This is a genomic window from Geodermatophilus sp. URMC 61, assembly GCF_052931555.1.
The window spans coordinates 3,080,611-3,311,296 of the sequence record NZ_JBRFHZ010000002.1 but is presented as its reverse complement, the minus strand read 5'-3'; the positions used below and the strand labels follow the sequence as shown (position 1 = coordinate 3,311,296).

The 230,686-nt window shown below is 74.5% G+C and carries 210 protein-coding genes and 6 tRNA genes (2 of these 216 running past the window's edge); 136 read left to right on the top strand and 80 right to left on the bottom strand.

What is annotated here, in order from left to right:
• Together ACU610_RS15395 and ACU610_RS15390 are read left to right on the top strand one after the other, a co-directional pair.
• Positions 1–208 carry the end of an ATP-dependent helicase gene (locus ACU610_RS15395; RefSeq protein ID WP_446768578.1) on the top strand. It extends 2,981 nt beyond the left edge of the window, so the window shows 208 of its 3,189 coding nt (coding positions 2,982–3,189); its start codon lies off the left edge, out of view; the stop codon is at positions 206–208.
• The gene (locus tag ACU610_RS15390) at positions 205–3,561 is read left to right on the top strand and encodes a UvrD-helicase domain-containing protein (protein WP_446768577.1); all 3,357 of its coding nucleotides are present in this window, start codon (positions 205–207) and stop codon (positions 3,559–3,561) included. The genes ACU610_RS15395 and ACU610_RS15390 overlap by 4 nt, the downstream gene beginning before the upstream one ends.
• 170 nt (positions 3,562–3,731) lie before the next feature.
• On the opposite strand, the gene ACU610_RS15385 is transcribed toward ACU610_RS15390, so the two are convergent.
• Entirely contained in the window at positions 3,732–4,568 is an 837-nt protein-coding gene (locus ACU610_RS15385; RefSeq protein WP_446768576.1) for an alpha/beta fold hydrolase, read from the bottom strand.
• A gap of 25 nt (positions 4,569–4,593) precedes the next feature.
• On the opposite strand from ACU610_RS15385, the gene ACU610_RS15380 reads away from it, so the two are divergent.
• The 5 genes from ACU610_RS15380 (at position 4,594) to nudC (ending at position 10,902) form a co-directional block, all read left to right on the top strand.
• On the top strand, positions 4,594–6,012 hold the full coding sequence (locus tag ACU610_RS15380; protein WP_446768575.1) for a dipeptidase: 1,419 nt from the start codon (positions 4,594–4,596) through the stop codon (positions 6,010–6,012).
• Between the two features lie 55 nt (positions 6,013–6,067).
• The gene (locus tag ACU610_RS15375) at positions 6,068–6,928 is read left to right on the top strand and encodes a DUF2510 domain-containing protein (protein ID WP_446768574.1); all 861 of its coding nucleotides are present in this window, start codon (positions 6,068–6,070) and stop codon (positions 6,926–6,928) included.
• Between the two features lie 275 nt (positions 6,929–7,203).
• Positions 7,204–8,514, top strand: coding sequence for a M16 family metallopeptidase (locus ACU610_RS15370; RefSeq protein ID WP_446768573.1), 1,311 nt, complete (start codon positions 7,204–7,206; stop codon positions 8,512–8,514).
• A 73-nt stretch (positions 8,515–8,587) separates the two neighbouring features.
• Positions 8,588–9,940, top strand: a complete 1,353-nt coding sequence (locus ACU610_RS15365; protein ID WP_446768572.1) for a M16 family metallopeptidase — start codon at positions 8,588–8,590, stop codon at positions 9,938–9,940.
• A complete protein-coding gene (nudC, locus tag ACU610_RS15360; protein ID WP_446768571.1) occupies positions 9,937–10,902 on the top strand; it encodes an NAD(+) diphosphatase in 966 nt (321 codons plus the stop codon). Before ACU610_RS15365 ends, nudC begins: the two co-directional genes overlap by 4 nt.
• Before the next feature lie 181 nt (positions 10,903–11,083).
• On the opposite strand, the gene ACU610_RS15355 is transcribed toward nudC, so the two are convergent.
• The 3 genes from ACU610_RS15355 to ACU610_RS15345 all read right to left on the bottom strand — a co-directional run bounded on the left by ACU610_RS15355 (position 11,084) and on the right by ACU610_RS15345 (position 12,775).
• On the bottom strand, positions 11,084–11,629 hold the full coding sequence (locus ACU610_RS15355; protein ID WP_446768570.1) for a uridine kinase: 546 nt from the start codon (positions 11,627–11,629) through the stop codon (positions 11,084–11,086).
• A gap of 101 nt (positions 11,630–11,730) precedes the next feature.
• Complete coding sequence (locus ACU610_RS15350; protein WP_446768569.1) at positions 11,731–12,330, bottom strand: ANTAR domain-containing protein; 600 nt, start codon at positions 12,328–12,330, stop codon at positions 11,731–11,733.
• Between the two features lie 181 nt (positions 12,331–12,511).
• Positions 12,512–12,775 carry a mycoredoxin gene (locus tag ACU610_RS15345; RefSeq protein ID WP_446768568.1) on the bottom strand — a complete coding sequence of 88 codons (264 nt, stop codon included), beginning with the start codon at positions 12,773–12,775 and terminating at the stop codon, positions 12,512–12,514.
• 149 nt (positions 12,776–12,924) lie between these two features.
• On the opposite strand from ACU610_RS15345, the gene ACU610_RS15340 reads away from it, so the two are divergent.
• From ACU610_RS15340 to ACU610_RS15320, 5 genes are all read left to right on the top strand, one after another.
• Positions 12,925–14,949: an ATP-dependent helicase gene (locus tag ACU610_RS15340; RefSeq protein ID WP_446768567.1), complete on the top strand. Its 2,025-nt coding sequence runs from the start codon at positions 12,925–12,927 to the stop codon at positions 14,947–14,949.
• Positions 14,950–15,132: 183 nt separating this feature from the next.
• The gene (locus ACU610_RS15335; protein WP_446768566.1) at positions 15,133–15,441 is read left to right on the top strand and encodes a hypothetical protein; all 309 of its coding nucleotides are present in this window, start codon (positions 15,133–15,135) and stop codon (positions 15,439–15,441) included.
• Between the two features lie 242 nt (positions 15,442–15,683).
• Positions 15,684–15,920 carry a WhiB family transcriptional regulator gene (locus ACU610_RS15330; protein WP_446768565.1) on the top strand — a complete coding sequence of 79 codons (237 nt, stop codon included), beginning with the start codon at positions 15,684–15,686 and terminating at the stop codon, positions 15,918–15,920.
• A 77-nt stretch (positions 15,921–15,997) separates the two neighbouring features.
• Positions 15,998–16,162 carry a hypothetical protein gene (locus ACU610_RS15325; RefSeq protein WP_446768564.1) on the top strand — a complete coding sequence of 55 codons (165 nt, stop codon included), beginning with the start codon at positions 15,998–16,000 and terminating at the stop codon, positions 16,160–16,162.
• A 203-nt stretch (positions 16,163–16,365) separates the two neighbouring features.
• Positions 16,366–16,560 (top strand): hypothetical protein, encoded by a 195-nt coding sequence (locus ACU610_RS15320; protein ID WP_446768563.1) that lies wholly within the window; start codon positions 16,366–16,368, stop codon positions 16,558–16,560.
• A gap of 103 nt (positions 16,561–16,663) precedes the next feature.
• Here ACU610_RS15320 and ACU610_RS15315 read toward each other — a convergent pair whose 3' ends face one another.
• The 3 genes from ACU610_RS15315 to ACU610_RS15305 form a co-directional block, all read right to left on the bottom strand.
• Positions 16,664–17,986, bottom strand: coding sequence for an ABC1 kinase family protein (locus tag ACU610_RS15315; protein ID WP_446768562.1), 1,323 nt, complete (start codon positions 17,984–17,986; stop codon positions 16,664–16,666).
• 118 nt (positions 17,987–18,104) lie between these two features.
• Positions 18,105–19,172 carry a ThiF family adenylyltransferase gene (locus tag ACU610_RS15310; RefSeq protein WP_446768561.1) on the bottom strand — a complete coding sequence of 356 codons (1,068 nt, stop codon included), beginning with the start codon at positions 19,170–19,172 and terminating at the stop codon, positions 18,105–18,107.
• A gap of 148 nt (positions 19,173–19,320) precedes the next feature.
• On the bottom strand, positions 19,321–19,473 hold the full coding sequence (locus ACU610_RS15305) for a DUF5679 domain-containing protein (protein WP_012950213.1): 153 nt from the start codon (positions 19,471–19,473) through the stop codon (positions 19,321–19,323).
• A 385-nt stretch (positions 19,474–19,858) separates the two neighbouring features.
• Here ACU610_RS15305 and ACU610_RS15300 point away from each other — a divergent pair, with 385 nt between their 5' ends.
• Entirely contained in the window at positions 19,859–20,503 is a 645-nt protein-coding gene (locus ACU610_RS15300) for a M48 metallopeptidase family protein (RefSeq protein WP_446768560.1), read from the top strand.
• A 48-nt stretch (positions 20,504–20,551) separates the two neighbouring features.
• On the opposite strand, the gene ACU610_RS15295 is transcribed toward ACU610_RS15300, so the two are convergent.
• Positions 20,552–21,916 carry a zinc-dependent metalloprotease gene (locus ACU610_RS15295; RefSeq protein ID WP_446768559.1) on the bottom strand — a complete coding sequence of 455 codons (1,365 nt, stop codon included), beginning with the start codon at positions 21,914–21,916 and terminating at the stop codon, positions 20,552–20,554.
• A gap of 116 nt (positions 21,917–22,032) precedes the next feature.
• On the opposite strand from ACU610_RS15295, the gene ACU610_RS15290 reads away from it, so the two are divergent.
• The 3 genes from ACU610_RS15290 (at position 22,033) to ACU610_RS15280 (ending at position 26,388) form a co-directional block, all read left to right on the top strand.
• Positions 22,033–23,055, top strand: a complete 1,023-nt coding sequence (locus ACU610_RS15290) for a YlbL family protein (protein ID WP_446768558.1) — start codon at positions 22,033–22,035, stop codon at positions 23,053–23,055.
• A 205-nt stretch (positions 23,056–23,260) separates the two neighbouring features.
• Positions 23,261–26,221 carry a UPF0182 family membrane protein gene (locus tag ACU610_RS15285; protein WP_446770727.1) on the top strand — a complete coding sequence of 987 codons (2,961 nt, stop codon included), beginning with the start codon at positions 23,261–23,263 and terminating at the stop codon, positions 26,219–26,221.
• A gap of 93 nt (positions 26,222–26,314) precedes the next feature.
• A tRNA-Met gene (locus tag ACU610_RS15280) sits at positions 26,315–26,388 on the top strand.
• A 448-nt stretch (positions 26,389–26,836) separates the two neighbouring features.
• Here the strand turns inward: ACU610_RS15280 and fxsT are convergent.
• The gene (fxsT, locus tag ACU610_RS15275) at positions 26,837–29,794 is read right to left on the bottom strand and encodes an FxSxx-COOH system tetratricopeptide repeat protein (protein ID WP_446768557.1); all 2,958 of its coding nucleotides are present in this window, start codon (positions 29,792–29,794) and stop codon (positions 26,837–26,839) included.
• Between the two features lie 690 nt (positions 29,795–30,484).
• Complete coding sequence (locus ACU610_RS15270) at positions 30,485–30,640, bottom strand: hypothetical protein (protein ID WP_446768556.1); 156 nt, start codon at positions 30,638–30,640, stop codon at positions 30,485–30,487.
• A 48-nt stretch (positions 30,641–30,688) separates the two neighbouring features.
• Here ACU610_RS15270 and ACU610_RS15265 point away from each other — a divergent pair, with 48 nt between their 5' ends.
• Positions 30,689–32,074: an FAD-binding oxidoreductase gene (locus ACU610_RS15265; protein WP_446768555.1), complete on the top strand. Its 1,386-nt coding sequence runs from the start codon at positions 30,689–30,691 to the stop codon at positions 32,072–32,074.
• A 331-nt stretch (positions 32,075–32,405) separates the two neighbouring features.
• Here ACU610_RS15265 and ACU610_RS15260 read toward each other — a convergent pair whose 3' ends face one another.
• From ACU610_RS15260 to ACU610_RS15235, 6 genes are all read right to left on the bottom strand, one after another.
• Positions 32,406–32,972: an ester cyclase gene (locus ACU610_RS15260; RefSeq protein WP_446768554.1), complete on the bottom strand. Its 567-nt coding sequence runs from the start codon at positions 32,970–32,972 to the stop codon at positions 32,406–32,408.
• A gap of 419 nt (positions 32,973–33,391) precedes the next feature.
• Entirely contained in the window at positions 33,392–34,966 is a 1,575-nt protein-coding gene (locus ACU610_RS15255; protein ID WP_446768553.1) for a molybdopterin-dependent oxidoreductase, read from the bottom strand.
• Entirely contained in the window at positions 34,963–35,439 is a 477-nt protein-coding gene (locus tag ACU610_RS15250; protein ID WP_446768552.1) for a hypothetical protein, read from the bottom strand. Before ACU610_RS15250 ends, ACU610_RS15255 begins: the two co-directional genes overlap by 4 nt.
• Positions 35,440–35,490: 51 nt before the next feature.
• Complete coding sequence (locus tag ACU610_RS15245; protein WP_446768551.1) at positions 35,491–36,627, bottom strand: flavin-containing monooxygenase; 1,137 nt, start codon at positions 36,625–36,627, stop codon at positions 35,491–35,493.
• 52 nt (positions 36,628–36,679) lie between these two features.
• Complete coding sequence (locus tag ACU610_RS15240) at positions 36,680–37,156, bottom strand: hypothetical protein (protein WP_446768550.1); 477 nt, start codon at positions 37,154–37,156, stop codon at positions 36,680–36,682.
• A gap of 116 nt (positions 37,157–37,272) precedes the next feature.
• Positions 37,273–39,987, bottom strand: a complete 2,715-nt coding sequence (locus tag ACU610_RS15235) for an AAA family ATPase (protein ID WP_446768549.1) — start codon at positions 39,985–39,987, stop codon at positions 37,273–37,275.
• 217 nt (positions 39,988–40,204) lie between these two features.
• Between ACU610_RS15235 and ACU610_RS15230 the strand changes: the two genes are divergently transcribed.
• The 9 genes from ACU610_RS15230 to ACU610_RS15190 all read left to right on the top strand — a co-directional run bounded on the left by ACU610_RS15230 (position 40,205) and on the right by ACU610_RS15190 (position 49,331).
• Positions 40,205–40,438 (top strand): heavy-metal-associated domain-containing protein, encoded by a 234-nt coding sequence (locus tag ACU610_RS15230; protein WP_446768548.1) that lies wholly within the window; start codon positions 40,205–40,207, stop codon positions 40,436–40,438.
• 31 nt (positions 40,439–40,469) lie between these two features.
• Positions 40,470–40,925 (top strand): hypothetical protein, encoded by a 456-nt coding sequence (locus ACU610_RS15225; RefSeq protein WP_446768547.1) that lies wholly within the window; start codon positions 40,470–40,472, stop codon positions 40,923–40,925.
• 191 nt (positions 40,926–41,116) lie between these two features.
• Positions 41,117–41,617: an N-acetyltransferase family protein gene (locus ACU610_RS15220; protein ID WP_446768546.1), complete on the top strand. Its 501-nt coding sequence runs from the start codon at positions 41,117–41,119 to the stop codon at positions 41,615–41,617.
• Positions 41,618–41,708: 91 nt separating this feature from the next.
• Positions 41,709–44,933 (top strand): heavy metal translocating P-type ATPase, encoded by a 3,225-nt coding sequence (locus ACU610_RS15215; RefSeq protein WP_446768545.1) that lies wholly within the window; start codon positions 41,709–41,711, stop codon positions 44,931–44,933.
• A gap of 443 nt (positions 44,934–45,376) precedes the next feature.
• Positions 45,377–46,039, top strand: a complete 663-nt coding sequence (locus ACU610_RS15210; RefSeq protein WP_446768544.1) for a GNAT family N-acetyltransferase — start codon at positions 45,377–45,379, stop codon at positions 46,037–46,039.
• Positions 46,036–46,629, top strand: coding sequence for a hypothetical protein (locus ACU610_RS15205; RefSeq protein ID WP_446768543.1), 594 nt, complete (start codon positions 46,036–46,038; stop codon positions 46,627–46,629). Before ACU610_RS15210 ends, ACU610_RS15205 begins: the two co-directional genes overlap by 4 nt.
• 41 nt (positions 46,630–46,670) lie before the next feature.
• Complete coding sequence (locus ACU610_RS15200; protein WP_446768542.1) at positions 46,671–47,189, top strand: HXXEE domain-containing protein; 519 nt, start codon at positions 46,671–46,673, stop codon at positions 47,187–47,189.
• Between the two features lie 97 nt (positions 47,190–47,286).
• Positions 47,287–48,222 (top strand): ABC transporter ATP-binding protein, encoded by a 936-nt coding sequence (locus ACU610_RS15195; protein ID WP_446768541.1) that lies wholly within the window; start codon positions 47,287–47,289, stop codon positions 48,220–48,222.
• On the top strand, positions 48,219–49,331 hold the full coding sequence (locus ACU610_RS15190; protein WP_446768540.1) for an ABC transporter permease: 1,113 nt from the start codon (positions 48,219–48,221) through the stop codon (positions 49,329–49,331). Before ACU610_RS15195 ends, ACU610_RS15190 begins: the two co-directional genes overlap by 4 nt.
• Positions 49,332–49,408: 77 nt before the next feature.
• On the opposite strand, the gene ACU610_RS15185 is transcribed toward ACU610_RS15190, so the two are convergent.
• A complete protein-coding gene (locus tag ACU610_RS15185; RefSeq protein ID WP_446768539.1) occupies positions 49,409–49,885 on the bottom strand; it encodes a DUF6010 family protein in 477 nt (158 codons plus the stop codon).
• Between the two features lie 259 nt (positions 49,886–50,144).
• Between ACU610_RS15185 and ACU610_RS15180 the strand changes: the two genes are divergently transcribed.
• The 10 genes from ACU610_RS15180 (at position 50,145) to ACU610_RS15135 (ending at position 56,960) form a co-directional block, all read left to right on the top strand.
• Positions 50,145–50,234: a putative leader peptide gene (locus ACU610_RS15180; RefSeq protein WP_446768538.1), complete on the top strand. Its 90-nt coding sequence runs from the start codon at positions 50,145–50,147 to the stop codon at positions 50,232–50,234.
• 46 nt (positions 50,235–50,280) lie between these two features.
• Positions 50,281–51,174 carry a TauD/TfdA dioxygenase family protein gene (locus ACU610_RS15175; RefSeq protein WP_446768537.1) on the top strand — a complete coding sequence of 298 codons (894 nt, stop codon included), beginning with the start codon at positions 50,281–50,283 and terminating at the stop codon, positions 51,172–51,174.
• A gap of 128 nt (positions 51,175–51,302) precedes the next feature.
• Positions 51,303–52,253: a glycine betaine ABC transporter substrate-binding protein gene (locus ACU610_RS15170; RefSeq protein WP_446768536.1), complete on the top strand. Its 951-nt coding sequence runs from the start codon at positions 51,303–51,305 to the stop codon at positions 52,251–52,253.
• Positions 52,254–52,264: 11 nt separating this feature from the next.
• Complete coding sequence (locus ACU610_RS15165; RefSeq protein WP_446768535.1) at positions 52,265–53,458, top strand: quaternary amine ABC transporter ATP-binding protein; 1,194 nt, start codon at positions 52,265–52,267, stop codon at positions 53,456–53,458.
• A gap of 3 nt (positions 53,459–53,461) precedes the next feature.
• Positions 53,462–54,388 carry an ABC transporter permease gene (locus tag ACU610_RS15160; RefSeq protein WP_446768534.1) on the top strand — a complete coding sequence of 309 codons (927 nt, stop codon included), beginning with the start codon at positions 53,462–53,464 and terminating at the stop codon, positions 54,386–54,388.
• Between the two features lie 131 nt (positions 54,389–54,519).
• On the top strand, positions 54,520–54,915 hold the full coding sequence (locus tag ACU610_RS15155) for an ANTAR domain-containing protein (protein ID WP_446768533.1): 396 nt from the start codon (positions 54,520–54,522) through the stop codon (positions 54,913–54,915).
• A gap of 33 nt (positions 54,916–54,948) precedes the next feature.
• Positions 54,949–55,025, top strand: a tRNA-Met gene (locus ACU610_RS15150).
• A 130-nt stretch (positions 55,026–55,155) separates the two neighbouring features.
• Positions 55,156–56,445 carry a cytochrome P450 gene (locus ACU610_RS15145; protein ID WP_446768532.1) on the top strand — a complete coding sequence of 430 codons (1,290 nt, stop codon included), beginning with the start codon at positions 55,156–55,158 and terminating at the stop codon, positions 56,443–56,445.
• Positions 56,445–56,636: a ferredoxin gene (locus ACU610_RS15140; RefSeq protein WP_446768531.1), complete on the top strand. Its 192-nt coding sequence runs from the start codon at positions 56,445–56,447 to the stop codon at positions 56,634–56,636. Before ACU610_RS15145 ends, ACU610_RS15140 begins: the two co-directional genes overlap by 1 nt.
• A 36-nt stretch (positions 56,637–56,672) precedes the next feature.
• On the top strand, positions 56,673–56,960 hold the full coding sequence (locus ACU610_RS15135) for a GNAT family N-acetyltransferase (protein ID WP_446768530.1): 288 nt from the start codon (positions 56,673–56,675) through the stop codon (positions 56,958–56,960).
• A gap of 121 nt (positions 56,961–57,081) precedes the next feature.
• Here ACU610_RS15135 and ACU610_RS15130 read toward each other — a convergent pair whose 3' ends face one another.
• Positions 57,082–57,591 (bottom strand): VOC family protein, encoded by a 510-nt coding sequence (locus ACU610_RS15130; RefSeq protein ID WP_446768529.1) that lies wholly within the window; start codon positions 57,589–57,591, stop codon positions 57,082–57,084.
• Positions 57,592–57,834: 243 nt separating this feature from the next.
• Between ACU610_RS15130 and map the strand changes: the two genes are divergently transcribed.
• A complete protein-coding gene (gene map, locus ACU610_RS15125) occupies positions 57,835–58,605 on the top strand; it encodes a type I methionyl aminopeptidase (protein ID WP_446768528.1) in 771 nt (256 codons plus the stop codon).
• Between the two features lie 82 nt (positions 58,606–58,687).
• Here the strand turns inward: map and ACU610_RS15120 are convergent, their stop codons facing one another.
• Entirely contained in the window at positions 58,688–59,845 is a 1,158-nt protein-coding gene (locus ACU610_RS15120) for a cystathionine gamma-synthase (protein WP_446768527.1), read from the bottom strand.
• On the bottom strand, positions 59,842–61,236 hold the full coding sequence (locus ACU610_RS15115; RefSeq protein WP_446768526.1) for a cystathionine beta-synthase: 1,395 nt from the start codon (positions 61,234–61,236) through the stop codon (positions 59,842–59,844). Before ACU610_RS15115 ends, ACU610_RS15120 begins: the two co-directional genes overlap by 4 nt.
• A 109-nt stretch (positions 61,237–61,345) precedes the next feature.
• On the opposite strand from ACU610_RS15115, the gene ACU610_RS15110 reads away from it, so the two are divergent.
• From ACU610_RS15110 to ACU610_RS15085, 6 genes are all read left to right on the top strand, one after another.
• Entirely contained in the window at positions 61,346–62,125 is a 780-nt protein-coding gene (locus ACU610_RS15110) for an aldo/keto reductase (protein WP_446768525.1), read from the top strand.
• A gap of 146 nt (positions 62,126–62,271) precedes the next feature.
• Positions 62,272–63,492 (top strand): cytochrome P450 family protein, encoded by a 1,221-nt coding sequence (locus ACU610_RS15105; protein WP_446768524.1) that lies wholly within the window; start codon positions 62,272–62,274, stop codon positions 63,490–63,492.
• Between the two features lie 44 nt (positions 63,493–63,536).
• Positions 63,537–64,553, top strand: a complete 1,017-nt coding sequence (locus ACU610_RS15100) for an aldo/keto reductase (RefSeq protein WP_446768523.1) — start codon at positions 63,537–63,539, stop codon at positions 64,551–64,553.
• Positions 64,550–65,338 carry an alpha/beta fold hydrolase gene (locus ACU610_RS15095; protein ID WP_446768522.1) on the top strand — a complete coding sequence of 263 codons (789 nt, stop codon included), beginning with the start codon at positions 64,550–64,552 and terminating at the stop codon, positions 65,336–65,338. Before ACU610_RS15100 ends, ACU610_RS15095 begins: the two co-directional genes overlap by 4 nt.
• Complete coding sequence (locus ACU610_RS15090; RefSeq protein WP_446768521.1) at positions 65,335–65,832, top strand: XdhC family protein; 498 nt, start codon at positions 65,335–65,337, stop codon at positions 65,830–65,832. The genes ACU610_RS15095 and ACU610_RS15090 overlap by 4 nt, the downstream gene beginning before the upstream one ends.
• Positions 65,833–65,974: 142 nt before the next feature.
• Positions 65,975–66,145, top strand: a complete 171-nt coding sequence (locus tag ACU610_RS15085; protein WP_446768520.1) for a hypothetical protein — start codon at positions 65,975–65,977, stop codon at positions 66,143–66,145.
• A 97-nt stretch (positions 66,146–66,242) separates the two neighbouring features.
• On the opposite strand, the gene hisN is transcribed toward ACU610_RS15085, so the two are convergent.
• Both hisN and ACU610_RS15075 read right to left on the bottom strand, forming a co-directional pair.
• On the bottom strand, positions 66,243–67,049 hold the full coding sequence (gene hisN / locus ACU610_RS15080) for a histidinol-phosphatase (protein WP_446768519.1): 807 nt from the start codon (positions 67,047–67,049) through the stop codon (positions 66,243–66,245).
• A gap of 22 nt (positions 67,050–67,071) precedes the next feature.
• Positions 67,072–67,248 (bottom strand): DUF2795 domain-containing protein, encoded by a 177-nt coding sequence (locus tag ACU610_RS15075; RefSeq protein ID WP_091212799.1) that lies wholly within the window; start codon positions 67,246–67,248, stop codon positions 67,072–67,074.
• Positions 67,249–67,300: 52 nt separating this feature from the next.
• On the opposite strand from ACU610_RS15075, the gene ACU610_RS15070 reads away from it, so the two are divergent.
• On the top strand, positions 67,301–67,837 hold the full coding sequence (locus ACU610_RS15070; RefSeq protein WP_446768518.1) for a DUF2087 domain-containing protein: 537 nt from the start codon (positions 67,301–67,303) through the stop codon (positions 67,835–67,837).
• Positions 67,838–67,962: 125 nt separating this feature from the next.
• Positions 67,963–68,673: a hypothetical protein gene (locus ACU610_RS15065; protein WP_446768517.1), complete on the top strand. Its 711-nt coding sequence runs from the start codon at positions 67,963–67,965 to the stop codon at positions 68,671–68,673.
• On the opposite strand, the gene ACU610_RS15060 is transcribed toward ACU610_RS15065, so the two are convergent.
• Positions 68,670–69,101, bottom strand: a complete 432-nt coding sequence (locus ACU610_RS15060; RefSeq protein WP_446768516.1) for a VOC family protein — start codon at positions 69,099–69,101, stop codon at positions 68,670–68,672. The genes ACU610_RS15065 and ACU610_RS15060 overlap by 4 nt on opposite strands.
• A 50-nt stretch (positions 69,102–69,151) precedes the next feature.
• On the opposite strand from ACU610_RS15060, the gene ACU610_RS15055 reads away from it, so the two are divergent.
• Entirely contained in the window at positions 69,152–69,835 is a 684-nt protein-coding gene (locus ACU610_RS15055) for a helix-turn-helix domain-containing protein (RefSeq protein ID WP_446768515.1), read from the top strand.
• A 175-nt stretch (positions 69,836–70,010) separates the two neighbouring features.
• Here ACU610_RS15055 and rsgA read toward each other — a convergent pair whose 3' ends face one another.
• The 3 genes from rsgA to ACU610_RS15040 all read right to left on the bottom strand — a co-directional run bounded on the left by rsgA (position 70,011) and on the right by ACU610_RS15040 (position 74,002).
• Entirely contained in the window at positions 70,011–70,883 is an 873-nt protein-coding gene (rsgA, locus tag ACU610_RS15050; RefSeq protein WP_446768514.1) for a ribosome small subunit-dependent GTPase A, read from the bottom strand.
• A gap of 143 nt (positions 70,884–71,026) precedes the next feature.
• Entirely contained in the window at positions 71,027–72,307 is a 1,281-nt protein-coding gene (gene aroA / locus ACU610_RS15045) for a 3-phosphoshikimate 1-carboxyvinyltransferase (RefSeq protein WP_446768513.1), read from the bottom strand.
• A 231-nt stretch (positions 72,308–72,538) separates the two neighbouring features.
• On the bottom strand, positions 72,539–74,002 hold the full coding sequence (locus ACU610_RS15040) for an NAD-dependent succinate-semialdehyde dehydrogenase (RefSeq protein WP_446768512.1): 1,464 nt from the start codon (positions 74,000–74,002) through the stop codon (positions 72,539–72,541).
• 133 nt (positions 74,003–74,135) lie between these two features.
• On the opposite strand from ACU610_RS15040, the gene ACU610_RS15035 reads away from it, so the two are divergent.
• Together ACU610_RS15035 and ACU610_RS15030 are read left to right on the top strand one after the other, a co-directional pair.
• On the top strand, positions 74,136–74,882 hold the full coding sequence (locus tag ACU610_RS15035; RefSeq protein WP_446768511.1) for an SOS response-associated peptidase: 747 nt from the start codon (positions 74,136–74,138) through the stop codon (positions 74,880–74,882).
• A gap of 1 nt (position 74,883) precedes the next feature.
• On the top strand, positions 74,884–76,434 hold the full coding sequence (locus ACU610_RS15030; RefSeq protein WP_446768510.1) for a fused MFS/spermidine synthase: 1,551 nt from the start codon (positions 74,884–74,886) through the stop codon (positions 76,432–76,434).
• Here the strand turns inward: ACU610_RS15030 and ybaK are convergent.
• Positions 76,413–76,961 (bottom strand): Cys-tRNA(Pro) deacylase, encoded by a 549-nt coding sequence (gene ybaK / locus ACU610_RS15025; protein WP_446768509.1) that lies wholly within the window; start codon positions 76,959–76,961, stop codon positions 76,413–76,415. The two genes, ACU610_RS15030 and ybaK, sit on opposite strands and share 22 nt — an antisense overlap.
• A 294-nt stretch (positions 76,962–77,255) precedes the next feature.
• On the opposite strand from ybaK, the gene ACU610_RS15020 reads away from it, so the two are divergent.
• Both ACU610_RS15020 and rsrA read left to right on the top strand, forming a co-directional pair.
• Entirely contained in the window at positions 77,256–77,960 is a 705-nt protein-coding gene (locus tag ACU610_RS15020) for a sigma-70 family RNA polymerase sigma factor (RefSeq protein WP_446768508.1), read from the top strand.
• Entirely contained in the window at positions 77,957–78,301 is a 345-nt protein-coding gene (gene rsrA, locus ACU610_RS15015; RefSeq protein WP_446768507.1) for a mycothiol system anti-sigma-R factor, read from the top strand. Before ACU610_RS15020 ends, rsrA begins: the two co-directional genes overlap by 4 nt.
• A gap of 182 nt (positions 78,302–78,483) precedes the next feature.
• Here rsrA and ACU610_RS15010 read toward each other — a convergent pair whose 3' ends face one another.
• Entirely contained in the window at positions 78,484–78,558 is a 75-nt protein-coding gene (locus ACU610_RS15010; protein WP_014377707.1) for a 50S ribosomal protein bL37, read from the bottom strand.
• A 224-nt stretch (positions 78,559–78,782) separates the two neighbouring features.
• Here ACU610_RS15010 and ACU610_RS15005 point away from each other — a divergent pair, with 224 nt between their 5' ends.
• Together ACU610_RS15005 and ACU610_RS15000 are read left to right on the top strand one after the other, a co-directional pair.
• Positions 78,783–79,826, top strand: coding sequence for a biotin carboxylase N-terminal domain-containing protein (locus ACU610_RS15005; RefSeq protein WP_446768506.1), 1,044 nt, complete (start codon positions 78,783–78,785; stop codon positions 79,824–79,826).
• Between the two features lie 42 nt (positions 79,827–79,868).
• Positions 79,869–80,090 carry a biotin/lipoyl-binding carrier protein gene (locus ACU610_RS15000; protein WP_446768505.1) on the top strand — a complete coding sequence of 74 codons (222 nt, stop codon included), beginning with the start codon at positions 79,869–79,871 and terminating at the stop codon, positions 80,088–80,090.
• A 55-nt stretch (positions 80,091–80,145) separates the two neighbouring features.
• Here ACU610_RS15000 and ACU610_RS14995 read toward each other — a convergent pair whose 3' ends face one another.
• Positions 80,146–80,652, bottom strand: coding sequence for a GNAT family N-acetyltransferase (locus tag ACU610_RS14995; RefSeq protein WP_446768504.1), 507 nt, complete (start codon positions 80,650–80,652; stop codon positions 80,146–80,148).
• A 44-nt stretch (positions 80,653–80,696) separates the two neighbouring features.
• Here ACU610_RS14995 and ACU610_RS14990 point away from each other — a divergent pair, with 44 nt between their 5' ends.
• On the top strand, positions 80,697–82,193 hold the full coding sequence (locus tag ACU610_RS14990) for a sensor histidine kinase (protein WP_446768503.1): 1,497 nt from the start codon (positions 80,697–80,699) through the stop codon (positions 82,191–82,193).
• A gap of 298 nt (positions 82,194–82,491) precedes the next feature.
• Here ACU610_RS14990 and ACU610_RS14985 read toward each other — a convergent pair whose 3' ends face one another.
• Both ACU610_RS14985 and ACU610_RS14980 read right to left on the bottom strand, forming a co-directional pair.
• Entirely contained in the window at positions 82,492–82,743 is a 252-nt protein-coding gene (locus ACU610_RS14985) for a WhiB family transcriptional regulator (RefSeq protein WP_072918112.1), read from the bottom strand.
• 338 nt (positions 82,744–83,081) lie between these two features.
• Positions 83,082–84,104, bottom strand: a complete 1,023-nt coding sequence (locus ACU610_RS14980) for a diacylglycerol/lipid kinase family protein (protein WP_446768502.1) — start codon at positions 84,102–84,104, stop codon at positions 83,082–83,084.
• 125 nt (positions 84,105–84,229) lie between these two features.
• Here ACU610_RS14980 and ACU610_RS14975 point away from each other — a divergent pair, with 125 nt between their 5' ends.
• A complete protein-coding gene (locus ACU610_RS14975) occupies positions 84,230–84,727 on the top strand; it encodes a hypothetical protein (RefSeq protein ID WP_446768501.1) in 498 nt (165 codons plus the stop codon).
• 67 nt (positions 84,728–84,794) lie between these two features.
• On the opposite strand, the gene ACU610_RS14970 is transcribed toward ACU610_RS14975, so the two are convergent.
• From ACU610_RS14970 to sodN, 7 genes are all read right to left on the bottom strand, one after another.
• On the bottom strand, positions 84,795–85,577 hold the full coding sequence (locus tag ACU610_RS14970; protein WP_446768500.1) for an HAD-IIA family hydrolase: 783 nt from the start codon (positions 85,575–85,577) through the stop codon (positions 84,795–84,797).
• 25 nt (positions 85,578–85,602) lie between these two features.
• Positions 85,603–86,076: a quercetin 2,3-dioxygenase gene (locus ACU610_RS14965; protein WP_446768499.1), complete on the bottom strand. Its 474-nt coding sequence runs from the start codon at positions 86,074–86,076 to the stop codon at positions 85,603–85,605.
• Between the two features lie 64 nt (positions 86,077–86,140).
• The gene (locus tag ACU610_RS14960) at positions 86,141–86,626 is read right to left on the bottom strand and encodes an N-acetyltransferase family protein (RefSeq protein WP_446768498.1); all 486 of its coding nucleotides are present in this window, start codon (positions 86,624–86,626) and stop codon (positions 86,141–86,143) included.
• 73 nt (positions 86,627–86,699) lie between these two features.
• Positions 86,700–87,527, bottom strand: a complete 828-nt coding sequence (gene pssA, locus ACU610_RS14955) for a CDP-diacylglycerol--serine O-phosphatidyltransferase (RefSeq protein ID WP_446768497.1) — start codon at positions 87,525–87,527, stop codon at positions 86,700–86,702.
• A gap of 11 nt (positions 87,528–87,538) precedes the next feature.
• Positions 87,539–88,216: a phosphatidylserine decarboxylase gene (locus ACU610_RS14950; protein WP_446768496.1), complete on the bottom strand. Its 678-nt coding sequence runs from the start codon at positions 88,214–88,216 to the stop codon at positions 87,539–87,541.
• Between the two features lie 184 nt (positions 88,217–88,400).
• A complete protein-coding gene (locus tag ACU610_RS14945) occupies positions 88,401–88,814 on the bottom strand; it encodes a VOC family protein (RefSeq protein ID WP_446768495.1) in 414 nt (137 codons plus the stop codon).
• A gap of 129 nt (positions 88,815–88,943) precedes the next feature.
• Positions 88,944–89,345, bottom strand: a complete 402-nt coding sequence (gene sodN, locus ACU610_RS14940) for a superoxide dismutase, Ni (protein WP_446768494.1) — start codon at positions 89,343–89,345, stop codon at positions 88,944–88,946.
• A gap of 84 nt (positions 89,346–89,429) precedes the next feature.
• Between sodN and ACU610_RS14935 the strand changes: the two genes are divergently transcribed.
• The gene (locus tag ACU610_RS14935) at positions 89,430–89,771 is read left to right on the top strand and encodes a S26 family signal peptidase (protein WP_446768493.1); all 342 of its coding nucleotides are present in this window, start codon (positions 89,430–89,432) and stop codon (positions 89,769–89,771) included.
• Here the strand turns inward: ACU610_RS14935 and ACU610_RS14930 are convergent.
• The gene (locus ACU610_RS14930; protein WP_446768492.1) at positions 89,762–90,373 is read right to left on the bottom strand and encodes a dTDP-4-dehydrorhamnose 3,5-epimerase family protein; all 612 of its coding nucleotides are present in this window, start codon (positions 90,371–90,373) and stop codon (positions 89,762–89,764) included. The two genes, ACU610_RS14935 and ACU610_RS14930, sit on opposite strands and share 10 nt — an antisense overlap.
• 123 nt (positions 90,374–90,496) lie before the next feature.
• Between ACU610_RS14930 and ACU610_RS14925 the strand changes: the two genes are divergently transcribed.
• Positions 90,497–91,687: an NAD(P)-dependent malic enzyme gene (locus tag ACU610_RS14925; protein ID WP_446768491.1), complete on the top strand. Its 1,191-nt coding sequence runs from the start codon at positions 90,497–90,499 to the stop codon at positions 91,685–91,687.
• Positions 91,688–91,748: 61 nt separating this feature from the next.
• On the opposite strand, the gene ACU610_RS14920 is transcribed toward ACU610_RS14925, so the two are convergent.
• The 6 genes from ACU610_RS14920 to ACU610_RS14895 form a co-directional block, all read right to left on the bottom strand.
• On the bottom strand, positions 91,749–92,462 hold the full coding sequence (locus ACU610_RS14920; RefSeq protein WP_446768490.1) for a metal-dependent hydrolase: 714 nt from the start codon (positions 92,460–92,462) through the stop codon (positions 91,749–91,751).
• 213 nt (positions 92,463–92,675) lie between these two features.
• Positions 92,676–92,864 carry a DUF6104 family protein gene (locus ACU610_RS14915; RefSeq protein ID WP_446768489.1) on the bottom strand — a complete coding sequence of 63 codons (189 nt, stop codon included), beginning with the start codon at positions 92,862–92,864 and terminating at the stop codon, positions 92,676–92,678.
• A gap of 13 nt (positions 92,865–92,877) precedes the next feature.
• The gene (locus tag ACU610_RS14910; RefSeq protein WP_446768488.1) at positions 92,878–96,744 is read right to left on the bottom strand and encodes a multifunctional oxoglutarate decarboxylase/oxoglutarate dehydrogenase thiamine pyrophosphate-binding subunit/dihydrolipoyllysine-residue succinyltransferase subunit; all 3,867 of its coding nucleotides are present in this window, start codon (positions 96,742–96,744) and stop codon (positions 92,878–92,880) included.
• A gap of 148 nt (positions 96,745–96,892) precedes the next feature.
• Positions 96,893–97,714 (bottom strand): ankyrin repeat domain-containing protein, encoded by an 822-nt coding sequence (locus tag ACU610_RS14905; protein ID WP_446768487.1) that lies wholly within the window; start codon positions 97,712–97,714, stop codon positions 96,893–96,895.
• An 89-nt stretch (positions 97,715–97,803) separates the two neighbouring features.
• Entirely contained in the window at positions 97,804–98,571 is a 768-nt protein-coding gene (locus tag ACU610_RS14900) for an ABC transporter permease (RefSeq protein ID WP_446768486.1), read from the bottom strand.
• Entirely contained in the window at positions 98,568–99,560 is a 993-nt protein-coding gene (locus ACU610_RS14895; protein ID WP_446768485.1) for an ABC transporter ATP-binding protein, read from the bottom strand. The genes ACU610_RS14900 and ACU610_RS14895 overlap by 4 nt, the downstream gene beginning before the upstream one ends.
• Positions 99,561–99,726: 166 nt before the next feature.
• Here ACU610_RS14895 and ACU610_RS14890 point away from each other — a divergent pair, with 166 nt between their 5' ends.
• The 3 genes from ACU610_RS14890 (at position 99,727) to ACU610_RS14880 (ending at position 103,116) form a co-directional block, all read left to right on the top strand.
• The gene (locus ACU610_RS14890) at positions 99,727–100,185 is read left to right on the top strand and encodes a universal stress protein (RefSeq protein WP_446768484.1); all 459 of its coding nucleotides are present in this window, start codon (positions 99,727–99,729) and stop codon (positions 100,183–100,185) included.
• 35 nt (positions 100,186–100,220) lie between these two features.
• On the top strand, positions 100,221–101,276 hold the full coding sequence (locus ACU610_RS14885) for an adenylate/guanylate cyclase domain-containing protein (RefSeq protein ID WP_446768483.1): 1,056 nt from the start codon (positions 100,221–100,223) through the stop codon (positions 101,274–101,276).
• Between the two features lie 205 nt (positions 101,277–101,481).
• Positions 101,482–103,116 carry an ABC-F family ATP-binding cassette domain-containing protein gene (locus tag ACU610_RS14880; RefSeq protein ID WP_446768482.1) on the top strand — a complete coding sequence of 545 codons (1,635 nt, stop codon included), beginning with the start codon at positions 101,482–101,484 and terminating at the stop codon, positions 103,114–103,116.
• A gap of 75 nt (positions 103,117–103,191) precedes the next feature.
• Here ACU610_RS14880 and ACU610_RS14875 read toward each other — a convergent pair whose 3' ends face one another.
• The 5 genes from ACU610_RS14875 to ACU610_RS14855 form a co-directional block, all read right to left on the bottom strand.
• Entirely contained in the window at positions 103,192–103,860 is a 669-nt protein-coding gene (locus ACU610_RS14875; RefSeq protein ID WP_446768481.1) for a hypothetical protein, read from the bottom strand.
• A 132-nt stretch (positions 103,861–103,992) separates the two neighbouring features.
• The gene (locus ACU610_RS14870; RefSeq protein ID WP_446768480.1) at positions 103,993–104,535 is read right to left on the bottom strand and encodes an N-acetyltransferase family protein; all 543 of its coding nucleotides are present in this window, start codon (positions 104,533–104,535) and stop codon (positions 103,993–103,995) included.
• Positions 104,532–105,650: an alpha/beta fold hydrolase gene (locus ACU610_RS14865; protein ID WP_446768479.1), complete on the bottom strand. Its 1,119-nt coding sequence runs from the start codon at positions 105,648–105,650 to the stop codon at positions 104,532–104,534. The genes ACU610_RS14870 and ACU610_RS14865 overlap by 4 nt, the downstream gene beginning before the upstream one ends.
• Entirely contained in the window at positions 105,571–105,966 is a 396-nt protein-coding gene (locus tag ACU610_RS14860; protein ID WP_446768478.1) for a hypothetical protein, read from the bottom strand. Before ACU610_RS14860 ends, ACU610_RS14865 begins: the two co-directional genes overlap by 80 nt.
• Before the next feature lie 52 nt (positions 105,967–106,018).
• Positions 106,019–107,518, bottom strand: coding sequence for a long-chain-fatty-acid--CoA ligase (locus tag ACU610_RS14855; protein WP_446768477.1), 1,500 nt, complete (start codon positions 107,516–107,518; stop codon positions 106,019–106,021).
• A 146-nt stretch (positions 107,519–107,664) separates the two neighbouring features.
• Between ACU610_RS14855 and ACU610_RS14850 the strand changes: the two genes are divergently transcribed.
• From ACU610_RS14850 to ACU610_RS14840, 3 genes are all read left to right on the top strand, one after another.
• Entirely contained in the window at positions 107,665–108,435 is a 771-nt protein-coding gene (locus tag ACU610_RS14850; protein WP_446768476.1) for an SDR family NAD(P)-dependent oxidoreductase, read from the top strand.
• A 102-nt stretch (positions 108,436–108,537) separates the two neighbouring features.
• Complete coding sequence (locus ACU610_RS14845) at positions 108,538–109,401, top strand: SDR family oxidoreductase (protein WP_446768475.1); 864 nt, start codon at positions 108,538–108,540, stop codon at positions 109,399–109,401.
• Positions 109,402–109,639: 238 nt separating this feature from the next.
• The gene (locus ACU610_RS14840) at positions 109,640–110,275 is read left to right on the top strand and encodes a nitroreductase family protein (protein ID WP_446768474.1); all 636 of its coding nucleotides are present in this window, start codon (positions 109,640–109,642) and stop codon (positions 110,273–110,275) included.
• Positions 110,276–110,376: 101 nt separating this feature from the next.
• Here the strand turns inward: ACU610_RS14840 and ACU610_RS14835 are convergent.
• The 3 genes from ACU610_RS14835 to ACU610_RS14825 form a co-directional block, all read right to left on the bottom strand.
• Positions 110,377–110,448: transfer RNA gene (locus tag ACU610_RS14835), tRNA-Arg, on the bottom strand.
• A 59-nt stretch (positions 110,449–110,507) separates the two neighbouring features.
• Complete coding sequence (locus tag ACU610_RS14830; protein WP_446768473.1) at positions 110,508–111,152, bottom strand: DUF305 domain-containing protein; 645 nt, start codon at positions 111,150–111,152, stop codon at positions 110,508–110,510.
• A complete protein-coding gene (locus ACU610_RS14825) occupies positions 111,149–111,928 on the bottom strand; it encodes a DUF3105 domain-containing protein (RefSeq protein WP_446768472.1) in 780 nt (259 codons plus the stop codon). The genes ACU610_RS14830 and ACU610_RS14825 overlap by 4 nt, the downstream gene beginning before the upstream one ends.
• Positions 111,929–112,121: 193 nt before the next feature.
• On the opposite strand from ACU610_RS14825, the gene argS reads away from it, so the two are divergent.
• From argS to ACU610_RS14710, 23 genes are all read left to right on the top strand, one after another.
• Positions 112,122–113,783: an arginine--tRNA ligase gene (argS, locus tag ACU610_RS14820; RefSeq protein WP_446768471.1), complete on the top strand. Its 1,662-nt coding sequence runs from the start codon at positions 112,122–112,124 to the stop codon at positions 113,781–113,783.
• Positions 113,780–115,270 carry a diaminopimelate decarboxylase gene (lysA, locus tag ACU610_RS14815; protein WP_446768470.1) on the top strand — a complete coding sequence of 497 codons (1,491 nt, stop codon included), beginning with the start codon at positions 113,780–113,782 and terminating at the stop codon, positions 115,268–115,270. Before argS ends, lysA begins: the two co-directional genes overlap by 4 nt.
• Positions 115,267–116,559, top strand: a complete 1,293-nt coding sequence (locus ACU610_RS14810) for a homoserine dehydrogenase (protein ID WP_446768469.1) — start codon at positions 115,267–115,269, stop codon at positions 116,557–116,559. Before lysA ends, ACU610_RS14810 begins: the two co-directional genes overlap by 4 nt.
• Complete coding sequence (thrC, locus tag ACU610_RS14805) at positions 116,556–117,641, top strand: threonine synthase (RefSeq protein WP_446768468.1); 1,086 nt, start codon at positions 116,556–116,558, stop codon at positions 117,639–117,641. Before ACU610_RS14810 ends, thrC begins: the two co-directional genes overlap by 4 nt.
• 248 nt (positions 117,642–117,889) lie before the next feature.
• The gene (gene thrB / locus ACU610_RS14800; protein WP_446768467.1) at positions 117,890–118,834 is read left to right on the top strand and encodes a homoserine kinase; all 945 of its coding nucleotides are present in this window, start codon (positions 117,890–117,892) and stop codon (positions 118,832–118,834) included.
• A 244-nt stretch (positions 118,835–119,078) separates the two neighbouring features.
• The gene (gene rho, locus ACU610_RS14795) at positions 119,079–121,193 is read left to right on the top strand and encodes a transcription termination factor Rho (protein ID WP_446768466.1); all 2,115 of its coding nucleotides are present in this window, start codon (positions 119,079–119,081) and stop codon (positions 121,191–121,193) included.
• 175 nt (positions 121,194–121,368) lie between these two features.
• Complete coding sequence (rpmE, locus tag ACU610_RS14790) at positions 121,369–121,593, top strand: 50S ribosomal protein L31 (protein ID WP_091212718.1); 225 nt, start codon at positions 121,369–121,371, stop codon at positions 121,591–121,593.
• 115 nt (positions 121,594–121,708) lie between these two features.
• Positions 121,709–122,788: a peptide chain release factor 1 gene (gene prfA / locus ACU610_RS14785; protein WP_446768465.1), complete on the top strand. Its 1,080-nt coding sequence runs from the start codon at positions 121,709–121,711 to the stop codon at positions 122,786–122,788.
• A complete protein-coding gene (prmC, locus tag ACU610_RS14780) occupies positions 122,785–123,645 on the top strand; it encodes a peptide chain release factor N(5)-glutamine methyltransferase (protein WP_446770726.1) in 861 nt (286 codons plus the stop codon). The genes prfA and prmC overlap by 4 nt, the downstream gene beginning before the upstream one ends.
• 14 nt (positions 123,646–123,659) lie before the next feature.
• Entirely contained in the window at positions 123,660–124,316 is a 657-nt protein-coding gene (locus ACU610_RS14775; protein WP_446768464.1) for an L-threonylcarbamoyladenylate synthase, read from the top strand.
• Between the two features lie 283 nt (positions 124,317–124,599).
• Positions 124,600–125,850 carry a glycosyltransferase family 4 protein gene (locus tag ACU610_RS14770; RefSeq protein ID WP_446768463.1) on the top strand — a complete coding sequence of 417 codons (1,251 nt, stop codon included), beginning with the start codon at positions 124,600–124,602 and terminating at the stop codon, positions 125,848–125,850.
• A complete protein-coding gene (locus ACU610_RS14765; RefSeq protein WP_446768462.1) occupies positions 125,847–126,350 on the top strand; it encodes a hypothetical protein in 504 nt (167 codons plus the stop codon). The genes ACU610_RS14770 and ACU610_RS14765 overlap by 4 nt, the downstream gene beginning before the upstream one ends.
• 14 nt (positions 126,351–126,364) lie before the next feature.
• Positions 126,365–126,694 carry an AtpZ/AtpI family protein gene (locus ACU610_RS14760; protein ID WP_446768461.1) on the top strand — a complete coding sequence of 110 codons (330 nt, stop codon included), beginning with the start codon at positions 126,365–126,367 and terminating at the stop codon, positions 126,692–126,694.
• A complete protein-coding gene (atpB, locus tag ACU610_RS14755) occupies positions 126,691–127,518 on the top strand; it encodes a F0F1 ATP synthase subunit A (protein WP_446768460.1) in 828 nt (275 codons plus the stop codon). The genes ACU610_RS14760 and atpB overlap by 4 nt, the downstream gene beginning before the upstream one ends.
• Before the next feature lie 78 nt (positions 127,519–127,596).
• Positions 127,597–127,848: an ATP synthase F0 subunit C gene (gene atpE, locus ACU610_RS14750; protein WP_446768459.1), complete on the top strand. Its 252-nt coding sequence runs from the start codon at positions 127,597–127,599 to the stop codon at positions 127,846–127,848.
• Between the two features lie 44 nt (positions 127,849–127,892).
• On the top strand, positions 127,893–128,483 hold the full coding sequence (locus ACU610_RS14745; protein WP_446768458.1) for a F0F1 ATP synthase subunit B: 591 nt from the start codon (positions 127,893–127,895) through the stop codon (positions 128,481–128,483).
• Positions 128,483–129,355: a F0F1 ATP synthase subunit delta gene (locus tag ACU610_RS14740; RefSeq protein WP_446768457.1), complete on the top strand. Its 873-nt coding sequence runs from the start codon at positions 128,483–128,485 to the stop codon at positions 129,353–129,355. Before ACU610_RS14745 ends, ACU610_RS14740 begins: the two co-directional genes overlap by 1 nt.
• 47 nt (positions 129,356–129,402) lie before the next feature.
• Positions 129,403–131,040 carry a F0F1 ATP synthase subunit alpha gene (gene atpA, locus ACU610_RS14735; protein WP_446768456.1) on the top strand — a complete coding sequence of 546 codons (1,638 nt, stop codon included), beginning with the start codon at positions 129,403–129,405 and terminating at the stop codon, positions 131,038–131,040.
• Between the two features lie 2 nt (positions 131,041–131,042).
• A complete protein-coding gene (locus ACU610_RS14730; protein ID WP_446768455.1) occupies positions 131,043–132,017 on the top strand; it encodes a F0F1 ATP synthase subunit gamma in 975 nt (324 codons plus the stop codon).
• A gap of 78 nt (positions 132,018–132,095) precedes the next feature.
• A complete protein-coding gene (gene atpD, locus ACU610_RS14725) occupies positions 132,096–133,532 on the top strand; it encodes a F0F1 ATP synthase subunit beta (protein ID WP_446768454.1) in 1,437 nt (478 codons plus the stop codon).
• Positions 133,533–133,825: 293 nt separating this feature from the next.
• Positions 133,826–134,005 carry a hypothetical protein gene (locus tag ACU610_RS14720; RefSeq protein WP_091212685.1) on the top strand — a complete coding sequence of 60 codons (180 nt, stop codon included), beginning with the start codon at positions 133,826–133,828 and terminating at the stop codon, positions 134,003–134,005.
• A gap of 236 nt (positions 134,006–134,241) precedes the next feature.
• On the top strand, positions 134,242–134,631 hold the full coding sequence (locus ACU610_RS14715; RefSeq protein ID WP_446768453.1) for a F0F1 ATP synthase subunit epsilon: 390 nt from the start codon (positions 134,242–134,244) through the stop codon (positions 134,629–134,631).
• 39 nt (positions 134,632–134,670) lie between these two features.
• On the top strand, positions 134,671–135,075 hold the full coding sequence (locus tag ACU610_RS14710; protein ID WP_446768452.1) for a DUF2550 domain-containing protein: 405 nt from the start codon (positions 134,671–134,673) through the stop codon (positions 135,073–135,075).
• Positions 135,076–135,136: 61 nt separating this feature from the next.
• Here ACU610_RS14710 and ACU610_RS14705 read toward each other — a convergent pair whose 3' ends face one another.
• On the bottom strand, positions 135,137–135,745 hold the full coding sequence (locus ACU610_RS14705) for a cob(I)yrinic acid a,c-diamide adenosyltransferase (protein ID WP_446768451.1): 609 nt from the start codon (positions 135,743–135,745) through the stop codon (positions 135,137–135,139).
• 174 nt (positions 135,746–135,919) lie between these two features.
• Here ACU610_RS14705 and murA point away from each other — a divergent pair, with 174 nt between their 5' ends.
• A complete protein-coding gene (gene murA / locus ACU610_RS14700; RefSeq protein ID WP_446768450.1) occupies positions 135,920–137,197 on the top strand; it encodes a UDP-N-acetylglucosamine 1-carboxyvinyltransferase in 1,278 nt (425 codons plus the stop codon).
• Between the two features lie 24 nt (positions 137,198–137,221).
• Here the strand turns inward: murA and ACU610_RS14695 are convergent, their stop codons facing one another.
• Complete coding sequence (locus ACU610_RS14695) at positions 137,222–137,536, bottom strand: hypothetical protein (protein ID WP_446768449.1); 315 nt, start codon at positions 137,534–137,536, stop codon at positions 137,222–137,224.
• Between the two features lie 93 nt (positions 137,537–137,629).
• Between ACU610_RS14695 and ACU610_RS14690 the strand changes: the two genes are divergently transcribed.
• Complete coding sequence (locus ACU610_RS14690; protein ID WP_446768448.1) at positions 137,630–139,648, top strand: methylmalonyl-CoA mutase family protein; 2,019 nt, start codon at positions 137,630–137,632, stop codon at positions 139,646–139,648.
• Positions 139,649–139,675: 27 nt separating this feature from the next.
• On the opposite strand, the gene ACU610_RS14685 is transcribed toward ACU610_RS14690, so the two are convergent.
• Positions 139,676–140,383: a YqjF family protein gene (locus ACU610_RS14685; RefSeq protein ID WP_446768447.1), complete on the bottom strand. Its 708-nt coding sequence runs from the start codon at positions 140,381–140,383 to the stop codon at positions 139,676–139,678.
• A 1-nt stretch (position 140,384) separates the two neighbouring features.
• Positions 140,385–141,416: a Gfo/Idh/MocA family protein gene (locus tag ACU610_RS14680; protein WP_446768446.1), complete on the bottom strand. Its 1,032-nt coding sequence runs from the start codon at positions 141,414–141,416 to the stop codon at positions 140,385–140,387.
• Between the two features lie 123 nt (positions 141,417–141,539).
• Between ACU610_RS14680 and ACU610_RS14675 the strand changes: the two genes are divergently transcribed.
• The 3 genes from ACU610_RS14675 to ACU610_RS14665 all read left to right on the top strand — a co-directional run bounded on the left by ACU610_RS14675 (position 141,540) and on the right by ACU610_RS14665 (position 145,224).
• Complete coding sequence (locus tag ACU610_RS14675) at positions 141,540–142,769, top strand: diguanylate cyclase domain-containing protein (RefSeq protein WP_446768445.1); 1,230 nt, start codon at positions 141,540–141,542, stop codon at positions 142,767–142,769.
• On the top strand, positions 142,766–143,539 hold the full coding sequence (locus ACU610_RS14670) for an enoyl-CoA hydratase-related protein (RefSeq protein ID WP_446768444.1): 774 nt from the start codon (positions 142,766–142,768) through the stop codon (positions 143,537–143,539). The genes ACU610_RS14675 and ACU610_RS14670 overlap by 4 nt, the downstream gene beginning before the upstream one ends.
• Positions 143,540–143,889: 350 nt before the next feature.
• On the top strand, positions 143,890–145,224 hold the full coding sequence (locus tag ACU610_RS14665; RefSeq protein ID WP_446768443.1) for a dicarboxylate/amino acid:cation symporter: 1,335 nt from the start codon (positions 143,890–143,892) through the stop codon (positions 145,222–145,224).
• 116 nt (positions 145,225–145,340) lie between these two features.
• Here ACU610_RS14665 and ACU610_RS14660 read toward each other — a convergent pair whose 3' ends face one another.
• Entirely contained in the window at positions 145,341–146,213 is an 873-nt protein-coding gene (locus ACU610_RS14660; RefSeq protein ID WP_446768442.1) for a hypothetical protein, read from the bottom strand.
• A 78-nt stretch (positions 146,214–146,291) separates the two neighbouring features.
• Here ACU610_RS14660 and nucS point away from each other — a divergent pair, with 78 nt between their 5' ends.
• The 3 genes from nucS to ACU610_RS14645 all read left to right on the top strand — a co-directional run bounded on the left by nucS (position 146,292) and on the right by ACU610_RS14645 (position 149,214).
• Positions 146,292–146,963 (top strand): endonuclease NucS, encoded by a 672-nt coding sequence (gene nucS, locus ACU610_RS14655; RefSeq protein ID WP_446768441.1) that lies wholly within the window; start codon positions 146,292–146,294, stop codon positions 146,961–146,963.
• 158 nt (positions 146,964–147,121) lie between these two features.
• A complete protein-coding gene (locus tag ACU610_RS14650; protein ID WP_446768440.1) occupies positions 147,122–148,903 on the top strand; it encodes a 3-hydroxyacyl-CoA dehydrogenase family protein in 1,782 nt (593 codons plus the stop codon).
• 5 nt (positions 148,904–148,908) lie between these two features.
• The gene (locus ACU610_RS14645; protein WP_446768439.1) at positions 148,909–149,214 is read left to right on the top strand and encodes a hypothetical protein; all 306 of its coding nucleotides are present in this window, start codon (positions 148,909–148,911) and stop codon (positions 149,212–149,214) included.
• A 21-nt stretch (positions 149,215–149,235) separates the two neighbouring features.
• Here the strand turns inward: ACU610_RS14645 and ACU610_RS14640 are convergent, their stop codons facing one another.
• The 5 genes from ACU610_RS14640 to mce all read right to left on the bottom strand — a co-directional run bounded on the left by ACU610_RS14640 (position 149,236) and on the right by mce (position 154,242).
• Positions 149,236–149,865 carry a class F sortase gene (locus tag ACU610_RS14640; protein ID WP_446768438.1) on the bottom strand — a complete coding sequence of 210 codons (630 nt, stop codon included), beginning with the start codon at positions 149,863–149,865 and terminating at the stop codon, positions 149,236–149,238.
• Between the two features lie 6 nt (positions 149,866–149,871).
• Positions 149,872–150,711 carry a DUF4397 domain-containing protein gene (locus ACU610_RS14635; RefSeq protein WP_446768437.1) on the bottom strand — a complete coding sequence of 280 codons (840 nt, stop codon included), beginning with the start codon at positions 150,709–150,711 and terminating at the stop codon, positions 149,872–149,874.
• 202 nt (positions 150,712–150,913) lie between these two features.
• A complete protein-coding gene (locus ACU610_RS14630) occupies positions 150,914–152,179 on the bottom strand; it encodes a hypothetical protein (protein WP_446768436.1) in 1,266 nt (421 codons plus the stop codon).
• A gap of 158 nt (positions 152,180–152,337) precedes the next feature.
• On the bottom strand, positions 152,338–153,669 hold the full coding sequence (gene ccrA, locus ACU610_RS14625) for a crotonyl-CoA carboxylase/reductase (protein WP_446768435.1): 1,332 nt from the start codon (positions 153,667–153,669) through the stop codon (positions 152,338–152,340).
• A gap of 117 nt (positions 153,670–153,786) precedes the next feature.
• The gene (gene mce / locus ACU610_RS14620) at positions 153,787–154,242 is read right to left on the bottom strand and encodes a methylmalonyl-CoA epimerase (protein ID WP_446768434.1); all 456 of its coding nucleotides are present in this window, start codon (positions 154,240–154,242) and stop codon (positions 153,787–153,789) included.
• Positions 154,243–154,479: 237 nt separating this feature from the next.
• Between mce and ACU610_RS14615 the strand changes: the two genes are divergently transcribed.
• From ACU610_RS14615 to ACU610_RS14595, 5 genes are all read left to right on the top strand, one after another.
• The gene (locus tag ACU610_RS14615) at positions 154,480–155,739 is read left to right on the top strand and encodes an acetyl-CoA C-acetyltransferase (protein WP_446768433.1); all 1,260 of its coding nucleotides are present in this window, start codon (positions 154,480–154,482) and stop codon (positions 155,737–155,739) included.
• Positions 155,740–155,807: 68 nt separating this feature from the next.
• Positions 155,808–156,755: a methylmalonyl Co-A mutase-associated GTPase MeaB gene (gene meaB, locus ACU610_RS14610; protein ID WP_446768432.1), complete on the top strand. Its 948-nt coding sequence runs from the start codon at positions 155,808–155,810 to the stop codon at positions 156,753–156,755.
• 23 nt (positions 156,756–156,778) lie between these two features.
• Positions 156,779–158,254 carry a phytoene desaturase family protein gene (locus tag ACU610_RS14605; RefSeq protein WP_446768431.1) on the top strand — a complete coding sequence of 492 codons (1,476 nt, stop codon included), beginning with the start codon at positions 156,779–156,781 and terminating at the stop codon, positions 158,252–158,254.
• 113 nt (positions 158,255–158,367) lie between these two features.
• A complete protein-coding gene (locus tag ACU610_RS14600) occupies positions 158,368–158,892 on the top strand; it encodes a MarR family winged helix-turn-helix transcriptional regulator (protein ID WP_446768430.1) in 525 nt (174 codons plus the stop codon).
• A 55-nt stretch (positions 158,893–158,947) separates the two neighbouring features.
• A complete protein-coding gene (locus tag ACU610_RS14595; protein ID WP_446768429.1) occupies positions 158,948–159,916 on the top strand; it encodes a tetratricopeptide repeat protein in 969 nt (322 codons plus the stop codon).
• A 108-nt stretch (positions 159,917–160,024) separates the two neighbouring features.
• On the opposite strand, the gene ACU610_RS14590 is transcribed toward ACU610_RS14595, so the two are convergent.
• From ACU610_RS14590 to ACU610_RS14570, 5 genes are all read right to left on the bottom strand, one after another.
• Entirely contained in the window at positions 160,025–161,422 is a 1,398-nt protein-coding gene (locus ACU610_RS14590; RefSeq protein WP_446768428.1) for a neutral zinc metallopeptidase, read from the bottom strand.
• Positions 161,423–161,670: 248 nt separating this feature from the next.
• Positions 161,671–164,604 carry a 1,4-alpha-glucan branching protein GlgB gene (gene glgB, locus ACU610_RS14585; protein ID WP_446768427.1) on the bottom strand — a complete coding sequence of 978 codons (2,934 nt, stop codon included), beginning with the start codon at positions 164,602–164,604 and terminating at the stop codon, positions 161,671–161,673.
• A gap of 50 nt (positions 164,605–164,654) precedes the next feature.
• The gene (locus ACU610_RS14580; RefSeq protein WP_446768426.1) at positions 164,655–166,028 is read right to left on the bottom strand and encodes a maltokinase N-terminal cap-like domain-containing protein; all 1,374 of its coding nucleotides are present in this window, start codon (positions 166,026–166,028) and stop codon (positions 164,655–164,657) included.
• Entirely contained in the window at positions 166,025–167,857 is a 1,833-nt protein-coding gene (gene treS, locus ACU610_RS14575; protein ID WP_446768425.1) for a maltose alpha-D-glucosyltransferase, read from the bottom strand. The genes ACU610_RS14580 and treS overlap by 4 nt, the downstream gene beginning before the upstream one ends.
• Before the next feature lie 133 nt (positions 167,858–167,990).
• Positions 167,991–170,060 (bottom strand): alpha-1,4-glucan--maltose-1-phosphate maltosyltransferase, encoded by a 2,070-nt coding sequence (locus ACU610_RS14570; protein WP_446768424.1) that lies wholly within the window; start codon positions 170,058–170,060, stop codon positions 167,991–167,993.
• Between the two features lie 132 nt (positions 170,061–170,192).
• Between ACU610_RS14570 and glgP the strand changes: the two genes are divergently transcribed.
• Together glgP and ACU610_RS14560 are read left to right on the top strand one after the other, a co-directional pair.
• Entirely contained in the window at positions 170,193–172,742 is a 2,550-nt protein-coding gene (glgP, locus tag ACU610_RS14565; RefSeq protein WP_446768423.1) for an alpha-glucan family phosphorylase, read from the top strand.
• A gap of 223 nt (positions 172,743–172,965) precedes the next feature.
• A complete protein-coding gene (locus ACU610_RS14560; protein WP_446768422.1) occupies positions 172,966–173,973 on the top strand; it encodes an FHA domain-containing protein in 1,008 nt (335 codons plus the stop codon).
• Positions 173,974–174,187: 214 nt separating this feature from the next.
• Here the strand turns inward: ACU610_RS14560 and glgX are convergent, their stop codons facing one another.
• A complete protein-coding gene (gene glgX / locus ACU610_RS14555) occupies positions 174,188–176,320 on the bottom strand; it encodes a glycogen debranching protein GlgX (RefSeq protein WP_446768421.1) in 2,133 nt (710 codons plus the stop codon).
• Between the two features lie 68 nt (positions 176,321–176,388).
• Between glgX and ACU610_RS14550 the strand changes: the two genes are divergently transcribed.
• From ACU610_RS14550 to ligA, 11 genes are all read left to right on the top strand, one after another.
• Positions 176,389–177,189: an ABC transporter ATP-binding protein gene (locus tag ACU610_RS14550; protein WP_446768420.1), complete on the top strand. Its 801-nt coding sequence runs from the start codon at positions 176,389–176,391 to the stop codon at positions 177,187–177,189.
• A gap of 42 nt (positions 177,190–177,231) precedes the next feature.
• The gene (locus tag ACU610_RS14545; protein ID WP_446768419.1) at positions 177,232–178,947 is read left to right on the top strand and encodes a hypothetical protein; all 1,716 of its coding nucleotides are present in this window, start codon (positions 177,232–177,234) and stop codon (positions 178,945–178,947) included.
• A 213-nt stretch (positions 178,948–179,160) separates the two neighbouring features.
• Positions 179,161–180,783 carry a glycosyltransferase family 39 protein gene (locus ACU610_RS14540; protein ID WP_446768418.1) on the top strand — a complete coding sequence of 541 codons (1,623 nt, stop codon included), beginning with the start codon at positions 179,161–179,163 and terminating at the stop codon, positions 180,781–180,783.
• Between the two features lie 212 nt (positions 180,784–180,995).
• Positions 180,996–181,781 carry an enoyl-CoA hydratase/isomerase family protein gene (locus tag ACU610_RS14535; RefSeq protein ID WP_446768417.1) on the top strand — a complete coding sequence of 262 codons (786 nt, stop codon included), beginning with the start codon at positions 180,996–180,998 and terminating at the stop codon, positions 181,779–181,781.
• A gap of 136 nt (positions 181,782–181,917) precedes the next feature.
• On the top strand, positions 181,918–182,697 hold the full coding sequence (locus tag ACU610_RS14530) for an electron transfer flavoprotein subunit beta/FixA family protein (RefSeq protein ID WP_446768416.1): 780 nt from the start codon (positions 181,918–181,920) through the stop codon (positions 182,695–182,697).
• Between the two features lie 31 nt (positions 182,698–182,728).
• The gene (locus tag ACU610_RS14525) at positions 182,729–183,706 is read left to right on the top strand and encodes an electron transfer flavoprotein subunit alpha/FixB family protein (RefSeq protein ID WP_446768415.1); all 978 of its coding nucleotides are present in this window, start codon (positions 182,729–182,731) and stop codon (positions 183,704–183,706) included.
• A gap of 159 nt (positions 183,707–183,865) precedes the next feature.
• A complete protein-coding gene (locus tag ACU610_RS14520; RefSeq protein ID WP_446768414.1) occupies positions 183,866–185,260 on the top strand; it encodes an MFS transporter in 1,395 nt (464 codons plus the stop codon).
• Complete coding sequence (locus ACU610_RS14515; RefSeq protein WP_446768413.1) at positions 185,257–186,462, top strand: cysteine desulfurase family protein; 1,206 nt, start codon at positions 185,257–185,259, stop codon at positions 186,460–186,462. The genes ACU610_RS14520 and ACU610_RS14515 overlap by 4 nt, the downstream gene beginning before the upstream one ends.
• Positions 186,463–186,698: 236 nt before the next feature.
• Positions 186,699–187,772, top strand: coding sequence for a tRNA 2-thiouridine(34) synthase MnmA (gene mnmA / locus ACU610_RS14510; RefSeq protein ID WP_446770725.1), 1,074 nt, complete (start codon positions 186,699–186,701; stop codon positions 187,770–187,772).
• A 185-nt stretch (positions 187,773–187,957) separates the two neighbouring features.
• Positions 187,958–189,001 (top strand): methionine synthase, encoded by a 1,044-nt coding sequence (locus ACU610_RS14505; RefSeq protein ID WP_446768412.1) that lies wholly within the window; start codon positions 187,958–187,960, stop codon positions 188,999–189,001.
• Between the two features lie 57 nt (positions 189,002–189,058).
• Positions 189,059–191,236, top strand: a complete 2,178-nt coding sequence (gene ligA, locus ACU610_RS14500) for an NAD-dependent DNA ligase LigA (protein ID WP_446768411.1) — start codon at positions 189,059–189,061, stop codon at positions 191,234–191,236.
• Positions 191,237–191,480: 244 nt separating this feature from the next.
• Here ligA and ACU610_RS14495 read toward each other — a convergent pair whose 3' ends face one another.
• A complete protein-coding gene (locus ACU610_RS14495; protein ID WP_446768410.1) occupies positions 191,481–192,161 on the bottom strand; it encodes an ACT domain-containing protein in 681 nt (226 codons plus the stop codon).
• Between the two features lie 206 nt (positions 192,162–192,367).
• Here ACU610_RS14495 and gatC point away from each other — a divergent pair, with 206 nt between their 5' ends.
• The 4 genes from gatC (at position 192,368) to gatB (ending at position 196,086) form a co-directional block, all read left to right on the top strand.
• Positions 192,368–192,709 carry an Asp-tRNA(Asn)/Glu-tRNA(Gln) amidotransferase subunit GatC gene (gene gatC, locus ACU610_RS14490; protein WP_446768409.1) on the top strand — a complete coding sequence of 114 codons (342 nt, stop codon included), beginning with the start codon at positions 192,368–192,370 and terminating at the stop codon, positions 192,707–192,709.
• A gap of 86 nt (positions 192,710–192,795) precedes the next feature.
• On the top strand, positions 192,796–194,322 hold the full coding sequence (gene gatA / locus ACU610_RS14485) for an Asp-tRNA(Asn)/Glu-tRNA(Gln) amidotransferase subunit GatA (protein WP_446768408.1): 1,527 nt from the start codon (positions 192,796–192,798) through the stop codon (positions 194,320–194,322).
• A 73-nt stretch (positions 194,323–194,395) separates the two neighbouring features.
• Entirely contained in the window at positions 194,396–194,575 is a 180-nt protein-coding gene (locus tag ACU610_RS14480) for a hypothetical protein (RefSeq protein ID WP_446768407.1), read from the top strand.
• Positions 194,572–196,086 carry an Asp-tRNA(Asn)/Glu-tRNA(Gln) amidotransferase subunit GatB gene (gene gatB, locus ACU610_RS14475; RefSeq protein WP_446768406.1) on the top strand — a complete coding sequence of 505 codons (1,515 nt, stop codon included), beginning with the start codon at positions 194,572–194,574 and terminating at the stop codon, positions 196,084–196,086. The genes ACU610_RS14480 and gatB overlap by 4 nt, the downstream gene beginning before the upstream one ends.
• A 154-nt stretch (positions 196,087–196,240) precedes the next feature.
• Here the strand turns inward: gatB and ACU610_RS14470 are convergent, their stop codons facing one another.
• Positions 196,241–197,401: a PQQ-dependent sugar dehydrogenase gene (locus tag ACU610_RS14470; RefSeq protein WP_446768405.1), complete on the bottom strand. Its 1,161-nt coding sequence runs from the start codon at positions 197,399–197,401 to the stop codon at positions 196,241–196,243.
• Positions 197,402–197,549: 148 nt separating this feature from the next.
• On the opposite strand from ACU610_RS14470, the gene ACU610_RS14465 reads away from it, so the two are divergent.
• Positions 197,550–198,512 carry a 2-hydroxyacid dehydrogenase gene (locus tag ACU610_RS14465; protein WP_446768404.1) on the top strand — a complete coding sequence of 321 codons (963 nt, stop codon included), beginning with the start codon at positions 197,550–197,552 and terminating at the stop codon, positions 198,510–198,512.
• Here ACU610_RS14465 and ACU610_RS14460 read toward each other — a convergent pair.
• Entirely contained in the window at positions 198,506–198,871 is a 366-nt protein-coding gene (locus ACU610_RS14460; protein ID WP_446768403.1) for a PH domain-containing protein, read from the bottom strand. The two genes, ACU610_RS14465 and ACU610_RS14460, sit on opposite strands and share 7 nt — an antisense overlap.
• A gap of 24 nt (positions 198,872–198,895) precedes the next feature.
• Positions 198,896–199,717, bottom strand: a complete 822-nt coding sequence (locus ACU610_RS14455) for a helix-turn-helix transcriptional regulator (RefSeq protein WP_446768402.1) — start codon at positions 199,715–199,717, stop codon at positions 198,896–198,898.
• Positions 199,718–199,804: 87 nt separating this feature from the next.
• Between ACU610_RS14455 and ilvD the strand changes: the two genes are divergently transcribed.
• The 6 genes from ilvD (at position 199,805) to ilvC (ending at position 211,139) form a co-directional block, all read left to right on the top strand.
• On the top strand, positions 199,805–201,508 hold the full coding sequence (ilvD, locus tag ACU610_RS14450) for a dihydroxy-acid dehydratase (protein ID WP_446768401.1): 1,704 nt from the start codon (positions 199,805–199,807) through the stop codon (positions 201,506–201,508).
• 254 nt (positions 201,509–201,762) lie between these two features.
• Complete coding sequence (locus tag ACU610_RS14445; RefSeq protein WP_446768400.1) at positions 201,763–204,339, top strand: putative bifunctional diguanylate cyclase/phosphodiesterase; 2,577 nt, start codon at positions 201,763–201,765, stop codon at positions 204,337–204,339.
• Between the two features lie 155 nt (positions 204,340–204,494).
• Complete coding sequence (locus tag ACU610_RS14440; RefSeq protein WP_446768399.1) at positions 204,495–207,191, top strand: putative bifunctional diguanylate cyclase/phosphodiesterase; 2,697 nt, start codon at positions 204,495–204,497, stop codon at positions 207,189–207,191.
• A 305-nt stretch (positions 207,192–207,496) separates the two neighbouring features.
• A complete protein-coding gene (locus ACU610_RS14435) occupies positions 207,497–209,368 on the top strand; it encodes an acetolactate synthase large subunit (protein WP_446768398.1) in 1,872 nt (623 codons plus the stop codon).
• Between the two features lie 124 nt (positions 209,369–209,492).
• Positions 209,493–210,020, top strand: coding sequence for an acetolactate synthase small subunit (gene ilvN / locus ACU610_RS14430; protein WP_446768397.1), 528 nt, complete (start codon positions 209,493–209,495; stop codon positions 210,018–210,020).
• 90 nt (positions 210,021–210,110) lie between these two features.
• On the top strand, positions 210,111–211,139 hold the full coding sequence (ilvC, locus tag ACU610_RS14425; protein ID WP_446768396.1) for a ketol-acid reductoisomerase: 1,029 nt from the start codon (positions 210,111–210,113) through the stop codon (positions 211,137–211,139).
• A gap of 64 nt (positions 211,140–211,203) precedes the next feature.
• On the opposite strand, the gene ACU610_RS14420 is transcribed toward ilvC, so the two are convergent.
• Positions 211,204–211,617 carry a hypothetical protein gene (locus ACU610_RS14420; protein ID WP_446768395.1) on the bottom strand — a complete coding sequence of 138 codons (414 nt, stop codon included), beginning with the start codon at positions 211,615–211,617 and terminating at the stop codon, positions 211,204–211,206.
• A gap of 20 nt (positions 211,618–211,637) precedes the next feature.
• Positions 211,638–212,399 carry a hypothetical protein gene (locus ACU610_RS14415; RefSeq protein WP_446768394.1) on the bottom strand — a complete coding sequence of 254 codons (762 nt, stop codon included), beginning with the start codon at positions 212,397–212,399 and terminating at the stop codon, positions 211,638–211,640.
• 161 nt (positions 212,400–212,560) lie between these two features.
• Between ACU610_RS14415 and serA the strand changes: the two genes are divergently transcribed.
• Both serA and ACU610_RS14405 read left to right on the top strand, forming a co-directional pair.
• On the top strand, positions 212,561–214,162 hold the full coding sequence (gene serA, locus ACU610_RS14410) for a phosphoglycerate dehydrogenase (protein WP_446768393.1): 1,602 nt from the start codon (positions 212,561–212,563) through the stop codon (positions 214,160–214,162).
• 16 nt (positions 214,163–214,178) lie between these two features.
• Positions 214,179–215,201, top strand: a complete 1,023-nt coding sequence (locus ACU610_RS14405; protein ID WP_446768392.1) for a 3-isopropylmalate dehydrogenase — start codon at positions 214,179–214,181, stop codon at positions 215,199–215,201.
• Positions 215,202–215,324: 123 nt separating this feature from the next.
• Here ACU610_RS14405 and ACU610_RS14400 read toward each other — a convergent pair whose 3' ends face one another.
• The gene (locus tag ACU610_RS14400; RefSeq protein ID WP_446768391.1) at positions 215,325–216,824 is read right to left on the bottom strand and encodes a class I adenylate-forming enzyme family protein; all 1,500 of its coding nucleotides are present in this window, start codon (positions 216,822–216,824) and stop codon (positions 215,325–215,327) included.
• 269 nt (positions 216,825–217,093) lie between these two features.
• Between ACU610_RS14400 and cimA the strand changes: the two genes are divergently transcribed.
• The gene (cimA, locus tag ACU610_RS14395; RefSeq protein ID WP_446768390.1) at positions 217,094–218,668 is read left to right on the top strand and encodes a citramalate synthase; all 1,575 of its coding nucleotides are present in this window, start codon (positions 217,094–217,096) and stop codon (positions 218,666–218,668) included.
• Positions 218,669–218,731: 63 nt separating this feature from the next.
• Here cimA and ACU610_RS14390 read toward each other — a convergent pair whose 3' ends face one another.
• Both ACU610_RS14390 and ACU610_RS14385 read right to left on the bottom strand, forming a co-directional pair.
• On the bottom strand, positions 218,732–219,061 hold the full coding sequence (locus tag ACU610_RS14390) for a putative quinol monooxygenase (RefSeq protein ID WP_446768389.1): 330 nt from the start codon (positions 219,059–219,061) through the stop codon (positions 218,732–218,734).
• A gap of 23 nt (positions 219,062–219,084) precedes the next feature.
• Positions 219,085–219,465: a VOC family protein gene (locus ACU610_RS14385; RefSeq protein WP_446768388.1), complete on the bottom strand. Its 381-nt coding sequence runs from the start codon at positions 219,463–219,465 to the stop codon at positions 219,085–219,087.
• Between the two features lie 60 nt (positions 219,466–219,525).
• Between ACU610_RS14385 and ACU610_RS14380 the strand changes: the two genes are divergently transcribed.
• From ACU610_RS14380 to ACU610_RS14335, 10 genes are all read left to right on the top strand, one after another.
• Positions 219,526–220,338 carry a fumarylacetoacetate hydrolase family protein gene (locus ACU610_RS14380; RefSeq protein ID WP_446768387.1) on the top strand — a complete coding sequence of 271 codons (813 nt, stop codon included), beginning with the start codon at positions 219,526–219,528 and terminating at the stop codon, positions 220,336–220,338.
• The gene (gene gltX / locus ACU610_RS14375) at positions 220,335–221,816 is read left to right on the top strand and encodes a glutamate--tRNA ligase (RefSeq protein WP_446768386.1); all 1,482 of its coding nucleotides are present in this window, start codon (positions 220,335–220,337) and stop codon (positions 221,814–221,816) included. The genes ACU610_RS14380 and gltX overlap by 4 nt, the downstream gene beginning before the upstream one ends.
• A gap of 4 nt (positions 221,817–221,820) precedes the next feature.
• Positions 221,821–223,116, top strand: a complete 1,296-nt coding sequence (locus ACU610_RS14370; RefSeq protein WP_446768385.1) for a CPBP family intramembrane glutamic endopeptidase — start codon at positions 221,821–221,823, stop codon at positions 223,114–223,116.
• Positions 223,102–223,173, top strand: a tRNA-Gln gene (locus ACU610_RS14365). The genes ACU610_RS14370 and ACU610_RS14365 overlap by 15 nt, the downstream gene beginning before the upstream one ends.
• Positions 223,174–223,221: 48 nt before the next feature.
• Positions 223,222–223,294, top strand: a tRNA-Glu gene (locus ACU610_RS14360).
• A 106-nt stretch (positions 223,295–223,400) separates the two neighbouring features.
• Positions 223,401–223,473: transfer RNA gene (locus ACU610_RS14355), tRNA-Glu, on the top strand.
• A gap of 141 nt (positions 223,474–223,614) precedes the next feature.
• Complete coding sequence (gene galT, locus ACU610_RS14350; RefSeq protein WP_446768384.1) at positions 223,615–224,715, top strand: galactose-1-phosphate uridylyltransferase; 1,101 nt, start codon at positions 223,615–223,617, stop codon at positions 224,713–224,715.
• Between the two features lie 83 nt (positions 224,716–224,798).
• A complete protein-coding gene (galK, locus tag ACU610_RS14345; protein ID WP_446768383.1) occupies positions 224,799–225,941 on the top strand; it encodes a galactokinase in 1,143 nt (380 codons plus the stop codon).
• 31 nt (positions 225,942–225,972) lie between these two features.
• Positions 225,973–227,655, top strand: coding sequence for a sodium:solute symporter family protein (locus ACU610_RS14340; protein ID WP_446768382.1), 1,683 nt, complete (start codon positions 225,973–225,975; stop codon positions 227,653–227,655).
• A 25-nt stretch (positions 227,656–227,680) separates the two neighbouring features.
• Positions 227,681–227,971 carry a hypothetical protein gene (locus tag ACU610_RS14335; RefSeq protein WP_446768381.1) on the top strand — a complete coding sequence of 97 codons (291 nt, stop codon included), beginning with the start codon at positions 227,681–227,683 and terminating at the stop codon, positions 227,969–227,971.
• A 147-nt stretch (positions 227,972–228,118) separates the two neighbouring features.
• Here ACU610_RS14335 and ACU610_RS14330 read toward each other — a convergent pair whose 3' ends face one another.
• Complete coding sequence (locus ACU610_RS14330) at positions 228,119–229,225, bottom strand: sulfite oxidase (RefSeq protein WP_446768380.1); 1,107 nt, start codon at positions 229,223–229,225, stop codon at positions 228,119–228,121.
• Between the two features lie 211 nt (positions 229,226–229,436).
• The gene (locus tag ACU610_RS14325) at positions 229,437–230,159 is read right to left on the bottom strand and encodes an IclR family transcriptional regulator (RefSeq protein ID WP_446768379.1); all 723 of its coding nucleotides are present in this window, start codon (positions 230,157–230,159) and stop codon (positions 229,437–229,439) included.
• A gap of 64 nt (positions 230,160–230,223) precedes the next feature.
• Between ACU610_RS14325 and leuC the strand changes: the two genes are divergently transcribed.
• Positions 230,224–230,686, top strand: partial view of a 3-isopropylmalate dehydratase large subunit gene (gene leuC, locus ACU610_RS14320; RefSeq protein WP_446768378.1) — the start only. 959 nt of this gene lie beyond the right edge of the window; only the first 463 of its 1,422 coding nucleotides appear in the window; the start codon lies at positions 230,224–230,226; its stop codon lies beyond the right edge, outside the window.

Genomic DNA, 230,686 nt, shown 5'->3' with positions numbered 1-230,686 from the left:
CTCCGGGACCAGGGCCAAGGAGCAGGCGCAGGACCCGCTGCCCGCCGACGTCCCGGCGGCCCAGAGCTGGGCCGGGGAGCTGGTGGCGCAGGTCGGCGACGGCATGGGCGCGGCCACCTTCGAGGTGCGCACCGGCAGCCACTGCTCCCGGTGCCCGGCCCGGCGCAGCTGCCCGATGCACGAGCGCGGTCGGCAGGTCACGTCGTGAGCCGCCGGTCGCCCACACCGGCCGAGGACCAGCTCGCCTTCGACGACGCCCTGTTCGGTGCCGCGCCGCAGCCGGTGCGGGAGCGCCGGCTGCTCAGCCCCGCCGAGGTCGCCGAGCGCTGCGGGCTGAAGTACGCGCCGTCCGACGAGCAGGCGCGGGTGGTGTCGGCCCCGGCCGACCGGCCGCTGGTCGTGGTCGCCGGCGCCGGGTCGGGCAAGACCGAGACGATGGCCGCCCGCGTCTGCTGGCTGGTGGCCAACGAGCTCGTCGCTCCCGACGCGATCCTCGGGCTGACCTTCACCCGCAAGGCGGCCAGCGAGCTGGGCGAGCGCATCCGGATCCGGCTGGGCGCGCTGTCCCGGCACCCGGAGACCGACCCGGAGCTCAGTGAGCGGCTGGCCGTCGCCATGCCGACGGTGTCGACCTACCACGGCTACGCCGCGTCGCTGGTCAGCGAGCACGGGCTGCGGATCGGCGTGGAGCCCGGTGCCGGCGTGCTCGGCCCGGCCATGTGCTGGGGGCAGGCGGCCTCCGTCGTCTCCGGCTGGACCGGCGACATGGACGACGTCCCGCTCACCCCGCTGACCACCGTCGAGGACGTGCTCGTGCTGGCCGGCGAGCTGGGCGAGCACGACATCTCCGCCGACCGGCTGCGCGAGTGGACCGGGCAGCTGGAGCGGCGGATCGCCGGCTACCCCGACGCGAAGGGCAAGCGCGGCCCGTACAAGCCGGTGCTGGAGATGCTCGCCCGTCAGCGGGCCCGCGTGGCGCTGCTGCCGCTGGTCGAGGCGTTCGAGGCGCGCAAGCGGGCCGCCGGGGCGATCGACCACTCCGATCAGGTGGCCTTGGCCGCGAAGGTGGCCGTCGCCGCGCCCGAGGTCGGCCGCCGTGAGCGGGCCCGCTGGCGGATCGTGCTGCTCGACGAGTACCAGGACACCAGCGTCGGCCAGCTGCGGATGCTGGAGGCGCTGTTCGGCCGCACCACCGGACACCCGGTGCTCGCCGTCGGCGACCCGCGGCAGTCGATCTACGGTTGGCGCGGCGCGTCGGCGGGGACGATCGAGCGCTTCTCCCGCACCTTCCCCGGCGTGCGCGGCAGGGAGGCGCAGCGGCTCACCCTAGCCACCAGCTGGCGCAACGACGGCGCGGTGCTCGCCGTCGCCAACGACGTCGCCGGGCTGCTCCCGGCGCCCGAGGTGCCGCTGCCCGACCTCGCGCCGGCGCCCGGTGCTGGACCCGGGCTGGTCACCGCGGGCCTGTACACGACGATCGCCGAGGAGACCGAGGCGCTGGCCGACCGGCTGGCCGCCTGCTGGCGCGGTGCGGATCCGGCGCTGCCGCCGCGCGCCGACGGGCGCCCCCCGACGACGGCGGTGCTGGTGCGCACGCGCAAGCAGCTGCCCGGTATCGCCGCCGCGCTGCGCGCCCGCGGTCTGCCGGTGACCGTCGTCGGTCTTGGCGGGCTGCTGGAGGTGCCCGAGGTCTCCGACGTGGTCGCGACGTTGACCGTGCTCGTCGACCCCACCGCCGGCGACGCGATGGGCCGACTGCTCACCGGCGCTCGCTGGCGGATCGGCCCCCGGGACCTCGCCGCGCTCGAGTCCCGCGCCCGCGCGCTGGTGCACTCCCGCCGGACCGCCCGCGAGGACGACGACGATCCCGCTCCCCGCCCGTCCGAGCGCGGCAGCATCGTCGAGGCGCTCGACGACCTCGGGGACCCCTCGGCCTACTCGCCCGCGGCCTACCGACGGCTGCGCCGGCTGGCCGCGGAGCTGGCGCACCTGCGCAGCCGGCTGGGGGAGTCGCTGCCCGACCTGGTCGACGAGGTCGCACGGGTGCTGGGCCTGGAGACCGAGCTGGCCAGCGCACCCGGCGTCAGCCCCGGCGCGGCGCGGGCGCACCTCGACGCGCTGCACGGGGTCGCCGCGGAGTTCACCGAGCTGGCCGAGCTGCCCTCGCTGCCGGCCTTCCTCGGCTACCTGCGCGACGCCGAGGAACGCGAGCGGGGCCTCGAGCCCGGCGAGGTCGCGGTCGACCCCGAGTCGATCCAGCTGCTCACCGGCCACTCGGCCAAGGGCCTCGAGTGGGACGTCGTCGCCGTGCCGGGCATGACGGCCGACCAGTTCCCGGCCCGCACCGACACCAGCGACTCGTGGGTCAAGGACCCCGGCGCGGTCCCGGTCGACCTGCGCACCACCGACCGGGAGGAGCTGCCGCAGCTGCGCCTGCCGGTGCCCGGCTCCGGCGACCAGGCCGCGGTGCGCGCCGCGTTCGAGGACTACGTGGACGAGTGGAAGCGCTTCGGTGAGGCCGAGGAGATCCGGCTCGGCTACGTGGCGGTCACCCGGGCCAAGCACCTGCTGCTGTGCTCGGGCAGCTGGTGGCGCGAGGGCGTGAAGCCGAACGGCCCGTCCGTGCTGCTCGACACCGTCCGCCGCGCGTGCACCGCGGGCGCCGGCGTCGTCGTCGCGTGGGCCGAGCAGCCGGAGGAGGGCGTCACCAACCCGGCGCTCGAGGAGTGGCCGGTCGGGGTCTGGCCCGCCGACCCGCTCGCGTCGCCGCGCCGGCGGGCGCTCACCGCCGCCGCCGAGCTGGTGGCCGGTGCCGCCCCGCACCCGCTGGACGCCGACGCCGTCCTCGGCTCCGGCGACCCGGAGGTGGCGCGGTGGGTGCGCGACGCCGACCTCCTGCTGCACGAGCGGCGCCGCACCGCGCGGCCCACGGTCGAGGTGCCGCTGCCCAGCCACCTGTCGGTGTCCGAGCTGGTCACGCTCCGGCGCGACCCGGCCGAGCTCGCCCGGCGGCTGCGCCGGCCGATGCCGGCCGCGCCCGCGCCGCTGGCCCGCCGCGGCACCGCCTTCCACGCCTGGCTGGAGGAGCGCTTCGGCGCCGCCCGGTTGCTCGACCTCGACGAGCTGCCCGGCTCCGGTGACGAGTCCGCCGCCCCCGACGGGGCCCTGGCCGTGCTGCAGCAGGCGTTCCTCGCCAGCCCCTGGGCCGACCGGCAGCCGGTCGAGGTCGAGGTGCCCTTCGAGACGCCCCTGGGCCCGCTCACCCTGCGTGGGCGCATCGACGCGGTCTTCGACGACGGCAGCGGTGGCTTCGAGGTCGTCGACTGGAAGACCGGCCCGCCGCCGTCGGGCGGGGAGCTCGCTGCCGCGGCGGTGCAGCTGGCCGCCTACCGGCTGGGCTGGTCGCGGCTGACCGGCGTCCCGGTCGAGCGGGTCAGCGCCGGGTTCCACCACGTCGCCGCCGGCATCACCGTGTGCCCGGTCGACCTGCTCGACGAGGCCGGCCTGCTCGCCCTGGTCACCGGCACCGCGGACGACGAGCCCGAGCCCGAGGAGTGCTGACCCGCGCGGTGCGGCCCCGTCCCGAGGCTCACCCCGATTCCGACCGGTCCCGTTGAGAGGCTCGCCGCGCGCCTGCGAGCGGTCGGGCGGCCCCGTCCAGGGCACCGCCGCGAGCCTGCGAGCGGTGGGGAGGACGGGGTCCTCCTCGGGGTCCTGCTCGGGGTCCTCGTTCAGCTGGAGGCGACGCGGTCGAGGATCGCGACCGCCAGTTGCTCCGGCGCCTGCTCGGGGACCCAGTGCGAGACCCCGGCCAGCTCGACGAAGCGGTAGTCGCCGGTGACGTGCTCGGCGCAGCCCTCCGCGGTCCGCCGTCCGATCGCGACGTCGCCGTCGCTCCAGACGTAGGTGGTCGGCACGGTCACGTCGTCGACCGGCGTGGCCGAGCTCATCGCCCGGTACCAGTTGAGCGCGGCGGTCAGCGCGCCCGGCGCCGACAGCACGGCGACGTACTCGTCGACGACCTCGGCCGGGACGGCGTCCCCGAACATCCGCCGCAGCCGCCGGGCGTCATCGGCCAGCAGCACCTCCTCGGCCTTGCCCTGTTGCCAGAACAGCCGGATGTAGGCCGAGCGCTCCTTCTGCTCCGGATCGGCGCGGAAGGCCGTGGTGAACGCCGTGGGGTGCGGCACGGAGACGGCGGTCAACGAGCGCACCCGGTCCTCGTGCCACGCGGCCAGCGCCCAGGCGACGTTGGCGCCCCAGTCGTGCCCGACGACGTCGGCCACCGGCACGTCCATCGCCGTCATCAGGTCGGCGGTGACCTGGGCCAGGTTGGTCAGCGCGTAGGCCTCGACCTCGGCCGGCCGGGCGCCGGGGGAGTAACCCTGCTGGTCGACGGCGTAGGTGCGCAGCCCGGCCTCGGTCAGCCGAGGCGTCACCGCGGCCCACGACGCCGACGTCTCGGGGAAGCCGTGCAGCAGCAGCACCGGGCGGCCGTCGTCCGGCCCGTCGGCCCGGACGTCGAACGTGAGCTCGCCGACGTCCACCCTCAGCAGCTGTCCCGCCATGACCGCGACGCTACCGTCGGGAGTCGTGAGCAGCCCGGAACGCGATTTCGTCGGCGCGCACCTCGACGACCTGCACGCCCACCTCGACGCGTGGTTGCGGATCCCGTCGATCTCCGCCGACCCCGCGCACACACCCGACGTCGCCGCCAGCGCCGAGTGGCTGGCCGCCGCCCTGCGCCGCACCGGCTTCCCCGTGGTGGAGGTCTGGGAGACCGCCGGCGCCCCCGCGGTCTACGCGGAGTGGCCCTCGGCGGACGACGGCGCGCCGGTCGCCCTGGTCTACGGCCACCACGACGTGCAACCGGTCGACCCGCTGGAGCTCTGGGAGCACCCGCCGTTCGAGCCGACCCGCGTCGAGGGCCCCGACGGTCCGGAGTTGCACGCCCGCGGCGCCATCGACGACAAGGGCAACGTCGCGATGCACCTGCTCGGCATGCGCGCGCACCTGGCCGCCACCGGCCGGGACACCCCGGCGGTGACCGTGAAGATGCTGGTCGAGGGGGAGGAGGAGTCCGGGTCACCGCACTTCGCCGCACTGCTGCGCGAGCGCGCCGACCGGCTGCGCTGCGACGTCGTCGTGGTCAGCGACACCGGGATGGCCGCCCCCGACGTCCCCAGTGCCGTGGTGGCCATGCGCGGCCTGGCCGGCGCGGAGATCACCCTGCGCGGACCGGCCGTCGACCTGCACTCGGGCTCCTTCGGCGGCGGCGTCCCCAACCCGCTGCACGCGATGGCCACCCTGCTGGCGAGCCTCCACGACGAGCGAGGCCGGGTCACCCTGCCCGGCTTCTACGAGAAGGTGCGGCCGCTCACCGACCGGGAACGCGAGCTCATGGCCCGGGTGCCCTTCGACGAGGCCGCCTGGCTGGCCGGGCCCGCGGCCTCCCGCGTCGCCACCGGAGAGGAGGGCTTCACCACCCTAGAGCGGATCGGCGCGCGGCCCACCGCGGAGGTCAACGGCATGTGGGGCGGGTACACCGGCCCCGGCCACAAGACGATCATCCCCGCCGAGGCGCACGCCAAGATCAGCTTCCGGCTGGTCGCCGACCAGTGCCCCGCCGACCTCGCCGAGCAGGTGCGCGGCTGGGTGGCGGCGAACCTGCCCGCGGGCATCCAGGCCGACGTGCACGTCCCGGAGCGCGGCGTCTCGCCGTGCGCCAGCGACCTGGACTCCCCGGCGATGGCCGCGCTGCTCACCGCGATCGGGCAGGCGTTCGACACCGACCCCGCCGACGTCCTCTTCACGCGGGAGGGCGGCAGCGGACCGGAGGCCGACCTGGTCGACGTCCTCGGCGCGCCGCTGCTCTTCCTCGGCGCCGGGCTGCCCACCGACCGCATCCACTCGCCGAACGAGCGGGTGCTGCTGCCGATGCTGCACCGCGGCGCCGAGGCGGTCGCGCACCTGTGGCGGGAGCTCGCCACCGTGCCGCTGCGCCCCCGGTGACCGTCGGCGACCGCCGCTGACCCGGGCTCCCAGCCTGCGCACCTAGGGTGGCGCCGTGACCGGTACGTCGAGCGCGCCACCGGGGTGGTACCCCGACCCCGACGGCACGCCCGGGACGGCGCGCTGGTGGAACGGCGCCGGGTGGTCCGACGTCACCACCCCCGTCGGTCCGGGCGTGACCGTGCAGGCGCCCGCCGGGCCGGCCCTCGCGCCCGAGGCGCCGGCGTCGACCCCGCCGCCCGGCCCGGAACGGCCCCCGCGCCGCACCGGGTGGGTGGTCGGGCTGTCGGTGCTCGGGCTGGTGCTCGCCGTCCTCATCGGCTTCCTCGTCGGCCGGCCCAGCGGCACGGTCGACGACCCGGGCCCGACCGCGCTGCCGGCGCCGAGCGGGTCGGCCTTCCCGCCCGGCACCCTCCGGATCGTCGACGAGGCCGCCGGCATCGCCTACCCCTACCTCGGCCAGGGCTGGCTCGAGTACGACCTGCAGGACGTCGCCGAGACGACCTCGGTCGCCGGCCAGTACCTGGTCACGCAGGAGGTCACGCCCGACGGCGGGCCGTTCATCGCCCAGTGCACCTCCGGGCCGCTGTCGCCGCTGTTCGACCCCGCGGCCGGCCTGCAGCCCACCCTCGCCCAGGTCGCCGAGAGCGTGCGGCTGAACTACTACCCGATCCCCAACCAGCAGGAGATCCTGCGCGACGAGGCCCGCACCGTCGACGGTGCTCCCGCGCACCTGCTGGAGTTCGACCTCTCCTGGGACGTCGAGGGCTACGAGGCGACGGGGGAGCGGGCCGCGCTGCTGCTCGTCGACGTCGGCCGGCCCGCCCCCGCGCTGCTCTACCTCTCCGTCCCGAACAGCCACGCGGAGCTGTACGGGGTCATCGACCGCGTCATCGACGGCATCGACGTGCTGTGACACGGTCGGCCTACCGGCCGACACCGCGACCACGTGCCGTCCCCGAGCGGCGTGGAGCCCCCGACCCCCGTTCCGGCTCGGGGGACCCTCCGGGCCCCCGCTCCCCGGGACCCGCACCGCGACCACGTGCCGTCCCCGAGCGGCGTGGAGCCCCCGACCCCCGTCCCGGCTCGGGGGACCCTCGGGCCCCCGCTCCCCGGGACCCGCGGGGGACGGCGGTCGCCCCTCCGCCGCCGCCCGGCGCGGCGTCCTCGGGCGCGGCTACTGTCGGGCACGTGACTGCAGCTGGGGCCGACCTCACCCTCCGGCACCCGGTGGAGCGCTTCCGACTCGAGAACGGGCTGCGCGTCGTGCTGGCGCCGGACCGCAGCGTCCCGGTGGTGGCCGTGACCGTCTCCTACGACGTCGGGATGCGCAACGAGCCCCAGGGCCGCACCGGTTTCGCCCACCTCTTCGAGCACCTGATGTTCCAGGGCTCGGCCAACGTCCCGAAGATGGAGCACGCCCGCCTGGTCCAGGCCGCGGGCGGCACCTTCAACGGCTCGACCCACCAGGACTACACGAACTACTACGAGGCCCTCCCCGCCGAGGCCCTCGAGCGCGCCCTCTTCCTCGAGGCCGACCGCATGGCGGCACCGGCCATCACCGAGGAGAACCTCCGCAACCAGATCGACGTGGTGAAGGAGGAGATCCGGGTCAACGTGCTCAACCGCCCCTACGGCGCCTTCCCGTGGCTGCAGCTGCCCGCGATCGCCTTCGAGAGCTTCGCCAACACCCACGACGGCTACGGCTCGTTCGTCGACCTGGAGTCCTCGACGGTCGACGACGCCGCGGACTTCTTCCACCGCTACTACGCGCCGGGCAACGCCGTCCTGTGCCTCGGCGGCGACCTCGACGTCGGGGAGACCGAGCAGCTGGTGCGCCGCTGGTTCGGCCCCATCGCGGCCCGCGAGGTGCCGCCGACGCCGCCCACCGGCGAGCCCTCGCCCACCACGGTCCGCTCCGGCGTGGTCGAGGACCCGCTGGCCCCCGCGCCCGCGGTCGCCCTCGGCTGGCGGGTGCCCGACCCGGTCGGCGACCTCGACACCTACCTCGGCACGGTGCTGCTGGCCGAGCTGCTCAGCGAGGGCGACGCCTCGCGGCTGGAGCGGCGGCTGGTCCACGACGACCAGCTCGCCATCGCACAGAGCAGCTACGTGGGCCTGTTCGGCGATCCCTTCGACGTCCGGGACGCCACGCTGCTCACCACGCAGGTGCACCACCCGGCGTCGGTCCCGGCGGAGAAGGTGATCACCGCGGTGCACGAGGAGGTCGGCCGGATCGCCGAGGAGGGAGTCGGCACCGACGAGCTCACCCGCGTGCAGGCCCGCACCGAGGCCCAGCTGCTGCGCCAGGCCGACTCGGTGCTCGGCCGCACGCTGGCCTTCGCCACCGCCGAGCTCGTCCACGGCCGCGCCGAGCTGGCCGGTGAGCTCGCCGCCCGGCTGGCCGCCGTCACCCCCGAGCAGGTGCGGACCGCCGCCCGGGGCCTGGACCCCGGCACCGTCGCGGTCCTCGAGCTGCGCGCGACGGGAGGTCGTCGATGAGCGAGCTCGCGAGCTCGACCGTGAACCCAGCAGTGCCGCGAACGCGGCCGACGAGCGCCGGCGAGGAGGACGCGTGAGTGCCCCCGTGCTGATCCCGCCGCTGGGCGAGCCCCGGCCCCAGCCCGAGCTGACCGTCACCGAGGAGACGCTGCCCAACGGACTGCGGCTGGTCGTCGTCCCGCGGCCCGGCGTCCCGCTGGTCGAGCTGCGCCTGCGGGTGCCCTTCGCCGCCGCGACCGCGCGCGCCGCCGCGCAGCACACGGCCCGCGCCTCGGTGCTCTCCGGCGCCGTCCTGCTGGGCACCGGCGCGCACGACGCCACCGGCATCGCCGAGGCCCTGCAGGCCCACGGCGGGGAGCTGTCGGTCTCCACCGACCCCGACCGGCTGCTGTTCGCCACCACGCTGCTCGCCGAGGGGCTCGCACCCGTGCTCGGCGTGCTGGCCGAGGTGCTCACCGACGCCACCTACCCGGCCGACCGGGTGGAGGCCGAACGGGCACGGGTCGCCGAGCGGATCTCCATCGCCCGCTCCCAGCCCGGCGTCATCGCGCGCACCGCCCTGGCCGCCCGCCGCTACGGCGTCCACCCGTACGCCGAGCAGCTGCCCGCGGCCGAGCTGGTCACCGCGGTGCGCAGCCAGGCGCTGCGCAAGCTGCACCGCGAGCGGGTGCTGCCCGCCGGCAGCACGCTGGTGCTGGTGGGCGACCTCGACCCGGCCGGCGCCGTGGACGCCGTCGGCACCGCGCTGGCCGGCTGGACCGGCGACGGGACGGCGGTCGCCGCCCCGCCGGTGCCGCAGCTGGCACCCGGCGCGCTGCAGGTGGTCGACCGGCCCGGCGCCGTGCAGTCCAACCTGCGCCTCGGCGGCCCTGCGCCCAGCCGCACCGACCCCGACCTGCCCGCGGTCCGGCTGGCCAACATGGTCTACGGCGGTTACTTCTCCTCCCGGCTGGTCGAGAACATCCGCGAGCGGCGCGGCTACACCTACAGCCCGCGCAGCTCGGTCGACCACCTCGCCGCCGCGTCGTCCTTCCTCGTCGAGGCCGACGTCGCCACCGGGGTCACCGGGCCGGCGTTCCTCGAGACCTGGTACGAGCTGGGCCGCATGGCCCTCACGCCGGTCACCGAGGACGAGCTCGACGCCGCCCGCCGCTACGTGCTCGGCAGCATGGCGCTGTCCACCGCGACCCACGCCGGGTTGGCCAGCACGCTCTCGGCGCTCGCGGGCTCGGGACTGCCTCCGCAGTGGCTGGCCGAGCACCAGCAGGCGCTGGCCCGGGTCACCGTCGAGGAGGTGCAGGAGGCCGCCCAGCGTTACCTGCAGCCGGGCGGACTCACCGCCGTCGTCGTCGGTGACGCCGGGCAGGTCGCCGACCCCCTGCGCACGTTCGGCCCGGTCGAGGTCGCGCCGGCGGACCCGGCATGAGCGTCCCCGACGGCGGCAGCACCACGGCGGACAACCCGCCACCGCCCGGCGACGGCGTCGCCTGGCCGGAGAGCAGCCCCTCACCGGTCAGCGCCGTGCCGGTGCTGTCCCGCTCCGCGCACGATCGCAGTCACCTGGCCCGGTCGCTGCCCGACCCGACCCGCGGTCGCCCGGTGCGGGTGCTCACGGTCGACGAGCGGCGCACCGTGCCGGTTGAGGAGGACGGGGGCCGACCGCGGCTGCTGTGGGAGGAGCGGACCGGGCTCCCCGAGGGCGCGATCTACCTCGGCGAGGCCGACGGCGTGCCCTACGCCGCCGTCCGCGGCGACCGCCGGCTGACCGTCGGCGGCCGTCCGGTCGACACCTGGGCCGGCCTGCGCGACCTCGGCGCCGAGCTCGACGACCTCGACGCCGGCCTGCTCGCCGAGGCGGTCGCCATGGTCGAGTGGCACGAGCGGCACCGGTTCAGCCCGCTGTCCGGCGCCCGGACGACGATCGAGCGGGCCGGCTGGGTGCAGCGCGACCCGGAGACCGGCGCGGAGCTGTTCCCCCGCACCGACCCGGCCGTGATCATGCTCGTCCACGACGGCGGCGACCGCTGTGTGCTGGGCCGCCAGGCGGTGTGGCCCCCGGGGCGCTTCTCCATCCTGGCCGGCTTCGTCGAGCCGGGGGAGTCCGCCGAGGGCGCAGTGGCTCGGGAGGTGGCCGAGGAGGTCGGCCTGCGGGTCACCGACATCCGCTACGTGGGCAGCCAGCCGTGGCCGTTCCCGCAGTCGCTGATGCTCGGCTACACCGCCCGCGTCGAGGGCGACCCGACGCTGCGGCTGGACCCCACCGAGATCGAGGAGGCCCGCTGGTTCACCCGCGACGAGCTGCGCTCCGGTGCCGGCCCGCGGGCGCTGCCCCCGGCGGTCTCGATCGCCCGGCACATCATCGACCGCTGGGTCGACGGAGAGCTGTAGCGGGACCTCCTCCCCGAGCCCTCAGCCCCTCTCGCCGGCTCGTCCCGGGTCCCGCTCCGAGCCTGCGGGGAGTGGGGAGGACGGGGTCCTTCCTCCTCCCCGAGCCCTCAGCCCCTCTCGCCGGCTCGTCCCGGGTCCCGCTCCGAGCCTGCGGGGAGAGTGGGGAGGACGGGGTCCTTCCTCAGGCCCAGCGCCCCTGGAGCACCAGCGCGGGGTGGTCAGGGGAGTCGGCCAGCACCACGGCGTCGGCCAGCGACACCGGGTCCACCTCGTCGTCGTAACGGTCGAACGCCGGTAGCTCCCAGGCCTGCTCGGCGGCCGTGCGCCGCCTGCGGGCCGCCGGGGCCACCCGCAGGTGGACGACGACGTCGAAGGCCAGCCCGAGCCCCTGCAGCAGCGCACCCGGGACGAGCAGCACCCCGCGGGGCGGCATCGGCCGCGCCACGGCGCGAGCGGCCCGGTCGCGGTCGACGTCCCAGAGCACCGGCAGGTACTGCCCGGAGCCGCCGGGGCCCACCGGGTCGAGCACCTCGCGGGACAGCGCGCCTGCGTCCAGCCAGTCGGTGTAGCGGGCGTCGGGGTCGGTGCGACCGTGCTCGAACCGCAGGGACGCCGGACGCAGGAACCCACCGGCGGGGACGACGACGGCGGGGCGCCCCAGCGGCGGCAACCGCTCCGCGACCGCGGCCGCCAGCTCGGCGGGCGCGGCGACGTCGGGCCCGTCCACCGCCACGCGCAGGGCGGCCGCCCCGGGCTCGGGGTCGGTGCCGGCCAGGACTGCGGCCAGCCGGTCGGCCAGCGCCTGGGGGGTGAGCGGCTCCGGTCGGGTCAGGACCGGCCTTCCGCGGGGCCGCGTCCGGCCCGGGTCCGCGTGCGGGGGCCCCGGCCGGCCTCCCGCACCGAGATGCGCGGCGCCGGCGGCGGCGCGGCCGGGACGTCGGCGTCCGCCGGGGCGGAACGGACGACCAGGCCGTCGAGCACCTCACGGGCGAGCTCGGGCACGGGCCGCCCCTGCGAGCGGGCGTTCCGCCGCAGCAGCTCGAAGGCGGCCTGCGGCGTGGTCCCCTGCCGTTCGGCGAGCACGCCGATGGCGCGCTCGGTGGAGACCCGGGCAGCCAGGGCGTGCTCGAGCTGCGCGACGGTGAGCTCCAGCGCGGCCAGCCGGACGTCTCGTGGGTCGGCGTCCGTGTCGGTGTCCCCGGCGCCACCGCGGGCGGCCCGTCGGGCGCCGCGGCCGGGCTCGACCTGCGCGCCCAGCTCCTCGCTGATCAGGTCGGCGAGCGTCATGCCCTCCACGAGGTCGTCGACGTCCTCGGCGCGACCGGGGGCGAACACCGACCAGCCGCGGTCGGTGCGGGCCACCACCACGGTGGGCCCCGCGCCGGACGGGTCGCCCGCTGCCGTTCTCCGTGCCGATCCGGGCCTCACGAGGTCTCCTCCACCGGACCCCGCCGACTCGGCGGGCACTCCGCTGGGGTGGTGCACTCACTCACTCGGCTGCCTCCGCGGGGGACTGGGCCCGGCGGGCAGCCGGGTCGGGCGGCGACGGGACTGGTCGTCTCGGACGACTATGCCCTCTCGCGCAACGCCGCGGAGGCATCACCCGCCGTCACGCCCCGGTGGACTGCGCCAGCTGGGCCTTCACCTGGTCGATGCTCGGGTTCGTCAGGGCGCTGCCGTCGGGGAAGAGCAGCGTGGGGACGGTGCGGTTGCCCCCGTTGGCCTGCATGACCAGCTCGGCCGCGGTCGGGTCCCGCTCGATGTCGACCTCGGCGTACTCGATGCCCTCGCGCTGCATCAGCTTCTTGAGCCGCAGGCAGTACCCGCACCAGGTGGTGGTGTACATGGTCACGGCGGCGGGGGCGGCGGTCATCGAGGCGTTCCTCCTGGTCGGTCGGGGGCCCGGGCACGCGTGCCCGGTCATCACGGGGCGACAACGCCGCGTCCCCGGGGATGCTTCCCCCGTCTGTCGGTGGCGGCTGGGAGGATGGGTCTGGCCATCGACGGGAGACGGGGAGGCCGATGTCGCAGATCGCCGGTGCGCCCGGGGACGTCCGGGTGCAGGGCGCCGAGGCGGTCCTCGCGCAGCTGGACGACGAACAGCGCGCAGCCGCCCAGGCGGTGTCCGGGCCGGTCTGCATCCTCGCCGGTGCGGGCACCGGCAAGACCCGCACGATCACCCACCGGATCGCCTACGGCGTGCACACCGGGGCGTTCGTGCCCGAGCAGGTCCTCGCCGTCACCTTCACCGCCCGGGCCGCGGGCGAGCTGCGGGCCCGGCTGGCCGGGCTGGGAGTGGGCGGCGTCCAGGCCCGCACGTTCCACGCCGCGGCCATGCGCCAGCTGCGCTACTTCGCGCCCCGGGTGCTCGGCGGGCCGATGCCGGAGCTGGTCGAGAACAAGCTGCGGCTGGTGGCGGCGGCCGCCTCCCGGTCCCGGTTGTCCACCGATCGCACCAGCCTGCGCGACCTGGCCAGCGAGATCGAGTGGGCCAAGACCACGCTGGCCACTCCCGACGACTACCCGGCCCGCGCACAGGCCGCCGGCCGCGAACCCCCGTTCGAGCCTGCGGTGGTGGCGCGGGTGTACGCGAGCTACGAGTCGGCCAAGGAGCGCGACGGTGCGCTGGACTTCGAGGACCTGCTGCTGGTCACCGCCTTCGCCCTCGAGGAACACCTGGACGTCGCCCGCCAGGTGCGCGGGCAGTACCGGCACTTCGTGGTGGACGAGTACCAGGACGTCAACCCGCTGCAGCAGCGGCTGCTCGACGCCTGGCTCGGCGGCCGCGCCGACGTCTGCGTCGTCGGTGACCCGAACCAGACGATCTACTCGTTCACCGGTGCCGACCCCGACTACCTGCTGGGGTTCGCCGACCGGTACCCGGACGCCGAGGTGGTCAGGCTGGAGCGCGACTACCGCTCCACGCCGCAGGTCGTGGCCCTGGCCAACAAGCTGATCGGGCAGGCGCCGCCGCGCAAGGGGCTGCCCGGGCTGCGGCTGTTGGGCCAGCGCGCCGAGGGCCCGGCGCCCCGGTTCTTCGAGCACCCCGACGAGCCCACCGAGGCCGCGGCGGTCGCCCAGGCCTGCCGCGCCCTCATCGAGTCCGGGACGCCGGCCGCGGAGATCGCCGTCCTGTTCCGGATCAACGCGCAGTCCGAGGTCTACGAGAACGCGCTCGCCGCCGTCGGCGTGCCCTACGTCCTGCGCGGTGGGGAGCGCTTCTTCGAGCGTCCCGAGGTGCGCGAGGCCATCCTGCTGCTGCGCGGCGCCGCGGCCGGCGGCACCGAGCCGGGCGCCCTGGTGCCCACCGTGCGCGACGTGCTCGCCTCCACCGGCTGGGTGGAGCACCGCCCGCCGCCCGGGGGAGCGGCCCGGGACCGCTGGCAGTCCCTCGCCGCGCTGGTCGACCTCGCCGTCGACCTGGTCGCCGAGGACCCGACGATGGACCTCGCCGGCTTCGTCTCACACCTGGCCGCCCGCGCCGACGCCCAGCACGCCCCCACCGTGCAGGGCGTCACGCTGGCCTCGATGCACGCGGCCAAGGGCCTGGAGTGGGACGCCGTCTTCGTCGTCGGCCTGGTCGACGGCGTGCTTCCGATCTCGCAGTCGCTGTCCCGGCCGGACGCGGTGGAGGAGGAGCGGCGGCTGCTCTACGTCGCCGTCACCCGCGCCCGGGAGCAGCTGACGCTGTCGTGGTCGCTGGCCCGCAACCCCGGCGGACGCCGGTCCCGGCCACGCAGCCGCTTCCTCGACGGGCTGGTCCCCGGGTCGACGCCGACGGCGGCACCCCCGCAGCGGCGGCAGAAGCGGGCCAAGGTCGTGCTCGAGGGCGAGGCGGGGGAGCTGTTCGAGCGGTTGCGCGCCTGGCGCAGCGAGACGGCCGCGTCGGCGTCGGTCCCCGCCTACGTCGTCTTCACCGACGCGACGCTGCAGGCGATCGCGGAGACCCGGCCGGCCTCGCTGCGCGAACTGGCCGCCCTGCCGGGCATCGGCGCCCGCAAGCTCGAGCTCTACGGCGAGGACGTGCTGAGCACTCTCGGTTCCTGAACCACCACGGTCGGTTCCGGCGGTCGGTCGCCACCGATTGCCGTGACCCGGGTCGGTTAATTGCGTTGACCACCTCTACGGCGGCCCCTACTGTCCTGATCGCGCTCGCAGGACACCTCGAGCGCGCCAGGACCTGAGACCGGCCGCGCGGCCGCGATCCGACCCCCGGAGGAGGTGGGCGACGTGATCAGCACGATGTGGACCCTCGCCCCCGGGGCTCGTGGCCCGGTGGGCCTCGCCGTGCGCCCGGCTGCCTGCGTCGTCGAGCCGCCCGTCGCCGCGCGCCTGCGCGCCGTCCCGGCGACCCCCGCTGCCCAGCGCCCCGGCACCCGTGCGCCCGGCTTCGACCTCGTCGGCATCGACGTCTTCGGCGCCCCGGCGATCGGCGCCTTCGGCACCACCGGCGACGTGCAGCAGCCCAGCAAGCGCACCACCACCGAGCACAACGGCACCACCCTCGGGATCCACTCCTCGGGGAGACCCTCGAGCTAGCGCTCGACAGGACCTCCTCGAGGCCGCGGACCCGAACCGGGTTCCGCGGCCTCTCTCATCTCCGCCGCGGCACCCGCCCCGACTCCGGTCGGCGGGCCCCCGCCGGTCGCAGACGACGAGTACGAGGAGGAGCGGCAGTGCAGTCGACGGCCGACCGTCTGACGTCCCACCGCCGAACCGGGCTCCCCCGGACCGGCGGATCCCTTCCCCGACGGCCGGCGACCCCGCTGGCGCCGGCACCGGTGCGGCGTCCCCTGCCGTGCCGGACCGACCCGGACCTGTGGTTCGCCGAGACCCCGGCCGGCCTGGAGGAGGCCAAGGTCCGGTGCACCGAGTGCCCGGTCCGTGACGCCTGCCTGGCCGGGGCGCTCCGCCGCGGCGAGCCGTGGGGCGTCTGGGGCGGGGAGATCTTCGAGCGGGGTGTGGTCATCCCGCGCAAGCGCCCGCGGGGTCGTCCCCGCAAGGTGGCGGTCGCTTGAGCGACCGGCACGCGAGGCAAGCCACGGACCCCGGTCCGCCGACGAGCGGGCCTTCCACGACGACGTGAGGACCTGACGTGTACAGCATCGAGTACGACATGGCCGTCGACCGGTTGCGCGACCTGCGCGCCGAGGCCGACGCCGCGGCACGCGCCCGCCGGTTGCGCGCCGCCCGTCGCTGGGCACGCCGTGCCGAGTACGCCACGCGGCGTGCGGCACGGGCCAGCGCCGCCGTCCGCTGAAGCAAGGACCCCACTGCCCCCACCACTCGCAAGCTCGCGGTGGGCCCCTGCAGCGGGGCCACCCGTCCTCCTCACCCCTCGCTTCGCTCGGGGCGAGCCTCGGGACGGGGCCATCCCGGCCGAGGCCGGGTCCGGACGCTCCGGTGCGTCCGGACCCGGCCTCTCCCTGTTCCCGGGCCCTGCCGGGAGGGCAGGCTGGGCAGGTGGATGCCGAGGAGCTCACCTGCGCCGGGTGCGGCCGGCGGGGCCTGCCGGCCGACGTGGCGACGGGCTGGTCGCTGGCCACCCGGCCTCGGCCCACCGGTGCCCAGTCCGGTGCGACCGGCCCGGTGACCGCGCACTGTCCGGACTGCCTGCGCCGGGGGATCCGGGACGTCGAGGGGCGTCTGGATCCCTAGCGCCGCCCCGTCCCGGGCCCCGCTGGCCTCCTGCAGGAAGAGGACCCCGTCCTCCCCACCCCTCGCAAGCTCGGGACGGGGCCGTGGGGCAGGGGGTCCCTGCTCAGCCGGTGAAGCCGGGCAGCCACTCCTCGAGCACGCTGCGGTAGTCGTCGCCCGCGTCGAGCTGGCAGAGCACCCCGATCGACCCGATGGTCACCCGGTGGATGAGCAGGTAGGCCGGCGGCAGGTTGAGCATCCGGCCCAGCCGGTTGGCCTCCGTCCGCGGGTCGGCGATGCGGGTGGCCTGCTCCTGCATCCACGCGCGGGTGAAGCGGAAGTAGCTGCTCTGGATGGGCTCCAGCAGGGGCAGCAGGTAGTCGAGGACACCCTGGGCGTCCACCTCGATGCCGGGCCGGACGAAGCCCTCGACCCGCAGGTCGGCGAGCACGTCCTCCGCCCGGCCCTGCAGCGCCCAGCGCACCAACCGCCCGATCGGCTCGGGGAGGCCGTCGGGCAGGCGCGCGGTCGCGCCGAAGTCGATGACGCCGAGCCGCCCGTCGTCCAGGAGCCGGAAGTTCCCCGGGTGCGGGTCGGCGTGCAGCAGCCGGGCGCGCTGCGGTCCGGAGAAGTTGAGCACCGCCATGAGGTGGCCGGCCCGGTCCCGCTGCTCACGGGTCCCGGTGGCGATGATCCGGGACAGCGGCGTCCCCTCGAGCCACTCCGAGACGATCACCTTCGGCGCGCTGGCCACCACCCGCGGGACGACGATCTCGGGGTCGTCGGCGTATGCGGCGGCGAAGGTCCGCTGCGCGTCGGCCTCCAGGCCGTAGTCCAGCTCCTCGACCACCCGGGCCTTGAGCTCGGTGATGAGCGGCTTGACGTCCATGCCGGGGAACAGCGCGGCGAACAGCCGAGCGAAGCGGGCCAGCTGGTTCAGGTCGGCCATCAGCGCGGTCGCCGCACCCGGGTACTGGATCTTCACGGCGACGTCCCGGCCGTCCCGCCAGGTCGCCCGGTGCACCTGCCCGATGCTGGCCGCGGCCGCCGGCGCGTCGTCGAACTCCTTGAACCTCGTGCGCCACGTGCCGCCGAGCTGCTGGGCGAGCACCGCGTGGACGGTGCGCACCGGCATCGGCGGCGCCTCCTCCTGCAGCTTGACCAGCGCCTCCCGGTAGGGGGCGGCGACCTCCTCGGGCACGGCCGCCTCGAACACCGAGAGCGTCTGCCCGAGCTTCATCGCCCCGCCCTTGAGCTGGCCGAGGACGGCGAACAGCTGCTCGGCGGTGCGCTGCTGCAGCTCCGCGGTCACCGCGTCGGCGTCGCGGCCGGACAGCCGCTTGCCGATGCCCAGGGTGGCCCGGCCGGCCGCTCCCAGGGGCAGGGAGGCCAGGCGTGCGGTCCGTGCGACCGAGCCTCGTGGGATGCCCCGGCCAGGCTCGGTCACGTACTCCTCCTCGGCGGTCAGTCGTCCGCGGTCGCGGCGGCACCGGCCCCGTCCGGGCCCGGAGGCGCACTCGCCGACCATTGTCCCCCGATCGGCGCCGGTACCGCTGACGGAGCGGTCAGGACCCCTCCTCGGCGTCGGGCGCGCACCCGCAGTCGGGGTGGGTCGGCCACCGGCGAGTGCGGGGCAGCAGGTCCGGCGGGCTCAGCTCCAACGTGGTCCCGAGGGCGAGCGGCGCGCCGGTGCCGTCGAGCAGCGCCAGGATCTGCACGGTCGCCGTCACCACGGTCGCCAGGCAGGTCACCGTGGCCCCGCCCGGTGGTGCCTCACCCGCGGTGAGCTGGGCGGCCAGCGCGGGCCACCGCGGGTCGAGGTCCCGGCGGTGCAGGTCCGCACAGCGCAGGCAGCCGGTCGCGCCGGGCACGACCAGCGGTCCGACCACGCCGGTCTCCCCGCGGACCGTCGCCACCAGGTGCGGCACCCCACGCCGCTGCAGACCGGCCACGAGCGGGTCCGACGCCGCCCAGGGCCGGGTGAGCACCACCAGGTCGACCGGAGCACCGGCCGGGACGGGGCGCAGGTCGGTGAGCGGGCTGGCGCGGCGCACGGCGTCGGCGGCGGCCAGCGCGCGTGGGCGGCCCTCGTCGTCAGTGCCGAGCCCGCCGACGACGGCGTCCCCGGCCGTGGTCAGCCCGTCGTCCCGGACGCTCACCCGGCCCACGCCGCTGGCGGCCAGCACGGCGGCGAGCGGCACACCGACCCGCGTCGCGCCGTCGACGACGACCGTCGCGGCTCGCCGGGTCCGCCAGCGCGAGCCGGACTCCGGGCCCGTGGCGGTGGGCAGCTCGGTGTGCGTGCGAGCGGCGGCGGCCGGCCCCGCGGCGGAGGCCAGCAGGTCGGCGGGGTCGAGGTCGATCAGCAGCCCGGTCGCGCGCAGACCGTCGAGGACGGCGCTCAGCGTGGTGGCGTCGTGGCCGGCGAGGGCTGCCTCGGCGAGGACGGCGCGCTCGGTGCGGCGGCCGTCCAGGCCGCGCAGCAGGGTGGTGAGCCCGGCAGCGCCGGGGGAGACGAGCAGCCCGTCGGTGGAGTCGGCTCCGCCGATCTGGACGTCTTCGGCACCGTCCGGACCCGTGAGACGCAGCAGCGGGACGCTCGGGGGCAGCAGTGGGTGCGCGGTGTCGGCCACCGGCGCAGGGTGCCAGCGCACCCGCACGGCGCGCTCCGTCCGTCCACAGGCGCCGGAGACGACGGACGGCGGCGCCCACCGTGCGGGCACCGCCGTCCGTCGCCCCGTCCCGTGTCCTCCTACGAGGCGCGGGGGAGGTGGTCCTCGTTCACGCCTTGCCGAGGATCCGGTTCATCTTGGTGCCGCAGACGGGGCAGGTGCCCTGCGCCATGCGACGGCCGGACTCGCTGACCTTCACTTCGCCGTCGAAGTCGCGCTTCTCCTTGCACTTCACGCAGTAGCCGTTGTAGCTCTCCGCCACGGTGCCTCCTCGTCTCCGGTCCGTTCGGCGTCCCCGCGCGGGGTGCCGTCCTGCCGAACGCTACCCGGGCGCACCGGGGTTCCCCGCGAACGGCGGCCAGGAGCCGATGCGCTTCCCACAACCTGTGGACAGGGCTGTGGAGGACGTGGGGACCCGGCGGCGTGTCGCTGTGCGCGGTCGGGGGACAGTTCCCCGGACGCCACCCGCAGGGTGCCGGGCGACGTGCGGTCCCACCTGCGGTGACACCCCTCGCGTCCCTGTGGACGACGGTCCGCGGAGCCCCGTCCCCGGACCGGGCGGGGCGTGTCCACCGTCCGTGCGACATGCGTCCCGCGAGGGTCCGGCCGCCGGAGCGCACCCGTGCCGCGGTGGCTACGGTTCCCCCGTGCCTGGAACGCCTCCCGACACCCGCCCCGTCCCCGACCCCTCGGCGCGGGAGGACGTGCGGGGCACCCGCGCCGTCCCCGCCGACCGGTCGGGGCGGACGGCGGGGGCCGCGGTGCCCGAGGGGGCCGTCGAGGTCCGGCGCAGCAGCCGGCGGCGGCGGACGGTGACCGCCTACCGGGAGTCCGGGCGCACGGTCGTGCTGATCCCGGCGGCGTTCAGCCGGGCCGAGGAGCAGCGCTGGGTGGCGCAGATGGTCGCCAAGCTGCAGACCCGCGAGGAGCGGCGCCGCCGGTCCCTCGGTGGGGACGACGAGCTGATGGCCCGCGCGCGGGCGCTGTCAGAGGCCCACCTCGACGGGGTGCCGCAGCCGGCCAGCGTGCGGTGGGTGGACAACCAGAACCGCCGCTGGGGGTCCTGCACGCCCGCCGACGGCACCATCCGGCTCTCCAGCCGGCTGCGCGCGATGCCGGAGTACGTCGTCGACTACGTGCTCGTGCACGAGCTGGCCCACCTCATCGAGCCGAGCCACGACGCGCACTTCTGGTCCCTGGTGGCGCGTTACCCGCGCGCCGAGCGGGCGCGCGGCTTCCTCGAGGGCGTCGAGCTGGGCGCCGCGGCCGCCGGGGACGACGTGGTCGACTGAGGCACAGGAACCTGTGCCCGCACAGGAACCGGTGCGGGCGCAGGGCGCTCAGGCCCCGCTGCTGTCGCCCTCGTCCTTCGTCCCGGGCTTCTCGGCGTCCTCGGCGGTGAGGGAGCGCAGCTCGTCGTCGGCACCCTGGCGGGCGACGAAGTCCAGCGGCTCGTCGAGGTCCTCCGAGGTCGGCAGCAGGTCGGGGTGCGACCACAGCCGGTCCCGCTCGGCGTTGCCGTGCCGCTGCGCCATCGCGCCCCACACGGTGGCCGCGTCGCGCAGCCGCCGCGGCCGCAGCTCCAGCCCCACCAGGGTGGCGAAGGTCTGCTCCGCCGGGCCGCCGGAGGCCCGGCGGCGGCGCATGGTCTCGGCCAGCGCGCCGTGTCCGGGCAGCCGGTCGCCCGCGGCCTGGGCCACGACGCTGTCGACCCAGCCCTCGACCAGGGCCAGCAGCGTCTCCAGCCGGCGCAGCGCGGCCTGCTGCTCGGGGGTCTCCTCGGGCTCGAGCAGCCCGCTGCCCAGCAGTGCCTGGATGCCCTCGGGGTTGGTGGGGTCGATGCCACCCATCGAGCCCATCGCCTCGTTGATGCCGCGCTCGATCGCCTCGCGGTCGACGTGGATGCCGCGCGCGTAGGCGTGGACGGCGTCGTGCAGCTGCTGACGCAGCCACGGCACGTGCACGAACAGCCGCTGCGTGGCGGCCTCGCGCAGCGCGAGGAACAGCCGCACCTCGTCGGCGGGGCGGTCGAGGCCGGCGGCGAACTCGGCGACGTTCTGTGGCAGCAGGACGCCGGCGCCGGACGGGGCCAGCGGGATGCCGATCTCGCTGCTGGTGAGGACCTCGCCGGAGAGCCGGCCGAGGGCCTGGCCGACCTGGGCGCCGAACATCAGGCCGCCCATCCGGCCCATGATCCCGGCGAGCGGACCGGCCATCGCGGCCGCCTCGGCGGGGAGGGCGCTGGTCATGGCGCCGACGACGCGCTCGGCGAGCGGGTCGATGAGGGTGCTCCAGGCGGGCAGCGTCTGCTCCACCCACTCCACCCGGGACCAGGCCAGCGGCCGGTCCACGCCGGAGGGCAGCTCGGTGACCTGGTCCAGCCACAGGTCGGCCAGGCGCAGGGCGTCGGCGACGGCGGCGCGCTCGGCCTCGGACGTCGGCTGCGACCCCGCGGCCAGCGAGCTGATCGCGCCCTGCCGCGCGAGGTCCCAGTTCACCGGCCCGCCGGACCAGGTCATCAGCTTCTGCAGCTCGGCGAACAGCGGCATCTTGGCGAGCAGCTCCTCCGGCGTCCCCCCGCCGCCGGCGCCGCCGCCGAAGAGAGCACCGAACCCGAAGGGGTCGTTGCCGGCGCCGGACCCGGACTGGTCGCGACGCTCGGGGTCGCGGTCGGGGAGGCCGAAGCCGAACGGGAGATCGCTCATGCCCCCACGGTAGACGCGCGCCCCTTCCGCGGACGCCCCGTCCGCCGGGAGCGCAACGGTGCAGGTCCACCGCAGGGACGCCGCCCGTCCAGGAGGGCCACTTAAGCTCGCCGGTCGTGACCCGTCGGATGGCCGTCCTCAGCGTCGGTGTGGTGCTGCTGGTGGTGTTCGGCGTGCTCGGCGCGGCGGTGCCCGTGCCCTACGTCGCGCAGGTCCCCGGGCCCACCTTCAACACCCTCGGCGAGGTCGACGGCGAGCCGATCATCAGGGTCGAGGGCCGCGAGCGGAACGAGACCGAGGGGGAGCTGACCCTCACCACCGTCGGCGTCAGCCGGGCCGGGCTCAGCCTGGTCGAGGCGGTGCAGGGCTGGTTCGACAGCGAGGTCAGCGTCGTCCCCGAGGAGACCGTCTACCCGCCGGGGCGCACCGAGGAGGAGACCCGCGACGCCAACCGGCAGGCCTTCCTCACCTCGGAGGAGGCGGCCGAGGCCGCGGCGCTGGCCGAGCTCGGCTATCCGGTGAAGGTGGTCGTGCGCGGGCTGTCCGAGGACTCGCCGGCCGAGGGGCAGCTGCAGGAGGGCGACGCCATCGAGGGCGTCGACGGCCGGCCGACGCCCGACCTCGCCACGCTGGACGCCGTCCTGGCCTCGGTCCCCGGTGGCACGACGGTGCCGGTCGCGTACACGCGCCTGGGGCAGCCGGGGACGGCGGCGATCACCACGCGGCCCGCGGAGGACGGGGCGGGCTCGCTGCTCGGGGTGCTGGTCCGCGAGCAACCCGCGGCACCCTTCGACGTCGACATCGCCGTCGAGGACGTCGGCGGGCCCTCGGCGGGTCTCATGCTGACCCTCGGCATCCTCGACCTGGTCGGCGACACCGACCTGACCGGTGGGGGGAGGGTGGCCGGCACCGGGACGATCGACGCCAACGGGAAGGTGGGCCCGATCGGCGGCATCCAGCTGAAGATGATCGCCGCCGAGGAGATCGGCGCCGAGATGTTCCTCGTCCCGGCCGACAACTGCGCCGACGCCCTGGCCGCCCCCCAGCCGGGCCTCACCCTGGCCCGCGTGTCGGACCTCGACGCGGCCCTGACGGCACTCGAGGACTTCCGCGCCGGGCGGACCCCGCAGCCCTGCTGACGTCGCCCCGTCAGCACGACCGTCCCCCGTTGGGGGAAGCTGTCGGCCGGAGCGGGCGTCCGGGGAACCCGGCACCGTCCCGAGCGTTGGTCTGGACGACCGGATCGGTGCCCGGGGGCCCGAGCCGGCGCCGGCCCGACCGACCGTGGCCGGCACCGTCCGTGGCGCTCCGTCACGACCGCGACTGAAGGAGAACCTCGTGGCCATGCGGCCCCCCGTGTCCGTGCCGACCCTGTCGCGGCGCGCGAAGGTGGTCATCGGGGCCATCGCCGTCCTGTTGGTGCTGTTCACGGCCATCGGGACGCTCACCAACGTCTACGTCGACTACCTGTGGTTCGACGAGACCGGGTTCACCGAGGTCTTCTGGACCGAGCTGCAGACCCGCGCCCTGCTCTTCGCCGTGGCCGGGGTGGCCACCGGCGGCCTCACCGCGCTGGCGATCTACCTGGCCTACCGGTTCCGTCCCACGTTCCGGCCGATGTCGCTGGAGCAGCAGAACCTCGAGCGCTACCGGCAGTCGATCGAGCCGCGCCGCACCCTGGTGCTCACCTCGGTCGCCGTCGTGCTGGGCCTGTTCGCCGGGTTCACCGCGCAGGGCAGCTGGGAGACCTGGCTGCAGTTCCGCAACAGCACCGACTTCGGCCGGACCGACCCGCAGTTCGGCCTGGACATCTCGTTCTTCGTCTTCGACTACCCCTTCTACCGGCTGCTGCTGAGCTTCGGCTTCGCGATCGTCATCCTCGCGTTGATCGGCTCGCTGCTGACCCACTACGTGTTCGGCGGCCTGCGGCTGCAGACCCCGGGGCAGAAGCTGACCGGCGCGGCCATGGTGCAACTGTCGGTACTGCTCGGGCTCTTCGTCGCGCTCAAGGCGGTCGCCTACTGGCTGGACCGCTACGCGCTGGTCTACTCCGACCGCGGCGGCCTGTTCACCGGCGCCAGCTACACCGACGTCAACGCGCTGCTGCCGGCCAAGACGATCCTGGTCTTCGCCGCGGTCGTCTGCGCGATCGCGTTCTTCGCCAACATCGTCGTCCGCAACTTCCGGCTGCCGGCCGCGGCGCTGGTGCTGCTGCTCATCTCCAGCCTGGTGATCGGCGTCGCCTACCCGGCGATCGTGCAGCAGTTCGTCGTCCGGCCCAGCGCCGACCAGCGCGAGGCCGACTACATCGCCCGCGCCATCGCGTCGACCCGCGACGCCTACGACCTGACCGACGTGGAGTACGTCCAGTACGCCCAGCAGGAGACCGGCGAACAGGTCGACCCGGCGGCGGCCCTGGCCGAGCTGCGCAACGACACCGAGACGATCCCCAACGCCCGGCTGCTGGACCCGAACGTCCTCTCGGACACGTTCACCGCACGCCAGCAGATCCGCAACGTCTACGGCTTCCCCGAGAAGCTCGACATCGACCGCTACACGCTCAACGGCGAGACGCAGGACTACGTGGTGGCGGTCCGCGAGCTCAACAGCGAGGGGCTCAGCGAGAACCAGGACACCTGGATCAACCGGCACACCGTCTACACCCACGGCAACGGGTTCGTGGCCGCGCCGGCCAACGAGGTCGTCGCCGGCCAGGAGGGCGGCGAGCCCCGCTTCACCACCCGGGACCTCCCCACTCGCGGCAACATCGAGGTGAGCGAGGACGGCGCGCGGATCTACTACGGCGAGCTGATGCAGGACTACTCGGTCGTCGGCGCCCCCGAGGGTGCCGAGCCGCGGGAGTTCGACCTGCCCGAGGGCAGCGACGGCGAGGGGCAGATCAACAACACCTACGACGGCCAGGGCGGCGTCGAGATCGGCAGCTTCTTCCGGCAGCTCACCTTCGCGATCTTCTACCGGGAGCGGAACTTCCTGCTCTCCAGCGCCGTCAACGACGCCTCCCGGGTCCTCTACGTCCGCGACCCGCTGGACCGGGTGGAGAAGGCCGCGCCCTTCCTCACCGTGGACGGCGACCCGTACCCCGCGGTCATCGACGGCCAGGTGACGTGGATCCTCGACGGCTACACCACCTCGGGCTCCTACCCGTACTCCGAGCAGATGGAGCTGGGTGAGGCGGCCGCCGACGCGCTGACCGGCACCGGGACGACGGCGCTGCCGAACGAGACGTTCAACTACATCCGCAACTCGGTGAAGGCCACCGTCGACGCCTACGACGGCACGGTCACGCTGTACGAGTGGGACACCGAGGACCCGGTCCTGCAGACCTACATGAAGGCCTTCCCCGGCCTGGTCGAGCCGCGTGAGCAGATGTCCCCGGACCTGGTCGGCCACGTGCGCTACCCGGAGGACCTGTTCAAGGTGCAGCGGGACATCCTGACCCGCTACCACGTGAGCGACCCGGGCGACTTCTACAGCGGGAACGACCGGTGGGCGGTCCCGGCCGACCCGACGCAGGACACCCAGGAGCCGCAGCCGCCGTACTACATCCTGGCCCAGCGGCCGGGCGACCCGCAGGCGAGCTTCCAGCTGACCAGCGCGCTCAACGCCTTCCGCCGGGAGAACCTGTCGTCGTTCGTGTCGGCCTCCAGCGCGCCGGAGACCTACGGGCAGATCCAGGTGCTGACGCTGCCGGGGAACACGCCGTTCCGAGGCCCGCAGCAGGTGCAGCAGTCGTTCATCACCAACAACCAGGTGCGGCCGGACCTCACGCTGTTCAACAGCGCGGAGTCCCGAGCGGTGTTCGGCAACCTGCTGACCCTGCCCATCGGCGACAACGGCCTCCTCTACGTCGAGCCGCTGTACGTCGAGGGCACGGGGGAGAACTCCTTCCCACTGCTGCAGAAGGTGCTGGTCAACTACGGCGACCGGGTCGGGTACGCGAACACCCTCGCCGAGGCCCTCGACCAGGTGTTCGGCGCCGGCGCGGGCGAGGCCGCCGTCGACAACGAGGATGCCCCTGCGCCCACCGGCCAGCCCGATGCGCCGGCGACACCGACCCCGGCTCCGGCCCCGCCGCCTGCGGACGGCGGGACGGCCACCCCGAGCACACCGGAGATGCAGCAGGCGGTCCAGGCGATCAACGACGCCCTGGCGGCGCTGGAGACCGCGCAGCGCAACGGCGACTTCGCCGGGCAGGGGCAGGCCCTCGAGGACCTGCAGGAGGCCGTCACGGCGTACCAGACCGCGCAGGGTCAGGCTGCCCAGGCGGCTACGCCGGGCGGGTGAGCGCCGGCCGGCGTGGGCTCCACCACTGTGGTGGGGCCCACGCCGGCCCCCGGTGCACGCCGGGGGAGCGCGGGGGTATGGTGGTCTCACCGACGCGGGGTGGAGCAGCTCGGTAGCTCGCTGGGCTCATAACCCAGAGGTCGCAGGTTCGAATCCTGCCCCCGCTACTCACCAGGGTCCGGAAACAGGTCCGCCCCGAGGGAAACCGGCGCGATTGCGCCGGTTTTCGTCGTCTCTGGGGCCGGTTTCCGGGTTTTCCCGGCCGACTGGACGACCCCCGCCTACGCAGCCGGACCCTACCCATCCGGCACCACCCCGCCCTGACCGCGGGGGTTGTGACACCGGCTGCCCACCCCGGTTCGGCAGCCCTGGGCAGCCCTGGGCAACCGGTGGTCCACGTCTGCGCGGAGTTGATTGCGCGACGTTGCGCCCCCGTCACCGGTCAACGTGCTAGGTGCCAGGTGCCTGGACGTCATCGTCATCCCCCGCCGAAGGCAACGGTGGACGGTGCTGCCCTGACGGACACTCGCGTGCAGACCCCAAGTCCGCGCGGCATCCTCCGGCAAGCCGAGCGGGAGGGCGCGAAGACCTCGAGTCCGCCCCGGGGATAGATCATTACGGCGGCGGACTCGGGTCGTCTTCGGCGGCGTCGTCTCCGAGCAGAGAAGGGTCGGTCACGGCGACCCGAGTCAGGGACCGCGTGATGAGGTGATCGGGGCCGAGCGTCCGGAGGCAGCGCGACAGGGTGTCCTCGCCCAGCGCGCGGGCCGCCTCGACCTCACCCAACCCCGCCAGGGCGCCGGTCAGGACGGCCGCCGCACCGAGAGTGATCGGGTGGTCGGGGCCGAGCACCCGGAGGCAGCGCGGCAGGGTGTCCTCGCCCAGCGCGCGGGCCGCCTCAGCCTCGCCCAGCAGGAGCAGGGCGCCGGTCAGGACGGTCGCCGTCAACAGGGTGATCGGGTGGTCCGGGCCGAACGCCCGGCGACTGCGCCGCAGGGTGTCCTCGCCCAGCGCGCGGGCCGGCTCCGCCTCGCCCAGCAGGAGCAGGGCGCCGGTCAGGGCGACGGCCGCCTGCAGGGTGGTCAGGTGGTCGGGGCCGAACACCCGACGGCCACGCCGCAGGGTGTCCTCGCCCAGCGCGCGGGCCGGCTCCGCCTCGCCCAGCAGGAGCAGGGCGCCGGTCAGGACGGTCGCCGCCAACAGGGTGATCGGGTGGTCCGGGCCGAACACCCGACGGCAGCGCCGCAGGGTGTCCTCGCCCAGCGCGCGGGCCGGCTCCGCGTCGCCCAGCAGGACCAGGGCGCCGGTCAGGGCGGTCGCCGCTATCAGGGTGTGGACGTGGTCCGGGCCGAACACTCGGCGGCAGCGCCGCAGGGTGTCCTCGCCCAGCGCGCGGGCCGGCTCCGCCTGGCCCAGCAGGACCAGGGGGAGGGTGAAGGCGGTCGCCACAACCAGGGTGGTGGGGTGGTCCAGGCCGAGGACCCGGCGGCAGCGCCGCAGGGTGTCCTCGCCCAGCGCGCGGGCCGGCTCCGCCTGGCCCAGCAGGACCAGGGCGCCGGTCAGGGCGACGGCCGCCTGCAGGGTGAGCGGGTGGTCCGGGCCGAACACCCGGCGGCAGCGCCGCAGGGTGTCCTCGCCCAGCGCGCGGGCCGGCTCCGCCTGGCCCAGCTCGACCAGGGCGCCGGTCAGGGCGACGGCCGCCTGCAGGGTGAGCGGGTGGTCCGGGCCGAGCACCCGGCGGCAGCGCCGCAGGGTGTCCTCGCCCGGGGCGCGGGCCGGCTCCCCCTCACCCAGCCGGACCAGCGCAACGGTCAGACCGCTCGCGGCGGTCAGGGTGTCGGGATGGTCGGGGCCGAGGACCTCGCGCCAGCGGTCGAGCAGCGGTGCGCAGACGGCTCGGCTGCCGGAGCTGTCTCCTTTGGTCTGCAGGTAGCGGATGGTGTCCAGGACCAGTCGCCGGCCGGCAGAAGAGAGGTCGGCCAGCGGGCTGGTGGCGAGCACGTGCGGAGTCAGCTGGGTGTAGCTGGGCCAGCTGGCTGGATCCTCCGGGTCGCCGGGATGTGCGGCGGCCAGCAGCGCCACTGCTCGTTGGGCGGTGGTCTGCTGCCGGTCGGCGGGCAGCTGCTGGCGGATGACCGCCTGCAGCAGCCGGTGCAGCTGGAAGGCGTCGGCGGAGCGGTGGGCCAGGGAGTAGCCGACCAGCGCGCCGACGGTGTCGGTCAGCGCGTCGGGGTCGGCGGCGGCGGTGCGCAGCGGCTCCTCGAGCAGGTCGGCGTGCCCGCCGAACAGGGTCAGCGGAATGGGTTCGGGGGCGAGGAAGGCGGCCAGCTCCAGCAGCTGCACGGCGGCCGGGTCTTCGCACCTGAGTCGCTCCAGGGTCAGCGCCCAGGTGGTGTCGAGCCGCCCGGAGTAGCCGGGCACCTCGCCGCGGGCGAGCAGGGTCTCGCGGTGGGTGCGGAAGCGGCGCAGGTAGTCCGCCGGCGGCAGGTCGGTCTGCTCCAGGTAGCCGGCGGCCTGGGCGGCGGCCAGCGGCAGGTCGCCCAGCTCGGCCGCCAGTTTGTCTGCCAGATCCTCGGACAGGGCCGGGATCCTGCCGCACAGCAGCGCGATCGTCTCCGCCCGCGTGAGCACGTCGACCTCCAGCCGCCCACCCAGCGCCCCCCAGCCGGGGGAGCGGGAGGTGATCAGCACGTGCCCGGCCCCGCCGGGCCGGTAGTCGGCGATGTCGCCGGGCCGCTCGGCGTTGTCGAAAACCAGCAGCCAGAGCGGTCGGCGAGTGAGTTCAGCCAGCAGCCGCTCGACGGTGTCGGCCACCGTGGGCCCATGCGGGAGGTCGAGCCGGGCGGCGAGGGCGGCGAGCTGGCCGGGGATGAGCACGGGTTGTTCGGCGTCGATCCACCAGACCAGGTCGTAGTCGGCGGCGAACCGGTGTGCGTACTCGAGCGCCAGCTGGGTCTTGCCGACTCCGCCGAGGCCGTAGAGGGCCTGCACCACCAGCGTGCCCTCGCGGGCGTGCAGCCGTCGACGCAGTGCGGTGAGCATGCCGTCCCGGCCGGTGAAGCGGGGGTTGCGCGGCGGCACCTTCCACACGGCCGGCAGGACGCCGGCGAACCCCGGTTTGTCCCCCGACACGGGCGTCGGACCCGAGCGGGGAAACGGCGGGGGGCCGGTCGGGCGCTCACCGGCCAGCCGTCCCCGTAGCCGAGTAACTGCGGCGGCCTCGCCCAAACCCGTCAGGTCGACATGGATCAGCGGCGCGTACAACGCCGGCAGGGTGACCGGCTCGACCAGCACCGGCACGATCCGCCCCGCCCACTGTTGGGCGAACACCGCGCGCAGCTCCGCCCCGCCGAACGCGGAGGCGAAGTAGGCCTCGGTGCACACCGCCAGCAGCCGATCGGCCCGCTCCAGCGCCTGCTGCATGCGGGCCACGAAGTCCTCACCCGGGGTCCAGTCCCACACGTCCAGCTCGACCGTGTAACCGACCTCCTGGAGCTGCCAGGCCAGCCATTCGGCCCATGCGGTGTCCCGGCCGGCGTGGCTGATGAAGAAGTCGACCCCCCGACCGCTCACGCACCACGCCTACACCCCTCACCCGCCGTACGCGAGAGCCACGGCGGCCGGGTAGAGGAGTTCCTCATCGGCCGCGGACCGCTGTCCGAAGCGCGTGTCAAGATCACCTGCGTATCCCGGCGGGCCAGCAAGCCGGGGCAGGAAACGAACCAGAACGGGGGTGCGCAGATGCCTATGCAACGGCTAGTGCCTGCGGAAACGGACGAAATCCAACAGCGGAAGCGGTGGTTCGGCCGGTCCCCTCGCTACCAACCGACGAGGGCCCTCACAGTGACTGTGAGGGCCCTCGTCGTATGCGCAAAGGTCTACGCGCGTTCGTGTAGAGGTCGGTCACGTCTGACCGAGCCCATGAGATGTCGCGACCGGCGTGGCCATGACGAAGTCAGTGTCCCGACCGTCCATGCACCAGTGCTGCACCCATCACCCGCCGTGCGGGAGACCGGCGTCCCCGGACAGGGAACCCGGCTGGTGATCCCACGCGTCCTCGTCCCGAGCCCGGCAGGGTCCGGGTGGGAGACGCAGCTAGAGCTCGGGGAGCCATCGTTCCCACGACGAGGCACACGAGTTCCGCAGGTCCACGTCCACAGCGGACCATCCGGCAATCGGCAGCAGCATCGCCACCCGGCACGGGATGGCGCCGCTGCCGGCCTGGGTCAGGTGCAGCGTGATCGGGTGCTCGGGACCGAGCACTCAGCGGCTGCGCTGCAGCGTGTCCTCGGCCAGGGCGTGGGCCTGCCCGACCTCTCCTCGCTGGATCAGGGTGAGGGCGGGCGCGGCCGTCAGGGTGGTGTCGTGGTCGGGGCGGCGCACGCAGCGGGAGCCGGGACGTCTGGTCAGCAGCGCCACGGGAGACGAGACTCGGCGCGCCGCATGGTCGGGTGGGAGGACCGGGTGATGGCTAGCCACGTTGCGCTGACCGCCGGGGTGCTCGACGGCCTGGCGGCGAGGCTGACGGGGCGGCTGGTCCGCCCGGGCGATGCGGACTACGACGACGTGCGGGCCGTGTTCAACGCGCTGATCGACCGGCGGCCGGCCGCGATCGCCCGCTGCCGGGACGCCTCCGACGTCGCCCACGGCATCGCCTTCGCCCGCGACCACGGCCTGGCCCTCTCGGTCCGCGGCGGCGGCCACAGCGTCGCCGGGAACGCGGTCTGCGACGGTGGACTCATGCTGGATCTGTCCGGCATGAAGACCCTGCACGTCGATCCGGGCCGTCGCGTCGCGCTCGCCGGGCCGGGTCTGACCCTCGGCGAGCTGGACCGCGGAACCCAGCAGCACGGCCTGGCCACCCCCTCAGGCGCCGTGTCGATGACCGGCATCGCCGGCCTGACCCTCGGCGGCGGGTTGGGCTGGCTCAGCGGCCGGTACGGACTGGCCTGCGACAACGTCGTCGCCGCAGACGTCGTGACCGCCGACGGCGTCCTGCTGCGGGTCGATGCCGAGGAGCACCCCGACCTGTTCTGGGCGATCCGCGGCGGAGGCGGCAACTTCGGTGTCGTCACCCGGTTCACCTACCGCCTGCACCCGGTGGGCCCGGTCCTCGCGGGCAGTCTGACGTTCCCGGCCGAGACGGCCGGGCGGGTGCTGCGCCACGTCGACGAGTTCATGGCGGCGGCACCCGATGAGCTGTCCGCGGCGGTCTCGTTCGGGCTCGACGGCGGGCGCCCGGTGCTGTCGGTGACCGTCTGCTGGTGCGGCCCGCTCGACGACGGCGAGCGGATCCTGCGGTCGCTGCGCGCGGTGGGGCCGCCGCTGGCCGACTCCATCGGCCTGCGGTCCTACGTCGACCTGCAGAGCGCCGGGGACGCCGGCTTCCCGCGCGGCCGCCGTCACTACTGGAAGGCCGGGTTCCTGCCGCGCCTGACCGACGGTGCGGTGGACGTGCTCCTCGAGCACCTGCCGCGGATGCCCTCGGCGCTCAGCGGGATCGGCGCGCAGCACATGCACGGCGCGGCCGGGCGAGTACCGGCCACGGCGACCGCGTTCCCGCACCGGGCCGACCAGTACGACCTGCAGCTCCTCTCCCAGTGGACCGATCCGCAGGACACCGAGCGCAACACCGCCTGGACCCGCGACCTCTTCGAGGCCCTGCGCCCACACCTGCGGGACGCCGTGTACGTCAACAACCTCGGCAGTGAGGGACCGGACCGGGTCCGCGCCGCCTACGGCGCCAACCTCCCGCGGCTGGCCGAGGTCAAGCAGGTCTACGACCCCACCAACGTCTTCCGGCTCAACCACAACATCACACCCGCCCGCCCGGACAGCGCCTCCCTGCCCTGACCCATCAGCCACCGGCACGGCGTTCAGCGCCGGGTCCCGTCGGACCCCGGGTCTGCACTCCTCGATGCGGTCAGCACCCGGCCCACCGACCGGAGCCGGGGCTCCACGCGGAACCGACGGGTGCCGGCATCACACTTCTGCCGCAAGGGGGCGCGGGCACCGACCGGCCGGTGGTGAGGTCGTCTCCGTTCACAGCGCCGAAGGCGGAGCAGGCGCAGGCGTCCGCCACCTACCTCCCACCTACACCGGACGGTGGGAGGTGTGCGGGGACACCGTCCTGCACACCCGGTTCGGGGGCGGCCGGGCGTCCAAGTGGCGGTGTCGGGGGCCGTCAGGCCACCGGCGCGGTTCCGGCGGCGGCGTCGGCGGCCTCCTCGGCGATCTGGACCGCGCGGCGGACGGCCCGGCTGTGTTCCCCGCTGATCCTCCAGCGGATCATGCGCCCGGTGCCGTGTGGCGGCGGCAGGTGGCCGAGCTGGGTCATCATTCCGAGGTCGTCGCGGACGGCGACGTGCTCGGCGAACCGGCCGTCGCGCAGACGGAAGACGTGCCCGTGGCGGACCGCGAAAGTGCGACCGGTGGGCCGGAAGGCGACCGGGCTGGCGCCGGGTAGGAACACGACGAACGGCCCGGTCTGCCGTCCGCGCATCCACACGTGGGCCATGACCTTCTCATCGTCGGCGGTGCACTCGATCAGCTCGAAGGTGAGGTCGGTGAACGCCAGGCGCAGCCACGCGCTGGTGGCCATCAGGCCGGGCAACCCCGGCCGGGCACAGGCAGGCGGCTCTTCGGCGGCCATGTGGTTGACGTTCCCCGGGTGCAACACCCGCCCGGCCAGTTCGACATCGCCGGTGGCGACTCCGCGCAGGTGCTCCATCACGGTGTGGGCGGCGTCCATGCCTGGCTCGCCTTGCCGGTGGGGCGGCAGCCCAGCCGCGGCTGCCCGGGGCGGTGAAGCGGTGCAGGCAGTGTCCCGAGCCCTGGCACCGCGCTGATGGTCACGTGTTCGGCAGTCCGGCGACGACACGAAGATCATCACGGTATCCGGGTCAGCATGTGAGCCGCGTTGGGAGACGGACCAGGACGGGGTGTGCAGACGCCTGTGCAGCGGCTCACGACCTGCGGAAACGGACGAAGTCCAACACCGAGGGCGGTGGTCCGGCCGGTCCTCCCCGACCGAACGAGAGAGGCCGCGCGTGCTCGTGTGCGGTGGTCCGTCGCGCCTGACCGGGACCGACGCCGGTCCCCGGGCCGGGCGAGGCCGGTGACGAGGCGGGCGGGTGCAGCAGGTGCCGGACCCCCGCCCACCCGGCTCGGCTATCCCATCGGAGCGCTGCGGTTCCGCCAGGCGGTCACGCTCCGCGTGGCCCAGCGCAGCCGGGTGGTGCCCTCGCCGACCAGCCGTCGGATCGCCGGGCCGACCGGACCGGCGCCGACGTGGACGGGAACGACGTGGATGCCCCGCACCCCGTGCGGATACGGCGTCGCGTTCGTCTCCTCCTGCCACTGGCCGGCGGTGGTCCGGCAGCGCACCCGCAGCTCGTGCCGGCCCGGGCTGGCCTGCCAGCTGGCCGACCACGGCCGCCAGGCGTCCGGGCCGAGGTCGATGCCGAGGGTGGCGTCGGTCCACGGGCCGCCGTCGACCCGCAGCTGTACCCGGTCGACCCCGACAGGCGGTGCCCAGGCGTAGCCGCGGACGGTGACCGCGCCGGGGTCGACGCGGGAGTGGCTGCCGGGCGTGTCGATGCGCGAAGCCGGGTGCACCGGGTAGGTGCCGTCGGACCACCCGCGAGCGCCCCAGTAGGACAACGGCGGGGTGGCCGTGACGGTGAGCCGGCGCAGCCACTTGAGGTTGCCGTCCTGGCCGTGCCGGCCGGACACGAGCAGCCGGGCGGGGCTGCCGTGCTCGCGCGGTAGCGGCTGCCCGGCCATGCCGACGGCGAGGAACCCGTGGGCCCGGGCGGTCGCGAGTGGCAGCACGTTGGTGTAGCCGTCGACGGCCTCGGCGACCAGCCACCCCCCGTCGTCGGGAACCCCGGCCAGGCCGAGCAGCTCGCCCAGGCCGATGCCGGTCCAGCGGGCACAACCCATCCGCGGGCCACCGACCGGGTTGTGCACGCAGACCATGAGCAGGTCGCGCTCCTCCAGCGGCAGGGCCAGGAGCTCGGGGAGCGCCAGCGACAGGGGCTTCTCCACGTCCCCGTCCACGTCCAGCCGCCAGGTGCCGAGGTCGGTCCGCGGCTCGGGCACGGTGACGTCGATGACGACCATCTCCCCGGGCCGCGCGAGCAGGGGGGCGACTCCCGGCTGCGGTGCGGCGACGGGTACGGGCAGCAGCGGGCGGGCGGGGACCGGCAGCCTCACCTGCTCGTGCAGCGAGGCGGCCCCGCGGCGGCGGGCGCGCCTGTCGGCAGCCACGACCGCCCCGGTGGCGGCTGCGGCGGCCGCCAGCACCGTCCGCGGCCGGGTCTGCAGCGGTGCGACCGCGGTCGCGGAGACCAGCAGGCCGGCGATGGCCGCGGCGGCGCTGTCCCGGCGCGACGTGTCACCGCGGCGCAGCGCCAGGTAGCCGCCGAGGACGTGGGGCACGCCTGCCACGGCGACACCGAGCAGCGGGCGGCCGGCCAGGGCCCCGCCGGCGGCCGCAGCCAGCCCGCTCGCACCCGCCGCGAGCACCGCCAGGCCCGGCTTGTCGGCTCGGCCGACGAGGGCGACGCCACCGTCGACCAGCACCGCCGGAGCGGCGTCGACCAGACCGCGGGCCAGCCCCGAGGACGGCGAGCGACCGCGGCGGGTGGCGGAGGCGGTGACCTCACCGGCGGCAGCCGCCAGCAGCCCAGCGACCAGGCCGGCCCAGCCCGACCACGGACGAGAGGTTGGGTGGGCGGTCATCGAGAGCTCCTCGGGTGCCGTGATCGGTCGACGTGATCAGGTGTGGGCGGAGGGGCGGGCGGCTGCGCGTCGGCCGGTGCCGGCGTCCGGGTGGCCATCGCCAGCGCCACGGCCAGGACGGTGCTCACCGACCCCCAGAGCACGAGCCCGTCCGGGGACAGCCAACCCGGCCCGGCCAGCGCGGCAGCCGGGGTCCAGGTGACCGTGCGCACGGTGCCGGCCTGCCAGCCGACCTGGTGCAGCCAGGCCGCGACGGCCAGCGTCCAGCCGGCGGTGACAGCGGCAGCGGCCGCCCAGCTGGGGTCGGTCACCATCCCCCATCCGAGCTGCAGCCCGACCCCGGTGGCCAGCAGCGGCAGCAGCGTGACGCTGTAGCGGGTGAGGAACACCCGGCCGGCCGAGGAACCCCGGGATGCCCGCGGTGGCACGGGGAGGCCGAGCGAAGCGGCGGGTGGAGCGGTCGTCGTGGACATCGGTGCCTCCTCCGGCGGGCCGAGGCCGGTGCTGGGAACGCAGCGCCGGCGTCACGCCGGCGAGACCGCAGGGGTCGCCGGCGTGGGGTGGCCGGGGTCGTCCTGCGGGAACGGCGGGCGGGCGTCGGCGGCCATGCGGGCCGAGAGCGTGGCGGCGTCGGCGCCGACGAAGCCGAGCAGTGCCGAGCCGCGGCAGGTCTGCCAGGGCAGCCCGAGGAAGTACAGCCCCGGCACGTCGGTCACGCCGCTCTCGTGGCGGACCTGCCCGTCGACGACGACCCCGGGCACGTGCAGCCACGAGTGGTCGGATCGGAAGCCGGTGGCCCACAGGACGGCGTCGACCTCGCCGGTGCTGCCGTCGGCGAAGGTGGCCGTGCGGCCGGAGAGCGCGGCGAGCCGCGGCCGGAACTCGACACCGCGACGCCGGAGGGCACTGCGGCGGGTGCCGATGACCAGGTCGCCGCGGGCGCGCAGCCGGCGCGCGATGCGGGTGTGGGCGGGCACGGTGAAGAAACCGGCCCCCGTCAGCCAGGAGAAGAGGTCGCGGCCGGCGATGCGCTGCGGCAGCTGCAGCGGCTCGGACCCGACCGCGACGGTGACGGGACAGCGATCGGCGAGCTCGGCGGCGATCTGCAGCCCGGAGTTGGCCGCGCCGACGACGAGCACCCGGCTGCCGGCGGGAAACTGGGTGGGGTTGCGGTACTCGGCGCTGTGCAGCTGCGGCACCGCCGGGTCCAGCTGCCGGGCGAGGGCGGGGATGTGCGGGGTCTGGAACGGGCCGGTGGCGACGACGACCTGCTTCGCGTGCAGCGTGCCGGTCGGGGTGGTGACCGCGAAGCCGCCGGGCTCCTGGTGCAGCCGTAGCACCCTCGAGTCCAGCCGCACCGGCAGCCGGAAGCGGGCGGCGTAGGCGGCCAGGTAGTCGGCGACGTCGTCCTTGCTCGGGTGGGTGTCCGCAGGGGCGGGGAACGGCAGGCCGGGCAGCGAGTCGTACTGGGCGGGGCTGAACAACCGCAGCGAGTCCCAGCGGGAGCGCCAGGAGTGGCCGATCTCCGGGCCGGCGTCGAGCAGCAGGAAGTCCGCGCCGCGGGCGGCGAGGTGGTGGCCGAGGGCGAGGCCGGCCTGGCCGGCGCCGATCACGAGGACGTCGAGGGGCTCTCGGTCACCGGCGGGCGTGGGCGTGGGCATGGCGTCTCCTGACAGGGTGTGGCGGGGGGGCGGGCGGGAGCGGTGTCAGCGGCTACACGAGGCCGACGGCGAGCAGCACGGCAGCGAGGGTGAGGTCGGCGACCAGGCAGGTCTCGGCGTACCAGCGGGGTACCACCCGGCCGGCGCGGTGGTGGGCGACGTCCCAGGCGGCGTGGGCGAGCCAGCCGGCGGCGAGCACGTACCGGGCGACGGCGGGGTCGACGGCGACCGCCGCCATCGCCACCGCACCGAAGCCGAGGACGGCCGCGGTCTGCGCCGTCAGCAGCCGCCGGGAGCCGAGGTCGTCGCGGGCGGTGCCCCAGGTGAGGTAGACGACCGCGGCCAGGAGCACGCACCAGGCGCTGGTCCAGATCTGCACCTGCTCGGGCAGCGGCGCCACCACGGCGAGGCCGGCGACGACGGCACCGGTGCCGACCCCGGCTGGCCAGTGGCGGGCCAGGGAGCCGGACAGGCCGGGGCGGCGATCCGCGGTGGCCTGCGTGGCCGGTGTGGCAACGGTGCTGCTCATGGGGCTCCTCCGTCGGTGGTGCGCGGTCTGCACCGGACGCTAGGAGCGGGGGACCTGCGTCACGCCGGGAGAACCGCCAGGTCCGTCGCCGGGTCGGCGCCCGCGGGGAGCCCGTCTCAGAGGTCGAGCGGGAGCGCCGCGAGTTCGGCGCGAGAGGTCACACCGAGCTTGCTGAACACGTTGCGCAGGTGGAAGTCGACCGTGCGCGGGCTGACGAACAGCCGCGCGGCGGCGTCCCGGTTCGACAGACCCTGCCGGACGAGCGCCGCGACCTGCCGCTCCTGCGGGGTGAGGTCGGTCGCCGTGGAGACGTCGCGGCGGCGGGCGGTCTCACCCGAGGCGCGCAGCTCCTGGGCGGCGCGTTCGGACCAGGGGGCAGCCCCGAGGTCGTCGAAGATGGCGAGGGCGGCCCGCAGGTGCTCGCGGGCGTCGACCCGGCGACGGGCGCGGCGCAGGTGCTCACCGAAGGCGAGGTGGGTGCGGGCCCGGTCGGGCAGCCGCAGTGACGTCTCGTGCGCCTCCAGGGCGCGCCGGAAGTGCTCCTCGGCGCCGCTGCCCTCGGCGAGCAGCGCGCGGCCGTGCTCGACGACGGCGACCGCAGCCGGGACGCCGGTTCCCGTGGCGAACGCATCCAGCTCGTCCAGCCAGACGCGGGCGAGGTCGGCGCGGCCGGCCCGGATGGCGGTCTCCAGGCGGTCGATCGCCGCGATCCGGCACAGGCCGGGCTCGCGCATCTGCTCCAGGTGGTTGAGCGCGGTCGCCGGCTGCCCGACCGCGCGCAGGCTCCGCGCCCAGTTCACCAGGTCGACGACGATCACGTCGGTGATCCCCACGGCGTGCGCTTCCCTGATCGCCATCGCCTCGGCGAGGTGGCGATCGGCGACGTCGTCCCCTCGGAGGGCGGCGACCAGGGCGAGCTCGGCGGTCGGCAGCGCGGTCAGCCCGGCGTGGCCGGTGCTGGCGGCCAGCGGCAGCGCCTCGGCGGCCGCCGCCGCGGCCTTCGCCCACGCCCCCGTGGCGATCTGGATCTGAGCGCCGCGCGTCAGGGCGTGCTCGACCATGGTCAACGCCCCGGCGCGGCGCGCGGCGGTCAGTTGCTGCTCGTGCAGGCGCAGCCCGCGCCGGTCGTCGCCGAGGAGCATCGCGGCGACGCCGAGGTTGGGCTGCAGCACGTGGTCGTCGACGGGATCGGCGTCGGTGAGGGTGAACGCACACCGGATGGAGTCGGCAGCGGCCGCCCAGTCCCGGCGGGCCGCGGCGACGAACCCGCACAGCAGCGCGTGGGCGGCCCGCACCCGGGCGGGGGCGTCGGCATCGGGCGCGGTCACCAGCCCCGCCGGGTCGACGTTGCGTGCCGATCGTGCGCCGAACGCGGCCAGGGACGCCGCCAGCATCGCCAGCTGCTGCGCCATCCCCTCGTCCGCGCCGACGGCGAGCTGCGCGGCCTGCAGGACGAGGTCGTAGCCGTCGTCGAGTGAGCGGGTGTTCCACTCGATCTGCCCCTGGAGCGTGAGCAGCCGGGCGCACACCAGCGGATCCCTCACGTCGGCCGCGGCGGCGGTGGCCAGCGCCGCCGCCCGCGACGGGTGCGCGCCCTGCCAGGCCGAGGACGCGGCCAGGTACAGCCGGCGGCCGCGGGCATCACCGCCGCCGGTGAGCTCGGCGGCGCGGGCCCAGGCGGCCGCGGCGGCCTCGTGTCCACCCCGGGCGGCAGCGCGCTCGGCGACGGCGTCCAGTGCGGCGACGACCTCGTCGTCGGGCCGGTCGGCGGCGGCGGCCAGGTGCCACGCCCTGCGGTCGGCATCCGCACGCAGCACGTCGGACAGTGCACGGTGCGCGGCCCGGCGCTGCGCGCTGGTCGCCGCCCGGTAGACCGCCGAGCGCACCAGCGGGTGGTGGAGGACGACGGTGTCCCCGTCGACCCGGAGCAGGCCGGCCCGCTCGACCTCGTCCAGAGCGTCGTCACCGGCGCCCAGCCGTTCACCGACGTCGCGGACGACGGTCAGCCGGCCCGTGTCGTCGGCCGCGGCCACCAGCAGCAACCGCTGCGCAGGCTCGCTCAGCCGTCGGCATCGGTCGAGGAACCCGCGCTCCACCCCGCCGGTCAGCGGCAGCGGCGTCGGCAGCGGTGTCCGGCCGGCCAGCTGGTCCGCGGTGAGCACCCCGGACAGCTCCACCAGCGCCAGCGGGTTGCCGCCGGTGGCGGCCACCACCTGGTCCCGCACCGCCGGGTCGATCTCCCCGCCGGTCCGGGCGGACAGGAGCGCGTCGGCCGCCTCCCCGGCGACGCCACCCAGGACGACGGCGGGCAGGTCGGGCGCGTCGAAGCCGTAGGCCTCGCCGTCACGGGCGGCGAACAGGAGCGCGACCCGTTCGGCCTGCAGCCGGCGGGCCACGAACAGCAGCGCAGCCGCGGATGCGTCGTCGAGCCAGTGCGCGTCGTCGACCACGGCGAGGATCGGGGACTCCTCGGCGGCGTCGGCGAGCAGGCTCAGCGTCCCGAGGAAGGCCAGGAACCGGTCGCCCTCGCCCTCGACCTCACCCATCGCGGCCCGCAGCGCGATCCGCTGCGGCGGGGGGAGGACCTCCAGCCGGCCGCGGAGCGGCCACAGCAGCCGCTGGAGGGCCGCGAACGCCAGCGGGGACTCCGACTCCACGCCCGAGGTGCGCAGCACCGTCGTGTCCGGAGCCGCGCCGCAGGCGTCGGCCAGCAGCGTCGACTTGCCCGAGCCGGCCACACCGCGGACGACCAGCGCGCCTCCGTTGCCCTTGCGGGCGGCGTCGAGCAGGGCGGCGATCGCCGCGCGTTCGGGATCCCGTCCGGCCAGCACGGGCCGACCGTACCGACCGGAACGGACAGGTCCAGGATGGCCGACCCGGCGGGGCCACGACGTGCGCGACCTGGGCGGTGGCGCGCGGGCCCCAGCGCCGCCGGCCACGCACGCCGACCCGGTGGGGAACCTGGCGATTTCCCCGGTGAGAGACACCCGCCTCCGCGCCGACTCTCGATCCCGACCGCACCACCTCCAACACGTCCGAGGAGTCCCCATGCTCTCCAGCACACCCCGCACCTTCATCGGCTCGACCACCTTCACGGTCACCGGCATGACCTGCGCCCACTGCCGGCGCGCGGTCACCGAGGAGATCGCGGCAGTCGACGGCGTCGAGTCCGTCGCCGTCGACCTGACCACCGGCACGGTCACCGTCACCGCCCAACGCCCCGTCGACCGCGCCGACATCAGCGCCGCCGTCGACGAGGCCGGCTACGCCCTCGTCCCCTGACCCCGACCGTCCCGACCCCTGGAGACCCGCCGTGCACAGTGCGACCCCCACCCCGAGCGCGACCCCCGCGCACCCCGATGTCCAGGCACACACCGCGCACCGGTCGAGCGCCAAGAAGTTCGTCCTGCACTACCTCGAGATGGTCGTGGCGATGGCCGTCGGCATGGTGGCCCTGCACCCCGTGTGGAGCCTCGTGCTCGACGCCGTCGGCGGAGCCGAACTGATGCACGACCCGTACACGGGAGCGCTCATCATGGCGACGGACATGACGGTCGCCATGTCCGCGTGGATGAGGTTCCGCGGTCACCGGTGGCGGCCCATCGTCGAGATGGGCGCGGCGATGTACGCGCCCTTCCTGGTCCTCTTCGTGCCGCTGGCCCTCGAGCTCATCGACGAGGGGGCCCTGATGCTGTGGGGCCACGTGCTCATGCTCGTGGCGATGGCCGCGGCGATGCTGCTCCGCCCGCACGAGTACGCCCACTGCTGACACCGGACGCCGACCACGTCGGTGACCTCCGGGCCTCCCGTGGCGGGAGCGGGCCTCCCGCTCCCGTTCCTCCCCGTCGCTGCGCCGGACGCCCTCGCGGACGGGCGTGCCGACCGGGAGCACCTGGCCCGGAGGCACCACCGGCACCCGTCCCGGGCAACCCGCACCGACCGTCTCCCGAGGAGTCCCCGATGACCGACGCGACCACGACCGACCCCACGCGGACCGCGACCACGATCCGGCGGGCCACGCCGGCCGACGCCGGCGACGTCGCCGCGATGGTCCGCGAGATCGCCGCCCACGAGGACCAGGCAGCACACGTGCACGTTCCCGACGAGCAGTGGCGGCAACTGCTCGACCGACCCGAGGTGATCGTGCTGCTCGCCGAGCAGGACGGCGCGGCTGTCGGTTACGTCTCGGCCGTCCGCCAGCTGCACCTGTGGACCGGCGGCGACGTCCTCGCCCTCGACGACCTCTACGTCCGGCCCGGCTCCCGCGACATGGGCGTCGGCGGACAGCTCATGGCCGTCCTGGCCGGCCTCGCCGCGCCCGAGCAGTTGCTCATCCGCTGGGGCGTGGAGGTCGGCAACGTCGACGCCCAGCGCTTCTACCGCCGGCTCGGCGCCACGCTGCGACCGAAGGTGCTCGCCGCGTGGACCCCGGGCGCCTACGCCGCCGCCACACCGGCCTGACGCCAACCCGGCGATCCCCCCGGTCCGAGCCACCCGTCCGCCGCCGAGGCTCGGCCCCGACCCCGGCACCCGACCCGACAGGAGGTCCACGATGACGACGACCGCGCCGCCGCCCACCGTGTGCACGCTGGAGATCGGCGGCATGACCTGCGCCTCGTGCGTGGGCCGGGTCGAGAAGGCCCTCAGCCGGGTGGACGGTGTGTCCGCCGCGGAGGTCAACCTGGCCACCGAGGTGGCCACCGTCCGCTTCGACCCGCAGCAGGTCGGCCTCGACGAGCTGACCGCCGCGGTCGTGCGCGCCGGCTACACCGCGACGCCGCACCGCGGGGTTCCGGCCGCGACCGAGCCGGCCGAGGTCCCGGGCGACGACGGCGACGCGCACCTGACCGCGCTGAGGCGGAAGTGGCAGGTCACCCTCGCCGTCGGCCTCGGGCTGATGGGCCTGATGTACGTGCCGCTGTACCTGGACACGATGGACTGGCTGATGCCGGCGATCCTCGTGGTGGCGACCGTCGTGCAGTCCTGGGCCGGCAAGGACGTCTACCGCGCCGCCTGGACGGCGGCCCGGCACGGCAGCACCACCATGAACACCCTCGTCGCGCTCGGCACCGGCGTCGCCTACCTCTACAGCGCCTTCGTCACCCTCTGGCCGGCCGCCGCCGAGCGCTGGGGCCTGCCGCTGCACGTCTACTTCGAGACCTCGCTGGTCATCCTCGCCCTGGTCCTGGCTGGCCGGTGGATGGAGGGCCGGGCCAAGAAGCGCACCGCGGCGGCGATCACCGCGCTGGTGGGCCTGGCGCCGAAGACCGCGCGGGTGCTGCGCGACGGCGCGGAGGTCGACGTCCCGGTCGAGCAGGTCGTCGTCAGCGACCTGGTGCGGGTGCGGCCGGGGGAGAAGGTACCCGTCGACGGCGTCGTCACCGACGGGGCGACCGCCGTCGACGAGAGCATGCTGACCGGCGAGAGCCTGCCGGTGGACAAGGCGGTCGGCGACACGGTCATCGGCGCGACCCTCAACCGCACCGGCACGGTGGTGCTGCGGGCCACCGCGGTCGGCGAGGACACCGCGCTGGCACAGATCGTCCGCCTGGTCGAGGACGCGCAGGGCGCGAAGGTGCCGATGCAGCGGCTGGCCGACCGGGTCTCGGCCTGGTTCGTCCCGATCGTGCTGCTGCTGGCCGCGGCCACCTTCGCCGTGTGGGTGCTGGTCGGTCCGGACACCGGCCGGCTGACGATGGCGATCACCACCACGATCGCCGTGCTGATCATCGCCTGCCCGTGCGCGCTGGGCCTGGCCACGCCGACCGCGGTCATGGTCGGTACCGGCCGCGCCGCCGAGCTGGGCATCCTCATCGGGAACGGGGACGCGCTGGAGACCGCCCGCCGGGTCACCGCCGTCGTCCTGGACAAGACCGGCACCATCACCCGCGGGAAGCCGGCGCTCGCCTCGGTGACTCCGGTCGGCGGCTGGACCGAGGACGACGTGCTGGCCCTCGTCGCCGGCGCGGAGACCGGCAGCGAGCACCCGGTCGCCGAGGCGATCGTCGCCGCCGCTGTCGCGCGCGGGCTGCGCCTGCCGGGGCTGCGCTCCTTCGACGCCGTCCCCGGTCACGGCATCGACGCGGTCGTCGCCGGTGCGCACGTGCTCGCCGGCAACCAGGCGCTGATGAGCGCACGCGGGGTGGACGTGTCCGCGCTGGCCGGCGCCGCCGGTCGCGCGGCCGCGGCCGGGCAGACGCCGATGTTCGTGGCGGTCGACGGGCAGCCCGCCGCGACGATCACCGTCGCCGACACGGTCAAGCCGGAGTCCGCGGAGGCCGTCGCGCAGCTGCGGGCGCTGGGCGTGCAGGTGTGGATGCTGACCGGTGACAACACCGGCACCGCCCGGGCCATCGCCGATCAGGTGGGCATCGAGCACGTGCTCGCCGAGGTGCTGCCGGCCGACAAGGCGGCGAAGGTGCGGGAGCTGCAGGCGCAGGGGCACGTCGTCGCGATGGCCGGCGACGGCATCAACGACGCCGCCGCACTGTCGGCGGCCGACGTCGGCATCGCCATCGGCACCGGCGCCGACGTCGCGATCGCCGCCTCCGACATCACGCTCGTCGGCGGCGACCTGCGCGGCATCGTCTCGGCGATCGCGCTCTCCCGGCGCACCGTCACCACGATGAAGCAGGGCCTGGCCTGGGCGTTCGGCTACAACCTGCTGCTCATTCCGGTCGCGGCCGGTGCCCTGTACGGCTTCGACGAGCTGCTGCTGGATCCCGTGCTGGCCAGCGCGGCGATGGCGATGAGTTCGGTCAGCGTGCTGACCAACGCGCTGCGGCTGCGCCGGTTCCGCCGGCCGGCCACCGTGGAGGAGATCCTGCGGCCGCCGCTGCGGGCGAGGATCGGCCAGTACGCCTACCTGACCGGTGTCGCCGTCGTCGCCCTCGCCCTGGGCGCCGGCCTGACCGCGGTGTCCCGGATGGACGTCGCCGAGCGCGGCATGAACGGCACGCTCGCCTGGGTGCAGGGCACCGGCATGCCGATGCGCCCGGCGATGAGCGAGATGATGACCGCCGAGGTGCCGCCGGCCGACGCTGCCGACGCCGGTGTCGAGGTGCGGCTCGAGCTGCCCGCGCAGGTCCGGCCCGGCGAGCCCACGAGGCTCGTCGCCACCATCGTCGACGCCGCGTCCGGCGAGCCGCTCGAGGACCTCACCCGCAGCCACGAGGCGTGGATGCACCTCATCGCCACCCGCGAGGACCTCGGCACGTTCGCCCACGTCCACCCGCAGCCGACCGGCGCGCCCGGTCAGCTCGCCGTGGAGATCGCCTTCCCGACCGCCGGCCGGTACGTGGTGAACACCGAGTTCCGGCGGCAGGGCGAGATGGCCGACGTCCACTCCCGGCAGGTGGTCACCGTCGCCGGTACCGCGCCGGAGCCGGTGGTCCTGACGGCCGGGCCGCGGGTCGTCGAGGTCGACGGCGTGCGGGTCGAGCTCGAGGGCGACGCCGAGGCCGGGGGTGGAAGCGACCTGGACTTCTCCTTCACCGACGCGGAGACCGGCCGGCCGATCGACGACCTGCGGCCCTACCTCGCGGCCGCCGGTCACGTCGTGGTCATGCGGGCCGACGGGGGGACGTTCGCCCACGAGCACGCCGAGGAGACCGACGGCAGCGGACGGCCGGTCTTCGCTCTCCCCGGGCAGACGTTCGGCCCCGAGCTCGACGTCCACGCCGAGTTCCCGACCGCCGGGACGTACCGGCTGTGGGCTCAGTTCCGCCTCGCCGACGGCGACGTGATCACCGCGCCGTTCACCGTCCAGGCCCGCTGAGGCAGGCGATCCGGGGCAACGCCCCCGGGGCCGTCGCTGACGGCCCCGGGGGCCGTGTCCGCGACGGGCCCCGTCGCCGGGCGGCCGCCCGGCCGGGACTCCGCGCAGCGGCCGCCGGCGCCGTCGAGGACGGCTGGACGTCGGCGCCCCGTCGCGATGAACGGCCCGGACCGAGCCCCGGATCGAGAACCTGGTGGGATCACCGGTGTGAGCGGCCTGCCCGTCGGCGACCGTGGCAGCCAGTCCCGGCCGTCGTCCGGTGAGGGCCATGCCCTCCACCGACTGGCCCTCCACCGACTGGCCCTCCACCGACTGGCCCTCCACCGACTGCCGGCCGGTGACGGATCGCACCGAGCGTGGCCCGGCATGCTCTGCGGGCATGCCGGACGGCTGGCCCGCACCGAGCCCGCCGAGGAGTCCCCGAGACACCGAACGAGGAACGAATGACGTTGCACGTGCGCCCGGCGGCGCCCGAGGACCTCCCGGCCGCCGCCGCGGTACTCGCCGACGCCTTCACCGACTACGCCTGGACCAGATGGACCGTCGACGCCGACCACCACGGTGAGCGGCTGGCGGCACTCCACCACCTGTTCCTCTCCGAGATCGCCCTGTACTCCGGCTGGGTGGACCTCGGCGAGGCGGGTGGGGAGCTCCTGAGCGTCGCGGTGTGGCTGCCCAGCACCGAGGTGCCCGAGGACGTGTGGGCACGGGTCGGCACGGCGGTCGCCGAGCTGGCGGGGGACCGAGCGACGGCCGCGGCCGAGGCCGAAGCGGTGCTCGCCGAGCACCGCCTCGACGAGCCGCACGTGACCCTGGCCAGCCTCGGGGTCGCGCAGCGTCGGCAGGGGCGGGGCCTCGGTGCCGCGACGCTGGCCCCGGGGCTCGTCCGCGCCGACCGGGCGGGGCTGCCGGTGCACCTGGAGACCAGCGCGGAGTCGAACGTGCGCTTCTACCGCCGCCTGGGTTTCGGCGTGGTCGACGTCGTCGACCTGCCGGGCGCCGGTCCGCGGACCTGGCTGATGCGCCGCGAGCCGCCCCCTGCCGCCGCGGACGGGGCGGCGACGGCGGTCGGCACGGCCGGGGGCTGCGACGGGCACGTCCGGTGAACGGCTTCCTGGTCGCTCTGATCGTGGTCTGCGAGATCGGCTTCTGGTGCCTGCTCGGCGCCGGCCTGGTGGCCCGTTACGTCCTGCGCCTGCGTCGCACCAGCGCGGTGCTGCTCGCCGGCGCCCCGGTCCTCGACCTGCTCCTGCTCATCGCGTCCGTCCTCGACCTGCGCTCCGGCCGCACTGCCGGTGTCGCACACGGGCTCGCCGCCGCCTACATCGGGTTCTCCGTGGCGTTCGGCTCGACCACGCTGCGGTGGGCCGACCAGCGCTTCGCCCACCGCTTCGCGGGCGGCCCCCCACCCGAGCGGCCGCCGAGGTACGGGCAGGCGCGCACCCGACACGAGTGGCGGCTGTGGGCGAGGGCGTCGGTGGGCTGGGCCATGGCCTGTGGGCTGCTCGGTCTCGCCATCGTCGCCGTCGACGACCCCGCCCGTACCGCGCACCTGACCGGCTGGATCCAGGGACTGACCGCGTGGCTGGTCGTCTGGGCGCTGGCCTGGCCCCTGCCGTACACCCTCTGGCCGAAGACCCCGCCGGCAGCCTCCGTCGACGACGTCGTGACGGCGGGTCCGGGGATGAACGCGTGACTGCCGGAGCCGCCGCAGGGACCGGACGCCTCCCACGGGCCGTGACCTGGGGGTTGTTCGTCGCCTGGGCGGTGCACGACGCCGAGGAGTTGTGCACGATGGCCGGCTGGGCCGACCGGGCTCGCCCGCGGCTGGAGCGGAACCTGCCGTGGGTCCCGGGAGCGGTGTGGGAGCGGATGTCGGTCCCGCGGGAGCACGCCACCGCCGCCATCGGGGTGATGGCGTGCGTCATGGGGACGGCGGCGGCCCGGGGGGCGAGCACCGGCGGGGCCAGCCCGCTGTTCCAGGCCACGCTCGCCGGCTTCGGGCTGCACGCCGTCCCGCACCTGGCCTCGGCGGCGGTCACCCGTGGCTACACCCCGGGCGTGCTGACCGCGCCCACGGTCGTGGCGCCGTTCGCACTGTGGGCCCGGCGGCGGCTCCGCCGGGCCGTGGTGCCGACCGCACCGGTGCCGCCGGGAGCGCCGCTGCTCGTGCCGCTGGTCGTGGGCGGGGCACACGTCGTCGCGTCGGCCCTGGTCCGCGCGAGGACACGCCGACGCCGACCTGGCCCGGCGTGACCGCCGGACACCGGGGCCGGCACAACAGTTGCCAGGAGCGTCGGCACGCCTTCGGGTGAGGGAACGGTCGCGTCCGGCCGAGGCCGAGGTCGGCCGGATGCAGGATGAGGCCGTGTTGATCAACGACGACCGGGGCGCAGCCATCACGGTCGCGGGCCTGGTCAAGGACTACGGCACGCTGCGTGCCGTCGACGGCGTCTCGTTCACCGTCGGTGCGGGGGAGTTCTTCGGCATCCTCGGTCCCAACGGGGCGGGCAAGACCACGACCCTGGAGATGGTCGAGGGCATCCGGGAGCCCGATCAGGGGTCGGTGTTCCTGCTCGGGGAGCCGGTCTGGCCGCGCAACCCGCGGCTGCTGGCCCGGGTCGGGGTGCAGCTGCAGGGAAGCGCCTTCTTCGAGCGGCTGACCTGCCGGGAGCAGCTGCAGACCTTCGGGGACCTCTACGGCGTCCCGCGGGGGCGGGCCGACGAGATGCTGGAGCTGGTCGGGCTGGCCGGTAAGGCCGACGTCCGGGAGGACCAGCTCTCCGGCGGGCAGCGGCAGCGGCTCTCCATCGCCTGCGCCCTCGTGCACGCCCCCGACGTCGTCTTCCTCGACGAGCCGACTGCCGCGCTGGACCCCCAGGCCCGGCGCAACCTGTGGGACCTGCTGCGCGAGATCCAGGCCCGCGGCACGACGGTCGTCTACACCACGCACTACATGGACGAGGCCGAGATCCTCTGCGACCGGGTCGCCATCATGGACGCCGGCCGGATCCTCGCCCTCGACACACCGGCGGCCCTGGTCCGCGGGCTGGAGGCGGCCACCCGCGTGGCGCTGCCCCGGGGCGTGCTGGACGCCGCGACCGCCCGCACGCTGCCCGGCGCGGAGACCGCCCACGAGATCGAGGACGAGGTCGTGCTCTCCACCCGGGAACCCGCGCGGCTGGTCGCCGCACTCGCCCAGCGTCAGGCGCTCGACGGGGTCAGCGTCCGCACGGCCACGCTCGAGGACGTCTTCCTCACCCTGACCGGACGGGAGTACCGCGCATGACCGGCACCCAGCTCGCCCCGTCCGAGCTCCGGGACCCTGCGCCGGAGCGTCCGCAGCCCGCGGCGGCCGGGCAGCTGCGGTCGCTGTCCCGGGCGATGCTGCGCAGCTTCTTCCGCGACAAGACCTCGCTGTTCTTCACCTTCCTGTTCCCGCTGATGTTCCTGGTCGTCTTCGGGCTCGTGTTCCGCAGCGACGGGGCGAGCACGACCAGCCTCGGCGTGGTCGGGAACGGGCCGGTCATCTCCGCGCTGCCCGACGAGGTCGTCGACGCGGTGACCTATGACAGCGCCGAGGCGGCGGTGGCCGCGGTCGAGGCCGGCGACCTGCCCGGGGCGCTGGTCGAACAGGGCGGTGAGGTCACGCTGTACTTCGCCGCCAGCGACCAGGTGCAGGCCGGCACCGTCCAGCAGATCGTGTCGTCGGTGGTCAACGGCGCCAACCTGGCCGCGACCGGCCGGCCGCCGGCGATCGCCTTCACCACGGAGCAGGTCGAGTCCGACCAGTTCACCCCGATCCAGTTCCTGGCGCCGGGGATCCTGTCCTGGGGCGTGGCGACGTCCGCCGCGTTCGGTGCGGCGCTGACCCTGGTCGCCTGGCGCAAGCGACAGGTCCTGCGCCGGCTGCGGCTGTCCCCGGCGCCCGTGTGGACGATCGTCGGCGCCCGGGTCGGGGTCTCCCTGCTCGTGGCGCTGATGCAGGCAGCCCTCTTCCTGGGTGTCGCCCTGCTGCCGGCCTTCGGGCTGGACCTGGCCGGCCAGTGGTGGCTGGCCCTGCCCGTCCTGCTGTGCGGCACCTGTTCGTTCCTCGCCGTGGGCCTGCTCGTGGGCGCCGTCGCGAAGACCGAGGAGTCCGCGAGCGCGATCGCCAACTTCGTGGTGCTGCCGATGGCGTTCCTGTCCGGCACCTTCTTCGACCTGTCCGCGGCTCCGGCGTGGATGCAGGCGGCCAGCAAGGCGCTCCCGCTCGGCTGGATGAACGACGGCATCACCGACGTCCTGGTGCGCGGGGAGGGCCTCGGTGCCGTGTGGCTGCCCTGCCTGGTGCTGCTGGGCTTCGCCGTCGTGGTGGGTGCGGCCGCGACCCGCCTGTTCCGCTGGGAGTCCGACTAGCGGGAACCGTCGTCCCGGCGACACCGTGGACCGGGAGGTCATCGGGGCGTGTGGAGCGCCGGCCGGCCGCGGCGGCCTCACCGGGTGTGTACGGGCGTCGCATCGCTGAGAGCCGGGGAGGCCACGCGACCCCGCCGGCGGGTCAGCCCGTACCGGTGGTCGACGGTGACGTAGGCCGCCACGAGGAGGTCGAAGCTCAAGCACGTGATCGTGAAGGCGTCGGGAGCGAGAGCGTGTCCCGGGTCGACGTGGTGCAGCGCGACGTCCCACACCGGGTGCAGCGCCCACCCGGCGGCCAACCACATCGGCGAGCCGCGGAGGCCGCACAGGCCCAGGCTCCCGTAGAGAACGACACCGGCGAGCTCGGCGACCACCCAGCCGCTGCCTGCGCCGGCCTGCGCGGCGAAGTAGACGTAGGTCAGTGCCGCACCGCACAGCAGGAAGGCGAGCAGGGCGCGGCCGACGATCTCCCTGCCCCAGCGCGACAGCATCCACACGACGACGACCAGCGTGCTGGCCTGGAAGATACCGTTGACGAGCCACTGACCGGTCATGGCGTTCGGTCTCCTTCGGTTCCGGAGCGGGGGACCGGTCGGGCCGGTCTGGTGCGCCGACTCTCCGGGCGCGACGGCCTGCTTCGCACCGGGGAGATCGCCAGGCCGGCGACCGGACCCGCGCCCGCCGACTCCCGGACGCGCCGACGACCTGGGTCGCAGCGTCGTGCAGGTCGGGCCATGGTCCTGACGCGATCACCCGTCCCAACGGGTGAGCCCCCTGGACGCCGGAGCGGGGGCGGCCGCTACGGTAATCCCCATGCAGTTGGTCGGGATTGTGCGGATTGCACTCGTCGAGCGCCGGCACGTCGACCTGCTGCGGTGCGCGAGCGCGCTCTGTCCGGCCTGACGTCGTCCAGAGCCCACCCTTCTCCCTCGCCACCGGAGTCCCTCGCATGACCCTGCTCGCTGCCCCCACGACCGCATCCACCGCCGTCGAGCGCAGTCCCCTCGACATCGAGCGCCTCGAGCCGTCCATCGGCGCCCGGGTGCACGGCGTCGACCTCAGCCGCGCCACCGACGACCAGGTCCGCGCCATCCGGACCGCTCTCGCCGAGTACAAGGTGCTGTTCTTCGCCGGCCAGCACGACCTGCACCCCGACAGCCAGATCGCGCTGGGCCGCCGCCTGGGCGAGGTCACCGAGTCCCACCCGGTGGTCCCCGGTGTCGACGAGCAGCACCCGGAGATCTACGCGCTCGACAGCGCCACGGGCGGCTTCGCCGACATCTGGCACACCGACGTCACCTTCGTCCGCCGTCCGCCGCTGGGCTCGGTGCTGCGGGCCGTCGTCCTGCCGCCGACGGGGGGCGACACCCAGTGGGCCGACCTGGAGCTGGCCTACCGCTCGCTGAGCGAGCCGGTTCAGCGCCTGGCCGACCAGCTCGTCGCGGTGCACGACGGCACCCGGGAGTTCGGCTACTACATCGCCCAGCGCGAGGAACGCACCAAGTGGGAGGGCGAGGAGTACCGCGCCCTGGTCCCGGTCGAGCACCCGGTGGTGCGCGTCCACCCGGAGACCGGCCGCAAGGGGCTGTTCGTCAACCCGGGCTTCGTGTCGCACATCAAGGACGTCTCGGACGCCGAGAGCCGGTACCTGCTGGACCTGTTCTATGCGCACATCACCAAGCCCGAGCACATCGTCCGGCACCGCTGGTCGGTGGGCGACGTCGTGATGTGGGACAACCGCTCGACGGTGCACTACGCCAACCGCGACTACGGTGACCAGCGGCGCGTCATGCACCGCATCACGCTGCGCGGTGACCAGCCGGTCGGTCCCGTTCCCGCCTGACCCCGGGACCCGCTCCCGACCTCCCGACCGCGCGGACAGGCGCAGGCTCCCGACGGGGGCCTGCGCCTGTCCGCGCGAGCACATCCGCCGGCCTGCGCAGGCCGGCGCCACCACGAGAGAGAAGACCCATGACGAGCACCGTTCCCCGCCCCCGCGCGACCGCCCTGGCCGTGGCCGCCCTCCTCACCGCCACCGCCGCCGGGTGCTCCAGCGAGGAGGCCGGGGCGGGCGGAGGGAGCGGTGTCACGGTCCCGACCGCGCAGTTCAGCTGGACCGCCGCCGGCCTGACCAACTCGATCCTGAGCGAGATCGCCGCCGACCACCCCGACCTCGGCGTCGCCTCCCTGGCCACCACGCAGCTCGACCCGGCCGCGGCCTGGGCCGGGGCGCAGCGCGGGGACATCGACCTGCTCACCGAGGTCGCGCTGCCCAACCAGCAGCCGCTCGCCGACGAGGCCGCCGACCGGGTCCAGATCGTGTCCGAGACCTACGGCGACGCCTCGCAGGGCTGGTTCGTGCCCGCCTACGCCGTCGCGCCCGGCGGCCCGCTCGAGGGCCTGACCAGCGTCACCCAGCTCAACGACTACGCCGACGAGCTGGGCGGGAAGTTCTACGACGCCGACCCGGGCTACATCACCACGGAGCAGAACGCCAAGCGGCTCGAGGGCTACGGCATCACGCTGGAGCACGTCGTCTCCAGCGAGGCGGCCGAGCTCGCCCAGCTGGAGAACAGCTACAGCCGCCAGGAGCCGATCGTGCTCTACCTGTACCACCCGCACGCGGTGTTCGCGCAGTACGACATGGTCCAGCTCGAGGAGCCCACGCCCTACACCGACGGCTGCCTGACCACGGGGGACGGCGCCTGCGCGATGCCGTCGTACAGCGCCAACATCGCCGCCAGCACGGAGCTGCGCGAGCAGGCCCCGGCCTTCGTCGACCTGCTGACCGACCTGCGCATCTCCGTCGAGGAGATGGAGGCGATGCAGAAGCAGGTCGACGTCGACGGCGAGGAGGTCGCGACGGTCGCGCGCCAGTGGGTCGACGGGCACGCCGACCAGATCGACGAGTGGATCGGCTGACCGTGCCACCGGTGCTGCGGGCCACGGGGCTGACCAAGGTCTTCGGCCCGCGCGAGCAGGATGCGCTGCGACTGGCGGCCGAGGGCGTGGGGCGCGACGAGGTCCTGCGCCGCACCGGCTCGACGCTGGCCGTGCACGACGTCGGCTTCACCGTCGAGCGCGGTGAGCTCTTCGTCGTCATGGGGCTGTCCGGGTCCGGGAAGTCGACGCTGGTCCGGCTGCTCAACCGGCTGATCGAGCCCAGCGCGGGCACGGTGGAGGTCGACGGCCAGGACCTGCGCGCGCTGGGCGACGCCGACCTGCGGACGCTGCGCAACGAGCGGGTCGGCATGGTGTTCCAGCACTTCGCGCTGCTCCCGCACCGCACCGTGCGCGAGAACGCGGCCTACGCGCTCAAGGTCCGCGGGGCCCCCGCGGCCGAGCAGCGGGAGCGGGCCGACTGGGCGTTGCGGACGGTGGGGCTGCTCGACCGGGCCGACGCCCGGCCCGAGCAGCTCTCCGGCGGCATGCAGCAGCGCGTGGGACTGGCCCGCGCGCTGGCCGCGGACTCCGACGTGCTGCTCATGGACGAGCCGTTCTCCGCGCTGGACCCGCTCATCCGGCGGGACATGCAGGACCTCCTGGTCCGGCTGCAGACCGACCTGCAGAAGACGATCGTCTTCATCACCCACGACCTCAACGAGGCCATGCGGCTGGGCGACCGCATCCTGATGCTCAAGGACGGGCGCACGGTGCAGCTGGGCACCGGTCCGGAGATCATCTCCGCGCCGGCGGACGACTACGTCGCCGACTTCACCTCGGACGTCGACCGGACCCGGGTACTCACCGCGGGCGACCTGCTGCGCGAGCCGCGGCTGACCGCCCGGCTCGGACAGCCGGCGGGGGAGGTGCTGCGCGCCCTCGGTGCCGCGGAGGCCAACGGCGTCTACGTGCTCGGCGAGGACGGGCGGATCGCCGGTGTGGCCCGCGACGACCTGCTGGCCCGCGGGGTGCAGGAGGGCCGGACGACGCTCGGCGAGCGGGAGCTGGTGCAGGACTACGCGACGACCGGCGCCGACCGGCCGGTGGTCGAGTTCGTCCACCTCGTCGGACGCCACGCCGTGCCGCTCGGGGTCGTGGACGACGACGGCCGGTTGCTGGGCGTCGTCCCCCGGGCGGCCGTGCTCGACGCGCTGGCCGCGGTCCCCGCGCGGCAGGAGGGCTGAACCGTGCCGCACGTCCCTCTCGGGCAGTGGGTGTCCGACCTGATCGACTGGCTGCTGGCCACGGTGCCGTGGCTGTTCGACGGGATCTCGGCGGTCATGCAGGTGCTCGTCGACGGCCTGACCGACGCGCTGGTCTCGCCGCCGCCGGTCGTGTGGATCGTCGTCCTCGCCGTGCTCGCCCTCCTGGTGCGCGGCCCGTGGCTGGCGCTCTACACGGTCCTGGCGTTCCTGCTGGTGGTGTCGCTGGAGCTGTGGGTCGAGACGATGCAGACCCTCGCGCTGGTCCTCGTGGCGGCGGTCGTCGCCACGGCGGTCGCGGTGCCGATCGGGATCCTGGCGGCCCGCCACCGGGCGGTCAGCGTCGTCGTCCGCCCGGTGCTGGACTTCATGCAGACGACGCCGGTCTTCGTCTACCTGATCCCCGCCGTCTTCTTCTTCGGTGTCGGGGTCGTGCCCGGCGTCGTGGCGACGATCCTGTTCGCCATCCCGCCCGGCGTCCGGCTCACCGAGCTCGGCATCCGCCAGGTCGACCGGGAGGTGGTGGAGGCCGCGCAGGCCTTCGGCTCCCGGCCCGGGCAGGTGCTGCGGGAGGTCCAGCTGCCCCTCGCGCTGCCGTCGATCATGGCCGGCGTCAACCAGGTGATCATGCTGGCGCTGTCGATGGTCGTCACGGCCGGCCTGCTCGGCGCGGCCGGGCTCGGCGCGGTGGTGGTGCGGGCGGTGACCCAGCTCGACGTCGGCTCCGGGTTCGAGGGCGGGCTCGCCGTCGTCCTGCTGGCGGTCTTCCTCGACCGGCTGACGGCGTCGTTCGGTCACCCCACGGCCCTGTCCCGGCTGGTGCGGGGCCGAGCACGCCGGACGCTGCCCGGTGGGAGGACGGCGCCGGACGTCGCGGAGCCGACCCGGGCCGGTGCGCCGGAACCCGCCTGACGACGTGGGCGCCCGCGAGTCCGGCTCCGGTCGACGGTGGAGGGGCCCGGGTGGTGGCCATACTGGAGGCACCACAGCCGGGGTCCAGCCCAGCGCCCCGCTGCCTCGTCGCAGGAAGCCGACGACACCCGATGACCCACAGCGCCGGAACCGACAGCCCGTCGTCCCCCGACCTGCGGGCGCTGCGCGCCCGGAACCAGGAGGCGCGTGCCCGGGCCGCGGAACTGCGCGTCCAGGTCGACGCGAGGCGGCGGCAGTGCCGGGAGCTCACCGACCGCGGTGAGCGGCGGGCGCCCGGGCCGGGAGCCACCGAGCTGGCCGAGCTGCGCACCCGGGCGGAGGCGGCCGAGGACCGGGCGCACAACCTCCAGCGGGCGTTGGCGAGCAACCGCCGCATCGGCATCCTGATCGAGCGGCTGCGCGTTCCCGAGGAACAGGCCTTCGAGCTCCTCCGGCAGGAGAGCATGCGGCGGAACCTCCGGCTGGCACAGGTGGCCGAGCAGGTCCTCTACACCGGTGCCCTCTGAGGTCCGGCAGGGCGTGTATGGTGGTGTCACCGACGCGGGGTGGAGCAGCTCGGTAGCTCGCTGGGCTCATAACCCAGAGGTCACAGGTTCGAATCCTGTCCCCGCTACCACGCACGGAGGGCCCGGTCACCACGGTGACCGGGCCCTCCGTCGTCGTGCGGCCCGCCGCCGGCAGGGTGTTGTGCGTCACGGGTCGGCTCCCTAGCGTCGCGGTCACCGACGCTCCCAGGGAGGGCACCCGTGACCGTTGAGGCCGTTCCACCCGGACCCGTCGACCTGGACGCGGTCGACCTCTCCGACCGGGAGTGGTGGGCCGGCCCGCCGTCGGTGCGGTACGCGACCTTCGCGGCACTGCGCAGGGAGCGAGCCTTCGCGTTCTTCGCCGAGCCCGAGATGCCGGGGATCCCGGTCGGGCCCGGCTACCGGGCCGTCACCCGCTACGCCGACCTCGAGGCGATCAGCTCCCAGCCCGGGCTCTTCTGCTCGGGCCGCGGCGCGGTGTCCATCCCCGACGTCCCGGCCGACCTCAACGAGTTCTACGGCTCGCTGATCAGCATGGACGACCCCCGGCACGCCAAGATCCGGCGCATCGTGTCGAAGGCGTTCACGCCACGCATGCTCGAGCAGCTGGTCGACGGCGTCCGCGCGGTCGTCGACGACGTGCTGGCCCGCGCCCGGCGGACGGCGGAGGCGCAGGGCGGGGTGATCGACGTGGTCGCCGACATCGCCGCGCCGATCCCGCTGCGGGTCATCTGCGACATGATGGGCGTCCCGGAGGAGGACCGCGCCATGGTCCTCGCCCAGTCCAACGTCATCCTCTCCGGCGGGGACCCGGAGCTCATCGAGGACGAGAACGACCCGGTCAGCGCCTTCCTGCTGGCCGGGATGGAGCTCGCCGGGCTCATGGAGCGACTGGCCGCCGAGCGGCTGGGAGACCCGCGACCGGACCTCACCACCGCGCTGGTGACCACGGAGGTCGACGGCGAGCGGCTCTCCCGCCAGGAGATCGCGTCGTTCTTCATCCTGCTGCTGGTCGCCGGCAACGAGACCACCCGCAACGCCATCTCCCAGGGCGTGCTGGCGCTGCACGAGCACCCCGACCAGCGGGCGCGGTGGGCGGGCGACCCGGGCCTGGACCACACCGCGGTCGAGGAGATCGTGCGCTGGACCAGCCCGGTCACCTGGATGCGGCGCACCGCCACCCAGGACGGCGAGGTGAACGGTCACCGGTTCCGGGCCGGCGACAAGTTCGTGCTCCTCTACGCCGCCGCCAACCGCGACCCCGCCGTGTTCCCGGACCCGGAGGTCCTCGACCTGGCCCGGGATCCCAACCCGCACGTCGGCTTCGGGTCGAAGGGGCCGCACTTCTGCCTCGGCGCGCACCTGGCCCGCCGGGAGCTGGCGGTCACGTTCCGGGCGCTGTTCGACGAGTTGCCCGACCTCGAGGTCACCGGCGAGCCGGACCGGCTGCGGTCGTCGTTCGTCAACGGCCTCAAGCGGCTGCCGGCCCGGTTGGGCGGGGCGCGCTGATGCGCGTCGAGGTCGATCCCGACCGGTGCGTCGGATCGGGGAACTGCGAGCTCCTGGCACCGGACGTCTTCGAGGTCGGGGACGACGGCGTCGTCCGGGTGCTGCGGCCGCGGCTCGGGGAGGCCGACGAGGACGCCGTCCGGGACGCCGTCGCCCGGTGCCCGACCGGGGCACTGGGGCTCGCCGAGTGACGGAACAGCGCCGTCCCCCGCGGGGTTGGCGCCGGCATGGAGCTCACCGTCACCGACGTCCCCGAGGCCGGCCGCTACGAGGTGCGTGCCGGCGACCGCGTGCTGGGCCTGGCCGCGTACCAGCGGCGGGGCGACCAGGTGGTGTTCACCCACACCGAGGTCGACCCCGACGCCGAGGGCGGCGGCGTGGGCGGCACGCTGGTCCGCGGCGCCCTGGACGACGTCCGGGCGCACGGGCTGCGGGTGGTGCCGCGCTGCTCGTTCGTCCGCGGCTACATCGAGCGGCACCCGGACTACGCCGACCTGGTCGACGCCTCCGCCTGAAGGCCCCGTCCCGGGTCCTGCCGGCCCCGTTCGGAGGCTCGTTCGGAGGCTCACCCCGAGCCTGCGAGGGGTGAGAGGGACGGGGTCCTGCGACCAGGGGCGGGGAGGACGGGGTCCTGCCTCAGAGGACCTGGTGGCCGTACATCTCGCCGAGCGGGTCGGCGATCAGCTCGATGCGCGCGCCGTCGGGGTCGCGGAAGTAGACCGAGACGCCGCTGTGCACCTCGTGGGCCACGCCGGCGTCGGTCAGTCGCTGCACCAGCTGCTGCCAGCGCTCGGGGTCGACGCTGATGGCCATGTGGTGCAGCCCGCCGAGCACCTCGGCGTAGGGGCCGACGTCCAGGCCGGGGAAGTCGAAGAAGGCGATCAGGTTGCCGTTGCCGATGTCGAAGAAGAAGTGCGAGGAGCCGGGGTAGTCGCGGTTCTCGATCAGCTCGGTCAGCGGGAAGCCCAGCACGTCCTGGTAGAAGCGCACCGTCCGCTCGACGTCGCTGCTGATCAGCGCGGTGTGGTGCAGGCCGCGGGCGGTGGACGGCGGCCGCTCGCCCGAGGGCTTGAGGTGCGCCTCCCGGATCCGGGTGCGCTCCTGCTCGATGGCGGTCAGGTCGAGGTCGCTGGCGGTGTCGCTCACGGGGAACTCCTCGGGGACGGACGGTGGTCGGCACGACGGGCGCGACCAGGATCCCGTTTGCCCGGTGGGTCCCGGCAACCCCCGGGTGTGAGGCCGGGGGGCCGTGCGTGTCCTCCTCGCCGGATGGTCTCCTCCGACGAGCCGGCCGGCCGGACCCCGGTGTCCCGGCGAGATCGGCGGTCTCGCACGCTTGGAGGCCCGTACCCGTGCGAGACCGCCGATCTCGCCGCCCGAGGAGGACCGTTGATCGAGTTGCGCACGCCGGGCGAGCTGGACGCGATGCGCGCCGCCGGAGCCGTCGTGGCGGACATGCTGGCCGCCGTCCGTGCCGCCGCGGCCCCGGGGGTCCGGCTCACCCAGCTGGACCAGGTGGCCCGCGCCGTCCTGGCCGACGCCGGCGCCTCCTCGCCGTTCCTCGGGTACGCGCCGCTGGCCACCACGCCGCCGTTCCCCGGCGTCGTCTGCCTGTCGGTCAACGACGTCGCGCTGCACGGCATCCCGACCCCGCAGGAGCTGGAGGACGGCGACCTGCTCAGCGTGGACGCCGGGGCCACCCTCGACGGCTGGGTCGGCGATGCGGCGATCACCTTCCCGGTGGGCACGGCCCGGCCGGAGGACCTGGAGCTGGTCGCGACCACCGAGCGAGCGCTGGCGGCAGGGATCGCCGCGGCCGTCGTCGGCAACCGCGTCGGCGACATCTCCGCGGCGATCGGCGCCGTCGGCCGGGCCGGCGGGTGCGGGATCAACACCGACCAGGGCGGCCACGGCGTGGGCCGCTCGATGCACGAGCCGCCGTCCGTCCCGAACGAGGGCCGCCCCGGTCGCGGGCTGCCGCTGCGCCCGGGCCTGGTGATCGCGATCGAGCCCTGGTTCCTGGCCGGCGGCAGCGACGACTACCGGGTCGCCGCCGACGGCTGGACGCTCTACAGCGCCGACGGCAGCCGCGCGGCGCACGTCGAGCACACGGTGGCGGTCACCGACGACGGACCCAGGATCCTGACCGCCCCGCGCTGAGAAAGGACCCCTCGCCCCCCACCGCTCGCAGGCTCGCGGTGGGACCCTGCACGGGGCCACCGCGCGGTCACCGACGACCCGGTCAGGCGAGGGCCTGGTCCAGGTCGGCGAGCAGGTCCTCGGCGTCCTCGATGCCGACCGAGAGCCGCACCAGGTCGGCCGGCACCTCCAGCGGGGACCCGGCGGCGCTGGCGTGGGTCATCCGCGCCGGGTGCTCGATCAGCGACTCCACGCCGCCCAGGGACTCCGCGAGGGTGAACACCTGCGCCCGCTCGCACGCCCGCAGCGCGGCGTCCTCCCCACCGGCGAGCCGGAAGGAGAGCATCCCGCCGAACCCGGACATCTGCTTGACGGCGATGTCGTGGCCGGGGTGGTCGGGCAGGCCCGGGTACCGCACGGACGCGACCGCCGGGTGGTCGACGAGGAACTCCGCGACCCGGGCGGCATTGGCCTGGTGCCGGTCCATCCGGACGCCGAGGGTCTTGATGCCGCGCAGCACCAGCCAGTCGGCCAGGGGACCGGAGACGGCGCCCATCGCGTTCTGGTGGAAGGCGAGTCGCTCGGCCAGCTCGTCGTCGTCCCCGACCACCAGCGCGCCGCCGACGACGTCGGAGTGCCCGCCGAGGTACTTCGTGGTCGAGTGGACGACGACGTCCGCCCCGAGGGTCAGCGGCTGCTGCAGGTAGGGCGAGGCGAAGGTGTTGTCGACGACGAGCAGCGCCCCGGCCTCGTGCGCGACCTCGGCGGTCAGCGCGATGTCGGCGATGTTGAGCAGCGGGTTGGTCGGCGTCTCGCACCAGACCACCCGCGTGCCCGGCCGGATCGCCGCCCGCAGCGCGTCCACGTCGTTCAGGTCGGCCGGCGTGTGCTCCACGCCCCAGCGCGAGGCGACCTTCGAGATGAGCCGGAAGGTGCCGCCGTAGGCGTCACCGCCGAGGACGACGTGGCTGCCGGGCTCGCAGACCGTCCGCAGCAGCGTGTCCTCGGCGGCCAGCCCGGAGGCGAAGGCGAGCCCGGTGCGGCCCTGCTCGAGGGCGGCCAGCGCCTCCTGCAGCGCCGTCCGGGTGGGGTTGGCGCTGCGCGCGTACTCGTAGCCCCCGCGCAGCCCGCCGACGCCGTCCTGCTTGAAGGTGGTCGCCAGGTGCAGGGGGACGACGACGTCGCCGGTCGCCGGGTCCGGGTCCTGCCCGACGTGGATGGCGCGGGTGTTGAAGCCGGGGAGTCCCGGGGAGCCGTTCATCCCCCGACCGTAGGAGCCGTGCCGGCGAGGTGCCCGAGCACGTCCTGCCGGGTGACGACGCCGGCCGGCTTGCCCTCCTCGTGCACCAGCAGCGCGTCCGCCTTCCCCAGGGCCGCGACCGCGGCGCTGACCGGCTCGCCGGAGCCGATGATCGGCAGTGGCGGGGACATGTGCCGCTCCACCCGGTCGGAGAGGTTGGCCCGACCGGCGAAGAGGGCGTCGAGCAGGGTCTTCTCCTCGACCGACCCGACGACCTCGCCGGCCGTCACCGGGGGCTCGGCGCGCACCACCGGCAGCTGGCTGACGCCGTACTCGCGGAGGATGTCGATGGCGTCCCGCACCGTCTCGTTGGGGTGGGTGTGCACCAGCTCCGGCGTGGTGCCGCCCTTGCCGGCGAGCAGCTCGCCGACGGTGCCCTGGGTGGCCTGCTCCAGGAAGCCGTAGTCGGCCATCCAGTCGTCGTTGTAGATCTTGCCGAGGTAGCCGCGCCCGCCGTCGGGCAGCAGCACCACCAGGACGTCGTCCTTGGTCAGGCGCTCGGCGGCGCGCAGCGCGCCGACCACCGCCATGCCGCAGGAGCCGCCGACCAGCAGGCCCTCCTCGCGGGCCAGCCGCCGGGTCATCGCGAAGGAGTCGCCGTCGCTGACGGCGACGATCTCGTCGGCGATCGTGCGGTCGTAGGCGTCGGGCCAGAAGTCCTCACCCACGCCCTCGACCAGGTACGGCCGTCCGGTGCCGCCGGAGTAGACCGAGCCCTCGGGGTCGACGCCGACGACGCGCACCCCTCCGCCGGAGACCTCCTTCAGGTACCGGCCGGTGCCGCTGATCGTGCCGCCGGTGCCGACGCCGGTGACGAAGCAGGTGACCCGCCCGTCGGTCTGCTCCCAGATCTCCGGCCCGGTGGTCTCGTAGTGCGACCGGGGGTTGGCCGGGTTGGCGTACTGGTCGGGCTTCCAGCCGCCGGGGAGCTCGCGGGCCAGCCGGTCGGAGACCGAGTAGTAGGAGCGCGGGTCGGCCGGGTCGACGGCGGTGGGGCAGACGTGCACCTCGGCGCCGTAGGCCCTGAGCACGTCGATCTTCTCCTTGCCCACCTTGTCGGGGCAGACGAAGACGCAGCGGTAGCCGCGCTGCTGGGCGACCAGCGCCAGCCCGATGCCGGTGTTGCCGCTGGTCGGCTCGACGATCGTCCCGCCCGGCTCCAGCGCGCCGCTGGCCTCGGCCTCGTCGACCATCCGCACGGCGATGCGGTCCTTCACCGACCCGCCGGGGTTGAGGTACTCGACCTTGGCCAGCACCAGGGGCGCGTCCGGCCCCAGGTCCCGGGTCACGGACGTCAGCCGGACCAGCGGGGTGTGCCCGACCAGCTCGATGACGTTCTCGGCGTACTGCACGACAGGCCCTCCTCGACGGTCGGCCGTTCGCCGTCCGTCGTGACCATCCCACCAGACCGGCGGCGGCTCCGCCGGTGTTGTCGACCCCCGGCCCGCGGGACCATGCGGCATGACCGAGACCGTCCCCACCGTGCCGCTCGACCGCGGCCCCGGCATGCCGCTGGTCGGGTTCGGCACCTGGCAGATGAACGGCTCCGAGTGCTACGAGGCCGTCCGCACGGCCCTGGACGCCGGCTACCGGCACCTGGACACCGCGACGATGTACCGCAACGAGGCCGAGGTCGGGCGGGCGTTGCGCGACTCCGGCGTCGACCGGGACGAGGTCTTCGTGACGACCAAGCTGCCGCCCCGGGAGGCCGGTCGTGCCGACCAGGTGCTGGCGAGGTCCCTCGATGCGCTCGGCGTCGACGCGGTCGACCTGTGGCTCGTCCACTGGCCGCCCGGCGGCGCCCGGCCGGACGTCTGGGAACGCTTCGTCGCCGCCCGCGAGGCCGGCCGGGCGCGGGCGATCGGCGTGAGCAACTACTCGCTGGCGCAGGTCGACGAGCTGACCGGGGCGAGCGGCGTGACGCCGCAGGTGAACCAGGTCAGCTGGGCCCCGGCGAAGTACGACCCGGTGGTCGAGGCCGGACACCGGGAGCGCGGCGTCGTCCTCGAGGGCTACAGCCCGTTCAAGAACACCGATCTCGGCGACCCGGTGCTGCGCGAGGTCGCCGACGCGCACGGCGTCACCCCGGCGCAGGTGGTGCTGCGCTGGCACGTCGAGCACGGCGTCGTCGTCATCCCCAAGTCGGCCACGCCGGAGCGGATCCGGGCCAACCTGGCGATCGGCGGGTTCTCGCTGACCGACGACGAGGTCGCCCGGATCGACGGCCTGGCGCAGGTCTGAGCGCAGCGGGGAGACACCGGTGACACGCCGTCCCGCCTTGCCGCCGTGGCCACCGGCCCCGACGCTGACGTGGTGAGCCAGTTCCCGGACGACGTCCTCGTCCCCGGGCCGCCGGAGCGGCCCCGAGGCGCGAGGGGGGTGCTGGGGTGACCGCGGTCGACGACTCGGTCTTCGAGGGCTCCTTCTGGCGCGACCCCTATCCCGCCTACGAGCGGCTGCGCGCCCAGGCCTCGGTGCGCGAGGTGGCGCTGCCCCGGGGCGGCACCACGTGGCTGATCACGCGCTACGACGACGTGCGCGCGGCGTTCACCGACCCCCGCCTGGTCAAGGACCACCGCGCGATGCTGCCGCCGGAGGTCCGCGCGCAGGCTCCGCGCCTGCCGGGCCCCTTCGGCTCGATGATGATCCTGCTCGACCCGCCGGACCACACGCGACTGCGCCGGCTGGTCTCCCGGGCCTTCACCGCGCGGCGCACCGCCGAGCTGCGCCCCCGCATCGAGGAACTGGCCGCCACCCTGCTCGACGCGGTGCCCGCGACCGAGCCGGTGGACCTGCTGGCCACCTACGCGGTGCCGTTGCCCATGGCGGTCATCTGCGAGCTGCTCGGGGTGCCCGACACCGACCGCGACGCCTTCGGCGCCTGGTCGCGTGCGCTGGTCGACGACCACGACGACGTCGACGAGCAGGAGGCCACCGCGGGGCTGGCGGAATACCTGTACGCCCTCGTCGAGACCAAGCGGCGCGCCCCGGACGGCGCCCTGCTCTCGGCTCTGGTCGAGGTCTCCGCGGCCGGTGACCAGCTCAGCACCGAGGAGGTCGTCGCGATGGGCGTGCTGCTGCTCATCGCGGGCCATGAGACCACGGCCAACCTCATCGGCAACGCGGTGCTCGGCGTGGCCACCGACAGCGCGCTGCGCGGGCACCTGCTCGCCGACCCGGAGCGGATCCCCGCGGCGGTCGAGGAGTTCCTGCGCTGGGACGGCCCCGTGCACAACGCCCCGCTGCGCTTCGCCGCCGAGGACGTCGAGTACTCGGGCACCACCATCCCCGCGGGGTCGGTGGTCACGCTGTCCGTGGGCGCGGCCAACCGCGACCCGGGGCGCTTCGACCGGCCCGAGCTGCTCGACCCCGACCGCGAGACCGGCGGGCACCTGGCCTTCGGCCACGGGATCCACTTCTGCCTGGGTGCGCCCCTGGCGCGTCTGGAGGGGGAGGTGGCCCTGCGGACGCTGCTCGACCGGTACCCCGACCTGCGCCTGGCCGTGCCGCCGGAGGACCTGCACCACCGGCGCAGCGTCATCGTCCACGCCCTGGAGCAGCTGCCGGTGGTGCTGCGACCTGCGGCCGCGGGCGGTGCCTCCGGGTAGGCGGGCAGTGGCGGGCCCCGACGGGACGGGACGAGGATGCCGGGGTGACCTCTCCCTCACCTGTCGGTACCCGCACGCTCGGCCGCGATGGCCTGGTCGTCTCCGCCCTGGGCCTGGGCTGCATGGGCATGAGCCAGATGTACGGCGCGGCCGACCGCGACGAGTCGATCGCGACGATCCACCGTGCGCTCGACCTCGGCGTGACCTTCCTCGACACCTCCGACGTCTACGGCGACGGGCACAACGAGGAGCTGGTCGGCGAGGCGATCGTCGGACGGCGTGACGAGGTGCAGCTGGCCACCAAGTTCTCGCTGTCGCGCAACGACCGCGGGGGGATGGACATCGACGGCCGCCCGGAGAACGTGCGGACCCGCGCCGAGGCCAGCCTGCGCCGGCTCGGGGCCGACGTGATCGACCTCTACTACCAGCACCGGGTCGACCCGAAGGTGCCCATCGAGGACACCGTCGGAGCGATGGCCGAGCTCGTGCAGCAGGGCAAGGTCCGCCACCTCGGGCTGTCGGAGGCCTCGGCCACCTCCCTCCGCCGCGCCGTCGCCGTCCACCCGATCGCCGCGCTGCAGAGCGAGTGGTCGCTGTGGACCCGCGACCTGGAGGCGGAGGTCCTGGGCGTGGCCCGTGAGCACGGCATCGGCATCGTGCCGTTCAGCCCGCTGGGTCGCGGCTTCCTGACCGGCGCGATCCGCAGCCCGGAGGACTTCGCCGAGGACGACTGGCGCCGCGGCCACCCGCGCTTCACCGGCGAGGCCTTCGCGGCCAACCTGGGGCTGGTCGACGCCGTCCGGGCGATGGCCGAGGAGAAGGGCTGCACGCCCGGCCAGCTGGCGCTGGCCTGGGTCCTCGCGCAGGGGGACGACGTCGTGCCGATCCCGGGCACCAAGCGGCGCACCTACCTGGAGGAGAACGTCGCGGCCGCCGCCGTCGAGCTCTCGGACGACGACCTCGCGCGACTGGGGGAGATCGCTCCGCCCGGGGTGGCGCAGGGTGGGCGCTACGTCGACAGCTCCTACACGTACGGCGACAGCCCGGAGCGCGTGGCGTGACCGTGTCGACGGCGGCGCTCCGGGTGCCCGGGGCCGACGGCGTCGCGGTCGCCGTGCACCGGTGGGGTGAGCCCGGCCCCCTGCCACCGGTCTACCTCCAGCACGGTTTCGTCGCGGACACCCGGCTCAACTGGGTCGGCACCGGGACCGTCGCGGTCCTCCTGTCGGCCGGGCGGGAGGTCGTCGGCGTCGACGCCCGCGGCCACGGGCGGTCGGACAAGCCGCACGACCCCGCCGCGTACGGGGAGCTGCGGATGGCCGACGACCTGCGGCGGGTGGCCGACGCACTCGGCCACGACTCCTTCGACCTCGCCGGCTACTCGATGGGGGCCACGGTCGCGATGCTGACCGCGGTCACCGACCGGAGGGTGCGCCGGCTGGTGGTCGGCGGATCCGGCGCCGCGTTCGTCGAGCCCGGTGGTGCCGAGCGCCACGCCGTCCTGATGTCGAGGCTGGCCGCCGCGCTGGAGGCGGACGACGTCTCCGACGTGCGCGACCCCACCACCGTCGCCTTCCGCCGGCTCGCCGACGCCCTCGACGCCGACCGGCGTGCCCTGGCCGCGCACGCCCGCGCGTTTCACACCCGCAGCGCGGACCTGGCCGCCATCACCGCGCCCACGCTCGTCCTCGCCGGCGACGCCGATCCGCTGGCGGCCCGCCCCGAGGCGCTGGCCGCGGCCATCCCCGGTGCCCGGGTGACCGTCGTCCCCGGCGATCACTCGACCGCGCTCCGGACGCCGGCCTTCGCCGCGGCGCTCGTCGACTTCCTCGGGGAGGCGGCGTGACCGATCCGAACTGCGGCGTCGCGCACGGGGCACCCGCGCCCGAGGTGAGCGGGCGGGTGCTGGTCGCCGTCTTCGCCTCGCCGGTGGCCGAGGTGCTGCTGCGCTGGGCGCCGGAGCTGGGGTTCCGGACGGTGCTGCTCGACCCCGACCCGGCGCGCGGGGCGGACGCGACCGGCTTCGGGGGCCTGGACCTCGCCGACGCCGACGTCGTGGTCACCGACCACCACCGGCCCGAGCTCGGCGAGGTGCTGCGCGACGCGCTGGCCCGCCAGGCCCGCTGGGTGGGTGTGATGGGCAACCCGCGGCACGAGGGCCCGCACGTGGCGGCGCTGGCCGCACTCGGGGTACCGCCGGAGGAGGTCGCCCGCGTGCACCGGCCGATCGGGCTGGACGTCGGCTCGCGGACCCCGGCCGAGATCGCGTTGAGCACGCTCGCCGGGCTGCTCGCCGACCGCAACGGCTGCAGCGGCGGGTTCGCGCACCGCCCGCGCTGATCGACGTCCTGCTCGGTGCCGACGTCGGCACCGGCGGCGGCCGCGCTCGACCGGTGGTGTGCGGAACGGGGGCCGCGGGTGCCACGTTGACCGGCACAGGAGGGCGGAACGGCCGCCTGGACGACACGGAGGAGGACCGGGGATGGCGTCGCTGTTCAGCAAGCTGACCCAGTTCGCGAACACGCCGAAGGGCCGGCAGGTCATCGCGCAGGCCACCGAGAAGGCCCAGCAGCTGGCGAAGGACCCGAAGACCCGGGCGAAGATCGACGACGCCCGCCGCCGTTTCCAGGGCGGCCGCGGCAGCGGTCGCTGAGAGAGGACCCCGTCCTCCCCACCCCTCGCAGGCTCGGGGCGGGATCCGGGACGGGGCCGCCGGCCCGCCCCGAGCTCCGGGGCGGGCCGGATGCGTCTCAGGCGGCCGGGTCGGGCTGGCGCAGCAGGCCCAGCGCGGCGTCGTGCAGCTGGCCGTTGGTCGCCAGCGCGCTGCCGCCGGTCGGGCCGGGGACGCCGGAGAGGTCGGTGAACGTCCCGCCGGCCTCGCGCACGATGACGTCGAGGGCAGCGAGGTCCCACACCGAGACCTCGGGCTCGCAGGCGACGTCCACGGCACCCTCGGCCAGCAGCACGTAGCTCCAGAAGTCGCCGTAGGCGCGCGTGCGCCAGACCGACCGGGTCAGGTCGAGGAAGCCGCCGAGCAGCCCGCGCTCCTCCCAGCCGGAGAGGCTGGAGTAGGACAGGCTCGCGTCGGACAGCTGGCCGACGCCCGACACCGTGCAGCGGGTCGCCGACTCCAGCCGCCGGCCGGTCCAGGCGCCGACGGCCTTGGCCGCCCACCAGCGGCGGTTGAGCGCCGGCGCGGAGACCAGGCCGACGACCGGCTCGTCACCGTCGAACAGCGCGATGAGCGTGGCCCACACGGGCACGCCGCGCACGAAGTTCTTCGTCCCGTCGATCGGGTCGAGCACCCACCGGCGCGGGCCGTGGCCGGTCGTGCCCATCTCCTCGCCGAGCACCGCATCGCGCGTGCGCGCGCGGGCCAGCGTGATGCGCAACTGCTCCTCCACGGCCCGGTCGGCGTCGGTGACCGGCGTGAGGTCCGGCTTGGTGTCGACCTGGAGGTCCAGCGCACGGAAGCGGTCCAGGCTGATCGAGTCCGCCTGGTCCGCCAGCACGTGCGCCAGGTGCATGTCCCCCGTGTAGTCCCGGCCCGGTGTCATGGGCACCGAACCTAGCGGGCGCTCAGTCGAAGACCGCGGCACTGACCCCGCTGGGACCCTCGTACTCCCGGTCGTCGATCTTCTGCAGCGCCTCCAGCACGTCCTTGTCGCCGCCCTTGGCGTGCTCGAGGATCTGCTCCTTCGTGGCCGGGTAGTCCATGCCCTTCAGGGCCTTCTGGATGTCGATGGGGCTCACCATGGCCCCGGGCTACCCCCGTCCCCCTCGGGCGATGCGCGGATACCGTCGGGGAGTGCGTGCCGCGACGATCGCCGGGCTGCTGGCCGATCCCGCGCGGCTCAAGGTCGTCGCCGCCCTCGCCCTGGGGGCCGGCACGCTGGAGGAGGTCGCGGACGCCACCGGGCTGCCGCTGAAGGACGTCGCCCTGGCCGCGCGCAGGCTGGGGCGGGCGGGCCTCGTCCGCCGTGACCGGCACGAGCTGGAGCTGCTGACCGAGCAGTTCGGCGCCGCGGCCCGCGCCGCCGCCGAGGCCGCCCCGCCACCCGAGCCGCTGTCCGACGACCCCGCCGAGGACGCCGTCCTCTCCGCGTTCGTGCGCGACGGCCGGCTGGTGTCCATCCCGGCACAGCAGAGCAAGCGGCGGATCGTGCTCGAGCACCTGGTCCGCGTCTTCGACGTCGGCGTCCGCTACCCCGAGCGCGAGGTCAACGCGTTGCTGGCGGTGTGGCACCCCGACACCGCCGCGCTGCGCCGGTACCTCGTCGACGAGGGCCTGCTCACCCGCGACGCCGGGCTCTACTGGCGCAGCGGCGGCTGGGTCGACGTGTGAGGGCCGCCCCTCTCCCGCCGAGTGGCGACCGGTCGTGGTCTCCAGGCCGGTGAGACCGCGACGACCCACCACTCGGTGCCGACAACTCGCTGGCCAGGGCCGCCCTCGGGTCCCACACTCGGCCGGTGCCCGACGCCGACGACTTCCGCGTCCTCGCCCGGTCCTCGCCGGAGCGCTGGACGACGCTGCGCTTCACCGAGCGCCGCCGGCGGGACCGGACCTGGTCGGAGCCGGTGCGTGCGTGGCTGCGCCGGCCGGACCGCATGCGCGTCGAGGACGCTGCCGGACGGCTGCTCGACGTCGTCACCGGGACCGACGGGGCCGACGACCCGATGTGGCAGGACTACCGCTGGGTGGCGGAACTGCAGCCGGCGGAGCTCACCGACGGGCGTGACCCGGACACCGGACGGTCCGCGGGGCCGGCGCTGGAGGTCGAGTCGCTGCGCGAGGTCGAGCACGCCGGGCGGCCCGCGTGGGAGGCGCTGGTCGTGCCGACGGCGCACTCCGAGCCGCGCTGCGGGTGCTGTCCGCTGCTGCGCAGCCGCAGGGTGGACGAGCTCGAGTGGGGCAGCGTCCCCGACGGCGTCGAGTACCCGGGTGCGCACCTGGTCCGGCTCGACGTCGGTACCGGCGTCTGCGTGTGGGCCGAGGTGCTGGACGGCACGTACGCCGGTGACACGCACGACCTGCGGATCGAGGCCGTCGACGAGTCGATGGACGACGACCTCTTCCCGCGGGTGCGCCGCGGGTCGTCCCCGACGGACGGCCCGCGGTCGCCGGAGGAGTACCCCAGGCGGTGGCGGCGGGAGCAGCCGCGGCGGAGGCGCTGCTGCTAGCCGATCCGGACGGTGCCGTCGGCGTCGACCGACCACCCCGGGTTGTGCCCGATCTCCCAGACGACCCCGTTGGGGTCGGCCACCAACGCGTGGAAGACCCCGCCGAAGGCACCGTCCTCGGGCGCGGTGAGCAGCGTGCCCCCGGCCGCGGTCATGGCCTCGACGACCGCGTGGACGGCGTCCCGGTCCGGCACGTTGTGCGCCAGCGTCAGGCCGGAGACCTCCGGCCGCGCGGGACCGCGGCCGAGGTCCTGGGCGAACTTCCCCGCCTCGAAGAAGGCGAGCACCGCGCCCGGCGCGGTCTGGAAGAAGACGATCTCGCCGGGGACGTCGAGCAGCGGCCGCCAGCCCAGGCCCTCGACGTAGAAGCGCCGGGCGGCGTCGAGGTCGGCGGTGGCCAGGGTCGTGAAGTGCACCTGCTGATCCACGGGGTCTCCAGTGGGTGGGAGTGAGCCGGCCGGGGCGGCAGACTCGGGTGGTGGGCGGGTACCGGGAGCTGCGCGGGCCCCGTACGGGCGCGGTGCTCTGGTCGGTCCGCGCGGAGGCGGGCCACCGGGTCCTCCCCGATGGCGCCCTGGACCTGCTGTGGTGGCGCGAGCGGCTGACCGTCGCGGGGCCGGACACCTCGGCCGTGCTGGTCGACGCGGAGCCCGGCGAGGTGATCACGGGACTGCGGTTCCCGCCGGGCACGGCGGCCGAGTTGCTCGGCGTGCCCGTGGCCGAACTCGTCGACACCCGCGCCGACCTCGCCGACCTCGTCGGGACCCGCGGAGCCGGACCGGCGCGCCGCACCGACGGGCCCGAGGAGCTGCTCGAGCAGGTGTACGTCGCACTCTGGCGGCACGCGGACCCGGACCGTGCGGCGCTGCGACTGGCCGCTGCCCTGGACCGGCAGCTGTCGGCGGGCACACCGGTGGCGGCTGTCGCCGCCGTGCTCGGCGTCCCCGTGCGGTCCCTGTACCGGACGAGCGTGCGCGCCTTCGGGTACGGGCCCAAGACGCTGGCGCGCATCCGGCGCTTCCAGCGAGCGCTCGACGAGGCCCGACGCGGCCGGCCGCTGGCCGAGGTCGCGGCCGTGACCGGCTACACGGACCAGGCACACCTCACCCGGGAGGTCAGCCGGCTGGCCGGGCTGCCGCCGCGACGACTGTTGAGGGGATGAGGAGGGCATGGCCCGAGCCTGGCCCGGTACCGGGCAGCCGTCTTGCACGGATCGGCCACGCTCCGAGGTCCCGCCGGCCCCGCTCCGGAACCGCGAGGGGTGGGGAGGACGGCCGCCCTCCTGCGGGGGCCCACCGCGAGCCTGCGAGTGGTGGGGAGCAGGAGGGGGTCCTTCCTCAGGAGCCGGGACCGAGCTGGCCGACGGCGTCGAGCAGGCGGCGCAGGCTCTCCAGCCGCTCCCGGCGGGCGGGCGGGCCGGCGTCGGCCCAGGCGTCCAGCGCGCAGTCGGGGTCCTCGGCGGTGTGCCCGCAGCCCGGGGGGCAGTCCACCGCGGCCTCGGCGACGTCGTCGAACGCGGCGACGACGTCCTCGGGGGTGACGTGCGCCAGGCCGAACGAGCGGATGCCGGGGGTGTCGATGACCGTGCCGCCGCCGGGCAGGTCCAGCAGCACCGCCGAGGACGACGTGTGCCGGCCCTTGCCGACCTTGGTGACCTCCGCGGTCGCCCGGTCGGCGTCGGGCACCAGCCGGTTGACCAGCGTGGACTTGCCGACGCCGGACTGGCCGACCAGCACGCTCATCCGCCCGCGCAGCCGTTCCAGCAGCGGGTCCAGCGGCGTCTCCCGCGACATCGGGACGGCGTCGACGTCCAGGCCCGCGTAGCGGTCGAGCAGCGGCTGCGGGCTGGCCAGGTCGGTCTTGGTGAGGCAGAGCAGCGGCTCCAGCCCGCCGGCGTAGGCGGCCACCAGGCAGCGGTCGAGGAAGCCCAGCGCCGGTTCGGGGTCGGTGACCGCGGTGACGACGACCAGCTGGTCGGCGTTGGCCACGACGACCCGCTCGGTGGGGTCGGTGTCGTCGGCGGTCCGGCGCAGGGACGTCGCCCGGTCCTCGATGACGACGATGCGGGCGAGGGTGTCCGGCCGGCCGCTGGTGTCGCCGACCAGGCGTACCCGGTCGCCGACGACGACACCGTGCCGGCCGAGCTCCCGGGCGCGCATCGCGGTGACCTCGACCGGGCCGCCGTCGGGACCCTCGACGCGCACCGTCATCCGGCCCCGGTCGACGGCGACCACCAGGCCCGGGACGGCGTCGGTGTGGCTCGGCCGGGTGCGGGTGCGCGGGCGGGAGCCGCGCCGGCTGGGCCGGACCCGGACGTCGTCCTCGTCGGACCGGGAGTCGTGCCTGCGGGGACTCAGGGCAGGGCTCCCGCGGGCGTGGCGAGCATCCCGTTCCACCGCGCCACGAAGTCCGGCAGCGTCTTGCTCACCGCACCCGGGTCGCGCACCTCGACGCCCTCGACGGCCAGCCCGAGGACGGCCGCGGCGTGCACCATCCGGTGGTCGGCGTAGCTGTCCAGGCGCGCCGCCCGGTGCGGCCCGGGCGTGATGACCAGGCCGTCGGGCAGCTGCTCGACGCGGGCGCCGACCGCGGTGAGCACCTCGTCGAGCGCCTGCAGCCGGTCGGTCTCGTGGCCGCGCAGGTGACCGACCCCGGTCAGCCGCGAGGTCCCGTCGGCCAGCGCGCAGAGCGCGGCCAGCACCGGCGTCAGCTCGCCCACCTCGCCGAGGTCGGCCACCAGCGGCCGGACCGTCCCGGTGCCGGTGACCCGGAGGCCCTCGTCGGTGCGCTCGACGTCGGCGCCCATCGCGCCGAGCAGCGCGTCCAGTCGGCCGCCGGGCTGGGTGGTCTGCGCGGGCCAGTCGCGGACCGTCACCCGTCCACCGGTCACCAGCGCCGCCGCGAGGAAGGGGGCCGCGTTGGACAGGTCGGGCTCGAGCACCTCGGCGCGCGCGGCGACGGGGCCGGGGGAGACCCGCCAGCCCCGCTCGGTGCGGACCACGTCGACCCCCCGTTCGCGCAGGGACTCGACGGTCATCTCCACGTGCGGCATCGACGGCACCCCGCCGGTGAGCGCGAGGTCGACGCCCTCGTCGAAACGGGCCGCGGCCAGCAGCAGCCCGGAGACGATCTGCGAGGACTCGCTCGCGTCCACGGTCACCGCGCCGCCGCGCACCCGCCCGATGCCGTGCACGGTGAACGGCGCTCGGCCGCGGCCGCCGTCGTCCACTCGCACGCCGAGGTCCCGCAGCGCCGCGATCAGCCCGGCATTGGGGCGCTCGTGCAGCCGCGGGTCGCCGTCCACCCGCACCGGGCCGTCGGCCAGCGCGGCGACCGGCGGCAGGAACCTCAGGACGGTGCCGGCCAGGCCCGCGTCCACCTCGGCCGGGCCGCGCAGCGGGCCGGGGGTGACGACCCAGTCCTCGCCGTCCTCCTCGACCCGTACACCCAGGGCCCGCAGCGCCGCCGCCATCAGGTCGGTGTCCCGGGCGCGCAGCGGCCGGGCCAGCCGGCCCGGGCCGTCGGCGAGCGCGGCCAGGACCAGCGCCCGGGCGGTCAGCGACTTGGACCCGGGCAGCGCCACGACCGCGTCCACCGGGGTGGCGCGGTGCGGCGTCGTCCAGACCTGGCTCATGCGCCCATCCTGCCCGGTCCGGGACACCGGACCGCCCGGCCCCGTCCCGAGGCGGGCCCCGAGCCTGGTGACGTGCTGGAACGGCCCCCTCCAGGGGCCCGCCCGGAGCCTGGTGACGTGCTGGAACGGCCCCCTCCAGGGGCCCGCCCCGAGCCTGGTGACGTGCTGGAACGGGCCCCCTCCAGGGGCCCGCCCCGAGCTTGCGAGGGGTGGGGAGGACGGGGTCCTTTCTCAGCCGCCGACCGGGCGGTCGGCCTTCTTCACCGGCACGGTGCGCACCAGGCGCCGGTTGGCGAACTCGAACACCGCCAGCTCCGACAGCTCACGGCCGTAGCCCGACCGCTTGATGCCACCGAAGGGCAGCTCGGGGGAGGAGCCGGTCGGCTGGTTGATCCACACCATGCCGGCCTCGAGCCGCTCGGCCACCGCCCGCGCGCGGTCGACGTCGCTGCTCATGACGGTGGCGCCCAGGCCGAAGTCGCTGTCGTTGGCGAGGGCGACCGCCTCGTCGGCGTCCCTGACCTTGTAGACGACGGCCGCCGGGCCGAACAGCTCCTCGCGGTAGGCCCGCATCTCCGGCGTGACGTCGGTGAGGATCGTCGGCTGGACGAACGCACCCGCGTGCTCGGGCCGCCCGCCCCCGGTGACCACGGTGGCCCCCTTGTCGATGGCGTCCTGGATCTGCGCGTGCAGGTCCTGAGCCGCCCGCTCGCTGGACAGCGGGGCCAGCGAGGTCGAGCGGTCGGCCGGGTCGCCGGGGGCGAAGGTGCCGAACGCCTGCTTGAGGCCCTCGACGAACGGCTCGAAGAGCTCCGCGGGAACGATCAGCCGCTTGGACGCGGTGCACGCCTGGCCGGTGTTCTGCATCCGGCCCATGGTCGCGGCCTTGACGGTGGCGGCCATGTCCTCGGCGTCGAGCACGATGAACGGGTCGCTGCCGCCGAGCTCGAGCACCGACTTCTTCAGGTACTTGCCGGCCAGGGCCCCGACGGCGCTGCCCGCCCGCTCGCTGCCGGTCAGGGTCACACCCTGGATGCGGGGGTCGGCGATGACCTGCTCGACGTCGGCGATGCGCAGGAACGTGTTGGTGAAGACGCCCTCGGGGGCGCCGGCGTCGGTGAACAGCTGCTCGATGGCCACCGCGCACTGCGGGGTGATCTCGGCGTGCTTGAGGATGACCGTGTTGCCCAGCACCAGGTTCGGGCCGGCCACGCGGACCACCTGGTAGAAGGGGTAGTTCCACGGCTCGATGGCCAGCAGGACGCCGATCGGCCGGGTCTCGACGACCGCCTCGCCCTTGCCCATCAGCGGCTGGATCGGCTGGGGCTCGAGGAAGCCCGGGCCGTTGTCGGCGTAGTACTTCAGGATCATCGAGCACAGGTAGAGCTCGCCCGTGGCCTCGTCGTGCCGCTTGCCCATCTCGGTGGTGATGAGCCGGGCGAGGTCCTCGCGACGCTCGTCCATGAGCTCCGCGGCACGCCGGACGACGGCGGCGCGGTCCTCGACCGACTGCTGCCGCCACTCCTGGTAGGCGGCGTGCGCCCGCTCGATGATCCCGTCGATCGCCTCGGTCGGGGTGAAGTCGAACTCCTCCTCCGTCTCGCCGGTGAAGGGGTTGACCGTCGCGTACCGGCGCTCGCCGGACTCGCTGGCGGTCTTCGGGTGCTCGGTCGGTGGGTTCTGGGTCGCGGTCACGTGCGTGATCCTCGTCTCTCGGGCGTCGGGACGTCGACTCGGCCTGCCCGTCTCCCACCGCCGGGAACCGTCCCCGATCCGGCCTAGAGTCGCAGGGGACCGCATCAGCCGGCCCCGACCGGGAGGTACCACCGTGTGTGGCCGCTACGCCGCCAGCCGCCGTCCCGAGGACCTCGTCCTGGAGTTCGAGGCCGTCCCCGCCGAGGGGCAGTCCCCGCTGCCGGCCGACTACAACGTCGCCCCGACCAAGGACGTCTACGTCGTGCGCACCAAGAAGGAGCGCGATGCGGAGGGAGCGCCCACCGGTGCCACCCACCGTGAGCTGCGCGCCGTCCGCTGGGGCCTGGTGCCCTCCTGGGCCAAGGACCCGTCCATCGGCAACCGGATGCTCAACGCCCGCGTCGAGTCGCTCACCGAGAAGCCGGCCTTCCGCCGCGCCGCCCGCTCCCGCCGCTGCCTCGTGCCGGCCGACGGCTGGTACGAGTGGGCGAAGAAGCTCGACGGCCCCGGCAAGCAGCCCTACTACATGACCCCGCGGGACGGCTCGGTGCTCGCCTTCGCCGGCCTCTGGGAGGTCTGGGGCGAGGGCGAGGACCGGCTGTACACCTGCACGGTCATCACCGAGCCCGCCGTCGGCGCCCTCACCGAGATCCACGAGCGCATGCCCCTGGTGCTGCCCCGGGAGCGCTGGGCCGACTGGCTGGACCCGGCGCGCGAGGACGTCACCGAGCTGGCCGCGCCGACCCCGCCGGAGCTGGTGGAGAGCCTGGAGCTGCGGCCGGTGGGCCCCGCGGTCAACAGCGTGAAGAACAACGGCGCGGGGCTGACCGCCCGCGTCGAGTCGGTCACCGCGCCGGCCGACCAGCCCGCGCTCTTCTGAGGTGGCCGGCACCGACGAGGCCCTGACCGAGAGCGGGCACCGGATCCGCTCGCCGGCGCTGCCCGACTGGGTGGCCGCCGTCGTCACCTTCCTGTCCTCCGGCGCCGTGCTGGTGCTGGAGATCGCCGGGCTGCGGCTGATCGCGCCCTACGTCGGGATCACCCTGCAGACCAACACCGCGGTCATCGGCTTCGCGCTGGCCGCGATCGCGATCGGCGCGTGGATGGGCGGCGCGCTGGCCGACCGCACCGACCCCCGACGGCTGATCCCGCGCCTGCTGGTCGCCGGTGGCGGGCTCGTGGTCGCCGTCCTGCCGCTGGTGCGCTTCGCCGGGTCGGTGCTGACCGGTGCCGACGCCGGCAGCGTGCTGCTGCTGGCCGCGGTCGCCGTCGTCGTCCCCGCGGCGCTGCTGTCGGCGGTGCCGCCGATGGTGGTCAAGCTGCAGCTGGCCAGCCTCGCCGAGACCGGCTCGGTGGTCGGCCGGCTGTCGGGCATCGGCACCCTCGGTGGGATCGCCGCCACCTTCCTCACCGGCTTCCTGCTGGTCGCCGTCTTCCCCACCAGCGGCATCCTCGTCGGCACCGGTCTGGTCACCGTGCTGACCGGGATCGCGGTCGGCGTGCTGCTGCGGCGGCGGACCGGCGGTGCCGCCGGACGCGTGCCGGCGGCGCTGCTCCTGCTGGCCGTGGTCGGCTCGCTGCTCGCCGCCATCGCGCCCAGCCGCTGCCAGGCCGAGACCGCCTACCACTGCGCGCGGGTGGTCGCCGACCCGGAGCGGGACAGCGGCCGCGTGCTGGTCCTCGACACGCTGCGGCACTCCTACGTCGACCTGGCCGACCCCACGTACCTCGAGTTCGCGTACGTCCGGGCGATCGCCGCGGTCACCGACGCGATGGCACCGGCGGGCGAGCCGCTCTCGGCGCTGCACCTCGGCGGCGGCGGGGCGACCGTGCCCCGCTACCTCGCCGCCGTCCGCCCGGGCACCGAGAGCCTGGTGATCGAGGTCGACCCCGGGGTCGTCGCGATGGACCGCGAGCAGCTCGGGCTGACCGAGACCGACGGGCTGCGCGTCGAGGTCGCCGACGCCCGCGTCGGACTCGAGGGGGAGACGCCGGGGGAGCGCGACCTCGTCGTCGGCGACGCGTTCGGCGGGCTGTCGGTGCCCTGGCAGCTGACCACCGTGGAGGCGCTGGGCCTGGTCGACCGCGCGCTCAGCGACGACGGCGTCTACGTCGCCAACCTCATCGACCACCCGCCGCTGGGCTTCGTGCGCGCCGAGCTCGCCACCCTGCAGACGGTCTTCGCGCACGTCGCGCTGCTCGCCCGGGACGCCGCTCTGGCGGGGGAGGAGGGTGGCAACGTCGTGGTCCTGGCCTCGCAGCAGCCGCTGCCGCTCGACGCCGTCGGTGCCGCGCTGCGCGATCGGGACCTCGACTGGCGGGTCGCCTCCGGCGCGGAGCTCGCGGCGTTCGTGGGGGACGCCGAGGTGCTCACCGACGACCACGCGCCGGTCGACCAGCTGCTCACCCCCTACGCCCCGCCGGGAGCCTGATCGGCCCCTCGCAGGGGCCCGCCGCGAGCCTGCGAGTGGTGGGGGGCGGGGGGTCCTTTGGCGATCGCGGCGGTGCGGGCGCGGGTCAGCCGCACCAGGTCCTCTGGCGCCAGCTCCACCTGCAGGCCCCGCCGTCCGGCGCTGACCATGACCGTCGGGAAGGTCAGCGCGGACTCGTCGACGACCGTCGGCAGCGCCTTGCGCTGCCCGAGCGGGCTGATGCCGCCGAGCACGTAACCGGTCGTGCGCTCGGCGTCGATCGGGTCGGCCATCGTCGCCTTGCGCCCGCCGGTCGTCGCCGCGAGCGCCTTGAGGTCCAGGTTCCCGGCCACCGGGACGACGGCGACGGTCAGGGCGCCGTCCACCCGGGCCACCAGCGTCTTGAAGACCTGCCGCGGGTCCTGGCCGAGCGCGGCCACCGCGGCATCCCCGTACCCCTGGCCCTCGGCGTGCTCCGGGTCGTACGTGTGCAGGGTGTGGGCCACCCGGGCCCGCTCGAGAGCCCGCACCGCGGGGGTCGCCGCCACGCTGCGGGAGCGTAGAGGACCCCCTCCTCCCCACCCCTCGGAGAAGGACACCGTCCGGAGGACGGGGCCGGCGCGGGCCCGGGACGGAGCCGGCGGTGCCCTGGAGGGGGCTGTCGCTCACACCGGGGAATGGGCGCCCCGGCCCCCACGGTTGGACAGGCCGTGAGCAGCACCCTCTCCACCAGCGCCCGCCAGCGCCCTGCGCTCCGGCGGCCCCCAGGCCGGCCCGATGCCTCGCGGCTAGGATCGTCGGAGGCGGTGGCCCGCGTCCGGGCGCCGCAGAGAGGACGGTCGGTGCCTGAGGAGTCCGCGGACCGCACGCCCGAGACCACCGACGCGGTCGAGGGGACTTCGCCGGTCGAGGTGCCCGAGGCGCGCGAGGGCGGCAGCCGCACGGAGGTCGGCGAGACCCGTGCCGAGCGTGACGCCCGCTTCGAGCGGGACGCGCTGCCCTACCTCGACCAGCTCTACCCGGCGGCCCTGCGGATGACCCGCAACCCGGCCGACGCCGAGGACCTGGTCCAGGAGACGTTCGTGAAGGCCTACTCGGCCTTCCACCAGTTCGCCGAGGGCACCAACCTCAAGGCCTGGCTGTACCGGATCCTGACGAACACCTACATCAACAGCTACCGCAAGAAGCAGCGGCAGCCGCAGCAGTACCCCACCGACCAGGTGCAGGACTGGCAGCTGTACGCGGCCGAGGAGCACAGCTCCAGCGGCCTGCGCTCGGCGGAGATCGAGGCGCTGGACCACCTGCCGGACTCCGACATCAAGGAGGCCCTCCAGCAGCTGCCGGAGGACTTCCGCCTGGCGGTCTACCTCGCCGACGTCGAGGGGTTCGCCTACAAGGAGATCGCCGAGATCATGGGCACGCCCATCGGCACGGTGATGTCCCGCCTGCACCGCGGCCGCCGCGGTCTGCAGAAGCTGCTGGCCGACTACGCCCGGGAGCGCGGCTTCGTCCGGGCCGGCGCGGGGGAGGAGGCGAGCCGCTCGTGAGCAGCGACCAGCGTCCGGACGCCGACGAGCCCATCTCGGTGGACTCCTGCGAGGACGTGCTCTCCCACGTCTTCGAGTTCCTCGACCACGAGACCGAGCCGGCCCGCCGGGAGGTCATCGCCGAACACCTCGAGGACTGCTCGGGCTGCCTGCGGCAGTTCGGCATCGAGCAGGAGTTCAAGGCCCTGGTCCGCCGGCGCTGCGGGGGCGACGTCCCCCCGCCCGGCCTGCGGGACCGGATCAAGCTGCAGCTGACCACCGTCTCCTTCGAGGAGGACGGCACGCAGGTCAGCGTCGAGCGGGTCAGTGTGGAGCGCACGCAGGAGCGACCCACCGCCTGACGGACCACCCTTCCCCCACGCCCCGCACGCTGGGCGCGGGCCCCTGGAGGGTTGCCCGAACGCCAGAGGCCCAGAACCCGTCGGGTTCTGGGCCTCTCGCGTACGGCCCCCTGCAGGGCCGGCCGGCCCCGTCCCGGGCCCCGCCCTGAGCCTGCGAGGGGCGGGGAGGACGGGGTCCTCTCTCAGGCGTTGGGGCGCTTGCCGTGGTTGGCCTTGTTCCCCTTGCGGGAGCGCCGCTTGCGTCCACGCTTGGACATCGCTGCCCTCCTCCCCTCGTCGCTGGTGCGGGCCCGGTGCCGGGCCCAGGGACACCTCTGGGTGACCCGGGGCACGTGGTGCGCGGCGACCCCGGGCGGACCCGTCAGGCTGGACCCCCAGCCTCTCACGAGCTCCGGGGGCGCCCGCCCCCTGGCGGTCCGACGGGGCGCGGGGTGAGGCTGGGAGGCTGGACGCATCGAGTCGGCGGAAGGCGGTTCGGGACGTGGCACACGTCGGGATCGAGAGCGTGCTCGTGGCGGGCCGTGGGCCGGCCGCGTGCGCGGTGATGGCGGCCTGCTCACGCCTGGACGTGAAGACCGTCGCCGTCCACTCGGAGGCCGACCGCAACGCCCGGCACGTACGGCTGGCCGACGACGCGATCCTGCTCGGCCCGGCTCCCGCCGCGGAGTCCTACCTCGCCGTGGACCGGATCGTCGAGGCCGCCCGCCGCAGCGGCGCGCGGGCAGTCCTCCCGGTGCCCCCGGCGCTGGCCGGCAACGCCCGGCTGGCCGGGGCGGTGGTGGCTGCCGGCCTCACCTGGGTGGGCCCCTCCGCCGCAGTGCTCGAGCGGCTCGGCGGGGACGGCGTCGAGCCGGCCAGCGAGCGCGGGTTCCTCGCTGTGGTCACCGACGGCGGGCTGCGCTGCACGACCCCGGTGTCGCGCGACCGCGCCGCCGGCATCGCCCGCGTCTCCTGGACCCCCGACGAGCCCTTCGAGCTGCCGCCGGCGGCCAAGCGGCTGCCCGAGATCGGCTGGCGCGGTCTGGTCACCGTCGGCATCGCGCCGGACGGCGAGCTGGCCGAGGTGGCGGCCGGCTTCTCCCTCGACACGACGGTGCTGGAGCGGGCGTACGGCGTGGACGCCGTCGACCTGGCACTGCGGAGCGCGGCGGGCAGTTCGGCCGGTGACACGGGGACGGGCGCGCCGCCGCGGCGGGCGGTCACCGTCCAGCTGCGCTCGACGCTGCCGCCGGGTCGGGGCGGGCGGGTCACCGGTCGGCTGCCCCGCTCTGGCCCGCACACCGGGATGGGGGACGGCGTCGAGGTCGTGGCGGTGAGCGGCTACGACCCGGGTGATCGGCTGGACCGCTGGTACGACGCGCTGCTGGCGACCGTCAGCGCGGGTGCCCGGGACACCGCGACCGCCGCACGAGCTGCCAGTGACGTGCTCAACGCGGTGCCGGAGGTCGGCGTGCCGCACGACGGCCCCGAGGTGTGTGCGGTGCTGGAGCGGCTGGCCTCCGGGAGCCCCGCGTGGGAGACCTGACGCGTGCCAGGATGGGCTGCAGGCGAGCTCGGGGAGGTGCCGGTGGCGGTCGAGGAAGTCCACGCCGAGATGGTGTCGAGCGTGTGGAAGGTGCTCGTGCAGCCCGGTAGCGAGGTGGCGGCCGGCGACACCCTGGTGATCCTCGAGTCGATGAAGATGGAGATCCCCGTCCTCACCGAGCGGGCCGGTACCGTCCGTGAGCTGCACGTCGTCGAGGGCGAGGTGCTCCAGGAGGGCGACCTCATCGCCACCGTCGTCGGCTGAAGGACCCCGTCCCTCCTCCTCACAGGCTCGGGGTGAACCTCCGGACGGGGCCGGCTCAGAGCTCCCTGGCGTACACCAGCAGGTCGATGCCGGGCGCGGGCTGCCAGTCGCGCTCCGGCAGCCGGGCGAAGCCCAGCCGCTCGTATAGGCGCTGCGCCGCGGTCATCCGGCGGTCGGTCGAGAGCACCATCCGCCGCTTGCCGGCCGCGCGGGCCCGGTCCAGACAGGTCCGCACCAGCAGCGCGCCGATCCCGCGGCCCTGCACGGCCGGGTCGACGACGAGCATCCGGAACGCCGCCTCGTCGTCGGACGCGGTGATCTCGCCGAAGTCGCCCGCCAGCACCAGCGCCACGCTGCCGACCGCGCGGCCCTCCTCGTCCCGGGCGACGAACAGCTCGGCCCGGTCGGCCCGCCCGGCGACGTCGCGCAGCTGCACGCCGTACTCCGGGGAGGCGAGCCCGCCGCCCACGTAGACGTCGGAGGTGAGCTGTCCGATCCGGGCGAACTCGTCGGGGCGGGCGCGGTCGACGGTCAGCGCCGGTGCGTCGGGGGACGAGGGCACGCCCCCGACCCTATGCGTGGCCCCGCCCTACGCTCGGAGCCACCATGAACAGCCTCTCCGAACGCCTCACCCGAGGCTCGGCGTCCGCACCGGCCCAGGTGGACCACGCCCGCCGACTGGTCGCCGACTGGCAGCTGCTGGCCGACCTGTCGTTCGCCGACCTGACGCTGTGGGTGCCGCTGCAGACGGGGGCGTGGTGGTGCGTCGCGCAGGTGCGCCCGCTGACCGCCCCGACGAGCCAGCCCGAGGACCTCGTCGGCTCGGAGGTGAGGGGCCCGGCCGCGGAGCCGTTCGAGGTGGCGCACCGCGAGGGCCGCCCGGTGACGGAGGGGGAACCGGACTGGTCGGGCAGCACCCCTCGCCGCCGGGAGGTCGTGCCGGTGCGCCACGACGGCGTGGTCGTCGCCGTCCTGGCGCGGGACACCAACCTGGCGGTGACCCGGTCGCCGTCCACCCTGGAGCTGACCTACCTCGACATCGCGGCCGACCTCTGCCTGATGGTCTCGGCGGGCACGTTCCCGCCGCAGAAGCTGCTCGACTCCGAGCTGAGCCCCCGGGTGGGGGACGGGCTGGTGCGGCTGGACGCCGACGGGCGGGCCGTCTACGCCAGTCCCAACGCGCTGTCGGCCTACCGCCGGCTCGGCGTCACGGGCGACGTCGTCGGCGCCGACCTGGCCCGCCTCACCCGGGACGCCGCGGTCGACCGGGTGGCCGGCGAGGCGGTCGCGGCCGGCATCCGGGCGGCGGTGGCCGGGCGGTTCCCCGACCCGATGGACGTCGACAGCGTGGGGGCGACCCTGCTGGTGCGGGCGCTGCCGCTGCAGGCGCCCGGTGCCGAGGAGGGCGCGCTGGTGCTGGTGCGCGACGTGACCGACGTCCGCCGGCGGGACCGCGCGCTGCTGACCAAGGACGCCACCATCCGCGAGATCCACCACCGGGTGAAGAACAACCTGCAGACGGTCGCCGCGCTGCTGCGGCTGCAGGCCCGCCGCATGACCGAGCCGGCCGCCCGGGAGGCGCTGGAGGAGTCGGTGCGCCGGGTGTCGTCGATCGCGGTGGTGCACGAGACCCTGGCCGGCAGCCGGGAGGACGTGGTGGACGTCGACGACGTCCTCGATCGGGTGCTGCCGATGCTGGGCGACCTGACCTCCGTGGGCCCCGCCGCGCGGACGCGGCGGGTCGGCCAGTTCGGCGAGCTGCCGGCGGTCGCCGCGACCCCGCTGGTCCTGGTGGTCACCGAACTGCTGCACAACGCCGCCGAGCACGCGTTCCCCGACGGCAGTCCCGGCAGCATCGAGCTGGTGGCCGAGCGGGACGGCGACGACCTCGTCGTCCGCGTGGTGGACGACGGGCAGGGGCTGCCCGAGGGGTTCGAGCCCACCGCCAGTGACGGCCTGGGCCTGCAGATCGTGCGCACCCTCGTCGCCAGCGAGCTCGGCGGCAGCCTCGCCATGACCAGCCCACCCTCCCGACCCGCCGACGGCCGCACCGGCACCGAGGTGGTGCTCACCCTCCCCGGGGCGGGCCGTCTCCGCCGCTAGGCGGGTGGACCGGTCGCGGGGCCCGGAGGGTCTCCCGATCGGGACACGGGTGGTGGCTCACCGGCGGTCGGGGACGGCACGTGGCCGCGGGTGGACCGGTCGCGGGGGCCCGGAGGGTCTCCCGATCGGGACACGGGTGGTGGCTCACCGGCGGTCGGGGACGGCACGTGGCCGCGGTGGGAGCCCGGTAGGGCGACAGATGACACTGAGGCCGGTCCGGGGATACCGGACCGGCCTCAGTGGCGGTGCAGTGTGGTGGTGCCGGGCGCGGGGCCCGGGCACCGGTGGTGCGGTGTGCTCAGGCGGTGCGGACGCGGGTACGGGCCTGACGCCGCTTGAGGGCGCGCCGCTCGTCCTCCGAGAGCCCGCCCCAGACGCCGGAGTCCTGCCCCGAGCGCAGTGCCCAGTCCAGGCACGACTCGGTGACGGGGCAGCGGCGGCACACACCCTTGGCCTGCTCGATCTGCACGAGGGCGGGGCCGGTCGTCCCGATGGGGAAGAACAGCTCCGGGTCCTCGTCGCGGCAGAGCGCGCGGTGGCGCCAGTCCATGGCCGTGTTCTCCTCGATGTCGTCTACGGTGTGGTGCAGTCGTCGCCGGCCCCGGACCGATCCGCAGGCCGGCACCGGGGTGACCAGCGCCATGGCACAGCGACTTCGTGCATTTGTTACCGACAGGTTGCTTTCCTCCCGCGATGTTTTCACGGCGAGGACACCTGTCAAGCAGAACGAGGGCATCGGTCGACCCCTCGTGAGCAAGCTCACCACGGGCATGGTAAGGCCCGCCACTCGACCAGAGGAACCTCTTGCGCGGTTCGTTGACAGGCCCCTGGGCTCGTGGTGAAAGCGCAGGTCAGCGACCGCGTAGCGGAACGGGGCGGTTCCCGTGGCTAGGCGATGACGGTCAGGGCGGAGGGGACGCTGCGCACCCGTAGTCCGGTCGCTGTCCCCAGGTGGTCGCCGTCGAGCTGCCAGCCCTGCGGACGTCGTGCGGTGAGCGTCAGCTCGTCCAGGTCGTGCCAGCGGTGCACGCCCACGCCGCGGAGCTCGGGCCGCGCGGCGAACACCTCGCGCACGTGGTGGAGCATCCGGAGGATGCCGGTGGGGCCGAGTGCGAAGACGTCCAGGCCGCTGTCGAAGGTGGCGTCCGGGGTCGGGTTGACCGCGCGGGCGCCCAGGTAGGTCCACGGGGAGACGTTGGAGACCAGGCAGAGGAAGAGCCCGTCGAGGGGTGGCCCCCCGGGCAGGTGGGCCGACATGGCCGGGTCGCGGCGTTCGCGGCCGAACACGAACTCGCTGGTCGCCTCCCACACGTAGAGCAGCCCGGTGGAGCGGAACCCGCGGGCACGGTGGGCCTCCACGCGGCCGATGACGTCGGCGTCGAAGCCCAGCCCGGCGGAGAAGGCGAACCAGCGCGGCTCGCTCCACTCGGGGTGGGCCGCGGCCCCCGCGTCGGCCGCGGACTGCGCCAGCGCCGGGTCGGGCAGCCGCGCCGGCGCCGTGGTGGCGCCGCGGACGCTGGCCGTGCCGAGCGAGATGCGCCGGGTGCGTCCGGCCCGCAGCGAGTCGAGCACCTCACGGGTCGCGGTCAGCGGGTCCCGCGCCCGGCCCAGCGCGCGGGAGAAGACGTTGGTCGACCCGCCGGGCACGACGGCGAGCGGCGGCACGCGCGCGCCGGGACCGTCGTGCAGCAGGCCGTTGACCACCTCGTTGACCGTGCCGTCGCCGCCCAGGGCGAGGACGACGTCGACGCCGTCCACACAGGCCTTGCGCGCCAGCTCGCTGCCGTGGCCGCGGTGGGTGGTCTCGGCCAGCTCCACCTGCAGCTCGCCGGCGAGGGTGGTGAGCACCCGGTCGCGCACGCCGCGGTTGGTCGTCGTCGCCGCGGGGTTGGCCACCACGAGCGCGCGCATGGCAGTCAGGCTAGCCAGAGACGCAGCTCACCCCGGCGCTGGCGTGGCGCAGGGGCGCCGGAACGGGGGCGGCGGGTCCGGCGGGACGCCGTCCCGGGACCGTCCCGGCGCGTACCCTGCCGGTCGTGACCGAGCAGTCCGGAGCCAGGCCGTCGCGGGACCGCCGGCGGGCGGAACGGCTGCTCGGCGGCGCGGCTGAGCCGGCGGCACCGCGCCCGGAGCGGGAGCGCCCCGCGGCCCCGAAGGCGGTGCGCCGGGCGGCTCTGGTCGCCGGTGTGGAGGCGGCGGGGCTGGCCGCGGTCGCCCTGTGGCTGCTCGTCCTCACGTTCACCTCGACCGCGGACAGCGTCGGGCGGGCCGTGGCCGAGGTCGTCTACGTCGGCATCTTCGCCGTCGGGCTGGGCGCGGCCGCCGTGGGGCTGTGGCGGGTGTCGCCGTGGTCCCGCGGGCCGGTGGTCTTCCTGCAGCTGCTGCTGGGCCTGTTCGGCTACTACTCGGCGTTCGAGTGGGGTGGCGCGTGGGTCGGCGTCCCGCTGCTGGTGCTGGTGGCCACCGAGCTGTACCTCCTGGCCACCCCGGAGGCCCGGCTCGCGTTCGAGGACCGCCGACCTCCGGCTCCCTGAGGGGTCCCTCGGCCCCTTCAGGGACTCGCGCCGAGCCTGCGAGGCGTGGGGGAAGGGTGGTCCTCCCTCAGACCAGGTCGACGACGTCGGCGATCGAGTCCAGCACCCGGCCCGGCCGGAACGGGAAGCGGGCGACGTCGGAGGCCCGGGTCGACCCGGTGAGCACCAGGATGGTGTCCAGGCCGGCCTCGATGCCCGCGACGACGTCGGTGTCCATCCGGTCGCCGATCATGACCGTCGACTCCGAGTGCGCCTCGATCCGGTTCATGGCGCTGCGGAACATCATCGGGTTCGGCTTGCCCACGAAGTAGGGCTCCGAGCCGGTGGCCCGCGTGATCATCGCGGCGACCGAGCCGGTGGCCGGCAGCGGGCCCTCGGGGGAGGGACCGGTGACGTCGGGGTTGGTCGCGATGAACCGCGCTCCGGCGCCGACCAGGCGGATGGCGCGGGTGATGGCCTCGAACGAGTACGTGCGGGTCTCGCCGAGGACGACGTAGTCCGGGTCGGTGTCGGTGAGCGTGTAGCCGGCCTCGTACAGCGCGGTGGTCAGGCCCGCCTCGCCGATGACGTACGCCGAGCCGTTGGGCAACTGGGTGGACAGGAAGTCCGCGGTCGCCAGCGCCGAGGTCCAGATCGACGCCTCGGGCACCTCCAGGCCCGACCGCGCCAGCCGTGCGGAGAGGTCGCGCGGCGTGAAGATCGAGTTGTTGGTGAGGACGAGGAAGCGCCGGCCGGCCGCGACCAGGCGGTCGAGGAAGTCCGCGGCGCCGGGCAGCGCCTGCCCCTCGTGCACCAGGACGCCGTCCATGTCGGTCAGCCAGCACTCCGGCGGCTTGCGGTCGGTCGTCACTCGCACGTCCTCGGGGTCGGGCCGCTCACGGCCAGGCGGTCAGCACCTCCGCACCGTAGTGCCCGGCCAGCGTGGCGACCCGTTCGGCGTCGGGCCCGGGCTCATCCACCGGGACGGTGCGGTCGGGTGCCGGACGACCGAGTTCGACGAAGAAGGACTCCAGTCCGCCCGGCGTGCACAGCGTGAGCATCCGCACGGTGTCCGAGTGCACCGTGAGCAGGTGGGGGACGTCCCGTGGACAGAAGACGAACGACCCGCGCTCCGCCCGGAACACCGCGTCCCCGACCCGGACGGTCAGCTCGCCGTCCAGGACGAAGAAGGACTCGTCCTCCCGGTGGTGCACGTGCGGCGGCGGCTCGGCGCCACGCGGCAGCAGCTCCTCCACGAGGCTGAAGGCCCCGCCGGTCTGTTCGGCGGTGGCGATCAGCGTGAGCAGCTCCCCGAGCGTCCAGAAGGCCGGGGCGTCGTGGAGGCTGACGGCGAACGGGGTGCGTGGCATCGGGACCCCCGGGTCACGTGGGCGATCACAGCCACTCTGGCAGCCGGGCCGTGCCGCGTCGACGTCAGCCGCGGCGGTCGGCCGCGAAAGCGGTCAGCGCGGCGTCGGTGAGCCGGAAGACCGTCCACTCGTCCATCGGGACGGCGCCCGCTGCCTCGTAGAACTCGATCGACGGGGCGTTCCAGTCCAGCACCGACCACTCCAGCCGGCTGTACCCGCGCTGCACGCACAGGTCGGCCAGCGTGCGCAGCAGCTCGCGGCCCAGCCCGCTGCCGCGGTGCTGGGGCTGGACGTAGAGGTCCTCGAGGTAGATGCCGTGGGTGCCGCGCCAGGTGGAGAAGTTCAGGAACCACAGCGCCGTCCCCACGACAGCCCCGTCGTCGGCCACGGCCACGTGACCGAAGAGCTGGGGGGAGTCGCCGAACAGCGCCGCGGACAGCTGCTCCTCGGTCATCCGGGCCTCGTGCGGGGCCTTCTCGTACTCGGCCAGCTCACGCACCAGGCCCACCACGGCGGCGACGTCGTCGGGCGCGACGGGCCGGACGCTCACGCTGCCTCCTCGCCGGAACTCGTCGCCGCCGTGGGTGACACCGCTCTGCCCACTGGTGGTGTCGCCGGCTCGGTCACGTGAGCAGCTCCTTGAGACGGGCCGGCACCAGCCGGCCGAGCGGGGAGAGGACCGGCACGAGGACCGGTGCCAGCAGGTAGCCGTAGGCCAGGACGCAGCCGGTCACGACCGGCACGAACGCGAAACCGACGACGGCGGCCACCGCCGCGGCCACCAGCCCGTACGGTCGCCCGCTCTTCGGGCTGACCAGGGACCGGAACGAGCGGAAGCGGATCGTGCTGACCATCAGCAGCGCCGGGACGGCGACGATGAGCAGCACCCACAGCCGCTCCCGGCCCTGCATCTGGTCGCCGAACGCGAAGACCGAGGCGAGCACGACGCCGGCCGCGCCGGGACTCGGCATGCCGGTGAAGTACCGCTTGTCCGCGGTCGGGTCGATGGTGGTGTTGAACCGCGCCAGCCGGATGGCCGCGCACGCCACCCACAGGCCGCAGGCGACCCAGCCCAGCGGGTCCCAGGCGTCGCGGCCCTCGGAGAACAGCGTGAAGGCCAGCAGCGCCGGGGCCAGCCCGAACGACACCAGGTCGGCCAGCGAGTCGAACTGCAGGCCGAAGGGCGTCACCGCGCCGACGAGCCGGGCGACGGCGCCGTCGGCGATGTCGAAGACCACGGAGAGCCCCACCAGGACGGCGGCCAGCGTGTACTGGCCCCGGATGGAGACCAGGATCGCGACGAAGCCGCACATCATGTTGGCCAGGGTGAACAGGCTGGGCAGCGTCGCCAGCGCCCGTCGCCGGCTGCCGCGGACCGATCCGCGGACGAACTCGACGGTCGCCGTCCGCCGGGTCGGTGGAAGGCGGGCGCCGGAGGGGGAGCTGGGCACCAGGGGCCTCCTCAGCGGGCGTCCGACCAGCGGGCGATGACGGTCTCGCCGCCGCGGACCCGCTGGCCCACCCGGACGAGCACCGTGCAGTCCCGGGGGACGAAGACGTCCATCCGGGAGCCGAACTTCATCAGGCCCATCCGCTCGCCGGTGGCCAGCCGCCGACCGACGCCGGTGCGGGTGACGATGCGGCGGGCCAGCACGCCGACGATCTGCCGGAACACGACCGTGCGGTCGCCGTCGCGCAGCCACAGCTCGCTGCGCTCGTTCCGGTGCGCCGACTCCTTGCGGTACGCGGCCAGGAAGCTGCCCTTGCGGTAGGAGCTCTCCACGACCTCACCGTGGTACGGGGAGCGGTTGACGTGCACGTCGACGACGGACAGGAACACGCTGACCTGCTGCCAGTCGCCGTCGGGCGCGGGTTCGGGGGCGACGCCCTCCTGCGGCTCGCCGGCGACCATCACCACGCCGTCCGCGGGGGAGAGGACGTCGTCGGGTGCCGGCGCCTCGACGTCGCAGCGCCGGTCCGGGTCGCGGAAGAACAGCGCCATGTAGGCCGCCAGGAGGACGAAGGGCCAGGCAGCGAGCCGGAGGCCGCGCCGGCCGCCGGTGCGGCCTGCCGCGGCGAGCACAGCGGCGGGTGCCAGGGGCCCGGTGATGAAGGGCCACCCGGCCGGGTCGATACGCATCGAGGTCAGACGGTACCGGGCGGCGATTGCGATCCGACCCCGCTGGAGGGGCCCGCCGCGGCCCCGTCCCGGGTCCCGCCGGCTCCCTGCAGGGTCCCGCCGGCCCCGTCCAGAGGCCCGCCGCGAGCCTGCGAGCGGGAAGGGGGACGGCGTCCTTCCACGGTGGGGAGCAGCGGGTCCTTCCTCAGGCCGGGGCCGAGCCGATGTTCACCAGCCAGCGCAGGCCGTAGCGGTCGGTCACCTGACCGAAGGTGTCGCCCCAGACCTGCTTCTCCAGCGGTACGTCGACCTCGCCGCCCTCGGCCAGCGCCTCGAACCAGCGGGTCAGGGTCGCCGCGTCGTCCCCGGACAGGGACAGCGACACCCGGTCGGGTCCGGCGGCGTCCGGGTCGTGGCCGTCGGAGGCCATCAGCTCGAGCCCGTCGTCGGTGCGCAGGAAGGCGTGCATGACGCCGTCGTCGGGGAACTCGGCCCCGCCACCGCCGACGTCCCCGAAGGTCATCACGTCGAGCCTGCCGCCGAGGACGGAGCGGTAGAACTCCATCGCCTCGCGGGCGTTGCCGGCGAAGTGCAGGTACGGGTTCAGGCGCGTGGCCATGGGGGCTCCTGGGGTGTCGGATCGGTGTCTCGGCACGGCAGACCGCCCGGGCCCGCAGAAGTCATCGCCAGGGACGACGACGGCCGGCGAGCAGAGCGCTCGCCGGCCGGTGCCGTGCTGCAGGAGGCCTCAGGCGGCGGCCTTCGTCTCCCAGAAGATCTTGTCGATCTCGGCGATGTAGTCGAGCAGCTTCTGGCCCTCGGCCGGGTCCATGCTGCCCTTGCCGCCGGAGGCGCCTGCCTGCTTGGTCGCCTTGTTGAACAGTTCGTGCAGGTGCGGGTACTTCTCGAAGTGCGGAGCCTTGAAGTAGTCGGTCCACAGCACCCACAGGTGGTGCTTGACCAGGTCCGAGCGCTGCTCCTTGATCAGGACGGCCCGCTGCCGGAAGACCGGGTCCTCGTTGGCCTGGTACTTCTCCTGGATCGCCTTGACGGACTCCGCCTCGATGCGGGCCTGGGCCGGGTCGTACACGCCGCAGGGGAGGTCACAGTGTGCGGTGGCCTCCACGGCGGAGAACATGCGGAAACGCATGGACGTAGCCTCCGGTTCTGTGGGGTCGGTTCGTCTGCGACCCTACTCCCGGTGAGCAGCGGGGACACGTCCGGAGCAGGGCGGATGACGGGTGTGGAGGCCCTGGTGACGCCCTGGGTGGTGGCCCGCGTGGCCGGCCCGTCGATGACCCCCACGATCCGCTCCGGCGACCGGCTGCTGGTGCGCCGGGTGACCGACGTGGCCACGGTGCGGGACGACGACGTCGTGCTCGCGCGCTTCCCGGCGCGGCCGGAGCTGTTGGTGGTCAAGCGGGTGCACCGCGCGGTGCCCGGTGGGCACTGGGTCGAGGGGGACAACCCCTTCGTCACCGACGACAGCCGCGCGTTCGGCCCGGCGGTCGTCGTCGGCCGCGTGGTCGGCCGGCTGTGGCCGCGGCCGGGCCGCCTGCCGCACCGTCAGGATTGACCGGCGGCGCGCAGCTGCGCGTAGCGGGCCCGGCACTGCTCCATCGTCGGCAGCAGGCCCTGCGCGCGGGCCTCGGCCAGCGTGGGTGCCTGCCGGTCCTTGGCCGACAGCTCGAAGGGCACGTCGTCCGGCCACGGCAGGGCCAGCGCCGGGTCCAGCGGTGAGACGCCGAACTCCCGGGACGGGTCGTAGCCGCTGGAGACGAGATAGGTGACCGAGCTGCCGTCGGCCAGTGCCAGGAAGGCGTGTCCGAGGCCCTCGGCGAGGTAGACCGCACGCGGCTGCTCGCTGTCGAGGACGACGGCGTCGTGCCCGCCGAACGTGGGGGAGCCCAACCGGACGTCCACGACGACGTCGAGCACCCGGCCGGCCGGGCAGTAGACGTACTTGGCCTGGCCGGGCGGGACGAGGGCGAAGTGGACGCCGCGCAGCACGCCGCGGGCGGAGACGCTGTGGTTGGCCTGGGCCAGCGGCAGGCCGTGTCCGACGACGTCGGCGAGCACGTCCGCGCGGTACCACTCGGTGAACCGGCCGCGGGCGTCACCGTGCGGCACGAGGTCGAGGACGTAGGCGTCGCCGACGGCGAGCGGACGGATCTCCACGCCCGGACGGTAGCCAGGACGACCTGCGGCTCCGCGCACCCCGGTCCAGTGCGTGCACCGCGTCTCCCGCAGCCAGGACGTCGAGGAGAGGAGGTGGGGCGACTGGACTACCCTCCCGGGTCCATGAGCGCGCAGCAGCACGACGGGACTGCCGACCGCTTCGCCGACGACCCGGCGTTCGCCGTGCACGAGGGCGGCAAGCTCGTCGTACGCCCGACCCGCGGGATCGAGTCGACCGCGGACCTCGCGCTCACCTACACGCCCGGCGTCGCGCGGGTCTCCAGCGCGATCGCCGCCGAGCCGGACCTGGCCGACCGGTACACCTGGGCGCCGCGCGTGGTCGCAGTGGTCTCCGACGGCACCGCCGTCCTCGGGCTCGGGGACATCGGCCCGGCCGCGGCCCTGCCGGTCATGGAGGGCAAGGCCTGCCTGTTCAGCGAGTTCGCCGGGCTGTCGTCGGTGCCGGTGGTGCTCTCGACGAGAGACGTAGACACGATCGTGGAGACCGTGGCGGCGATCGCGCCGTCCTTCGGGGGCATCAACCTCGAGGACATCAGCGCGCCGCGCTGCTTCGAGATCGAGGACCGGCTGCGCGAGCGGCTCGACATCCCGGTCATGCACGACGACCAGCACGGGACGGCGATCGTCGTCCTGGCCGCGTTGCGCAACGCGGCCCGGGTGGTCGGCCGGGAGCTCGGGTCCCTGCGGGTGGTCGTCTCCGGCGCCGGCGCGGCCGGGGTCGCCTGCACCAAGATCCTGCTCGAGGCCGGCGTCGGCGACATCGCCGTGGCCGACTCCCGCGGCGTGCTGCACACCGGCCGCGACGACCTCACGCCGGTCAAGCGCTGGGTCGCGGAGCACACCAACCGGGCCGGCTACGCGGGCACGATGGCCGGCGCGCTGGAGGGCGCCGACGTCTACCTGGGCCTCTCCGGCGGCTCGGTGCCCGAGTCGGTGATCGCGTCGATGGCGTCGGACGGCATCGTGTTCTCGCTGGCCAACCCGATCCCCGAGGTGGACCCGGAGATGGCGGCCCGGTACGCCGCGGTCGTCGCCACCGGCCGCAGCGGGGAGCCCAACCAGATCAACAACGTGCTCGCGTTCCCGGGGGTCTTCCGCGGCGCGATCGACGCCGGGGCCACCAGCATCACCGAGGAGATGAAGCTGGCCGCGGCCACGGCGATCGCCGACGTGGTGGGCGACGGGGTACGGGCCGACTACGTGGTGCCCAGCCCGCTGGACCGCCGGGTCGCCGACGCCGTCGCGGCGGCGGTCGCCTCCTGCGCTCGCGAGCAGGGCGTGGCCCGGACCTGAAACGGCCCCGTCCAGGGCACCGCCCCGAGCTTGCGAGGGGTGGGGAGGACGGGGTCCTCGTTCAGCCGAGGCTCCGCAGGTCCTGCAGCAGCGGGTCGACCGCGGCGCGGACGTCGGTGTTGAGGTAGACGCAGTACAGCGTCACCACCACGAACGCCGGCGCCAGCACGGCCTTCTCCAGCGACGTCCCGGTGCGCAGCGGGGTCAGCGCCAGCCGCGAGCGGCGCAGCAGCCACAGCACCGGCACCGGCACGCCCTGCGTCGTGAGTGCGTCCCCGGCGATGTGGGTCAGCACGCCCAGCGCGACCGCCCAGGGCAGCCAGGCCGGGCTGGGGGAGTGCTCGAGCAGCAGCCAGGCGCCACCCCAGGAGAGCACCAGGTTACCGACGACGGTGTTCTCCGCCCGGCCCGGGATGACGAAGTGCAGGGCTCTGAGCGCCAGCCCGATGGCCAGGCTCAGGAGCAGCAGGCTGGACCAGAACGCGTTGGCCGCGGCCAGGGCCAGGGCGCCGAAGGCGAGCGGGGCCAGGACGGCGTCGTGGGTGCCCCAGCGGTGTCCCTGGGCCAGCCGCCCGATGGCACCGGAGGGGACATCGGTGATCGGGCCCCACATGTCCGAGACCGTGGAGCCGTTGTGGTCGAGGTCGGGCAGCATGGCCATCCCGCCGACGGCGGCGATCCAGGCGACCTGGCCGACGGTGCCCCCGACCGGGGCCCACGGCAGCGTCGCGGCGCCGGCAGCGAGGCCGGAGAGCGCGTGCGAGTGACCGAGCACGGACACAGCGTGCCGTCGCGAACCGCCCGGTGGCGGCGGAGCCGGGATCCCGGCGTGTCGGGGCTCGGCCCGGCTCCCAGGCCATCGGCACCGCGACGGCGAGCGGCAGCAGGCAGACGACCTCCCCGAGCGGCGAGATCGGCGACCTCGCACGCCCGGGGTGCCAGTGCGTGCGCGATCGCCGATCCCGCGGCCCCTGGAGGGGGCTCGTCCTCAGTCCTCCAGGTCGTCGTCCTCGGTGCCGCCGCGGGCCAGCCAGGTGGCCAGCCGCTCGACGGGCACCTCGAAGTCGGGGTGCTGGTCGACGAACGCCTGCATCTGGTCGGCCAGCCAGGCGAGGGTCACCTGCTCCTCGCCCCGCCGGTCGGCCAGCTCCTCCAGACCCCGGTCGGTGAAGTACATCGGTGGGGGTGGACTAGTCCGCGAAGGCCTCGGCCACGAGACGCTTCTGCTCCACCTCGTGGACCTTCGCCGAACCGACGGCCGGGCTGGCCGCGGCCGGGCGGCTGACGCGGCGCAGGCGGCGGCCGTCCGACAGGTGCTCGGGCAGGTTGACCGCCATGAACTGCCAGGCACCCATGTTCGCCGGCTCCTCCTGCACCCAGACGACGTCCTGCGCGTTCGGGTAGCGCTCCAGCGCCTGCCGGAGCTGCTCGGCCGGCAGCGGGTAGAGCTGCTCGACCCGCAGCACCGCGGTGTCGGCCGTGCCGGTGGCCTCCCGCTGGGCGAGGAGGTCGTAGGCGACCTTGCCGCTGCACAGGAGGACCCTGCGCACGGCGCCGCCATCCAGCGGCTCGCCGCCCACACCCGGGTCGGGCAGCACCGGCCGGAACGTCTCGTCGGTGAAGTCCGCGACCGGGCTGACGGCGGCCTTCGCCCGCAGCAGCGACTTGGGCGTGAAGACGACCATCGGCCGGTGCACGTCCGAGAGCGCCTGGCGGCGGAGCAGGTGGAAGTAGTTGCCCGGCGTCGAGCAGTTGGCGACGGTCATGTTGTTCTCCGCCGACAGCTGCAGGAACCGTTCGATGCGGCCGCTCGAGTGGTCCGGTCCCTGCCCCTCGAGGCCGTGCGGCAGCAGCAGGGTGACGCCGGAGCGCTGGCCCCACTTGGCCTCGCCGGAGCTGATGAACTCGTCGATGACCATCTGAGCGCCGTTGACGAAGTCGCCGAACTGCGCCTCCCACAGCACCAGGGCCTTGGGGTTGGCGACCGAGTACCCGTACTCGAAGCCCAGCGCCGCGTACTCCGACAACAGCGAGTCGTAGACGAAGAACTTCGCCTGCTCCGGCGACAGGTTCGCCAGCGGCGTGTACTCCGCGGCGGACTCCCGGTCGATGAGCACCGAGTGACGCTGCACGAAGGTGCCGCGGCGGGAGTCCTGACCGGCCAGCCGCACCGGGACGCCCTGCACGAGCAGGGAGCCGAAGGCCAGCAACTCGCCCATCGCCCAGTCGATGCCGCCCTCGCTGACCATCGCCGCGCGCCGCTCCAGCATCCGCTGGAGCTTCGGGTGCACGGTGAAGTCCGGCGGCAGGGAGACGTGCGCGTCACCGATCGCCTTCATCACCTCGAGGGGGATCGCCGTGGCGACCGGCTGCTCCTGCGCGGGCTGGTCCATGACCGGCTGCGGCTTCGAGGTGTCCTGCGCGTCGTGCGTCTCGGCGAAGGCCCGCTCCAGCTGGTCGCGGTAGTCCTTGAGGGCCTCCTCGGCCTCGGCCAGCGTGATGTCGCCACGGCCGATGAGCGCCTCGGTGTACAGCTTCCGGACCGAGCGCTTGCGGTCGATGATGTCGTACATCAGCGGCTGGGTCATCGACGGGTCGTCGCCCTCGTTGTGGCCGCGCCGGCGGTAGCAGATCATGTCGATGACGACGTCCTTCTTGAACGCCTGCCGGTAGTCGACAGCCAGCCGGGCGACCCGCACGCACGCCTCGGGGTCGTCGCCGTTCACGTGGAAGATCGGCGCGTTGACCATCCGCGCGACGTCGGTCGAGTAGAGGCTCGAGCGGGACTGCGCCGGGCTCGTGGTGAACCCGACCTGGTTGTTGATGACCACGTGCACGGTGCCGCCGGTGCGGTAGCCCCGCAGCTGGGAGAGGTTCAGCGTCTCGGCGACGACGCCCTGGCCGGCGAAGGCCGCGTCGCCGTGCAGCAGGACCGGCAGGACGGTGAAGCCCTGCTCGCCCTTGTCGATCATGTCCTGCTTGGCGCGGGCGATGCCCTCCAGGACGGGGTTGACCGTCTCCAGGTGCGAGGGGTTGCTGGCGAGCGAGACGGCGATCTCGGCGCCGTCCTTGAACGGGTTCGTGAAGGTGCCCTCGGCGCCCAGGTGGTACTTCACGTCGCCGGAGCCCTGGACGGTGCCCGGGTCGATGTTGCCCTCGAACTCACCGAAGATCTTGCTGTAGCTCTTGCCGAGCACGTTGGCCAGCACGTTGAGCCGGCCGCGGTGCGCCATGCCGATCGCGACCTCGTCGAGGCCGTGCTCGGTGCCGGCGATGAGCACCTCGTCGAGGATCGGGATGACCGACTCCCCGCCCTCGAGGCTGAACCGCTTCTGGCCGACGTACTTCGTCTGCAGGAAGGTCTCGAACGCCTCAGCGGCGTTGAGCCGGCCGAGGATGTGCTTCTGCTTCTCCCGGTCGGGCTGGTCGGCCTTGACCTCGACCCGCTTCTGGAGCCACTCGCGCTCCTCGGGGTCGGTGATGTGCATGTACTCCACGCCGACGGTGCGGCAGTAGGAGTTGCGCAGCACGCCCAGGATGTCGCGCAGCGCCATCATCCGCTCGCCGGCGAAGCCGCCGACGGGGAACTGGCGGTCGAGGTCCCACAGCGTCAGGCCGTGCTCGAGGATGTCGAGGTCGGGGTGGCTGCGGACCCGGTACTCCAGCGGGTCGGTGTCGGCCATGAGGTGGCCGTTGCGCCGATAGGCCTCGATGACCTCGATGACCCGGGCTTCCTTGTCGATCTCGCCCTCGTGGCTGACCCGCACGTCGGGCATCCAGCGCACCGGGGCGTACGGGATCCGCAGCGAGCGGAAGACGTCGTCGTAGAAGCCGTCCTCGCCCAGCAGCAGCTGGTGCAGGCGGCGGAGGAAGTCACCGGACTCCGCACCCTGGATGATCCGGTGGTCGTAGGTCGAGGTCAGCGTGATGATCTTGGAGATGCCGAGGTCGGTCAGCGCCTCCTGGCTCATCCCCTGGAACTCGGCCGGGTACTCCATGGCACCGACACCGATGATCGCGCCCTGGCCGGCGGTCAGCCGCGGCACCGAGTGGTTGGTGCCGATGGTGCCCGGGTTGGTCAGGCTGATCGTGGTGCCGGAGAAGTCCTCGAGGGTCAGCTTGCCGGCGCGGGCCCGCCGGATGATGTCCTCGTAGGCGCCCCAGAACCGGGCGAAGTCCATCTCCTCGGCCGCCTTGATCGAGGCGACGACGAGGGACCGGGAGCCGTCGGCCTTCGGCAGGTCGATGGCCAACCCGAAGTTGACGTGCTCCGGCTGGACCAGGGTCGGCTTGCCGTCGACCTCGGCGTAGGCGGAGTTCATGTTGGGGAAGTCGTCGAGCGCCCGGACCAGCGCGTAGCCGATCAGGTGGGTGAACGAGACCTTCCCGCCGCGCGAGCGGGCCAGGTGGTTGTTGATGACGATGCGGTTGTCGGCCAGCAGCTTGGCCGGGACGGCGCGCACGCTGGTCGCCGTCGGCACGGTCAGCGAGGCGTTCATGTTCTTGACGACGCTGGCCGCTGCCCCGCGCAGCGGGACGCGCTTCGGGCCCTCGTCGGCGGGCTGGTCGGCCTTGGCGGCGGGCTTGGCCGCGGGCTTCGCGGCCGGTGCCGGCTTCGCGGCGGGCGCGGCCTTGGCGGCCGGCTGCTGCTGTGCGGTCCGCTCCGCGGCCCGGTCCACCACGGTGTCCTCGGAGCGTTCCTCGACGCGGGTGGCCCGGGAGGCGGCGCCGGCGCCTGCGCTGGGCTGCTGGTCGGGAGCCGGCTGCTGCTGGGCGGCGGGGGCCGGCTCCCGCGTGGTGGGCGCGGCGGCCGGGGGCGACGACGCGGGCTCCGCCGGGGCGGACGCCGCGGACTCGGCGGCCGGCGCCTGCCGGTCGTCGCTCGCGGACACCGGACTGCCCGGCCGGTAGTCGGCGAAGAACTCGTGCCACGCCTGGTCCACGCTGGAGGGATCGGCGAGGTACTGCTGGTACATCTCCTCGACCAGCCACTCGTTGGTGCCGAATCCCGCCACAGCTGAGGAGTTGGGGGTGGAGGACGGCCGGGATGAGTTCACGCTTGACACGGGGTCGGGTGCCTTCTTCGTCGTCGGTGGACGTCTCTGGACCGGGGCTGGAGTCTACGCCCAGGGTGGGCCGGGATCGGGCGCCGAGCGGCCTGGGGACCAGGGCGGACGAGCGTCGGGCGGGGAGAGCACGGCGAGGTCAGTCCGTCGCGCCGCGGGCGACCAGTAGATCGGCGAGGGTGTCGTGCGCGGTCGCCTGACCTGCGTCGTCCCGGCGGGTGCGGGCCGCGGCGACCCGGGTGATGTCGAGGGCGCTGGCCCCGTCGACGGTGGTGGCGTTGACGTCGGCCCCCGCATCCAGCAGCACGCGGACCACCTCGGGCGCGTCGCGCCCGGGGCCGGCGACGACGGCGGTGTGCAGCGGAGCGCGGCCGGTGTCGGGTTCGCGCCGGTTGACGTCGGCACCGGCGGCCAGCAGCAGGCGGACCAGCTCCAGCCGGGTGCCGGCCACAGCGGCGTGCAGCGCGCCGCCGTCGACGTCGGCCCCCCGGTCCAGCAGCGTCCGGGCGGTGTCGGCGGCACCACCGGCCGCGGCGAGGGTCAGCAGGTCCACCCCCGTCACCGGGTCGGTCAGCGGAGCGCCGTCGTCCAGCTCGGTGTCGAGCCGCTCGACGTCGTCGAGGTAGGCGGCGCTGGCGGCGTCGACCGGGGCACCGAGCTCACGCAGCAGCGGGACCAGCTCGGGAGCGGACTCCAGCGCGGTGTGCAGCGGGTCCCGGCCGTGCTCGGTGCGGGCGGACAGGTCGGCGCCGGCCGCCACCAGCAGCCGCACAACCTCGGTGCGCCGCTCGGCGACGGCCAGGTGCAGTGGCGTCCAGCCGCCCTGGCCGTCGCGCTCCACCGTGGCGGTCAGCAGCTGGCGCGAGTCCTGGACGGCGCCACGCACGGCCTCGACGTCCCCGTCGGCGATCAGCCGGGCGAGCCGCGGGGCGGTCATGCGCGTGCTCGTGCGCGTGGTCATGGGTGGATCCCCGTTCCGGTCGGGAGCGGCGGCCCCCTGCAGGGGCCCCACCGCGAGCCTGCGAGCGGTGGGGAGCAGGGGGTCCTCTTTCAGACGACGTCGCGGCGGACGGAGAGCAGGGTGCCCAGCAGCGCCGCCACCAGACCGTAGCCGAGCAGCAACAGGCCCCCCTGCCACCGCTCCAGGAGGTCGGGGGCGATGGCCTCCGGGCCGCGGAAGGAGGTGGTCATCGCCTCCAGCGCGCCGCCGGGCAGCCACTTGTAGACCGCCGCCGTGGCGGAGAAGGCCGACAGCAGCGGCTCGACGACGTAGAGGTAGACCAGCGCCCCGACGATCGCCCCGACCTGGTTGCGCAGCAGCGCACCGAGGCCCACGCCGATGACCGCGTACACGACGATCGCCAGCCCGGCGCTGAGCAGCACCTCCGCGTTCTCACCGGTCAGCGAGGGCGCGGCGCCACGTGCCCCGGCGTAGACGACGACCACGGCGACCGTCACGGCCAGCGCGGCGAGGGCGAAGGGAACGGCGGCCAACGTGTAGGCCACCAGCTTGGCTACCACGACCCGGCCGCGCTTCGGCGAGGTCAGGAAGGTCGGGGTCGCGGTGCGGTGCCGGAACTCCTGGGTCATCCCGATGATGCCGAGGATCAGCGCGAACACCGCGGCGTTCGACGCCACGGAGAAGGCCAGCGCCTCGTACTCGGTCGAGCCGACAGGGGGCGGGCCACCCTCCTGGCCGGCGAGCCCGGTGAGCAGGGCGGCGAACCCGCCGGCCATCACGCAGGCCCCGAGCAGCAGCCCGATCCAGACCCGGGTGGAGAAGAGCTTGGTCCACTCGGCGCGGACGAGCGCGGTCACCGTGCGACCTCCTGACGTGCGGCGTACTGCTCCTGGCCGGCGGTGAGCCGGAAGTACAGCGCCTCCAGGCCGCTGGTCTCGGCACGCAGCTCGTGCAGCTCGACCCCCGCCCGGAAGGCCTGCGCGCCCACGGCGTCCGGCGTCGTCCCGGTCACCGTGACCCGGCCGTCCTCGCTCGGTGCCACCGCGAACCCCGCGGCGCCGAGGACCTCGACCAGCCGGCCGGCCTCGGGGCTGCGCACCAGCACCGCGCCACTGCCCTGCGCGCCGGAGCGCAGCTCGGCCAGCGAGCCCTCGCGGACCAGCCGCCCGGCGCCGACGATCACCACGCGGTCGGCGGTCTGCTCCATCTCGGCGAGCAGGTGGCTGGAGACCAGCACGGTGCGCCCCTCCTCGTGCGCCAGGTGGCGCAGGAACCCGCGCAGCCAGTGGATGCCCTCCGGGTCCAGCCCGTTGGCCGGCTCGTCGAGCACCAGCACCGCCGGGTCGCCGAGCAGCGCGGTCGCCAGCGCCAGCCGCTGCCGCATCCCCAGCGAGTAGCCGCCCGCGCGGCGCCGACCGGCGTCGGCCAGGCCCACCTGGGCGAGCACCTCGTCGGCGCGCGTGACCGGCAGGCCCGCCGCCCGGCAGTACACCCGCAGGTGGTTGCGCCCGGTCCGCGCCGGGTGGAACGCCGTCTCGAGCACCGCGCCGACCGTGCGCACGGGCGACGGGAGGTCGGCGTAGACGACGCCGTCGAAGGTCGCCGTCCCGGCGTCCGGCCGCTCGAGGCCCAGGACCATGCGCAGCGTGGTCGTCTTGCCGGCCCCGTTGGGGCCGAGGAAGCCGGTGACGGCGCCCGGTTCGACGGTGAAGCTGAGGTCGGAGACGGCGCGGACGGCGCCGAAGCTCTTGCTGAGGCCGCGGACCTCGACCCGCACGGGGTCGCGGTGGCGGCTGCTGCCGGGGTGGATGGCGCTCTCCTCGCGTCGGCCGGGCGACACGGCCATCCAAGCGCACCGGCCCGTTCCGACGGCGGTCGGCGCCGCCCGCGTGTCCGGTCCGGGGAGTGACCCCGCGCACCCCCGGACCGGCGTTCGGTAGGTTGCCAGGTCGGGGCGGGTGAGCCGGCTCGCCGGACCAGCGCCGCCCCAGGCACGCCAGCGAGGAGGGTCCGTGAGCGCCTACCGCACGGTGGTCGTCGGGACCGACGGGTCCGAGTCCTCCCTGCGGGCGGTACGTCGCGCCGGTGGCCTCGCCGGCGCCTGCGGCGCCCGGCTCGTGATCGTGTGCGCCTACCTGCCCCCGCGCGCCGACGAGCGCGAGGCGCGCCGCGCCCGGGACCAGCTGGGCCAGGACGGCTCCCAGGTGGACGGGTCCGCGCCGGCCGAGGACACCGTGCGGCACGCCGCGGAGGAGGCCCGCGCGGCCGGCGCCGGGGAGGTCGAGCTGATGGCCGTCGTCGGCTCGCCGGTCGAGACCCTGCTCGACGTCGTCGCGCGCGCCCGGGCCGACCTGCTCGTCGTCGGCAACCGCGGGCTGGACAGCCTCAAGGGCCGGCTCATCGGGTCGGTCCCGGCCGACGTGACCCGCCGCTCGTCGGTCGACGTCCTGGTCGTCCACACCACGGGCTGACGACGCTGCCGGACACCCCTCAGGACTCAGACGCGATGGCGGACGCCGGCGACGCCCGCGAGACGCTGCTGCGCCTGCTCCTCGACGGTCCGCGTCGCTACACCCGGCTGCAGGTCGCCGCGAGGGCCGGCCTGCTCCCCGAGCAGACCCGACGGCTGTGGCGGGCGCTCGGCTTCCCCGACGTCGCCGACGACGACCCGGTCTTCACCGACGCCGACGTCCGGGCGCTGGAGGTGATGCGCGCGCTCGTCGACTCCGGCTTCATCGAGCCGGGGACGGAGGCCTCGATCGCCCGCGCGATGGGGCAGTCGTTGTCCCGGCTGGCCGACTGGCAGACCGACCTGCTCGCCGACGCCCTGTCCCGCAGCGGCGCCGGGGCCGGGCGGCGCGCCGTCCCGCCGGAGCAGGCGGTGGCCGCCGCCCGCAGCCTGTTCCCGCTGCTGCGCCAGGTGCAGGACTACGTGTGGCGGCGGCACCTGGCGGCCAACGCCGACCGGCTGCTCACCCCGGCGGCCGCCGTCGACCGGCGGGAGCTCGCCGTCGGCTTCGCCGACCTGGTCGGCTACACCAGCCGCAGCCGCGGGATGGGCGGGCGGGAGCTCGGCGCGATGGTCGAGGACTTCGAGAGCACCGCCAGCGAGGTCATCGCCCGCCACCACGGCCGGGTGGTCAAGACGGTCGGGGACGGCGTCCTCTACACCGCCGTCTCGGCGATCGACGCCGTGGAGATCGGGCTGGAGCTGCCCGAGGCCTGGCAGGCCGAGGACCGCCCGCCCCTGCGGGTCGGCGCCGCGTACGGCACCGTGCTCACGCATCTCGGTGACGTGTACTCGCCGGTGGTGAACCTGGCCAGCCGGCTCACCTCGGTCGGCCGGCCCGGCACGCTGCTGGTCGACCGGGACCTCGCCCGGCAGCTGCGCGGGCTGCCCCGCTACCGGGTGCGGCCGCTGCGCCGGGTGTCGGTGCGCGGCTACGAGGACCTGCAGCCCTGGCTGGTGCGGCGCCGTCCGCCGGGGGAGGCCGACCTCGCGCTGGAGTCCATGCTCGACGAGATGGCCGACGACGTCCTCGAGGAGGACCCGGAGCAGTGAGGAGGACCCCCTGTGCCCGGCCACTCGTAGCAGGACCCCGTCCTCCTCACCGTGGGAGGACCCCGTCCTCCCCACCCCTCGCACGCTCGGGTCAGGACCCTGGACGGGGCCGCCGCGAGCCTCGGGACGGGGCCGGCGGGACCCGGCAGGGGCCGGGAGGAACACGTTCGCGCCGCCCCGGCCCGGCTTGGCACCCTGGTGCCCCGTGAGTGCCACGCTCGTCGCCCGGGGCCTGGCCGCCGGCCACGGTGCCCGCGTCCTGTTCTCCGACCTCGACCTCGTCGTCGCCCCCGGCGACGTCGTCGGGCTGGTCGGGGTCAACGGCGCCGGCAAGTCCACCCTGCTGCGCACGCTCGCCGGGGAGCTCCCGGCCGAGTCGGGCAGCGTGACCGTCAGCCCGCCCACGGCGACCCTCGGGTACCTGCCGCAGGAGCACGAGCGCCGGCCGGGGGAGACGGTGCGCCAGGCGCTGGCCCGCCGGACCGGGGTCGCCGCCGCACAGGCCGCGCTCGACGTCGCCACCGGCGCGCTCACCGAGGGCGCGGACGGCGCCGACGACGCCTACGCCGAGGCGCTGGAGCGCTGGCTGGCCCTCGGCGGGGCCGACCTCGACGAGCGCGCGGCGCAGGTCGTCGGCGAGGTGGCGCCGGGGGTGTCCCTCGACGCGGAGACGACCGGGCTCTCCGGGGGCCAGGCCGCGCGGGTCGGGCTGGCCGCCCTGCTGCTCTCGCGCCATGACGTGCTGCTGCTCGACGAGCCGACCAACGACCTGGACCTGGCCGGCCTGGAGCAGCTGGAGCGCTTCGTCACCGGGGCGCGCGGCGGCATCGTCGTCGTCAGCCACGACCGGGAGTTCCTCGCCCGCACGGTCACGCGCGTGGTGGAGCTGGACCTCACCCAGCAGCTGGTGCGGGTGCACGACGGCGGCTACGAGGCCTACCTGGTCGAGCGTGAGGTGGCCCGGCGGCACGCGCGCGAGGAGTACGAGGAGTACGCCGAGACCAAGGCCGGGCTCGAGGCGCGCGCCCGCATGCAGCGCAACTGGATGGCCAAGGGTGTCCGGGACTCGATCAGGAAGCAGAAGGACCCCGACAAGTTCGTCAAGAACTGGGCCCGCTCGTCGGCGGAGAAGCAGGCGGCCAAGGCCCGGCAGACCGAGCGGCTCATCGAGCGGCTGGAGGTGGTCGAGGAGCCGCGCAAGGAGTGGGAGCTGCGGATGGAGATCGCCGCCGCACCGCGCGCCGGGGCGGTCGTCGCCACGCTGTCCGGCGCGGTCGTGCGCCGCGGGGACTTCACCCTCGGCCCGGTCGACCTGCAGGTGGACTGGGGCGACCGGGTGGTCGTCACCGGCCCCAACGGCAGCGGCAAGTCCACGCTGCTGGCCGCCCTGCTGGGCCGGGTGCCGCTGGACGAGGGCCGCGGCGGGCTGGGCCCGTCGGTGCGGATCGGCGAGATCGACCAGGCCCGCGGCGCGTTCCTCGGCGCCGAGCCGCTGCTGCAGGCCTTCGCCGCGGAGGTGCCCGACCGGCCCACCGCCGACGTGCGCACCCTCCTGGCCAAGTTCGGGCTGACCGCCGAGCACGTCCTGCGCCCGGCCGACACCCTCTCGCCGGGGGAGCGGACCCGGGCCGGGCTGGCGCTGCTGCAGGCCCGCGGGGTCAACGTGCTCGTCCTCGACGAGCCGACCAACCACCTCGACCTGCCGGCGATCGAGCAGCTGGAGCAGGCGCTGGCCGGCTACCGCGGCACGCTGCTGCTGGTCACCCACGACCGCCGGATGCTGGCCGCCGTCGACACGCCCCGCCGGATCACCGTCGAGCACGGCCGGGTCACCGAGTAGGAGGACCTCCTGCCCCCCGCCCTCGGTCCCGGCCAGGGCACCGCCCTGAGCTGGCGGCGGGGACGACGGGTCCTTCTACTGCGGCGAGGCCACCCCTCCTCCCCACCCCTCGCGAGTCCAGGACGGGGCCGCGAGGACGGCGGCGACCGTCGTCGCGAGCTCCTGCGGCGTCGCGCTCGCCGGAGACGTCGCCGGCAGCAGGAGCACCTCGACGACGGCGCCGATCGAGGCGGCCAGCCAGCGCATCGCCGCCACCGCCGAGCCACGGGGAGGGGGCGGGGTCGCCGTCCCCCGCCAGCGGACGGCGACCGGGCACACCGCGGCACCGGCGTCCAGGGCGGCGGCGAGCAGGGCGGCGTCCACCCGGCAGGTGCTGACCGGCGACCCGGCGCGCAGTGCGGCGGCCACCCGTGCCGGGTCGGCCGGCAGGGCCGCCAGCGGCACGCCGGCGAGCCGGTCCGGACCGCCGGCGACGACGGCCCCGGGGACGGCGGTGAGCAGCGCCAGCGGATCCAGCGCCGTGGCGCTGTTCGACACCAGCAGCGGGCCGGTGCCGGTGCGCGGCCAGGCGGTCGCCGGGGCGCGGACCTCGACCCGCACGCCGAGGCCGGTCAGCACCCGGGCGGCGCCGCAGACGGCCCGGCGGCGCCGGGGGCCCACCGGCGGGCGGAGCCGGCCGGCGGCCACGGTGGCGCCCACGCGGAACCAGGTGGCGGTGGGAGTGGGGGCGGTCGGTGCGCTCACGGTGCCTCCCGGGACGCGCGGCGGACCCGGGTGGGCCCGCTCGCACCCCGAGCGTCGCGGGCGCAGGTGTCGGGCCGGTGACGTCCGGTGGACGGCGACGGGACGGTCGCGGGACGACCGGTCGGCGGGGCCTCAGGGGGTGTCGAGCGCCTCCGTGAGGCCGACCGCGTCCATGCCGGCCCAGGTCTCGCCGACGTGGTGGGCGAGCACCATGAGGTCGCGCAGGTTCCCGTCCCGGTCGCGGATGTGGTCGACCAGCAGCGCCTCCCCGGTGAAGCCCAGACCGGTGAACAGCGCCAGGGCCGGGGCCTGGTCGGCGACGACCTCGACGACCAGCTTGGTCAGCCCGGCCTCGAGCGCCTGCACCACGGCGTGCCGGGCCAGCTCCCGCCCCAGCCCCGAGCCGCGGCGGTCGGGCGCGACCACCAGCCGCACCTCGCCGACGTGGTCGGACCAGCCGGGCAGCCGGAGGACGGCGACGTAGCCGAGCACCCGGCCGCCGTCGTCCACCGCCACCCAGCGGTCGACCCCCGGCGAGCCGGCGGCCCAGCCGCGCACGACCGCGGGGTCGGTGACGTCCTCGCGGATGAAGGTCCGGTCGCCCTCGGGCAGGTCGGCGAAAAAGCGCACCAGGGCCTCGCAGTGCGCCTCGGTCAGCGGGGTCACGGTGGTCACCCGGCGACCTCCTCGCCCTGCAGCGGCTCGCTGCGCCGCCGGAGGAAGTCGAGGATGGTCGGCACGGTGGTCCGGGCCGCCGTCCGGCCGACCACCAGGCCCATGTGCCCGGCCGGCAGCCGCAGCTCGTGCTTGTCCGGCGACCCGACCAGGTCGATCAGGGGAGCGCACGCCTCGGGTGGGACGATGTGGTCGCGGTCGGCCCGGACGGTCAGGAACGGCACCCGGATGTCGGACAGGTGCACGCGGTCGCCGCCCACCGTCAGCCGGTCGGTGACCATCCCGTTGTCGCGCACCAGCATCCGCACCGTCTCCTCAGCAGCGGCCCCGGGGAAGGGCACGTGGTCGTCCGACCAGCCGGTCATCGCCTGGTAGCCGGCCACGTACTCGTCGTTCCAGAGCCGCTCCCACAGCGTCACGTAGCGGGTCACCTCGGCGGTGGGGGTCAGCGTCTTGAAGCCCTGCAGGACCACCCGGGGCGGCACGTTGCCGTCGGCGTCGAGCACGTCGGAGACCTCCAGCCCGCCGACCCGGAACAGGTCGGCCAGCGGGCCCATGTGCCGGAAGTCCACCGGGGTGGCCAGCACGGTGAGGCTGCGCAACGGCGCGTCCGGGTGGTGGGCGGCGTAGAGCAGGGCGAGGTCGCCGCCGAAGCAGTAGCCGAGGAGGGTGACCTCGTCGGCCCCGGAGACCTCCAGCACCCGCTGGACGCCGGCCGGGATGTAGTCGTCGACGTAGTCCTCGAGGGTGTTGGCGGCGTCCCGCTCGTCCGGCTCCCCCCAGTCGAGCAGGTAGACGTCGAAGCCGGCGCGGAGCAGCTGCTCGATGAAGCTGTTGCCCGGTGCCAGGTCGAGGATGTAGCTGCGGCTGACCAGGCTGAACACGACGAGCAGCGGCGGGGCGTAGCGGACCCCGCCGTACGTGTCGGGGTCGTTGCGGTAGTGCCACAGCTGGGTGCGGCCGCGCTGCCAGACGACGTCCTTGGGTGTCTGCCCGACGTCGGGCCGGGCGACGCCGCTGACCAGCCGCAGACCGTTACGGGCGCGCAGGGCGTTGCGCTCGACGTCGCGCCGGACGCGGTCGAGGACCGTCTGGGGGCTGGGCACTGTCGGCATCGGACTCCTCGGGGGTGCGGTGGCGCTCGGTCTCCCGTCGCGCCGCCTCGAGCTGCAGGGTCAGCCGGCGGACCTCGCGGTCGAGGGCGCCGACCTGGGCGCGCAGCCGGCTGACGTCGGTCCCGGCCGGCAGGTTCAGCAGGTGCCACGCACGGGCCGTCAGGTCGCGCGCGGAGCCGCGGGCCACGGTGACCGCACGGCGGGTCAGGGCGGCACCGACGGCGAAGGCCTCGCTGCGGACGAGCTCCTCCGCCCGTGGGGTCACGCGGCGTTCGACGGCGTCGAAGGCCTGCCGCCACCGCGGCGGCTCGGTCATGCGTCCTCCTCGCCGGCGATCGTCGGTCGCACGACCGTGCTCGCGGGCGCGCTCACGCCCGCACCTCCTCGGGGACCTCGACGGCGCGGCGCAGGATCTTGCCGGTGGGGCCCTTGGGCAGGGACTCGACCAGCCAGACGTGCCGCGGGTACTTGTAGGCGGCCACCCGCTCCTTGACCCAGGCGCGCAGCTCGTCGGGGTCGGCCTGCTGCCCGGGCTTGAGGGCCACCGCGGCGGCGACCTCCTCGCCCAGCTCGGGGTGCGGGACGCCGACGCACGCGGCCTCGGCGACCGCGGGGTGCTCGTAGAGCGCCTCCTCGATCTCCCGCGGGTACACGTTGTAGCCCCCGCGGATGATCATCTCCTTCTTGCGGTCGACGATGGCGAAGTAGCTGTCCTCGTCCTGCCGGGCCAGGTCGCCGGTGCGGAACCAGCCGTCCGGGATGGCCTTCGCCGTCTCCTCGGGCTTGCCCCAGTAGCCCTTCATGACGTTCTCGCCGCGGATGGCGATCTCCCCGACCTCGCCGCGCGGGACGTCGCGGCCCGTGTCGTCCACCAGGCGCATCTCGACGCCGCGGATCGGCGTCCCGATCGTCCCGGGCTTGCGCTCGGCGTGGAGCTGGTTGAACGACGCGACCGGCGAGGTCTCCGACAGCCCGTACCCCTCGAGCACGACGCAGCCGAAGGCCTCCTCGAAGCCGCGCATGACCTCGACCGGCATGGCCGACCCGCCGGAGACGCACAGCCGCAGGCTGGAGACGTCGTGGCGGTCCCGGTCGGGGGAGTGCAGCATCGCGGCGAACATCGTCGGCACGCCCTCGAAGACGGTGACCCGGTCCCGCTCGATGACCGACAGCGCCTTGCCGCCGTCGAACCGGGGGATCAGGGTGAGGCAGGAGCCGGCCAGCACCGAGGCGTTGAGGCCACAGGTGAGGCCGAAGACGTGGAACAGCGGCAGACAGCCCATGACCACGTCGTCCGGGGTGAGCTCGACGAGCTCGAGGCCCCCCGTGCGGCAGTTGCTGCGCAGGTTGGCGTGGGTCAGCTCCGCACCCTTCGGCGGACCGGTGGTCCCCGAGGTGTAGAGGATGACCGCCGCGTCCTGGTCCTCCCGCGGCTCGAGGTCCCGGCGCCCGGACCCGCTCAACGCCCCGCCGGCGTCGACGGGGCCGACGGTCACCGCGTCCACGCCCACGGCAGCCGCGGCCTCGGTGGCCGCGTCGGCGATCGAGTCCAGCGCCACGACGAGCCGGGCGCCCGAGTCGCGCAGGTAGTACTCGACCTCGCGGGCCTTGAGCAGCGGGTTCATCGGGACGACAGCGGCGCCGGCCATCAGCGCGCCGTAGAACACGACCGGGAAGCTCAGCACGTTGGGCAGCACCATCCCGACCCGGTCGCCGGGCTGCACGCCCCGCTCCCGCAGGCCCGCGGCCACCCCGGCGGCGGCCTCGCAGAACCCGTCGTAGGTCAGGACGGCGTCGTCCATCCGGAGTGCCGGCCGGTCGCCGTGCTCGGCCGTGGAGTCGAGCAGGTGCTGTGCCAGGTTGGCCACGGGTCCTCCCACCGGATCGCCGAACGGGTCCGCCCCCTACCCGGGAGTTCTGTGGTCTATCCCACAGCTCGGGTGGGCCGCGGGTGGCGGGGCGGCCGCGGGGGCGACAGGCTCGGGGCCCACCGACGACGACGACGGGAGTGCACGTGACGGACACGACGGTCCTCGACATGTTCCGGCTGGACGGCCGGGTGGCGATCGTGACGGGGGCGTCCTCCGGCCTCGGCGCGGTGTTCGCCCGCGCTCTGGCCCAGGCGGGGGCCGACGTCGCGCTCGGCGCCCGCCGGGAGGACCGGCTCGGCGAGACGCGGGCGGCCGTGGAGGCGGCCGGACGGCGGGCGATCACGGTGCGCACCGACGTCGCCCGGCCCGAGGACTGCCAGGGGCTGGTGGACGCCACGGTGGCCGAGTTCGGGAAGGTCGACGTCCTGGTCAACAACGCCGGCGTCGGCACCGCCGTGCCGGCCACCCGGGAGACCCCGGAGCAGTTCCGCTCGGTGATCGACGTGAACCTCAACGGCTGCTACTGGATGGCGCAGGCCTGCGCGCGGGTGATGCAGCCGGGCAGCTCGATCGTCAACATCTCGAGCATCCTCGGGCTGACCACCGCCGGGCTGCCCCAGGCGGCCTACGCGGCGAGCAAGGCCGGCCTCATCGGGCTCACCCGCGACCTGGCGCAGCAGTGGACCGGCCGCAAGGGCATCCGGGTGAACGCGCTGGCCCCCGGCTTCTTCGAGTCGGAGATGACCGACCAGTACCCGGAGGGCTACATCGAGGGCCAGATGTCCCGGGTGCTGGCCGGCCGCAAGGGCGACCCCATGGAACTGGCCGCCGCGCTGGTCTTCCTGGCCAGTGACGCCGGCGGCTACGTCACCGGGACGACGCTGCCGGTCGAGGGCGGCCTGCTCACCAGCTGACGCGGGCGCACGTCCGGGGGAGCTGCTCCCCGCCGGGGAATGCCGCTCGGGACGAGGGGTTGTGCGGGGCGGACCGCACGAGAGCCCCGAGGAGCACCCACCGTGTCGATCGTCGTCACCGGAGCCACCGGACACCTGGGCCGGCTGGCCGTCGAGGCGCTGCTGGCGCGCGGCGTCCCGGCCGCGGACGTCGTCGCCACCGGACGCCGCACCGAGGCCCTGGCCGACCTCGCCGACCGCGGCGTCGTCGTCCGCACGGCGGACTACGACAACGAGGTGTCGCTGAAGGAGGCCTTCGCCGGCGCCGACCGGCTGCTGCTGGTCTCCGGCAGCGAGGTCGGCCGGCGCGTGCGGCAGCACGGCAGGGCCATCGCGGCGGCGCGCGCCGCCGGCGTCGGGTTCATCGCCTACACGAGCATCACGCACGCCGACACCTCCACGCTGCTGCTGGCCGAGGAGCACCGGGCCACCGAGCAGCTCCTGGCCGAGGCCGGGGTGCCGCACACGCTGCTGTGCAACAGCTGGTACACGGAGAACTACACCGCCCAGCTGCCCGGATACCTGGAGCACGGCATCCCCGGGGCGGCCGGGGACGGCGCGGTCAGCGCGGCGACCCGCGCCGACTACGCCGCCGCGGCGGCCGCCGTCGTGGCCACCGACGGGCACGCCGGTGCGGTGTACGAGCTGGGCGGCGCGCCGTTCACCATGACCGAGCTGGCGCAGGTCGTCTCCGCGGCGACCGGCCGCACGGTGACCTACACCGACCTGCCGGTCGAGCAGTACCAGCGGGTCCTGGTCGCCGCGGGCCTGCCCGAGCCGGTCGCGGCCGTGCTCGCCGACGGTGACCGGGGCGTCGCCGCGGGCGAGCTCCTCGTCGAGGGCGACGACCTGGCCCGGCTGCTCGGTCGCGCGCCGACGTCACTGGCCGACGCGGTGGCCGCCGCCGTCACCGCGCCGCACGCCTGACGCCGGCCCGGGACGCACGAGAGGCCCCGCGGCGGACGGCGGGGCCCCGCCCTGCCCTGGGGCGGTGCTGGCGGGGGGCGCCGGTCCCGTCGTCGGCCGGCACGGCCCGGCGCGTGCGGGGGATCACCTCGCGACAGCGGCATGGTTGAGCCTTCAAGCAGGTTTCCTACGGCAGCAATCCGGCGACGCGGTGCCCCCCTCGACCCGCTGCCGACCCGCAACACACGGAACGGACGCCATGACCGCGACGAACCCGCCCACCTCCAAGACCGCGACCACCGCCGCGCCGCTGCACCCGCTGCTCGCCGAGCGGTGGAGCCCCCGCGCCCTCGACCCCCTGCACGAGCTCACGGTCGGCCAGCTCACCGCCCTGCTCGAGGCCGCCCGCTGGGCGCCGAGCGCGTCGAACACCCAGCCGTGGCGGTTCGCCGTCGCGCTGCGGGGCAGCGCCGGGTACGCCGCCGTCCTCGATGCCCTGGCCCCGGGCAACCAGGCCTGGGCCCACGCCGCCTCGGCGCTCGTCGTCGCCGCGGCCGAGGCGGCCGCTCCGGATGGCACGGCCCGGCCGTGGGCGGTCTACGACACCGGGCAGGCGGTGGCGCACCTGTCGGTGCAGGCCCAGCACGAGGGCCTCGTCGTCCACCAGCTCGGTGGCTTCGACCGGGACCGGGTCGCCGCGCTCCTCGCCGCCCCCGGCGAGGTCGTGCCGCTGGTGGTCCTGGCTCTCGGGCGCCGTGACGAGGCGGTGCAGCTCGCCGAGCCGTTCGCCGGCCGGGAGACGGCCGTCCGGGACCGGCTGCCGCTCGACCAGCTGCTGCTGCCGCTGCAGCCCGCCGCCGCCGACTCCGCGGCCGCGGACTCCGCCGCCGCCTGACCGGGACCGCCCACCGTCGGCGGCGACACGCGCAGGAGCCAGACGCGAGAGGCCCCGCCGGACCCGTTCCCGGGTCGGCGGGGCCCTCTCGTGCTGCTGGGTGCCCCCGGCAGGATTCGAACCTGCGCACCCGCCTCCGGAGGGCGGTGCTCTATCCCCTGAGCTACGGGGGCTCTGCGGTGGGGCGTCCTAGAACCTACCAGCCCTCCCGCGGCGGCCCGACGGCGGTGCGTCACGGCGCGGGGAGCGGGGTGCCGCCGCGGGCGGCGAGCATCCCCTCCATGGTCGCCACCTCCGCCGTCTGGGTCTCGGCGATCGTGCCGGCGAGGTCCGCGACGGCCGGGACGGCGGCGTGCTCGGCGGCGTACTGCGCCATGTCGAAGCCGCCCTGGTGGTGCCGGATCATCAGCCGCAGGAACTCCACGTCGAACTCGGTGCCCGACAGGGCGCGCAGCCGCGTCAGCTCCGACTCGGTGGCCATCCCCGGCATCAGCCCGCCGGGCATCCCCGACATGTCGTGCCCGGCGTCCGAGCCCATCCAGGCCATGGTGTCCCCGCCGCTCGGTGGCAGACCCCAGAGCGCCAGCCACCCCTGCATCCGACCGGCCTGGTTCTGCTGGGTCTCGGCGATGTCGAAGGCCAGCTGGCGGACCTCCGGGTCGGTGCTGCGCTCGGGCACCAGGTTCGCCATCTCCACGCCCTGCAGGTGGTGCCGGGACATGTCCCGGGCGAAGCCGGCCGCCACCGACCCCGACTCCGGTGCCGCCTCGCCGCGGCCGATGCCCAGGGCGACCGCCGCGCCCCCGCCGATCAGGACCAGCCCCACGGCGATGACCGCCAGCAGGAGGACCCTCAGCGGGCTGCGCGCGGGAGTCACGGGGCGCCGGTCTCGGCCCCGGCCGTCGGCGTGGTCGGGGAGTCGGTGGTCATGGAGGCGGCGCCGCGGCTGCTGTCACCCACGGTCAGCGGGTCGCTGATGAACTGCGGGTTCTCGCAACTGGCGCCCGGCTCGGGGTAGAACTCCTGGTTGTAGGTGAAGAAGTCGGCGAACTGCGCGATCCGCGGGTCGTCGGCCGAGTCGACCTTCAGCTGGTGGTTCCAGGACTGCAGGCTGATGGGGGAGTCCTGCCCGGGGTTGGGCGAGAGCATCCGCCCGGACTCGCTGGCCACGTCGGTGAGCGTCTGCAGCGCGTCGCCGGTCACGACCTCGGGGTCGTAGGTGATCCAGACGGCGCCGTGCTCGAGGCCGTGGACGGCGTTCTCCAGCCGGATCTGCACGTCGTAGACGGTGCCGGTGCAGTCGGCCCACTCGCCGTCGTGCGGCCCACCCACCGGCGGGGACTGCTCGTAGGTGACCGGGGTGGTCACGTGCTGCTGGCCCGCGGCGTAGTCGAAGGTCTGCAGGCCCTCGATCTCGTCGGCCGAGTCCACCCGGTTGGACTCGGCCTCGTTGACCTGCAGGACGGCGTAGGTGAGGACGGCGGCGGCGAACACCAGGACGGCGACCGCGGCGGCGATCAGCCCCCACGGCCGCTGCGGGGCCACGACGTTGGTCACCGGCGGACGCGTGCGCCCGCCCTTCCCGCCTGCCGCGCCCGCCCGGCTGGCTCCGCCGCGCGTGCGGCCGGGCTCGGGCTTGCGGTCCTTGGCCAAGGCCTCTCCTCGGTGCTCGGTGTCCTCGCCGGCCGCGTCCGTGCGCGTGCCGGTGCGCCGCGGGGGCGACTCCCGCGCGGCGGTTGCGGCGGCCGAGTCTAGGTGCGCGACGTGAACGCACCCTGGGAGAACGGCGAGTCCTGGGTGAGGAAGGCCGCACGGGGTACCTCGGCCCGGTCAGTACGCTCGTGCGGTGACACCCGAGCAGCTGCGGAACGTCGTCCGGACCGCCGTGGCCGCCGCCGTCGAACGCGGCGCGCTGGCCGTCCCGGTGCCCGAGGACGTCGTCGTCGAGCGCCCGAAGAACCCCGAGCACGGCGACTACGCGACCAACGTGGCCCTGCGGCTGGCCAAGCCCGCCGGCCGCCCGCCCCGCGAGGTCGCCGAGGTGCTCGCCGAGGAGCTGCGCGCCCAGGCCGGCATCGCGGCGGTCGACGTCGCCGGGCCCGGTTTCCTCAACATCACCCTCGTCCAGGGCGCGCTCGGACGCATCGCGGTCGAGGCGGTCACCGGCGGTCCGGCCTACGGGCACACCGACGCCCTCGCCGGGCAGCGGCTCAACCTGGAGTTCGTCTCGGCCAACCCCACCGGGCCGGTGCACATCGGCGGCACCCGCTGGGCCGCCGTCGGCGATGCCCTCGGCCGGCTGCTGGAGGCCAGCGGCGCCACGGTCACGCGGGAGTACTACTTCAACGACGCCGGGGCGCAGATCGACCGGTTCGCCCGCAGCCTGATGGCCGCAGCGGCCGGCCGGCCGGTGCCCGAGGACGGCTACGCCGGTGACTACATCGGCGAGATCGCCGCCCAGGTCGTGGCGGCCGAGCCGGGTGTCCTCGAGCTGCCCGAGGACCAGCAGCAGGAGCGCTTCCGCGAGCGTGGCGTCGAGCTGATGTTCGCCGAGATCAAGCGGACGCTGGCCGCGTTCGGCGTCGAGTTCGACGTCTACTTCAGCGAGCGCACGCTGCACGAGACCGGCGCACTGGAGAAGGCCATCGCGCGGCTGCGCGAGAACGGCCACGTCTACGAGGCCGACGGCGCCACCTGGCTGCGGACCACCGACTTCGGTGACGACAAGGACCGGCCGCTGGTCAAGAGCGACGGTGACCCGACCTACTTCGCCGCCGACTGCGCCTACTACCTGGACAAGCGCTCCCGCGGCTTCGACAAGGTCGTGATCATGCTGGGCGCCGACCACGCCGGCTACGTCGGCCGGTACAAGGCGCTGGTCGCCGCGGTCGGCGACGACCCCGAGGCGAACCTGGAGATCCTGCTCGGCCAGCTGGTCAACCTCGTCCGCGACGGCGCGCCGGTGCGGATGAGCAAGCGGGCCGGCACCGTCGTCCTGCTCGAGGACCTGATGGAGGCCGTCGGCAAGGACGCCGCCCGCTATGCCCTGGCGCGGGCCTCGGTCGACCAGCAGATCGACCTGGACCTCGACCTGTGGAGCCGGCAGACCAACGACAACCCGGTCTTCTACGTCCAGTACGCGCACGCCCGGATCTCCTCGGTGCTGCGCAACGCCGCCGACCTCGGGGTCGGGCTGGGCGAGCCGGGAGACGTCGACGTCGCCCAGTTGGCCCACGAGCGGGAGAACGACCTGCTGCGGGCGATCGGCGAGTTCCCGCGGGTGCTGACCTCGGCCGCCGAACTGCGCGCCCCGCACCGGGTGGCCCGCTACCTCGAGGAGCTGGCCGGCACCTACCACCGTTTCTACGACTCCTGCCGCGTGCTCCCGCGCGGCGACGAGGAGGCGACCCCGCTGACCACCGCCCGGCTGTGGCTGTGCGCGGCCACCGCCGTGGTGCTGCGCAACGGGCTCGGCGTGCTGGGCGTCGACGCCCCGGAGCGGATGTGAGGGCGCACCCGGCGGGGCCGCTCCACGGGAGCATCTCCCCGCCGCCGTCGGCCGGTCTGCCGCCGGCCGACCTCGGCGCCCTCGACCCGCAGGTCTGGCCGCGCTCGGCGCGGCGGGTCGACGGGGAGCTGCACCTGGCCGGCCGACCGGTCACCGAGCTGGCGCGGGCCCACGGCACCCCGCTGTTCGTGCTGGACGAGGCCGACTTCCGCGGCCGGGCCGCCGACTTCGCCGCCGCCTTCGACGGCGCCGACGTGCACTACGCGTCGAAGGCGTTCCTCTGCGGGCAGGTCGCCCGCTGGATCGCCGACGACGGCCTGCACCTGGACGCCTGCTCGGGCAACGAGCTGGCCCTGGCCCTCGCCGCCGGGTTCCCGGCCGAGCGGATCGCGCTGCACGGCAACAACAAGTCGCTCGTCGAGCTGCAGCAGGCCGTCGACTCCGGCATCGGCCACGTCGTCCTGGACTCCTTCGACGAGATCGACCGGCTGGTGCCGCTGGCCGCCGCCCGGGTCGCCGCCGGCGGCACGCCGGTGCCGGTGCTCGTCCGGACGACGGTCGGCATCGAGGCGCACACCCACGAGTTCATCGCCACCGCCCACGAGGACCAGAAGTTCGGCTTCTCGCTGGCCACCGGCGACGCGCTGACCGCCGCGGTCCGGGTCATCCGCGAGCCGGCCCTGCGGCTGACCGGCCTGCACAGCCACATCGGCTCGCAGATCTTCGACACCGCCGGGTTCGAGGCGGCCGCGCACCGGGTGGTGGGGCTGCTCGGCCAGGTGCGGCAGGCCACCGGCGAGGTGCTGGGGGAGCTCAACCTCGGCGGCGGCTTCGGCATCGCCTACCTGCCCGAGGACGACCCGGTCGGCCCCGACCACCTCGCCCGGCGGCTGCGCAGCGTCGTCGCGGCCGAGTGCGCGGCGCTGGACCTGCCGGTGCCCCGGCTGGCCGTCGAGCCCGGGCGGGCCATCGCCGGCCCCGGCACGGTGACGCTGTACGAGATCGGCACGATCAAGCCGGTGCGGCTGGGCAGCGGCGCGCAGGGTGCCCCCCAGGTGCGCAACTACGTCTCGGTCGACGGCGGGATGAGCGACAACATCCGCACCGCGCTCTACGACGCCTCCTACACCTGCGTGCTGGCCAACCGGACCTCCGACGCCCCGCCGGCGCTGTGCCGGGTCGTCGGCAAGCACTGCGAGAGCGGCGACGTCCTGGTCCGCGACCTGTGGCTGCCCGCCGACGTGCAGCCCGGCGACCTGCTCGCGGTCGCCGCGACCGGCGCCTACTGCTGGTCGATGGCGAGCAACTACAACTACCTGCTCAAGCCGCCGGTGGTGGCCGTGCGGGACGGCGTCGCCACGGAGGTGGTCCGGCGTCAGACACTGTCGGACGTGTTCGCCCTCGACGCCGTCCTCGCCGACGTCCCCGCGCCGTCCCCGGCGATCGACCAGCCCGCACCCGAGCACCCCGTGGGGTTCCGATCGTGAACGCACCGTTGAAGGTCGCCCTGCTCGGCTGCGGCACCGTCGGCAGCGCGGTGCTGCGGCTGCTGGACGAGCAGGCGGACGACCTCACCGCCCGCATCGGCCGGCCGGTCGAGGTCGCCGGCGTCGCGGTCCGCCGTCCCGACCGGCACCCCGACGTCCCGGCGCACCTGCTCACCACCGATGCGCACGGGCTGGTGACCCGGGACGACGTCGACCTCGTCGTCGAGGTCATCGGCGGCATCGAGCCGGTGCGCTCGCTGCTGCTGGCCGCCTTCGAGGCCGGCAAGTCGGTGGTCAGCGCCAACAAGGCGCTGCTGGCCGACGACGGCGTCGAGCTGCACGCGGCCGCGGCCAAGGCCGGCGTGGACCTGTACTACGAGGCCGCCGTGGCCGGGGCGATCCCGCTGCTGCGCCCGCTGCGCGAGTCCCTGGCCGGTGACCAGCTGCGCCGGGTGGTCGGCATCGTCAACGGCACGACCAACTACATCCTGTCCCGGATGGCCGAGACCGGGCACGGCTTCACCGAGGCCCTGGCCGAGGCGACCGAGCTCGGCTACGCCGAGGCAGACCCGACCGCCGACGTCGACGGCTTCGACGCCGCCGCCAAGGCCGCCATCCTCGCCTCCCTGGCGTTCCACACCCCGGTCACGGCCGCGGACGTGTACCGGGAGGGGATCTCCGCGGTCACCGCGACCGACGTCGCCCGCGCCACGGAGATCGGCTGCACCGTCAAGCTGCTGGCCATCTGCGAGCGGGTCCCGGGAGAGGGCGGCGAGTCCGTCGCCGTCCGCGTGCACCCGGCGATGATCCCGACGTCGCACCCGCTGGCCGCCGTCGGCGGGGCGTTCAACGCCGTCTTCGTCGAGGCCGAGGCCGCCGGGCAGCTGATGTTCTACGGCCAGGGCGCCGGCGGCGAGCCGACCGCCAGCGCCGTCCTCGGCGACCTGGTCGCCGTGGCCCGCAACCGGGTCGCCGGCACCGCCGGCCCGGGCGTCACCGGTTACGCGGGGCTGCCCGCCCGGCCGATCGCCGAGACCCCGACCCGGTACCACGTCAGCCTCGACGTGGCCGACAAGCCGGGCGTGCTGGCGACGGTGGCGCAGGAGTTCGCGCGCCACGGGGTCAGCATCGCCACCGTGCGCCAGGATGGGCACGGGGACGCCGCGACGCTGGTCATCGTGACGCACAGTGCCCCTGACGCCGCCCTGTCGGCGACGGTGACCGCGCTCCGGGAGATGCCGGCCGTGCGCGGCGTCACCAGCGTCCTGCGTGTGGAGGGACTGTCATGACGGCGCAGCTGCCCGTCCGGGGCACCGTCTCCCCGCTGTGGCCCGGCCTCATCGAGGCCTACCGCTCGCGGCTTCCGGTCAGCGACAGCACCCCGGTGGTCACCCTCCAGGAAGGCGCGACCCCGCTCGTGCCGGCGCAGGAGCTCTCCCGCCGGACCGGCTGTGACGTCTACCTCAAGGTCGAGGGCGCCAACCCGACCGGGTCCTTCAAGGACCGCGGGATGACGATGGCCATCACCAAGGCCAAGGAGGAGGGCGCGCAGGCGGTCATCTGCGCCTCCACCGGCAACACCAGCGCCAGCGCCGCCGCCTACGCCTCCCGCGCCGGCATGGTGTGCGCCGTCCTGGTGCCGCAGGGGAAGATCGCGCTGGGCAAGCTGGCCCAGGCCCTGGTGCACGGCGCCAAGCTGCTGCAGGTCGACGGCAACTTCGACGACTGCCTCGCGCTGGCCAGCAAGCTCGCCATCGACTACCCGGTCAGCCTGGTCAACAGCGTCAACCAGTACCGGATCGAGGGGCAGAAGACCGCCTCGTTCGAGATCGTCGACGTCCTCGGCGACGCCCCGGACGTCCACTGCCTGCCGGTCGGCAACGCGGGCAACATCACCGCGTACTGGCAGGGCTACCGGGAGTACGCCGCCGACGGCACGGCCAGCCGGACGCCGCGGATGTGGGGATTCCAGGCCGCCGGCGCCGCCCCGATCGTGACCGGGCAGGTCGTCGAGCAGCCGCAGACCATCGCCACGGCCATCCGGATCGGCAACCCGGCGTCCTGGACCAAGGCGCTGGCCGCCCGCGACGAGTCCGGCGGGCGCATCGACGCCGTCACCGACCGGGCCATCCTCGCCGCCTACCGGCTGCTGGCCCGTACCGAGGCCGTCTTCGTCGAGCCGGCGTCGGCCGCGTCGGTCGCCGGGCTGCTGCAGGTCGCCGAGGCCGGCGAGCTCGAGCCCGGCCAGCGGATCGTCTGCACGGTGACCGGCAACGGGCTCAAGGACCCGGAGTGGGCCATCTCCGGCGCGCCGGCTCCGGTGACCGTGCCGGTCGACGCCGCGGCGGCCGCCGTCCAGCTGGGGCTGTAGTGGAAGGACCACTGGAAGGACCCCGTCCTCCCCACCGCTCGCACGCTCGCGGCGGTGCCCTGGACGGGGCCACCCGCCGCTCGGAGGAGGACCCCCCGCCCCCCGAGGAGGCCCCCCCAGGAGGCCCCCCACCGCTTGCAGGGTCGCGGCGGGACCCTGCAGGGGAGCCGATCGAGGCTCGCGGCGGGACCCTGCAGGGGGGCCGATCGACGCTCGCGGCGGGACCCGGCAGGGGGCAGGCCCCGGACGTGGCCGCAGTGCGCGTGCGGGTGCCGGCCACCAGCGCCAACCTGGGGCCGGCGTTTGACAGCGCGGGCATCGCCCTGACCTGCCACGACGTCGTCGCGTTCGACGTCCTCCCGTCCGGCCTGGCCGTCGAGGTCTCCGGCGCGGGTGCGGGGGAGCTGCCCACGGACGAGTCGCACCTGGTGGTGCGCGCCTTCCGGGCCGCGTGCGCGGAGCTGGGCTGGACGCCGTCCGGCCTGCGCGTCGCCGCCGAGAACGGCATCCCCCAGGGGCGGGGGATGGGCTCGTCGGCGGCGGCCGTGGTCGCCGGCGTCCTGGGCGCCTGGGCCCTGTGCCCGGAGGTCGACACCGTCGACCTCGACGCGGTGCTCCGCCTCACCAGCGAGCTCGAGGGGCACCCGGACAACGTCGCGCCCTGCCTGCTCGGCGGCGCGACGCTGTCCTGGACGACCGGTGGGGTCGCCCGCGCCGCCACCCTCCCCGTGCACGACGACGTGCAGCCGGTGGTGCTCGTGCCCGACGCGACGCTGTCCACGCACGTCGCGCGCGGCCTGCTGCCCGACGTCGTCCCGCACGCCGACGCCGCCTTCAACGCCGGGCGGGCCGCGCTGCTGACGCACGCGCTGGTCAGCGCGCCGGACCTGCTGTTCGTGGCCACCGAGGACCGGCTGCACCAGCGGCAGCGCGCGGCGGCCATGCCCGACTCCGCACGGCTGCTGGAGCGGCTGCGCGCGGCCGGGCACGCGGCCGTCGTCTCCGGTGCGGGCCCGAGTCTGCTCGTGCTCACCCGCCGGCACCCCGACGACCCGGCGGACGACCCGGCCGGGGGTGTCGGCGTGCGCGACGTGGCGGATCTCACTCCGGAGGGGTGGTCGGTGCTACCCCTGGGGGTGGACGTCCACGGGGCGCGTGTCCGTCGCCCCGGCCAGCAGGTATCGTCTCGATAACGAGGAACACACCGGTACCGCTCGGTGTTGTCGTGATCGTGAGCGCGAACTAGGCTCACGGCTAGCCGCCCAGTCGGGCGAGCCTCGCGCGGGGCGTTGCAGACGATCTGATGTCCGTCGCCGCAGACCCGCTCCGCACCCACTGCATCCCGCACCCTCCGCTGTCCGCTCGAAGATCGGGCGGGAGGGGCCGGATCACCCCCTGCGCTGGTAGGCGCAGGTCTCCGCAGGGAAGGACCTGTACGTGAGCGAGACCACCGACCTCGTCACCGCGCCGCAGGGCGCAGGCACCGACGAGGCACCTGCCGCTTCTGGGTCGACGGGCCGCACTCGTCGCCGCGGCAGCGGGCTCTCCGGCATGTTGCTGCCCGAGCTGCAGCGACTGGCCGCCGAGCTCGGCATCTCCGGCACCGGCCGGATGCGCAAGGGCGACCTGGTCGCCGCCATCTCCGCCCGCCAGGTGGGCGGCGAGGGCGCCGGTGACGCCACCACCAAGGGCGCCGGTGACACCACCACCAAGGACGCCCCGGCCGACATCCCGGCCGCTCGCGGCGCCGACAGCACGCGTGGCGTGGCCGCCACGGCCGCACCGGTCGAGGCCCCGGTCAGCGGTGGCGCGAACGGCGGCCCGCTGACCGCGTCGCCCGACGCGAAGACCGAGGCCGCGCCGCGCCGTCGTCGCGCGGCCAGCCGCCCTGCCGGCGCGCCGACGGTCGAGGGCACCACCCCGGCGCCCGAGGCCACCCCCTCGGCGCCCGAGCCGCGCGCCGAGGCCCCGGCCGGTGACACCGCCGCGCCGGCCGCCGACACCAGCGCCCCGGCCCGCGAGCGCACCGAGGGCGGCACCGACGGCGAGCGCGCCGACGGGGACCGTCCGCAGCGCAACCGTGACCGCAACCGCAACCGCGGCGAGCGGGACGGCGGCGAGCGCGGCAACCGGGACAACGGCGGCGACCGCGCCGAGCGCGGCAACCGCAACGACCGCGACGGCAACCGCGGCGAGCGGGACGGCAACCGCGGCCCCGACCGCAACGAGCGCGGCGGCCGCCCGGAGAACCGCCCCGACAACCGCAACGACCGCGGCAACGACAGCCGCAACGACGAGGACGACGACGACTTCGAGGGTGGCCGTGGGCGCCGGGGCCGCCGTTACCGGGACCGCAACCGCCGCGGCAGCAACCGCGAGCGCTTCGACCAGAACGAGCCGACCATCAGCGAGGACGACGTCCTGCTGCCGGTCGCCGGCATCCTCGACGTGCTGGACAACTACGCGTTCGTCCGCACCTCCGGCTACCTGACCGGCCCGAACGACGTCTACGTCTCCCTGTCGCAGGTGCGCCGCTACGGCCTGCGCCGCGGCGACGCCATCACCGGTGCCGTCCGTCAGCCCCGGGAGGGCGAGCGCAAGGACAAGTACAACGCGCTGGTCCGGCTGGACACCGTCAACGGCCTGGAGCCCGAGCAGGCCCGGCAGCGCCCGGAGTTCACCAAGCTGACCCCGCTCTACCCGCAGGAGCGCCTGCGGCTGGAGACCGAGCCGCACCAGCTGACCACCCGGGTCATCGACCTGGTCATGCCGATCGGCAAGGGGCAGCGCGCGCTCATCGTGTCGCCGCCCAAGGCCGGCAAGACGATGGTGCTGCAGGCGATCGCGAACGCGATCACCACCAACAACCCCGAGTGCCACCTCATGGTCGTCCTCGTCGACGAGCGGCCCGAGGAGGTCACCGACATGCAGCGGTCGGTGAAGGGCGAGGTCATCGCCTCGACCTTCGACCGGCCGCCGTCGGACCACACGACGGTCGCCGAGCTCTCCATCGAGCGGGCCAAGCGGCTGGTCGAGATGGGCCACGATGTGGTCGTCCTGCTCGACTCGATCACCCGCCTCGGCCGCGCCTACAACCTGGCGGCCCCCGCCAGCGGGCGCATCCTCTCCGGCGGTGTGGACTCCACGGCGCTCTACCCGCCGAAGCGTTTCCTCGGCGCGGCCCGCAACATCGAGAACGGCGGCTCGCTGACGATCTTCGCGACGGCGCTGGTCGAGACCGGCTCCACCATGGACACGGTCATCTTCGAGGAGTTCAAGGGCACCGGGAACGCCGAGATCAAGCTCGACCGGCGCCTGGCGGACAAGCGGATCTTCCCGGCGGTCGACGTCAACGCCTCGGGCACGCGCAAGGAGGAGATCCTGCTCTCGCCCGACGAGCTGGCGATCGTCATCAAGCTGCGCCGGGTGCTCGCCGCGCTCGAGCCCCAGCAGGCCATGGAACTGCTGCTCGACAAGCTCCGGAAGACGCGGAACAACATCGAGTTCCTCATGCAGATCCAGAAGACGACCCTCGGCCCGGGCAACGACTGAGGACCCCCGTCCTCCCCACCCTCCGCAGGCTCAGGGTGGGCCCCTGGACGGGGGCCGTTCCAGTCCCTCACCCGTCAGGGATACTGAGCGACTGAGCCCCGCTGCGCGGCCGGAATGACCGGCCGGCCGCCGGCGTTCGACCACCTGAACGGCACAGACCACCGGAAGAGGCGACATGAAGCCCGGCATCCACCCCGACTACCACACCACCACGGTGACCTGTGGTTGCGGGAACACCTTCACCACCCGCAGCACGGCGCCCGGCGGCACGCTGACCGTCGAGACCTGCTCCGCCTGCCACCCCTTCTACACGGGCAAGCAGCGGATCCTGGACACCGGCGGCCGCGTGGCCCGCTTCGAGAAGCGGTTCGGCAAGCGCAACGCCAACGCCGGCCAGTAGTCCACCCGACGGCGCCCGTCCCACCTCGTGTGGGGCGGGCGCCGTCGTCGTGTCCAGCCCCGTCTCCCGGCCATCCCCCGGGAGACGGCCGCCCCCCTCCCGAGGTGACCACCGGATGAGCAGCAGTACCGATGCCGCGCCCGACCGGCTGAGCGGGCTGCTGGCCGAGCACGCCGCGCTCGAGACCGAGCTGGCCGACCCCGCCGTCCACGCCGACGCCTCCCGCGCCCGGCGACTGGGCCGCCGCTACGCGCAGCTGTCCCCGCTGGTGGAGACCAAGCGCGCGCTCGACGCCGTCCGTGACGACCTCGCCGCCGCGCGGGAGCTGGCCGCCGAGGACGCCTCCTTCGCCGCCGAGGCCGCGGCGCTCGAGGAGCGGGTCCCCGAGCTCGAGGAGCGGCTGCGCGAGCTGCTGCTCCCCAAGGACCCCGACGACGACAAGGACGTCATCCTCGAGATCAAGGCGGGGGAGGGCGGCGCGGAGTCGGCGCTGTTCGCCGGCGACCTGCTGCGCATGTACCTGCGCTACGCCGAGCGCCGCGGCTGGGCCACCGAGGTGCTCGACGCCGTCCCGGCCGAGCTCGGGGGCTACAAGGACGTCTCGATCGCGGTGAAGTCCCGCACGGACGAGGGCATCTGGTCCCGGCTGAAGTTCGAGGGCGGTGTGCACCGGGTCCAGCGGGTGCCGGTCACCGAGTCACAGGGCCGCATCCACACCTCCGCCGTCGGCGTCCTGGTGCTGCCCGAGGCGGAGGAGGTCGACGTCACCGTCGACCCGAACGACCTGCGCATCGACGTCTTCCGCTCGTCCGGTCCCGGCGGGCAGAGCGTGAACACCACCGACTCCGCCGTCCGGATCACCCACCTGCCGACCGGCATCGTGGTCAGCTCCCAGAACGAGAAGAGCCAGCTGCAGAACCGTGAGTCGGCGCTGCGGGTGCTGCGCTCCCGGCTGCTGGCCGCCGCCCGCGAGGAGGCCGCCGCCGCAGCGAGCGACCAGCGCCGCAGCCAGGTGCGCACCGTCGACCGCAGCGAGCGGGTGCGCACCTACAACTTCCCCGAGAGCCGGATCTCCGACCACCGGGTCGGCTTCAAGGCGCACAACCTCGACCAGGTGCTCGACGGCGAGCTCGACCCGGTCATCGACGCGCTCACCCGCGCGCACACCGCCGAGCTGCTGGCGGCCGGGTCCTGAACCCCCGCACGCTGCTGACCTCGGCGGCGCGCCGGCTCGCCGCCGCGGGCGTCGAGTCGCCACGGGTGGACGCCGAACTGCTGCTCGCCCACGTCCTGGGCATCCGCCGCGCCGGCCTGCTGACCCTCGGCGACGTGCCGGACGACGTGGCCGCCCGGTTCACCGACCTCGTGGGGCAGCGCGCCGACCGGGTGCCGCTGCAGCACCTCACCGGTCGTGCCCCGTTCCGCCACCTCGAGCTCGCCGTCGGCCCCGGCGTCTTCGTGCCGCGGCCGGAGACCGAGCAGCTGGTCGAGTGGGCGCTGGCGCGGCTGGCCGGCGTCGCGGAGCCGGTCGTCGTCGACCTGGGCAGCGGCTCGGGAGCCATCGCGCTGTCGATCGCGCACGAGCACCCCGGTGCGCGGGTCACCGCCGTCGAGCGCGACCCGGGTGCCATCGGGTGGACCCGGCACAACGCCGCCACCCGCGCCGCCGCAGGGGACCGCCCGGTCGAGGTGCTCGCCGGCGACATGACCGACCCGGGGCTGCTGCGGGAGCTCGACGGCACGGTCGACCTGGTCGTCTCCAACCCGCCCTACGTGCCCGACGGCGCGACGGTGCCGCGCGAGGTGGCCGACCACGACCCGCCGCTCGCGCTGTGGGGCGGCCCCGACGGTCTCGACGTCGTCCGCGGGCTGCTGCGCACCGCCGCCCGGCTGCTGCGGCCCGGGGGCGGGCTGGGCATCGAGCACGCCGACCAGCAGGGGGGTGCGCTGCCCGCGCTGGTGCGCGCCTCCGGCGGCTGGACCGACGTCGAGGACCACCACGACCTGGCCGGCCGACCGCGGTACACGACCGCGCAGCGGATCGGGGGATGACAGACTCGCCTCCCGTGGCTCCGTCTTCGACCCCGGCGACCTACGACTGCTCCGACCCCGACGCCCGCGCCGCCGGGCTGGACGCCGCCGCGGCGGCGATCGGCAGGGGCGAGCTGGTGCTGATGCCCACCGACACCGTGTACGGCGTGGCCGCCGACGCCTTCACCCCGTCGGCGGTCGCCGCGCTGCTGGCGGCGAAGAACCGCGGCCGCACGATGCCGGTGCCGGTGCTCATCGGCGAGGCATCCACCCTCGTCGGGTTGGTCACCGTCGTCCCGCCGCTGGCGACGAAGCTGGCCGAGGCCTTCTGGCCCGGAGGGCTGACCCTGGTCCTCGAGCACGCGTCGTCCCTGGCCTGGGACCTGGGGGACGCCGAGGGCACCGTGGCCGTCCGGCTGCCCGACGACGGGGTCGCCCGCGACCTGCTCCGGCGCACCGGCCCGCTCGCGGTCTCCAGCGCCAACCGCTCGGGCCGGCCGGCCGCGACCACCGCCGACGAGGCGGTCGCCCAGCTCGGTCCGCACGTGGCCGTCGTCCTCGACGGCGGGCCGCGCGCCGGGAGCGCGGCGAGCACGATCGTCGACTGCACCGTGCCGGCTCCGCGCGTGCTGCGGGTCGGGGCGATCCCGGTCGACCGGCTGCGCGAGGTCGTCCCCGAGATCGTCGACTGAGGAAGGACCCCCCTTCCCCCCACGCCTCGCACGCTCGGCGCGGGCCCCCGAAGGGGGGCCGCCCCTCCTCCCCACCCCTCGCAGGCTCGGGGCGGTGCCCTGGAGGGGGCCCACCGCCGCCCGTCGCAGGCTCGGGGCGGGACCCAGGACGGGCCGGTCGCCGCCGTCCCGGTGGGGCGAGGGTCGGAGCGATACCGTGGGACCACAGCCCGTCGTCGATCCCGGGAGATCCGCTGCCATGAGCACCCTCTCCTGGGGCACCGTCTCCGGCCCCGTCTGAGCCATGCGGGAGTACGTCGTCGTCCTGCTCACCGCGGGGCTGGTCACCTATCTGGCAACGCCGGTGGTGCGGCTGGCGGCGGTCCGGCTGCGCATGATGGCCGCGCCCCGCGAACGCGACGTGCACGTCATCCCCACGCCGCGCGGCGGCGGCGTCGCGATGTACCTGGGGGTCGCCGCCGCGGTCCTGGTGGCGACGCGGTTGCCGGCCCTGCAACGCACCTTCGACGACTCGCAGACCGCTGCGGTCCTCGTCGCCGGCGGGTTGATCTGCGCACTGGGCGTCCTCGACGACAAGTTCGGTCTGGACGCACTGACCAAGCTCACCGGCCAGATCGCTGCGGCCGGGGTGATGGTGCTGCTCGGCGTCCAGCTCGCCTTCGTCTTCCTCCCGGTCGCCGACATCGGCACGCTCTCCCTCGGGCCCGACATCGGCGTCCCGCTGACGCTGCTGCTGACGGTCCTCACCGTCAACGCGCTCAACTTCATCGACGGCCTCGACGGTCTGGCGGCAGGCGTCTCGGCGATCGCCGCGCTGGCCTTCTTCGCCTACAGCTACAACCTGGGCATCGAGGGCTATGACGACATCGCCAGCGCCCCCACGCTGATCACCGCGGTGCTGGCCGGTGCGTGCCTGGGGTTCCTGCCGCACAACTTCAGCCCGGCCCGCATCTTCATGGGGGACTCCGGCTCGATGCTCGTCGGCCTCATGCTCTCCGCTGCCGCGGTCTCGGCGACCGGCCAGGCCGACCCGCAGACGTTCGACTCCGCGGCGACCCTGCTGCCGCTGGCCCTGCCGCTGCTGGTGCCGATCGCGGTGCTCTCCATCCCGTTCATCGACCTCGTCATGGCCGTCGTCCGCCGCAGCCTGCGCGGCCGCTCGCCGTTCTCGCCGGACAAGATGCACCTGCACCACCGGCTGCTGGCGATCGGGCACTCCCACCGGCGCGCGGTGCTGGTCATGTACTTCTGGGCCGCGCTGCTCTCCTTCGGCGCCGTGGGGCTGTCGATCACCGGTGGCCGGGTGGAGCTGCTCGTCGGCATCGCGGTGCTGCTCGTCCTCGGCGTCGTCGTCGTCCTCAGCCCGCGCGCCCGGCGAGCCGCTCGTGAGGCCCGAGCCGCCGAGCTCGAGGCGCAGCGGCGGCGCAGCCGCGAGCACCACCCCACGGGGCGGGCGCTGCGCGCCACCGCCCCCTCCGTCCAGGGCCGGCCGGCAGACCCGGCCGGCAAGCCGTCACCCCAGGGAGTCCGATGACCGCCACCGGGACCGAGCAGCAGCAGGTCCCGTGGGACCTGTCCTTCCTCCGCGTGGGGACGGCGGTGACCGCGGCGCTCACCACCGTCGCCGCGCCGGTCGCCGGCCTGCTCGGGGGGTGGGACGCCGCCGTGGCCGTGCTGGTCGGCGCCGCCGTCGTCACGTTCTTCTTCGCGCTGTCCGGCCTGGTCATCGCCTGGGCCGGGCGACACGGCGACGCCTTCACGCTGCCCGCTGCACTCGGCTCGTTCTTCGTGAAGATCCTGGTCCTGGCCGCCGTGCTGCAGTCGCTGCCGGCCGACGGGTGGGTGCACCGCCGCACGCTCGCGTGGACGGTGGTCGTGGGGGCGCTGGTCTGGAGCGTCGTCCAGCAGCGGTGGGTCTGGACCCGCCGGCTCTACTACGTCACCCCGCCCGCGCCACCCGGCGCGCAGCCCCCTGCCCCGCCCTCGACCGGGGGATCCCCACTGCCGCCGGGAGGCCCCACGACACGCGGCTGATAGTGTCCCGGCCGATGGCCGAGGACAGCTCCTCCAGCGGGGGTTCTCGACCTCGACCTGCACCGTCCGCCCAGCGTCAGCCCAGCGGCGCCGACATCGGGTGGAGCATCACCGGGACCATGCTCTCGGGGATCATCGTGTGGGGCGGGGTCGGGCTGCTGCTCGACCGCTGGTGGGGTACCCGCTTCGTCGCCCTCATCGGCGTGCTCCTCGGCCTGACGGTGGCCATCTACCTGGTGGTCGTCAAGTACGGCGCCCCGCCCCCGGCCGAGGGGCCGGGGCGCACCGGCTCCACCCGGGGCGGGCGCCGCAGCCCGACCAGGACGCAGAAGGGACAACGGTGACCTCCAGCGCCCACGCGCTCGCCGACGTGCTCGCCGCCGAAGGAGGCGGGGAGGGCGGCTTCCAGGCCCCCAGCATCGCGGAGTTCTACCCGCCGGCGATCTTCGAGTTCTCGGTCCTGGGCATCGACTTCCAGATCACCCGGATCATCCTGATCTTCTGGCTCGCCACCGCGGCGATGCTCGTGTTCCTGCTCCTGGCCGCCCGCAATGCCTCGATCGTGCCGGGCAAGCTGCAGTACATCGGGGAGAGCGGCTACTCGCTGGTCCGCGACGGCATGGCCCGCGACGTCATCGGCCCCAAGGGCCTGCCGTTCGCGCCGTTCCTCGCCTCGCTCTTCTTCTTCATCCTGTTCAACAACTTCATGAGCATCTTCCCGTTCGCGCAGATCTCGCCGAACTCGAAGTTCGCGATCCCGCTGGTCCTCGCGGTCATCGTCTGGGTGCTCTACAACTACATCGGGATCCGCGAGCAGGGCGCTGCCCGCTACTTCAAGGACGCCGCCGTCCCGCCCGGTGTGCCGATCGGGGCGCTCATCCTCGTCACGCCGATCGAGCTGCTGCAGGTCTTCGTGATCCGGCCGTTCACGCTGGCGGTCCGGCTCTTCGCCAACATGTTCGCCGGCCACATGCTGCTCGTCGTGTTCTCGCTCGGTGCCGTCTACCTGCTCAGCGCCGGCGGGGTCATGCCCGTCTTCGGCGCGGCCTCCTTCCTGATGGCACTGGTCATGACCTTCTTCGAGCTGCTGGTCATCGTGCTGCAGGCCTACGTCTTCGTCGTGCTCACCGCGACCTACCTCAACGGCGCCGTCGAGCCCGCTCACTGACCCGCACCACCCCCGTACCACCCCCCGCCAGCCGCCCGGGGAACCCCCGGGCGACCGACACAGGAGGAATCACCCCGCATGGTCCCCAGCACGGACGTCCTTGCAGAGCTCGTCGGCAGCATCGGCTCGGTCGGCTACGGCCTCGCCGCCATCGGCCCGGGCATCGGCGTCGGCATCGTCTGGGCCGCCTACATCCAGGCGACCGCCCGTCAGCCCGAGTCGGCCGGCCTGACCCGGACCTACGCGTTCCTCGGCGCCGCGCTCTCCGAGGCCCTCGCGCTGATCGGCCTGGTCGTCCCCTTCATCTTCGGGCCGGGCAACGCCGGCTGACCCGGGTCCCGTCCAGGCTCCACTGACGTAGGGACGTGCAGAGCATGATGAATCAGGCTGCGGAGTCGGCCAACCCGCTGCTTCCCCCGGTGGGGGAGATCGTCATCGGGACGATCACGTTCGCCATCGCGTTCTTCGTGCTGGCCAAGTTCGTCTGGCCGCGCTTCGAGCAGGTCTTCCGGGCTCGCCGGGAGGCGATCGAGGGCGGCATCGAGCGGGCCGAGGCGATGCAGGCCGAGGCGCAGGCGGCGCTCGAGCAGTACCGCGCCCAGCTGGCCGAGGCCCGCACCGAGGCCGCGCAGATCCGCGACCAGGCTCGTGCCGAGGGCCAGCAGATCCTCGAGGAGCTGCGGGCCCAGGCGCAGGAGGAGTCGGCGCGGATCATCGCTCGCGGCGAGGAGCAGCTGGCGGCCTCGCGGCAGCAGGTCGTCAACCAGCTGCGCGGCGAGATCGGCGCGCTCGCGGTCGACCTGGCCGGCCGCGTGGTCGGCGAGTCCCTCGAGGACCAGGCACGCCGCAGCGGCACCGTCGACCGGTTCCTCGACCAGCTCGACGGCATGGCCGCCGGTGCCTCGCCGGACGGCCGGGGCGGCGCCACCGGCAGCTCGGTGTACGCGCCCCAGGGCGACCGCTGATGGATGCCTCCAGTCGCCAGGCGCTCGCCGTCGTCCGGGACCGGTCCAACGAGATCACCCGGCCGGCCTCCGGCCTGCTGGAGCGGGCGCGCGATCGCCTGACCGGCCAGGAGCGGGCCGCGACCCCCGAGGAGCTCGCGGCCCTGGCCGACGAGCTGTTCGCCGTCGCGCGCCTGCTCGAGGGGCAGGTCACGCTGCGCCGGGCGCTGTCGGACCCGTCGTCCGCCCCGGCCGACCGGGCCGGCGTCGCCCGGCGGCTGCTGACCGGCCGGGTCTCCGAGGCCACGCTCGACCTGGTCGAGACGGCGGCCCGGCAGCGCTGGTCGCGGCCGGTGGACCTGGTGGAGGCGACCGAGACCCTGGCCACGGACGCCGCGCTGGACGCCGCGGACGGCCGCGGTGAGCTCGACGGCGTCGAGGACGAGCTGTTCCGTTTCGGGCGTATCGTCGCCGGGGATGCGGAACTGTCCCGGATCCTCAGCGACCGCACCGCTCCGGCGGCCGGCAAGGCCGAGTTGCTGGACCGGTTGCTCGCGGGCCGGGTCAGCCCGATCACCGCGATGCTGCTGCGCAGCCACCTCACCGGACGGACCATCGGCAACGCCGAGACCGTCGTCGAGCGCCTCTCCGAGGCGGCCTCCAACCGTCGCGGTCAGTCGGTGGCGCACGTGACGACGGCCGTGGCGCTGACCGACGCACAGGAGCGCCGGCTGGCCGAGCTCCTCACCCGCCTCTACCACCGGCCGATCGGCCTGCAGGTGACCGTGGACCCGAGCGTGCTCGGCGGCCTGGTCATCCGCGTCGGTGACGAGGTCATCGACGGCAGCATCGCCCACCGTCTCGAGGCCGCCGGCCGACGGCTCGTCGGCTGACCGGCTCCCACTCAGACACCACCCAGCAGGGAAGAGGACACCACGCCATGGCCGAGCTGACGATCTCCGCTGACGAGATCCGCAGTGCCATCCAGAACTACGTCACCGAGTACTCGCCCGACGTGTCGCGGGAAGAGGTCGGGCTCGTCACCGAGTCCGGGGACGGCATCGCCCGGGTCGAGGGCCTGCCCTCGGTCATGACCAACGAGCTGCTCGAGTTCGAGAGCGGCGTCCGCGGCCTGGCGCTGAACCTCGACACCCGTGAGATCGGGGTCGTCGTCCTCGGTGACTACGCCAGCATCGAGGAGGGCCAGCAGGTCCGCCGGACCGGCGAGGTCCTCTCCGTGCCGGTCGGCGACGGCTACCTCGGCCGCGTGATCGACCCGCTGGGCAACCCGATCGACGGCGTCGGCCCCATCGCCACCACGGGCCGCCGCGCGCTGGAGCTGCAGGCCCCGACCGTGGTCCAGCGGCAGTCGGTGCACGAGCCGATGCAGACCGGCATCAAGGCCATCGACGCCATGACGCCGATCGGCCGTGGCCAGCGCCAGCTGATCATCGGCGACCGGCAGACCGGCCGGACCGCGATCGCGATCGACACGATCATCAACCAGCGGCAGGCCTGGGCCACCGGTGACCCGAAGCAGCAGGTGCGCTGCATCTACGTCGCCGTCGGCCAGAAGGGCTCGACGATCGCGTCCATCCGCGCCGCCCTCGAGGAGGCCGGCGCGATGGAGTACACGACCATCGTCGCCGCCCCCGCTTCGGAGTCGGCCGGTGTGAAGTACATCGCCCCCTACACCGGCTCGGCCATCGGCCAGCACTGGATGTACGACGGCAAGCACGTCCTGATCGTCTTCGACGACCTGTCCCGGCAGGCCGAGGCCTACCGTGCGGTCTCCCTGCTGCTGCGCCGTCCGCCGGGCCGCGAGGCCTACCCCGGCGACGTCTTCTACCTCCACTCCCGGCTGCTGGAGCGCTGCGCCAAGCTCTCCGACGAGCTCGGCGGCGGCTCGATGACGGGTCTGCCGATCGTGGAGACCAAGGGCAACGACGTGTCGGCCTACATCCCGACCAACGTCATCTCCATCACCGACGGGCAGATCTTCCTCGAGACGGGTCTGTTCAACTCCGGCGTCCGCCCGGCGATCAACGTCGGCATCTCGGTCTCCCGCGTGGGCGGCTCGGCGCAGATCAAGGCCATGAAGTCCGTCGCCGGCCGCCTGCGGCTGGACCTGGCCCAGTACCGCGAGCTCGAGGCGTTCGCCTCGTTCTCCTCCGACCTCGACGCCTCCAGCCGCGCGACGCTGGAGCGCGGCCAGCGCCTGGTCGAGCTGCTCAAGCAGGGCCAGTACCAGCCCTACCCGGTGGAGCGCGAGGTCGTCTCCATCTGGCTGGGCACCACCGGCAGGCTCGACAAGGTGCCGGTGTCGGAGGTCCGCCGCTTCGAGGCCGAGTTCCTCGACTACGTCGCCCGCAGCCACGGCGGCGTCTTCGACGGGATCCGGCAGAGCAAGGCGCTCGGGGACGACGCCGTCCAGGGCCTGGAGCGCGCCGTCGAGGACTTCTACGGCCAGTTCCAGACCTCCGAGGGTGGCACGCTGCGGATCAACGAGGACGAGGCCGAGGCGATGGACGCGTCCGAGCGCGGCCAGGAGCGCGTCCAGGTCAAGCGGAGCGCCTGACCGTGGCCGGCAACCTCCGCGCGCTGCGGCGCCGCATCCGCTCCACGCAGTCGACGAAGAAGATCTTCTCGGCGCAGGAGCTGATCGCCGGCGCCCGCATCGTGCGCGCCCAGGCCCGGGTGGAGGCCTCCAAGCCCTACGCCCGGGAGATCACCCGGGTGCTGTCCGCGCTGGCCGGGTCGGCCTCGCTGGACCACCCGCTGCTGACCGAGCGGCAGGACGCACGGCGGGCGGCGGTGCTCGTCATCACCTCCGACCGCGGCTTCGCCGGGTCGTACAACGTCAACGTGCTGCGCCGCACCGAGGAGCTGCTCTCACTGCTCCGCCAGGAGGGCAAGGAACCCGTCCTCTACGTGGTGGGCCGGAAGGGGGAGACCTACTACTCCTTCCGCAACCGCCCGGTCGCCGAGACCTTCACCGGGTTCTCGGAGCAGCCTCACTACACCGACGCCCAGCGCGTCGGTGAAGAACTCATCGCCGCCTTCACCGCCGGTCAGGACGACGACGAGACCGGTGCAGGTGCCGACGGCGTCCTCGGTGTGGACGAGCTGCACATCGTCTACACCGAGTTCCGGTCGCTGCTCGCGCAGGTCCCGGTCGCCAAGCGGATGGCCCCGCTGGAGGTCGAGGAGGTCGAGGAGTTCGACTACGAGCGGGAGGACCGGGAGAGCGGGATCACCACCGGCGACTCCGGCGTCCCCACCTCCTACGAGTTCGAGCCCTCGCCCGACGCCCTCCTCGACGCCCTGCTGCCGAAGTACGTGACGACGCGGATCTTCGCGGCGATGCTCGAGTCGGCGGCGTCGGAGTCGGCGTCCCGGCGACGGGCCATGAAGTCGGCCTCGGACAACGCCGAGGAGCTGGCGAAGAACCTCTCGCGGCAGGCGAACCAGGCCCGCCAGGCCGAGATCACCCAGGAGATCAGCGAGATCGTCGGCGGTGCAGACGCGCTGGTGTCCGCGGGCGCCGACGACTGACCCCACCCCGGCCGCTCCCGCGGCAGGGACACCGAAGACGCGGACCGAACCGAGCCCGAGGGCAGGAGAGCAGTACAGATGACCGTCACCGAGGACCGTCCGACCACCCTGACGACCGGCCGCGTCGTCCGGGTCACCGGGCCGGTCGTCGACGTCGAGTTCCCGCGCGACGCGATGCCCGACCTGTTCAACGCCCTGGAGGTGGAGGTCACCCTCGCCGACCTGGGCAAGACGCTGACCCTCGAGGTCGCCCAGCACCTGGGTGACAACGTGGTCCGCACCATCTCGATGCAGCCGACCGACGGCCTGGTCCGGGGTGCCGACGTCCGGGACACCGGCACGGCGATCTCGGTGCCCGTCGGCGACGTCACCACCGGTCACGTGTGGAACGCCCTCGGCCAGTGCCTGGACACCCCCGGCTACGGCGCCGACGCCCCGCGCTGGGAGATCCACCGGCACGCGCCGCCGTTCGACCAGCTCGAGGGCCGCACCGAGATGCTGGAGACCGGCATCAAGGTCATCGACCTGCTGACCCCCTACGTGGCCGGCGGGAAGATCGGCCTGTTCGGTGGCGCCGGCGTGGGCAAGACCGTGCTCATCCAGGAGATGATCCGCCGCGTCGCCCAGGAGTTCGGTGGCGTCTCGGTGTTCGCCGGCGTCGGCGAGCGCACCCGTGAGGGCAACGACCTCATCACCGAGATGACGGAGTCCGGCGTCATCGAGTCCACGGCGCTGGTCTTCGGCCAGATGGACGAGCCGCCGGGCACCCGCCTGCGGGTCGCGCTGTCCGCGCTGACGATGGCGGAGTACTTCCGCGACGAGCAGAACCAGGACGTGCTGCTCTTCATCGACAACATCTTCCGGTTCACCCAGGCCGGGTCCGAGGTCTCCACGCTGCTGGGCCGCATGCCCTCGGCCGTGGGTTACCAGCCGACCCTGGCCGACGAGATGGGCGAGCTGCAGGAGCGGATCACCTCGACCCGCGGCCACTCCATCACCTCGATGCAGGCGATCTACGTGCCCGCCGACGACATCACCGACCCGGCGCCGCACACCACCTTCGCCCACCTCGACGCGACGACGGTCCTCAGCCGGCCGATCTCGGAGAAGGGCATCTACCCGGCCGTCGACCCGCTGGACTCCACCAGCCGGATCCTCGACCCGCAGTACATCGGGCAGGACCACTACGCGATCGCCCAGACGGTGAAGCAGGTGCTGCAGCGCTACCAGGAGCTGCAGGACATCATCGCGATCCTCGGCATCGACGAGCTCTCCGAGGAGGACAAGGTCACGGTCAACCGGGCCCGGCGCGTCGAGCGCTTCCTCTCGCAGAACATGTTCGTCGCCGAGGCCTTCACCGGTCAGCCGGGTTCGTTCGTGCCGGTGTCGGAGACGCTGCAGGCGTTCAAGGCGATCACCGACGGCGAGTACGACAACGTGCCGGAGCAGGCCTTCTTCATGTGCGGTGGCCTCGAGGACCTCGAGCGCAACGCCGACAAGCTGAAGCGCGCCTGAACAAGGGCCCGCTGCCCCTCTCGCTCCGCAGGCTCAGCGAGGGGGGCAGCGGAGCCGTTCCAGCACGTCACCTGACTCGGCGAGGCCCCTGCAGCGGGGCCGTTCCGGCACCGAGACGGCCGGGTCCCCAACGGGACCCGGCCGTTCCGTGTTTCCGGACGGTGTGGCGGGTAGCTCCGTCGCCGGGGCCCGGACGGGTGGTGTGGTGCGGGTCCGCCTCAAGGGCTCCTCGGCCTGTGCCGATCTGGTGCGAGGACGCCCGGACCGGCTGGGCGACGATCGGGAGAGACGACGTGGACGGCATCACCGGGACGCGGGTGGACGGCGCCGACTGGAGCTGGCCGCCGTCCGCGGCGGTGCCCTACGTCGGCGGCCGGCAGTTCCACACCGAGGACTGGGCGCCGGCCTCGACCGTGCGTCGTCCCTGGGTGCGGGTGGGTCGCTGGACCCTGCTGTACCGGCGCTGCGCCTGAGGGGACTCCTGCAGGTCCGTCCGTCGAAGGACCCCGTCCTCCTCGCCCTCCGCGAGCTCGGGGCGGGACCCGGGACCTGGCCGCGGCGAGCCCCTGGGCGGGGCCGGCTCGAAAACGGCCTCGGCGGGTATCGCCCGATGGGGAAGCCGGGCGCGGCCGTTAGAGTGGCCCTGACCGTCGCCGTCCCATCCGGGCCGACGACCCGTACCGCCCGTCGGTGGACCTCGAGGAGTGTCGTGGCGACCCTGCATGTCGAGTTGGTGGCCGTCGAGCGGATGATCTGGTCCGGCGAGGCCCGCATGGTCGTGGCCCGCACGACCGAGGGCGAGCTCGGCGTCCTGCCCAACCACGCCCCGCTGCTGGGCCAGCTCGCCGAGGGCGGCGTCGTCACCGTCCGCACCGTCGAGGGCGAGGATCTGGTCGTCGCGGCCCACGGCGGCTTCCTGTCGGTCACCGACCGCGGCGTCTCGATCCTCGCCGAGACCGCGGAGATCTCCTCCGAGATCGACGTCGAGCGGGCCCGCGAGGCGCTGCGCCGCGCGGAGGAGGCCGGCGACGATCCCGAGGCCCTCGCCGCCGCCAGGCGCGCCCAGTCACGACTGCGCGCCGCCGGTCAGGACGCCTGAGCCGACGCCGACACCCCGCCTGACCGCCCGGCGCCCCCGATGACGACCGAACTGATCCTCCTGGTCGTCGTGGGGATCCTCGTCGGATTCGTCGTCGCGTTCCTGCTGCGCCGCCGCTTCCTGCTCTCCGGGCTCGGCGCGGTCACCATGTGGCTGCGCCCGACCGGCTCGCCGCGCTGGTCGGTGGGCGTGGCCTGGTACGGCGGCGACTCACTGCTCTGGTACCGGGCGCTGTCGCTGTCGGTGCGGCCTCAGCAGCGGCTGTGCCGTGCCGAGTTCCGGGTGCAGGGGCGGCGTCGTGCGGGCGCGGAGGACGTCGCCCTCCCGGACGACGTCGTCGTCCTCTCCTGCGCCACCGCGGCCGGCCCCCGGGAGCTGGCCATGGACCCCTCGACGGTGACGGGCTTCCTCTCCTGGGTGGAGTCCGCGCCGCCGGTGCGGTGAAGGCCCCCCTGCCCCCCACCGCTCGCACGCTCGCGGCGGGCCCCTGCAGGGGGCCGATCCATCACGTCGCGTCACGGGCGGCCCGCTGGGCGTGCGCCCCGCTGTGCGCGCCCGGCTCCCACAGCACGTCACCACCTGGGTTGGCCACCCGGGCGAGGATGAACAGCAGGTCCGAGAGCCGGTTGAGGTAGCGCGCGGTCTCGGCGTTGGTGCGCTCGCCGTCGGCCTCCAGCAGCGCCCACACGCTGCGCTCGGCCCGGCGGGTGACGACGCGGGCCTGGTGCAGCAGCGCGGCCAGGGGCGTGCCGCCGGGCAGGATGAAGCTGGCCAGCTTCGGCAGCTCGGCGTTGTAGGTGTCGCAAGCCGCCTCCAGCCGCTCGGTGTAGGCGGCCGTCACCCGCAGCGGCGGGTACTGGGGGTCCGGCGTGACCGGCGTGGAGAGGTCGGCGCCGACGTCGAACAGGTCGTTCTGCACGCTGCGCAGCAACGCGCCGAGCTCCGGGGTCGGCGACCCGAGGGCCAGCGCCACGCCGAGCACGCTGTTGGCCTCGTCGACGTCGGCGTAGGCCACCAGGCGCGGGTCGGTCTTGGCCACCCGGCTCATGTCCCCGAGGTGCGTCTGGCCGGCGTCGCCGGTCTTCGTGTAGATGCGGGTCAGCCGGACGGTCATGTCCGGAGCCTAGAAGAAGGGCCTCGCTGCCCCGCCCCAGGGAGGACCTCCCTGCCCCGCCCCAGGGAGGACCTCCCCTGCCCCCACGGCTCGCAGGCTCACGGCGGGACCCTGCAGGGAGGCAGTGGAGGCTCGCGGCGGGACCCTGCAGCGGGGCCACCGTAGGGTGGGGCGGTGGAGTGCTTCGAGGTCACCGGCGGCACGGCCCTGACCGGGCGGGTGCGGGTCACCGGCGCCAAGAACAGCGCCCTCAAGCTCATGGCCGCCGCGCTGCTGGCCGCCGGGCGGACCACCATCGACGAGGTCCCCGACATCCTCGACGTGGCGATCATGAGCGAGGTACTGCGCCGGCTCGGCTGCGAGGTGACCTACGAGCGGCACGCGCACGGTGGCGGCGGCCGGCTGGTGGTCGACGTCCCGGACAAGCCGTCGACGGAGACCGACTACGACCTGGTCCGCCGGATGCGGGCGTCGATCAGCGTCCTCGGCCCGCTCGTCGCCCGGTGCGGTTCGGCCAAGGTGGCGCTGCCGGGCGGCGACGCGATCGGCTCGCGGGGGCTGGACATGCACATCTCCGGCCTCGAGCGGCTCGGCGCCACCATCCACAGCGAGCACGGCTTCCTGGTGGCCTCCGCCCCGCGCCTCACGGGCACCTCCATCTGGCTGGACTTCCCGTCGGTCGGTGCCACGGAGAACCTGGTCATGGCCGCGGTCCTCGCCGAGGGGACGACGGTCATCGACAACGCCGCCCGCGAGCCGGAGATCGTCGACCTCTGCGCGATGCTCACCGCGATGGGCGCGCAGATCGACGGCGCGGGCACCTCGACCATCACCGTCGACGGGGTGCCGGGGCTGCAGCCGGTCACCTACACGACCGTGCCCGACCGGATCGTGGCCGGCACCTGGGCCATCGGGGCGGTGATGACCCGCGGGGACGTCGTCATCGAGCGGGCCGTCGCCGACCACCTCACCGTGGCGCTGGCCAAGCTCAGCGACGCCGGCGCGCGGGTCGAGCCGCTGCCCGACGGGCTGCGGGTCGCGATGGGCGGCCGTCCGCGCTGCGTGGACGTCGTCACGCTGCCCTACCCGGGCTTCCCGACCGACCTCCAGCCGATGGCGGTCGCGCTGGCCGCCGTCTCCACGGGGACGGCACTGATCACCGAGAACGTGTTCGAGGGCCGGTTCATGTTCGTCAACGAGCTGGTCCGGCTGGGCGCCTCCGTGCGCACCGACGGCCACCACGCCGTCGTCCGGGGCCGCGAGCGGCTCTCCAGCGCGCCGGTGCTGGCCACCGACATCCGCGCAGGCGCAGGGCTGGTGCTCGCCGGGCTGGTGTCCGACGGCGTCACCGAGGTGCAGGACGTGCACCACGTCGACCGCGGCTACCCCGACTTCGTCGAGCAGTTGCGCGGCCTGGGCGCGCAGATCGAGCGGGTGCAGCGCCCCGACTAGCGGCCCTCGGGACGGGGTCCTCTCTCAGCCGGACGGGAAGGACGAGACCAGCGCGCGGGCGCGGTCGGCGTCCTCGGGGAAGACCAGCACCTCCGCCCGGTGCGGGCCGGGGAAGCGGACGGTCGAGCGGATCCCCGCGTCGGAGAGCACCGCGCGCAGCGCCAGTGCCGACTCCCGCCGGGAGAGCGTCGCGACGCGGGTGAGCAGCCCGTCGTCCGCCGGGGGACGGCGGGCGGGGTCGCTGCGGTAGGCCCACCGGAGGAACAGCGCGAGCCCGGCGACGACGGCGAACGCGATCACCGGTCCCATGAGGTAGTGCGTGCCGGCCACTGGTGCCATCGCGTCCTCCTCTCGGCCCCTGCGAGTGTGCCACGGGGGGCGACCTGGAGGGGGCGTGTCTACTGGCCGGTAACACCCCTACACTCCGCTGGCATGCCGTTGCCTTCATCGCCGAAGGAGCGCGACCGCCCCTGGGTCATGCGCACCTACGCCGGCCACTCGTCGCCGGCCGAGTCGAACGCGCTGTACCGGTGCAACCTCGCCAAGGGGCAGACCGGCCTGTCGGTCGCCTTCGACCTGCCGACACAGACCGGCTACGACCCCGACGACGAGCTCTCCGTGGGTGAGGTGGGCAAGGTCGGCGTGCCGATCACGCACATCGGTGACATGCGCGCGCTCTTCGACGGCATCCCGCTCGACGAGATGAACACGTCGATGACGATCAACGCGACGGCGATGTGGCTGCTGGCGCTCTACCAGGCGGTCGCCGAGGAGCAGGGCCACGACGTCGGCACGCTGGCGGGGACGACGCAGAACGACATCATCAAGGAGTACCTGTCGCGGGGCACCTACGTCTTCCCGCCCGGGCCCTCGATGCGGCTGATCACCGACATGGTCGCCTACACCGTGTCGGCGATGCCGAAGTGGAACCCGATCAACATCTGCAGCTACCACCTGCAGGAGGCCGGGGCGACGCCGGTGCAGGAGATCGCCTACGCGATGAGCACCGCGATCGCCGTCCTGGACTCGGTGCGCGACTCCGGCCAGGTGCCGCGGGAGCGCTTCGGCGAGGTCGTCGCGCGCATCTCCTTCTTCGTCAACGCGGGCGTCCGCTTCGTCGAGGAGATGTGCAAGATGCGGGCGTTCACCCAGCTCTGGGACGAGCTGACCCGCGAGCGCTACGGCGTCGAGGACCCGAAGCACCGCCGCTTCCGCTACGGCGTGCAGGTCAACTCCCTGGGCCTGACCGAGGCCCAGCCGGAGAACAACGTCCAGCGGATCGTGCTGGAGATGCTCGCGGTCACCCTGTCCAAGGACGCCCGCGCCCGTGCCGTGCAGCTGCCGGCCTGGAACGAGGCGCTGGGCCTGCCCCGGCCGTGGGACCAGCAGTGGTCGCTGCGGCTGCAGCAGGTGCTGGCCTACGAGACCGACCTGCTCGAGTACGACGACCTGTTCACCGGCTCGGTGGTCGTGGAGCGGAAGGTCGCCGAGCTGGTCGAGGGCGCCCGCGCCGAGATCGCCCGCGTGCGGGAGATGGGCGGTGCGGTGGCGGCCGTCGAGTCCGGTTACATGAAGGGCCAGCTGGTCGCCTCGCTCGCCGAGCGGCGCCGTCGGATGGAGAGCGGCGAGGACGTCGTCGTCGGCGTCAACCGGTTCGAGGGCACCGAGCCCAACCCGCTGCTGGCCGACCTCGACGCCGCCATCCAGGTGGTCGACCCCGCGGTGGAGACCGCCGCGTGCGAGTCGGTGCAGAAGTGGCGTGTCGAGCGCGACCCGGAGCCGGTGCAGCGGGCGCTGGCACGGCTGCGCGAGGCGGCCGGCACCGACGAGAACCTCATGAGCGCCACCCTGGAGTGCGCCCGCGCCGGCGTGACGACGGGGGAGTGGGCCGGCGTGCTGCGCGAGGTGTTCGGCGAGTACCGGGCGCCCACCGGCGTCGCCGCGGTCGCCGGGGGCGGCGAGGCCGACGCGACGCTGGCCGACGTCCGGGAGCGGGTGCGCGCCACGGGGGAGGAGCTCGGCGGGCGGCTGCGGTTCCTGGTCGGCAAGCCCGGCCTGGACGGGCACAGCAACGGCGCGGAGCAGATCGCCGTCCGTGCCCGCGACGCCGGCTTCGAGGTCGTCTACCAGGGCATCCGGCTCACCCCGGCGCAGATCGTGAGCGCCGCGGTCGAGGAGGACGTGCACGTCGTCGGCCTCTCGGTGCTCTCCGGCTCGCACCTGCAGGTGGTGCCCGCGGTGCTGCAGGGGCTGCGGGACGCCGGCCTGGAGGACGTCCCCGTGGTCGTCGGCGGGATCGTCCCCGACAGTGACGCCCGCCGGCTGCGCGACCAGGGCGTGGCCCGCGTCTTCACGCCCAAGGACTTCGGGCTCACCGACATCATGGGCCAGATCGTCGACGTGGTCCGCGAGGCCCACGGTCTCGACGAGGGGGTCCCGACCCCGGCCTGAGGGCGGCTGGGCGCGCCGGGCCTGCGCTCACCCGCCGCGAGGCGCCCCGATCCGCACGTCGTCCGTGCCGGGGGAGAACAGCACGCTGACCGGTGAGCCGGGCGGCGCGGGGACCCCGGTCGCGGCCAGCGGGTCGCCGGTCAGCCCGGTGAGCTCCGCGCGCCGCAGCGCCCACGGAGGGTGCACCACCGGCACGTACACGGTCCGCCCGGCGACGCGGGTGTGCAGGCCCCACCACGCGGTCACGAAGACCTCGAGCGGTCCGGGCGTCACCGGCGGGCCGATGCGCAGGCCCCACTGCGCGTCCCTGCCCACGGTCACCGCGTACCGGTCGCCGTCCCGCCGCACGCGGGTCCGTGACCAGACGTAGGGCAGCCGGGGCAGCGCCCGGGCCGCCAGCACCGCCGGCAGCCGCGCGGCGTGCATGCGCCGGAAGACGACGCCGCGGCGGCCCTGCTCGTCCACCGCGTAGAGCCGGACGTTCACCTCGTCGAACGCGCCCACCCACGGCAGCGCCGGGCCGGTTGCGGGCGCGGTCCGGGCGATGCGCAGCGACACGACACCGACGTAGGTGGTGCCGGCCAGCACGTCCGGTCGGGTGCCCGGCGGTAGCAGCGGCGCGGCGACGGCGGGATCGAGCGGCCAGTGCAGGAAGGCCACGTCCCGCCACACCTGCCGCAGCACGGCCGGCCGGGCGTCGTCCGGCGGGAACGGCGATGGCAGCCCGCGGTCCACGTCAGCCCCGCAGGCCCACCACGGTGCCCTCGGTGGCGCTGCGACGGGCGGCGTCGAGCACCCGGGCGGTCGCGACGGCGTCCCGCGGGTCGACCGGTACGGGTCCCTGCCCGCGGACAGCGGCGGCGAAGGCCGGGTAGAAGCTGTCCCAACGGCCGCGTTCGGTCGGCGCCACCAGGCCCTCGTCGCCGCGGCGCAGCCGGCCCCAGCGCTCCTGCGGCTCGGCGCCCCAGCGCTCGCCCAGCGTCGCCGGCGTCTGCCCGGCCAGCAGCGCCGCCTCCTGCCCGTCCATCGGGCCACCGACGACGTAGGCGCCCTCGGTGCCGCTGACCCGGAAGCGGTCGCCGGGCGCGCCCTGGCTCCAGCTGCCCCACAGGTGCGAGTGGGCACCGTCGGCGTGGGTGAGGGCGACGAAGACGTCGTCGTCCAGCCCCGACTCCCGCACCCGCCACTCGGCGTAGACGCTCGTCACCGGGCCGAGCAGCACCAGGGCCTGGTCGACCAGGTGGCTGCCGAAGTCCAGCAGCGTGCCGCCGCCCGCGGCCGGCGGTCCCGGGTCGGGCTCGAACCGCTCGAAGCGCGACTCGAAGCGGGTCACCGTGCCCAGCCGGCCGGCGTCCACCAGTGCCCGGACGGTGCGGAAGTCGGAGTCCCAGCGGCGGTTCTGGTACGGCGCCAGCGCCAGCCGGCGGGCCGCGGCCAGCCGCACCGTCCCCTCCGCGGCCGCGGCGTCCAGGGCGAAGGGCTTGTCGCAGACCACGGCGAGGTCCAACTCGAGTGCCTGCTCGGTCAGCGGGGTGTGCGTGTCCGCCGGGGTGGAGATCGCCACCGCCTCCGCGCCGGCGTCGGCCAGCTCCTCGAGCGAGCCGAAGGTGCGCAGCCCGGGGTGCTCGGCGGCGACCTGCGCCCGCCGCTCGGCCGACGTCGTCACCACGCCGAGGAGGTCGACCTCCGGCGCGGCCGCCAGCAGGGGTGCGTGGAAGTACCGGCCGCCGAAGCCGTAGCCCACCAGTCCGAAGCGCACGGGGTCCATGCGGCGATCATGCCCCGCGGGCCTCCCGTCCCCGGTGGCCGGAGCGACCCCTGGGCCGATTGCGGTGATCACCAGTGTCGCTGTGTGTGTGAATCGTGACCGTCAGCCGCTACGGTGCCGCGCGTGCAGAGCCCTCGCCTCGCCGTTTCCGACCCCGACCGCCTCGCCGCGATCGCCAGTTACCGGCTCGAGGGCCACGCCGGCGACTCCGACCTCGATGCCGTCGTGGCCTACATGGCCCGCGCTCTGCGCGCCCCCATCGCCGTGATCAACCTCGTCGGCCCGGACCTGCAGTGCTTCCCCGCCGAGATCGGCGTCGGCGTGCCCTTCTCGAACGTCCCCGACGAGCTGTCGTTCTGGGCCTACGTGGTCGCCATGCGGGAGCCGCTGGAGGTGACCGACGCGCTCGCGCACCCGGTGTTCGCCGAGAACCCGGCGGTGGCGGCCGGCGCGATCCGCTCCTATCTCGGCGTCCCGCTGATCGACGAGGACGGTTTCGTCCTCGGCTCCCTGGGTGTCTTCGACGACGACGTCCGCTCCTTCTCCGGGGACGACCTCGACGCCCTGCAGATCCAGGTCCGCCTCGTGCGCAGCGTCCTCTCGCTGCGGCGCCAGGTCGTGGCGCACCGGTGGGACGCCCGCCTGCTGGCGTCCCAGGGACGGGTGCTCGAGTCCGTCGCCACCGGTGCGCCGCTGGACGAGGTCCTCGGCCTGCTCTCCACCGCGGTGCGCGACCTGGCGCCGGACTGCGACGCCGCACAGGAGCGGGTCCTGGCCGAGACCGTGGACCGGCTGACCACCGTGGCCACCGAAGCGGACGGGTGGCGCCGGGCCCTGACCCGGGTGGCGTGGCAGGACCCGCTGACCGGTCTCGCCAACCGTGCCCGCCTCCTCGACGCGGGCCGGGCCGCGCTCGCCCGCGGCGGCGCGGTGCTCTTCATCGACGTCGACCACTTCAAGGAGGTCAACGACCGCGGTGGGCACGCCGTGGGTGACCAGGTGCTCGTCCGCCTCGCCGAGCGCCTCCGCACGCGGCTGGAGGACGTGCCGGGCGCGGTGGTCGGGCGGCTCGGCGGCGACGAGTTCGCCGCCGTCCTGCCCGGCGTGGACAGCGGGACGGCGACGGCGCTCGGGCAGCGCCTCGTCGTCGCACTGATGGACGACGTCGAGGTCGGACGCCGCCACGTGCGGGTCTCGGCGAGCATCGGGCTGGCCATGGCCGAGCCCGGCACACCGTTCGAGGATGCCCTGCAGGAGGCCGACCGGGCGATGTACGGCGCCAAGGAGGGCGGCCGTGGGCGGTTGCACGGCGGGACCTTGCCGATCCCGAGGTCGGCTAGCGTCGGCTCATGACTGCAGAGGGCGCACCCCGGGTCGAGCGGGACGGCGACGTCGTCACGCTCACGATGTGCCGGCCGGCCAAGCGCAACGCGCTGTCCCGGGACCACATGACGCAGCTGCTGGCCGCGGTGACCGAGGTCGGGGGGAGCGACGCGGCCGGGCTGGTGATCGCCGCGGAGGGGCCGGTGTTCAGCGCCGGGCACGACTTCACCGACGTCGCCGGCCGGCCGGTCGCGGAGGTCCGCGGCCTGCTGCAGTTGTGCACCGAGCTCATGCAGACGCTGCACGACGTCCCACAGGTGGTGCTGGCCCGGGTGCACGCCCTGGCCACCGCCGCCGGCTGCCAGCTGGTGGCCTCGTGCGACCTGGCCGTCGCCGCCGAGTCGGCCGGCTTCGCCGCCCCCGGCGGCAAGGGCGGCTGGTTCTGCCACACGCCGATGGTGGCCATCGCCCGCGACGTCGGACGCAAGCGCGCCATGGAGCTGGCGTTGACCGGCGACGTCATCGACGCGGCCACCGCCCTGGACTGGGGACTGGTCAACCGGGTCGTGCCCGACGCCGAGCTCGACGACGCCGTCGCCGACCTCATGGCCCGGGCCACCCGCGGGTCGCGGGCGAGCAAGGCCTGGGGCAAGCAGACGATGCACGCCCAGCTCGGCCGGCCCGAGCGGGACGCGTACACGACCTCCGTCGAGGTCATGGCCGCCGCCAGCCAGCTCCCCGGCGCGGTCGAGGGCATGTCGGCGTTCCTGGAGAAGCGACGCCCGGTCTGGCCGGACTGACGCAGGACCACCCTTCCCCCCACGCCTCGCAGTAGAAGGACCACCCTCCCCCCACGCCTCGCAGGCTCGGCGCGGGCCCCCGAAGGGTGGCCGTTCCAGTACCTCGCCAGGTTCGCCGCGGGCCCCTGGAGGGGCCAGCGGGCCCGGGACGGGGCCGTGCAGAGGGTCGCTCGGGTGAGAGTGCCCACACGGGGGATGGGACGGCGCCGGGAGTGCTTTGTCCTCTGACGTGCGCGACAGGTGGGACCTCACCCGGCGGCGTGCTCTCGACTTCGGACGGATGACGGCCGACTCCTGAGCGCCCGCGCGCTCCGTGGTCCCCTCACACTCCGTCCCCGGAAGGCACCCCCGTGCTCGCTCGTCTCCGCCGCGTCCCCTTCGCGGCGCAGGTCCTCCTCGCCCTCGTGCTGGGCGTCACCCTCGGTCTCGTCGCCCGGGACATGGGTCCCGTCGCCGACGGGACGCCGAACTGGCTGACCAGCACCCTCCAGACCGTCGGCAGCACCTTCGTCACGCTGCTGAAGGTCCTCGTCCCCCCGCTGATCGTCACCGCGGTCATCGTCAGCATCGCCAACCTCCGGCAGGTCTCCAACGCCGCCCGCCTGGCCGGACAGACGCTGCTGTGGTTCGCGATCACCGCACTCATCGCGGTCTCCCTCGGCATCGGCCTGGGCCTGCTCACCCAACCGGGCCGCAACAGCTCCATCGACGCCGCCGCCCAAGCCGCCCCCGAGACCACCGGCTCCTGGTGGGACTTCCTCACCGGGCTGGTGCCCGCCAACATCCTCGGCCTGCAGTCCTCGGCCGACGGCGGCCTGTCCTTCAACGTGCTGCAGCTCATCGTGCTGGCCGTGGCGATCGGCGTCGCCGCGCTCAAGGTCGGCGAGCCGGCCGAGCCGTTCCTGGCGCTGACCCGCTCGGCGCTGGCGATCGTGCAGAAGCTGCTGTGGTGGGTCATCCTGCTGGCCCCCATCGGCACCGTCGGCCTGATCGGCAACGCCGTGGCCAGCTACGGCTGGGAGTCCCTCGGCTCGCTCGGCGTCTTCGCCGGGTCGGTCTACGTCGGACTCGCGCTCGTGCTCTTCGTCGTCTACCCGGTGCTGCTGCGGCTGCACGGCCTCTCGCCGCTGCGGTACTTCGCCGGGGCCTGGCCGGCCATCCAGCTGGCGTTCGTGTCCCGGTCCTCGATCGGCACCCTGCCCGTGACCGAGCGCGTGACCGAGCAGAACCTCGGGGTGCCGCGGTCCTACGCGTCCTTCGCCGTCCCGCTGGGCGCCACCACGAAGATGGACGGCTGCGCGGCGATCTACCCGGCGCTGGCGGCGATCTTCGTGGCGCAGTTCTTCGGCGTGGACCTCGGCCTCACCGACTACCTGCTGATCGCGCTGGTCTCGGTGGTCGGCTCGGCGGCCACGGCCGGCGTCACCGGCGCGGTGGTCATGCTGACGCTGACCCTCTCCACGCTGGGACTGCCGCTCGCCGGCGTGGGCCTGCTCCTGGCCATCGACCCGATCCTGGACATGGGGCGGACCGCGGTGAACGTCGCCGGCCAGGCGCTGGTCCCGACGATCGTCGCCAAGCGCGAGGGCATCCTCGACGTGGACCGGTACCGGTCGACCTCCACGGTCGACCCCGTGGCCCGGGTCGAGGTGGACGACGACCTGCGCCAGCCCGTGGCCGCCTGAGGAAGGACCCCCGGGAGGACTCGGTCCTCCCCACCGCTCGCAGGCTCGGGGCGGTGCCCTGGACGGGGCCGCCCGCAGGCCCGGCCCTCCGTCCGGAGGGCCGGGCCTGCGTCGTCTCACGGGGTACCGAGGTCGGCGCACCCGGTCTCGTGCGGCAGCAGCGGGCGCAGCGTGAGCGTCCACCGGCTGCCGTCGTCGGCGACCCACGGCGTCAGCGTGGTGGCCGACGCGGCCGCGGCCAGGACGGCGTCCGCCTCGGCACCCCGGGCGACGACGCAGGACAGGCCCGCCCCGCCGGTCAGCGGCCCGCCGGGGAGTGGCTCGCCGGGCAGCGCGGGGCCGGGCCAGGCCGCCTCCGGTTGCAGCAGCGCGGGATCGGTGGGCGGCGTCCAGGGCTCGGCGACGGCCGCCACCGCCGTGGCCTCGTAGGGCTCCGGGCCGGTGGCGCCCAGCGGCTCCGGCGAGGTGAGCACCTCGAGCAGACCGCGCAGCTCACCGCGCGCCGCCTGCTGTTCCGGGGTGAGCCCGCTGTCGTCGGGCAGCTCGAACAGTGCCGGGACCTCGCGCACCGACGTCCCCGCCTCGGTGACGAGCGTGAAGCGGGTCGTCGGGGCGTCGGCGACCGGGGGTGAGCCCAGGTCGACGGTGCTGGTCACGCCGGCCGTGACGGCGCGGTCGACGACGGTCTGCACACCGTCGGCGTCGAGCCGCCACACCTGCAGGGAGGGCAGCGCGGGCGGCGGGTAGACCGCGATCTGCGCCCCCGGCGCGACGATCCGGCCGTCGCCGTAGACGGCGACCAGCGGCACCCGGGCGGCCAGCGTCTCGGGTGTCGGAAAGCCGCCGACGTGCTCCACCTCGAGCACCACCCGGCCCGGCCCGTCGGAGATCGGCGCCGCTGGGCGACCCGCCTCGCCGCCGCCGCTCCCGGCGCACCCGGCCACCAGCACGAGCGCGGCCAGGACGGTGGTCAGCGGGACGCGTCTCACCGGGTCAGGATGCCGCGCCGCCGCTGTGTCCCCCGGCGTCCTCGGCCCATCGTTGCCGGTTCGGTACCGTCGGATCCCGTGCGCCTGGTCATCGCCCGCTGCTCGGTCGACTACGTGGGGCGGCTGACCGCCCACCTGCCCATGGCGCCGCGGCTGCTGCTGGTCAAGGCGGACGGCTCGGTCTCCGTGCACGCCGACGACCGCGCCTACAAGCCGCTGAACTGGATGACCCCGCCGTGCTCGTTCAAGGACGAGCTGGTCGACGGCTCCGGCACCTGGACGGTCACCAACAAGGCCGGCGAGCAGCTGATCATCACCATCGAGTCGGTCGAGCACGACAGCTCCCACGAGCTCGGCGTCGACCCGGGCCTGCAGAAGGACGGTGTCGAGGCCGAGCTGCAGCGGCTGCTCGCGCTGCACGTGGAGACGTTCGGCGCGGGCTGGTCGCTGGTGCGCCGCGAGTACCCGACCGCCATCGGGCCGGTGGACCTGCTCTGCCAGGACGCCGACGGGGCCACCGTGGCCGTCGAGGTCAAGCGCCGCGGCGAGATCGACGGCGTGGAGCAGCTGACCCGCTACCTCGAGCTGCTCAACCGCGATCCGCTGCTCGCGCCGGTGCGCGGGGTGTTCGCCGCGCAGGAGATCAAGCCGCAGGCGCGGGTGCTGGCCGGCGACCGCGGCATCGAGTGCCTGACCGTCGACTACGCCGTCCTCAAGGGCACCGACGACCCCACGCAGCGACTGTTCTGACGAAGGACCACCTCCTCCCACCACTCGCAGGCTCGTGGTGGGACCCGGGAGGCGGCCGGACGGGGCCAGGACTACCGGCAAGTAGCCCGGGTGCGAGACTGCCCCCGATCGCGGACGGGGTGCCCCGGGTCGGGTGCCGGCGCAGAGGAGATGGCAGCGTGGCCAGAGAACTGACCGAGGTCGGCGTGGTGGGGCTGGGCACGATGGGCGCCGGCATCGCCGAGGTGCTCGCGCGGGCGGGCCTGTCGGTCACCGCCGTGGACGTCGACGACGCGGCCGTGGCGCGCGGTCGTGAGCACCTGGAGCACTCCACCGGACGGGCGGTCCGACGCGGCAAGCTCGACCCCGCCGATCGCGACGCCATCCTCGGGCGCATCCGGTTCAGCACCTCGCTGGAGGACCTCGCGCAGACCGAGCTGGTCGTCGAGGCCGTGCCCGAGCGGCTGGAGCTCAAGCGCGAGATCTTCGCCGCCCTGGACAAGATCTGCCCGCCGGACACCATCCTGGCCACCAACACCTCGAGCCTGTCGGTCACCGAGATCTCGGTGGCCACCGGACGGCCGGGCAAGGTCATCGGCATGCACTTCTTCAACCCGGCGCCGGTCATGAAGCTGGTCGAGGTGGTGCGCACGGTCGTCACCGAGCCGTCGGTGGTCGAGGACGTCGAGGCGCTGGCCGCCCGGCTGGGCAAGGTCGACGTCACCATCGGCGACAAGGCCGGCTTCATCGCCAACGCGCTGCTGTTCGGCTACCTCAACCACGCGGTCGCCATGTACGAGAACCGCTACGCCAGCCGTGAGGACATCGACGCCGCCATGCGGCTGGGCTGCGGCCTGCCGATGGGCCCGCTGGCGCTCATGGACCTGATCGGCATCGACACCGCCTACGAGATCCTCGACACGATGTACAAGCAGTCGCGCAACCGGCTGCACGCGCCCAGCCCGATCATCAAGCAGATGATGACCGCGGGCCTGCTGGGCCGGAAGTCCGGCCGCGGCTTCTACACCTACGCCGAGCGCGACTCCGCGCAGGTGGTCCCCGACGCGCAGACCCCGGCCGAGGGCGGGGCCGCCCAGGGCGCCCGCGAGGTGCGGACGGTCGGCGTCGTCGGCTCCGGGACGATGGCGACCGGGATCATCGAGGTGGTCGCCAAGGGCGGCTACGACGTCCGCTTCGTCGCCCGCTCCCTGGAGAAGGTCGACGCGGTGCACAAGTCGCTGACGAGGTCGCTGGAGAAGCAGGTCCAGCGTGGCCGGCTCGACGAGGCCGCGCGGGACGCGGCCCTCGCCCGGGTCAGCGGGACGACGTCCCTGGACGAGCTCGCCGACCGGGACCTGGTGATCGAGGCGGTCGTCGAGTCGCTGCCGGTCAAGGAGGCGCTCTTCAGCAACCTCGGGGAGATCGCCAAGCCCGGCGCGGTACTCGCAACCACCACCTCGAGCCTGCCGGTCATCGAGTGCGCCCGCGCCAGCGGCCGGCCGGCCGACGTGGTGGGCATGCACTTCTTCAACCCCGCGCAGGTCATGCAGCTGGTCGAGGTCGTCTCGACGATCGCCACGGCACCCGACGTGGCGGCCACCGCGCACGCGGTGTCGCAGCGCCTGGGCAAGCACGCCGTCTCCTGCGCCGACCGGGCCGGGTTCATCGTCAACGCGCTGCTGTTCCCGTACCTCAACGACGCGGTCAAGATGCTCGAGGCGCACTATGCGACCGCCGACGACATCGACGCCGCGATGAAGGTCGGCTGCGGTTATCCGATGGGCCCCTTCGAGCTGCTCGACGTCGTCGGCCTCGACGTCTCGCTGGCCATCGAGCGGGAGCTCTACACCGAGTTCCGGGAGCCGGGCTTCGCCCCGGCGCCGCTGCTCGAGCACCTGGTCACCGCGGGCTACCTCGGCCGCAAGACCGGGCGCGGCTTCCGGGACTACGCGAACCGCTGACCCCGGTGCCCCGGCGGAGCGGACGGAGGGGGTCGCGGCCTGCGGGCCGCGACCCCCTGCGCCGTCCCGAGACGGTCGAGGAGGCGGCGGACGGCGACTGGGTGGTGCGCCGGCTCACGGGGGCCGCGAGCGGCAAGGCCTACCGCTGCCCCGGCTGCGACCAGGAGATCCGCCCGGGGACGCCGCACCTGGTGACCTGGCCGGCCTATCCGCGTGACTCCGACCTCGACCCCTGGGACACCGAGTCGGCCGCCGACCGGCGCCGGCACTGGCACGCGACCTGCTGGTCCGCGCGGGGCCACCGCCGCTGAATGGGACGGAAGGCCCCGTCCTCACGTCAGCCGGGCGGAGACGACGACGTTGTCGAGGTAGCTGCGCCGGGAGCGGTCGAAGTCGCCACCGCAGGTGACCAGCCGCAGTTCCGCCCGGGGCGTCGGTCCGTAGACCGCCTCGGTCGGGAAGTCGTCCTTCGGGTACCGGCCGACCCCCGTCACCGTGAAGCGGGCCGTGGTCCCGTCCGCGCGGTCGACCAGCACCTCGTCCCCGGCCGCGAGGTCGCGCAGGCGGGAGAAGACCGCCGGCCCGTCGAGGGAGTCGACGTGCCCGGCGACCACCGCGGGGCCGACGTCGCCCGGGACGGCGCCGTCGGCGAACCACCCGGCGCGGGTGAAGTCGTCCGGGGGCACCAGGACCCCGGAGGCGTCGGTGCCCAGCCGGAGCAGTTCGCTGTCCACCCCGATCGCCGGCACGCGCACGCGCACCGGTGCCGCCGACGCCCCGTCCGCGCCGCGCTCGGCGACCAGCGGGGCAGGGGCGGTCGCGGCGGGCGGCGCCCCGGCCGCGGCCGGAGCGGGTGCGCCAGGGGAGAGCAGCGCCACCGCACCGGCGACCACCGCGGTGCCGGCGAGCAGCGCCCGGGCCAGCGGCAGCACGGGCCGCCGCGGCCTCCGGTCGTGATCCACCGGACGTCAGCGCCGCGCGGCACCGCGCCGCGACCGGTGGGCCATGACCAGGCCGGTGAGGACGGTGAGGCCGACGGCGCCGCCCACGACGCCCGACGCGGGCGCCGCGGGCGCGGTGCCCCCGGCGCCGGTCTCCACGCCGCCGGTCGGGACGACGCCGGAGCCCGCGGCGTCCAGGACGGTGCGCACGGTGAGCCCACCCTCGGGCCGGTCCAGGACGACCAGGCTGTACACCGAGCCCGGGTCCAGGTCCAGCGGCAGTTCGGTCGGCTCACCTCCCACGGTCACCTGCAGCGGGCCGGCGTCGCCGGGCACGCTGGTGTAGGCCCCGGCCTGGGCGAAGGCGAGGTCGGTGGCGAGGTCGGTGCCGCCTGCGGAGGCGTCGAGGGTCGGCGCGCCGGCCGCGGCCGAGACGACCCGCGCCCGCGCCTGGCCCGACGGCGGGAGGGAGTGGTCGTCCTCGAGCACCTCCAGGCCCAGGTCGGCGAAGCGGCCCACTCCGGCGACGGTGCGGGCGCTGTCCCTGTCGACCTGCACCGCGGTGGAGAGCACCGGTGGGGTGCCCGGGTCGGCCCCGGCCCGGCGGACGCTGACGGTGTAGACGCCCTCGGGCACGTCCTGGTAGTCGGAGATGGTGCCGTAGCCGGCCCCGGGCACGGTGAGCAGCGCCGGGCCGTCGCCGGGAGCGGAGACGGGGTTGACGTAGACGTCGACGGCCGGGGTGTCGGGGGAGAGGTGGGCCAGGCGCAGCAAGCCGTTCTCGGCGGCGCCGGCCTCGGGAGGGGCGACGAGCACCGTCCCGGCGGCCACGACGGTCACGGTCAGCACCCGGGTCCAGCGGTCCACGGTTCCTCCAGCGGGTTCGGGAGCGGACCGGTGCGACGGTCCCGCATCCACTCGCGACCCCCGATCGGGACACGGTGCCGGGCACGGCGGGTGGGCACCCCGGCTCCTCCCCGGCGTCCGTGGCCGGGTCCGCCCGTGGGACGCCGACGTCCCACGGGCGGTGGTCCGGGGCCTCGCTACGGAGGAGGGGGAGTGGCCGAGCTCAGCCTCGGCCGGGCGTGACGGACTGCTCGCCCGTGTCGGCGGCGTCGGGCGTGACGGCCGGCTGCACCAGTGTGGGCGGGTCGACCCGCGGCGACGCGGAGGCGGCCGTGCTGCCGGTGGGGACCGGGCGCAGCTGCTGGGTCATCTGCGCATCCGCAGCGACCTGCTCGGTCGGGGTGTCGGCAGCCGGGGTGACGGCCGGCTGCGTCGGCGGCGCCGGCGGCCGGGTGGGCTGCCGGGCCGCGGCGGCCTCGCCGTTGCCCAGCGGCGGCTGGACCGGCCGCTGCGTCGGCTGGGGTGCCGTCGTGGGCCGCACCGCCGGCTGCTGGGCCGTGACCGGCCCGACCGGCTGCGGCTGCCGCTGCTCGTCGCGGGCCGGCTCGGGCTGGGCCTGCGGCGTGCGCGGGGTCGGCTGCGGACGGGGCGGCGCGGGCGGCCGGGGACCGGCTTGCGGCTCGGGCCGCCGGTCGCCGAGGTCGGGCAGCCGCTCGAGGAGCGACCGCGCCTCGAGCAACCGGCCGGTGAGCTCGTCACGCACCGCGCGGATGGCGGCCGCCGCGGCCTCGGCCTCGCTGACCAGCTTCGCGGCGTGCTGCTCGGCCGCGGCGATCCGCTGCCGGGCGGCCTCGGCGGAGGTGCGGTCGCGCTCCTCGTCCTGCCGGGCGGCCTCCTGCCGGCGTGCCCGCTGGGCGATCTCGAAGTCCTCCTCGACCTTGGCCCGCCGCGCCTGGGACTCCGCGTCGAGCCGGGCGGCCTTCTCCTGGGCCTTGGCGACCAGCTCGTCGGCGCGGATCTGTGCCTTGGTGGCGATCTGCTCGGCGGTCTGCCGGGCCTCGGCGAGCATCCGGTCGACCTCGGCCTGGCCGGCGGCGTGCCGCTCGTGCATCGCCCGTTCCTCGGCGGCGGTGTGCTCCCGCAGCGCCTGGGCCTCCTGCTCGGCCGAGCGCCGGATCTCCGTGGCCTCCTCCTCGGCCAGCTGCAGCATGTGCTGGATGCGCTCGCTGATGTTCTCGAAGGTGGGCGGGCCGGAGGACGCGGCCTTGCGCCGCAGCTGGTCGATCTCCGCGTGCAGCGCCGAGAGCTGGCCGGCCAGGTCGGCCGAGCGGCTCATCGCCGCGTCGCGGTCGGCCACCGCCACCTGGATGTCGGCCTCGAGGCGCTCGATCGTCTCGGCCACCTGGTGCCGGTCGTAGCCCCGGAGCACCACGTCGAACGAGTGCTGGGCCTCGCGCATCGGCAGCATGTCGCGGCGGGGATCGGTCATGCGGTCATCCTCGCAGAGTCGGCGGACGGGTCCGGCGTGTCGCCGGACCCGTCCCTGCAGGGTGCCAGCACCACGCGGGGCCGCGCCACGTGGTGCTGGCACCCTGCAGGGCCCCGCCGCCCCGGGGCCGGACCCTGCGGAGGCAGGGGTCCTGTCGTTCAGACGCCCCGGAACCGGTTGATCGCGGGAAGGTGCTTCTCCCGCTTCTCGGTGTCCTTGACGCCGAGGCCCTCCTCGGGGGCGAGGGTGAGCACGCCGACCTTGCCCTGGTGGCAGTTGTGGTGGACGTCGCAGGCCGCCTGTCCGACCTGGTCCATGGGGTACACCTTCGACAGCGTCGGGTGGATGAGGCCGCGGTCGATGAGCCGGTTGGCCTCCCACGCCTCCTTGTAGTTGGCGAAGTGGCTGCCGACGACCCGCTTGAGGTTCATCCACAGGTAGCGGTTGTCGTACTGGTGCAGGTAGCCGCTGGTGGAGGCGCAGGTGACGATCGTGCCGCCCTTCTTGGCGACGTAGACGCTGGCGCCGAAGGTCTCCCGGCCGGGGTGCTCGAAGACGATGTCGACGTCGTCCCCGCCGGTCAGCTCGCGGATCCGCTTGCCGAACCGCTGCCACTCCTTGGGGTCCTGGGTCTGCTCGTCCCTCCAGAACCGGTACCCCTCGGCCGAGCGGTCGATGACCAGCTCGGCGCCCATGGAGTGGACGATGGCGGCCTTCTCCGCACTGGAGACGACGCACACCGGGATCGCGCCGCCGTTGAGCGCCATCTGGGTGGCGTAGGAGCCCAGGCCCCCGGAGGCGCCCCAGATGAGCACGACGTCGCCCTGCTTCATGTCCGCACCGTTCCTGCTCACCAGCTGCCGGTAGGCGGTGGAGTTGACCAGCCCGGGGGCCGCGGCCTCCTCCCACGTGAGGTGTGCGGGCTTGGGCAGCAGCTGGTTGCTCTTGACCAGGGCCAGCTCGGCCAGGCCGCCGAAGTTGGTCTCGAAGCCCCAGATCCGCTGCTGCGGGTCCATCATCGTGTCGTCGTGGCCGGCCGGGTCCTCCAGCTCCACCGACAGGCAGTGCGCGACGACCTCGTCGCCGGGCCTCCACTTGTGCACGCCCGGGCCCACCCGCAGCACGACGCCGGCCAGGTCGGAGCCGACCACGTGGTAGGGCAGGTCGTGCCGCTTGGCCAGGTCGTGCAGACGGCCGTAGCGCTCGAGGAACCCGAAGGTCGACACCGGCTCGAAGATCGAGGTCCAGACGGTGTTGTAGTTCACCGAGGACGCCATGACGGCCACGATCGCCTCGCCCGGGCCCAGCTCCGGGGTGGCCACCTCCTCGACGTGCAGCGACTTGCGCGGGTCCTTCTCCCTGGTGGGCAGGCCCGCGAACATGTCCTGCTCGTCCTTGCGGACCAGCACGGCGCGGTAGGACTCCGGCACCGGCAGCCCGGCCATGGCGTCCAGCTGGTCGGCGAGGATGGCGTCCCTGATCTCGTTCACGCGGTCTCCCGGGTCTTCGTCGGCTCGTGAGGCGGTGCGGGGCGGTGCGGTGGCGCGAGATGTTACCGGCGGGTAATCGGCGGGCGCGCCCGCCGGTCGGGTGGTCGGACCGAGCGGTCAGTGCGCGGTCGGCGCCGGCTCGACGAGCTCGACCAGGACGCCCCCGGCGTCCTTGGGGTGCACGAAGTTGACCCGGCTGTCCGACGTCCCGCGCTTGGGGGCGTCGTAGAGCAGCCGCAGGCCGCGCTCGCGCAGCGTCGCGCTGACCACCTCGACGTCGGCCACGCGGAAGGCCAGCTGCTGCAGGCCCGGGCCGGAGCGGCCGATGAACTTGGCGATCGTCGACTCGGGGTTCAGCGGCGCGAGCAGCTGGATGCGGGTGTCGCCGTCGCCGACGGCGAGCATCGCCTCGCGGACGCCCTGCTCCTCGTTCACCTCCTCGTGCACCGAGTGCACGCCGAAGGCCTGGGCGTAGAAGGCCAGCGCCTCGTCGAGGTCCGGGACGGCGATGCCGACGTGGTCGATCGCGGTGAACAACTCGGCCGGCAGGCCGGTGCGCGGGTCGGTGGTCACGGTGGCATCCTCCCGGACAAGACGTCTGAGACGACAGGTGGGGGCACCACACAGGTGCATGGGGCCGCCGCACACGTCGGTGCGGCGGCCCCATGCGTCAGTCGCCACCGGCAGGTCGGCGACGCCGGCAGCCGAGCAGCGCCTCGTCGAACGGCTCGACCCGATGCCTCTGAGACCCTCGTCACGCTCGTGTCCGTGGGGAGGGCCGCGTCCTATCCTCGGCGGGAGACGGACGCCGTGTCCGCCTCGTGGTACGGCGGCACCGACCCGGTCGCCAGCGTCGGCGGCCCGCCCTGGGAGGCAGCTATGTCCCGTTCGGTCATCGTCAGCGGCGCCCGCACCCCGATGGGGCGGCTGCTCGGCTCGCTGAAGGACTTCTCCGCCGCCGACCTCGGCGGCGTCGCCATCAAGGCCGCGCTGGAGCGCGCCGGCATCTCCGGCGACCAGGTCGAGTACGTGATCATGGGGCAGGTGCTGCAGGCGGGCGCCGGTCAGAACCCGGCCCGCCCCGCGGCGGTCGCCGCGGGTATCCCCATGACGGTGCCGGCCATCACCGTGAACAAGGTGTGCCTCTCCGGCCTGAGCGCCATCGCGCTGGCCGACCAGCTCATCCGCGCCGGCGAGTTCGACGTCGTCGTGGCCGGCGGCCAGGAGTCGATGACCCAGGCGCCGCACCTGCTGCCCAACTCCCGCACCGGCACGAAGTACGGCGACACGAAGCTGGTCGACGCGATGGCCCACGACGGGCTGTCGGACACCTTCGACCAGGTGGCGATGGGCGCGCTGACCGAGCGGGCGAACAGCCGCTACGACCTGACCCGCGAGGAGCAGGACGCGTTCGCCGCGGAGAGCCACCAGAAGGCCGCCCGCGCGGGGAAGAACGGCATCTTCGACGAGGCGATCACCCCGGTGCTGATCCCGCAGCGCAAGGGCGACCCGATCGAGTTCCGGGACGACGAGGGCGTCCGTGCCGACACCACGGTGGAGACGCTGTCGCGGCTGAAGCCGGCCTTCGCCGAGGACGGCACGATCACCGCCGGCACCGCCTCGCAGATCTCCGACGGCGCCTGCGCGGTGGTCGTCATGAGCGCGGAGAAGGCCGCCGAGCTGGGGATCACCCCGATCGCCGAGATCGGCGCCCACGGGGTCGTCGCCGGCCCGGACGCCACGCTGCAGACCCAGCCGTCGCGCGCCGTCCAGAAGGCGTGCCACCGCGAGGGCATCGACCCCAAGGACCTCGACCTGGTCGAGTTCAACGAGGCCTTCGCCGCGGTCGCGCTCGTCTCCACGCGGGAGCTCGGGATCGACCCCGAGAAGGTGAACCCCAACGGCGGCGCGATCGCCCTCGGCCACCCGATCGGCATGAGCGGTGCGCGCATCGTGCTGGACGTGGCGCTGGAGCTGCGCCGCCGCGGCGGTGGCGTGGGTGCCGCCGCGCTCTGCGGTGGCGGCGGCCAGGGCGACGCGCTGATCCTCCACGTGCCCGCGAAGGCGTGACCTCGGAGGACACCGCCGTCCGGACGCCCGCCCCCGCCGCCCCTCCCGGGAGGCGGGGGCGGCGTGCCGTGGACGTCCCCGACCTGGTCGCCCGCGCCCGGGACGGCGAGGCCCGCGCGGTGGCGCGGCTGATCTCGCTGGTCGAGGACGCCGGCCCGGCGCTGCGCGAGGTCGCCGCGGCGCTGGCCCCGCACAGCGGGCACGCCCAGGTCGTCGGCCTCACCGGCTCGCCCGGCGTCGGCAAGTCCACGACGACGACCGCGCTGGTCCGCGCCTACCGGGAGCGCGGGCTGCGGGTCGGCGTCCTCGCCGTCGACCCGTCGTCCCCCTTCTCCGGTGGCGCGCTGCTCGGCGACCGGGTGCGCATGCAGGACCACGCCGGGGACGCCGGCGTCTACATCCGCTCCATGGCCTCCCGCGGCCACCTCGGCGGGCTGGCCTGGGCCACCCCGCAGGCGCTGCGGGTGCTCGACGCCGCCGGGTGCGACGTCGTGCTGGTCGAGACCGTCGGCGTCGGGCAGTCGGAGCTGGAGGTCGCCTCGCTGGCCGACACCACGCTGGTGCTGCTCGCGCCGGGCATGGGCGACGGCATCCAGGCCGCCAAGGCGGGGATCCTCGAGGTCGCCGACGTCCTGGTGGTCAACAAGGCCGACCGGGACGGCGCGGACCAGACCGTGCGCGACCTGCGCTACACGCTCTCCCTCGGTGGCCGGCACGAGCTCGCCGGCGCGTGGCGCCCGCCGATCCGCCGCACGGTGGCCGCCTCCGGCACCGGCATCGAGGCCCTCGTCGACACGATCGCCGAGCACCGCGCGTGGCTGGCGTCCTCGGGGGAGGGGCACCGTCGCCGGACGGTCCGTGCGGCGCGCGAGATCGAGGCGATCGCGCTAGTGGGGCTGCGCGAGCGGATGGGCGACGTCGGCGGCTCGGCAGCCCTCGGGGTGCTGGCCGAGCAGGTGGTTGCGGGGGAGACCGACCCGTTCCGCGCCGCTGACGCGCTCCTCGGGCAGCTCTGACCCGCTGAGGGCAGGATGGCGGGGTGAACGGGAGACCGGACGCCGTCGTCGTCGGGAGCGGGCCCAACGGGCTGGCCGCGGCCCTCCGGCTGGCCGCGGCCGGGCTGCAGGTGCAGGTGGTCGAGGCGGCCGGGCGCCCGGGTGGCGGGATGCGCACCGAGGAGCTCATGCGGCCGGGGTACCGGCACGACGTCTGCTCGATCGTGCAACCGATGGCCGCGGCGGCGCCGTTCTTCCGCGAGTTCGACCTGGCCGGCCGCGGGGTCCGCCTGGTGCAGCCGGAGGTCAACTACGCGCACCCCCTCGACGGCGGGCGCGCCGCGGTCGCGTACCGGTCGCTGGAGGAGACCGCGACCGGACTCGGGTCCGATGCGGCGGCCTACCGCCGGCTGTTTGAGCCGCTCGTGGCACACGGGCAGGACGTCGTCGACTTCTTCCTGACCAGCCGGCTGCGCCGGCTGCCGACCCGGAGCGTGCCGCAGATCGCCCACTTCGGCCTCAACGGGCTGCCGAACGTCAGCTGGCTGGCGCACCGGTACTTCGACACCGAGCAGGCCCGCGCCCTGCTCGGCGGGGCCGCCGCGCACGGGATGCTCGACCTGAGCCAGCCGCTGACCTCCGCCCTCGGCATGCTGCTGACGATGCTGGGCCACCACGTCGGTTGGCCGCTGGTCGAGGGCGGGTCGCAGAACCTCGCCGACGCGATGGTCACCGCGCTGGAGGAGCAGGGCGGCGAGGTGGAGACCGACCACCTGGTCACCGACCTGCGCGAGTTCGACGGCGTCCCGGCCGTGCTGCTGGACACGACGCCGGAGGCCTTCGTGGCGATGGCCGGCGACCGGGTGCACGAGGGCTACCGCCGCTGGGTGGGCCGCTACAAGCACGGGGCCGGCGTCTTCAAGGTCGACTGGATCCTGTCCGAGCCGGTGCCGTGGACCAACCCCGACGTCCGGCGGGCCGGGACGATCCACGTCGCAGGCACGCTCGAGGAGACGATCGCCGGCGAGCGCGCGCCCAACCAGGGCCGGCTCACCGACCGTCCGTACGTGCTCGCCGTCCAGCCGACCGTGCCCGACCCGACACGGGCACCCGAGGGCGGGCACGTCTTCTGGGCCTACGTGCACGTGCCCCACGGCTCGGACGTCGACATGACCGCGGCCATCGAGGACCAGGTCGAGCGCTTCGCGCCGGGCTTCAAGGACACGGTCGTCGACCGGGTCACCAAGAACGCCGTCCAGATGGAGGTCTGGAACCCGACCTACCTCGGCGGGGACATCTCCAACGGCCAGGCGACGCTGCGGCAGATGCTCGCCCGGCCGGTGCCGCGCTGGAACACCTACAAGACCCCGGTGCGGGGCGTCTACCTGGCCTCGTCGGCGACCCCGCCGGGGCCGGCCGTGCACGGTGCCTGCGGCGACAACGCGGCGCAGGTCGCGCTGCGGGAGGTGTTCGGCCTCCGGCACGTGCCGCGGCTGCGCCCCGCCCCCGCCGCCGTCTGACCGGCTCGCCCGCGGTACGCCGGGTGGTGGATCGGGCTGCTCTCCTCCTCCGAGAGACCACGCCGACTCGCCAGTCGGTGACGCTGAGGCGAGCACCCGTAACCTCTGGGGCCATGGTCCGTCCGCTGGGGTTGCCGTTCGATCCCATCACGCGCGCCGGGGAGTCCTGGGAACAGCGCTTCGGGCCGGCGGCGGCGATGCGGGCCGCCACGTCGGTCTTCCGGGTGCAGCAGATCCTGCTCGCCCGCTTCGACGAGGCCCTGCGGCCGCACGCGCTCACCTTCGCCCGCTACGAGGTGCTGGTGCTGCTCACCTTCAGCCGCACCGGCGAGCTGCCGCTGAAGGTGATCGGCAGCCGGCTCATGGTGCACCCGACCAGCGTCACCAACGCCATCGACCGGCTGGTCGCGGCCGGCTACGTCGACCGTCGCCCCAACCCCGCCGACGGGCGCGGCGTCCTGGCGGCGATCACCGACCGCGGCCGCGCCGTCGTCGAGGAGGCGACCGCTGCGCTGACCGCGCTGGACTTCGGGCTCGGCGACGTCCCCGACGACGAGCTGGACACGCTGTTCGCCATCCTCGAGCGGGTCCGGCGGGGGGCCGGCGACATGGCGGACGACCGGACCGCGGCCGGCTGACCCTCCGCCCCGGCACCCCCGACACCGTCTCCGCAGCGGTGGGATGATCGAGGTCATGCAGCCCACCCGTCCAGGACGCCCCGACCCGCGCGCGCAGGCCCAGCAGGCCCAGCTGGCCGCCTCCCTGGCCGGCGCCGTCGACCTCGCCGCCGTCAAGGCCCGCTCCGAGGCCGCGGCACGGGCCCAGGCAGCGCCGCCGCCCAGCGCTGCCGCGCCGGCCGGCGCCCCGGGGACCGCGATCGTCGACGTCACCGAGGAGACCTTCCAGACCGAGGTGCTCGACCGCTCCTTCCAGGTGCCGGTCGTGCTCGACCTGTGGGCCGAGTGGTGCGGGCCGTGCAAGCAGCTGTCCCCGGTGCTCGAACGACTGGCCGCGGAGGGGGGCGGCTCGTGGGTCCTGGCCAAGGTGGACGTGGACGCCAACCCCGCCCTCGCCCAGGGCCTGCGGGTCCAGGGCATCCCCGCGGTCAAGGCGGTCTGGCAGGGCCAGCTGGTCGCCGAGTTCACCGGCGCGATCCCGGAGGATCAGGCGCGGCAGTTCGTCACCGAGCTGGTGCGCGCCACGACCGGCGGCGCGATCCCGGGCGCGGGCGACGGCTCGCCCGCCGAGGCCGAGGACCCCCGTCTGGACGCCGCCGAGGCCGCGCTCGAGCGCGGTGACCTGACCGCGGCCGAAGCCGCCTACCAGGCGATCCTCGACGCCGAGCCCGACCACCCCGTCGCCGGTCTCGCGCTCCGCCAGGTGCAGCTGTTCCGCCGCGCCGACGAGGCCGGCCCGGACGCGCTGGCCGCCGCCGACGCCGCGCCGGACGACGTCGCCGCGCAAGCCAGGGCCGCGGACTTCCTGCTCGGCACCGGTGACGTCGAGGGCGCCTTCGACCGGCTGCTGGACGTCGTCCGCCGGACCGCCGGGGACGACCGCGACCAGGCGCGCCGCCACCTGGTGGAGCTCTTCGGCGTCGTCGGTGACCAGGACCCGCGGGTCGCCGCGGCCCGCCGCCAGCTCACCCTCGCGCTGTACTGAAAGGACCCCCTGGCCCCCACCGCTCGCACGCTCGCGGCGGGACCCTGCAGGGGCCCGTCCTGCCCGCCACCGCTCGCACGCTCGCGGCGGGACCCGTGGGGTCCTTGCTCACGCGCCGACGTCGCAGGCCGCGGCGCCCTCGAAGAAGCCGCTGCGGAACAGGTCGACCAGCTGGAAGCCGGTCAGCGACACCTCGGGCACGACCGCCGGGTCGGTGCCGTAGATCAGCAGGAACTGCACCGCCTCGTCGATGTCGCCGGGGGAGATGTCGGCGGCCTGGAGCTCCTGGTTGAAGAAGGCCGCCGAGAACCAGCCGGTGAGGCAGACCGAGGACCGGATGGCGTCCCCGTCGTCGGTGGACAGCCCCAGCTGCTCGCGCGCGGCGAGGGCGTAGGGCAGCGACGCGGCGGTGATGACGGCGTAGTCCGCGCCGCCGAGCTCCTCGTAGGCCGGGCCGACGAGGTCCTGGACGTCGTAGCCGACGAGGTCCTCGTCGGCGCAGAACACCAGGTCCAGGTCGTCGGCAGCGCAGTTCGGCGGGCTGCCCTCGAAGGGGTCGAGCTGGGGCGCGGTGAACGCCTCCCGGAAGACCTGGTCGAACGCGAGTCCCCAGAACTCCGGCAGGGCGTCGGCCGCGATCTGCTGCGCTTGGCCGAACGGCGCGTTCCCGCCGCTGGCCGCCTCGCTCGCGGACGAGAAGGCGCCCTGCGTGTAGGGGCGCTGGGAGGAGAAGTTGTCGCGGCAGGCGGTCGGGCCGGCCTCGAAGCCCTCCTGGAACGCCGAGATGCGGTCGAAGTAGGAGCCGTGCGCCGCCTCGGTGTTGATGCTGGTGCCCACGGGGTCGCGCAGCAGCAGGTAGCCGCGCAGCACCTCGTCGAGCTCCGGCGCGCGGATCTGGGTGTGCTCGCTCTGCCCGTCGGCGACCCACGCCGTCCAGGCGCCGGCGAAGCAGTCGGCCTGGGTCTCCACCGAGATGGAGTAGTCGGGGTAGCCGACCCGGCCCTGCACCGCGTGGCCGAACTCGTGGGCCATCACCAGCGCGGGGATGAACCGGCCGTACTGCTCGGCGAGCTCCTGCAGGAAGGCGCGGTCGTAGCTGATCGAGTCGGAGTTCGGCGCGTCCGGAGCCTGGCAGTAGAAGGCGTTGCCCTCGACGTCACGCGGGTCGGAGCCGCAGCCGATGCCCTGCGGGAACGCGCCCAGGTCGACGTCGTTGGGGTTGACGCTGAAGTAGCCGCCCCGGAGCGGCACGAAGTCCTGCCCGAAGACCTCGGGGAACTGCTGGCCCCAGTAGGCCTCGAGGTCGGCCAGGGCATTGCGCGCCAGGGTGTCGATGGGACCGCCGGTGGCGCCGACGACCTGCAGTTCGCCGGAGGGGATGTCGGAGGCCGGGGGCCGGGCCGCACTGGGCAGACCGACGACGGCGACCGAACAGCCGGACACCAGCAACAGCGTGGCCGCGGCGCACAGGGCCACGGCCACGCGGCGCAGGCAGGAGGCAGGCATGTCTCTCGGATCGTCCCATCGCGACGGTGCCGTCGCCCCCGGAGAGGGTGACGGCGGCCTCGTGCAGGACCCGGTGAGTCGCTGGGACGGCCACCTTCCAGGGGCCCGCTGGCCCCGGCCCCGGCCCCGTCCCGAGGCTCGCGCCGAGCGTGCGAGGCGTGAGGAGGACGGGGCCCTTGGGCTGAGCCTGCGGAGGGTGGGGAGGACGGGGTCCCTCCACGAGGCGTGGGCGGAAGGTCGTCTGCGCCTCAGCCCTCGTGCACGAACCAGACGGTGCCCAGCGGCGGGGCGACGAGGGTCGCCGAGTACGGCTGGCCGTGCCACGGCTCCTCGACGGCCTCGACGCCGCCCATGTTGCCGACCCCCGAGCCGCCGTAGCCCTCGGCGTCGGTGTTGAGCACCTCACGCCACGTGCCCGGCCGCGGCAGGCCGATGCGGTAGCCGTGGTGCGGGGTGCCGGCGAAGTTCGCCACGCAGGCGAGCACCGGGACCTCCGTGCCGTCGCCGTCCGCGCCGTCCCCGGCGGCCGCCGGGCGCCCGTAGCGGAGGAACGAGAGCACGTTGCCCGAGGCGTCGTTCGCGTCGATCCACTGGAACCCGGCCGGGTCGACGTCCAGGGACCACAGCGCGGTGGTCTCCTTGTAGCGGGCGTTGAGGTCGGTCACCAGCTGCAGGACGCCGCGGTGCGCAGGGTCGTCGAGGTGCCACCAGTCCAGGGACCGGCTCTCGGCCCACTCGGCGTCCTGGGCGAACTCCGAGCCCATGAACAGCAGCTGCTTGCCGGGGTGGGCCCACATGTACGCGAGGAAGGCGCGCACGTTGGCCAGCTGCTGCCACCGGTCACCGGGCATCTTCCGCAGCAGCGAGCCCTTGCCGTAGACGACCTCGTCGTGGCTGATCGGCAGCACGTAGTTCTCGGTGTAGGCGTAGATCATCGAGAACGTCAGCTGGCCGTGGTGGTAGCTGCGGTGCACCGGCTCCTTGGAGATGTACGCCAGGGAGTCGTGCATCCAGCCCATGTTCCACTTGAAGCCGAAGCCCAGGCCGCCGAGGTGGGTGGGCCGGGTGACGCCGGGCCAGGCCGTCGACTCCTCGGCGATGGTGACCACGCCGGGGACCTCGCGGTACACGGTGGCGTTCATCTCCTGCAGGAACGCCATCGCCTCGAGGTTCTCCCGCCCGCCGTGCACGTTGGGCACCCACTCGTCGCGCGAGTAGTCCAGGTAGAGCATCGAGGCGACCGCGTCGACCCGGATGCCGTCGACGTGGAACTCCTTGCACCAGTACAGCGCGTTGGCGACGAGGAAGTTGCGGACCTCGGAGCGACCGAAGTCGAAGACGTAGGTGCCCCAGTCCAGCTGCTCTCCGCGGCGCGGGTCGCCGTGCTCGTACAGCGGGGTGCCGTCGAAGCGGGCCAGCGCCCACTCGTCCTTGGGGAAGTGCGCCGGTACCCAGTCGACGATGACGCCGATGCCGGCCTGGTGCGCCCGGTCGACGAGGTAACGCAGGTCGTCGGGGCTGCCGAAGCGGGAGGTCGGCGCGTAGTAGGAGGTGACCTGGTAGCCCCACGAGCCGCCGAACGGGTGCTCGGCCAGCGGCATGAACTCGATGTGGGTGAAGCCGTGCTCGACGACGTAGTCCACCAGCTCGTCGGCCAGCTCGCGGTAGGACAGGCCCTGCCGCCACGAGCCCGCGTGCACCTCGTAGATGCTCATCGGCCGCTCGTGCCAGCCGCCGCGGGCCCGCTCGGCCAGCCACCCGTCGTCGTTCCACTCGTGCGTGGACTCGGTGACGATCGAGGCGTTGAGCGGCGGCACCTCGGTCTCGAAGGCCAGCGGGTCGGACTTGTGCCGCCAGACGCCGTCGCGGCCCAGCACGTGGTAGCGGTACCGCGTGCCCACCGGGACGCCGGGGATGAAGACCTCCCACACCCCGGAGGAGCCCAGAGAGCGCATCGGGTAGGCGCGCGCCTCCCAGTAGTCGAAGTCGCCGGTGACCCGCACGCCCTGGGCGCTGGGCGCCCAGACCGCGAAGGAGACGCCCTCGACCTGACCGCGCGGGGTGTCGTAGCGCCGCACGTGCGAGCCCAGCACCTCCCACAGCCGCTCGTGCCGGCCCTCGCGGATGAGGTGCTGGTCCAGCTCGCCGAGGGTCGGCAGCCAGCGGTACGGGTCGTCGACGACGAAGGTGTTGGTGCCGCCCTCCCCGTCCCCGTAGCTCACCTCGACCCGGTAGTCGCCGGGCTGCTTCGGCAGGTGGGCCTCGAAGACGCCGCCCGGGTGCAGCGAGCGGGCGTCGTGGCGGGAGCCGTCCTCGTCGACGACGGTCACCGAGGACGCGTCGGGCCGCAGGGTGCGCACCACCCAGCCCTCGCGGGCGGGGTGCGCGCCGAGCACGCTGTGCGGTGCGTAGGACCAGCCCTCGACGACGGCGCGCAGCTGCTCCTCGCCGACCTCGGCGGGCGCCTCCTGGTGGGCCAGGCCGGCCTCGGCGGGTTCCTGCCCCTCGGGGACGGTCGCCGCGGCCACCTCCGACCCGGTACCGGCCGCAGCGTCCCCGGCGGGCGTCGTCTCGGCGGGGGCGGTCCCGGTGGCCCTGGTCGCGGTGGGCGTGGTCGCGGTGGGCGTGGTCGCGGTGGGCGGGGCCTCGGCGGCGGACGTGCCGCCGTCCTCGTCCGGCGCCTGCGGGGTGCTCGGCTCCGCGGGGTCGGGGCTCGGCGCCTCGGGCTGGCCGGCCGGGGCGCCGCTCGGGCTGCCCGGCTCGGCGATCGGCGCCGGGGCCACCACGGGCGCGGCGGTGCCGCCCTGCTCGGCGACGACGTCGCCCTGGGCGGCCCGCTTGCGCGGCGCGCGCTTGGTCGCCTTCTTGGCCGGGGCCTCGCCGTCGGCCGCCGCGGCCGCCGTCTTCTTCGCCGCCGTCTTCTTCGCGGTGGTCTTCTTCGCCGCCGTGCCCGTGGCTGCGGTGGCCTTCTTCGCGGGTGCGGCCTTCTCGGCCGCGGGGGCCTTCTTCGCCGCGGCCCGCTTGCGCGCCGGGGCGGCGTTGACGACCGGTTCCTCCTCGGCCGCCTCTGCCGCGGCGGTCTTCTCCTCGACGATGGCCTGCAGTTCCTCCCGCGTCGCGGGCGGTCGGCCGCCGGTCAGGGGGGATTCGGTGGTGCGCTCGCTCTCGTCCGGGGATGTCATCGCTCGCCGTCCTCTTCGGTGCCGATGTGTCGGTGGTCGTGCCGCGCGCGTCAGCCCGCGGCGGTGAGCCGGGACAGCGACTGCAGCGGGATCATCAGCCAGTGCGGGCGGTTGCGCGCCTCGTAGACGCACTCGTAGACGGCCTTGTCCGCCTCGAACGCCCGCAGCAACGGGCTGTTGCCGCACGCGTCCAGCCCGCTCGCGGCCGCATAGCCCGCGCAGAAGGCGCTCCGGTTGCGCTCTGCCCACTCCTGGGCGCGGTAAGCGCGTTGTTGATCACCCGGCTGCTCCACGAGCATGTGCCGGGCGGCGTAGTCGAAGCTGCGCAGCATGCCGGCGACGTCGCGCATCGGGCTGTCCAGCTCGCGCCGCGAGGCCAGCGGGCGGGCCGGCTCGCCCTCGAAGTCGAGCACGATCCACCCGGTCGCGGTGCGCAGCACCTGGCCCAGGTGCAGGTCACCGTGGACCCGCTGGCGGACGACGGGTTCGGGGCTCTCGGCCACCGCCGCGTAGACCGCCCGCAGCCCGTCGGCGTGCTCGGCCAGCTGGGGCACGACCTCGATGGCGGCGTCGAGCCGCTCGTTCATCTGGCGTGCGACCGTGGCGAACCAGGCCGGATCGGCGTCCTCGGTGGGCAGCACCTTCGCCATGTCGGCGTGCACCGACGCGGTCGCCGCGCCCAGCCGCTCACTGTCGGCGGCGAAGTCCCCGCCGACCTCGTCGGCGTGCAGGTCGCCCTCGGCGTAGAGGTCGCGCACGCTCGCGGTGGCCAGCCGCCACCCGTCACTGGCGTTGGGCACGAAGGTCTGCAGCATGAAGACCGTGGCCGGCGGGGTGTCGGCGGCCCGGTCGTGGTCGATCTCGGCATGGCCGAGCAGCGGCGCGATGTGCGGGTTGTCGGTCCGGCGCAGGGCGCTGTGGATCTCGACGTCCGGGTTCAGGCCGGGCTCGAGCCGGCGGAACAGCTTGAGGATGGCCTCCTGTCCGTAGACCAGCGAGGTGTTGCTCTGCTCGGTGGAGACGATGTCGCCGGGGAGCCCGACCGGGATCTCGGCGCCCTCACCGGGGACGAACCGCATCGGGCCGATGGTCCCCCCCTCGGCCAGGTGGACGAGCCAGGTGGCGGTCGCCTCGCGGTCGCGCATCGCGTCGTAGGCGTAGTTCTCGCCGTTCTCGTGCGGGACCGTGCCGATGAGGGCCGCGGTCAGCTCCTCCACGGGGTGGTCCCGCCAGGACAGCGGCACCAGGTAGGTCTCGCTGACCCCGTCGGTGTAGGTGACCGTCACCCGGTGGATCGACAGCACGGGGTGGGACCGGTCGAGGAAGAAGCTCTCCTCCGCGACGTCGGCCCACTCCCGACCCTTGCCGCCGAACCAGCGCTGGGACGGCATCCACTCCTGGAGCAGTCCGGTCAGGACGTTCATCGGGGTCCTCCCGTGTCGGCCGTGCCGCCCGGAGGCGGTTCCTCTCCGCTGCCGACGAGGCCCGCGGCCAGCAGGGAGTCGGCGACCGAGGTGTCGTCGGTCCCGGCGGGTTCCTCCACCGGCTCGGCGGGCTTGGCCAGCTCGAACCAGTAGAAGCCGTGGCCGGACAGGGTGAGCATGTAGGGCAGGACGCCGATCTGCGGGAACGCCACCCGGCCGGTCAGCTCGATGGGCGTGTAGCCCTCGAAACGGCGCAGGTCCAGCTCCACCGGCTGCGGGAAGCGGGAGAGGTTGTTGACGCAGAGCACGACGTCGTCGCCGAACTCGCGGACGAAGGAGAGCACCGTCGGGTTGCGTGAGCCGATCTCGGCGTAGCTGCCGCGACCGAACGTCGGGTGCTCCTTGCGGACCTGGATCATCTGCCGGATCCAGTGCAGCATCGAGTTGGTGTTGCGCAGCTGCGACTCGACGTTGGTGACCTGGTAGCCGTAGACCGGGTCGGCGTTGAGCGGCAGGTTCATCCGCTGCGGGTCGGCGGTGGAGAAGCCGCCGTTGCGGTCCGGTGTCCACTGCATCGGGGTGCGGACGCCGTCGCGGTCACCGAGCCAGATGTTGTCGCCCATGCCGATCTCGTCGCCGTAGTAGAGGACCGGCGAGCCGGGCAGCGACAGCAGCAGCGCGTTGAACAGCTCGAGGGTGTCCATGTCGTTGTCCAGCAGCGGCGCCAGCCGGCGGCGGATGCCGATGTTGGCCTTCATGCGAGGGTCCTTGGCGTACTCGGCCCACATGTAGTCGCGTTCCTCGTCGGTGACCATCTCGAGGGTCAGCTCGTCGTGGTTGCGCAGGAAGATGCCCCACTGGCAGATGTCCGGGATGTCCGGGGTCTGGGCCATGATCTCCGAGATCGGGAACCGCTGCTCCCGCCGGACGGCCATGAACAGGCGCGGCATCACCGGGAAGTGGAAGGCCATGTGGCACTCCTCGCCGGCCTCGCCGAAGTACTCGACGACGTCGGCCGGCCACTGGTTGGCCTCGCACAGCAGCACGCGGTCGGGGTAGTCCGCGTCGACGACCTTGCGGACCTGCTTCAGGAACTCGTGGGTCCGCGGCAGGTTCTCGCAGTTGGTGCCCTCCTCCTCGTAGAGGTAGGGGACGGCGTCGAGCCGGAAGCCGTCGATGCCCAGGTCCAGCCAGAAGCGCAGGGCGTCGATGATCGCCTCCTGCACCCGCGGGTTCTCGAAGTTGAGGTCGGGCTGGTGGGCGAAGAACCGGTGCCAGAAGTACTGCTTGCGCACCGGGTCGAAGGTCCAGTTCGAGCTCTCGGTGTCGACGAAGATGATCCGCGCGTCGGCGTAGCGGGTGTCGTCGTCGCTCCACACGTAGAAGTCGCCGTAGGGGCCCTCGGGGTCGCTGCGGCTGGCCTGGAACCAGGGGTGCTGGTCCGAGGTGTGGTTCATGACGAAGTCGATGATCACGCGGATGCCGCGGGCGTGGGCCTCGGCGAGGAGGACCTTGAAGTCCTCGATGTCGCCGAACTCCGGCAGCACCGCGGTGTAGTCGCTGATGTCGTAGCCGCCGTCGCGCAATGGCGAGGCGAAGAACGGCGGCAGCCAGATGCAGTCGATGCCGAGCCACTGCAGGTAGTCCAGCTTGTCGATCATGCCGCGGAGGTCGCCGACGCCGTCGGCGTTGCTGTCGGCGAAGCCGCGGACCAGCACCTCGTAGAAGACGGCGCGCTTGTACCACTCGGGGTCGGTGCCAGGGGCCGGCAGCGCCGACGGCGTCCCCTCGGAGCGGTCGGCGGTGGAGTCGGGGACGGGAACGGTCATCGGGAGCGGGTGCCCCTCTCGGGTCGTGCAGTGGCTGGGAGCAGGAGGACCTCGTCCTCCTCACCCCTCGCGAGTCCAGGGTGAGCCTCGGGACGAGGCCGGCGCGAGTGGCGGGGGACGAGGAGGCCCTTCACTAGGCCACCGGCGGCGGGACCTGGACGCGCCGGGGGTAGGTGATCGAGAAGACGTGCGCCGGCTCCCGGTAGGGGTCGAGCTCGACGTAGTTGAACTGGCCCCAGTCCCAGCTGTTGCCGGTCAGCTCGTCGGTCACGGTGAACCGTTCGTACCAGTCCAGGCCGAGCGCCGGCAGGTCGAGCGCCGTCGTCCCGATCTGGGTGTGGTGACTGGAGAGGTTCACCACCACCAGGACGGCGTCCTGCGAGCCGGGGTCGGTCTTGGAGAAGCAGATGAGGTTCGGGTTGTCCACGTGGTGGAACCGCAGGGTGCGCAGCTGCTGCAGGGCCGGGTGGGCGCGGCGGATCTCGTTGAGCCGGCGCAGGTAGGGCGCGAGGCTGCGCCCGGAGGACTCGGCTGCGGCCCAGTCACGCGGCCGCAGCTGGTACTTCTCGCTGTCGAGGTACTCCTCGCTGCCGGGGCGCACCGCGACGTGCTCGAAGAGCTCGTAGCCCGAGTAGACACCCCACGTCGGGCTCATCATCGCCGCCAGGGCGGCGCGGATCTTGAACATCGGCGGGCCGCCGAGCTGCAGCGACGCGTGCAGGATGTCCGGGGTGTTCACGAAGAAGTTCGGCCGCATGTAGTGGCAGTTGGCGGCCAGCTCGCGGCCGTACTCCTCCAGCTCGCCGCGCTCGGTGCGCCACGTGAAGTACGTGTAGGACTGCGTGTACCCGAGGCGGGCGAGCTGGTGCATCATCGCCGGCCGCGTGAACGCCTCGGCCAGGAAGAGCACGTCGGGGTCGGTCTCCTTGACCGTCCAGATCAGCCAGTGCCAGAAGTTCAGCGGCTTGGTGTGCGGGTTGTCGACGCGGAAGATCCGCACCCCGGCGTCGATCCAGACCCGGAGGACCCGCAGGCACTCGGCGTAGAGGCCCTCCGGGTCGTTGTCGAAGTTGATCGGGTAGATGTCCTGGTACTTCTTCGGCGGGTTCTCCGCGTAGGCGATGGTCCCGTCGGGCTTGGTGGTGAACCACTCCGGGTGCTCCTTGACCCACGGGTGGTCGGGCGCGGCCTGCAGCGCGAAGTCCAGCGCCACCTCCATGCCCAGCTCGCGGGTGCGCTCGACGAAGGTGCGGAAGTCGTCCATGGTGCCCAGCTGCGGGTGGACGGCGTCGTGCCCGCCCTCGGCGCTGCCGATGGCCCACGGCGACCCCGGGTCGTCCGGCCCGACCTCGTGCGGGTTGCCGCCGGGGTACTGCGGGGAGTTCGGGCCCTTGCGGTTGACCGTGCCGATCGGGTGGATGGGCGGCAGGTAGACGACGTCGAAGCCCGTGTCGGCGATCGCGGGCAGCCGCTCGGCGGAGGTGGCGAACGTGCCGTGGGTCGCCCGGCCGTCGACCACCGCACCGGTGGAGCGGGGGAAGAACTCGTACCAGGAGCCGAACAGCGCCCGCGGGCGGTCGACCCACACCTCGTACTCCGGGCCGGGCGTGACCAGCTCGCGCACGGGGTGGTCGTGCAGGTAGCGCTGCATCGCGTCGGCCAGCGCCGGGGCCACCCGGGCCGGCAGCTCGCGGGAGGTGTCGCGCAGGGCCGCGGCGGCCTCGGTGACCCGGTGGCGCCAGTCGTCGTCGGCCTCGGCGGCCACCCGGTCGAGCAGCCGGGCGCCCTCCTCCAGGTCGTTGGCGAGCTCCTCGGGACCCTGGCCGGCCGCCATCTTGACCTCGACGGCGTGGTGCCAGGTCGACAGCGGGTCGCTCCAGGCCTCCACCCGGTAGGTCCACCGGCCCTCGCGGTCGGGCACGACGGTGGTCAGCCAGCGGTCGGGCTGGTCGCCGAAGCGTTCCATCCGGTACAGCGGTCGCTCGGCGCCGTCCCCGCCGGGTGCGGTCCGAGTGGGACCGCCGGCCGCCTTCGTGGGTGGGGTCCAGACGACGTTCGCCGCGACGGCGTCGTGGCCCTCGCGGAAGACGGTGGCGGTGATCGGTAGGTGCTCGCCGACCACGGCGCGGGCGGAGAACGCACCGCAGGACACGACGGGGGCGACATCGGTGATGCCGAGACGGAGGTCAGCGCGGCCAGTCATCCGGACCACGCTATCGAGGACACGCCGAGTGGGCACATCGGCGGTTGCACCTCCTCCGGGCGGCCGGGACCGGGGGCGCCGAGCGGTCGTCACCCGTCTGTGGCGGCCTCGGCCCCTGACTACTCTCCCCCCGTGCGCGCACTCCGCAGGTTCACCGTCCGGGCAGCACTCCCCGAGGAGCTGCTGTCGCTGTCCCAGCTGGTCACCAACCTCCGGTGGTCCTGGCACGCCGAGACCCGTGACCTCTTCGAGGCACTGGACCCGGAGCTGTGGCGGACCTGCAAGGGCGACCCGCTGAAGGTGCTGGGCGAGGTCTCGGCCGGGCGGCTGGCCACCCTGGCGCGGGACCGCCGCTTCCTGCGCCGGCTGCAGGACGTCGTCGACGACCTCGAGGAGTACCTGTCCGCCCCCCACTGGTACCAGTCGCTGGGTGAGGGGGCCCCGAAGACGGTCGCCTACTTCTCCGCGGAGTTCGGCATCACCGAGGTGCTCCCGCAGTACTCCGGCGGCCTGGGCATCCTCGCCGGCGATCACCTCAAGGCCGCCTCCGACCTCGGCGTCCCGCTCATCGGCGTCGGACTGCTCTACCGGGCCGGCTACTTCGAGCAGGGCCTGTCGGCCGACGGCTGGCAGCTCGAGCACTACCCCTCGCTGGACCCGCACGGCCTGCCGGTCAAGCTGCTGCGCCAGCCCGACGGCACCGCCGTCGTCATCAACGTGCCGCTCCCCGAGGGGCGCACGCTGTTCGCGCACGTGTGGCGCGCGCAGGTCGGCCGGGTCTCGCTGCTGCTGCTCGACAGCGACATCGAGGAGAACGCGCCCGCCGAGCGCCTGGTCACCGACCGGCTCTACGGCGGCGACGAGGACCACCGGCTGCGGCAGGAGATGCTGCTGGGCATCGGCGGCGTCCGGGCGCTTCGGGCCTACTGCCAGCTCACCGGGACGCCGGCGCCGGAGGTCTACCACGCCAACGAGGGGCATGCGGGCTTCCTCGGGATCGAACGGATCCGCGAGCTGACCGAGTCGCACGGGCTGTCCTTCCCCGAGGCCCTCCAGGCGGTGCGCGCGGGGACGGTGTTCACCACCCACACGCCGGTTCCGGCCGGCATCGACCGCTTCCCGCGGGCGCTGATCGAGCGCTACTTCGCCGGGTTCGGGGTCCCGCTGGACCACCTCATCCCGCTGGGCGCGGAGGAGGACCCCACGAAGTTCAACATGGCGTACATGGGCCTGCGGCTCGGGCAGCGGGCCAACGGTGTCAGCCAGCTGCACGGGCACGTCAGCCGGTCGATGTTCCGGGGTCTGTGGCCGGGCTTCGACGAGGGGGACGTGCCGATCGGCTCGATCACCAACGGCGTGCACGCGCCCACCTGGACCGCCCGCGAGCTGGTCGAGCTGGGCACCCAGGCGAGCAGCCTGGGCGACCCGGTCGACGTCGAGGGCCCGGCGCACTTCGACGGCGTCGACCGCATCCCGGCCGGTGAGCTGTGGAGCACGCGGCGGATGCTGCGCGGGCGGCTGGTCGAGGAGGTGCGCCGGCGGCTGCGTGACACCGCGCTGGCCCGTGGCGCTGCGGAGTCCGAGGTGGGCTGGACCGACACCGCCTTCGACCCGGACGTGCTCACCATCGGCTTCGCCCGCCGGGTGCCCTCCTACAAGCGGCTGACCCTGATGCTGCGCGACCGGGCGCGGCTCAAGTCCCTGCTGCTGGACCCGGACCGGCCGGTGCAGCTGGTCATCGCCGGCAAGAGCCACCCGGCTGACGACGGCGGCAAGCAGCTGATCCAGCAGATGGTGAAGTTCGCCGACGACCCCGAGATCCGGCACCGGATCGCGTTCCTGCCCGGCTACGACATCGGCATGGCCCGCTACCTCTACTGGGGGTGCGACGTCTGGCTCAACAACCCGCTGCGGCCGCTCGAGGCGTGCGGCACCTCGGGGATGAAGGCCGCGCTCAACGGCGGGCTGAACCTCTCCATCCGCGACGGCTGGTGGGACGAGTGGTTCGACGGTCAGAACGGCTGGGCCATCCCCACCGCCGACGGCATCGCCGACCCCGAGCGCCGCGACGACATCGAGGCGCGGGCCATCTACGACCTGCTGGCCACCCAGGTGGTCCCGCGCTTCTACGAGACCGACCGCGACGGCGTGCCCACCCGGTGGGTCGAGATGGTGCGACACACGCTGCGCGAGACCGGCCCGAAGGTGCTGGCCACCCGGATGGTCCGCGACTACGTGCAGCAGCTGTACGTACCCGCGGCCGGCTCGTCCCGGGCCATGGCCGAGGGCGGCTACGACGCCGCCCGCACCGAGGCGACCTGGCGTGCCCGGCTGCTCGACCACTGGGGCGACGTCCGGGTCGCGCACGTCGAGGCCACCGGCGCGGGGGACACCCCGGAGATCGGCTCGACCCTGGCGCTGCGGGCCGAGGTGGAGCTGCCGGGGCTGACCCCGTCCGACGTCCAGGTGCAGGCGGCCTACGGGCGGGTGGACGACTCGGACGGTCTGCACGAGGTGACCACGCTGCCCATGGCGCACGAGCACACCGAGGGGTCGCGGCACTGGTTCACCGCCACGCTGCCGCTGGAGCGCACCGGTGCCTTCGGGTACACGGTGCGCGTGCTGCCGCACTCGGAGCACCTGGCCGACCCGGCCGAACTGGGGGTCGTCGCGTCGGCCTGACAGAGGGCCCCCTGCCCTCCGCCCCTCGTAGGAGGACCCTGTCCCTGCCCACCTCCCGCGGACTCGGGGCGGGACCCGGGGCGGGGGCCGCGGGGGCCCGGGGCGGGCCTCGGTGGGCACATCCGCCACGCCGGTCGCACGTGTCCCGGCGGCCCGGCCGGTGATCGGCGTGGCGGGAAGGACCCGTCACCCAGCAGGGTGAGTCGCATCTAGGCTTGACGCCATGCCCGACCGCTGTGAAGTCCTGCCAGGCGACTCCGTCGTCGCTCGACGCGGAGGCGGCCTGCTGTGGGTGGACGCCCCCGGCTCGCCGGCCCTGGTCGCCGCGCTGCACGCCTGCCTGGGGGTGTCCGGTCCCGGCGCGGAGCGCGTCCTCGGGGCGGTCGCCGGGCAGGTCTCCGCGCTCGGCGGCAGCTCGGCCTCCTTCGCGCTGGTCCTCGTCGACACCACGGGCGGCTCGGGCACCGGCGTCGCGCTGTGGTCCGGCAAGGGACAGCCGGCCGTGGACGGCGTCCCGGTCTCGGGCTCGTCGGTCGACGGCTGCACCCTCGCGAGCGGCTTCCAGCTCGGCCAGACCCTCTACGTCGGCCCCGGCCAGCCGGTGCCCTCCATGCCGCCGGGCGTCGCCTACGACCTGGTCGAGGGCACGGTCCCCGGCTCGGGCGCGATGCTGCAGCTGGCCGCGGTGGCGCACCCGTCGTCGGCCGCCGCCCCGCAGGCCGCGGCGTCGTCGTTCACCGCGGGCTCCGACGCCGGCTTCGGCAGCGCGGGCTCCGGCGCCGGCTTCGGGAGCGCGGGCTCCTCGGGCTACGGCGCGACGGCCGCCTCCTCGCGGCCGCAGGAGGACGAGGGCGAGGCGACTGCGTTCTGGAAGCCCGACACCGCGCCCGCTCCGGTGCTGCGCTTCGACGACGGCCTGGTCGTGACCGTCGACGAGGACCTGGTCCTCGGCCGCCGTCCGGACAACCACGAGCTGGTCACGGCGGGCTCGGCGCGGCCGGTGCCCATCGCCGACACCCAGAACGTGCTCTCCTCGGCGCACGCCGCGATCCAGCGCAACGGCCGCGAGGTCTCGCTGGTCGACCTCGGCTCGCTCAACGGCACCCACGTCGCCGGCCCCGAGGCGACCGAGTGGACCCAGCTCGAGCCCGGCGTCGCCCACCCGCTCTCCGACGGCGACCGGCTGCTGCTGGGCTGGACGGTCATCACCTTCGAGCAGCAGCCCGACTGAGAAGGGACCCTTCTCCCCTCCCGCCACTCGCAGGCGGGGGCCACGCCCACGAGAGCCCCGGTCCGCGTGGTCCGGGGCTCTCGGCGTTCTCGGGCGGACCGGGCCCGCCCGAGCCGACCACTGCCGGCGTTCCTCGCGCCGTGCCGGGGCTGCAGCACCCCCGAGGCGCGCGGAACCCCGGCAGTGGGGCCGACGGCGGCGCCTGACCGCGGTGTCAGGGTCTCCGGAGGACGCGCAGCAGCCAGATGCAGCGCGGCGGCACCTCGATCGGGCCGGGCGCGACCACGGTCGGACGCGGCGGGGCACCGGTGGCCCACTCGGTCGAGACGACGAACTCGTAGCCGTCGGCCCACGGGGGGCCGGGCAGGTGCACGGTGACCGGTTCCGCGCCGGCGTGCAGCTGCACCAGGTAGGAGTCGTCCTGCACCGGCCGGCCACGCGGGTCGCGGTGCCGGATCCCGCGGCCGTCGAGGTACATCCCGATCGTCTGCAGGTCGTTGTCGAACCAGTCGCCGGTGTCCAGCTGCGCGCCGCCGGGGGCGAACCAGGCCAGGTCGCGGGTGCCGCCGGTGTCGGCGACCTCGTGGCCCTCGAAGAAGGCCTCCTGCCGCAGCACCGGCGACTCCCGGCGCAGCCGCACCAGGCGGCCGACGAAGGCCCGCAGGTCCTCGTCGACCTCGGCCCAGCCCAGCCACGAGACCTCGTTGTCCTGGCAGTAGGCGTTGTTGTTGCCGCCCTGGGTGCGGCCGAGCTCGTCGCCGGCGGTGAGCATCGGGACGCCGGTCGACAGCAGCAGCGTGGCCAGGTGGTTGCGCACCTGCCGGGCCCGCAGGGCGCAGACCTCCGGGTCGTCGGTCGGGCCCTCGACGCCGCAGTTCCAGTTCCGGTTGTGGCTCTCGCCGTCCCGGTTGTCCTCGCCGTTGGCCTCGTTGAGCTTGTGCTCGTAGGTGACCAGGTCGGCGAGGGTGAAGCCGTCGTGGGCGGTCACGAAGTTGACGCTGGCGAAGGGACGACGGCCGTCGGAGCGGTAGAGGTCCGACGAGCCGGTCAGCCGGTAGGCCAGGTCCCGCACGCCGACGCGGGCACCGGACCACACGTCGCGGACGGTGTCGCGGTACTTGCCGTTCCACTCGGTCCACAGCGGCGGGAAGTTGCCCACCTGGTAGCCGCCGGGGCCGACGTCCCACGGCTCGGCGATGAGCTTGACCTGGCTGACCACCGGGTCCTGGTGGACGACGTCGAAGAACGCCGAGAGCCGGTCGACGTCGTGCAGCGAGCGGGCCAGCGCCGCGGCGAGGTCGAAGCGGAAGCCGTCGACGTGCATCTCGGTGACCCAGTAGCGCAGCGAGTCCATGAGCAGCGCCAGCACCTGGGGACGGCGGACGTCGAGGGTGTTCCCGCAGCCGGTGTAGTCCTGGTAGCGGGAGGAGTCGCCCTGGCGCAGCCGGTAGTAGCCGCCGTTGTCGATGCCCTTGAACGACAGGGTCGGGCCGGTGTGGTCGCCCTCGGCGGTGTGGTTGTAGACGACGTCGAGGACGACCTCGATGCCCGCGGCGTGCAGCGTCTTGACCATCGCCTTGAACTCGGTGACCTGCTGCCCGGCCGTGCCTGCGGAGCTGTAGGCCGCGTGCGGGGCGAAGTAGCCCAGCGTGTTGTAGCCCCAGTAGTTGGTCAGCCCGCGGCGCAGCAGGTGGGGCTCGCTGACGAAGTGGTGCACCGGCAGCAGCTCGACGGCGGTCACGCCGAGGGACTGCAGGTGCTTGACGAACGCGGGGTGGGCCAGACCGGCGTAGGTGCCGCGCAGCGCCGGGGGGACCTCGGGGTGGCGGATCGTCGCGCCCTTGACGTGCACCTCGTAGATGACCGTGTCCGACCAAGGGGTGGCGGGGGAGCGGTCGCCGTCCCACGGGAAGGCGTCGCGGACGACGACCCCGCGCGGCACGTACGGCGCGGAGTCGCGCGGGTCGCGGCCCTCACCGCTCTCGTACCGGAAGCCGAACAGGGCCGGGTGCAGCGACTGGTCGCCGTCGACGGCGCGGGCATAGGGGTCCAGCAGCAGCTTGGCCGGGTTGTACCGCTGTCCGGAGCTGGGGTCCCAGGCGCCGTGCACGCGGTAGCCGTAGCGCTGGCCGGGGCCGACGCCGGGCAGCCGGCCGTGCCACACCTGGTGGGTGTTCTCCTGCAGCCGGTGCCGGTGCTCGGTGCCGTCCTCGTCGAACAGGCACAGGTCGACCGCGTGCGCGCCGGCCGACCACAGCGCGAAGTTGGTGCCCGTGCCGTCCCAGTGGGCGCCCAGGGGCGCGGGTCGGCCGGGCCACACCTCGTACTCGTCCGGGCTGCTGCGCACGCCGAGGATCCTGTCAGTCCCGGCCCGGTCCGGGTCGCAGCGGCGCGGGTGGGGCCCGGGTTGGTTGGATGGGGGCCGTGTCGAGCGAGTCGGTCGTCGAGATGCAGGGTGTGGACGTCGTCCGGGGGGAGACGTACCTGCTGCGCGGCATCGACTGGACGGTCGAGTCCGACCAGCGCTGGGTGGTCCTCGGCCCCAACGGCGCGGGCAAGACGACGCTGCTGCAGCTGGCCGCGGCGCAGATGCACCCCACCCGCGGCGTGGTCACGCTGCTCGGGGAGACCCTCGGCGCGGTCGACGTCTTCGAGCTGCGGCCGCGGATCGGGCTGACCAGCGCCGCGCTGGCCCAGCGGATCGAACCGGGCGAGCGCACCGGTGACGTCGTGCTCTCCGCCGGGTATGCGGTGATGGGCCGCTGGCGGGAGCGCTACGACGTCCACGACCTCACCCGCGCGGCGATGCTCATGCAGCAGTGGGGCGTGACCCCGATGGCGCACCGCCCGTTCGGCACCCTCAGCGAGGGCGAGCGCAAGCGGGTGCAGATCGCGCGGGCGCTCATGCCCGACCCGGAGCTGCTGCTGCTCGACGAGCCGGGCGCGGGGCTGGACCTCGGCGGCCGCGAGGACCTGGTCAGCCGGCTGACCGACCTCGCCCGCTACGCATACGCCCCGGCGCAGGTGCTGGTGACCCACCACGTCGAGGAGATCCCGCCGGGCTACACCCACGCACTGCTGCTGCGCGGCGGGCAGGTCGTCACGGCCGGGCCCCTGGAGCAGGTCGTCACCCAGGAGGCGCTGTCGGAGACCTTCGGGCTGGCGCTGGAGGTGCAGCGCGCCGACGGACGCTGGACCGCCCGCCGGGCGGCGTAGATGAAGGGCCTCCTCCTCTCCACCCCTCGCAGGCTCGGGGCGGTGCCCTGGAGGAGGCCGTCGGGGATCGCGTCGGCAGCGGAGGTCCACCGCCGTCCGCCGCTGCCGGCGGTCGTGGCGGGGGCGGCCCTGGTGCTCGGGGTCGTCGTCCAGCTGCTGCCGCTGGTGCTGTTCCCCACGGTGCTCAGCCAGGACGGCCCGGCGCACGTGGCCGGGGCCTGGGTGCTGCTGCACTCCGGGGACGGCGGCGCGACCGGCGCGGTGCTGGCCGAGCACTACCGCACCGACCTGACGCCGGTGCCCAACATGCTGGCCACGCTGCTCCTGGCCGCGCTGGTGCCCCTGGCCGGGCCGGACGGCGCGGAGAAGCTGCTGGTCGCCGGGCTGGTGCTGGGGCTGGTCGGTGCCCTGGCCTGCGCGGTGCGGGCCCTCGACCGGCGGGCGTGGTGGCTGGCCGCGGCGGCGCTGCCCCTGGCCGGGAGCCACCTGGTGGCCTACGGCTTCTACAACTTCGTGCTCGGGGTGATCGGGGCGCTGCTGGTCCTCGCACTCGGGCTGCGCCGCCGGGACGGCTGGCGGGTCCCCGCGGGAGCGGGCCTGGCCGGGCTGCTCGTGCTCACCTGGAGCGCGCACCTGCTGCCGTGGGTGTTCGCCGCCGGCAGCGTGCTGGTGCTGGCGGGGGTGCGCGCCACCGCGGCGGTCCGCGCCGGGCAGCCGGTCGTCGGCGCCGTCGGCCGGCACGCCGTCCCGGTGCTGCTGGCCGTCCTGCCGTCGGTCGCGCTGACCGCCGGCTACCTCGCGACGGGGGAGGGGCCGCCGGCCGAGGGCCGCGTCGGGCTGTCGGCCGGACGTCTCGGGGAGCTCGTCACCGGGCTGCGACCGTTCGTCACGGGCTGGGGAGCCGAGCGGCTGCCCGCCCTGGTCACCGTCGTCGTGCTCGCCGTCCTCGCCGCCGCGGCGCTGCGGCGGGCGCGGCCGGGCGGCCCCGGGCCGGGGGCGGAGCGGGTCGCCCTCGGCCTGCTGCTCGTCGGCGTCACGGCGGTCTACGCGCTGACGCCGGACCGCCTGAGCGCCGACTTCGGCTTCCTCGCCGCCCGGCTGGCCTGGTTCCCACCGCTGCTGCTGGTGCTGTGGGGGGCCACCCGCGCCCCCGGCGCGCGCGCCGGCGCCGCCGCGGCCGTGCTCCTGGCCGCCGCCGCCTCGGCCGCCGCCTTCGCCCGGCTGCCCGCGGAGCATGCCGCGGCCGACGAGGTGGCCGCGCTGCTGGCGCTGGCCGAGCACGTCCCGCCGGGCTCGACGATCGCCGTCCTGCAGTACGACCGGTCGGTCGTCTCGCCCGCCATCGGCGTCCCCGACCCGCTGCGCCACGAGTCCAGTCGGCTGGCCGTCCGCGCCGGCGGCGTCGACGTCGGCCACTACGAGGCGGTGCACGACTACTTCCAGGTGCGCTTCGACGGGCCGCCGTACCTGCGGCAGCGGCTGGACGCCGACCCGCAGCTGCGCGGGCTCGAGCGGATCCCGCCGGTGGTGGACCTGCCCGCGGTGCGCGGTGACCTCGACGCCGTCGTGGTGCTGGGCCTGGACCGGGCCGACCCCGACGTCCGTCGGGCCCCGGGCACCCGCGCCGTCACCGCTGAGCTGTCGGCCCACTACACACAGGTGGCGACCTCACCGTCCGGCCTGGGGGTGCTGTGGCGAGCCGACCCGGCGGCCGGTCAGACTGTGGGAGGCGGCAGCGCGGCCGCCCCGACGGGCTGACCCCGGGTTCCGCTCAGGAGCACCGGGGTATCGACGTCCCGCCGTGCCGGGAGGGACCGGCGCGGCGGCCCAGGACCCGGGGATCCCGGGAGAGCTTCGGAGGACGCGTGCGCAGGCCACTGCCGGGGACCGGCTCCACCGTCGACGTCGGAGCGGGACCCGCCGGGTCCGTCGTCTCCGGGGCCCCCGAGTGGCTGCCCCGTCGTTCCACGCGTGCTGCCTAGGCTCGGCGGCACGCCGGCCGCCCCCACCTCTCCGGCACCGGTCCGCCCGGCCCGCCGGTCCGGCCTGTGGATCCGCCTCGGCGAGCGCTCCGGCCAGCCGTGGTCGGTCGGCGTCCTCTCGGTCCTCCTCGGGGGGCTCGTCACCGCCGGGGTGGTCGCCCGGTTCGTCGCGCCGCCGGAGCTCTGGCTCGACGAGGCGCAGAGCGTCGCGATCGCCCACCTGCCGCTGCCGGAGCTGTTCGCCGCGCTCCAGCAGGACGGTTCGCCGCCGCTGTACTACCTGCTCCTGCACGTCTGGACGGCGCTGTTCGGCACCAGCGCCATAGCGGTGCGCTCGCTGTCGGGGGTCATCAGCGTCCTGACGCTGCCGCTGGCCTGGCACGTCGCCCGCCGGCTCGCCGGGCGCCGCACGGCCGTCGCGCTGGTCGTGCTGCTGGCGACCTCGCCCTTTCTCATCCGCTACGCCAGCGAGACGCGGATGTACGCGCTCGTGGTGCTGCTGTCCGTGCTGGGCGTCGCCGCGGGCGCCGCGGTGGTGCGCCGCCCCGGTGCCGGGCCGGTCCTCGGGTTCGGCGCGGTCACCGGCGCCCTGCTGCTGACGCACGTGTGGGCCTTCCACGTCGTCGCGGTCACCGGGGTGCTCGCGCTCGCGGCGCTGCCCTTCCGCCGCGGCCCGGCCCTGCGCGTGCTCGCCGGGCTCGCACTGGGCGGGCTGCTGTACAGCCCCTGGCTGCTGTCGTTCCTCGTCCAGCTGGCCCACACCGGGACGCCGTGGGCCGCCTCGCCCGGCTATGCCGCGCTGCCCCTCGCACTGGAGGCCTGGCAGGGCGGGGGTCAGGTGCGCGCCCACGTCCTCGGGACGGCCCTGCTGCTGCTGGCCGCCGTCGGTCTGTTCGCCACGGCCGCCGGGCGGCGTCCCGGCGAGCGCACCGTGGTGCTGTCCCTGCAGCCGCGTCGCTCGCGCCTGGTGCTGCTGGCGATGTGCCTCGGCGTGCTGCTGGTGGCCGGCGAGGTCAGCCGGCTGACGGGCACCGCGGTCCACGACCGCTACACCAGCGTCGCGGTGTTCGCCTTCCTGGCACTGGCCGCCCTGGGCGTGGCGGCCCTGCCGGGCACCGGCGTGCGCGCCGCCGTGCTGGTGGTGGTCGCCGGCCTCGGCCTGGTCACCGCGCTGCCCCAGCTGGCGGAGCCGCGCACGCAGGCCGGGGAGGTGGCCCGGGCCCTGGACGACGCGGCCCCCGGTGACGTCGTCGTCTTCTGCCCCGACCAGCTCGGGCCGGCGGTGGCCCGGCTGGTGCCGCCGGAGCGGGGACTGGACCTGGTCGTCTACCCCGACCTCCGCCCGGCCGACCGGGTCGACTGGACCGACTACGAGGCCCGCATGACCAGCACGCCGTCGACCGCGGTCGCGGCCGACGTCCTGCAGCGCGCCGGTGCCGAGTCGGCCGTCTGGGTGGTCACCGGGCCGGGGTACCGCGTGCCCTCGACGCAGCGCTGCGGCCAGCTGGTCGACATGCTCGAGAGCGCCCGCGGGCCGGCGGAGCTCGTCCTGACGCCCGACCGCCGCATCTTCGAGGACAGCCGGCTGCAGTACCTGCCGCCCGTCGCCTGAAGAAGGACCCCTCTGCTCCCCGCCAAAGGAGGGCCTCGTCCCCCCGCCCCTCGCAAGCTCGGGGCGGGACCCGGGACGAGGCCAGCGGCGGGACCCTGCAGAGGGCCGTTCCGGTACGTCACCAGGCGCGGGACGGGGCCGCCCGCCGGGGACTGCGGGAGGCCGCTGGCTAGGGTGCCGTGGACGACGTCGTCCACCGCCAGGAGGTCCCCGTGGCAGAGACCGAGTTCGTGACGCTGCAGGTCGAGGACGGGGTGGGGACCATCCGCCTCGACCGGCCGAAGATGAACGCGATCGACGAGCAGTTGCACATGGAGGTGCGCGCCGCGGCGCTGGAGGCCGCCGAGCGGGGGGACGTGCGCGCCGTCGTCCTCTACGGCGGGGAGCGGGTGTTCGCGGCCGGCGCGGACATCAAGGCCATGTCCCAGCTCGACGGCCGCAGCATGGTGGCCTGGGGCCGGGAGCTCACGGACTCCTTCACCGCGGTCCAGGAGATCCCCAAGCCGGTCATCGCCGCCATCACCGGCTACGCCCTCGGCGGCGGTTACGAGCTGGCCCTGTGCGCCGACTTCCGCGTCATGGGGGCGGGCGCGAAGGTCGGCCAGCCGGAGATCCTGCTCGGCGTCATCCCCGGCGCAGGTGGCACCCAGCGGCTGGCCCGCCTGGTCGGCCCGGCCAAGGCCAAGGACCTGGTCTTCACCGGCCGGCACGTCGGCGCGGAGGAGGCCCTGGAGATCGGGCTGGCCGACGCCGTCGTCCCCGACGCGGAGGTGTACGACACCGCCGTCGCCATGGCGCGCAAGTTCGCCGCCGGGCCGCCGCTGGCGCTGGCCGCCGCCAAGAAGGCGATCGACGAGGGCCTGGACCGGCCGCTGCGCGAGGGCCTGACCCTGGAGAGCCGGCTGTTCGCCGAGCTGTTCGACACCGAGGACCAGCGGACCGGCATGCGCTCGTTCCTGGAGAACGGGCCGGGCAAGGCCACCTTCGCCGGGCGCTGAACCCCGCCGGGGGTCGGGGTGACCCAGGTCACCCCGACCCCTGGCGGGAGGGCCGTTACCCGGCGGTAACCTCCACTATCGGAGCAGGCGGGCGCTGACCCGCGATCCCGACCCCAGCGCGGAGGTAGGTCTGACGATGAACATCGTCGTTCTGGTCAAGCAGGTCCCCGACTCAGGGAGCGAGCGCAACCTGGACCCGGCGGACAACACCGTCGCCCGGGGCAGCGCGGACAACGTCGTCAACGAGATCGACGAGTACGCCATCGAGGAGGCCCTGCAGCTCAAGGAGGCCCACGGCGGCGAGGTCACGATCCTGACCGTCGGCCCCGAGTCGGCGGCCGACGCGATCCGCAAGGCCCTGTCGATGGGCGCGGACAAGGCCGTGCACGTGGGGGACGACGCCATCCATGGCGCCTGCGCCCCGCAGACGTCGGCGATCCTGGCCGCGGCGCTGCAGCAGATCCCCTTCGACATCGTGCTGTGCGGTGCGGAGTCCACCGATGGCCAGCTGTCGGTGATGCCGGCGCTGCTGGCCGAGCGGCTGGGCATCCCGCAGCTGTCGGGCGCGCGCAAGCTGACCGTCGAGGGCGGCGTGGCGCGGGTCGAGCGGCAGACCGACGGCGGCTACTGGGCGCTGGAGGCGCCGCTGCCGGCGATCGTGTCGACCTGGGACACCATCAACGAGCCGCGCTACCCCTCCTTCAAGGGGATCATGGCCGCCAAGAAGAAGCCGGTGGAGAGGAAGTCGCTGGCCGACCTCGGCATCGACCCGGCCACCGTGGGGCTGGCCACCGCCACCAGCCAGGTGCTCGACTTCGCCGGCCGCCCGCCCAAGGGCGCCGGCGTCAAGGTCACCGACGAGGGCGACGGCGCCGCGAAGCTGGTCGACTTCCTGGCCGCCCAGAAGATCGTCTGACCCGGATCGAAGCGCAGGAGGAGACACAGTCATGGCAGAGGTCAACGGGTCCGAGGTGCTGGTCCTCGTCGAGCTCAACCCGACCGGTGAGGGCGTCCGCAAGACCACGCTGGAGGCGCTGACCGCCGCCCGCGCGCTCGGCGAGCCCTCCGCGGTCGTCGTCGGCGCCCCGGGGTCGGCCGCCGCCGCCAAGGCGCAGCTGGCCGAGTACGGCGCGCAGAAGGTCTACGTCGCCGAGTCCGAGGAGGTCGACCAGTTCCTGGTCGCCCCCAAGGCCGAGGTGCTGGCAGGGCTCGTGGCCGACAAGCAGCCCGCCGCGGTCGTCATCCCGTCCTCCCCCGAGGGCAAGGAGGTCGCCGGCCGGCTGGCCATCAAGACCGGCTCGGGCTTCCTCACCGACGTCACCGAGATCGCCCCTGATGGCACCGCGACCCAGGTGGCCTTCGCCGGGGCGACGATCGTGCACTCCAAGGTCACCGTCGGCACCCCGATCTACACCGTGCGCGGCAACTCGGTCACCCCCGAGCCGGCCCCCGGCGCGGCCGAGGAGGAGCAGGTGACGGTGGCTCTCTCCGACGCCGCCCGGGCCACCCGCGTCGTCGACCGGGTCGTGGAGCAGAAGTCCGCCCGCCCGGAGCTGACCGAGGCCTCGATCGTCGTCTCCGGCGGTCGCGGCGTCGCCTCGGCGGAGAACTTCTCCATCATCGAGGCGCTCGCGGACTCCCTCGGCGCGGCGGTCGGCGCCTCGCGCGCCGCGGTCGACTCCGGCTACTACCCGCACACCTTCCAGGTGGGGCAGACCGGCAAGACCGTGTCCCCGCAGCTCTACATCGCGGTCGGGATCTCCGGCGCCATCCAGCACCGGGCCGGCATGCAGACCAGCAAGACGATCGTCGCGGTCAACAAGGACCCCGAGGCGCCGATCTTCGAGCTGGCCGACTTCGGCGTCGTGGGTGACCTGAACACCGTCGTCCCGCAGGCCACCGAGGCCATCAACGCCCGCAAGTAGCAGAAGGACCCCGTCCTCCCCACCCTTCGCACGCTCAGGGTGGGACCCGGGACGGGGCCGTTCCAGTGCGTCGCCGCGTCGAGCGCCGGTCCCGTCGGGGCCGGCGCTCGACGTCCGTCCGGCGGGAAGTGTCGGGGTGCCGACCGGGTTGGCGCAGAGGTGGACGGGAGCACGGTGCCGGGGATCCTCGACCAGGCGCACCGGCGGACGACGGCGGGCCTGCTCATGCTCGTCACCTTCATCGCGTTCGAGGCCATGGCCGTCGGGACGGCGATGCCGACCGCGGTCGCCGAGCTCGACGGGCTGGCCTGGTACGGCTGGCCGTTCAGCGCCTTCCTCGTGGCCTCGGTCGTGGGCATGGTCGTCGGCGGGGACGTCGGTGACCGCCGCGGCCCCCGCGTCGCCCTGCCCTGGGGCGTCGCGGCCTTCGCGGCGGGGCTGCTGGTCGCTGGGCTGGCCGGCAGCATGGCGGCCTTCGTCGCCGGGCGGGCGCTGCAGGGGCTCGGCGCCGGCGTCATGGTGGTCCTGCTGTACGTCATCGCGGGGCAGGCCTACGCGCCCTCGCTGCGGCCCCGCCTGTTCGGCGCCATCTCCGCGGCCTGGGTGCTCCCGGCCCTGGTGGGGCCGGTCGTGGCCGGGCTCGTCACCACGCACGCCAGCTGGCGGCTGGTCTTCCTCGGCCTGCTGCCGCTGATCGTCCTCGGTGCCTTTCTCGTGCTCTCGGCCGGCCGGTCGCTGACCGCGCCGGACTCCCCGCCACCCCCGGCGACGGGACGGCAGTGGTGGGCGGTGCTCGCCGGCCTCGGCATCGCCGCGCTGCAGTACGCCGGCCAGCGCCTGGACCTGCTGGCGTTGCCCGTGGCCGTCGTCGGCGCGGTCGCCCTGGTCGCCGGCCTGCGCCCGCTGCTGCCGCGCGGGACCGCCCGCCTGGCGCGAGGGCTGCCGGCGGTGGTCGCCTCCCGTGGGCTCCTGGCCGGCGCCTTCTTCGGCATGGACGCCCTCATCCCGCTGCTGCTGACGAGCGTGCACGGCTACAGCCCGACCGCCGCCGGCCTCCCGCTGACCGCCGGCGCGGTCGGCTGGGCGCTGGCCTCGCAGCTGCAGGGCCGCTTCCCCGACGTGCCGCGGGAGCGGCTGCTGCGCCTCGGTTTCGTGCTGCTCGCCGCGGGTCTGGCCGCGACCGTGCTGGCCGCGGTCCCCGCGCTGGGCGGCCGGCCGGCCTACCTGACCTGGGCGCTCGCGGGCCTGGGCATGGGCTTCGGCATGCCCAGCGTGGGCGTGCTGCTGCTCGAGCAGTCCCCGGAGCACCGCAGGGGGGCGGACTCGGCCGCGCTGCAGATCGCCGACGTCACCATGTCGGCCCTGTGCATCGGGCTGGCCGGCGTCCTCGTCGCGGCGGCCACGGAGGGGTTGCTCGGTCTGCCGACGGCGGTGACGGCGGCGATCGCCGTCTGCACCGCCCTCGCGCTGCTGGGCGCACGGCTGGCCGGACGGGCGGCTGCTCCGCCGCGGGAGGCGGTCCCCGGCGCCGGGACTACCCTGGCGGCGTCATGAGCAGCTCCGAGGCGGTCTACCTGGACCACGCGGCGACCACGCCGGTGCTGCCCGCCGTGCTGGCCGCGATGACCGAGCAGCTGAGCCGCGTGGGCAACGCCTCCTCGCTGCACGCCAGCGGCCGGGCCGCGCGCCGGGTGGCCGAGCAGTCGCGCGAGCGGCTGGCCGAGGCACTGGGTGCGCGTCCGTCGGAGGTGCTGTTCACCGGCGGGGGCACCGAGAGCGACAACCTCGCCGTCAAGGGCCTGTTCTGGGCCCGGCGTGACGCCGACTCCCGCTGCCGGCGCATCGTGGTCAGCCCCGCCGAGCACCACGCGGTGCTCGACAGCGTCGAGTGGCTGGCCAAACAGGACGGCGCCGACGTCACGTGGCTGCCGGTCGAGCCGACCGGCCGGATCACCCCGGAGGCACTGCGCGCGGCGCTGGGCACCGGTGCGGACGTCGCCCTGGTCAGCGTCATGTGGGCCAACAACGAGATCGGCACGGTCAGCGACCTGGCCGCGCTCGCCGAGGTCGCGCACGACGCCGGCGTCCCGCTGCACACCGACGCCGTCCAGGCGGTCGGGCAGGTGCCGGTCGACTTCGCCGCCAGCGGCGTCGACGCGCTGACCATGACCGGCCACAAGCTCGGGGGGCCCATGGGCGCCGGCGTCCTGCTGCTGCGCCGCGAGGCCGAGTGCACCCCGCTGCTGCACGGCGGCGGCCAGGAACGCGACGTGCGCTCCGGCACCCTCGACGTGGCCGCGATCGTCGGGCTGCAGGTGGCCACGACCCTCGCGGTCGCCGAGCGGGAGGAGCGGGCCGCGCGGCTGTCCGTGCTCCGCGACCGGCTGGTCGCCGGCGTGGCGGCCCAGGTGCCCGACGCCCAGCTCAACGGCGCCCCGCTGGACGACGTCGTCGCCGGCGGACCGGGTCGGCTGCCCGGCAACGCGCACCTGTCCTTCCCCGGCGCCGAGGGCGACGCGCTGCTGATGCTGCTCGACGCCCGCGGCGTGGAGTGCTCCACGGGCTCGGCCTGCAGCGCCGGCGTCGCCCGGCCCAGCCACGTGCTGCTGGCCACCGGTGCCGACCCCGACCGCGCACGCAGCTCGCTGCGGTTCAGCCTCGGGCACACCTCGACCGACGCCGACGTCGACGCCGTCCTCGACGTGATCGGGCCGGTCGTCGAGCGCGCTCGGCGGGCGGGGATGGGGCGGCGGTGAGGCGGCAGCGAGTGGGCACCGCGGCGAGGTTCCGGAGCCGGCAGGGAGTGGGCATCGCGGCGAGGTTCCGGAGCCGGCAGGGAGTGAGCATCGTAGCGAGCTCTGCGAGCGAGGAGCGGAGCGACCGCGGAGGCGACCGGTGTTGTTGAGCGAGGAGCGGAGCGACCGCGGAGGCGACCGGTGCTGTTGAGCAAGGAGCGCAGCGACCGCGGAGCCGAACGGGACCGCTCGTGACCATGCGTGTGCTCGCCGCGATGAGCGGGGGCGTGGACTCGGCGGTCGCCGCTGCGCTGGCCGTCGACGTCGGACACGACGTCACCGGCGTCCACCTGGCGCTCTCGCCGGACCGGCAGACCCTGCGCAGCGGCGCCCGCGGGTGCTGCAGCGTGGAGGACGCGCACGACGCCCGTCGGGTGGCCGACGAGCTCGGCATCCCGTTCTACGTCTGGGACCTCGCCGAGCGCTTCACCGAGGACGTCGTCGAGGACTTCGTCGCCGAGTACGCGGCCGGCCGCACGCCGAACCCGTGCCTGCGCTGCAACGAGCGGATCAAGTTCTCCGCGGTGCTGGACCGGGCCCGGGCGCTGGGCTTCGACGCGGTCGTCACCGGTCACCACGCGCGGCTGGCCGGCGGGGAGCTGCGCCGGTCGGTCGACGCGGCCAAGGACCAGTCCTACGTGCTCGCCGTCCTCACGGCCGAGCAGCTGGCCGGCGCGGTCTTCCCGCTGGGTTCGATGACCAAGCAGCGGGTGCGCGAGATCGCGGCCGCGCGCGGGTTCGCGGTGGCCACCAAGGCCGACTCGCACGACATCTGCTTCATCCCGGACGGCGACACCCGCGGCTTCCTCGCCCGGCGGCTCGGCACGCAGCCGGGCCCGGTCGTGGACGCCGCCACGGGCGCGACGGTGGGGGAGCACGCGGGGGCCTACGGCTTCACCGTCGGCCAGCGGCGCGGGCTCGGCGTCGCCGTCGGCGACTCCCGGCCGCGCTACGTGCTCGGCATCGAGCCGGTGACCCGCACGGTCACCATCGGCACCGCGGATCTCGCCGGGGTCGACGAGGTCCGCACCGCCCCGCCGACCTGGACGGGCACCGCGCCAGCCCTGCCGTTCTCCGCCGAGGTGCAGCTGCGGGCGCACGGCACCCCGGTGCCGTGCGAGGTGACCGCGGGGGACGACGGCGGCCTGCGGCTGCTGCTCGGGTCCGGACAGCGTGGCGTGGCGCCCGGGCAGTCGGCGGTCCTCTACGCCCCCGATGCCGAGCGGGGCGACCTGGTGCTCGGCCAGGGCACGGTCCTCGGCACCGCCTGAGAGCGGAGCACCCTTCCCCGCGCCCGGCGTGGCACCGTGAACGGTGGCCGCTCCGCGACGTCACCAGGCTCAGGGGACCCGGGACGGGGCCGCGGCGAGCCCCTGGACGGGGCCGACCCAGGGGCGGGGCCGACGGGACCCTGCAGGGGGCCGCGCCCGAGAGCCTCCGGACTACCGTCGCCGCCGTGACTCCACCGATCGACCCCGTCCCACCGGTCGACCCGTCCGCCGAGGAGGAGCCGGTGCCCGCGCGCCCGTCGTGGGGCCCGGCCACCGGGGTCGGCTCACTGCCCGGGACGGATCCGGTCGAGGCGCTCTTCGTGGTCACCGGCGAGCTGCCCGAGTTCGCGCACCTGCCGGAGCTGCCCGGACGCGGCCCCGGCGCGGACCTCGTCGGGCGCAGCGCCGCGCTGCTCGTGGACCTCGCCGTCGAGCTGACGCCCGCCGGCTGGCGGCTGGTGCCGCGGCCGGGGATCGACCAGCGCCGCGCCGAGGAGCTGCTGGCCCGCGACCTCGACGCCCTGTACGACGTCGCCGAGGGCTACGCCGGACCGTTCAAGGTGCAGGCCGCCGGCCCGTGGACGCTGGCCGCCGGTCTCGAGCGCACCCGCGGCGACCGCGCCGTCGTCGACCCCGGTGCACGCCGGGACCTCGCCCAGTCGCTCACCGAGGGCCTCGCCGCGCACGTCGCCGCAGTCTCCGCGCGGGTGCCCGGTGCGCAGGTGGTCGTGCAGCTGGACGAGCCGTCGCTGCCCGCCGTCCTCGCCGGCGCGCTGCCCACGGCGAGCGGGTGGGGGAAACTGTCCGCCGTCGAGGCTCCGGTGGTGGAGCAGGAGCTCGCCGCCGTCGTCGGCGCGCTGCCCGGCCCGGTGGTGGTGCACTGCTGCGCCGACCGGGCGCCGCTGGGGCTGTTCCGGGCCGCGGGGGCGGACGCCCTCTCCTTCGACCTCGGGCGCGTGCAGGACCTGGACGCGCTGGGCACCGCCGTCGAGGCGGGCGCGCACCTGTTCCCGGGCGTCGTCCCGGGCACCGACGCCCCGCTGCCCGCGCCGAGGGCGACGGCGTCCCGGCTGCAGGCGTGGTGGCGCGAGCTCGGCTTCTCCGCCGAGGGACTGCACGAGGCGGTCACGCTCACCCCGTCGTGCGGCCTGGCCGGCGCGACGCCCGGCTACGCGCGTCGGGCCATGAGCCACGTGCGCGAGGCGGCGCGGTACCTGCAGCCGGAGTGACGTACACGGCCGGGTGACCGCGGGTTCGCCGTCGTACCCGCCGGATACCGTTCCGGCGTGACCACCGACGCCGACCTGGACCAGTCGCCGGCGGACGCCCCACGGGTGGCGGCCGCTCCCGAGCAGGAGGACGTCACCGAGGTCCCCGACGCGGCGCGGACCCGGCACCGCGACCTCTCCGAGGAGCTCGACCGCTACGCGTTCGCCTACTACGTGCAGGACGCGCCGCTGGTCAGCGACGGCCAGTACGACGAGCTGATGGGGGAGCTCAAGGCGATCGAGGCCGCCCACCCGGCCCTGGTCACGCCGGACTCGCCGAGCCAGAAGGTCAACGGCGGCTTCACCGCCACGTTCGCCCCGGTGCGGCACCGGGAGCGGATGCAGAGCCTGGACAACGCGTTCTCCGGCGACGAGCTGTCCGCCTGGGCCGCGCGGGTCGAGCGGGAGGTCGGCTCCGCGGCGGCCTACCTGTGCGAGCTGAAGGTCGACGGCGTCGCGGTCGACCTGGTCTACGAGCGCGGCCGGCTGGTGCGCGCGGCCACCCGGGGGGACGGCGTCACGGGTGAGGACGTCACCGCCAACGTGCGCACGATGGACGACGTGCCGCAGCAGCTCACCGGCGACCCGCGTGACGGCTCGGTCCCGCCGCTGCTCGAGGTGCGGGGCGAGATCTACTTCCCGGTCGCCGCCTTCGCCGACGTCAACGCGTCCATGGTCGAGCAGGGCAAGGCGCCGTTCGCCAACCCGCGCAACGCGGCCGCGGGTTCGCTGCGCCAGAAGGACCCGCGGATCACCGCCTCCCGGCCGCTGCGCCTGGTGGTGCACGGCCTCGGCGCCCGCGAGGGGTTCTCGCCCGAGCGGCAGTCGGAGGCCTACACGCGGCTGCGCGACCTGGGCCTGCCGGTGAGCGACCGGTTCGAGGTGGTCGACGACCTCGAGGGCGTGTGGGCCTACATCGAGCACTACCGCGAGCAGCGGCACTCGGTGGAGCACGAGATCGACGGCGTGGTGGTCAAGGTCGACCAGGTGGCGCTGCAGCGGCGGCTGGGCTCGACCTCGCGGGCGCCGCGATGGGCGATCGCCTTCAAGTACCCGCCGGAGGAGGCCACCACCAAGCTGCTCGACATCCGGGTCAACGTGGGGCGCACCGGGCGGGTGACGCCGTTCGCGTACATGGAGCCGGTGAAGGTCGCGGGGTCCACGGTGCAGCTGGCCACGCTGCACAACGCCAGCGAGGTCAAGCGCAAGGGCGTGCTGATCGGCGACACCGTCGTCATCCGCAAGGCCGGCGACGTGATCCCCGAGGTGCTCGGCCCCGTCGTCGCCGCGCGCACCGGCGACGAGCGCGAGTTCGAGATGCCGACGCACTGCCCGGAGTGCGGCACGGAGCTGCGGCCGGAGAAGGAGGGCGACGCCGACATCCGCTGCCCGAACGCCCGGTCCTGTCCCGCGCAGCTGCGGGAGCGGGTCTTCCACGTGGCCGGCCGCGGCGCCTTCGACATCGAGGTGCTCGGCTACGAGGCGGCCATCGCGCTGCTGGAGAGCCACCTGCTGCAGGACGAGGGGGACATCTTCTCCCTCGACGAGGAGAAACTGGAGCGCACCGCGTTCTTCACCAAGAAGGACGGCACGCTCTCGGCGAACGGTCGCAAGCTGCTGGCCAACCTGCAGACCCGCAAGGACGTGCCGCTGTGGCGGGTGCTGGTCGCGCTCTCCATCCGGCACGTCGGCCCGACGGCGGCGCAGGCGCTGGCCCGCGACTTCCGCTCGTTGGACCGGATCGCCGAGGCCTCCGAGGAGGAACTGGCCGCCGCAGACGGCGTGGGGCCCACGATCGCCCGCTCGGTCAAGGACTGGTTCACCGTCGACTGGCACCGCGAGGTGGTCGAGAAGTGGCGGGCCGCCGGGGTGCGGATGGCCGACGAGGGGGACGGCGCCGGACCGGGGCCGCTGACCGGGGTGACCGTCGTCGTGACCGGCTCGCTGCGCGACTTCAGCCGCGACCAGGCGATCGCCGCGATCCAGGAGCGCGGCGGCAAGGTCACCGGCTCGGTGAGCAAGAAGACCGGGTTCGTCGTCGTCGGGGCCGACCCGGGCAGCAAGTACGACAAGGCGGTGCAGGTCAAGGCGCCGATCCTGGACGACGACGGCTTCCGCGTGCTGCTGGAGGACGGGCCCGACGCGGCCCGCGCCGTCGCGACCGTCGGTGACGGCAGCGAGCCGCCGGGGGAGTGAGCCGCGCGCGCCGGGCCGGCGGGGCCCGACGCGCGGACGGCTCACCCGGTCCGTCCCGGCTCCAGGGGCGGGAAGCGTTTGGCCTTGCCGGTGCGGGCACCGACGGAGGTGGCGGGCACCGACTCCACGGTGACGGCCGGGTCGCGCCGCCCGGCGCCGGCGAGGGCGGTCCGCAGCCGGTCGGCGAGGCCGGCCCCGTCCAGGGCGCCGGAGAACAGCGACGGCGAGGAGTCGTCCCAGGCCCTCAGGCCGGGGGCAGGTGGGCGACGCTGGCCGCGATCCCGGCGAGGTGGACCAGCCGCAGCAGCTCGGAGCGGCGGAACGCCGGCCCGCCGGAACGGCCGATGACCACCGCCGTCCGCGGGCTCCCGAAGGGGGTGGCCATCATCTCGATTGCCATCTCGCGCCAGCGCTCCGGCAGCCAGTCGTCCTCGCTGGGCAGCAGGCGCGCGTTGGAGAGCGGCAGCCAGGGCACGGTCAGCCCGTCGAAGGTCGGCGCGGCGTCGGAGGCGGCGAGCACCTCGCACGGACCGTCGCCGTCCCCCGAGAGGACGACGGCCCAGCCGCTGTGGAACACCCGCGGCAGCTCGGCGGCCAGCAACTTGATCGCGAGGGTGGGTGGGCCAGGCGTGGCCGCCCGGGACAGGGCCTCCAGCAGCTCCAGCTCGCGGTGGGTGTCGAGGGGCCCGGCGAAGGGGCGCAGCGACTCGACCTGCACGCCCGGCACCGAGTGCGCGGCGGTGATCAGGCTGTCGGGCAGCCGGCCGGGGGGCAGGTCCACGACCACGTCGTCGACCGCGACGTTCCCGCCGCGCTCGAGCACGTCCACGGAGACGATGTCGATGCCCGCCTCGCCCAGCGCCGTGGCCACGGCGCCGAGGATGCCGGGGCGGTCGGGCACGACGAGCCGCAGGAGATAGGACACGGTTCCTCCGTGTTCGGGGGGTCGGGCCGATCTCCGTCGATCGCGGGCGGCGACAGCTTCCCCCATCGACCACCCGCGGGTCGAGCGACCTCCCGCGGACCGCCTCCGGCCGACCGGCGCGGAGGGCCGGGCACGTACAGTGGCGGGGTTCCGAACGTGGTGACGAGCGCCTGACGAGCGCCGACCGAGGAGAGTCCCGCCCCAGCATGAGCACCCCCTCTCAGCAGGAGACGGCCGAGTCGCAGGCGCCCGCCGGACTCGGGCGTGACGATGTCGCGCACCTGGCCCGGTTGGCCCGGCTCGCCCTCACCGACGAGGAGCTCGACCACTTCGCCGGGCAGCTGTCCGCGGTCCTCGATGCGGTCGCCGAGGTCGGCAAGGCCGACGTCGCCGACGTCCCTCCCATGACCCACGCGGTGCCGCTGACCAACGTCACCCGCGAGGACGTCGTCACGCCGTGCCTGCCGCGGGACGTCGTCCTCGCCCAGGCCCCGGCGGCCGAGGACGACCGCTTCCGCGTGCCGCAGATCCTGGGGGAGGAGGAGTGAGCGAGCTCGCGAGCTCAGCGAGGGGGCAGGGCAGCACCGTGGACGCGGCCGACGAGCGCCAGCGAGGAGGGCGGGGGAGCACCCCGGTGGACACCGACCTGACGACCCTGGACGCCGCCGAGCTCGGCCGCCGGCTGGCGGCCGGCGAGACCAGCTCGGTGGAGCTGACGCAGGCCTACCTCGACCGGATCGCCGCGCAGGACGACGTCCTCGGCGCCTACCTGCACGTCGACGCCGAGGCCGCGCTGGCCCGCGCCGGCGAGGTCGACGCCGCGCGCGCCGCCGGCGAGGAGCTCGGCCCGCTGGCCGGGCTGCCGGTGGCGCTCAAGGACGTCTTCGTCACCGAGGGCGTGCCGACGACCAGCGGCTCGCGGATCCTCGAGGGCTGGCACCCGCCGTACGACGCGACCGTCGCCGCCCGGCTCAAGGCGGCCGGCACGGTGCTGCTCGGCAAGACCAACATGGACGAGTTCGCCATGGGCTCCTCCACCGAGAACTCCGCCTTCCGCCCGACCCGCAACCCGTGGGACCCCGACCGGATCCCCGGTGGCTCCTCGGGTGGGTCGTCGACCGCGGTCGCCGGTGGGCTGGCCCCGTGGGCGCTGGGCACCGACACCGGCGGCTCGATCCGCCAGCCGGCTGCGATGACCGGGCTGGTCGGGCACAAGCCGACCTACGGCGGGGTCTCCCGGTACGGCCTGATCGCGTTCTCCTCGAGCCTCGACCAGGCCGGCCCGATGGCGCGCACGGTCCTCGACGCCGCCGTCCTGCACGAGGTGATCGGCGGGCACGACCCACGCGACTCGACCAGCATCGACGCCCCCGTCCCCGTGCTGGTCGGGGCCGCGCAGGAGGGTGCGCGCGGCGAGCTGGCCGGCCTGCGCGTCGGCGTCGTCCGCGAGCTCGGGGGCGACGGGCACACCGACGGCTACGACGCCGGTGTCCTCGACCGCGTGCGGGAGACGGTCGAGCTGCTGGCGGGCATGGGCGCCGACGTCCGCGAGGTCTCCTGCCCGGCCTTCGACCTGGCGCTGCCGGCCTACTACCTCATCGCGCCCAGCGAGGCGTCGTCCAACCTGGCCCGCTTCGACGGCATGCGCTTTGGCCTGCGGGTGGGGGACGACGGCAGCCACTCCCTCGAGGAGGTCATGTCGCTGACCCGCGACCAGGGCTTCGGCCCCGAGGTGAAGCGGCGGATCGTGCTGGGCACCTACGCCCTGTCGGCCGGCTACTACGACGCCTACTACGGGCAGGCCCAGAAGGTCCGCACGCTGATCACCCGCGACTTCACCACCGCGTTCGACGACGTCGACGTGCTGGTCAGCCCGACCAGCCCGACGGTCGCCTGGCCGATCGGCGCGCGCGTCGACGACCCGCTGGCGATGTACGCCGCCGACCTGTGCACCCTGCCGGCCAGCCTCGCCGGCCTGCCGGCGATCTCGGTGCCCTGCGGGCTGTCCGAGGGGCTACCGGTCGGCTTCCAGGTCATGGCCCCGGCCCTGGCCGACGACCGCTGCTACCGGGTCGCCGCCGCGGTCGAGGCGGCGCTGGACGCCGCCCGCGGCTCCCGGTTCCTCGACCAGCTCACGAGCCGGACGGAGGCTGCCCTGTGAGCGAGCCCGCGAGCTCACGCACGAGCACGGCGACCACGGTCGCGCGGGCGACGAGCGCCGGCGAGGAGGAAGCGTGAACGGTGCACTCAAGGCCGCCTGGGGTCTCACCGCGTTCGTGATCCTGGTGGGCCTGATCGGCTGGATCACCACCGGCGAGGTCTTCTTCGCCTTCTTCCTGGTCCTGGGCGTGCTGACCGCCGTCGGCGCCGTGCTGACCGGCCGCTCCGTCCGCAAGGAGGACGACCACTCATGACCACCACGCAGGCCGGCGAGCGCCTCGTCGACTTCGACGAGCTGCTCACCCGCTACGAGCCCGTCATCGGCCTGGAGACCCACGTCGAGCTGGGCACCGCGTCGAAGATGTTCTGCGGTTGCGCCACCACCTTCGGCGCCGAGCCCAACACCCAGACCTGCCCGGTCTGTCTGGGCCTGCCCGGCTCGCTGCCGGTGGCCAACGCCGCCGCCATCGAGGCGACCATCCGCATCGGGCTGGCGCTGGGCTGCCGGATCGCCTCGTGGTGCCGCTTCGCCCGGAAGAACTACTTCTACCCGGACATCCCCAAGGGCTTCCAGACCAGCCAGTACGACGAGCCGCTGTGCACCGCCGGGCACCTCGACGTCGAGGTGGACGGCGAGACCTACCGCGTGGAGATCGAGCGGGTGCACCTCGAGGAGGACACCGGCAAGAACCTGCACGTCGGCGGGGCCACCGGGCGCATCCACGGCGCCTCGTACTCGCTGGTCGACTTCAACCGGGCCGGCATCCCGCTGGTCGAGATCGTCACCCGGCCCATCCCGGGCGCCGGCGCCAAGGCCCCCGAGGTCGCCCGCGCCTACGTCACCGAGCTGCGCGACATCATCCAGACCCTCGGTGCCTCCGACGTCCGGATGGAGCAGGGCAGCCTGCGCTGCGACGTGAACACCTCCCTGGCGCCGGTGGGCAGCCTGGAGTGGGGCACCCGCACCGAGACCAAGAACGTCAACTCGCTGCGCAGCGTCGAGCGGGCGGTCCGGTACGAGATGCGCCGCCAGGCCGCCGTGCTGGACGCCGGTGGTCGGGTGCTGCAGGAGACCCGCCACTTCCACGAGGACACCGGCAGCACCTCGCCCGGCCGCAGCAAGGAGGAGGCGACCGACTACCGGTACTTCCCCGAGCCCGACCTGGTGCCGATCGCCCCGGACGCCGAGTGGGTCGAGAAGCTGGCCGCCGAGCTGCCGGAGCTGCCCGCCGCCCGCCGCACCCGGCTGCAGGAGGAGTGGGGCCTGTCGGCCACCGAGATGGCCTGGCTGGTCAACGCCGGCGCCCTCGGCCTGGTCGACGCCACCGTCGCCGCCGGCGCGACGCCGGCCGATGCCCGCAAGTGGTGGCTGGGCGAGCTGGCCCGCCGGGCCAACGACGCCGGGGTCGAGCTCTCCGAGCTCGCCATCACCCCGCGTCAGGTCGCCGAGCTCACCCGCCTGGTCGCGGAGGGCACGATCAACGACCAGCTGGCCCGCCAGACGCTCGACGGCGTGCTCGCCGGCGAGGGCGACCCGGCGCAGGTGGTCGAGGCCCGCGGCCTGGCGGTGCTGGGGGAGTCCGATGAGCTGGTCGCCGCCGTGGAGGCCGCGATCGCCGGGGCACCCGACGTCGTCGCCAAGGTCCGGGGCGGCAAGGTGCAGGCCCTCGGTGCCCTGGTCGGCGCGGTCATGAAGGCCACGCGTGGCAAGGCCGACGCCGCCACCGTGAGGCGAATGCTCGAGGAGCGTGTGGTCGGGAAGTGAGAGACTGCGGTCCTACCGGACCGCACCGCGGCCAGGTGCCCGGACCCCTTCCCCCACGCCTCGCAGGCTCGGGGCGGGACCCGGGAGGGCCGCGCTGAGCCCCACGGTCGCACCCATCGCGGACCCCTCCGGGGCCACTCGGGCACGACAGGGACTACAAGGGGCTGTCCTCGGCTCCGCCCGGCGGGAAGACGCGCAGCACCCGGTCGTCGTCGGGGGTCGGGGTGCCGACGCCGTCCTTGTTGGACGTCGTGATCCACAGCGCGCCCTCGCCGTCGAGGACGACGGTGCGCAGCCGGCCGTACCGCTCGGTGAGGAACTCTGAGGGCTCGTCGGTGATCTCGCCGCTGCTGTCGAGCTGCACCGTGTGGATGCGCCGGCCGTCCAGTGCCCCGAGGAAGACGGTGCGCCCGGCGACCGCGCAGCCGGCGAGCCCACCCTCCGCGGGGTCGAACTCCACGACCGGGTCGGTGCTGTCCGGGCCCGCCGTGGGCCAGCCGGCGTCGCTGCCCTCGCGGACGGCGTCGAGCTCGTCGGGCCCCTGGGCGGAGTCGTCGGTGGCGTAGAGCGTCTGCTCGCCGCCCAGGCACAGGGCGGTCACGTCGGAGTGGCCGGTGCTGTGCACGGGTCCGGCACCCACCGGGCGGCCGAAGACGTCGACGTGCAGCACCTTGCCGGCCAGCGAGGCGGGGTCCTGGGCCAGCGCCGGGGTGCCGGTGTCGCCGGTGCCGACGAAGAGCGTGCCGTCGGGGGCGAAGACCAGCCCGCCGCCGTTGTGCGACTCCCCGCGCGGGATGCCGGTGAGGACGGGGTTCGGGGTGCCGCCCATCGGGAAGCGGACCACCCGGTTGTCGGTGGCCGTCGAGACGTAGGCGTAGAAGAGCCCGTCCTCGGTGAAGGTCGGCGAGATGGCCAGGCCCAGCAGCCCGCCGTCCCCGGTGGTGTCGATGCCACCGACGGTCATCAGCTCGCGCGCGGGGGAGCGGTCGGGGAAGACCTGCAGCAGCCGCCCGGTCTCGCGCTCCCCGACGACCGCGCTGCCGTCGGGCAGCACCACCAGCCCGGTGGGCACGGTCAGGCCGGAGGCGACCACGTTCGGATCGCCGGCCTCCTCCTCGGACTCGGGGTCGGCCGGATCGCCCGGAGCGGGCGCCTGCGGCGACTCCGTGGGCGGGCCCACCTGCGGCGGCGGACCCTCCGGCTGCGGGCGGAAGGGGCCGGCGGGCTCGTAGCCGTCGCTGCCGCACCCGGCCAGGACGACGGCCAGCAGGGCGGCAGCCAGGCACCGTCCTCCTCGCGCGCGCTGCCGGCTCACCCCTCGAACACTACGTGCGCCGGGTGGACCCGTCCCGGGTCCCGCCCCGGGCCTGCGGAGGTCGGGGAGGACGGGCGGCCCCTCTGCCGGGGCCCGCCGTGAGCCGGCGGACGGTGGGGGCAGAGGGGTCCTCCTAGGGTCGGGAGCCGTGCCCCCCGAGATCCGCGGCTCCGCCGTCGTCGGCCCCGACCAGACGCTGCACGTCCTCGTCCCCACCCGGGCGATGGCCGAGGTGGCGGAGGCCCTGTCCCCGCGGGTCCGTGCGCACCCGGTCGACCCCGACGCCGGTCCGCCCACCGGCGAGGCCACCCGGGCGCAGGTCTGGGTGCCGCGGGTCAACGGCGCGAGGCTGCCCGAGAAGGGCTTCCTCGAGGCACTGCCCCGCCTGCGCCTGGTCCAGCTGATGAGCGCGGGGGCGGAGCGGTTCGTCGGCCGGCTGCCCGCGGGCGTGGTGCTGTGCAACGCCCGCGGGGCGCACACGCCCTCGACGGCGGAGTGGGCGGTCACCGCGACGCTGGCGGCACAACGCGGGATCCCGTTCTTCGTCCGCGAGCAGGACGCCCGCCGCTGGTCGTTCAGCACCCACCGGTCCCTGGTCGGTGCCCGGGTGCTGGTCCTCGGCGCCGGCGACATCGGACAGGCGATCGGCCGGATGCTCGCCGGCTTCGACGTCGAGCTGACCTTCGTGGCCCGGACGGCGCGGCAGGGGGTGCACGGCACCGACGAGCTGTCGCGGCTGCTGCCGAGGGCCGACGTGGTCATCGTGGTGGTGCCGCTCACGCCCGAGACGGCCGGGTTGGTGGACGCCGCCTTCCTCGCCGCCATGCCGGACGGCGCGCTGCTGGTGAACGCGGCCCGCGGGGGCGTCGTCGACACCAGCGCGCTGCTCGCCGAGCTGACCTCGGGCCGGCTCCGCGCCGCCCTCGACGTCACCGATCCCGAGCCGCTGCCCGCGGGTCACCCGCTCTGGTCGGCGCCGGGGCTGCTGCTCACCCCGCACGTGGCCGGCGAGGTCCCGCAGACCGAGGAGCGCGCCGCAGCCACCCTCACCGCGCAGCTGCGCCGGGTGCTGGCCGGCGAGCCCCTGGCCAACGTGGTCGACGCCTACTGAGGAGCCGGGATGCGGCCTCCCGAGGCGGCGGCCAGGCGTGGCAGGTCGCGGGCGCGCAGGACCGGCAGCCGCAGCTCGGTGCCGCGGGCGGTGACCAGCCACAGGTCGCCGCGCTCGGCGACGCGGATGCCGGCCACGTCCCCCCACGGCACGGAGCGCGAGCCGGCCAGCGAGCGCACCGTGACGCCGCCGTCGCCGACGTCCACCCCGACCCGCAGCACGTACGCCGCGGCCAGGACGGGGACCAGCAGGAACACCAGGGTCCAGGAGGCGGCCAGTGCCAGGGGCAGGACGCAGACCACCAGGAAGAGCACCGGCAGCAGCGCCACCCGGTTCATCCGCAGACGCGCTGTCGCCACGTCCGCACATCCTCCCAGACCGGCTCAGGCCGACAGCCGCGCCAGCCGGTCGGCCGCGTCCGTGCCCTCGGCAGCGGTGTAGACGACGAGCTGCAGGCCGGGGGCGTCGGCGGGCGTGAGCTGGTGGTGCTCGAGCAGCAACGTCCCGACGCGGGGGTGCTCGAAGCGCCGCTCCGAGGAGCTGAACCGGTCGACGTCGTGGCTGGCCCAGCCGGCGCGGAAGTGCGGGCTGGCCGCTTCCAGCCGGGCCACCAGGTCGACCACCTCCGGGTCGGCCAGCCGCGGGCCCACCTCGGCGCGGAACTGGGTGAGGAAGCGCCGGCTGTCGGTGGCCCAGTCGCCCAGCAGGTCGCGCACGGCCGGGTCGGTGAACACCAGCCACAGCAAATTCCGCTCCGCGGGGGGCACGGCGGCCACCCCCGGGTAGAGCCGCTCGTAGGCGCGGTTCCAGCCGGTGATGGTCCAGTCGGCGGTGATTGCGTAGGCGGGGGAGGGGCCCAGCGCGTCGAGCAGGCGCTGCACGTGGCTCGGCATGCCCTCGGCCGCGCCGTCGGGAGCGGTGCTGCCGTGCCCGGTGAGCCGCAGCACGTACTCGTGCTCGGCCGGTGACATCCGCAGCGTGCGGGCCAGCGCGTCGACCACCTGCCGGGACGGCCGGATGTCGCGGCCCTGCTCGAGCCACGTGTACCAGGTGTGGCTCACGCCGGAGAGCAGCGCGACCTCCTCGCGACGCAGCCCCGGTGTGCGCCGCGCACCACCGGCGGGCACCCCGGCGACCCGGGGGTCGACCTGGCGGCGGCGGGAGCGGAGGAACTCGGCCAGCTCGCGTCGGGCGGTGGCGGACACGGTGGCTCCCCCGACTCGGTGGTGGTGGCGGTACCAGTATCGATGCTCTCTCGGCCGGGCGGCCGGATCGGCCTACGCTTCCACGACGTGACGACCGTGGAGGAACCCCGCACCACCGCCGACGTGAAGCCCCGCAGCCGCGAGGTGACCGACGGCATCACCCGGGCGCCGGCCCGCGCGATGCTGCGCGCGGTCGGGATGGGCGACGACGACTGGGAGAAGCCGCAGATCGGCGTCGCCTCGTCGTGGAACGAGATCACCCCGTGCAACCTCTCGCTGGACCGGCTGGCGAAGCGGGCCAAGGAGGGCGTGTTCGCCGCCGGCGGCTACCCGCTGGAGTTCGGCACGATCTCCGTCTCCGACGGCATCTCGATGGGCCACGAGGGCATGCGCGCCTCGCTGGTCTCCCGCGAGGTCATCGCCGACTCGGTCGAGACGGTGGTGTTCGCCGAGCGCCTCGACGGCACCGTCCTGCTCGCCGGCTGCGACAAGTCCCTGCCCGGCATGCTCATGGCCGCCGCCCGGCTCGACCTGGCCAGCGTCTTCGTCTACTCCGGCTCGATCCTGCCCGGACGGCTCGGCGATCGGGACAACCTGACGATCATCGACGTCTTCGAGGGCGTCGGCGCCTGCGCCCGCGGGCTCATCAGCCGTGAGGAGCTGGACGCCATCGAGAAGGCGGCCTGCCCCGGTGAGGGCTCCTGTGGCGGCATGTACACCGCCAACACGATGGCCAGCGTCGCCGAGGCGCTGGGGATGGCGCTGCCCGGCAGTGCCGCGCCGCCGGCGCCGGACAGCCGCCGCGACGCCGTCGCGATCGCCTCGGGTGAGGCCGTGGTCAACCTGCTGCGCCACGGCATCACCGCCCGCCAGATCATGACCCGGAAGGCGTTCGAGAACGCGATCACCGTCGTCATGGCGCTCGGCGGCTCCACCAACGCCGTCCTGCACCTGCTGGCGATCGCGCACGAGGCCCAGGTCGACCTGACCCTCGAGGACTTCAACCGGATCGGCGACCGCACGCCGCACCTGGCCGACGTCAAGCCCTTCGGCCGGTTCGTCATGACCGACATCGACCGCGTCGGTGGCGTCCCGGTGGTGCTGCGCGCGTTGCTGGACGCCGGCCTCCTGCACGGTGACGTGCTCACCGTGACCGGGAAGACGATGGCCGAGAACCTCGCCGAGATCGCGCCGCCCGACCTGGACGGCACCATCGTCCACGCGATGAACAACCCGATCCACAAGACCGGCGGCCTGACCATCCTGCGCGGCTCCCTCTCCCCGGACGGCGCGGTGGTGAAGTCAGCCGGCTTCGACGCCGACGTCTTCGAGGGGACCGCACGCGTCTTCGACGGCGAGCAGGGCGCGATGGACGCCGTCACCGACGGCACGCTCAAGACCGGCGACGTCGTGGTGATCCGTTACGAGGGCCCGAAGGGCGGACCGGGCATGCGCGAGATGCTCGCCGTCACCGGCGCCATCAAGGGCGCGGGTCTGGGCAAGGACGTCCTGCTGCTCACCGACGGCCGGTTCTCCGGCGGGACGACGGGCCTGTGCGTCGGCCACGTCGCGCCCGAGGCCACCGAGGGCGGCCCGATCGCGTTCGTGCAGGACGGCGACCGCATCCGGCTGGACCTCACCACCCGCACCCTCGACCTGCTGGTCGACGAGGACGAGCTGGCCCGCCGCCGGGCCGGGTGGACGCCGCTGGCCCCGCGCTACACCACCGGCGTCCTCGGCAAGTACGCCAAGCTGGTGAGCTCGGCGGCCCAGGGCGCGGTCTGCGGCTGATCGAAGGACCCCCTTCCACCCCACCCCTCGCGAGCTCAGGGCGGGACCCTGGAAGGGGGCCGCCCCTCGCCCCGCCCGCCCGCTCACTTGCGGCGGGACCCTGCGAGGGGCCGAGCGCGGGGCGGTCCCCCCAACGGGTGAGGACCAGGCCTCCTGGCCTGTCGTCGCTGCGGCCACCTGCCGACTGAGCAGGTGTGGACAAGCTGAGGTGGTGGCTCCTCGGGAGCGCCGTGCCCGTGGGCACCGTGTGCGCGGTGTCCGCGAGCACGCCGGGCCCGGGGTACGTCGGCGACCTCGCCCTCGCCGTGCTCGGCATCGCGACCGCGGCCGTGCTCTGGACCGCGGGGCGGTCGAAGCAGTCCGGGTGGCGGGGCTGGCGGTTGCTGGCCCTGGCCCCGCTGATGCCGGTGGTCGGCGCGGTCGCGGTCACGGTCACGGCACCGAGCTCCCCGCTGGAGCAGGTGGCCCTGCGCTGGCTGCCCACCGTGCCGGGCTACGCGCTCGCCGTTCTCGGCATCCTCACCCTCGTCGCCCCCTCGCGGCTGCGCGGCGGAGCCCGCCCGGCCGTCGAGCTCACCCTCTTCCTCATCGCCTGCGTACTGGTCGTGCAGGTGCTGGTTCTCGGCCCCGACCTCGGCTGGCTGGACGTCGACCCGAACGGGCGCGCCGTCCTCGCCGCGGCCGTCGTCGTCACCTCGGCCACGGTGGCCGCCGCCGTCCTGCTCCTCGGTGTCATCGAGAGCCGCCGCCAGCCCATGGCGCTGGTGCTGCTGGCCGCGGCGGCGCTGCTCGCCCCCGGACGGGCGCTGGGCACCTCTGCGATGCTGACGGAGGAGCACGCCGTCGGCGACGTCGGACGGTTCCTCGTCGCCGGTGGGCTGGTGCTGCTCGGTGCCGCCGTGCTGGTCGATCCTGGCCCGTGCCCGGAGTCCTCCCCGCAGCCGCACACCGGCCGGTCCGCGCACCTGCGCCAGTTGCTCCCGCACCTGGCCATGACGGTCGCCTGCTTCGGAGCGGCCGCGGTGGCGCTGACCGGTCACCGGATCAGCCCGGTGATCGCCGTCGGGGGCTCGCTGTGCGCCGTCCTCGCCGTGCTGCACCGCTGGCTGACCGCCCGCGACGAGCAGCGCCTCGCCGCCCGGCTGCGGCGCAGCGAGGCGTACTTCCGCTCCCTGGTCGCCGCCAGCAGCGACGCCGTCCTCATCCTCGACGGCGACCTGCGGGTCACCTGGTCCTCGCCGACCCTGGGGACGGCGCTCGGCAGCCCCGCCGCGGTGCCGGAGGGCGCCGACCTGCTCGAGCTGGTGCACCCCGAGGACGCGCTGCCCGTCGCCCGGACCCTCCTGCAGCCGGCGGCCGGAGACGGCACCCTCCCGGGGCTGCAGCTGCGGCTGCGGCACGCCGACGGCACGTGGCGGCACCTGGAGGCCAGCTTCTCCGACCTGCGCTCGGACACCGTCGTGGGTGCCGTCGTCCTGCACTGCCGCGACACCACCGAGCGGGTCGAGCGGGAGCGGGCGCTCGAGCAGGTGGCGTTCACCGACCCCGTCACCGGGCTGGCGAACCGGGCCGGCTGCGAGCAGCGGCTCGAGCAGGCCCTGGCCGAGGCCGGGGCGACCTGCCGCAGCCTGCTGCTGATCGAGCTCGACGGCCTCGACGCGGTGCGCGAGGACGCCGGCCACGACGTCGTCACCGCGGTGCTGGTCGAGGTCGGCCGGCGGCTGCGGGGCACCGTGCGCGGCTCCGACGCGGTCACCCGCGTGGGCGGTGGCGCCTTCGCCGTCCTGGCCGAGGGCGCGCCGCACGCCGCCGACCTGCTGGCCGACCGCTGCCTGTCGGTGATCGAGCAGCCGCTGGACACCACCGCCGGGCTCTTCGACCTCACTGCCAGCATCGGCGTGGTCGACCTGGGCGCCGCCGAGTCCGTCCCCGACCTCATGACCCGCGCCGAGCTCGCCGTCCGGGCGGCGGCCGCGGCCGGCACGGGGACCGCGCTGCGGTACCGGCCGGCGCTGGGCAGCGCCGCCGAGCGCCGCGCCCGGCTGCGCGAGGACCTGCCCGGCGCCTGGGACCGCGGCGAGCTCTCGGTGCTCTTCCAGCCGGTGGTCTCGCTCGACGAGCAGCGGGTGACCGGTGTCGAGGCGCTGCTGCGCTGGCAGCACCCGCAGCTCGGTGAGGTGCCCCCGACGGAGTTCGTGCCGATCGCCGAGCGCGCCGGCGTGATCGGCGAGCTGCAGCGCTGGGCGCTGGAGACGGCCGCCGAGGCCGTGCTGACCCTCCCGCACGGCACCGCGCCGCTGCGGCTGGGGGTGAACATCTCCGCCTCGCACGTCGCCGCACGCACCCTGGTCCGCGACGTCGCCGCCGTGCTGCAGTCGACCGGGCTGGCCCCCGAGCGGCTCATCCTGGAGATCACCGAGGCGACGCTGATGTCCGAGGGCGAGCACGTGGCCGTCGACATCGAGGCGCTGCGCCTCATGGGGGTGCACGTGGCACTCGACGACTTCGGCACCGGCCGCTCGTCCCTGGCGCACCTCACCCGGCTGCCGATCGACGTGCTCAAGCTCGACCACGCGTTCGTGCTGCGCGTCGACCGCGACCCGAAGGCCCGTGCGCTGTGCGAGTCGGTCGTCGCGATCGCCGGGGCGCTGGGTCTGGACGTCGTCGCCGAGGGCGTGGAGACGCCGGCCCAGCTGGGCGCGCTGCGGGCCGCGGGCTGCGGCTTCGCGCAGGGCTTCCTGCTGGCCCGACCGATGCGCCTGCTCGACCTCGTCGGCGTGCTCGACGAGGGCGCCGGCCAGCTCTGGCCGGGCCTCGTGGGGACCCGGTGATGGAGTACCCCTACGAGGACCCCTCGAAGGACCCCTCGAAGGACCCCTCGCCCCCCACCGCTCACAAGCTCGCGGCGGGCCCCTGCGAGGGGCCGCCTCGCAGGCTCGCGACGAGCCTCCGGACGGGGCCGTCTGTCCCTCGCAGGCTCGGGGCGGTGCCCTGGACGGGGCCACCGCGGTCCGGCGTCCTCGGCGCACCGCCGGTCCTCGTCCTGCTCGGGCTGCTGGCCGCGGCCACGGCCGTCCTGGAGCTGACCCGGTCCCCGCTGGCCCCCGCACTCGTCCCCGCCTGCCTGGCCCTCGGCTCCGGCGCGGCAGCGGTCGTGGCGCAGCGCGGCGCCTCCCGGCTGCCGGCCCGGTCCGCGCGGCCGTGGCGGGCGCTGGCGGTCGCCCTGGGTCTGCTGGCCGTGGGTCAGGTCCTCGCCACCGTCCGCGCCGGCGCGGACCTGGAGTTCGGTGGCGCCGAGGACGTGCCGATGCTGCTGGCGGTGCCGGTCGCCGTCCTGGCCGCGCTCCGGCTGCTGCCGCCGCGCTCGCGCCGGTGGCCCGGCTCGCGCACGGTGCTCGACGGCCTCATCGCGACGCTGGCGGTGGCCGTGCTCGGCCACGTGCTGCTGGCTGCCCTGCTCACCGGCGTGGACGGCGCGGCCGACGGGTTGATCGCCGTGGGCTACCCGGTGGTCGGCGCCGTCCTCGTCGGCGTCGGGCTGGTCACCGTCACCGGGGTCCGTGGCGCGCGCCGCGGCGCCGCGGTCGGGCTGCTGGTCGCCTCCGTCGCGATGGCGGTCGTCGCGATCGGGGGTGCCCTCGGCCGGACGCTGGGCAGCACCGCCGCCACCGTCGTCACCGAGCAGGCCTGGCTGGCCATGCTGGCCGCGATCGTGCTGGCCGTGCGGGCCGACCCCGGCGAGCCGACGACGCCGGAACTCGACCGGCCGATCGTCCCGCTGCGGGGCCTGGTGCTGGCCTCGGGCATCGCCTCGAGCGTCCTGCTGCTGCTCCTCGCCGGCGTGCTGGCCGGGCGTGGGATCGACCCGGTGGAGGCCGGCGGCGGAGCGGCGCTCGTCGCCCTGACCTCGGTGCGCACCGTCCTGTGGGCCGGCGACGGCTACCGGCTCACCCGGCGCCTGCTGCGCACCGAGGGGCACTTCCGCGCCCTGGTGCACAGCGGTGACGCGGTCACCGTCGTCCTCGACGGCACCGGCCGGATCGGCTGGACCTCGGGTGCCGTGGAGGCCCAGCTCGGCTGGAGCGACGGCGACCTCGCCGGCCGCTCGCTGGTCGCCCTGCTGCACGCTGACGACCGCCCGCTGCTGGCCACGGTGGCGCAGGCGGTGCGCAACGGCGCCACCGTCGGAGTGCTTCCCGCGACCGTGCGGTTGGGCACCAGGGCCGGGGCCTGGGGCGAGGTGGAGCTGTCGGGCGCCGCCCGGACCGCGCTCCCGGGCGCCGACGGGGGCGAGGGGCTGATCCTGCACCTGCGGGACGTCACCGACCGCCGGTCGAGCCAGCGTGAGCTGGAGCGGATGGCCTACACCGACTTCCTCACCGGCCTGCCCAACCGCGCCCGCCTCACGGCGGCGCTCGGCGAGGTGTCCGCCGGCACCGGCCCCGGCTGCCTGCTGCTCATCGACCTCGACGGCTTCAAGGCGGTCAACGACGTCGCCGGCCACGACGCGGGCGACCGGCTGCTCTGCGAGGTGGCCGAGACCCTGCGCGCTGCCGCGCGGGAGGGCGACGTCGTCGCCCGGCTCGGGGGCGACGAGTTCGCCGTCCTCGTGCGCGCCGGCCGGGACGAGGCCACCGTGCTCGCCGAGCGGCTGGTCGTGCTGCTCGACCGCGAGCACCGCCCGCCGGCCCCCGACGGCAGTGGCCCCGGCGGGCTGGCCCTGCCGGTCTCCGGCAGCGTCGGCGTGGCCGAGGTGCGCGTCGGCGGGGACCCCGCCGAGGCCCTGCGGCGGGCCGACCTGGCGCTGCGGACGGCCAAGGCCGCCGGCAAGAAGTGCGTCCGGACCACCGGCGAGGCGCTGGACCGGGTCGTCGACCGGCGCGCCCGGCTGGCCCGGGACCTGCCCGACGCGATCGCCGACGGCGCTCTGTCGGTGGTGCTCCAGCCGGTCGTCGGCGTGGAGGAGGGCCGCGTGCTCGGCCTGGAGGCCCTGGTGCGCTGGCGGCACCGCGAGCTGGGCGACGTCCCTCCGGAGGAGTTCGTCGGGGTGGCCGAGGACGAGGGCCTCATCGTGCCGCTGGAGCGCTGGGTGCTCGGCGCCGCGACCGCGGCCCTGGCACCGCTGCTGGCGCAGGGGCACGATCTGAAGCTGGGCGTCAACGTCTCCGTCCGGCACCTTCAGGCCGGCTGCCTGGCGGCCGACGTCGAGCGGGCGCTCGCCGCCTCCGGCGTGCCGGCCTCCCGGCTGATGCTCGAGATCACCGAGTCGGTGCTCGTCGACGCCGAGGACCGCGTGGAGCGCGAGCTGGCCGCGCTGCGCGAGGCCGGCTGCGTCATCTCCATCGACGACTTCGGCAAGGGCCACTCCACCCTGGCGCGGCTGTCCCGGCTGCCCGTCGACGTCCTCAAGATGGACCGCGACTTCGTCGCCCACATCGAGGACGACCCGCGCACCGCGGCCGTCGTCGCCAGCGTCGTCGAGCTGGGCCGCACCCTCGGCATGGACGTCGTCGCCGAGGGCGTGGAGACACCCGGACAGCTCGCGGCGCTGCGCCGGCTGGGCTGCCGGTTCCTGCAGGGATACCTGCTCGGCCGCCCGATGCCCGTCGCCGACCTGGCCGCGGTGCTCGCCGAGCCGGTCGCGGTCGCGCTCGACGGCACCCGCACGCTGTCCCACGTCTGACGACACTCCATCTCACTTAATGAGACGGTCTGGTTGACGGCGGGCCTGGTCGAGGCGCACAGTGGCCGGGTGCGCCCGGCCTGCCTGCTCCTCGTAGTCGCCTAGCGCGTCGGTCCCCTCGACCGACGCGCTGACCCCTCTGTGCCCGCAGGCACGAGGGGTTTTTCGTTTGCGGGCCCCGACCTCCTCCCGATGCCGCCGGCCCGCGCCGCAGGCACCGCCGACACCGCACGGCACCGACCGACGGCCCCGTCCCGGGGCACCCAGCAAGGCCCGACCAGCGAGATGCACGGCCAGGAGACGCCATGACCAGCACCACCCCGGGTGGGTCCGCCACCCGCGAGGCCGCCGAGGCACTGACGGGGGTCGAGACGACCGCCCGCTCGGTCGCGGAGGCGGCCGCCGAGCCGCTCACCGGCATCACCGGGGCGCAGAGCCTCGTCCGGTCGCTCGAGGCCGTCGGCGTCGAGGTGGTCTTCGGCATCCCGGGCGGGGCGATCCTGCCCGCCTACGACCCGCTGTTCGACTCCCGCATGCGCCACGTGCTCGTCCGGCACGAGCAGGGCGCCGGGCACGCGGCCACCGGCTACGCCCAGGCCACCGGCCGGGTCGGCGTGTGCATGGCCACCTCCGGTCCCGGTGCGACCAACCTGGTCACCCCGCTGGCCGACGCCTACATGGACTCGGTCCCGATCGTGGCGATCACCGGCCAGGTCCCGAGTGCGGCGATCGGCACGGACGCCTTCCAGGAGGCCGACATCCGCGGCATCACGATGCCGATCACCAAGCACAACTTCCTGGTCACCGACGCCGCCGAGATCCCGCAGCGGATCGCCGAGGCGTTCCACCTCGCCGCCACCGGCCGTCCCGGCCCGGTCCTGGTCGACATCTCCAAGGACGCCCTGCAGGCCACCACCGACTTCTCCTGGCCGCCGCGGCTGGACCTGCCCGGCTACAAGCCGACCATCCGCCCGCACGGCAAGCAGGTCCGCGAGGCCGCCGCGCTGATCGCCGCCGCCCGCCGACCGGTGCTCTACGTGGGCGGCGGTGTCATCAAGGCGCAGGCGAGCGCCGAGCTGGCCGAGCTGGCCGAGCTCACCGGTGCCCCGGTGGTCACCACCCTCATGGCGCGCGGTGCGTTCCCGGACAGCCACCCGCAGAACCTCGGGATGCCGGGCATGCACGGCAACGTCACCGCGGTCACCGCCCTGCAGAAGGCCGACCTGCTCGTCGCCCTCGGCGCCCGCTTCGACGACCGGGTCACCGGCCAGCTGTCGTCGTTCGCCCCCGAGGCCAAGGTCGTGCACGCCGACATCGACCCGGCGGAGATCGGCAAGAACCGCAAGGCCGACGTGCCCATCGTCGGGGACGCGCGGGAGACGATCGCCGAGCTGGTGACCGCGCTGCGCGCCGAGCGCGACGCCGGCCGCGCCCCCGACCTGTCCGCCTGGTGGGCCCAGCTGGACCAGTGGCGCCAGAAGTACCCGCTCGGCTACGACTGGCCCGAGGACGGCGCGCTGTCTCCGCAGTACGTCATCGAGCGGCTGGGCGCGATCGCCGGGCCGGACGCGATCTACGCCTCCGGGGTCGGCCAGCACCAGATGTGGGCCGCCCAGTTCATCAAGTACGAGAAGCCCGGCACCTGGCTCAACAGCGGCGGCCTCGGGACGATGGGCTACGCCGTCCCCGCGGCGATGGGCGCCAAGTACGGCTGCCCGGACGCCACCGTGTGGGCGATCGACGGCGACGGCTGCTTCCAGATGACCAACCAGGAGCTGGCCACCTGCGCCATCGAGGGGATCCCGATCAAGGTCGCCCTGATCAACAACGGCAACCTCGGCATGGTCCGCCAGTGGCAGACCCTCTTCTACGAGGGCCGCTACTCCAACACCAAGCTGCACCCGGTCGACGCCGAGGGCCGGCCCACGCCGGTGCGCATCCCCGACTTCGTGGCGCTGGCCGAGGCGCTGGGCTGCGTCGGCCTGCGCTGCGAGAGCAAGGACGACGTCGACGCCGTCATCGAGAAGGCGATGGCCATCGACGACGCCCCGGTGGTCATCGACTTCATCGTCGGGGCCGACGCCCAGGTGTGGCCGATGGTGGCCGCCGGCGCCAGCAACGACGACATCCTGGCCGCGCGGGACGTCCGCCCGGTCTTCGGCGACGGCCAGGTGTGAGCGGGAGGACCCCGTCCTCCTCCCCCTCGTAGAAGGACCCCCTCCTCCCCACCCCCGCAAGCTCGGGGCGGGACCCTGGAGGGGGCCGCCCCGGGGCCGGTCGGTCCTGAAAGGAAGTTGAGCAATGTCCCGCCACACCCTGTCGGTCCTGGTCGAGAACAAGGCCGGCGTCCTCGCCCGGGTCTCGGCCCTGTTCAGCCGGCGCGGCTTCAACATCGAGTCCCTCGCCGTCGGGCCGACCGAGAACCCGGACCTGTCCCGGATGACGATCGTCGCCGACGCCGAGAGCCAGCCGCTGGAGCAGATCACCAAGCAGCTGAACAAGCTCGTCGAGGTCATCAAGATCGTCGAGCTGGAGGCCGAGGCCGCCGTCCAGCGCGAGCTGCTGCTGGTCAAGGTGCGCGCGCCGATGGCCGACCGCACGCAGGTGCTGCAGACCGCCGAGCTGTTCCGTGCCCGCGTCGTGGACGTGAACACCGACACCGTGACCCTGGAGGCGACCGGCACGCCGGACAAGCTCCAGGCCCTGCTCGCCGTCCTCGCCCCCCTGGGCATCAAGGAGATGGCCCAGTCGGGCACGGTCGCCCTGGGCCGGGGTCCGCGCTCGATGAGCGGCGCCGGTACCTTGCGCCCGGTCGAGCGCACCGGATAAGGCCCCTCTCCTCACCCCTCGCACGCTCGGGGCGAGCCTCTGGAGAGGGGCCGCCCGACCCCCGTACTGAACTGAAGGGACTGCACACCTATGGCCGCCGAGATCTTCTACGACGACGACGCCGACCTGTCGATCGTCCAGGGGCGCACCGTCGCCGTCATCGGCTACGGCAGCCAGGGCCACGCCCACGCGCTGTCGCTGCGCGACTCGGGTGTCGACGTCCGCGTCGGCCTGCCCGAGGGCAGCAAGAGCCGGCCCAAGGCCGAGGCCGAGGGCCTGCGGGTCGTGACCCCGGCCGAGGCCGCCGCCGAGTCCGACCTGATCATGATCCTCGCCCCGGACCACGTGCAGCGGAAGCTGTACGCCGAGTCCATCGAGCCCAACCTGCAGGACGGCGACGCCCTGTTCTTCGGCCACGGCTTCAACATCCGGTTCGGCTACATCAAGCCCCCGGCCGGTGTCGACGTCGCCATGGTCGCCCCCAAGGGCCCCGGCCACCTGGTGCGCCGCGAGTTCGAGAACGGCAAGGGCGTGCCGGCGCTCGTCGCCGTCGAGCAGGACGCCAGCGGTCAGGCGCTGCCGCTGGCGCTGTCCTACGCCAAGGCCATCGGCGGCACCCGCGCCGGCGTCATCAAGACGACCTTCGCCGAGGAGACCGAGACCGACCTGTTCGGCGAGCAGGCCGTGCTGTGCGGCGGCGCCAGCGCGCTGATCACCGCCGGGTTCGAGACCCTCACCGAGGCCGGCTACCAGCCCGAGGTCGCCTACTTCGAGTGCCTGCACGAGCTGAAGCTGATCGTCGACCTCATGTACGAGGGTGGCATCGCCAAGCAGCGCTGGTCGGTCTCCGACACCGCCGAGTACGGCGACTACACCTCCGGCCCGAAGATCATCGACCAGCACGTCAAGGACGCCATGAAGGACGTGCTCGCCCGGATCAAGGACGGCTCCTGGGCGGCGGAGTTCATCGCCGACCAGGACGCCGGTGCGCCGGACTTCAAGCGCCGCCGGGCCGAGGCCGAGGCGCACCCGATCGAGGAGACCGGGCGCAAGCTGCGCGGCCTGATGAGCTGGGTGTCGGCGTCCGACGACTACACCGGCACCGCCGCGCGCGGCTGAACCGACAGGGACACCAGAGGCCCCCGCTGCCGGCCGGCAGCGGGGGCCTCTGTCGATCCACGGGCTAGTGGTCGTGGCGCTCGGCGAACCACTCCCGGGACGGCGCCTGCAGCAGCAGCGCCACCGCCCCGACGGCGAGCAGCAGGAGCAGCGCGGGCAGGAAGCTCACGCTCTGGCCCTGCAGGACCCCGACGACGATGCTGCCCAGGGCGACGACACCGGTGACCGCCGAGGCGGCGACCAGCGACCGGCCGGCCCGACCCCGCAGCGCCGACACCGCGCCCCACAGGCACGCTGCGGTCAGCGCCAGGTAGAAGACGCCGAACAGGGCCAGCAGGGGCACCTGGGCGCTGAAGGTGAACGACACGAGGGCCACCAGGAACAGCAGCGTGGCCTCGGCGAACCCGGCGACGCCGGCCATGAGGACGTGCGGTGGCCGCTTCCGGCCGGGGGCGCCGGGCCGGCCGGTCGAGGACACGGGGCACCCCCAGCCCGGCGTCAGCGGCCCCGCCGCGCGCGGTGCGCGGCGAAGTACTGCGCGGCGGGCCGGAGGCACAGCAGCACGACGATCGCCAGGGCCGCGAGGAACAGCAGCAGGGAGAAGACCACCTCGCCGCCACCGGCCCCGCCGGTCGACACGCCGGACAGGACGGTGACCAGGAGGAACCCGGTCACCGCCACGGCGATCGCCCCACCCACCACCAGGAGCACGCGGCTGCGCCCGGTCAGCGCACCCACCGCGCCCCAGACCATCAGCACGGTCCAGACCAGCGCGAGGACACCCAGGACCACGAGCACGCCGGTGATCTGGCCGGTGTCGACCCCGCTGGTGTCGACGTCCTGGAAGGCCGGGTCGCTGGCGACCAGGTCGTCGAAGACGGCGCCGAACACCGCGCCACCCAGGAGCAGCCCCAGGGACACCAGCACGCCGAAGGCGCCGAAGACGAAGCCGAGGACGGCGGCGACCACGACCGGCGTGGGGCGCGCGGGCACCGCCGTCTGGCCGTACTGCCCGTACTGGCCGTATTGCCCGTATTGGCCCTGCGGCGCGTACGGGCCGTACCCGCCCGGCTGGCCGTACTGCGGTGCGTACCCCGGCTGGCCGTACTGCTGCGGGTAGCCGGGCTGGCCGTAGGGGGAGGGCGGGTACTGCTGGCCCCCGTACGGCGGCCCGGCCTGCTGTGGCGGCTGCCCGTACTGCTGCGGGGGGGTGTACCGCGGGTCCGTGCCGGAGCCGTGCTCGTCGTCGTGGGTGCTCATGCTCTCCTCCGTCGGCGCCGGCATCCGCCGACCGTCCGGGCCAGGATGTCCGCCCCGTCCCCACCCGGCAAGCAACCCCCCTCGTCCGCGGGGTGCGCGGATCGTCACGGGGACGAGGCGGGTCGGCCGCAGGACGGCGCTGCTCCCTAGGCTGTCGTGCCGTGACCACGACCGCGCCCGTCGTCCTGATCGCCGAAGAACTCGCGCCCAGCGTCCTGGAGGTGCTGGGGCGCGACGTCGAGATCCGCCATGTGGACGGCGCCGACCGCGCCGCCCTGCTGCCGGCGCTGGCCGACGCCGCCGCCGTGATGATCCGCAGCGCCACGCAGATCGACGCCGAGGCGCTGGCCGCCGCCCCCAACCTGAAGGTGGTCGCGCGCGCCGGCATCGGGCTGGACAACGTCGACGTGTCGGCTGCGACCGAGCGCGGCGTCATGGTCGTCAACGCCCCCACCTCGAACATCGTCAGCGCGGCCGAGCACGCCGTGGCACTGCTGCTGGCCGCCGCCCGGCACATCCCGGCCGCCGACGCGTCGCTGCGCGAGGGCACCTGGAAGCGCTCGAAGTTCACCGGCGTCGAGGTCACCGACAAGGTCGTCGGCGTGGTCGGCCTGGGGCGGATCGGCCAACTGGTCGCCCAGCGGCTGGCCGCGTTCGACGTGACGCTGATCGCCTACGACCCCTACATCCAGCCGGGCCGCGCCGCGCAGCTCGGCGTCCGCATGGTGTCGCTGGAGGAGCTGCTCCGCGAGTCCGACTTCATCACCATCCACCTGCCGAAGACGCCGGAGACGCTGGGCCTGATCGGCGCCGCGGAGCTGGCGACCGCCAAGCCCGGCGTGATCCTCGTCAACGCCGCCCGCGGCGGTCTGGTCGACGAGGAGGCGCTGGCCGACGCCCTGAAGTCGGGGCAGGTGCGTGCCGCCGGCATCGACGTCTACGCCACCGAGCCGTGCACGGACAGCCCGCTGTTCACCCTGCCCAACACCGTCGTCACCCCGCACCTGGGCGCCTCGACGACCGAGGCGCAGGACAAGGCCGGCACCGCGGTGGCGCACTCGGTGCGGCTGGCGCTGCAGGGCGACTTCGTGCCGGACGCGGTGAACGTCCAGGCCGGCGGGGTCGTCGCCGAGGACGTCCGCCCGGGGCTGCCGCTGGCCGAGAAGCTCGGCCGGGTCTTCACCGCCGTGGCCGGCGGGCTGGCCCAGTCGGTCACCGTCGAGGTCAGGGGCAGGATCGCCGAGTTCGACGACTCGGTGCTGCAGCTCGCCGTCCTCAAGGGCGTCTTCCTCGATGTCGTCGAGGAGCAGGTCACCTACGTCAACGCCCCGCTGTTCGCCGAGCAGCGCGGCCTCGAGGTGGCGCTCACCACCGAGGTGGAGAGCCCGGACTACCGCAACCTCATCAGCGTCCGCGGCGCGATGGCCGACGGTACCGAGGTGACGGTCTCGGGCACCCTCTTCGGCAAGAACCAGGTACCCAAGCTGGTCGAGGTCAACGGCTTCGACATGGACCTCGACGCATCGGGTCACCTGCTCTTCTTCGTCTACACCGACCGCCCGGGCATCGTGGGCACCGTCGGCGCAGCGCTGGGCGAGGCCAGCATCAACATCGCCGGTGCGCAGGTCAGCCGCACCACCAGGGGCGGCGAGGCCCTCATGGCGGTGACCGTCGACAGCCCGGTGCCGGCCGAGCTGCTCGGTGACATCGCCGGCCGGATCGGCGCGCGTGAGGCCCGCTCCGCGGACCTCACGCCGCGCTGACCTAGGGTCGTCATCCATGCGCCTGGCAGTGATCCCCGGAGACGGCATCGGCCCGGAGGTGGTGGCCGAGGGCCTCAAGGTCCTCCGCGCGGTCGCCCCCGACGTCGAGAGCACCCCCTACGACCTCGGTGCGTCGCGCTGGCAGCGCACCGGCGAGCTGCTGCCGGACACGGTGCTCGACGAGCTGCGCCAGCACGACGGGATCCTGCTGGGTGCCATCGGTGACCCCAGCGTCCCGCCGGGGATCCTCGAGCGGGGGCTCCTCCTGCGGCTGCGCTTCGAGCTCGACCACCACGTCAACCTGCGCCCCGCCCGGCTGTTCGACGGCGTCCGCAGCCCCCTGGCCGACCCCGCCCCCATCGACATGCTGTGCGTGCGCGAGGGCACCGAGGGGCCCTACGTGGGCAACGGCGGCGTCCTGCGCCGCGACACCCCGCACGAGGTGGCCACCGAGGTCAGCCTGAACACCGCGTTCGGTGTCGAGCGGGTCGTCCGCTACGCCTTCGAGCGGGCCGTCGCCCGGCCGCGCAAGCACCTGACGCTGATCCACAAGACCAACGTGCTCACGCACGCCGGGTCGCTGTGGTCGCGGACGGTCGAGGAGGTCTCCGCGGAGTTCCCCGAGGTCACCGTCGCCTACCAGCACGTCGACGCGGCCTCGATGTTCTTCGTGACCGACCCGGGCCGCTTCGACGTCATCGTCACCGACAACCTGTTCGGCGACATCGTCACCGACCTGGCGGCGGCCGTCACCGGCGGCATCGGGCTGGCCGCCAGCGGCAACCTCGACGCCTCGGGCACCAACCCGAGCATGTTCGAGCCGGTGCACGGCTCGGCGCCCGACATCGCCGGCACGGGCGTCGCCGACCCGACCGCCACGGTGCTGTCGGTCGGCCTGCTGCTCGAGCACCTCGGCCGCGCCGACCAGGCCAAGAAGGTCAACGCGGCCGTCGCCTTCGACCTCTCCGCACGGGGCCCGCAGGGCCCCGTGCGCACCCAGGAGGTCGGCGACCGGCTCGCCGCGCTGGCCGGCGGCTGAGGAAGGGCCACCCTTCCCCCACGCCTCGCAGGCTCGGCGCGGGCCCCTGAAGGGTGGCCGCCCGTCCCTCCCACGGGAGGGACAAGGTCCTGCGACGAGGCGTGGGGGAGAGGTGCTCCTTCCTCAGCGGACGGGCTGCCAGTCGCCCTGCTCCCGCAGCTGCGGCTTGAGCACCTTGCCCCCGGGGTTGCGGGGCAGCGGCTCGCTGCGGACGGACAGGTACCGCGGCACCTTGAAGTCGGCCAGCCGCTCGCGGGCGAAGGCGACCAGGTCGTCCGGGTCGAGGTCCCGGCCGGGCAGGGGGACGACGACGGCGCCGACCTTCTCGCCCATCACCGGGTCGGCGACGCCGACGACCGCGACCTCGCCCACGGCCGGGTGTGCGGCCAGGGCGTTCTCCACCTCGACGCAGTACACGTTCTCGCCGCCGCGGTTGATCATGTCCTTCTTGCGGTCGACGACGTACACGAGGCCCTCGTCGTCGATGCGGGCGAGGTCGCCGCTGTGCAGCCACCCGTCGACGAACGACTCCGCCGTCTGCTCCGGCTTGCGCCAGTAGCCGGCGACGACGTTCGGTCCACGGATCAGCAGCTCGCCGACGCCGGTCCCCGGATCGGCGTCGGCGAGGTCCAGGTCGACCACGGGCGCCGGGAAGCCCACCGAGTCGGCGTGCTCGGCGGCGTACTCGTCGGGCAGGTAGGTCGACACCGACGACGTCTCGGTCAGCCCGAAGCCGTTGCCGACGCGCGCGGTCGGGAAGGCCTCCTCGATGCGGTGCACGAGGTCCGGTGCGATGGGCGCCCCGCCGTAGCTGAGCGCCCGGACCGACGAGGTGTCGACGTCGGCGAAGTCGGGTTGCTGCAACGCCAGCCAGTAGACCGCCGGCACCGTCGTGAGCACGTCGACGCGCTCGTCGGCGATGGCGCGCAGGAAGGCGTGGACCTCGAAGACCGGCATGACCACCGCCCGCCCGGCGGTCGCCGTGACGACCAGCAGCTGGGAGTTGCAGCCGGTGACGTGGAACAGCGGCACCGAGATGAGCGTGGTCAGATGCTGCCCGCGGTCGAGGGACAGGCAGCGCAGGCAGGTCTCGACGTTCGACAGGAAGTTCTCGTGGGTGGTCATCGCCCCCTTGGGGAAGCCGGTGGTGCCACTGGTGTAGAAGATCGCGGCCAGGTCGGTGTGCCCCTGGTCGGTCACCGCCACCGGTTCGCCGTCGGGCAGCGCGGCCCCGGGCTCCACGACGTACGCGGCACCGGAGTCCTCGACGACGTAGCGGACCTCGGGGTCGGCGAGGCGGGTGTTCACCGGGACGACGACCGCGCCGGCGAGCAGCGTGCCCCAGAACGCGTACACCCAGTCGTTGCCGTTGCGCAGCCGGTTGGCGACCCGGTCACCCGGCTGCACGCCCGCGGCCCGCAGCCCGCCGGCGACGCGCGTCGCGCGGTCCCACAGCTGCTGGTAGGTCACCCGCTCGCCGCCGAGCTCGATCAGCGCCTCCGCGTCGGGGTGCGCGTCGACCGCCGCGCGCAGCACCGTGGTCAGGTTCCGGGGCAGGCCGGTGTAGCGCCGGACGCCGTCGGGGCCGACCTCGGTACCGCTGCGGTCGAACGGGTAGGGCACCCGGGCCTCCAGTGGACGTCGTCGTCTGCGACCTCCCGCTCGGCAGTGTGTCGGGGCTCACTCCGGGTGTCCATCGGTGGGCACGGCACGGCGGCGGTCGATCAGGAGGGCCGGGCGTGCTTTACTCGACGGCGATGCACTCCGCTGGCTCGAACGCCCTCGCCTCGCTCATTAGCACGTAGCGCGCAGTCACCTCCCCGACCGCGCGCCGACCTCCCGTACCCGGGGGGTCTTTTTCGTGTTCGGGCCGCCCACCCGCAGGAGATCCGATGTCCACCCACTTCGACTTCCACGTCTTCGACACCACGCTGCGCGACGGCGCCCAGCGCGAGGGCGTGAGCTACTCCGTCGCGGACAAGCTGGCCGTCGCCCGGCTGCTCGACGAGATCGGCGTCGGCTTCATCGAGGGCGGCTGGCCGGGGGCGCTGCCCAAGGACACCGAGTTCTTCGCCCGCGCCCGCACCGAGCTCAAGCTGCGGCACGCCCAGCTGGTGGCGTTCGGCGCCACCCGCAAGGCCGGCGTCCGCGTCGAGGACGACGCCCAGGTGCGTGCGCTGCTCGACGCCGAGACGCCGGTGGTCTGCCTGGTGGCGAAGTCCGACGTCCGGCACGTGCGCGAGGCGCTGCGGACGACGCTCGAGGAGAACCTGGCGATGGTGCGCGACACCGTCGCGTTCCTCGTCGGGCACGGCCGGCGGGTGTTCCTCGACTGCGAGCACTTCTTCGACGGGTACGCCGCCGATCCCGACTACGGCGTCGAGGTGCTGCGGACGGCGTTCGCGGCCGGCGCCGAGGTCGGCGTCCTGTGCGACACCAACGGCGGCATGCTCCCGATGGGCGTGGGCCGGGTCGTCGCCGACGTCCGGTCACGGGTCGAGGGCAAGCTCGGCATCCACTGCCAGGACGACACGGGCTGCGCCGTCGCCAACACCCTGGCCGCCGTCGAGGCCGGCGTCACCCACGTGCAGGGGACGGCGAACGGCTACGGGGAGCGCGCCGGCAACGCCGACACCTTCGTGCTCATCGCCAACCTGGTCACCAAGATGGGCCTGCCGGTCGTCCCCGAGGGCTGCCTTGCCGAGCTGCAGCGGGTCAGCCACGCCATCGCCGAGCTGGCCAACATCGCCCCCGACGAGCACCAGCCCTACGTCGGTGCCTCGGCGTTCGCGCACAAGGCCGGCCTGCACGCCAGCGCCATCAAGGTCAGCCCCGAGCTGTACAACCACCTCGACCCCGAGGTCGTGGGCAACGACATGCGCATCCTGGTCACCGAGATGGCCGGCCGGGCGTCGGTGGAGCTCAAGGGCCGCGAGCTCGGCGTCGACCTCGACGGGCAGACCGACGTCATCGGCCGGGTCGTCGACCGGGTCAAGGTGCTCGAGGCCGGAGGCTGGTCGTTCGAGGCCGCGGACGCCTCCTTCGAACTGTTGCTGCGCGCCGAGCTGCCCGACGCACCGCCGCCGCTGTTCGAGCTGGAGAGCTACCGGACCTCCGTCGAGCACTGGGGCAACGGCCAGGTCATGAGCGAGGCCACGGTCAAGGTGCACGTCGACGGGCAGCGGGTCATCAGCACCGGCGAGGGCAACGGCCCGGTCAACGCGCTGGACAACGCGCTGCGCCAGGCGCTGGTCAGCCGGTACCCGCAGCTCGCCGACGTCTCGCTGGCCGACTACAAGGTCCGCATCCTGGGGTGGACGGGCGGCACCAGCGCCACGACGCGGGTGCTCATCGACAGCACCGACGGGGTGGGGGAGTGGACCACCGTCGGCGTCCACGACAACATCGTCGAGGCCTCCTGGCACGCCCTGGTCGACGCCCTCACCTACGCCGTCCGTCACCGCTGACGATGTGCGCCCGGGGCGCGTCCCCGGCCGGGGAACGCGCCACGGGCGCACGTCACCGGGTACTCAGCCCCTGGGCTTGACCTCACCCATGGGGCCGAAGTCACTGACCTCCGGGGCGTCGATGTAGATGATCTGCGGCTGCTCGGCGACCAGGTCGGACATCCAGTCGAACGCGGCCTTGGCGTGCGGGGTGGCGACGTGCGAGGCGCCGGCCTCGGCGTCGCGGAAGCCCTCGATGCATACGAAGGTGTTCGGGTCCTCGACGCTGCGCGACCACTCGAAGAACAGGCTGCCCTCCTCGGCGTTCACCGCCCGGGCGTACTCGTCGGCGTGGGTCCGGAACTCGTCGATGCGGTCGGGCCGGACGGGCATCTTGATGACGATCAGGATCATGTCGGGCTCCTCTCAGGACTCGGTCACAGGGGGTCGAGACGGCGGCGCAGGAGGCAGAACTCGTTGCCCTCCGGGTCGGCGAGCACGTGCCAGCTCTCCGCGCCGGACTGTCCCACGTCCGCACGGGTGGCTCCCAGCGCGAGCAGCCGGTCCAGTTCGGCGTCCTGGTCGCGGTCGGTGGGACTGACGTCGACGTGCAGCCGCGCCTTGCCCGGTGTCGGCTCGGCCACCGGGGCGAAGACGAGCGTCGGCGCCGGGCCGCCGAAGCCGGCCCTCGGGCCGATCTCCACGGCGCCGTCCTCGTCCCGGCCGAGGACCTCGTAGCCGAGGACCTCGGCCCAGAAGGCCGCCAGCGCCTCCGGGTCGCGGCTGTCCACCACGAGCTCTGAGAAACGGCAGGCCATGGGGGCACGCTAGGTCGTCCTCGGCACGGGCGCCCGCAGAGCGGCGACTAGCCTCGGAGCGTGCGCATCGTCCGCTTCGCCTCGCCCTCGGGCATGTCCTTCGGCGTCCTCGACGGCGACGGCCAGGTCGCCCAGATCGAGGGCCACCCCTTCGGCGCCATCTCCTTCACCGGTCAGCGCTACGCGCAGGCCGACGTGCGGCTGCTCTCGCCGATCCTGCCGAGCAAGGTGGTGGCCGTCGGCAAGAACTACGCCGACCACGTGAAGGAGATGGGCACCGGCGACGCCCCGTCGCAGCCGCTGCTGTTCTTCAAGCCGTCGACGACGGTCATCGGCCCCGGTGACGCGATCCGCATCCCGCCGGGCAGCACCAACGTGCACCACGAGGTCGAGCTCGCCGTCGTCATCGGCGCCCGCGGCGCCCGCCACGTCAGCCCGGAGCAGGCGCTGAGCAGCGTGTTCGGCTACACGATCGCCAACGACGTCACCGAGCGGGACATGCAGGCCAGCGACGGGCAGTGGACCCGCGCCAAGGGCTTCGACTCCTTCTGCCCGCTGGGCCCGTGGATCGAGACCGACCTCGCCGGCCTCGGCAAGGACCCCGCCGACCTCGAGGTCACCTGCACGGTGGACGGCGAGCTGCGCCAGTCCGGCCGCACCAGCCAGCTGCTCTTCGACATCCCCACGTTGGTCTCCTACATCTCCCAGGTGATGACCCTGCTGCCCGGCGACGTCGTGCTCACCGGCACCCCCGCCGGCGTCGGTCCGATCCGGCCCGGCCAGCGGGTCGAGTGCGCCATCGAGGGCCTGGGGTCCCTGGTCAACGGCGTCAGCGGCGCCGACACCGCCTCCACCGCCGGCGGTGCGCGATGACCTCTCCCGCGGTGCGCACCCGCTTCTGCCCGTCGCCGACGGGGATGGTGCACGTCGGCCTGCTCCGGACGGCGCTGTTCAACTGGGCGCACGCCCGGCACACCGGCGGCGCGTTCGTCTTCCGCATCGAGGACACCGACGCATCCCGCGACTCCGAGGAGTCCTACCGGCACCTGCTCGACAGCCTGCGCTGGCTGGGTCTGGAGTGGGACGAGGGCCCGGAGGTCGGTGGCCCGCACGGGCCGTACCGGCAGTCCGAGCGGCACGAGGTCTACCGCGAGGTCGCCCAGAAGCTGCTGGCCGCCGGGCACGCCTACGAGTCCTTCTCCACGAACGAGGAGGTCGAGGCCCGCCGGCTGGCCGCGGGGCAGGACCCGAAGCTCGGCTACGACAACGCCGACCGGTTCCTGACCGACGAGCAGAAGGCGGCCTTCCGTGCCGAGGGCCGCGAGCCGGTGCTGCGGCTGCGCATGCCCGACGAGGACCTCGCCTGGACCGACCTGGTCCGCGGGGAGATCCGCTTCGCGGCCGGCTCCGTGCCCGACTTCGTCATCGTCCGGGCCACCGGGGTGCCGCTCTACCCGTTCGTCAACCCGGTGGACGACGCCCTCATGGGCATCACCGACGTCCTGCGCGGGGAGGACCTGCTGCCCTCCACGCCGCGGCAGCTGGCGCTCTACGCCGCGCTGACCGACATCGGCGTGGCCTCCGGCGCGCCGCGCTTCGGCCACCTGCCCTACGTGACGGGGGAGGGCAACAAGAAGCTCTCCAAGCGCGACCCGCAGTCCAACGTCGACGTCTACCGCGAGCGCGGCTTCGTCCCCGAGGGTTTCGCCAACTACCTGGCGTTGCTGGGCTGGTCGATCGCCGAGGACCGCGACGTCTTCTCGATGCAGGAGATGGTCGAGGCCTTCGACGTCACCCGGGTCAGCGCCAACCCGGCCCGCTTCGACCTGAAGAAGGCCGAGGCGATCAACGCCACCCACCTGCGTGCGCTGCCGGTGGAGGACTTCACCGAGCGCGTGGTGCCCTTCCTCGCCCGCGCCGGACTGGTCGCCGAGCCGCCGACGGCCGAGCAACGGCGGGTCCTCGAGGCGATCGCGCCACTGGCCCAGGAGCGCATGATCGTCCTCTCGGACGCCGTGGACCTGCTCGGCTTCCTGTTCGTCGACGACGTCGAGATCGACCCGGCGGCCGCGGCCAAGCAGCTGGCCGGCCCGGAGGCGGCCGAGGTGCTCGACGCCGCGCAGGCCGCGCTGCGCGAGCTGCCCGAGTGGACGACGTCGGTCATCGAGGCGGCGTTAAAGGAGGCGCTCGTCGAGGGGCTGGGCCGCAAGCCGCGCCAGGCGTTCGGCCCCGTGCGCGTCGCCGTCAGCGGCCGCACGGTGTCGCCGCCGCTGTACGAGTCGATCGAGCTGCTCGGTCGGGAGCGCACCCTCGCCCGCCTCGCCACGGCGCGGGCCGCCGTCCCCGGGTGACCGGATGAGCGCAGCGGGACCGCCCGGCTGGGCCGTGCCGGACGACGAGCCCTACACCGGGCCGCCGCCGACCGGCCCCTACGGAGCGCCGCCGTACGTCCCCGGGGCCCGGTACGGCGGGCACCCGCCCCCCGGCGTGGGGACGGCGGCCGGGCCGGTCCCGTGGCCGCTCGGACCGGTGCCGCTGCAGCCTGGCCCGCACACCGCCCCGCCGTGGGGGCCGCCACCCGGGCCGCCGTGGGCGCCCCCGCCCGGGGTGCCGTGGCAGCTGCCGCCGGGCATCCCGCCGCACGACGAGCCGGTCGAGTACCTGCAGGTCATGCGCTCGCGTGACTGGCACTGGTGGCGGCCGCTCCTGGGCCTGCTGCTGTTCACGGCGGTCTACCTCGTCACTACCCTCGTGGCGACCGCGGTGGTGTTCGTCGCCGGGTTCGCGACCGGGGCGCTGCCGGACCCCACGGCGATCGACCCGACCGACCTCACCGACCCCGGCCTGCTGCTGCTCACGAACGTCTCGCTGATCGTGGCAATCCCGTGCGTGTGGCTGTCGTGGGCCGCCGCGCACGGGATGCGGATCGGCTGGTCGTCGTCGGTGCTGACCCGGCTGCGGTGGCGGCTGCTGGCGCCGTACACGCTGCTGGCGCTGCCCACGCTGGCAGCCGGGCTCCTGCTGAGCGTCCTGCTGGGCTTCGTGGCCGGTGACTGGGAGGTCACCGGCCCGGTGGACGGGTTCGGGTGGCTGCTGCTCGTCGTGCTGCTGACCACGCCGCTGCAGTCGGCCGCGGAGGAGTACGTGTTCCGCGGGTACCTCAGCCAGGCGATCGCCGGGTGGGTCGGCCGGCCCCGCGCGGGTGCGGTGGTGGCCGCGGTGCTGACCGCGTCGCTGTTCTCGGCCGCGCACCTGCCGCCCGACGTCTGGACGTTCCTGGACCGGTTCGCCTTCGGGCTGGCCGCCTCGGCGGTCGTCTGGCTGACCGGCGGCCTCGAGGCGGCGATCGTGCTGCACGCCGTCAACAACGTGGTGGTCTTCCTGCTGGCCGGATCGCTGGGGGAGGGGGTGGCCACCGACGCCGTCCCCGCCGGGACCGGCGTGCTCGTGGTGCTCATCGACCTGCTGGCCATGGCCGCCTACGTCGCTCTGGTGGCGCGCACCCGCCGTCGGCTGCGGCCGGAGGTGCGGACCGAGGCCCTCGACCTGCGACGACAGTCACCCCGGGGGGTCCCCGGACCGCCTCCGGCCATCGGGTATGGTGTTCAGCAGCGCCGCGAGGTGCAGCACCACCCTTGGGGTATGGGGTAATTGGCAGCCCGACGGATTCTGGCTCCGTTAGTCTAGGTTCGAGTCCTGGTACCCCAGCGAGGAAGCTGTCTGCCTGGAGACACAGTTCCTCAGCACCACCCGCACGGCCCCGTCGTCTAGCGGCCCAGGACGCCGCCCTCTCACGGCGGTAGCGAGGGTTCGAATCCCTTCGGGGCTACGCGAGCGAGAGCCCCCGGCCACCCGGCCGGGGGCTCTCGCCGTCTGCGGGCGACCCACCCCGGTGCGCGGGTTCCCGCCGGCGCATGGCACCATGGGGAACGCACGGCCCCGTCGTCTAGCGGCCCAGGACGCCGCCCTCTCACGGCGGTAGCGAGGGTTCGAATCCCTTCGGGGCTACGCGAGCGAGAGCCCCCGGTCACCCGACCGGGGGCTCTCGCCGTTCCCGGCCCCGCCGGAGTGGCCGGGTCGCTGGGGCGGGTCTAGCGTCGGGGCGCCGTTCACGCACAGTCACGAGCGGCGGGAAGGCAGGTTCCACCCTTGATCCGGACGAGTCGTCGGCTGGCCGACGGCCGGGAGATCCTCTACTTCGACGCCGGGGACACCGCGCCGCCGCACACCGCCGAGGACCCCCGCGACCTGCCCCCGGTCAGCACCCACTCGCAGCTGCGCTGGGACCCGCTCCTCGGCGAGTGGGTGGTCCTGGCCTCGCACCGGCAGACGCGGACCTTCCTGCCGCCGGCGGACCTCTGTCCGCTGTGCCCGACCCGTCCCGGCCGCGAGCCCACCGAGGTGCCCGAGGCCGACTACCAGGTCGTCGTCTTCGAGAACCGCTTCCCGTCCCTCGCGACAGCGGTCGAGCGTGACGTCCCCAAGACCGCGCCCGGCGCCCCGCTGACCGAGCTGCGCCCCGGCTTCGGCCGCTGCGAGGTCGTCGTCTTCACCAGCGACCACGACCGGTCCTTCGCCACGCTCGGCGCCGACCGGGCCCGCCTGGTCGTCGACGTGTGGGCCGAGCGCACCGCCGAGCTGTCGGGCATCGACGGGGTGGAGCAGGTCTTCGTGTTCGAGAACTCCGGCGAGGAGATCGGGGTGACCCTCTCCCACCCGCACGGGCAGATCTACGCCTACCCGTTCGTGACGCCCCGGGTGGAGAAGGTGCTGGCGTCGGTCGAGCGGCACCGGCGGGAGACCGGCGCCGACCTGTTCGCCGACGTGCTCACGGCCGAGCGTGCCGGGCCCCGCGTCGTCACCACGAACGAGCACTGGACGGCGTTCGTGCCGGCAGCCGCCCGCTGGCCCTACGAGCTGCAGGTCTTCCCGCACCGCCGGGTGCCCGACCTGCCCGCGCTCACGCCTGCGGAGCGCGACGCCCTGGCCGAGCTCTACCTCGACGTGCTGGGCCGCTTCGCCCACCGCTTCGACACCCCGATGCCCTACATCGCCTCCTGGAACCAGGCCCCGGTCGGTCGCGGGCGCGAGGACTGGTGGCTGCACCTGCAGCTCTTCTCGTTGCGCCGGGCGCCCGGGAAGCTGAAGTACCTGGCCGGATCGGAGTCCGGCATGGGCGCCTTCATCACCGACACGGTCCCCGAGGACGTCGCCGAGCAGCTGAGGAACGTGAGGACGACGGGCGAGTGAGCAGCGCAGGCAGCGGCAGCGACCCAGGAGCGCGGCGAGCCTCGGGGTCGACCCGTGGGGACGGTGCGGGAACGGCGGCGGACGTGGCCCGGAAGGCGTTCGCCGAGGCGTTCGGCGGGTCGCCCGAGGGGGTCTGGGCCGCGCCGGGCCGGGTGAACGTCATCGGCGAGCACACCGACTACAACGACGGCTTCGTGCTGCCGGTGGCGTTGCCGCAGACCACCCGCGCCGCGGTGGCCCGCCGGGACGACGGGCTGGTCGCCCTCGTCTCCGCGCAGCACCCCGACGACCGGGTGGAGGTGCCGGTCGCCGAGCTCGCGCCGGGACGTCCCGGTGGCTGGGCGGGCTACCCGGCCGGCGTCGTCGACGCGCTGCGCGACCGCGTGCCCGGCGGGGTGAGCGTCCTGGTCGACGGCGACGTCCCGGTGGGCATGGGGCTGTCGTCGTCCGCGGCGCTGTCCTGCTCGGTCGCGCTGGCGCTGCGCGACCTCGCCGCCCCCGACCTCGCCGTCGCCGACCTGGTCGACGTCGCGCGGCGGGCGGAGAACGACTTCGTGGGTGCGCCGACCGGCATCCTCGACCAGTCCGCGTCGCTGCTGTGCACCGCGGGGCACGCGCTGTTCCTCGACACCCGCGACCGCAGCACCGAGCAGGTGCCGCTGGACCTGCGGGCGGCCGGGCTGGAGCTGCTCGTCGTCGACACCGGGACGACGCACGACCACGCCACCGGCGGCTACGGCGACCGGCGCCGCGAGTGCGAGCGGGCCGCCGAGCGGCTCGGTGTCCGCGCGCTGCGCGACGTGCCGGACGTGGCCGCGCTGGCCCCGCTGGACGACGGCACCCCCGAGGGCGGGGTGCTGCTGCGGCGCGCGCGGCACATCGTCACCGAGAACGCCCGGGTGCTCGAGGTCGTGCGGATCCTGCGCGAGACCCCCGACCCCGCCGCGATCGGGCCGGTGCTCACCGCCGGGCACGCCTCGCTGCGCGACGACTTCCAGATCTCCACCGTCGAGCTCGACACCGCCGTGGACACCGCGCTGGAGGCCGGCGCCGCCGGCGCCCGCATGGTCGGTGGCGGCTTCGGTGGCAGCGCCGTGGTGCTGGTGGACGCCGACCGCACCGACGACGTCGCGCGGGCGATCGCCGGTCGTTTCGCGCAGCAGGGCTTCACCCCTCCGCGGGCCTTCGCGGTCGTGCCCTCCGCAGGCGCCCGGCGCCTCGTCTGACCCACACGCCCCCAGAGGAGGTCCCAGACCCGTGGACGCACTCCGCCTCGACGCCTCGTTCGTCGACTACCTGCTGGTCATCGTGTACTTCGCGGTCGTGCTGATGATCGGCCTGGCCGCGCGCCGACGGGTCTCCGACAGCCTCGACTTCTTCCTGTCGGGTCGGTCGCTGCCCGCGTGGGTGACCGGTCTCGCCTTCATCTCGGCCAACCTCGGTGCGGTCGAGATCATCGGCATGTCGGCCAACGGCGCCCAGTTCGGCATGCCGACCATGCACTACTTCTGGGTCGGCGCCGTCCCGGCCATGCTGTTCCTGGGCGTGGTGATGATGCCCTTCTACTACGGGTCGAAGGTGCGCAGCGTCCCGGAGTTCATGCGGCGCCGGTTCGGCCCCGGCGCCCACCTGGTCAACGCGCTGTCGTTCGCGCTGGCCCAGGTCCTCATCGCGGGCATCAACCTGTTCCTGCTGGCGACCATCGTCGAGTCGCTGCTCGGCTGGCCGCTGTGGGTGTCGCTGATCGTCGCGGCCGCCATCGTGCTCAGCTACATCACCCTCGGCGGGCTCTCGGCGGCCATCTACAACGAGGTCCTGCAGTTCTTCGTCATCGTCGCGGCGCTGCTGCCGCTCAGCCTCATCGGGCTGCACCGGGTCGGCGGGATCGGCGGTCTGGTCGACCGGGTCACCGAGGCCGGCAACGCGGAGCAGTTGCGGTCCTGGCCCGGCACCGAGCTGTCCACCTTCGAGAGCCCGGTGTGGTCGGTGATCGGCATCGTGTTCGGGCTGGGCTTCGTGCTCTCGTTCGGCTACTGGACGACGAACTTCGTTGAGGTCCAGCGCGCGATGGCGACCAAGTCGATGTCCGCGGCCCGCAGCACGCCGATCATCGGCTCGTTCCCGAAGATGTTCGTGCCGTTCATCGTGGTGATCCCGGGCATCATCGCCGGCGTCCTCGTGCCGGAGATCCAGCAGCTCAAGGCCGGACAGAGCAGCGACCTGCAGTACAACGACGCGATGCTCGCGCTGATCCGCGACGTGCTGCCCAACGGCCTGCTCGGCGTCGCGATCGCCGGCCTGCTGGCCGCGTTCATGGCCGGCATGGCCGCCAACATCTCGGCCTTCAACACGGTCTTCAGCTACGACCTGTGGCAGACGTACGTGAAGAAGGACGAGCCGGACCACTACTACCTGCAGGTCGGCCGCTGGGCCACCGTCGGCGCGACGGTCGTCGCCATCGGGACGGCACTGATCGCCTCCGGCTACAGCAACCTGATGGACTACCTGCAGACCCTGTTCGGCTTCTTCAACGCGCCGCTGTTCGCCACGTTCATCCTCGGCATGTTCTGGAAGCGGATGACGGCGACCGCGGGGTGGGCCGGCCTGGTGTCCGGCACGCTCGCCGCCGTCGTCGTCGCCGTGCTCAGCCAGGACGCGCTCGGCGCGGCGTCGGTGGGCGCGCTCCCGCTCAGCGGTCAGGGGGCGAGCTTCGTCGCCGCGAGCGCCGCGTTCGTCGTGGACATCGTCGTGAGCGTCGCTGTCTCCATGGTGACCGCCCCGAAGCCGGTGGCCCAGCTCGCCGGGCTGGTCTACTCCGAGACGCCGCGGGAGCAGCGCACCGACCCCGACGCGCACCGGCTGCCCTGGTACCAGTCGCCGACCAAGCTGGCCGGGATCTCCCTGGTCATGGTGATCATCCTCAACGTCATCTTCCGTTGACCGCCGCACCGCAGAGGAGCCGCACGTGAGCACCACCGGACAGCAGCCCCGAGCGCACCGGGCGGGGGCCTTCGACGTCCGCAACGTCATCGCCGGCCTCATCGGTTTCTACGGCGTCGTGCTGGTCCTCATGGGGCTGTTCGGCACCTCGGCGGACGACCGGGCCAAGACCGACGGCTTCAACGCCAACCTGTGGGTCGGCATCGCCATGCTGGTCTTCGCCGCGGCCTTCGCGCTGTGGTCACGGCTGCGCCCCGTGGTGGTCGACCAGGGCGCCGACGTCGCGGGGGACGACGACCGACCCCCGATGCACTGAAGGCCCCGTCCTCCCCACCTCGCGGTAGGGCCCCCGCTGCCCACGGCCCCGTCCCGAGGCCGGCCCCGAGCCTGCGAGGGGTGAGGAGGACGGCTCCTCCCACCTGCAGAGGGGGGCCGGTGGGCCCGGGACGGGGGCCGTGTCCGGTCACTCGAGGACGGTGACCGGTACCCGCTGCACCAGGTTGTTCGCCATGCCCTGCCGGTTCCAGACCTGCTCGGTGGGCTGACTGCCCTGGGCGTCGGTCGCCCGGACGAGCAGCTCCCAGGTGCCCGGCTCCGCCGTCCAGGGGTACTGCCAGGTCCGCCAGGCATAGGGGTGCGCCGGGTCGGCCGGGGCCAGCTCGGCGGCCGACCAGGTGGCCCCGCCGTCCGTGCTGACCTCGACACCGGTGAGCGGGGCCCGGCCCGACCACGCCCGCCCGGTGAGCGTCACCGGCCCCGGGCGCAGGAAGCGCTCACGGGTCATGAAGTCCGGCCAGCCGGGCGGGCTGAGCAGGGCGCGGGGCGCGATGCGGGTGACCGGCTCACCGGCGTCGTCGGCGTCGACCTTGAGCCGGTAGGCCGTGGTGTTCTGGTAGCCGTCGAACGGGCGGTCGAGCACCTCGATCCGGGTCAGCCACTTGACGTGGGCCATGCCGTACCAGCCGGGCACCAGCAGCCGCAGCGGAGCGCCGTGCTGGGGCGGCAGCGGGGCGCCGTTCATCGCCCACACCAGCAGCACCTCGGGGCGCATCGCCTCGGCCAGCGGCAGGCCGCGCGCGTAGTCCTGCTCGATGCCGCGCTCCACGCCGTGGTCGGCACCGGTGAAGGCGACGTCGACCGCGCCGTCGGCGATCCCGGCCTCATCGAGCAGAGGGGCCAGTGGCGTGCCGGTCCACTCGGCGGTGCCGACGGCCTCCAGCAGCCAGGGCTGGCTCACCGGCCGCGGCTCGTAGCGGGCGCGGCCGTTGCCGGCGCACTCGAGCAGCACCCGGGAGGTGACGGCGGGACGGCGCTGCAGGTCCTCCAGCGTCAGCCGCAGCGGGCGGTCGACGGCGCCGCCGACCTCCAGCGACCAGGTGGCCGGGTCGACGGCGGGGATGTCGTAGTGGGTGAGCACGTAGTGCAGCCCCGGCGGCGTGACGTCGTAGCGCAGCGCCTCCAGCGGCATCCCGTGGTTGCGGGTGGCCAGGGCCAGCTCGTCGAGGCCGATGCCCTCCCCGGGCTCGGCGATCCGGGCGCGGCCGCGGTAGGTGGGCTCGGTGGCGGTCATGGCCCCAGTCTCGACCGGGGGACCGCCGAGGGGAACTGCCCGGACGGTCGGGGACGACACCGGCGTCGGGGTGCTGCCCGTCCATCCCGCGGCCCCGTCGACCCCGCCGAGTCGATCGTGGGGTCGTCGCGCGGGACACGCGCGGGCACGCCGCGGGGCCCTGCACGAGCCCCATGATCGACACCGGAGGAGTAGGTCAGGGGATCCTTCTTCAGCGGGCGGCGCGTGAGATGGCGCCGGCGGCCTCGAGCACCGCGCCCACGACCTCCGGGGCGGGACGGCGGCCCAGTCGCTCGACCGGCCCGGAGATGGAGACCGCGCCCAGGACCCCGCCCGCGGCGTCCCGCACCGGTGCCGACAGGGACGCGACCCCGGGCTCCCGCTCGGCGATGCTGTGCGCCCACCCCCGACGGCGGACGTCGAGCAGCGTGCGGGCGGTGAAGCTGGCGCTGGGCAGCAGCGGGGTGACCTCGTCGGCAGGGGCGAAGGCGAGCAGCGCGTGTGCGGCCGAGCCGGCCGTCATCGGCAGTCGCGCCCCCACCGGCACGGTGTCGCGCAGCCCGTGCGCCCGCTCGGCGGCGGCCACGCAGACCCGGCTGGCGCCGTCCCGCACGTAGAACTGGGCGCTCTCCCCGCTGGCGTCCCGCAGCGCGACCAGGTGCCGGCCGGCCAGCTCGGCGAGGTCGGCGACCCCGCGGCCGAGCTCGGCCAGTGCCGGTCCGGGTGCCCACGCGCCGGCCGGCGTGCGCCGGACCAGGCGGTGTCCCTCGAGGGCCACGGCCAGCCGGTGCGCGGTGGCCCGGGGCAGCCCGGTGCGTTCGACGAGCTCGGCGAGGGTCGCGGGCTCGGCGGCCACGGCACGGAGGATGGCCACCGCTTTGTCCAAGACGGCGACGGGGTTAGGCTGTCCCACACAGCAATACTCGCATCCCATACCGTGAGATGGCCAGTGTGGTCGTCCGCACCGGAGCGAGCCCCGACCCCCGGAGGGACCAGCCGTGCCGAAGACCCTGGCGGAGAAGGTCTACGACGCCCACGTCGTGCGCAGCGCCGCGGGCGAGCCGGACCTGCTCTACATCGACCTGCACCTGGTGCACGAGGTGACCAGCCCGCAGGCGTTCGACGGCCTCCGTGCCGCCGGCCGCAGGGTGCGCCACCCCGAGCTGACGATGGCGACCGAGGACCACAACGTCCCGACGCTGGAGATCCTCAAGCCGATCGCCGACCCGGTCAGCCGGGCGCAGGTCGAGGCCCTGCGGAAGAACGCCGCCGAGTTCGGCATCCGCCTGGCCCCGATGGGCGACCGTGACCAGGGCATCGTGCACGTCATCGGCCCGCAGCTGGGCCTGACCCAGCCGGGCATGACCATCGTCTGCGGCGACAGCCACACCTCCACGCACGGCGCGTTCGGCGCGCTGGCGTTCGGCATCGGCACCAGTGAGGTCGAGCACGTGCTGGCCA

Coding starts and splice junctions, on each gene's coding strand:
- ACU610_RS15385 (WP_446768576.1), bottom strand. CDS start 4,568: ATGGCGGGACAGCTGCTGAGGGTGGACGTCGGCGAGCTCACGTTCGAC.
- nudC (WP_446768571.1), top strand. CDS start 9,937: ATGAGCGTCCCCGACGGCGGCAGCACCACGGCGGACAACCCGCCACCG.
- ACU610_RS15345 (WP_446768568.1), bottom strand. CDS start 12,775: ATGACCGCCGCCCCCGCCGCCGTGACCATGTACACCACCACCTGGTGC.
- ACU610_RS15340 (WP_446768567.1), top strand. CDS start 12,925: ATGTCGCAGATCGCCGGTGCGCCCGGGGACGTCCGGGTGCAGGGCGCC.
- ACU610_RS15295 (WP_446768559.1), bottom strand. CDS start 21,916: ATGAGCGATCTCCCGTTCGGCTTCGGCCTCCCCGACCGCGACCCCGAG.
- ACU610_RS15285 (WP_446770727.1), top strand. CDS start 23,261: ATGCGGCCCCCCGTGTCCGTGCCGACCCTGTCGCGGCGCGCGAAGGTG.
- ACU610_RS15265 (WP_446768555.1), top strand. CDS start 30,689: ATGGCTAGCCACGTTGCGCTGACCGCCGGGGTGCTCGACGGCCTGGCG.
- ACU610_RS15260 (WP_446768554.1), bottom strand. CDS start 32,972: ATGGACGCCGCCCACACCGTGATGGAGCACCTGCGCGGAGTCGCCACC.
- ACU610_RS15255 (WP_446768553.1), bottom strand. CDS start 34,966: ATGACCGCCCACCCAACCTCTCGTCCGTGGTCGGGCTGGGCCGGCCTG.
- ACU610_RS15250 (WP_446768552.1), bottom strand. CDS start 35,439: ATGTCCACGACGACCGCTCCACCCGCCGCTTCGCTCGGCCTCCCCGTG.
- ACU610_RS15245 (WP_446768551.1), bottom strand. CDS start 36,627: ATGCCCACGCCCACGCCCGCCGGTGACCGAGAGCCCCTCGACGTCCTC.
- ACU610_RS15240 (WP_446768550.1), bottom strand. CDS start 37,156: ATGAGCAGCACCGTTGCCACACCGGCCACGCAGGCCACCGCGGATCGC.
- ACU610_RS15230 (WP_446768548.1), top strand. CDS start 40,205: ATGCTCTCCAGCACACCCCGCACCTTCATCGGCTCGACCACCTTCACG.
- ACU610_RS15220 (WP_446768546.1), top strand. CDS start 41,117: ATGACCGACGCGACCACGACCGACCCCACGCGGACCGCGACCACGATC.
- ACU610_RS15215 (WP_446768545.1), top strand. CDS start 41,709: ATGACGACGACCGCGCCGCCGCCCACCGTGTGCACGCTGGAGATCGGC.
- ACU610_RS15210 (WP_446768544.1), top strand. CDS start 45,377: ATGACGTTGCACGTGCGCCCGGCGGCGCCCGAGGACCTCCCGGCCGCC.
- ACU610_RS15195 (WP_446768541.1), top strand. CDS start 47,287: ATGCAGGATGAGGCCGTGTTGATCAACGACGACCGGGGCGCAGCCATC.
- ACU610_RS15190 (WP_446768540.1), top strand. CDS start 48,219: ATGACCGGCACCCAGCTCGCCCCGTCCGAGCTCCGGGACCCTGCGCCG.
- ACU610_RS15185 (WP_446768539.1), bottom strand. CDS start 49,885: ATGACCGGTCAGTGGCTCGTCAACGGTATCTTCCAGGCCAGCACGCTG.
- ACU610_RS15180 (WP_446768538.1), top strand. CDS start 50,145: ATGCAGTTGGTCGGGATTGTGCGGATTGCACTCGTCGAGCGCCGGCAC.
- ACU610_RS15175 (WP_446768537.1), top strand. CDS start 50,281: ATGACCCTGCTCGCTGCCCCCACGACCGCATCCACCGCCGTCGAGCGC.
- ACU610_RS15170 (WP_446768536.1), top strand. CDS start 51,303: ATGACGAGCACCGTTCCCCGCCCCCGCGCGACCGCCCTGGCCGTGGCC.
- ACU610_RS15155 (WP_446768533.1), top strand. CDS start 54,520: ATGACCCACAGCGCCGGAACCGACAGCCCGTCGTCCCCCGACCTGCGG.
- ACU610_RS15140 (WP_446768531.1), top strand. CDS start 56,445: ATGCGCGTCGAGGTCGATCCCGACCGGTGCGTCGGATCGGGGAACTGC.
- ACU610_RS15135 (WP_446768530.1), top strand. CDS start 56,673: ATGGAGCTCACCGTCACCGACGTCCCCGAGGCCGGCCGCTACGAGGTG.
- ACU610_RS15120 (WP_446768527.1), bottom strand. CDS start 59,845: ATGAACGGCTCCCCGGGACTCCCCGGCTTCAACACCCGCGCCATCCAC.
- ACU610_RS15110 (WP_446768525.1), top strand. CDS start 61,346: ATGACCGAGACCGTCCCCACCGTGCCGCTCGACCGCGGCCCCGGCATG.
- ACU610_RS15085 (WP_446768520.1), top strand. CDS start 65,975: ATGGCGTCGCTGTTCAGCAAGCTGACCCAGTTCGCGAACACGCCGAAG.
- hisN (WP_446768519.1), bottom strand. CDS start 67,049: ATGACACCGGGCCGGGACTACACGGGGGACATGCACCTGGCGCACGTG.
- ACU610_RS15075 (WP_091212799.1), bottom strand. CDS start 67,248: ATGGTGAGCCCCATCGACATCCAGAAGGCCCTGAAGGGCATGGACTAC.
- rsgA (WP_446768514.1), bottom strand. CDS start 70,883: ATGACGGTGCGCGTCGAGGGTCCCGACGGCGGCCCGGTCGAGGTCACC.
- aroA (WP_446768513.1), bottom strand. CDS start 72,307: ATGAGCCAGGTCTGGACGACGCCGCACCGCGCCACCCCGGTGGACGCG.
- ACU610_RS14990 (WP_446768503.1), top strand. CDS start 80,697: ATGAACAGCCTCTCCGAACGCCTCACCCGAGGCTCGGCGTCCGCACCG.
- ACU610_RS14985 (WP_072918112.1), bottom strand. CDS start 82,743: ATGGACTGGCGCCACCGCGCGCTCTGCCGCGACGAGGACCCGGAGCTG.
- ACU610_RS14980 (WP_446768502.1), bottom strand. CDS start 84,104: ATGCGCGCGCTCGTGGTGGCCAACCCCGCGGCGACGACGACCAACCGC.
- ACU610_RS14965 (WP_446768499.1), bottom strand. CDS start 86,076: ATGCCACGCACCCCGTTCGCCGTCAGCCTCCACGACGCCCCGGCCTTC.
- ACU610_RS14950 (WP_446768496.1), bottom strand. CDS start 88,216: ATGCGTATCGACCCGGCCGGGTGGCCCTTCATCACCGGGCCCCTGGCA.
- ACU610_RS14945 (WP_446768495.1), bottom strand. CDS start 88,814: ATGGCCACGCGCCTGAACCCGTACCTGCACTTCGCCGGCAACGCCCGC.
- sodN (WP_446768494.1), bottom strand. CDS start 89,345: ATGCGTTTCCGCATGTTCTCCGCCGTGGAGGCCACCGCACACTGTGAC.
- ACU610_RS14935 (WP_446768493.1), top strand. CDS start 89,430: ATGACGGGTGTGGAGGCCCTGGTGACGCCCTGGGTGGTGGCCCGCGTG.
- ACU610_RS14925 (WP_446768491.1), top strand. CDS start 90,497: ATGAGCGCGCAGCAGCACGACGGGACTGCCGACCGCTTCGCCGACGAC.
- ACU610_RS14915 (WP_446768489.1), bottom strand. CDS start 92,864: ATGTACTTCACCGACCGGGGTCTGGAGGAGCTGGCCGACCGGCGGGGC.
- ACU610_RS14905 (WP_446768487.1), bottom strand. CDS start 97,714: ATGACCACGCGCACGAGCACGCGCATGACCGCCCCGCGGCTCGCCCGG.
- ACU610_RS14895 (WP_446768485.1), bottom strand. CDS start 99,560: ATGGCCGTGTCGCCCGGCCGACGCGAGGAGAGCGCCATCCACCCCGGC.
- ACU610_RS14885 (WP_446768483.1), top strand. CDS start 100,221: ATGGCGGACGCCGGCGACGCCCGCGAGACGCTGCTGCGCCTGCTCCTC.
- ACU610_RS14865 (WP_446768479.1), bottom strand. CDS start 105,650: ATGCCGACAGTGCCCAGCCCCCAGACGGTCCTCGACCGCGTCCGGCGC.
- ACU610_RS14860 (WP_446768478.1), bottom strand. CDS start 105,966: ATGACCGAGCCGCCGCGGTGGCGGCAGGCCTTCGACGCCGTCGAACGC.
- ACU610_RS14840 (WP_446768474.1), top strand. CDS start 109,640: ATGACCGCGACGAACCCGCCCACCTCCAAGACCGCGACCACCGCCGCG.
- thrC (WP_446768468.1), top strand. CDS start 116,556: ATGACGGCGCAGCTGCCCGTCCGGGGCACCGTCTCCCCGCTGTGGCCC.
- rpmE (WP_091212718.1), top strand. CDS start 121,369: ATGAAGCCCGGCATCCACCCCGACTACCACACCACCACGGTGACCTGT.
- prfA (WP_446768465.1), top strand. CDS start 121,709: ATGAGCAGCAGTACCGATGCCGCGCCCGACCGGCTGAGCGGGCTGCTG.
- ACU610_RS14770 (WP_446768463.1), top strand. CDS start 124,600: ATGCGGGAGTACGTCGTCGTCCTGCTCACCGCGGGGCTGGTCACCTAT.
- ACU610_RS14765 (WP_446768462.1), top strand. CDS start 125,847: ATGACCGCCACCGGGACCGAGCAGCAGCAGGTCCCGTGGGACCTGTCC.
- ACU610_RS14760 (WP_446768461.1), top strand. CDS start 126,365: ATGGCCGAGGACAGCTCCTCCAGCGGGGGTTCTCGACCTCGACCTGCA.
- atpE (WP_446768459.1), top strand. CDS start 127,597: ATGGTCCCCAGCACGGACGTCCTTGCAGAGCTCGTCGGCAGCATCGGC.
- ACU610_RS14745 (WP_446768458.1), top strand. CDS start 127,893: ATGATGAATCAGGCTGCGGAGTCGGCCAACCCGCTGCTTCCCCCGGTG.
- ACU610_RS14740 (WP_446768457.1), top strand. CDS start 128,483: ATGGATGCCTCCAGTCGCCAGGCGCTCGCCGTCGTCCGGGACCGGTCC.
- atpA (WP_446768456.1), top strand. CDS start 129,403: ATGGCCGAGCTGACGATCTCCGCTGACGAGATCCGCAGTGCCATCCAG.
- atpD (WP_446768454.1), top strand. CDS start 132,096: ATGACCGTCACCGAGGACCGTCCGACCACCCTGACGACCGGCCGCGTC.
- ACU610_RS14710 (WP_446768452.1), top strand. CDS start 134,671: ATGACGACCGAACTGATCCTCCTGGTCGTCGTGGGGATCCTCGTCGGA.
- ACU610_RS14705 (WP_446768451.1), bottom strand. CDS start 135,745: ATGACCGTCCGGCTGACCCGCATCTACACGAAGACCGGCGACGCCGGC.
- ACU610_RS14695 (WP_446768449.1), bottom strand. CDS start 137,536: ATGGCACCAGTGGCCGGCACGCACTACCTCATGGGACCGGTGATCGCG.
- ACU610_RS14690 (WP_446768448.1), top strand. CDS start 137,630: ATGCCGTTGCCTTCATCGCCGAAGGAGCGCGACCGCCCCTGGGTCATG.
- ACU610_RS14680 (WP_446768446.1), bottom strand. CDS start 141,416: ATGGACCCCGTGCGCTTCGGACTGGTGGGCTACGGCTTCGGCGGCCGG.
- ACU610_RS14670 (WP_446768444.1), top strand. CDS start 142,766: ATGACTGCAGAGGGCGCACCCCGGGTCGAGCGGGACGGCGACGTCGTC.
- ACU610_RS14630 (WP_446768436.1), bottom strand. CDS start 152,179: ATGACCGATCCCCGCCGCGACATGCTGCCGATGCGCGAGGCCCAGCAC.
- ACU610_RS14600 (WP_446768430.1), top strand. CDS start 158,368: ATGGTCCGTCCGCTGGGGTTGCCGTTCGATCCCATCACGCGCGCCGGG.
- ACU610_RS14595 (WP_446768429.1), top strand. CDS start 158,948: ATGCAGCCCACCCGTCCAGGACGCCCCGACCCGCGCGCGCAGGCCCAG.
- ACU610_RS14590 (WP_446768428.1), bottom strand. CDS start 161,422: ATGCCTGCCTCCTGCCTGCGCCGCGTGGCCGTGGCCCTGTGCGCCGCG.
- glgB (WP_446768427.1), bottom strand. CDS start 164,604: ATGACATCCCCGGACGAGAGCGAGCGCACCACCGAATCCCCCCTGACC.
- ACU610_RS14580 (WP_446768426.1), bottom strand. CDS start 166,028: ATGAACGTCCTGACCGGACTGCTCCAGGAGTGGATGCCGTCCCAGCGC.
- treS (WP_446768425.1), bottom strand. CDS start 167,857: ATGACCGTTCCCGTCCCCGACTCCACCGCCGACCGCTCCGAGGGGACG.
- ACU610_RS14570 (WP_446768424.1), bottom strand. CDS start 170,060: ATGACTGGCCGCGCTGACCTCCGTCTCGGCATCACCGATGTCGCCCCC.
- ACU610_RS14560 (WP_446768422.1), top strand. CDS start 172,966: ATGCCCGACCGCTGTGAAGTCCTGCCAGGCGACTCCGTCGTCGCTCGA.
- ACU610_RS14550 (WP_446768420.1), top strand. CDS start 176,389: ATGGGGGCCGTGTCGAGCGAGTCGGTCGTCGAGATGCAGGGTGTGGAC.
- ACU610_RS14530 (WP_446768416.1), top strand. CDS start 181,918: ATGAACATCGTCGTTCTGGTCAAGCAGGTCCCCGACTCAGGGAGCGAG.
- ACU610_RS14525 (WP_446768415.1), top strand. CDS start 182,729: ATGGCAGAGGTCAACGGGTCCGAGGTGCTGGTCCTCGTCGAGCTCAAC.
- ACU610_RS14515 (WP_446768413.1), top strand. CDS start 185,257: ATGAGCAGCTCCGAGGCGGTCTACCTGGACCACGCGGCGACCACGCCG.
- mnmA (WP_446770725.1), top strand. CDS start 186,699: ATGCGTGTGCTCGCCGCGATGAGCGGGGGCGTGGACTCGGCGGTCGCC.
- gatC (WP_446768409.1), top strand. CDS start 192,368: ATGAGCACCCCCTCTCAGCAGGAGACGGCCGAGTCGCAGGCGCCCGCC.
- gatB (WP_446768406.1), top strand. CDS start 194,572: ATGACCACCACGCAGGCCGGCGAGCGCCTCGTCGACTTCGACGAGCTG.
- ACU610_RS14435 (WP_446768398.1), top strand. CDS start 207,497: ATGACCAGCACCACCCCGGGTGGGTCCGCCACCCGCGAGGCCGCCGAG.
- ilvN (WP_446768397.1), top strand. CDS start 209,493: ATGTCCCGCCACACCCTGTCGGTCCTGGTCGAGAACAAGGCCGGCGTC.
- ilvC (WP_446768396.1), top strand. CDS start 210,111: ATGGCCGCCGAGATCTTCTACGACGACGACGCCGACCTGTCGATCGTC.
- ACU610_RS14415 (WP_446768394.1), bottom strand. CDS start 212,399: ATGAGCACCCACGACGACGAGCACGGCTCCGGCACGGACCCGCGGTAC.
- ACU610_RS14405 (WP_446768392.1), top strand. CDS start 214,179: ATGCGCCTGGCAGTGATCCCCGGAGACGGCATCGGCCCGGAGGTGGTG.
- cimA (WP_446768390.1), top strand. CDS start 217,094: ATGTCCACCCACTTCGACTTCCACGTCTTCGACACCACGCTGCGCGAC.
- ACU610_RS14390 (WP_446768389.1), bottom strand. CDS start 219,061: ATGATCCTGATCGTCATCAAGATGCCCGTCCGGCCCGACCGCATCGAC.
- ACU610_RS14385 (WP_446768388.1), bottom strand. CDS start 219,465: ATGGCCTGCCGTTTCTCAGAGCTCGTGGTGGACAGCCGCGACCCGGAG.
- gltX (WP_446768386.1), top strand. CDS start 220,335: ATGACCTCTCCCGCGGTGCGCACCCGCTTCTGCCCGTCGCCGACGGGG.
- ACU610_RS14370 (WP_446768385.1), top strand. CDS start 221,821: ATGAGCGCAGCGGGACCGCCCGGCTGGGCCGTGCCGGACGACGAGCCC.
- ACU610_RS14330 (WP_446768380.1), bottom strand. CDS start 229,225: ATGACCGCCACCGAGCCCACCTACCGCGGCCGCGCCCGGATCGCCGAG.
- ACU610_RS14325 (WP_446768379.1), bottom strand. CDS start 230,159: ATGGGATGCGAGTATTGCTGTGTGGGACAGCCTAACCCCGTCGCCGTC.